Origin of the sequence: Halomonas flagellata, from assembly GCF_022487945.1 — a bacterium.
Taxonomy (GTDB): Bacteria; Pseudomonadota; Gammaproteobacteria; order Pseudomonadales; family Halomonadaceae; genus Halomonas; species Halomonas flagellata.
On the sequence record NZ_JAKVPY010000008.1, the window covers coordinates 1 to 199,163 of the forward strand.

183 protein-coding genes, 1 tRNA gene, 1 other RNA gene and 3 pseudogenes are annotated in these 199,163 nt (G+C 67.7%); 91 read left to right on the forward strand and 97 right to left on the reverse strand.

Annotated elements, in window-relative coordinates; all coding sequences use genetic code 11:
- The 18 genes from tssI to tssB all read right to left on the reverse strand — a co-directional run.
- Positions 1 to 1,135: type VI secretion system tip protein TssI/VgrG (tssI, locus tag MKP05_RS08120; RefSeq protein ID WP_240567847.1), on the reverse strand; the 1,135-nt coding region annotated here is incomplete at its 3' end.
- A gap of 45 nt (positions 1,136 to 1,180) precedes the next feature.
- Entirely contained in the window at positions 1,181 to 1,672 is a 492-nt protein-coding gene (locus tag MKP05_RS08125; RefSeq protein ID WP_240567848.1) for a hypothetical protein, read from the reverse strand.
- Entirely contained in the window at positions 1,666 to 2,550 is an 885-nt protein-coding gene (locus MKP05_RS08130; protein WP_240567849.1) for a type VI secretion system PAAR protein, read from the reverse strand. Before MKP05_RS08130 ends, MKP05_RS08125 begins: the two co-directional genes overlap by 7 nt.
- 31 nt (positions 2,551 to 2,581) lie before the next feature.
- Positions 2,582 to 3,169 (reverse strand): GNAT family N-acetyltransferase, encoded by a 588-nt coding sequence (locus MKP05_RS08135; protein ID WP_240567850.1) that lies wholly within the window; start codon positions 3,167 to 3,169, stop codon positions 2,582 to 2,584.
- Positions 3,153 to 6,815, reverse strand: a complete 3,663-nt coding sequence (tssM, locus tag MKP05_RS08140; RefSeq protein ID WP_240567851.1) for a type VI secretion system membrane subunit TssM — start codon at positions 6,813 to 6,815, stop codon at positions 3,153 to 3,155. The genes MKP05_RS08135 and tssM overlap by 17 nt, the downstream gene beginning before the upstream one ends.
- Before the next feature lie 91 nt (positions 6,816 to 6,906).
- Positions 6,907 to 8,343 carry a type VI secretion system protein TssA gene (gene tssA / locus MKP05_RS08145; RefSeq protein WP_240567852.1) on the reverse strand — a complete coding sequence of 479 codons (1,437 nt, stop codon included), beginning with the start codon at positions 8,341 to 8,343 and terminating at the stop codon, positions 6,907 to 6,909.
- Positions 8,344 to 8,353: 10 nt separating this feature from the next.
- Positions 8,354 to 9,001, reverse strand: coding sequence for a type VI secretion system-associated protein VasI (vasI, locus tag MKP05_RS08150; RefSeq protein ID WP_240567853.1), 648 nt, complete (start codon positions 8,999 to 9,001; stop codon positions 8,354 to 8,356).
- A complete protein-coding gene (locus MKP05_RS08155; RefSeq protein WP_240567854.1) occupies positions 8,998 to 10,602 on the reverse strand; it encodes a sigma-54 interaction domain-containing protein in 1,605 nt (534 codons plus the stop codon). The genes vasI and MKP05_RS08155 overlap by 4 nt, the downstream gene beginning before the upstream one ends.
- A 4-nt stretch (positions 10,603 to 10,606) precedes the next feature.
- On the reverse strand, positions 10,607 to 13,228 hold the full coding sequence (gene tssH, locus MKP05_RS08160) for a type VI secretion system ATPase TssH (RefSeq protein WP_240567855.1): 2,622 nt from the start codon (positions 13,226 to 13,228) through the stop codon (positions 10,607 to 10,609).
- 8 nt (positions 13,229 to 13,236) lie between these two features.
- The gene (gene icmH, locus MKP05_RS08165) at positions 13,237 to 14,079 is read right to left on the reverse strand and encodes a type IVB secretion system protein IcmH/DotU (protein WP_240567856.1); all 843 of its coding nucleotides are present in this window, start codon (positions 14,077 to 14,079) and stop codon (positions 13,237 to 13,239) included.
- A gap of 3 nt (positions 14,080 to 14,082) precedes the next feature.
- Positions 14,083 to 15,417 (reverse strand): type VI secretion system baseplate subunit TssK, encoded by a 1,335-nt coding sequence (gene tssK / locus MKP05_RS08170; protein ID WP_240567857.1) that lies wholly within the window; start codon positions 15,415 to 15,417, stop codon positions 14,083 to 14,085.
- Entirely contained in the window at positions 15,417 to 15,956 is a 540-nt protein-coding gene (gene tssJ / locus MKP05_RS08175; RefSeq protein WP_240567858.1) for a type VI secretion system lipoprotein TssJ, read from the reverse strand. Before tssJ ends, tssK begins: the two co-directional genes overlap by 1 nt.
- Positions 15,953 to 17,359, reverse strand: a complete 1,407-nt coding sequence (tagH, locus tag MKP05_RS08180; RefSeq protein ID WP_240567859.1) for a type VI secretion system-associated FHA domain protein TagH — start codon at positions 17,357 to 17,359, stop codon at positions 15,953 to 15,955. Before tagH ends, tssJ begins: the two co-directional genes overlap by 4 nt.
- Before the next feature lie 6 nt (positions 17,360 to 17,365).
- Positions 17,366 to 18,382 carry a type VI secretion system baseplate subunit TssG gene (gene tssG, locus MKP05_RS08185; RefSeq protein WP_240567860.1) on the reverse strand — a complete coding sequence of 339 codons (1,017 nt, stop codon included), beginning with the start codon at positions 18,380 to 18,382 and terminating at the stop codon, positions 17,366 to 17,368.
- A complete protein-coding gene (tssF, locus tag MKP05_RS08190; protein WP_240567861.1) occupies positions 18,346 to 20,109 on the reverse strand; it encodes a type VI secretion system baseplate subunit TssF in 1,764 nt (587 codons plus the stop codon). Before tssF ends, tssG begins: the two co-directional genes overlap by 37 nt.
- Positions 20,110 to 20,139: 30 nt before the next feature.
- Positions 20,140 to 20,565: a type VI secretion system baseplate subunit TssE gene (gene tssE, locus MKP05_RS08195; protein WP_240567862.1), complete on the reverse strand. Its 426-nt coding sequence runs from the start codon at positions 20,563 to 20,565 to the stop codon at positions 20,140 to 20,142.
- Between the two features lie 15 nt (positions 20,566 to 20,580).
- Positions 20,581 to 22,062, reverse strand: a complete 1,482-nt coding sequence (tssC, locus tag MKP05_RS08200) for a type VI secretion system contractile sheath large subunit (RefSeq protein WP_240567863.1) — start codon at positions 22,060 to 22,062, stop codon at positions 20,581 to 20,583.
- 63 nt (positions 22,063 to 22,125) lie between these two features.
- On the reverse strand, positions 22,126 to 22,635 hold the full coding sequence (gene tssB, locus MKP05_RS08205) for a type VI secretion system contractile sheath small subunit (RefSeq protein ID WP_240567864.1): 510 nt from the start codon (positions 22,633 to 22,635) through the stop codon (positions 22,126 to 22,128).
- A 744-nt stretch (positions 22,636 to 23,379) separates the two neighbouring features.
- Here tssB and MKP05_RS08210 point away from each other — a divergent pair.
- Positions 23,380 to 25,215, forward strand: coding sequence for a PHA/PHB synthase family protein (locus MKP05_RS08210; RefSeq protein WP_240567865.1), 1,836 nt, complete (start codon positions 23,380 to 23,382; stop codon positions 25,213 to 25,215).
- A 3-nt stretch (positions 25,216 to 25,218) separates the two neighbouring features.
- Here the strand turns inward: MKP05_RS08210 and dxs are convergent, their stop codons facing one another.
- The 3 genes from dxs to MKP05_RS08225 are packed head-to-tail and all read right to left on the reverse strand — an operon-like array spanning position 25,219 to position 28,389.
- Entirely contained in the window at positions 25,219 to 27,204 is a 1,986-nt protein-coding gene (dxs, locus tag MKP05_RS08215; protein ID WP_240567866.1) for a 1-deoxy-D-xylulose-5-phosphate synthase, read from the reverse strand.
- Positions 27,205 to 27,221: 17 nt separating this feature from the next.
- Entirely contained in the window at positions 27,222 to 28,106 is an 885-nt protein-coding gene (locus MKP05_RS08220) for a farnesyl diphosphate synthase (RefSeq protein ID WP_240567867.1), read from the reverse strand.
- Positions 28,096 to 28,389 (reverse strand): exodeoxyribonuclease VII small subunit, encoded by a 294-nt coding sequence (locus tag MKP05_RS08225; protein WP_110284493.1) that lies wholly within the window; start codon positions 28,387 to 28,389, stop codon positions 28,096 to 28,098. The genes MKP05_RS08220 and MKP05_RS08225 overlap by 11 nt, the downstream gene beginning before the upstream one ends.
- 272 nt (positions 28,390 to 28,661) lie before the next feature.
- Here MKP05_RS08225 and serA point away from each other — a divergent pair, with 272 nt between their 5' ends.
- The 3 genes from serA to MKP05_RS08240 all read left to right on the forward strand — a co-directional run bounded on the left by serA (position 28,662) and on the right by MKP05_RS08240 (position 31,472).
- Complete coding sequence (gene serA / locus MKP05_RS08230) at positions 28,662 to 29,912, forward strand: phosphoglycerate dehydrogenase (protein ID WP_240567868.1); 1,251 nt, start codon at positions 28,662 to 28,664, stop codon at positions 29,910 to 29,912.
- A 75-nt stretch (positions 29,913 to 29,987) separates the two neighbouring features.
- Positions 29,988 to 30,413 carry an EamA family transporter gene (locus MKP05_RS08235; protein WP_240567869.1) on the forward strand — a complete coding sequence of 142 codons (426 nt, stop codon included), beginning with the start codon at positions 29,988 to 29,990 and terminating at the stop codon, positions 30,411 to 30,413.
- 234 nt (positions 30,414 to 30,647) lie between these two features.
- On the forward strand, positions 30,648 to 31,472 hold the full coding sequence (locus MKP05_RS08240) for an IclR family transcriptional regulator (RefSeq protein ID WP_240567870.1): 825 nt from the start codon (positions 30,648 to 30,650) through the stop codon (positions 31,470 to 31,472).
- A 102-nt stretch (positions 31,473 to 31,574) separates the two neighbouring features.
- Here MKP05_RS08240 and MKP05_RS08245 read toward each other — a convergent pair whose 3' ends face one another.
- The 4 genes from MKP05_RS08245 to MKP05_RS08260 are packed head-to-tail and all read right to left on the reverse strand — an operon-like array spanning position 31,575 to position 35,039.
- Entirely contained in the window at positions 31,575 to 32,087 is a 513-nt protein-coding gene (locus MKP05_RS08245) for a MarR family winged helix-turn-helix transcriptional regulator (protein WP_240567871.1), read from the reverse strand.
- A 51-nt stretch (positions 32,088 to 32,138) separates the two neighbouring features.
- A complete protein-coding gene (locus MKP05_RS08250) occupies positions 32,139 to 33,434 on the reverse strand; it encodes a TRAP transporter large permease (RefSeq protein WP_110284487.1) in 1,296 nt (431 codons plus the stop codon).
- On the reverse strand, positions 33,431 to 33,970 hold the full coding sequence (locus MKP05_RS08255; protein WP_110284486.1) for a TRAP transporter small permease: 540 nt from the start codon (positions 33,968 to 33,970) through the stop codon (positions 33,431 to 33,433). The genes MKP05_RS08250 and MKP05_RS08255 overlap by 4 nt, the downstream gene beginning before the upstream one ends.
- A gap of 19 nt (positions 33,971 to 33,989) precedes the next feature.
- Positions 33,990 to 35,039: a TRAP transporter substrate-binding protein gene (locus tag MKP05_RS08260; RefSeq protein ID WP_240567872.1), complete on the reverse strand. Its 1,050-nt coding sequence runs from the start codon at positions 35,037 to 35,039 to the stop codon at positions 33,990 to 33,992.
- 392 nt (positions 35,040 to 35,431) lie between these two features.
- Between MKP05_RS08260 and MKP05_RS08265 the strand changes: the two genes are divergently transcribed.
- The 7 genes from MKP05_RS08265 (at position 35,432) to MKP05_RS08295 (ending at position 42,840) form a co-directional block, all read left to right on the forward strand.
- Positions 35,432 to 36,400 (forward strand): MBL fold metallo-hydrolase, encoded by a 969-nt coding sequence (locus MKP05_RS08265; protein ID WP_240567873.1) that lies wholly within the window; start codon positions 35,432 to 35,434, stop codon positions 36,398 to 36,400.
- Between the two features lie 76 nt (positions 36,401 to 36,476).
- Positions 36,477 to 38,201: an FAD-dependent oxidoreductase gene (locus tag MKP05_RS08270; RefSeq protein ID WP_240567874.1), complete on the forward strand. Its 1,725-nt coding sequence runs from the start codon at positions 36,477 to 36,479 to the stop codon at positions 38,199 to 38,201.
- Complete coding sequence (locus MKP05_RS08275) at positions 38,188 to 38,412, forward strand: DUF2783 domain-containing protein (protein WP_240567875.1); 225 nt, start codon at positions 38,188 to 38,190, stop codon at positions 38,410 to 38,412. The genes MKP05_RS08270 and MKP05_RS08275 overlap by 14 nt, the downstream gene beginning before the upstream one ends.
- A gap of 14 nt (positions 38,413 to 38,426) precedes the next feature.
- Complete coding sequence (hmgA, locus tag MKP05_RS08280) at positions 38,427 to 39,737, forward strand: homogentisate 1,2-dioxygenase (RefSeq protein ID WP_240567876.1); 1,311 nt, start codon at positions 38,427 to 38,429, stop codon at positions 39,735 to 39,737.
- Between the two features lie 84 nt (positions 39,738 to 39,821).
- Positions 39,822 to 40,841 (forward strand): fumarylacetoacetate hydrolase family protein, encoded by a 1,020-nt coding sequence (locus tag MKP05_RS08285; protein ID WP_240567877.1) that lies wholly within the window; start codon positions 39,822 to 39,824, stop codon positions 40,839 to 40,841.
- A 10-nt stretch (positions 40,842 to 40,851) separates the two neighbouring features.
- The gene (gene maiA / locus MKP05_RS08290; RefSeq protein ID WP_240567878.1) at positions 40,852 to 41,496 is read left to right on the forward strand and encodes a maleylacetoacetate isomerase; all 645 of its coding nucleotides are present in this window, start codon (positions 40,852 to 40,854) and stop codon (positions 41,494 to 41,496) included.
- A 120-nt stretch (positions 41,497 to 41,616) separates the two neighbouring features.
- Positions 41,617 to 42,840: a multidrug effflux MFS transporter gene (locus MKP05_RS08295; RefSeq protein WP_240567879.1), complete on the forward strand. Its 1,224-nt coding sequence runs from the start codon at positions 41,617 to 41,619 to the stop codon at positions 42,838 to 42,840.
- 136 nt (positions 42,841 to 42,976) lie between these two features.
- On the opposite strand, the gene MKP05_RS08300 is transcribed toward MKP05_RS08295, so the two are convergent.
- The 3 genes from MKP05_RS08300 to MKP05_RS08310 all read right to left on the reverse strand — a co-directional run bounded on the left by MKP05_RS08300 (position 42,977) and on the right by MKP05_RS08310 (position 45,472).
- Entirely contained in the window at positions 42,977 to 43,432 is a 456-nt protein-coding gene (locus MKP05_RS08300; protein WP_240567880.1) for a hypothetical protein, read from the reverse strand.
- A gap of 148 nt (positions 43,433 to 43,580) precedes the next feature.
- Complete coding sequence (locus tag MKP05_RS08305; protein WP_240567881.1) at positions 43,581 to 43,784, reverse strand: hypothetical protein; 204 nt, start codon at positions 43,782 to 43,784, stop codon at positions 43,581 to 43,583.
- A gap of 2 nt (positions 43,785 to 43,786) precedes the next feature.
- Positions 43,787 to 45,472: an FAD-dependent monooxygenase gene (locus tag MKP05_RS08310; RefSeq protein WP_240567882.1), complete on the reverse strand. Its 1,686-nt coding sequence runs from the start codon at positions 45,470 to 45,472 to the stop codon at positions 43,787 to 43,789.
- Positions 45,473 to 45,592: 120 nt separating this feature from the next.
- Between MKP05_RS08310 and MKP05_RS08315 the strand changes: the two genes are divergently transcribed.
- Positions 45,593 to 46,360, forward strand: a complete 768-nt coding sequence (locus MKP05_RS08315; protein WP_240567883.1) for a helix-turn-helix transcriptional regulator — start codon at positions 45,593 to 45,595, stop codon at positions 46,358 to 46,360.
- Positions 46,361 to 46,464: 104 nt separating this feature from the next.
- Here MKP05_RS08315 and MKP05_RS08320 read toward each other — a convergent pair whose 3' ends face one another.
- Complete coding sequence (locus tag MKP05_RS08320; RefSeq protein WP_240567884.1) at positions 46,465 to 46,905, reverse strand: hypothetical protein; 441 nt, start codon at positions 46,903 to 46,905, stop codon at positions 46,465 to 46,467.
- Between the two features lie 186 nt (positions 46,906 to 47,091).
- On the opposite strand from MKP05_RS08320, the gene pyrB reads away from it, so the two are divergent.
- Together pyrB and MKP05_RS08330 are read left to right on the forward strand one after the other, a co-directional pair.
- Positions 47,092 to 48,120: an aspartate carbamoyltransferase gene (pyrB, locus tag MKP05_RS08325; protein ID WP_240567885.1), complete on the forward strand. Its 1,029-nt coding sequence runs from the start codon at positions 47,092 to 47,094 to the stop codon at positions 48,118 to 48,120.
- 153 nt (positions 48,121 to 48,273) lie between these two features.
- On the forward strand, positions 48,274 to 48,921 hold the full coding sequence (locus tag MKP05_RS08330) for a hypothetical protein (RefSeq protein WP_110284463.1): 648 nt from the start codon (positions 48,274 to 48,276) through the stop codon (positions 48,919 to 48,921).
- A 21-nt stretch (positions 48,922 to 48,942) separates the two neighbouring features.
- Here the strand turns inward: MKP05_RS08330 and ruvX are convergent, their stop codons facing one another.
- The 5 genes from ruvX to MKP05_RS08355 all read right to left on the reverse strand — a co-directional run bounded on the left by ruvX (position 48,943) and on the right by MKP05_RS08355 (position 52,864).
- Entirely contained in the window at positions 48,943 to 49,386 is a 444-nt protein-coding gene (gene ruvX, locus MKP05_RS08335; RefSeq protein WP_240567886.1) for a Holliday junction resolvase RuvX, read from the reverse strand.
- Positions 49,386 to 49,943 carry a YqgE/AlgH family protein gene (locus MKP05_RS08340; RefSeq protein ID WP_240567887.1) on the reverse strand — a complete coding sequence of 186 codons (558 nt, stop codon included), beginning with the start codon at positions 49,941 to 49,943 and terminating at the stop codon, positions 49,386 to 49,388. Before MKP05_RS08340 ends, ruvX begins: the two co-directional genes overlap by 1 nt.
- Positions 49,944 to 49,960: 17 nt before the next feature.
- Positions 49,961 to 50,878: an energy transducer TonB gene (locus MKP05_RS08345; RefSeq protein WP_240567888.1), complete on the reverse strand. Its 918-nt coding sequence runs from the start codon at positions 50,876 to 50,878 to the stop codon at positions 49,961 to 49,963.
- Positions 50,879 to 50,881: 3 nt separating this feature from the next.
- Positions 50,882 to 51,838, reverse strand: coding sequence for a glutathione synthase (gene gshB, locus MKP05_RS08350; RefSeq protein ID WP_240567889.1), 957 nt, complete (start codon positions 51,836 to 51,838; stop codon positions 50,882 to 50,884).
- A gap of 282 nt (positions 51,839 to 52,120) precedes the next feature.
- Complete coding sequence (locus MKP05_RS08355; RefSeq protein ID WP_240567890.1) at positions 52,121 to 52,864, reverse strand: CvfB family protein; 744 nt, start codon at positions 52,862 to 52,864, stop codon at positions 52,121 to 52,123.
- A gap of 151 nt (positions 52,865 to 53,015) precedes the next feature.
- On the opposite strand from MKP05_RS08355, the gene MKP05_RS08360 reads away from it, so the two are divergent.
- Complete coding sequence (locus MKP05_RS08360; protein ID WP_240567891.1) at positions 53,016 to 54,317, forward strand: MFS transporter; 1,302 nt, start codon at positions 53,016 to 53,018, stop codon at positions 54,315 to 54,317.
- Positions 54,318 to 54,329: 12 nt separating this feature from the next.
- Here the strand turns inward: MKP05_RS08360 and MKP05_RS08365 are convergent, their stop codons facing one another.
- Complete coding sequence (locus MKP05_RS08365; RefSeq protein ID WP_240567892.1) at positions 54,330 to 55,766, reverse strand: aminotransferase-like domain-containing protein; 1,437 nt, start codon at positions 55,764 to 55,766, stop codon at positions 54,330 to 54,332.
- 166 nt (positions 55,767 to 55,932) lie between these two features.
- Between MKP05_RS08365 and MKP05_RS08370 the strand changes: the two genes are divergently transcribed.
- Positions 55,933 to 56,100 (forward strand): DUF1127 domain-containing protein, encoded by a 168-nt coding sequence (locus tag MKP05_RS08370; RefSeq protein WP_240567893.1) that lies wholly within the window; start codon positions 55,933 to 55,935, stop codon positions 56,098 to 56,100.
- Between the two features lie 67 nt (positions 56,101 to 56,167).
- On the opposite strand, the gene MKP05_RS08375 is transcribed toward MKP05_RS08370, so the two are convergent.
- From MKP05_RS08375 to MKP05_RS08385, 3 genes are read right to left on the reverse strand one after another with little or no spacing between them, the layout of a single operon-like run.
- Positions 56,168 to 56,917 carry a 16S rRNA (uracil(1498)-N(3))-methyltransferase gene (locus tag MKP05_RS08375; RefSeq protein ID WP_240567894.1) on the reverse strand — a complete coding sequence of 250 codons (750 nt, stop codon included), beginning with the start codon at positions 56,915 to 56,917 and terminating at the stop codon, positions 56,168 to 56,170.
- A 19-nt stretch (positions 56,918 to 56,936) separates the two neighbouring features.
- A complete protein-coding gene (gene secB / locus MKP05_RS08380; protein WP_110284455.1) occupies positions 56,937 to 57,452 on the reverse strand; it encodes a protein-export chaperone SecB in 516 nt (171 codons plus the stop codon).
- Positions 57,453 to 57,497: 45 nt separating this feature from the next.
- Positions 57,498 to 57,920, reverse strand: coding sequence for a rhodanese-like domain-containing protein (locus MKP05_RS08385; protein WP_110284454.1), 423 nt, complete (start codon positions 57,918 to 57,920; stop codon positions 57,498 to 57,500).
- Positions 57,921 to 58,155: 235 nt separating this feature from the next.
- On the opposite strand from MKP05_RS08385, the gene gpmI reads away from it, so the two are divergent.
- The 3 genes from gpmI (at position 58,156) to MKP05_RS08400 (ending at position 62,261) form a co-directional block, all read left to right on the forward strand.
- Positions 58,156 to 59,730, forward strand: a complete 1,575-nt coding sequence (gpmI, locus tag MKP05_RS08390) for a 2,3-bisphosphoglycerate-independent phosphoglycerate mutase (RefSeq protein ID WP_110284453.1) — start codon at positions 58,156 to 58,158, stop codon at positions 59,728 to 59,730.
- Between the two features lie 24 nt (positions 59,731 to 59,754).
- Complete coding sequence (locus tag MKP05_RS08395; RefSeq protein ID WP_240567895.1) at positions 59,755 to 60,897, forward strand: murein hydrolase activator EnvC family protein; 1,143 nt, start codon at positions 59,755 to 59,757, stop codon at positions 60,895 to 60,897.
- Between the two features lie 71 nt (positions 60,898 to 60,968).
- On the forward strand, positions 60,969 to 62,261 hold the full coding sequence (locus MKP05_RS08400; RefSeq protein ID WP_240567896.1) for a S41 family peptidase: 1,293 nt from the start codon (positions 60,969 to 60,971) through the stop codon (positions 62,259 to 62,261).
- Positions 62,262 to 62,279: 18 nt separating this feature from the next.
- On the opposite strand, the gene MKP05_RS08405 is transcribed toward MKP05_RS08400, so the two are convergent.
- From MKP05_RS08405 to MKP05_RS08420, 4 genes are all read right to left on the reverse strand, one after another.
- A complete protein-coding gene (locus MKP05_RS08405) occupies positions 62,280 to 63,560 on the reverse strand; it encodes a UbiH/UbiF/VisC/COQ6 family ubiquinone biosynthesis hydroxylase (RefSeq protein WP_276316563.1) in 1,281 nt (426 codons plus the stop codon).
- A 9-nt stretch (positions 63,561 to 63,569) separates the two neighbouring features.
- Positions 63,570 to 64,781, reverse strand: coding sequence for a 2-octaprenyl-6-methoxyphenyl hydroxylase (gene ubiH / locus MKP05_RS08410; protein WP_240567897.1), 1,212 nt, complete (start codon positions 64,779 to 64,781; stop codon positions 63,570 to 63,572).
- 65 nt (positions 64,782 to 64,846) lie between these two features.
- Complete coding sequence (gene pepP, locus MKP05_RS08415) at positions 64,847 to 66,184, reverse strand: Xaa-Pro aminopeptidase (RefSeq protein ID WP_240567898.1); 1,338 nt, start codon at positions 66,182 to 66,184, stop codon at positions 64,847 to 64,849.
- Positions 66,185 to 66,217: 33 nt separating this feature from the next.
- Positions 66,218 to 66,796, reverse strand: coding sequence for a UPF0149 family protein (locus MKP05_RS08420; RefSeq protein ID WP_110284447.1), 579 nt, complete (start codon positions 66,794 to 66,796; stop codon positions 66,218 to 66,220).
- Between the two features lie 182 nt (positions 66,797 to 66,978).
- On the opposite strand from MKP05_RS08420, the gene MKP05_RS08425 reads away from it, so the two are divergent.
- From MKP05_RS08425 to MKP05_RS08435, 3 genes are all read left to right on the forward strand, one after another.
- Positions 66,979 to 67,278, forward strand: coding sequence for a cell division protein ZapA (locus MKP05_RS08425; RefSeq protein ID WP_240567899.1), 300 nt, complete (start codon positions 66,979 to 66,981; stop codon positions 67,276 to 67,278).
- 45 nt (positions 67,279 to 67,323) lie between these two features.
- A non-coding RNA gene (gene ssrS, locus MKP05_RS08430) (6S RNA) lies at positions 67,324 to 67,508 on the forward strand.
- An 8-nt stretch (positions 67,509 to 67,516) separates the two neighbouring features.
- Positions 67,517 to 68,149 carry a 5-formyltetrahydrofolate cyclo-ligase gene (locus tag MKP05_RS08435; RefSeq protein ID WP_240567900.1) on the forward strand — a complete coding sequence of 211 codons (633 nt, stop codon included), beginning with the start codon at positions 67,517 to 67,519 and terminating at the stop codon, positions 68,147 to 68,149.
- A gap of 398 nt (positions 68,150 to 68,547) precedes the next feature.
- Here the strand turns inward: MKP05_RS08435 and ilvA are convergent, their stop codons facing one another.
- Positions 68,548 to 70,062, reverse strand: coding sequence for a threonine ammonia-lyase, biosynthetic (gene ilvA / locus MKP05_RS08440; protein ID WP_110284444.1), 1,515 nt, complete (start codon positions 70,060 to 70,062; stop codon positions 68,548 to 68,550).
- A 269-nt stretch (positions 70,063 to 70,331) separates the two neighbouring features.
- Here ilvA and rpiA point away from each other — a divergent pair, with 269 nt between their 5' ends.
- Entirely contained in the window at positions 70,332 to 71,006 is a 675-nt protein-coding gene (gene rpiA, locus MKP05_RS08445; RefSeq protein ID WP_240567901.1) for a ribose-5-phosphate isomerase RpiA, read from the forward strand.
- A 26-nt stretch (positions 71,007 to 71,032) separates the two neighbouring features.
- On the opposite strand, the gene waaA is transcribed toward rpiA, so the two are convergent.
- The 3 genes from waaA to MKP05_RS08460 are packed head-to-tail and all read right to left on the reverse strand — an operon-like array spanning position 71,033 to position 74,872.
- On the reverse strand, positions 71,033 to 72,352 hold the full coding sequence (gene waaA, locus MKP05_RS08450; protein ID WP_240567902.1) for a lipid IV(A) 3-deoxy-D-manno-octulosonic acid transferase: 1,320 nt from the start codon (positions 72,350 to 72,352) through the stop codon (positions 71,033 to 71,035).
- Positions 72,352 to 73,782 (reverse strand): bifunctional D-glycero-beta-D-manno-heptose-7-phosphate kinase/D-glycero-beta-D-manno-heptose 1-phosphate adenylyltransferase HldE, encoded by a 1,431-nt coding sequence (gene hldE / locus MKP05_RS08455; RefSeq protein WP_240567903.1) that lies wholly within the window; start codon positions 73,780 to 73,782, stop codon positions 72,352 to 72,354. The genes waaA and hldE overlap by 1 nt, the downstream gene beginning before the upstream one ends.
- Positions 73,772 to 74,872 carry a glycosyltransferase family 9 protein gene (locus tag MKP05_RS08460; protein WP_240567904.1) on the reverse strand — a complete coding sequence of 367 codons (1,101 nt, stop codon included), beginning with the start codon at positions 74,870 to 74,872 and terminating at the stop codon, positions 73,772 to 73,774. Before MKP05_RS08460 ends, hldE begins: the two co-directional genes overlap by 11 nt.
- On the opposite strand from MKP05_RS08460, the gene MKP05_RS08465 reads away from it, so the two are divergent.
- A complete protein-coding gene (locus MKP05_RS08465) occupies positions 74,871 to 75,617 on the forward strand; it encodes a 3-deoxy-D-manno-octulosonic acid kinase (RefSeq protein WP_240567905.1) in 747 nt (248 codons plus the stop codon). The genes MKP05_RS08460 and MKP05_RS08465 overlap by 2 nt on opposite strands.
- Here the strand turns inward: MKP05_RS08465 and MKP05_RS08470 are convergent.
- Positions 75,575 to 76,612, reverse strand: coding sequence for a glycosyltransferase family 9 protein (locus tag MKP05_RS08470; protein ID WP_240567906.1), 1,038 nt, complete (start codon positions 76,610 to 76,612; stop codon positions 75,575 to 75,577). The two genes, MKP05_RS08465 and MKP05_RS08470, sit on opposite strands and share 43 nt — an antisense overlap.
- Positions 76,609 to 77,751 (reverse strand): glycosyltransferase family 4 protein, encoded by a 1,143-nt coding sequence (locus MKP05_RS08475; protein ID WP_240567907.1) that lies wholly within the window; start codon positions 77,749 to 77,751, stop codon positions 76,609 to 76,611. Before MKP05_RS08475 ends, MKP05_RS08470 begins: the two co-directional genes overlap by 4 nt.
- Positions 77,752 to 77,789: 38 nt before the next feature.
- Between MKP05_RS08475 and MKP05_RS08480 the strand changes: the two genes are divergently transcribed.
- The 3 genes from MKP05_RS08480 to MKP05_RS08490 all read left to right on the forward strand — a co-directional run bounded on the left by MKP05_RS08480 (position 77,790) and on the right by MKP05_RS08490 (position 81,420).
- Positions 77,790 to 78,893 (forward strand): glycosyltransferase family 9 protein, encoded by a 1,104-nt coding sequence (locus MKP05_RS08480; RefSeq protein WP_240567908.1) that lies wholly within the window; start codon positions 77,790 to 77,792, stop codon positions 78,891 to 78,893.
- Complete coding sequence (locus MKP05_RS08485) at positions 78,890 to 79,654, forward strand: glycosyltransferase family 2 protein (protein ID WP_240567909.1); 765 nt, start codon at positions 78,890 to 78,892, stop codon at positions 79,652 to 79,654. The genes MKP05_RS08480 and MKP05_RS08485 overlap by 4 nt, the downstream gene beginning before the upstream one ends.
- Positions 79,655 to 79,746: 92 nt before the next feature.
- A complete protein-coding gene (locus tag MKP05_RS08490) occupies positions 79,747 to 81,420 on the forward strand; it encodes a sulfatase-like hydrolase/transferase (protein ID WP_240567910.1) in 1,674 nt (557 codons plus the stop codon).
- Between the two features lie 7 nt (positions 81,421 to 81,427).
- On the opposite strand, the gene waaF is transcribed toward MKP05_RS08490, so the two are convergent.
- Positions 81,428 to 82,486: a lipopolysaccharide heptosyltransferase II gene (gene waaF / locus MKP05_RS08495; RefSeq protein ID WP_240567911.1), complete on the reverse strand. Its 1,059-nt coding sequence runs from the start codon at positions 82,484 to 82,486 to the stop codon at positions 81,428 to 81,430.
- Positions 82,479 to 83,435 (reverse strand): ADP-glyceromanno-heptose 6-epimerase, encoded by a 957-nt coding sequence (rfaD, locus tag MKP05_RS08500; protein WP_240567912.1) that lies wholly within the window; start codon positions 83,433 to 83,435, stop codon positions 82,479 to 82,481. The genes waaF and rfaD overlap by 8 nt, the downstream gene beginning before the upstream one ends.
- Before the next feature lie 102 nt (positions 83,436 to 83,537).
- On the opposite strand from rfaD, the gene glyQ reads away from it, so the two are divergent.
- From glyQ to gmhB, 3 genes are all read left to right on the forward strand, one after another.
- Positions 83,538 to 84,491, forward strand: coding sequence for a glycine--tRNA ligase subunit alpha (gene glyQ / locus MKP05_RS08505; RefSeq protein ID WP_110284432.1), 954 nt, complete (start codon positions 83,538 to 83,540; stop codon positions 84,489 to 84,491).
- Between the two features lie 2 nt (positions 84,492 to 84,493).
- A complete protein-coding gene (gene glyS / locus MKP05_RS08510) occupies positions 84,494 to 86,560 on the forward strand; it encodes a glycine--tRNA ligase subunit beta (protein WP_240567913.1) in 2,067 nt (688 codons plus the stop codon).
- Positions 86,561 to 87,031: 471 nt separating this feature from the next.
- On the forward strand, positions 87,032 to 87,586 hold the full coding sequence (gmhB, locus tag MKP05_RS08515; RefSeq protein ID WP_240567914.1) for a D-glycero-beta-D-manno-heptose 1,7-bisphosphate 7-phosphatase: 555 nt from the start codon (positions 87,032 to 87,034) through the stop codon (positions 87,584 to 87,586).
- Positions 87,587 to 87,759: 173 nt separating this feature from the next.
- Here gmhB and gyrB read toward each other — a convergent pair whose 3' ends face one another.
- The 4 genes from gyrB to dnaA form a co-directional block, all read right to left on the reverse strand.
- The gene (gene gyrB, locus MKP05_RS08520) at positions 87,760 to 90,180 is read right to left on the reverse strand and encodes a DNA topoisomerase (ATP-hydrolyzing) subunit B (protein ID WP_240567915.1); all 2,421 of its coding nucleotides are present in this window, start codon (positions 90,178 to 90,180) and stop codon (positions 87,760 to 87,762) included.
- Between the two features lie 11 nt (positions 90,181 to 90,191).
- The gene (recF, locus tag MKP05_RS08525) at positions 90,192 to 91,307 is read right to left on the reverse strand and encodes a DNA replication/repair protein RecF (RefSeq protein ID WP_240567916.1); all 1,116 of its coding nucleotides are present in this window, start codon (positions 91,305 to 91,307) and stop codon (positions 90,192 to 90,194) included.
- A gap of 46 nt (positions 91,308 to 91,353) precedes the next feature.
- A complete protein-coding gene (gene dnaN / locus MKP05_RS08530; protein WP_240567917.1) occupies positions 91,354 to 92,457 on the reverse strand; it encodes a DNA polymerase III subunit beta in 1,104 nt (367 codons plus the stop codon).
- Between the two features lie 102 nt (positions 92,458 to 92,559).
- On the reverse strand, positions 92,560 to 94,026 hold the full coding sequence (dnaA, locus tag MKP05_RS08535) for a chromosomal replication initiator protein DnaA (protein ID WP_240567918.1): 1,467 nt from the start codon (positions 94,024 to 94,026) through the stop codon (positions 92,560 to 92,562).
- A gap of 624 nt (positions 94,027 to 94,650) precedes the next feature.
- Here dnaA and rpmH point away from each other — a divergent pair.
- The 4 genes from rpmH to mnmE all read left to right on the forward strand — a co-directional run bounded on the left by rpmH (position 94,651) and on the right by mnmE (position 98,630).
- On the forward strand, positions 94,651 to 94,785 hold the full coding sequence (gene rpmH / locus MKP05_RS08540; protein WP_010626003.1) for a 50S ribosomal protein L34: 135 nt from the start codon (positions 94,651 to 94,653) through the stop codon (positions 94,783 to 94,785).
- Positions 94,786 to 94,798: 13 nt separating this feature from the next.
- Positions 94,799 to 95,173: a ribonuclease P protein component gene (rnpA, locus tag MKP05_RS08545; protein WP_110284425.1), complete on the forward strand. Its 375-nt coding sequence runs from the start codon at positions 94,799 to 94,801 to the stop codon at positions 95,171 to 95,173.
- 289 nt (positions 95,174 to 95,462) lie between these two features.
- Positions 95,463 to 97,157, forward strand: a complete 1,695-nt coding sequence (gene yidC / locus MKP05_RS08550; RefSeq protein ID WP_240567919.1) for a membrane protein insertase YidC — start codon at positions 95,463 to 95,465, stop codon at positions 97,155 to 97,157.
- A gap of 102 nt (positions 97,158 to 97,259) precedes the next feature.
- Positions 97,260 to 98,630 carry a tRNA uridine-5-carboxymethylaminomethyl(34) synthesis GTPase MnmE gene (gene mnmE, locus MKP05_RS08555; RefSeq protein ID WP_240567920.1) on the forward strand — a complete coding sequence of 457 codons (1,371 nt, stop codon included), beginning with the start codon at positions 97,260 to 97,262 and terminating at the stop codon, positions 98,628 to 98,630.
- A 109-nt stretch (positions 98,631 to 98,739) separates the two neighbouring features.
- On the opposite strand, the gene MKP05_RS08560 is transcribed toward mnmE, so the two are convergent.
- The 4 genes from MKP05_RS08560 to rdgB form a co-directional block, all read right to left on the reverse strand.
- Positions 98,740 to 99,588, reverse strand: a complete 849-nt coding sequence (locus MKP05_RS08560; protein ID WP_240567921.1) for a 23S rRNA (adenine(2030)-N(6))-methyltransferase RlmJ — start codon at positions 99,586 to 99,588, stop codon at positions 98,740 to 98,742.
- 85 nt (positions 99,589 to 99,673) lie between these two features.
- Positions 99,674 to 100,354 carry a YiaD family glycine zipper/OmpA-like lipoprotein gene (locus MKP05_RS08565; protein WP_240567922.1) on the reverse strand — a complete coding sequence of 227 codons (681 nt, stop codon included), beginning with the start codon at positions 100,352 to 100,354 and terminating at the stop codon, positions 99,674 to 99,676.
- A gap of 39 nt (positions 100,355 to 100,393) precedes the next feature.
- Positions 100,394 to 101,587: a radical SAM family heme chaperone HemW gene (hemW, locus tag MKP05_RS08570; RefSeq protein ID WP_110284421.1), complete on the reverse strand. Its 1,194-nt coding sequence runs from the start codon at positions 101,585 to 101,587 to the stop codon at positions 100,394 to 100,396.
- Entirely contained in the window at positions 101,587 to 102,210 is a 624-nt protein-coding gene (rdgB, locus tag MKP05_RS08575) for an RdgB/HAM1 family non-canonical purine NTP pyrophosphatase (RefSeq protein ID WP_240567923.1), read from the reverse strand. Before rdgB ends, hemW begins: the two co-directional genes overlap by 1 nt.
- Positions 102,211 to 102,616: 406 nt before the next feature.
- On the opposite strand from rdgB, the gene MKP05_RS08580 reads away from it, so the two are divergent.
- Positions 102,617 to 103,315 (forward strand): response regulator transcription factor, encoded by a 699-nt coding sequence (locus MKP05_RS08580; RefSeq protein WP_240567924.1) that lies wholly within the window; start codon positions 102,617 to 102,619, stop codon positions 103,313 to 103,315.
- Between the two features lie 11 nt (positions 103,316 to 103,326).
- On the opposite strand, the gene MKP05_RS08585 is transcribed toward MKP05_RS08580, so the two are convergent.
- The 5 genes from MKP05_RS08585 to MKP05_RS08605 form a co-directional block, all read right to left on the reverse strand.
- A complete protein-coding gene (locus tag MKP05_RS08585) occupies positions 103,327 to 104,571 on the reverse strand; it encodes a P-loop nucleotide/nucleoside kinase family protein (protein ID WP_240567925.1) in 1,245 nt (414 codons plus the stop codon).
- 45 nt (positions 104,572 to 104,616) lie between these two features.
- Positions 104,617 to 105,906: a glutamate-1-semialdehyde 2,1-aminomutase gene (gene hemL, locus MKP05_RS08590; protein WP_240567926.1), complete on the reverse strand. Its 1,290-nt coding sequence runs from the start codon at positions 105,904 to 105,906 to the stop codon at positions 104,617 to 104,619.
- 172 nt (positions 105,907 to 106,078) lie between these two features.
- Complete coding sequence (thiD, locus tag MKP05_RS08595; protein WP_110284416.1) at positions 106,079 to 106,930, reverse strand: bifunctional hydroxymethylpyrimidine kinase/phosphomethylpyrimidine kinase; 852 nt, start codon at positions 106,928 to 106,930, stop codon at positions 106,079 to 106,081.
- Positions 106,930 to 107,361, reverse strand: a complete 432-nt coding sequence (gene hemJ / locus MKP05_RS08600; protein WP_110284415.1) for a protoporphyrinogen oxidase HemJ — start codon at positions 107,359 to 107,361, stop codon at positions 106,930 to 106,932. Before hemJ ends, thiD begins: the two co-directional genes overlap by 1 nt.
- 9 nt (positions 107,362 to 107,370) lie before the next feature.
- Positions 107,371 to 109,146, reverse strand: coding sequence for a chloride channel protein (locus MKP05_RS08605; protein WP_240567984.1), 1,776 nt, complete (start codon positions 109,144 to 109,146; stop codon positions 107,371 to 107,373).
- Positions 109,147 to 109,306: 160 nt separating this feature from the next.
- Here MKP05_RS08605 and argC point away from each other — a divergent pair, with 160 nt between their 5' ends.
- From argC to MKP05_RS08730, 25 genes are all read left to right on the forward strand, one after another.
- Complete coding sequence (gene argC, locus MKP05_RS08610) at positions 109,307 to 110,341, forward strand: N-acetyl-gamma-glutamyl-phosphate reductase (RefSeq protein WP_240567927.1); 1,035 nt, start codon at positions 109,307 to 109,309, stop codon at positions 110,339 to 110,341.
- A gap of 122 nt (positions 110,342 to 110,463) precedes the next feature.
- Entirely contained in the window at positions 110,464 to 110,817 is a 354-nt protein-coding gene (gene erpA / locus MKP05_RS08615) for an iron-sulfur cluster insertion protein ErpA (protein WP_240567928.1), read from the forward strand.
- A 134-nt stretch (positions 110,818 to 110,951) separates the two neighbouring features.
- The gene (locus MKP05_RS08620; protein WP_240567985.1) at positions 110,952 to 111,710 is read left to right on the forward strand and encodes a transporter substrate-binding domain-containing protein; all 759 of its coding nucleotides are present in this window, start codon (positions 110,952 to 110,954) and stop codon (positions 111,708 to 111,710) included.
- A 113-nt stretch (positions 111,711 to 111,823) separates the two neighbouring features.
- Entirely contained in the window at positions 111,824 to 112,495 is a 672-nt protein-coding gene (locus MKP05_RS08625; RefSeq protein ID WP_110284410.1) for an amino acid ABC transporter permease, read from the forward strand.
- Positions 112,496 to 112,512: 17 nt separating this feature from the next.
- Positions 112,513 to 113,280 (forward strand): amino acid ABC transporter ATP-binding protein, encoded by a 768-nt coding sequence (locus MKP05_RS08630; RefSeq protein WP_276316565.1) that lies wholly within the window; start codon positions 112,513 to 112,515, stop codon positions 113,278 to 113,280.
- 551 nt (positions 113,281 to 113,831) lie between these two features.
- Positions 113,832 to 115,727 carry a tRNA uridine-5-carboxymethylaminomethyl(34) synthesis enzyme MnmG gene (mnmG, locus tag MKP05_RS08635; protein WP_240567929.1) on the forward strand — a complete coding sequence of 632 codons (1,896 nt, stop codon included), beginning with the start codon at positions 113,832 to 113,834 and terminating at the stop codon, positions 115,725 to 115,727.
- Positions 115,724 to 116,377, forward strand: a complete 654-nt coding sequence (rsmG, locus tag MKP05_RS08640; protein WP_240567930.1) for a 16S rRNA (guanine(527)-N(7))-methyltransferase RsmG — start codon at positions 115,724 to 115,726, stop codon at positions 116,375 to 116,377. Before mnmG ends, rsmG begins: the two co-directional genes overlap by 4 nt.
- 28 nt (positions 116,378 to 116,405) lie before the next feature.
- On the forward strand, positions 116,406 to 117,176 hold the full coding sequence (locus MKP05_RS08645) for a ParA family protein (RefSeq protein WP_110284406.1): 771 nt from the start codon (positions 116,406 to 116,408) through the stop codon (positions 117,174 to 117,176).
- Between the two features lie 37 nt (positions 117,177 to 117,213).
- Positions 117,214 to 118,122, forward strand: a complete 909-nt coding sequence (locus tag MKP05_RS08650) for a ParB/RepB/Spo0J family partition protein (protein ID WP_110284405.1) — start codon at positions 117,214 to 117,216, stop codon at positions 118,120 to 118,122.
- A gap of 207 nt (positions 118,123 to 118,329) precedes the next feature.
- Positions 118,330 to 118,713, forward strand: a complete 384-nt coding sequence (locus MKP05_RS08655; protein ID WP_240567931.1) for an ATP synthase subunit I — start codon at positions 118,330 to 118,332, stop codon at positions 118,711 to 118,713.
- A 24-nt stretch (positions 118,714 to 118,737) separates the two neighbouring features.
- Positions 118,738 to 119,562 (forward strand): F0F1 ATP synthase subunit A, encoded by an 825-nt coding sequence (gene atpB / locus MKP05_RS08660; protein ID WP_240567932.1) that lies wholly within the window; start codon positions 118,738 to 118,740, stop codon positions 119,560 to 119,562.
- Between the two features lie 73 nt (positions 119,563 to 119,635).
- Complete coding sequence (atpE, locus tag MKP05_RS08665) at positions 119,636 to 119,863, forward strand: F0F1 ATP synthase subunit C (RefSeq protein WP_110284402.1); 228 nt, start codon at positions 119,636 to 119,638, stop codon at positions 119,861 to 119,863.
- A gap of 72 nt (positions 119,864 to 119,935) precedes the next feature.
- Positions 119,936 to 120,406, forward strand: a complete 471-nt coding sequence (locus tag MKP05_RS08670) for a F0F1 ATP synthase subunit B (protein ID WP_110284401.1) — start codon at positions 119,936 to 119,938, stop codon at positions 120,404 to 120,406.
- A gap of 11 nt (positions 120,407 to 120,417) precedes the next feature.
- Positions 120,418 to 120,954, forward strand: coding sequence for a F0F1 ATP synthase subunit delta (locus MKP05_RS08675; RefSeq protein WP_240567933.1), 537 nt, complete (start codon positions 120,418 to 120,420; stop codon positions 120,952 to 120,954).
- A 16-nt stretch (positions 120,955 to 120,970) separates the two neighbouring features.
- Positions 120,971 to 122,515, forward strand: coding sequence for a F0F1 ATP synthase subunit alpha (gene atpA / locus MKP05_RS08680; RefSeq protein WP_110284399.1), 1,545 nt, complete (start codon positions 120,971 to 120,973; stop codon positions 122,513 to 122,515).
- Positions 122,516 to 122,583: 68 nt separating this feature from the next.
- The gene (gene atpG, locus MKP05_RS08685) at positions 122,584 to 123,474 is read left to right on the forward strand and encodes a F0F1 ATP synthase subunit gamma (RefSeq protein WP_240567934.1); all 891 of its coding nucleotides are present in this window, start codon (positions 122,584 to 122,586) and stop codon (positions 123,472 to 123,474) included.
- Between the two features lie 66 nt (positions 123,475 to 123,540).
- The gene (gene atpD, locus MKP05_RS08690; protein ID WP_240567935.1) at positions 123,541 to 124,917 is read left to right on the forward strand and encodes a F0F1 ATP synthase subunit beta; all 1,377 of its coding nucleotides are present in this window, start codon (positions 123,541 to 123,543) and stop codon (positions 124,915 to 124,917) included.
- Between the two features lie 25 nt (positions 124,918 to 124,942).
- Entirely contained in the window at positions 124,943 to 125,371 is a 429-nt protein-coding gene (locus tag MKP05_RS08695; protein WP_240567936.1) for a F0F1 ATP synthase subunit epsilon, read from the forward strand.
- 138 nt (positions 125,372 to 125,509) lie between these two features.
- A complete protein-coding gene (mgtE, locus tag MKP05_RS08700) occupies positions 125,510 to 126,883 on the forward strand; it encodes a magnesium transporter (protein WP_240567937.1) in 1,374 nt (457 codons plus the stop codon).
- Positions 126,884 to 127,063: 180 nt separating this feature from the next.
- Positions 127,064 to 127,861 carry an undecaprenyl-diphosphate phosphatase gene (locus tag MKP05_RS08705; protein WP_240567938.1) on the forward strand — a complete coding sequence of 266 codons (798 nt, stop codon included), beginning with the start codon at positions 127,064 to 127,066 and terminating at the stop codon, positions 127,859 to 127,861.
- A gap of 34 nt (positions 127,862 to 127,895) precedes the next feature.
- Positions 127,896 to 128,966 (forward strand): FAD:protein FMN transferase, encoded by a 1,071-nt coding sequence (locus MKP05_RS08710; protein WP_240567939.1) that lies wholly within the window; start codon positions 127,896 to 127,898, stop codon positions 128,964 to 128,966.
- Positions 128,967 to 129,050: 84 nt separating this feature from the next.
- Positions 129,051 to 130,421, forward strand: a complete 1,371-nt coding sequence (glmU, locus tag MKP05_RS08715) for a bifunctional UDP-N-acetylglucosamine diphosphorylase/glucosamine-1-phosphate N-acetyltransferase GlmU (protein WP_240567940.1) — start codon at positions 129,051 to 129,053, stop codon at positions 130,419 to 130,421.
- Between the two features lie 11 nt (positions 130,422 to 130,432).
- Positions 130,433 to 132,268, forward strand: a complete 1,836-nt coding sequence (gene glmS, locus MKP05_RS08720; protein ID WP_240567941.1) for a glutamine--fructose-6-phosphate transaminase (isomerizing) — start codon at positions 130,433 to 130,435, stop codon at positions 132,266 to 132,268.
- On the forward strand, positions 132,268 to 133,137 hold the full coding sequence (locus MKP05_RS08725) for a DUF72 domain-containing protein (protein WP_240567942.1): 870 nt from the start codon (positions 132,268 to 132,270) through the stop codon (positions 133,135 to 133,137). Before glmS ends, MKP05_RS08725 begins: the two co-directional genes overlap by 1 nt.
- A gap of 192 nt (positions 133,138 to 133,329) precedes the next feature.
- A complete protein-coding gene (locus MKP05_RS08730; protein WP_240567943.1) occupies positions 133,330 to 134,670 on the forward strand; it encodes a sodium-dependent transporter in 1,341 nt (446 codons plus the stop codon).
- A gap of 118 nt (positions 134,671 to 134,788) precedes the next feature.
- Here the strand turns inward: MKP05_RS08730 and MKP05_RS08735 are convergent, their stop codons facing one another.
- Complete coding sequence (locus MKP05_RS08735; RefSeq protein ID WP_110284386.1) at positions 134,789 to 134,989, reverse strand: PA3496 family putative envelope integrity protein; 201 nt, start codon at positions 134,987 to 134,989, stop codon at positions 134,789 to 134,791.
- A gap of 272 nt (positions 134,990 to 135,261) precedes the next feature.
- On the opposite strand from MKP05_RS08735, the gene hexR reads away from it, so the two are divergent.
- The 3 genes from hexR to MKP05_RS08750 all read left to right on the forward strand — a co-directional run bounded on the left by hexR (position 135,262) and on the right by MKP05_RS08750 (position 139,917).
- Positions 135,262 to 136,125, forward strand: a complete 864-nt coding sequence (gene hexR, locus MKP05_RS08740) for a transcriptional regulator HexR (protein WP_110284385.1) — start codon at positions 135,262 to 135,264, stop codon at positions 136,123 to 136,125.
- A 192-nt stretch (positions 136,126 to 136,317) separates the two neighbouring features.
- Positions 136,318 to 138,525, forward strand: a complete 2,208-nt coding sequence (gene uvrD, locus MKP05_RS08745) for a DNA helicase II (RefSeq protein WP_240567944.1) — start codon at positions 136,318 to 136,320, stop codon at positions 138,523 to 138,525.
- Between the two features lie 303 nt (positions 138,526 to 138,828).
- The gene (locus tag MKP05_RS08750) at positions 138,829 to 139,917 is read left to right on the forward strand and encodes a TRAP transporter substrate-binding protein (RefSeq protein ID WP_240567945.1); all 1,089 of its coding nucleotides are present in this window, start codon (positions 138,829 to 138,831) and stop codon (positions 139,915 to 139,917) included.
- A gap of 62 nt (positions 139,918 to 139,979) precedes the next feature.
- Here MKP05_RS08750 and MKP05_RS08755 read toward each other — a convergent pair whose 3' ends face one another.
- Entirely contained in the window at positions 139,980 to 140,387 is a 408-nt protein-coding gene (locus tag MKP05_RS08755; RefSeq protein WP_240567946.1) for an acyl-CoA thioesterase, read from the reverse strand.
- Positions 140,388 to 140,557: 170 nt separating this feature from the next.
- On the opposite strand from MKP05_RS08755, the gene MKP05_RS08760 reads away from it, so the two are divergent.
- The 7 genes from MKP05_RS08760 to MKP05_RS08790 all read left to right on the forward strand — a co-directional run bounded on the left by MKP05_RS08760 (position 140,558) and on the right by MKP05_RS08790 (position 147,354).
- Positions 140,558 to 141,502 (forward strand): PstS family phosphate ABC transporter substrate-binding protein, encoded by a 945-nt coding sequence (locus MKP05_RS08760; RefSeq protein WP_240567947.1) that lies wholly within the window; start codon positions 140,558 to 140,560, stop codon positions 141,500 to 141,502.
- A 65-nt stretch (positions 141,503 to 141,567) separates the two neighbouring features.
- On the forward strand, positions 141,568 to 142,797 hold the full coding sequence (locus MKP05_RS08765; RefSeq protein ID WP_240567948.1) for an ABC transporter permease subunit: 1,230 nt from the start codon (positions 141,568 to 141,570) through the stop codon (positions 142,795 to 142,797).
- Positions 142,797 to 144,347 (forward strand): phosphate ABC transporter permease PstA, encoded by a 1,551-nt coding sequence (pstA, locus tag MKP05_RS08770; RefSeq protein ID WP_240567987.1) that lies wholly within the window; start codon positions 142,797 to 142,799, stop codon positions 144,345 to 144,347. Before MKP05_RS08765 ends, pstA begins: the two co-directional genes overlap by 1 nt.
- 36 nt (positions 144,348 to 144,383) lie before the next feature.
- On the forward strand, positions 144,384 to 145,199 hold the full coding sequence (gene pstB / locus MKP05_RS08775; protein ID WP_110284379.1) for a phosphate ABC transporter ATP-binding protein PstB: 816 nt from the start codon (positions 144,384 to 144,386) through the stop codon (positions 145,197 to 145,199).
- A gap of 24 nt (positions 145,200 to 145,223) precedes the next feature.
- Positions 145,224 to 145,952, forward strand: coding sequence for a phosphate signaling complex protein PhoU (gene phoU, locus MKP05_RS08780; protein ID WP_110284378.1), 729 nt, complete (start codon positions 145,224 to 145,226; stop codon positions 145,950 to 145,952).
- Between the two features lie 96 nt (positions 145,953 to 146,048).
- Positions 146,049 to 146,783: a sulfate transporter CysZ gene (cysZ, locus tag MKP05_RS08785; protein WP_240567949.1), complete on the forward strand. Its 735-nt coding sequence runs from the start codon at positions 146,049 to 146,051 to the stop codon at positions 146,781 to 146,783.
- A gap of 91 nt (positions 146,784 to 146,874) precedes the next feature.
- On the forward strand, positions 146,875 to 147,354 hold the full coding sequence (locus MKP05_RS08790) for a copper chaperone PCu(A)C (protein ID WP_240567950.1): 480 nt from the start codon (positions 146,875 to 146,877) through the stop codon (positions 147,352 to 147,354).
- Between the two features lie 213 nt (positions 147,355 to 147,567).
- On the opposite strand, the gene merA is transcribed toward MKP05_RS08790, so the two are convergent.
- From merA to merT, 3 genes are read right to left on the reverse strand one after another with little or no spacing between them, the layout of a single operon-like run.
- Positions 147,568 to 148,974, reverse strand: coding sequence for a mercury(II) reductase (gene merA, locus MKP05_RS08795; protein ID WP_240567951.1), 1,407 nt, complete (start codon positions 148,972 to 148,974; stop codon positions 147,568 to 147,570).
- Entirely contained in the window at positions 148,967 to 149,224 is a 258-nt protein-coding gene (merF, locus tag MKP05_RS08800) for a mercury resistance system transport protein MerF (protein WP_240567952.1), read from the reverse strand. The genes merA and merF overlap by 8 nt, the downstream gene beginning before the upstream one ends.
- Before the next feature lie 45 nt (positions 149,225 to 149,269).
- Positions 149,270 to 149,650: a mercuric ion transporter MerT gene (gene merT / locus MKP05_RS08805; RefSeq protein WP_439108974.1), complete on the reverse strand. Its 381-nt coding sequence runs from the start codon at positions 149,648 to 149,650 to the stop codon at positions 149,270 to 149,272.
- Between the two features lie 43 nt (positions 149,651 to 149,693).
- Here merT and merR point away from each other — a divergent pair, with 43 nt between their 5' ends.
- Positions 149,694 to 150,128 carry a mercury resistance transcriptional regulator MerR gene (gene merR / locus MKP05_RS08810; protein WP_240567953.1) on the forward strand — a complete coding sequence of 145 codons (435 nt, stop codon included), beginning with the start codon at positions 149,694 to 149,696 and terminating at the stop codon, positions 150,126 to 150,128.
- 203 nt (positions 150,129 to 150,331) lie between these two features.
- Here the strand turns inward: merR and phoR are convergent, their stop codons facing one another.
- From phoR to MKP05_RS08830, 4 genes are all read right to left on the reverse strand, one after another.
- Positions 150,332 to 151,654, reverse strand: coding sequence for a phosphate regulon sensor histidine kinase PhoR (gene phoR / locus MKP05_RS08815; protein ID WP_240567954.1), 1,323 nt, complete (start codon positions 151,652 to 151,654; stop codon positions 150,332 to 150,334).
- Position 151,655: 1 nt separating this feature from the next.
- A complete protein-coding gene (gene phoB, locus MKP05_RS08820; protein ID WP_240567955.1) occupies positions 151,656 to 152,345 on the reverse strand; it encodes a phosphate regulon transcriptional regulator PhoB in 690 nt (229 codons plus the stop codon).
- 145 nt (positions 152,346 to 152,490) lie between these two features.
- Positions 152,491 to 153,381, reverse strand: a complete 891-nt coding sequence (ubiA, locus tag MKP05_RS08825) for a 4-hydroxybenzoate octaprenyltransferase (protein ID WP_240567956.1) — start codon at positions 153,379 to 153,381, stop codon at positions 152,491 to 152,493.
- A 37-nt stretch (positions 153,382 to 153,418) separates the two neighbouring features.
- Positions 153,419 to 153,988 (reverse strand): chorismate--pyruvate lyase family protein, encoded by a 570-nt coding sequence (locus MKP05_RS08830; protein ID WP_439108975.1) that lies wholly within the window; start codon positions 153,986 to 153,988, stop codon positions 153,419 to 153,421.
- 102 nt (positions 153,989 to 154,090) lie between these two features.
- On the opposite strand from MKP05_RS08830, the gene MKP05_RS08835 reads away from it, so the two are divergent.
- From MKP05_RS08835 to MKP05_RS08845, 3 genes are all read left to right on the forward strand, one after another.
- Complete coding sequence (locus MKP05_RS08835; protein ID WP_240567957.1) at positions 154,091 to 155,251, forward strand: NAD(P)/FAD-dependent oxidoreductase; 1,161 nt, start codon at positions 154,091 to 154,093, stop codon at positions 155,249 to 155,251.
- 168 nt (positions 155,252 to 155,419) lie between these two features.
- On the forward strand, positions 155,420 to 155,755 hold the full coding sequence (locus MKP05_RS08840; protein WP_219999963.1) for an HU family DNA-binding protein: 336 nt from the start codon (positions 155,420 to 155,422) through the stop codon (positions 155,753 to 155,755).
- A 94-nt stretch (positions 155,756 to 155,849) separates the two neighbouring features.
- A complete protein-coding gene (locus tag MKP05_RS08845; protein ID WP_110284361.1) occupies positions 155,850 to 156,206 on the forward strand; it encodes a hypothetical protein in 357 nt (118 codons plus the stop codon).
- A gap of 181 nt (positions 156,207 to 156,387) precedes the next feature.
- On the opposite strand, the gene recG is transcribed toward MKP05_RS08845, so the two are convergent.
- Both recG and MKP05_RS08855 read right to left on the reverse strand, forming a co-directional pair.
- Complete coding sequence (recG, locus tag MKP05_RS08850; RefSeq protein ID WP_276316568.1) at positions 156,388 to 158,481, reverse strand: ATP-dependent DNA helicase RecG; 2,094 nt, start codon at positions 158,479 to 158,481, stop codon at positions 156,388 to 156,390.
- Positions 158,478 to 159,398 (reverse strand): LysR substrate-binding domain-containing protein, encoded by a 921-nt coding sequence (locus tag MKP05_RS08855; RefSeq protein ID WP_240567991.1) that lies wholly within the window; start codon positions 159,396 to 159,398, stop codon positions 158,478 to 158,480. The genes recG and MKP05_RS08855 overlap by 4 nt, the downstream gene beginning before the upstream one ends.
- A gap of 113 nt (positions 159,399 to 159,511) precedes the next feature.
- Between MKP05_RS08855 and MKP05_RS08860 the strand changes: the two genes are divergently transcribed.
- Positions 159,512 to 160,387 carry an SDR family oxidoreductase gene (locus MKP05_RS08860; protein ID WP_110284359.1) on the forward strand — a complete coding sequence of 292 codons (876 nt, stop codon included), beginning with the start codon at positions 159,512 to 159,514 and terminating at the stop codon, positions 160,385 to 160,387.
- A 9-nt stretch (positions 160,388 to 160,396) separates the two neighbouring features.
- On the opposite strand, the gene MKP05_RS08865 is transcribed toward MKP05_RS08860, so the two are convergent.
- The 11 genes from MKP05_RS08865 to MKP05_RS08915 all read right to left on the reverse strand — a co-directional run bounded on the left by MKP05_RS08865 (position 160,397) and on the right by MKP05_RS08915 (position 172,284).
- Entirely contained in the window at positions 160,397 to 160,915 is a 519-nt protein-coding gene (locus MKP05_RS08865; RefSeq protein ID WP_240567958.1) for an acyloxyacyl hydrolase, read from the reverse strand.
- Positions 160,912 to 161,442, reverse strand: coding sequence for an RNA 2',3'-cyclic phosphodiesterase (thpR, locus tag MKP05_RS08870; protein ID WP_240567959.1), 531 nt, complete (start codon positions 161,440 to 161,442; stop codon positions 160,912 to 160,914). Before thpR ends, MKP05_RS08865 begins: the two co-directional genes overlap by 4 nt.
- A gap of 49 nt (positions 161,443 to 161,491) precedes the next feature.
- Positions 161,492 to 161,881 (reverse strand): RidA family protein, encoded by a 390-nt coding sequence (locus tag MKP05_RS08875; protein ID WP_110284356.1) that lies wholly within the window; start codon positions 161,879 to 161,881, stop codon positions 161,492 to 161,494.
- Between the two features lie 90 nt (positions 161,882 to 161,971).
- Positions 161,972 to 164,107: a RelA/SpoT family protein gene (locus MKP05_RS08880; protein WP_110284355.1), complete on the reverse strand. Its 2,136-nt coding sequence runs from the start codon at positions 164,105 to 164,107 to the stop codon at positions 161,972 to 161,974.
- A 49-nt stretch (positions 164,108 to 164,156) separates the two neighbouring features.
- Complete coding sequence (rpoZ, locus tag MKP05_RS08885; protein WP_110284354.1) at positions 164,157 to 164,417, reverse strand: DNA-directed RNA polymerase subunit omega; 261 nt, start codon at positions 164,415 to 164,417, stop codon at positions 164,157 to 164,159.
- Positions 164,418 to 164,606: 189 nt separating this feature from the next.
- Positions 164,607 to 165,221 (reverse strand): guanylate kinase, encoded by a 615-nt coding sequence (gene gmk / locus MKP05_RS08890; RefSeq protein WP_240567960.1) that lies wholly within the window; start codon positions 165,219 to 165,221, stop codon positions 164,607 to 164,609.
- Positions 165,222 to 165,286: 65 nt separating this feature from the next.
- On the reverse strand, positions 165,287 to 166,240 hold the full coding sequence (glsB, locus tag MKP05_RS08895) for a glutaminase B (protein ID WP_338072348.1): 954 nt from the start codon (positions 166,238 to 166,240) through the stop codon (positions 165,287 to 165,289).
- A gap of 106 nt (positions 166,241 to 166,346) precedes the next feature.
- Positions 166,347 to 167,813 (reverse strand): alanine/glycine:cation symporter family protein, encoded by a 1,467-nt coding sequence (locus tag MKP05_RS08900; protein ID WP_240567961.1) that lies wholly within the window; start codon positions 167,811 to 167,813, stop codon positions 166,347 to 166,349.
- A 351-nt stretch (positions 167,814 to 168,164) separates the two neighbouring features.
- Positions 168,165 to 169,589: a sigma-54-dependent transcriptional regulator gene (locus tag MKP05_RS08905; protein WP_240567962.1), complete on the reverse strand. Its 1,425-nt coding sequence runs from the start codon at positions 169,587 to 169,589 to the stop codon at positions 168,165 to 168,167.
- Positions 169,590 to 169,651: 62 nt separating this feature from the next.
- Entirely contained in the window at positions 169,652 to 171,412 is a 1,761-nt protein-coding gene (locus MKP05_RS08910) for a transporter substrate-binding domain-containing protein (RefSeq protein WP_240567963.1), read from the reverse strand.
- Between the two features lie 8 nt (positions 171,413 to 171,420).
- Complete coding sequence (locus MKP05_RS08915) at positions 171,421 to 172,284, reverse strand: YicC/YloC family endoribonuclease (RefSeq protein ID WP_240567964.1); 864 nt, start codon at positions 172,282 to 172,284, stop codon at positions 171,421 to 171,423.
- A gap of 114 nt (positions 172,285 to 172,398) precedes the next feature.
- On the opposite strand from MKP05_RS08915, the gene rph reads away from it, so the two are divergent.
- Positions 172,399 to 173,121 (forward strand): ribonuclease PH, encoded by a 723-nt coding sequence (gene rph, locus MKP05_RS08920; protein ID WP_240567965.1) that lies wholly within the window; start codon positions 172,399 to 172,401, stop codon positions 173,119 to 173,121.
- Between the two features lie 84 nt (positions 173,122 to 173,205).
- Here rph and MKP05_RS08925 read toward each other — a convergent pair whose 3' ends face one another.
- Positions 173,206 to 173,973, reverse strand: a complete 768-nt coding sequence (locus MKP05_RS08925) for an exodeoxyribonuclease III (protein ID WP_110284349.1) — start codon at positions 173,971 to 173,973, stop codon at positions 173,206 to 173,208.
- Positions 173,974 to 174,083: 110 nt separating this feature from the next.
- On the opposite strand from MKP05_RS08925, the gene pyrE reads away from it, so the two are divergent.
- The 4 genes from pyrE to rep all read left to right on the forward strand — a co-directional run bounded on the left by pyrE (position 174,084) and on the right by rep (position 178,017).
- Positions 174,084 to 174,764 (forward strand): orotate phosphoribosyltransferase, encoded by a 681-nt coding sequence (pyrE, locus tag MKP05_RS08930; protein ID WP_240567966.1) that lies wholly within the window; start codon positions 174,084 to 174,086, stop codon positions 174,762 to 174,764.
- A gap of 45 nt (positions 174,765 to 174,809) precedes the next feature.
- A complete protein-coding gene (locus tag MKP05_RS08935) occupies positions 174,810 to 175,373 on the forward strand; it encodes a YfaZ family outer membrane protein (RefSeq protein WP_110284348.1) in 564 nt (187 codons plus the stop codon).
- A 76-nt stretch (positions 175,374 to 175,449) separates the two neighbouring features.
- Complete coding sequence (gene trmL / locus MKP05_RS08940) at positions 175,450 to 175,965, forward strand: tRNA (uridine(34)/cytosine(34)/5-carboxymethylaminomethyluridine(34)-2'-O)-methyltransferase TrmL (protein WP_110284347.1); 516 nt, start codon at positions 175,450 to 175,452, stop codon at positions 175,963 to 175,965.
- A 3-nt stretch (positions 175,966 to 175,968) separates the two neighbouring features.
- Entirely contained in the window at positions 175,969 to 178,017 is a 2,049-nt protein-coding gene (gene rep / locus MKP05_RS08945; protein WP_240567967.1) for a DNA helicase Rep, read from the forward strand.
- A 90-nt stretch (positions 178,018 to 178,107) separates the two neighbouring features.
- Here the strand turns inward: rep and MKP05_RS08950 are convergent, their stop codons facing one another.
- Positions 178,108 to 178,929 carry a c-type cytochrome gene (locus MKP05_RS08950; protein ID WP_240567968.1) on the reverse strand — a complete coding sequence of 274 codons (822 nt, stop codon included), beginning with the start codon at positions 178,927 to 178,929 and terminating at the stop codon, positions 178,108 to 178,110.
- Between the two features lie 250 nt (positions 178,930 to 179,179).
- Here MKP05_RS08950 and MKP05_RS08955 point away from each other — a divergent pair.
- Positions 179,180 to 179,256 (forward strand) — tRNA-Arg (locus MKP05_RS08955).
- Between the two features lie 137 nt (positions 179,257 to 179,393).
- Here the strand turns inward: MKP05_RS08955 and MKP05_RS08960 are convergent.
- A pseudogene (locus MKP05_RS08960) lies at positions 179,394 to 179,653 on the reverse strand (IS66 family transposase); the annotation flags it as partial.
- 133 nt (positions 179,654 to 179,786) lie between these two features.
- On the opposite strand from MKP05_RS08960, the pseudogene MKP05_RS08965 reads away from it, so the two are divergent.
- The 5 genes and pseudogenes from MKP05_RS08965 to MKP05_RS08985 all read left to right on the forward strand — a co-directional run.
- Positions 179,787 to 179,980, forward strand: a pseudogene (locus MKP05_RS08965) (haloacid dehalogenase); the annotation flags it as partial.
- Positions 179,981 to 180,205: 225 nt separating this feature from the next.
- Positions 180,206 to 180,955 carry an SDR family oxidoreductase gene (locus MKP05_RS08970; RefSeq protein WP_240567969.1) on the forward strand — a complete coding sequence of 250 codons (750 nt, stop codon included), beginning with the start codon at positions 180,206 to 180,208 and terminating at the stop codon, positions 180,953 to 180,955.
- 16 nt (positions 180,956 to 180,971) lie between these two features.
- Positions 180,972 to 181,823 carry a fumarylacetoacetate hydrolase family protein gene (locus MKP05_RS08975; protein ID WP_240567970.1) on the forward strand — a complete coding sequence of 284 codons (852 nt, stop codon included), beginning with the start codon at positions 180,972 to 180,974 and terminating at the stop codon, positions 181,821 to 181,823.
- A 13-nt stretch (positions 181,824 to 181,836) separates the two neighbouring features.
- Positions 181,837 to 182,907: a zinc-binding alcohol dehydrogenase family protein gene (locus MKP05_RS08980; protein WP_240567971.1), complete on the forward strand. Its 1,071-nt coding sequence runs from the start codon at positions 181,837 to 181,839 to the stop codon at positions 182,905 to 182,907.
- The gene (locus tag MKP05_RS08985) at positions 182,885 to 184,525 is read left to right on the forward strand and encodes a UxaA family hydrolase (protein WP_240567972.1); all 1,641 of its coding nucleotides are present in this window, start codon (positions 182,885 to 182,887) and stop codon (positions 184,523 to 184,525) included. Before MKP05_RS08980 ends, MKP05_RS08985 begins: the two co-directional genes overlap by 23 nt.
- Positions 184,526 to 184,609: 84 nt before the next feature.
- Here the strand turns inward: MKP05_RS08985 and nanR are convergent, their stop codons facing one another.
- The 7 genes from nanR to MKP05_RS09020 all read right to left on the reverse strand — a co-directional run bounded on the left by nanR (position 184,610) and on the right by MKP05_RS09020 (position 191,549).
- Positions 184,610 to 185,332 (reverse strand): transcriptional regulator NanR, encoded by a 723-nt coding sequence (gene nanR, locus MKP05_RS08990; RefSeq protein ID WP_240567973.1) that lies wholly within the window; start codon positions 185,330 to 185,332, stop codon positions 184,610 to 184,612.
- A gap of 65 nt (positions 185,333 to 185,397) precedes the next feature.
- Positions 185,398 to 186,474: an Ldh family oxidoreductase gene (locus tag MKP05_RS08995; protein WP_110284339.1), complete on the reverse strand. Its 1,077-nt coding sequence runs from the start codon at positions 186,472 to 186,474 to the stop codon at positions 185,398 to 185,400.
- Positions 186,475 to 186,493: 19 nt separating this feature from the next.
- Positions 186,494 to 187,873: a TRAP transporter large permease gene (locus tag MKP05_RS09000; protein ID WP_110284338.1), complete on the reverse strand. Its 1,380-nt coding sequence runs from the start codon at positions 187,871 to 187,873 to the stop codon at positions 186,494 to 186,496.
- 25 nt (positions 187,874 to 187,898) lie between these two features.
- Positions 187,899 to 188,432 (reverse strand): TRAP transporter small permease, encoded by a 534-nt coding sequence (locus tag MKP05_RS09005; RefSeq protein WP_110284337.1) that lies wholly within the window; start codon positions 188,430 to 188,432, stop codon positions 187,899 to 187,901.
- 64 nt (positions 188,433 to 188,496) lie between these two features.
- Positions 188,497 to 189,495: a sialic acid TRAP transporter substrate-binding protein SiaP gene (locus tag MKP05_RS09010; protein ID WP_240567974.1), complete on the reverse strand. Its 999-nt coding sequence runs from the start codon at positions 189,493 to 189,495 to the stop codon at positions 188,497 to 188,499.
- Between the two features lie 279 nt (positions 189,496 to 189,774).
- Positions 189,775 to 190,788, reverse strand: coding sequence for a 4-hydroxythreonine-4-phosphate dehydrogenase PdxA (pdxA, locus tag MKP05_RS09015; RefSeq protein WP_240567975.1), 1,014 nt, complete (start codon positions 190,786 to 190,788; stop codon positions 189,775 to 189,777).
- A complete protein-coding gene (locus tag MKP05_RS09020; protein WP_240567976.1) occupies positions 190,785 to 191,549 on the reverse strand; it encodes an SDR family NAD(P)-dependent oxidoreductase in 765 nt (254 codons plus the stop codon). Before MKP05_RS09020 ends, pdxA begins: the two co-directional genes overlap by 4 nt.
- 178 nt (positions 191,550 to 191,727) lie before the next feature.
- On the opposite strand from MKP05_RS09020, the gene MKP05_RS09025 reads away from it, so the two are divergent.
- Positions 191,728 to 192,891 carry a fumarylacetoacetate hydrolase family protein gene (locus tag MKP05_RS09025; RefSeq protein WP_240567977.1) on the forward strand — a complete coding sequence of 388 codons (1,164 nt, stop codon included), beginning with the start codon at positions 191,728 to 191,730 and terminating at the stop codon, positions 192,889 to 192,891.
- Between the two features lie 28 nt (positions 192,892 to 192,919).
- On the opposite strand, the gene hpaI is transcribed toward MKP05_RS09025, so the two are convergent.
- Together hpaI and MKP05_RS09035 are read right to left on the reverse strand one after the other, a co-directional pair.
- Positions 192,920 to 193,690, reverse strand: coding sequence for a 4-hydroxy-2-oxoheptanedioate aldolase (gene hpaI / locus MKP05_RS09030; protein WP_240567978.1), 771 nt, complete (start codon positions 193,688 to 193,690; stop codon positions 192,920 to 192,922).
- Positions 193,691 to 193,743: 53 nt separating this feature from the next.
- A pseudogene (locus MKP05_RS09035) lies at positions 193,744 to 194,055 on the reverse strand (transposase domain-containing protein); the annotation flags it as partial.
- Between the two features lie 259 nt (positions 194,056 to 194,314).
- Here MKP05_RS09035 and MKP05_RS09040 point away from each other — a divergent pair.
- The 4 genes from MKP05_RS09040 (at position 194,315) to MKP05_RS09055 (ending at position 199,086) form a co-directional block, all read left to right on the forward strand.
- Positions 194,315 to 195,100 carry a protein-L-isoaspartate(D-aspartate) O-methyltransferase gene (locus MKP05_RS09040; protein ID WP_240567979.1) on the forward strand — a complete coding sequence of 262 codons (786 nt, stop codon included), beginning with the start codon at positions 194,315 to 194,317 and terminating at the stop codon, positions 195,098 to 195,100.
- Positions 195,100 to 197,466 (forward strand): hypothetical protein, encoded by a 2,367-nt coding sequence (locus tag MKP05_RS09045; protein WP_240567980.1) that lies wholly within the window; start codon positions 195,100 to 195,102, stop codon positions 197,464 to 197,466. Before MKP05_RS09040 ends, MKP05_RS09045 begins: the two co-directional genes overlap by 1 nt.
- Before the next feature lie 316 nt (positions 197,467 to 197,782).
- Positions 197,783 to 198,640 carry a tetratricopeptide repeat protein gene (locus MKP05_RS09050; RefSeq protein ID WP_240567981.1) on the forward strand — a complete coding sequence of 286 codons (858 nt, stop codon included), beginning with the start codon at positions 197,783 to 197,785 and terminating at the stop codon, positions 198,638 to 198,640.
- Positions 198,634 to 199,086: a hypothetical protein gene (locus MKP05_RS09055; RefSeq protein ID WP_240567982.1), complete on the forward strand. Its 453-nt coding sequence runs from the start codon at positions 198,634 to 198,636 to the stop codon at positions 199,084 to 199,086. The genes MKP05_RS09050 and MKP05_RS09055 overlap by 7 nt, the downstream gene beginning before the upstream one ends.
- The last annotated feature ends 77 nt before the right edge of the window (positions 199,087 to 199,163 follow it).

Sequence of the window (199,163 nt, forward strand, 5' to 3'; positions counted from 1 at the left end):
AGGCGACCTGGGGGCCGTCGACGCGGGGCTTGGGGTCGGGCGCGGGGCGCCAGGCGGTGTCGGCGGGGGTCAGCACCAGCTCGTTGTGGTACTGGGTCATGCCGGCGCTATCCGCCTGAGTCACCCCATCCTCCTCCAGGGCCTGGGGCTGCTCGCCGTGGTGCTCGACCGCCACCACCTGCCAGTCGCGGTTGAGGCTCTTGGCATCGTGGTCGGTCAGCGTGAAGCGGGTGCCGGGGGCCAGCTCGGGCAGGTCGCTCTCGGCCTCGGCGGTCAGCGCATCGTGGCGCAGGCGTTCCAGGCGGAGGCGGGTAAAGGCCTCGCCGGAGGCATCGGCCTTGTAGCGGCCGGGGTAGTCATAGTGTTCGTAGTCGGCCCGCTGGGCATGTTGTTCCAGGCCCTCGGCCATGTGCTCATGAAGTTGCGCATACGCCGGCTGCTTGAAGGAGTAGTCCTTCAGGGTCGCCGAGGCCGGCCGGACCCGCGACACCTGGCGGAGCTTGCGCACATGGCGCAGCGGCGGTGTGCCGCCGGCGCGGCCGTGGTAGGTGCGCTCGCCGAGGCCGGCCAGCACCTGGGGGTCGTCGGCGAACACCAGCCGGTGGACGCCGTTCGGCGCCTCCTCGAACTCATGGAAGTAGAACAGCCCCTCCTCGGCGGCCAGGCGCTGGATAAAGGCCAGGTCGGTCTCGCGGTACTGCACGCAGTACTCGCGCTCGGCGGGCTCACGGGTCACCGCGAAGGCCACATCACGCAGGCCGCGCTCCTCGCACAGGGTGTTGATGATGGTCAGCGGCGAGACCTTCTGGAAGATCCGCGAGTTGTGGCGCAGCCCGAGGCGCCACAGCGCCGGCTGGAGGGTCAGTGTGTAGCGGGTGCGGCGGTGGCCGCGGTCGCCGCGTCCGAACTCGGTGGCGATACCGTGGATGCGGCGCAGCGGCGCGCTGTCCTGCCAGATCGTCAGGGTCAGCTCGCGGTCGAGGAAGGCCTCGGGGGAGAGGTCGCCGTCGCGGCTGGCGAGATTGACGACCAGCACGAAGGGCGCCGAGAGGGTTTCGGTCAGCGTGAAGTCGACCACCGCCAGGTCGGGCTCAATGGCCCCGGCGAGCGCCAGGGTAAATTGTAATCCGTTCATAATCAGTATCCTTGGATTCGTACCGACTCACCAGAAGTCAAAGCTTTAAGAGGCACCCCCATCGATTTGCGGCTCACGTTTCATTCGGTAGAACCAGCCATCGAGAAATGCCCACAATTCATCGCCAACAATCTCAAAAACATAGCGCGGGCTTTTATCCTTCGAAGGAATTACGTAAAGAACCTCAATGACTTCTCTATCCGCCCCAAAGCCATAAAAGTTACCCCATCGTTCTGATGGGGTGGGGACGTCCCCTTCTTCCTGTGGCACGGAATGGCAAACCACCTCATAGGAAGGCGCTTCATAGCGCACTTCACCCCAAAGCGAAAACTCGCTTTCGAACACTTTAGCGCTCTCACCCACGTGCTGCTCTGCCTCCTCAACAGAAGTCAATCCTCCGCGATAGCGAGTGGCTTCAACCGTGGTATATTCACCAACAACTTCTCGCAAGCCAGGACAATCGCAGTCTGCTAGCGTAGTTGTCGGCACAAGAATCAAGAAGCCCAGCAATGAGGCCAACAGGTACTGTTTCACCATCTCTCATAGACTCCTTTCGAATACATTTCCCACTCAGCAGCACGCCGGTTTGCCAAGCCTCGATTAATCAGGCCCTGGGACCTGTTCCAAGCCTTCCAGGCCTCCTCAAGATTTGGGTAGGAAGTCACCGCACCGGGGTCATTCATCAGCTTGGCTGCGGATGACGATGCGAAGGCACTTATGCCGATGTTGTACGCCAACATGACAGCAGCATCGAATTGGTGCTGAGCCAACGGAACCTCAATCGCCCTGTTCACTGCCCGTACAAAAGGAGTCAGATCATCATCGAATAGGCGCTCTGCCTGATCGTTATTGATACCCTCTCGATACAAGGGCCACTCGGCCTCGGAAATGAGATGACCATAGCCGATCGTGGCCCCCTCTACCCACGAGGTAATCTCGCGCCCGGTCTGATCGTCATAGGGCGTCAAACGCAGCTGCTCGACATCCATTAACCATTGTTTGCCAGCTTCGCTCATGGCGAGTTCTGTCGACTGGCTTTCTGATGTCTCACCGGCTGAAGAAAAGGCAGCTTGTGTGGCTGTAGTGGCTAGAGCCACAACCGAGGGGGCGAACGCACCCGCTCCCGACTCACCGCCTACTGCACTCGCCCCTCCCACCACCACCCCACCGCAGCTCACGGCATGGCCGGTGAGCGCCGCCGGCTTGCCGTCGATCAGGATGCTGCCCGAACCCTCGGCGATGGTACGCGGATGCGTCGAGTGATTGGGCTTGTCGTGCGGCGCCAGAGGGTCGCCCTGGCGCGCCACCGGCTTGCCGTCGATCGTCACCGTGGGGCTGCCGGCAGTCACCGGCGTCGGCGGAAAGCCGTCGTGGTCGGTACCGAGGTCGCCCACGAGTACGAGCTTGTGTCCCATCTGTCGTTCTCCTGTGTCGGGTGCCCAGGCATTAATCCCACTCGGCCGGCGCCTCGAAACTGGCCACGTTCGAGGCGTTCACATGCATGCGCTGGAAGCCGGCCCTCTCCAGGCTGCGGATCGCCGCCTCGCAGGCCAGCGGCAACCGGGTTCGTAGCGGGGTGCCGCTCAGGCTGCGCCGCGCCGCCAGCAGCAGGCGGGCCCCGTGGCCGCTGCCCCGCCACTCCGGCTCGATGAAGAAGAAGCGCAGCTGCCAGGCCGCCTCGTCATCCGGCCGGCAGGCCAGCAGCATGCCCAGCGGCGGCCCCTCGCCGTGCTTGAGCACCAGCAGCCGGCCCTGCCAGTGGGCCACGTGGCTGCCGTCACGCTGCAGCCACAGGCCGCAGTGGGCGGTGAACTCGAGGGCGCGCCTGAGCGTCGCCAGGCGAGCCTCGTCGCACAGCACCCAGGGAGAGTGTCCCCGGGCATCGGCGCGCTGCGCCGCCGCGAGGAAGCGCTCGATATCCTCTTCCCCGGCCGCGTCCAGGCCATCCGCGGTCGCGGTACTGCCCGTCGCCGGTGCGCTGGGCGCCTCCTCATTGCGCTTGCCGGGGAGCAGCCGCTTAACTATCGTCAGCATCGAAGCCTCCCTCGGCGTACAGGGCGGTGGGCAACCGGTAGCCGGCGACCAGCGGGCGCGTGAAGGGGTTGCGCGAGCCGTTGGCGTGCAGCCGATAGCGCATCGAGCCGCCGTCCACGTGGAAGCGCAGCTCCAGGTCGCGCTCGCTGGCGCTGGTGATCTCGGCCTCGTCGAGCAGCCGGAACCAGGCCCAGGCACCGTCGCGGGTCAGGCTGCGCGGCGAGCGGTTGACCCGGCTCGGCACTAGGGTCACACGGCTCTCGTTGCCGCCACGCAGGGCATTGGGCCAGATCATCGAGACCCGGTGGCTGGCGCTGTGGGCGTACTCGATCAGCTGGCCATCGACGTTGATCACGCTGCGCCGCTTGTCGGGACTGAGGCTGAGCGGCTCCAGCGAGAACTCCACGTCGAGCACGCCGTCGCGGCCGAAGTAGGCCTGGCGAATGTGCTCGGCACGCTCGATGGCGGTGAGCACGCTGTCACGCAGCAGCGAGTTGCCCTCGGCATCGAGCAGTTGCGCCGGCGCCTCCTCGATGAACGGCCGCAGGTTGTCCTGATAGAAGCTGTCGAGGGTGCCACCGGCGGCGAAGAAGGCCTCGAAGTCGCTCAGGGCCACCTCCCGCGAGGCCTCGCGGGCCAGTGGATAGCGGCCGGCCAGTCGATCCTGGTACGGCGCCACCACCTCGTCGAGCCACTGGTGCTCGAGATGCCGAATGGCGCTGGCCATCAGCAGCTGCCAGCTCTGGTCGGCTAGGCTCTCGAGCATCCGGTCCACCGGGGCCGGGGTGTCCTCGGCGATGCGCCTCAGGTTGTGAATGGGGTCGCCGCCGCGCAGCGCCAGGCGATCACGGGCACTGACGAAGGCCGCCCGCCCCGGATCGCTGGCCCCCTGCACCTGACGCAGGTAGTCGCGCAGCTCGGCGATGGCCGTCTTGATCTCGGCGATATCGGCCGGGTTGTCCCCCCGGGCGTCGAGCAGGCCGTTGAGATCGACGAAGTGCCGCTCGATCTCGCCGGCCAGGCGGTAGCGTGGCGAGCGCTCCAGCGCCTGCCGGGCCGCCTCGTCGTCGACCGGCAACTCGGGATAGAGGCGGGTATGGTGGGCGATCTCGTCGAGCAGGCGATCCAGTGGCCGACTGGCGCCGAGCAGGGTGTCCGCCACCACCACGGCCTGGTCGATATCGGGAATCGGCACCAGGTCGATGTCGTCCAGCACCTGGCGCCAGGTCACGTGATAATCGCTGATATAGCGCTCGCGCAGCGCATCGCGCAGCTGACGCTGGTCGGCCTCGCTGAAGGCGATGTCGTCACGCCGGCCCAGCACCCAGAGGTCGATCAGTGCCAGCTCGGTGGCCTGTTCTATCTCCTTGAGGAAATAGCCCTCGAAGCCGTCGCGGGTCACCAGGCTGGGCAGGTGCAGCTTGTCCGGGTCGTCGTTGCGCGCCATGAACACCGCGCTGAAGGCCGGCCCCACGCCCTGGCGAAGGTCCAGCACCGCGCCGCTGCGGCGGTCGCTGTTCGCCTTGAGGGTGGCGTAGACCCGCTCGTCCATGGGCTGGCGCGAGAGCTCCTCCTGGGCGGCCTGGAGGCTGCCGCGCAGCGGGGTCATGGCCAGTTCGGCGTGCCGGTCGCCCGCGGCCGCGTGTCCCTCCAGGTCGGTATGGACCAGGGCGTAGTCGAGGTGATCGAGCAGACGCTCCTGCACGCTGCCGCGCTGGGGAAACTCGCGCTGCCAGCGCCGGGCCATGAAGTCGTGCACCCGCTCGGGCTGGCGGCCGCTGGCATCGGACATCATGCGCAGGATGCGCAGCAGCGCCAGCTTCTCGTTGCTGCCCGCTTCGGTGCGGTTCATGTCATCCATGATCCCGACCATCAAGGCGGGCAGGAAATGGTACTCGAGCATGGCCAGATAGGCGCCTTCCACATCGCGGCCCACCGAGCGCCCCTGGTAGAGCCCCATGTCGGCCAGCCACGGCAGATGCTGGTGATAGTCGCCGAACTCGAGGGTGGCAGCGCGCAGCCGGTCGAGCGGTTCGAGCAGCGCCTGGCCGGTGGGGTCGTCGCCGCGCAGCTCGTCCGGCTGGGCGGCCAGGAAGTCCCGGGCCTTCTCCTCCACGGACGCGAGTGCGGTGGCGTTCCTCTGGTAGAAGTGGCTCCAGCCGCCGACCAGCACCAGGCCCCCGAGCAGGCAGGCCAGCACGCAGGTCCGCCGCAGGCGCCGACGCCGGCGTGCGGCGCGGGCATTGTCGCCGGCGAGCCCCGCCTCGGGGTAGATCACCTTGTCGAACAGCTCTTCGGTGAAGTAGAGGGCGCTGCGGGCCGCCCGGTGCGCCGGCTGCACGCTGTCGGCCATGCCGTAGCGGCGCGCGGCGGCGTCGACGAAGGGATCCTCGGGCACCCCCTGCTGGTAGACCGAGGTGAAATAGGTACCCCGCACCATGGCCGCAGTGGAGAAGCGGTCGCTGGAGAGCGCCTCGCACAGGAAACCGAGCAGCACGTCACGCAGGCCGGCGAGCTGGCGCACGAAGCGGAACACCGACTCGCGCTCCTCGCGATCGCGGCACTCGGCGAGCAGCGACGGCAGGCTGCGGTTGAGCCGGTCGAGCATGTCGTCGTAGGCGGTGGCGAACTCCTCCTCCCACCGGTCGGGCCTGTCGAGGCTGGCGGGGCTGAAGGTGAAGCCCAGGGGCGCACGCCGCGCGGCCCGGGAGTAGTGGCGGAAGAAATCGTCGAAGCCGTGCAGCAGGTCCATCTTGCTGAAGGTCACGTAGACCGGCAGCCGCGCGCCGTGACGCTCCATCAGCTCGCGCAGGCGAGCCCGCAGCAGCGAGGCGTAGGCCTTGCGCACCGCCACCCGGGCGTCGCTCAGCCGGGCCAGGTCGAGCACCAGGACGACACCGTCGAGCGGCCGCTGGGGCCGATTGCGCTCCAGCCAGTCGACGAAGTGATCCCACAGTCGGCTCTGCAGCTCCTGGGGCTCGCCGCCCTCCAGCGCCCCCTGGGTCAACAGCTCGCCGTCCGGGTCGATCAGCACCGCCTTGTCGCCGATCCACCAGTCGAAGCCGAACTGGCCCTTGCGGCCCTGGCCGGACGCCTTCATCACATGGGTCAGGGCAAAGTGCTGGCCGGAGCGGTTGATCAGGCTGGTCTTGCCGGCATTCTCGACGCCCATCACCAGGTACCAGGGCAGCCGGTAGCGCGCCCCCGGGCCACCCCCCAGGTTATCGACCAGCTCATTCAGGGTGGCGTCGAGGGACTCCTCCTGCTGCTCGACCTGCACCTGGGCCGGGTCGAGCTGCAGGCGCTCGGCGTGTCGCCGCTCGGCGTCCAGCTCGCGCAGCCGCCGCGCCAGGCGAATGCCCCACACCAGCGCCACCAGGGTGACCAGCGCCAGGGTCGCCAGCAGCCGGTTGAGCCAGGGCCCCAGCGGCTGGCTGCCGCGCACTTCCCACATCGGCCCCAACCACCAGATCGCCACGACCAGGGCGGCCAGCAGCAGGCACCAGAGCAGGGCCGAGAGCTTGCTCGCCTTCTTGCCGATCCCCCGGGCCCTGTTGCCATGCCCCTTGGCCAGGTTGGCGTTGCCTTGCGCGCGTGAGGCGCCGGGTACCCAGCGACTCAGCCCTGACTTCAAACCTTTCCACATGAGCCTTATCCCTCGTCCCTGTCGATGGTGTCGTCGAGCACGTTGTCGTGCATGAAGTGGTTCATCCGCCGGATGCCGTTCGTGAATGCCGTCATGTCGCCAGCGAGGCCTCGAGCCGCGACAGCAGCCCCGGCTCCCACTGCGCCAGGTCGATGCCCGCCACGGACTGATGCACCGCCCGGTAGTGCTGGGCGGCCAGCGCGGCCAGCCCCGCCTCGTGCAGCAGGTCGGCGCTGGCCAGCCGCCAGTAGGCGGTCTCGCGGGGCGAGCGCGCCTCGGCCAGCCCTCGATCGAGGAGCTGCAGCGCGGCTTCCAGCCCTTCCGCGGCGAGGGCGTCACGGGCCTGTGCCAGCCCCGCCTGCCAGGGGTCGCCGCCGCCATCGCCCGGCGCGGACGCTGTCCCGCCGACCGGCGCGCTCTGCAGCCAACGCCGCGTCTCGTCGTCGACGAAGGAGCTGCCGTCGTTGAAGCTCAGCGCCTCCAGGCCGGGCAGCCGCGCGACGAAGCGGGCCGCCTCGTCGCGAATCGCCTCGGCGCAGCGCGGATGGCCGAGCCGCTCGGCCAGGGTCGCGCTCAGCCGATGCCCCTCGAGCCAGTAGGGGCTGACCGCCAGGCTGTTCTCGATGCGCCGCCACAACTCGGCGTCGCCGCCGCGGGCCAGGGCATCGCGGTAGTCCGCCACGCGGTCGGCGGCCACCGGCGCCAGCTCGGTGCGCCCGCCGTCGCGGGAGGCCGGCAGCGCCTGGATGGCGCCCCAGATCGCGTGACGCCGCAGCCGATAGCACAGCGCCTCCCCCGGCGACTGCTCGTCGAGGAAGTCGGCCATCTTGAGCAGCGCCTGGCGGTTGCCGCGCTCGTTGCCGGCTTCCAGGCGCATCTCCGGCATCTTCGCCGCCGGCGGCGCCTCGTCACGGCCACGCGTGGTGACGGGCGCCTCGCCGGCGACGCCTCGCCTGGTGGCCGTCGGTGCCGGCGATGCCTGACGGGGCCGTGCCTGCTGCAGCTGACGGCGCAGCTCCACCAGGGCGTCGTCCGGCAACTGTCGATCCCGCGCGACGGCCAGCAGCGCATCGAGGGCGGCCTGGCAGGCCTGGTGCTCGTCTTCCGCATTGCTGAAGTCGAGCGGCTCGGCGAGCGCCGCCGCCCGCTGGGTGAACTGGCGGAACAGGCGGGGCCGCAGCCGCGCGCCCTTCGGCCCCTGGAAGGGGTAGGCCCGGTCCCACCACTGCTCGAGACTGCCCGCCAGCAGGTGCAGCGACAGGGCGAAACGCACGCCGTCGCCCCCGCGCTGCAGGCAGTGCAGCAGGTGGCCGAGCACCTTGAGGTCCTTGCCCGCCTGGCCGAGCAGTCTCGCCGCCCGCGCCTCGGCGCCTTCCCAGTCGACCTCGCCATGCTGCAGCGAGCCGATCTTCATCATCTCCTCGTCGAGCCAGGCATAGTCGCCGCTGTCATCGAGAGGCCGGCCCACCCCGTCGGGTTCCAGGGGTGCCAGCAGGGGTGCCAGGTGCGCTTCACTGGTGATCCGCATGCCAGGCTCCTTACCAGCGACAGGCGTCGCGCAGCGGTTGAATGTGCCGACGTAGCCCCGAGAGCTCGAAGCGCAGGCCATCCAGCACGCCGAGGTCGCTGCCCAGCACCAGCTCGTCGGCGTCGAGCAGCTGACGCAGGGTGGCGATGGCCGGCAGGCCCCGGCCACCGCTGACCACGTAGCCGCCGTCGCGCACCCGCCACTCCTGCTGCTGCTCGCGGCCGGCGGCCACCAGGCGCAGCCGGGCACGCGGCGCGTTCACGGCCGTCGGCAAATGTAGCTGGAAACGGGTGATCGACTTCTCGCAGGCGATGACCAGTTGCGGGCGCGGCGGCACGCTGCCCAGTGCCGGCACGCTCATCAGCACCTCATCCGGCGTCTCGCGCACCAGGAATCCCATGTCGGCACCGTCCCGTGCCGCCTCCTGGGCGTTGATCGCATGCCACAGCGCCGGCCGGGGATCACCGCCCGCCGATACGTCCTCGGCGGCCTGGAAGAGGGCGTCGTAGCACCCCAGCCGCTCCAGCCGCGAATCCAGCACGGCGCACTCGTGGGCGCTCTCCAGCAGCTCCTCGGCGGCCAGCGCGCTGACGCTGTTGAACAGCACCATGGCCAGCCCCAGCCACAGCGCCGGGCGAATCGTGAAGCTCACTCTCATTTGGCATCCAGTTCCAGCTGTCGGCACTTGTGTGCCAGGGTCCGCTTGGGCAGGCCGAGACTCTCGGCGGCCAGGGCGCGATTGCCGCCGAACAGCAGCAGGCGCTGGCGGATCAGGTCGGCCTCGTAGTCACGCAGGGCACGGCGCAGGTCGTGCACCTTGCTCGCGGCCTCGGCCGCGTTGCCCTCACCGTCGGTGCCGCCGCCCGGGGCCGTGTCCTCGGGCTCCGACTGTCCGGGCAGGGCCAGGGGCTCGATATCGTCCCCCGGCCGGGTCATGGCACAGGCGTAGTCGATCAGGTTCTTCAGTTCGCGCACGTTGCCGGGGTAGTCGCGTTCTCGCAGCTGCCGCAGGGCGGCCGGGGTGATGCCGAGCTCGTCGCGCCCTTCACGGGCACTGAAATCGGCGGCGAAGGCCTCGGCCAGCCGGGCGATGTCCTCGCGCCGCTCGCGCAGCGGTGGCAGGGTCAGCGGGAACTGCCCCAGCCGGTAGTAGAGGTCGGCACGGAAGCGCTGGTCGCGAATCCGCTCGCGCAGCGGCTGGTGCGTCGCCGCCACCAGGCGCAGGTCGGCCTGGCACTCCTCGCTGGCGCCCAGGGGGCGGTAGCGGCCGCTTTCCAGTACTCGCAGCAGCTTGGCCTGCAGCGGCAGCGGCATGTCGCCGATCTCGTCGAGGAACAGGGTGCCGCCGTCGGCCTGGCTGATCAGGCCCTCGCGGGCCTGGTCGGCCCCGGAGAAGGCGCCCCTGGCATGGCCGAACAGCTCCGACTCGAGCAGCGCTTCGGGAATCGCCGCGCAGTTGATCGCCATAAAGGGCCCGGCGTGACGGGCCGACAGCCGATGAATGGCTCGCGCCACGCGATCCTTGCCGGTGCCGGTCTCGCCCTGCAGCAGCACCGCGAGGTTGGTCTCGGCGGCGCGCACGACCTGGCGGCGCAGCGTCTGCATGGCCGGTGAGGCGCCCAGCAGGTCTTCCGCCAGCCGCTCGGCGAGGGCCTGGCGGCGTGCGCCATCGTTGAGCTGGGCCAGGGACTGGCGCAGCCGCGCCTCGCGGTGGCGCTCCCCCTGGTGGCGCGACAGCCGGGCCCACAGCCGGCACAGCAGCGATTCGAAGGCAGCGAACTCGGCATCCTCCGCGAGGCCCGCCAGCACGGTGTCATCGCCGGCCATGGCCAGGGCACCGAGCCACTCCCGCTCACCGTCCAGGGCCCGCAGCGGGCGGACCTCGAGCTGCAGGGTATCGGGCAGCGCGGCCACCTGGGCCTGGAAGTCCGGGTGGTCGAGCCGCGTGCGGGCCTCCGCCAGACCCAGCCGCAACGGCTTGCCCTGGCGGATGGCGTGGGCATAGGGGTGGCGGAAGTCGTCGCAGGCCAGCCGGGCGCCGTCGCGGTCGCTGCCCAGCCAGCGCCCGCTGCCATCCAGGTAAAGACATTCCGCCCATGCCAGCCCCTGGCAGGCCGCCAGGATGGCGCAGCCGCGCTCGCGCAGCTCGGCGGGCGCGGCGCTCTCGACCAGCGCCAGGGCCCTGGCCATGCCGACGAGGCCCGGCCCCGTCGGCTGGCCAGCCATGGCCTGGCAGGTGTTGATCGCCCTTGCGCCCATGCCCTTACTCCACCTCCGCGGTAAAGGCGCCGCTGTCGGCCTCGACGCCCAGCGCCACGCGCGTCACCGGCTCGCGGAGCGCCATGCGGTCGAGCAGGGCCCGGGAGACCGGCGGCAACAGTTCGCCATCGATCACCGATTCGAGCATGCGCGCGCCGTTCTCGCTGCGGGTGGCCCGCAGGCAGATCGCGTCGGCCAGGGCCGGGGCGAGGACCACCTCGGCCTGGCGATGACGCTCGCGAATGCGCTGGCCCAGGGTGTCGAGCTTGGCGAGCACGATGTCGCGCAGGGTGTCGGCGCCCAGCGGGACATAGGGGACCACCTCCATGCGCGCCAGCAGCGCCGGCTTGAAGAAGTCCGCCAGCACCGGGTAGAGCGCCTCGTCCAGGGCCGCAGGGTCGTCGGCGTGGGCGACGATGGCTTCGAAGCCGAGGTTCGAGGTGAGGAAGAACACCAGGTTCCGGCAGTCGATCAGCCGCCCCTCGCCATCGGCCAGTTCGCCCTTGTCGAAGGCCTGATAGAACAGGTTGAGCACGTCCGGGGGGGCCTTCTCGACCTCGTCGAGCAGCACCACCGAGTAGGGGCGCTGGCGGATCGCCTCGGTCAGCAGGCCACCCTCGCCGAAGCCCACGTAACCCGGCGGCGAGCCGATCAGCCGCGAGACGGTGTGCTTCTCCTGGTACTCGGACATGTTGATGGTGGTCAGGAACTGGCGGCCGCCATAGAGACGCTCGGCGATCTGCACCACGGTCTCGGTCTTGCCCACCCCGCTGGGGCCGACCAGCAGGAAGGCACCCAGCGGCCGGCCGGGGCGGCGCAGGTCAGCGCGGGCGGTGAGCAGGTGGCGATGGACGCGCTCGATGGCCAGGTCCTGGCCCTGCACCAGCCGGCCCAGGGTCTCGGGCAGCTCGGTGAGGCGGGTCAGCTCGTCGCTGGTCATGCGTTCCACCGGCACCCCGGTCCAGTCGCCGATGACCTGGGCGATCTGCGCCTCCTCGACGCTGGCGTTGACCAGCGCGAATTCCTGCTGCAGGTCGCTGAGCCTCGCCTCCTGCTCGACCAGCGCCGCCCGCAGGCTGTCGTGGTCGGCCTCGTCGACCACGCTGGCCTCGTCGTCGAGCAGTTGGCGGTGCAGGGCCAGGATCGCATCGACACAGTCGCGCTGGGCATGCCAGGCATGCTCCAGCGTCTCCAGCTCGTCGTCGAGGCGGGCCAGCCGCTCCTCCAGCTCGGCCAGGTGGGCCGCGTCCGGGCGGCGCCCGAGCTGCGTCTCGCGGTCGAGCTGGTCGCGCTCGCGCCGGGCGGCCAGATGCTCGCTCTTGAGGTGGCTGAGCCGGCGCGGCGGGGTGTCCAGCGCCTGGGAGAGCCGCGCGCAGGCGGTATCGAGGACGTCGATACCCTTGTCGGGCAGCTTGCGACCGGCCAGGTAGCGGGCCGAGAGCTCGGCGGCGGCGCGCAACCCGCTGTCGACGACCAGCACCCCGTGGGCGCGCTCGTAGACGTCGCGCAGGCCGCGCAGGATCACCAGCGCCTGCTCGACGCTGGGCTCGGACAGCGCCACCGGCTGGAAACGCCGCGACAGGGCGGGATCCTTCTCGACGTACTTCTTGTACTCGCGCCAGGTGGTGGCGGCGATGGTGCGCAGCTCGCCCCGCGCCAGGGCCGGCTTGAGCAGGTTGGCGGCGTCGCCGCCGCCTTCCGCGTTGCCGGCGCCGATCAGGGTGTGGGCCTCGTCGATGAACAGCAGGGTCGGCCGCGGGGCGTTCTTGACCTCGTCGATCACCGCCTTGAGGCGCTTCTCGAACTCGCCCTTGACCGCGGCACCGGCCTGCAGGGCGCCGAGGTCGAGCGCCAGCAGCTCGACGTCGGCCAGCGCCGCCGGCACCTCGCCGGCCACGATGCGTGCGGCGAGCCCCTCGACCACCGCGCTCTTGCCGACCCCGGCGTCGCCGATGACGATGGGGTTGTTCTTGCGCCGGCGACCGAGGATGTCGAGCATCTGGTCGATCTCCGGGTCACGGCACAGCACCGGGTCGAGCTCGCCGCGCCGCGCCTGGTCGGTCAGGGAGGTGGCGAAGCGGGCCAGGGCGCTGTCGCCCTGGCTCGCGCCGGGCTGGCGGCGACCCGAGCTCGGCTCCTGGTCCCGGGGCGCCTCGGCGGAATCCCGGGTCAGCCGCTCGAAGTCGCGGCGCAGGCCCTCGCGGTTGATCTCGGCCAGCAGGGCGGCGCTCTTCGGCCCCAGGTAACGGCCGCTGTTGTGCAGCAGGGCGGTGAAGATCATCCCGCTGCGCAGGGCCTCGTGGGCGAACTCGGTGGTCGCCAGCAGCCAGGCGTCCTGCAGCAGCTCGACCAGCAGCGGCGAGAAGCTCGGCGTGGCCACCTCAAGGTCGCGCGGCGGCCGCGACTCCTCGGCGAGCCGGGCGCGCAGGTCGAGGGCCTCGATGCCCTGCCCGTCGAGCAGGCAGCGCAGGTCGCACAGCGGCTGGTCGATCAGCGCCTGGAGCAGGTGCCCGGCGGTGACCTCCGGGGCCTGCTGCTCGGCGCACAGGAGCGCGGCCTGTTCGAGCCCCTGGCGGGCGATGGCGTTGAGTCGGCCGATGAGTGCCGGAAGCGCTACCCTGAGCATGGTCTCTCCTAACGGTAAATCTGGTCGAGTAGGGCGCCGACCTGGGCCGCCTGCTGGTCCAGCGACCACGAGAACCCGAGATAGGCCCCCACCATGGCCGCGCCGAACAGCGCGAACACCCCCCACACCGGCAGGCCCCGACCATGGCGCCGGCGCCCCTGCACCACGTTGTCGAGCGGCCGGGTCAGCATGTCGTCGGGGGTATCGCCGAGCGCCGCGAGCTGGTCGCCGAGGGCGCGCACCACGTGCTCGTACTCCTCTCGGCCATGGGTCATGACCCGGTAGCGGCCCTCGAAGCCCAGGCACAGGCAGAGGTAGATGAAGGCCAGCATGTCGCGATAGCGCTGCGGCTCCTGCTGCAACCGGGAGAGGATCGAGAAGACCTTCTCGCCCCCCCAGGTCTCGTTGTGGAAGCGGGTCAGCAGCGAGTGCTCCGCCCACTTGCTCTGCTGCCCCCAGGCGGTGCCCATCACGGCTTCGTCGATGAACGAGCAGAGCACATAGCGGTACGCCAGCAGGGTCGGTCGGTCGTAGCCCTGTTCGGTGAGCTCGATCTCGATCGCCGAGATCTCGTCGACCACCTGGCGGTAGAGCCGCTCGATGTCGCTCATGGTGTCGAGCTGGCGCACCCGCACCACCAAGCCCAGCAACGAGCTGGCGGCATCCACCAGCGGGTTGAGGTTGTGGCCGCGCAGGCGGAACCAGTAGTCCTCGTCGGCGTCCAGGTGCTCGGCATGGCTATGGATCAGCCGCTCCAGCCCCCGCTCGTTGATGCGATCCTCGTGGCGGGAGGGGGGGTAGCGGTCGATGGCACCGGCATCGGGGTCGAATTGCGTGGAAAGATCTTGCATGGCTTAGCTCCTGATCGCCCAGAACTGCATTTCCAGGCCGGGAAATTCGCCCGCCACGTGGAAGGCGAAACCACTGGCGCCGTCGAGCATGCTCCAGGCCTGGCTCTGACGGTCGAGCCGGAAGTAGCTGTAACCGGCGTGATAGGGCAGCTCGCGTGGCGCCACCGGCAGCGGCTCCAACGGCACCCCCGGCAGTTGCAGGCTGATGAGATCGCGGATGCGCTCGACGCTGGCCACCTTGGTCTGCTGCAGGAACAGCTTGCGCAGCCGCTCGTTGGGCATGTCGGCGCGCACCGCGAGGATGAAGTCGGCGTCGTCGAGCAGCCCCGCATCCGACAGCGGCGCGACCAGCAGGCCATAGCGGCGCGCCTGCAACTGGATCGCCAGGGCCCGTGGCTCGAGCACCGTCGACAGCGCCTGGCGCAGGCCCTGCATCAGCATGCGGAAGGCACGCTCGGGGTGGTCGTGGTCGTAGGCCGGGTACTCCGGCGGCAACCGCGACTCGTCGGTGAAGGTGACCAGCTCGCTGGCGGTCTCGAGCATGGTGTCGAAGAGCCGCTCCGGGTGCAGCTGCCCCAGGCGCGCCAGGTGCTGGAAGCGTGGCTGGGCCCGATTGAGCAGCTGCAGCAGCATGAAGTCGGAGACGTCGGCCACCCCGGTCTGGTGAGGCGTCGAGAGGCGCTGGGCGATGTTGCGGGCACGCTCGCGCATCAGGCCGGCCATCTCGCCGACGAAGCGTTGCAGGGAGGGCGCCGCCTGGACGTTGAGCAGGGTCGGCAGGAACTGCTCGTCGAGCACCAGGGTGCCGTCGGGGCGCCGCTCGACGATGCGCGCCACCGCCAGGCAGGCGTAGGCGCTGCGGTCGTCGCGCTCGAGCAGCAGGCGGGGGGCGACCCGCGCCACGTCGAGCTCGGTGCTGTCGCCGTCGCGGGAGTGCAGGTCGCGCACGCCGCGCTGGGAGAGCCGATAGCGCGCCGGCAGGTCGTCGCCGGGCCAACGCACCTCGCCCACCGCGTCGGTGGCCAGCGGCAGGCCCAGGTAGACGATCTGGTTGGTGATGCCCGGGTCGTCGATCTCCAGCGGTTGCGGTTCGATGTCGTCGTCGGGCAGCTGGAAGGCGGTGCCGTCCGGCATCACCCCGCTGGCACGGCTGATGGCGATGCGCCCGAAGCTCAGGAACTCGGCGTTGAGCTCCAGCATCAGGAAGCCGTGGAGGTAGTGGCTGACGCCACGCAGGCGGGCATCGAGCAGCCCCTCCAGGCTGCGCTGCTGCTGCTGGAAGTGCTGCGGCTTGATGAACAGCCCTTCGCTCCATACCACTCGGTTGCGGCTGGCCATTACTCTTCCTTCCTCAGCTCGGCCTCGAGCTCACGCAGGTGCACCAGCAGGTGGTAGTCACCGCCCTGCGCATCGATCTCGACCACCTTCTTCCACTGGGCCTGATCGGGGGCGCTGTAGAAGGCGATGATGCCGATGTAGCGCGTCTGTTCGTCGACCTCGAAGGGTTCGTAGAACTTCCACTGCCCGGGCAGCAGGGTGAAGTCGTCATGGGTCAGGTAGTTGGTGCCCAGGGCCTCCTCGAGGTCGTTGCGCAGTTGGTCATGGTCGGCGGCCATCAGCATGGAGTCGTCCTTGAGCTGCAGGAGCTGGAACCGCAGCGGCGTGCCGTCGCCGTCGACGTTGGGGTTGACCCCGGGCTCGGCGACCATGGCGAGGTCGACCCGGGTCGGCCGCGCCTCGGGATAGCCCACCGGGATCGCGGGATCCTTCATGACCTGCCAGGTCTTGCCCGCCGCTTCACGGGTCGAGGCACAGCCGCCGAGCAGCAGCGCCGCCACGACCACCCACAGCCAGGCCAGCTGTCGAGCCCTGCTCATGCGCCCTCCCGCTGCTGGCGGCGCACCGACTGGTCGTAGGCCTGCTCGAAGACCTCCCAGAACAGCTTGGCGAAGCCCTGCTGTCGGCCGGAGTTCAGCTCCTGGTAGTAGTGGCGATACATCTCCCAGGCCCAGCCCCCCTCGTCCTCGAGGCGGTTACCGGCGCCGCGGTAGGCATGGAAGCGCTTGAGCAGGGCGTCGGGAGCGAAGGCGTCGAGAATCGACTGCAACGCCTGGCCGATGGCCTCCTCGACCGCCGCCTGGTGCTGCCCCTGGTGGGCCAGGCACTCGGCCACGGCCGCCGGTGCCGAGAGGTGCACCGGGCTGCGCCGGGCGGAGAACAGCGTCTCCACGGTCTCGCCGTAGGGCTGACCCAGGCGCAGCGGGTTGTCCTCGATGGGCTGCAAGCGCCGATCGCGCAGCGGATAGCGGCTGTCGTCCTGGGCCTGGTGCAGCGCCTGCAGGCCATCGATGGCGGCGCGCAGGGTATTGCCGGCCTCCGCGAGGAAGGCCTGCTGCTCTTCGCTGTCGCGGAAGCGCAGGTCGGCGCCCAGGGCACGCAGCAGGGGATCCGCGCCGACATGCCCGGTGGCGACCGGCGTCGCCTCCTGCCAGCGGTCCTCGAGTTGCTCGCCGACCGAGTGTTCCAGGTCGTTCAGCAGCCGTTCGTCCATTTCCCTGTTCATCTCCGTGGTGTCCTCGTGTCGTCGAATCGTCGGCCCGGTGCGCACCGTCTCGTGCCGGCCCCGTGGGTGATAGTCCGCTCCCACCGTGCTCGCGCCTTCCAGCTCGTCGAGCAGGGGATCGGTGACGTCGATCGCCTCCTCGTCGGGGTGCTCCAGGGCGGTGAGCGGGTCGCGATGGCTGGCGCCGGGCGACGCTTCGCCGAGCGCCTCCAGGGGGTCGTCATGCCGCGGCGGCGCCATGCCCGCCGCCGGCGAGGCCTGGACCAGCGGCATGCCCTGCCCCGCCAGCGCCTCCTGCTCCTCGTTGATCAGCGCCGTCAGCGGCTGGGCCCCGGGCTGACTGGCCTGGCGATCGCCGAGGTGCACCCGCAGGTGATACTCGCCGAGGCGCAGCTCGTCGCCGTCGCGCAGGGCGACCCGCCGGTCACGGCCGAGCGGCAGGGTGGCGTGGTTGATGAAGGTGTGGCCGCTGCGGTCGATCAGGCAGAAGCGGCCGTCCTGGCGCTGGATCTGGGCGTGACCGGGGCGGATGCGCCCGGCATGGTCCTGCAGCAACCAGTCGTCGCCCGCCCCGCTGCCCAGGGAGCCCCCGGTCTCGTGGAAGACGTGGCTGCTGGTGGAGCGGCCTTCCAGGCGCTCGCTGTTGATGACCACCAGGGTGATGGCCGTGTGGGCAGTGACATGGCGCTCGGAGGCATGAGGGTAAGCGGCTTGCATGGGCGTTCAGCCTGTCATCTGGATGCGTACCCGGCGGCGCCTGGAGGCATCACCGGACTCGGGGTCGACGAAGGTGGTCCAGCCGAGCTGGCAGCTGCCGGCTTCGCCCAGGCGCATCGGCCGCACGGCACTGGGCAGCAGCTCGAGCTCCAGGTCGTAGGCCAGCGGCTCACGCAGCACGAAGTCCACCAGGGTCCTGAGCGGCGCGTGCTCGCCCCCGTCGGGCAGGAAGTCGCGGAAGCGCTCGAGGCTCAGGCCCCTCAGGCAGAGCGCGAACTTGCCGCCGATGTCGGCGACCCGCTCGCCGGCGATCATGTCCTCGCCCAGCGTCATCGCCGACCTGCCGGAGTGGCTGCGCTGGTCCTCGGGAATGTCGACCCAGCGGTGGACCCACTCCTCGAGGTGGACGTCGTCGAGGTCGAAGCAGTGGCCGACGATGCCGCACACCACCTCCGGCGAGCGCGACCGCCCCGCCAGCAGGCCGGCGTAGGCGAGCATCTTGCTCCAGTTGATCGGCGTCTCGCCGCGCAGCTCGCTGTCGGCCAGCCCCACCAGGGCGAAGATGGCGGCGGAGAAGCCGTCGCTGGCGCCATCCTGGTAGCGCACATAGTGGCGATACTTGCGCCAGGCGCGATGGACCAGGGTCAGCAGGCGATGATTGAAGAAGTCGAGGAAGTCGCCCGCGGCACCCTCGTGGTGCGCGGCGTCGTGGGCCAGGCTCTCGAGGTAGTAGCCGGGCAGCGGCGACTGGGCCCCCTGCAGCCCGAGGAAGCTGACTTCCAGCTCGTAGCCACCGGCGGCCCCGGGCGCGAGGGCCACCACGTCGCTGCCGGGGAAGCCCAGCGACGCCGACGCCCTGTAACGCACCCGTTCCGGCACGCTACCGCCACCACCACCTTCGAGATCATCGTCGTGGTGGCGATGCAGCAGCTCGACGAGCTGGTAGAAATCGTAGCGTCGGGCCCCCTCGAGCAGGGCCGCCGGCGCTACATCAGCGGCTGCTGGCCCGACTGCAAGGTCCATGTGTAACGCTCACGGTTGTGTCGATTGATGACGTGCAGCTCGTGGAACGAGTTGATGCTGGCGTAGAGCGAGAAGAAGCGGGCCAGCACGCTGCCGAACAGGTAGAGGCTGCCCTCGTCGCCGAAGGCCTCCTGATCGAGGGTCATGACCGAGCGCAGGCCGCGCACCGGCAGGCCGCGCTTTAGCCGGTCGATGGACTGCGTCTCGATGGCGGTGATGCCCGCCAGGCGCATCTGGGAGACGCGCTCCGCCTGACGGTCGACCAGTGCCCGGAAGTCATAGGCGCGCAGCACCGAGCACAGCGCATCCCGTTCGAGCAGCGACAGGTAGTTGAGCGACAGGTTGGAGATCAGCGTCCACAGCAGGCTGCCGTCGAGGGTCGGCCGCAGCGCCGGTGTCGGCCGGGTGATGTTGCGAAAGTCGGCATGCACGGGGCTGCTCTCGGTCTCTACGCAGACATCGCCCACGGTCAGCCGCTCGGGCAGTTCGCGGTTGCTGCAGGTCAGCCGCAGCGAGATGGTCTCGCGCATGCCGAGGCACGCCCGCTCGTCGCCGCGCACGAAGGCGATGTCGTGATCGAAGCCGTCGCCGCGCAGGCTGTCGCGCACCCGCACCCGGTAGTAGAGCGCCTGGCGGTCGCGATCGCGTTCGATCTGGTGCTGGAAGCTCTCGAACGGCACATAGGTGCGCGGCGAGCCGCGCACCTTGCCGGACTCGCTCTCCAGCCAGCCGTTGACCGCATCGACGCTGAACACCTCGTAGTGCGACGGGACGCGACTGCTGGGGCGAATGCGGTACTCGCTGCGCTCGCCGCTCAGGTCGATGGGGTCGGCGTCGTGGGGGAACAGGTTGATGGCCGGCGTGCAGTAGAGCGCCAGGTGCTCGTCGCGCACCCGGGCATCGGCCGGCAGGGTGCGCGAGAAGACGAAGCGCAGCGTCAACCGTCGCGCCTGACGCGCGGGCAGGTGGCGTCCCAGCGAGGCCAGGTCGATGAAGTGGAAGGCCTCGGGGAAACAGAGGTACTCCTGCAGGATGCGGTAGCCCTGGTAGGCGTTGCGCGGATAGGGCAGCAGGGCGTGCTCGCGCTCGAAGCCCACCGGCCGCAGCAGGCCGCGGGGCAGCGTCACGCGCTCACCATCGATGTCCAGCTCGAGTCGCGACAGGTAATGGCTCATCCACAGGTAGAGGCTGCGGGCCGTGTAGCCGTTGCCGCCCAGGTGCAGGCGCAGGTCGTCGATGCCCAGCTCATCGAGTGGCTGGTCGCTGTGCACGTCGAGATTTAGCTCGACCACCGAGGCCTCGCGGGAGTGGCGCGCCTCGACGCCGGCGTGCTCGAGAGGGTAGAGCGCCACCTCGTGGCAGGTACGGAAGCGGCAGGTCGTGCCGTCCACCGGCCGGCACCCCAGCGAAGTGCCCTCCGCGACACGCTGGCAGGCGCTCAGGGCGTGCCATTTCGGCGTGAACTGCACCACCGTCATGCTCGGCACCGGGCGCAGGTAGTTGGGCCACAGCATGCCGATCAACGAGTGGGTCAGCTCGGGGAATTCGTCCTCGACCTTCTCGCGCATGCGGCCGGTCAGGAAGGCGAAGCCCTCCAGCAGGCGCTCGACATCCGGATCGGTGCTGCGCTCGGAAAGGAAGCGGATGAGGCCGGGGTTGGCCTCGGCAAACTCCCGTCCCTGCCGCTTCAGAAAGTCGAGCTCGTCCCGGTAGTAGCGATTGAGCATGCGCGCCTCATTCCCTGGGTGCTTAGGTGCTCAGTTCAGGCACTGGTAGCGTTTGTCGTTGAGCAACAGGTCGATGGTGGTCTGGGCGTTGTCTCGGCCAAGATCCAGGGTCGCGTGAACCTGGAAGCGCAGCTGCAGGGGGTCGCCGCCATGGGGCAACGACTCGATCTCCACCCGTCGTACGCGCGGTTCGAAACGCTCGATGCACTGGCGGATGGCACGCTGGATGTTGAGTTCCAGATCGAGCACGCCGATGGTGGCGTCATTGAAGTCCAGCAGCCCCAGCTCCGGCGCGCACTCGCTGTGCCCCGGATGGCTGTTGAGCAGGTCGACGAGATGACGCTTGATGGACGCGACGGTGTCGGCGAGGCTCACCTCGCCCCTTGGCTCGGCCGGCTGTCCGGCCAGGTGCTCGAACAACCGGTTGCCGAGCACGCCACCACGGTGAAGGGTCATGGCAGCGGCACTCCCTTACTCCTTGTCGAGGCGTCCCACCAGCGACAGCTCGAAATTGGCGCCCATGTACTTGAAGTGCGGGCGCACCGCCATGGAGACCTGATACCAGCCCGGGTCACCCTCGACGTCCGAGACCTGGATCGAGGCGGCCCGCAGCGGACGACGGCTGCGCACCTCGGCCGGGGGGTTCTCCTGGTCGGCGACGTACTGGCGGATCCAGGCGTTGAGCTCGCGCTCGAGATCCTGGCGCTCCTTCCAGGAGCCGATCTGCTCGCGCTGCAGCACCTTGATGTAGTGCGCCAGGCGATTGACGATGAACATGTAGGGCAGCTGGGTGCCGAGCTTGAAGTTGGTCTCGGCGGCCTTGCCCTCGGGAGTATTGGGGAAGACCTTGGGCTTCTGCACCGAGTTGGCGGAGAAGAAGGCGGCGTTGTCGCTGCCCTTGCGCATGGTCAGCGAGATGAAGCCCTCCTCGGCCATCTCGAACTCGCGGCGGTCGGTGACCAGCACCTCGGTGGGAATCTTGGCCTGCAGCTGGCCCAGCGCCTCGTAGGTGTGCACCGGCAGGTTCTCGACGGCGCCGCCGCTCTGCGGCCCGATGATGTTGGGGCACCAGCGGTACTTGGCGAAGCTGTCGGTGAGCCGCTCGGCGAGCAGGTAGGCGGTGTTGCCCCACAGGTAGTGCTCGTGGTTCTCGCTGACGGTCTCGCGGTAGTTGAAGCTCTTGACCGGGTTCTCGACCGGGTCGTAGGGCATGCGCAGCAGGAAGCGCGGCGCGGTGAGCCCCAGGTAGCGGGCATCCTCGGACTCGCGCAGGCTGCGCCAGCGGGCGTACTTCGGGCCCTCGAAGATGGCCTTGAAGTCCTTGATGTTGGGCAGCTCCTCGAAGCTGTCGATGCCGAAGAAGCTGGGCGCCACCGAGGAGAGGAAGGGGGCGTGGGCCATGGCTCCCACGGCCGAGGCGTACTGCAGCAGCTTGATGTCCGGGGTCGACGGCGAGAAGTCGTAGTGGCCGATGATGCCGGCCACCGGCTCACCGCCGAACTGGCCGTACTCCGCTGCATAGACGTGCTGGTAGAGCCCGCTCTGGCTGAGCTCGGGCGCGAACTCGAAGTCCTCGAGCAGCTCGCCCTTGGTGGCATGCAGCAGGTCGAGCTTGATGTTCTCGCGGAAGTCGGTGCGATCGACCAGCAGCTTGAGGCCACGCCAGGCCGACTCGAGCTGCTGGAAGCCCGGGTCGTGTAGGATCTCGTCCACCTGGCTGCCGATCTTGCGATCCAGCTCGACGATCATGCGGTCGACCACCGCCTTGTTGACCAGGGGCGCGTCACTGTCGCTTTGCAGCAGCTCGGCGATGAACGCCGCCACGCCCTGCCTGGCAATATCGTAACCTTCATCGGCCGGCGCCATGCGGGTCTGCGCCATCACCTGATCGAGAAGGGAGTCTTCGGCCCGGGCCTCGGCGGCCTGGCCCTGCGTTTGTGCCGTATCGCTCATGAAATTGCCTCGCGTCCTTATGCCTGGCTTGCGTCGCCTGCCGTCACCCGCTCGATGCGGTAGTCAGGCATCACCCTTGTCGTTCGTATCGAGCAACTCGAGCTCCGAGAGCAGCTGCTGACGCGCTTCCTCGCTCTCCAGCAGTTTCTGTAGCCGATCACGGAAGGCCGGCACATTGCCCAGCGGCCCCTTGAGGGCCACCAGGGCCTCGCGAAGCTCGACCAGCTTGCGCAATTCCGGCACCTGTCGCGCAACGCTGTCGGGGGCGAAGTCGTCCAGTGACTTGAAGGCGAGGTTCACTGCCATGTCGGAGGGCTCGTCGCCCTCGGCGAGGCAGTTGGGCACGGTGGCCTGCAGGCCTAGCCCCGCCTCGCGCATCACCGACTGGAAGTTGTTCTTGTCCACCGAGACCTTGTCGCGCTCCTCGATCGGGGTCTCTTCGGCCCCTCCCTTGAAGTCCCCCACCACCAGCAGCTTGAGCGGCAGTTCGGTTTCCGCCTGCTGATCGCCGGTAGCCGGCACATACTTGATGTTGATGCGCTCTTTCGGCGCAACGGTCCCTTCCTTTGCCATGGTGGAGCTCCCTGACGTACCCGCTTTTCATTCGAACGATGCCACGCGGAACGGGGCCCGATTGCCGGACAGCCACGAACGGTAGAGGCGCACCCACCGTGTTTCTGCCCGATACGTGCGAACTGGTGGATGCGCATCACGGCACGGCCGCTGACCGGCCCCTGCCCAGAGCATCGCCAAGATTGCTGTTAATGGAGCGTGAGGGTAGCCACGTCAGGAGTGGGTGCCAAACGGGGGGAGACGAGGGAAAACGGTGGGCCGCGATGTGACCTGCAGACACCGCGATCATCGGCATTGTCGGGAACGGTCTACAAAATTCTGCAAAATCTCACCTGTTGCCTTCAATTGTTCCGTTCTGGAACATGGGGCAACCCGCTTGATTACAGGCTTTATAGGAAATCCTTTACAAGGATATAGGAAATAACCGCCACTCAATCTCAGCCATGGCGACGCTCGATTCCACCCGGGGAGCCGTCGACGGTCTCTCGACGAGGAATGCTCCGTCGCGCTTGTGGGAGAAAAGGCAGGAGTCCCGCCATGGTCAATGGCGATAGGACGTCCGCTAGAATGCCGCGATAACCAGTCAGGACCTGACCGGTTGCGTCTCAGCCGGTGCCTACGATACTGAAACGGTAGGTTGCGGCAGATGGGGGCAAGCGCCTCAACCCTGGTTCGCCAGCCTGCCTCCGGCCATTGGTCGGACGATGCCGCTATCGCGTAGCACTCACAAAGGGGGGCAAGGCCATGAATGACCCGAAACCGTCGTCACCGAAGCCAGGCGATCAACCCGACGAGCTGGCACGGCGCTATGCCGAGGCCCTCGAGCGATTGTCGGCCGGGTCGTCCCGGGCCTGGCAGGGCTGGCTCGAGCGTCAGACGCGCGGGGATTTCTTCACCCTGCCCGACCCGGCGGTCGCGGCCAAGGCGCTGACCAGCCTGGGCCAGCAGTTCCTGCTCCATCCGCAACGCGCCCTGGAGGTCCAGCAGCAGCTGTGGCAGGGCTATACGACACTCTGGCAGAACACCGCGCGGCGCCTGTCTGGCGAGGCGCCATCACCGGCCGTCGCCCCCGACCCGCGGGACCGGCGCTTCAAGGGGAAGGGGTGGGAGGAGAACCTCTTCTTCGATGCGCTGCGCCAGGCCTACCAGCTGACCGCCGAGCAGTGGTTGAAGGGGGTGCATGAGGTCACCGAGGAACTGGACCACGACGAGCGGGTGAAGGTCGAGTTCTACGCCCGCCAGCTGATGGACGCCCTCGCCCCCAGCAACTTCGCCACCAGCAATCCGGAGGTGATCGAGGCCACGGTGCACACCGGCGGCGCCAACCTGCTGCAGGGCTTGGCCAACCTGATGGAGGACCTGGCACGGGGCGAGGGGTTGCTGCGCATCACGCAGAGCGATTCGGCCGGGCTGGAGCTGGGCAAGAACATCGCGGTGACCCCAGGCAAGGTCATCTACCAGAACGAGCTGATGCAGCTCATCCAGTACGCGCCGGCCACCGAGGCGGTCGACCGCCGGCCGCTGCTGATCGTCCCGCCCTGGATCAACAAGTTCTACATCCTCGACCTGACCCCGCAGCGCTCCTTCATCCGCTGGGCCGTCGAACAGGGGATGACGGTCTTCGTCATCTCCTGGGTCAATCCGGACGAACGCTATGCCGAGGTGGCCTTCGACGACTACCTCACCCGGGGCACCCTCAAGGCCATGGACGTGGTGGCGGAGGTCACCGGCGAGGAGACGCTCAACACCATCGGCTACTGCATCGGCGGTACCCTGCTGGCCTGCACCCTGGCGCATCAGGCCGCCCGGGGCGATGAGCGGGTGCGCAGTGCCACCTTCTTCACCTCCCTGCTCGACTTCAGCGAGGTGGGGCCGCTGGAGGTGTTCATCGACGAGGAGCAGATTCGCTACATGGAGCAGCACATGGAACAGCGCGGCTACCTGGAGGGCACGCACCTGGCCAACGCCTTCAACCTGCTGCAGTCCGCCGACCTGATCTGGGGCTTCGTGATCAACAACTACCTGCTCGGCCGCGCCCCCCAGGCCTTCGACCTGCTCTACTGGAATTCCGACTCCACGCGCATGCCGCGGCGCATGCAGAGCTTCTACCTGCGCAACATGTACCTGGAGAACCGCCTCGCCGAACCCGGGGGCATTTCCCTGGCGGGGGAAGCCATCGATCTGGGCAAGGTACGTACCCCGGCGTTCTTCGTGGCGACCGAGAAGGATCACATCGCCCCCTGGCAGTCCTGTTACCGCGGCGCGCACCTGCTGGGCAGTCGACCTCGCTTCCTGCTCGGCGGCTCCGGCCATATCGCCGGTGTCATCAACCCGGCCGGTTCCCCGAAGTACGGCTACTGGGCTTATGGCCACCTGCCCCGCGACCCCGAGCGCTGGCTGGCTTCGGCCACCCACCACCCGGGCTCCTGGTGGCCGGAATGGCGCAACTGGCTCCAGCGCCACGCGGGCGGCCAGGTGCCCGCCCGCGAACCCGGTGGCGGGCGCTTCCCGCCCCTCGAGGAGGCGCCGGGTTCCTATGTCCGGGTGCGGGTCGACGAGGCGATTACGCCCGGCGGGTGACGGTCACGCGGGACGAGCCTCGCCCGCCTGGCCATCCTGGTCATCTCGGGGCAGGCGGTCGCGAATCGACGCCTCGATGCCGCCGGCATCCAGCCCGCACTCGGCGAGCAGCTCGGCGGGCTTGCCGTGCTCGACGAAGGCGTCGGGCAGCCCCAGGTTGAGCACCTCCACCTGCACGCCCTCGGCGACCAGCAGCTCGTTGACCGCGCTGCCGGCACCGCCGGCCGTCACGTTCTCCTCCAGGGTCACCAGCAGGTCGTGGTCGTCGGCCGCGGCGAGCACCGCATCGCGGTCCAGCGGCTTGATGGAACGCATATTGAAGTGAGTCGCATCGAGGCGCTCGGCCACCTCGGCGGCGGCGCTGTTGAGGCTGCCGAAGGCCAGCAGGGCGACCCGGCTGCTGCCCTGGCGACGCGGCTCCGCCTTGCCGATCGCCAGGGGCTCCAGGTGGCCGGGAATCTCCACCCCGGGGCCGGTGCCCCGGGGGTAGCGCACCGCGGCGGGGCCGGGGTGGTGGTAGGCGGCACTGAGCATGGCGCGGCACTCGGCCTCGTCGGCCGGGGCCAGCACCACCATGCCCGGCACGCAGCGCAGGTAGGCGAGGTCGAAGCTGCCATGATGGGTGGGGCCGTCCTCGCCGACCAGACCGGCGCGGTCGATGGCGAAGGTGACGTCGAGCTCCTGTACCGCCACGTCATGGATCAGCTGGTCGTAACCACGCTGCAGGAAGGTGGAGTAGATCGCCACCACCGGCTTCATGCCCTCGCAGGCCAGGCCGGCGGCCAGGGTCACCGCATGCTGCTCGGCGATCGCCACGTCGAAGTAGCGCTCGGGGTACTCCTGGGAGAAGCGGATCAGATCGGACCCCTCGCGCATCGCCGGGGTGATGCCGATCAGCCGCTCGTCGGCGGCCGCCATGTCGCACAGCCAGTCGCCGAAGACTTTGCAATACTTGCGCGGCTTCGGGCGCAATAGATCGTTCTTGTTCTTGGGTGGTGGCGGGCTGGCCGGCCTGAGTGGCGGCGGAGCGTTGCCGCTCTTCTCCAGCTCGTTCTTTTCCAACTTCGTGATGGCGTGGTAGCCGATCGGGTCGGCCTCGGCGGGCAGGAAGCCCTTGCCCTTGCGGGTCTTCACATGGAGGAACTGCGGGCCCTCCAGGTCGCGCATGTTGCGCAGGGTCTGCACCAGCAGCGGCAGGTCGTGACCGTCGATGGGGCCGATGTAGTTGAAGCCCATCTCCTCGAAGAGCGTCGCCGGGCTGACCATGCCCTTCATGTGCTCTTCCGTGCGCCGCGCCAGCTCGAGCGCCCCGGGCAGGTGCGAGAGCACCTTCTTGCCGCCCTCGCGCATAGTGGTGTAGGGCTTGCTGGCCAGGATCCGCGCCAGGTAGCTGGCGATGCCGCCGACGTTCTCGGAGATCGACATCTCGTTGTCGTTGAGCACCACCAGCAGGTTGGCATCGACGTGGCCGGCATGGGCCAGGGCCTCGAAGGCCATGCCGGCGGTCAGGGCGCCGTCGCCGATCACCGCACAGACCCGGCGCTGCTCGCCCCGGGTGCGGGCGGCCAGGGCCATGCCCAGCGCCGCCGAGATCGAGGTGCTGGAGTGCCCCACGCCGAAGGTGTCGTACTCGGACTCGGCCCGCCTCGGGAAGGCCGCCAGGCCGCCGTACTGGCGAATCCGCTGCATGGCCTCCCGTCGCCCGGTGAGGATCTTGTGCGGGTAGGCCTGGTGACCCACGTCCCATACCAGGCGGTCATGGGGCGTCTCCAGCGCCTGGTGCAGCGCCACGGTGAGCTCCACCACGCCGAGGCCCGCACCGAAGTGGCCGCCACTCACCCCCACGCTGTAGAGCAGGTAAGCGCGCAGCTCGTCGGCCACCTGCAGCAGCTGTGTCATGGACATGGCGCGCAGGGCGGCCGGCGTTTCCAGGGTATCGAGCAGCGGCGTGGCCGGGCGCTCGACGGGAATGTCATCGAACAGCTTCATGGGGTCATCTGTCGTCGTCAGTGGTCACGCTCGATCATGTAGCGTGCGAGGCCAACCAGGGGGACACCCTCACTGCCCAGCGGCGCCAGGGCGGTGATGGCCTGCTCGACCAGCTCCCTGGCCCGCGAACGGGCACCCTCGAGCCCCAGCAGGGCCGGATAGGTCGGCTTGTCGTGGGCGGCATCGGCACCGGACGCCTTGCCCAGGGTCGCGGTGTCGCCGGTCACGTCGAGCACGTCGTCGTGGATCTGGAAGGCCAGGCCGATGGCCCGGGCGTAGGCCTCCAGGGCCGCGATGCGCGGGTCATCCTCGGCGACGGCGACCAGCCCGCCCAGGCGCACCGCGGCGCGAATCAGCGCGCCGGTCTTGTGGCCATGCATGGTGGCCAGGGCGTCGACGTCGGGGTGGCCACCGACCGCGGCGAGATCCAGCGCCTGGCCGCCGGCCATGCCATCGCGGCCGGCGGCCACGGCCAGGGTCAGCATCAGCGTCGACAACCGCGGGTGAGCGGCCCGGGCCAGCACCTCGAACGCCAGGGTCTGCAGGGCGTCGCCGGCCAGTATCGCCGTGGCCTCGTCGAAGGCCTTGTGCACCGTGGGCTGGCCGCGACGCAGCTCGTCGTCGTCCATGGCCGGCAGGTCATCGTGGACCAGCGAGTAGGCATGGATCAGTTCCAGGGCCATGGCCGGGGCATCGAGGGCGTCGTCGGCCGCGCCCAGGGCGCGGCCGGCGGAATAGACCAGCACCGGCCGCAGGCGCTTGCCGCCCACCAGCACGCCGTGCCGCATCGCCGCCTCGAGCCGGGGCGCCGGCGCCGAGCGTCCCGCAAAGAGCGCCTCGAGGCGCGTATCGACCCGGGCACGGTCGGCGGCCAGGCGGGCCAACAGGGTATCAGCGTTCACCGTCGTCCTCCGCAGGCGGGGCGGCGAAGGGCTCGAGCTCGATGCTCCCCTCGGGCCCCTCGATCAGGGTGCGCACCTTGAGCTCCGCCTCGTCCAGGCGGCGCTGGGCATCGCGGGTCAGGCGCACGCCCTGCTCGAAGGCGGCGAGCGACCCTTCCAGCGACAGCTCGCCGGACTCCAGCCGTTCCACCAGCTGCTCGAGCCGCTCGACGGTGGCGGCGAAGTCCATCCGGGCCTCCTCGCCTTCCGCCAGGTCGGGCGACCGCTCGTCACGCTCTGCCATGGGACCCCTTGCCAGTCACGAATCCAGTAAAGGCGACAGTATACACGCTCTCCCCCGGGGGTCGTCTGCCCCGGGGGCGGGCCGAACAACATGCAGGCCGCTCATCTGGGCAGCGTAGCATTTTCATCTTTGCTCATGCCCGCTGTGCTACCATAGGCGCCCTGTTTCGAGCCTGCCCTAGCCCGCGGCCGTTCCTGATCGGCTGGCCACCAGGCTCTCCAATGTCACGACACAGCATGCGGCTCGCACCGAAGAAAGGGGTTGATTCGACCATGGCCAAAACGTCCCTGGACAAGAGCAAGATCAAGATCCTGCTGCTCGAGGGCGTCCACCAGAGCGCGGTGGACAATTTCCTGAACGCCGGTTACACCAACATCGAGCATCTGCCGACCTCGCTCGACGAGGAGACGCTGATCGAGAAGATCCGCGACGTTCACTTCCTCGGCATCCGCTCGCGCACCCAGCTCACCGAGCGCGTCTTCGACGCCGCCGAGAAGCTGGTCGCCGTAGGCTGCTTCTGCATCGGCACCAACCAGGTCGACCTGACCGCCGCGCTCGTCCGCGGTATCCCGGTGTTCAACGCCCCCTACTCCAACACCCGCTCGGTGGCCGAGCTGGTGCTGGCCGAGGCGATCATGCTGCTGCGCGGCATTCCCGAGAAGAGTGCCCACGCCCATCGTGGCGGCTGGCTGAAGTCGGCCAGGAACTCCCACGAGGCGCGCGGCAAGACCCTGGGGATCATCGGCTATGGCAGCATCGGCTCGCAGCTCTCGGTGCTCGCCGAGTCGCTGGGCTTCGACGTCATCTACTATGACGTGGTGGCCAAGCTGGCCATGGGCAACGCCCGCCAGGTGGCCAGCCTCGAGGAACTGCTGGCCCGCGCCGACGTGGTCAGCCTGCACGTGCCCGAGCTGCCCTCCACCAAGTGGATGATCGGCCAGGAGCAGATCGCCCTGATGAAGCAGGGCGGCATCCTGATCAACGCCTCCCGCGGCAGCGTGGTGGTGATCGAGGCGCTGGCCGAGGCGCTCTCCGCCGGCAAGCTCAATGGCGCCGCCATCGATGTCTTCCCGGTCGAGCCCAAGGGCAACAACGAGGAGTTCGTCAGCCCGCTGCGCGGCCTGGACAACGTCATCCTCACCCCGCACGTCGGCGGTTCCACCCTGGAGGCCCAGGAGAACATCGGCATCGAGGTCTCCGAGAAGCTGATCACCTACTCCGACAACGGCACCACCGTCACCTCGGTCAACTTCCCGGAGGTCGCCCTGCCGGCCCACCCGGACAAGCACCGCCTGCTGCACATCCACGACAACGTGCCGGGCGTGCTCTCCGAGATCAACCGGGTGCTCTCCGAGAACGACATCAACATCTCCGGCCAGTACCTGCAGACCAACGAGAAGGTCGGCTACGTGGTCATCGACGTGGACAAGGCCTACGGCCGCCAGGCGCTCGACGCCCTGCGCCATGTCGAGCACACCCTGCGGGTGCGCGTGCTCTACTCCGAGACCAACTACGAGGAGTGACCCCCTCGCCCGGGCCGTGACAGCAAGCCGCCGCGTCGCATCGACGCGGCGGCTTTTCGCCACAGGACTTCCGACATGCCGACCGGACCGGCCTATCTGATCGCCTTCCTCGTCGGCCCGCTGGAGCAGACCCTGGGGGCCCTGGCCTTCAGCCTGCCCTGCTTCCTCGTCCTGTGGCTGACCAGTGGCGAATCGCTGACCATCCCGCTCAGCCCCCGCGGGCTCTGGTCGGTGCTCTACCTGGCGCTGTTCGGTTCGCTGCTGGGCTTTCTCTGCTACTTCCTGATCCTCTCGCGGCTGCCCGCCGCCACCGTGGCGCTGGTCACCCTGATCACCCCGGTGCTGGCCCTGACACTGGGCATGACCCTGAACCGGGAGCAGCCCTCCGCCTCGATGCTCATCGGCGCCGCCCTGATCCTGGTGGCCCTCGGGGCCTACCTGTTCGGCGACCGATTGGCCCGGCTCAAGGCCGAGGCGGCCGCCCTGCGCACCCCGGAATAGGCGGGCGACCGGGACCATCATGACGGCCAAGGATACCGGCGAAGGCATCGACGCCTTCCTCGGGCAGCGCCCCCTCGGTGGCGACATCGCTCGGAGCGACGCCACCGGTAGTCCGCCCGCCATCATGGAGGCGCCTCTCCCCCACCGAATGGAAGTCATTTCCGCAACCGAGACAGCCTCGCCCCGACGGGGTATGCTGTGGCTTTTGTCGCGGCACGAGAGGGAGATCATCAGGTGAGCGAAGGCAAGCGCAGAACGGCGGGGCGGCCCGCCGGGTCGGGCAAGAGCACCAGCGGTCACAGCCAGTCACTGGTACGGGGGCTCAACATGCTCGAGCGCCTGGCGGCCAGCCCCGGCGGCCTGGCGCTCTCGGAGATCGCCGAGCAGGCCGACCTGGCGCCTTCTACCACCCATCGGCTGCTCCAGGCGCTGCAGAGCCAGGGCTTCGTGACCCAGGACAACGAGCTCGGGCTCTGGAAGATCGACGTCAAGACCTTCCGCATCGGCAACAGCTTCCTCGAGGCCCGCGACTTCGTCGGCGCCAGCCGCCCCTTCCTGCGCCGCCTCACCGTCCAGACCGGCGAGACCGCCAACCTCGGCATCCGCGACGGGAGCACCGCGGTGTTCCTCGCCCAGAGCGAGTCGCCGCAGATGATGCGCATGATCACCCGGCTCGGCTCCCGGGCACCGCTGCACGCCTCCGGCGTGGGCAAGGCCCTGATGGCCTGGCTGCCCGACGACGAGTTCGAGCGTGTCCTCACCGAACGCGGCCTGACCCGAGTCACCGAGAACACCCTGTACACCCCCGAGTCGCTGCGCGAGGAACTCGCCCGGATCCGCCGCGAGGGGTATGCCTGCGATCGCGAGGAGCATGCCATCGGCCTGCACTGCGTGGCGGCCTGCCTGCACGACGAGCACGGCATTCCGCTGGCGGCCATCTCGGTCTCGGGGCCGGTGGCACGCATTCCCGAGACGCGGCTGGGGGAGCTGGGGGAGCTGGTGCGCGAGACCGCCGCCGAGATCTCCGCACGCCTGGGCGGCCGGGTGCCGGAGGTCTGAACAGGTCGGCTGAGCAGCCTTGCCGACCCGACCTCGTGAAACGCAGTGCGCCCGGCCGAAGGGCCGGGCGCAGAGAGGAGGTAATCGGTACGGGGTGCAGCGCTAGCCGATACGCTCGAGCTGGCGCTCCAGCTTGCGCATGGCGTGAAGCAGGTCGCGATATTCGCCTGCGGTAAGGGTCGCCACCAGCTCGGCCTCCCAGGCCTGGGCCTCGGGAATCAGCTCGGCGAGCAGTGCCTGCCCCGCCTCGGTGAGGCGCAGGTCATGCAGCCGCTGGTCCCGGCTCGAGGGGCTGCGGCTGATCAGGCCACGATCCACCAGCGCCTGTACCGCCCGCGAGACCCGCGCCTTGTCCATGCGCGTCGCCTCGCAGATCTGCTTGGCATTGAGCAGGTCGCGGTGGCTGAGCCAGGCCAGCACCCGCCACTGGGCCACGTTGAGCGCGTAGCGCTCCTCGTACATTCTCGCCAGTTCGTCGCTGATGCGATCGGCCAGGCTGTTGAGCCGATAGGGCAGGAACTGGTCGAGGTCCAGCTCGGGCTTGGTGGACAGCCCTGCCCGGTTGGCGCCCTGCCGCTCGTCTTCCGGAGCCAGCGGCACTTGCTTGCGGTCCATCAAGCGATCTCCCTGTCGATCACGATACGCCGGCCCTGTCGCCCGGCGAAGTCAGTAGAGTAGTTGCGGCAGGAACAGCACGATACCCGGGAACACCAGCACCAGCAACGCGCGCGCCGTGCCCGCCATCCAGAACGGCGTCACCCCGCGGAAGATCGTCCCCGTCGACACGTCCGGCAGCACCGCCCGCAGCACGAAGACGTTCATCCCCACCGGTGGCGTGATCAGGCTGATCTCGATCACGATCACCACCAGGATGCCGAACCACACCAGGTCGTAGCCCAGCCCCGCCACCACCGGGAAGAACACCGGCACCGTCAGCAGCAGCATCGACATGCTCTCGAACACGCAGCCCAGCAACACGTAGATCGCCAGGATCACCAGGATCACCACGAACGGCGCCACGTCGAGCCCGTTGACCAGCGCCAGCAGGTCAGTGGGCAGCCCGGCGCGGTTGATGAAGTTGGCGAAGATCAGCGCGGTGAGCACCACCGCGAACAGCATCGCGGTGGTGCGCACCGTGTCCATCAGCACATTCATCACCACCCGCGGGCTCAGTGCCCGCTTGGCCAGGGCGATCAGGAAGGCCCCCATGGCGCCGATGCCGGCCGCCTCGGTGGGCGTGAACACCCCTAGGTAGATGCCGCCGATCACCAGCACGAACAGCGCCAGGGTGCTGCCCACGTTCTTGAGCGCGGCGATCCGCTCGGCCCAGGGCACCGTCTCGCCGGCCGGGCCGGCGTCCGGGTCGCGCCACAGCACCCACTTCACCGCCACCAGGTAGAACAGGATGCCGACCATCCCGGGAATGAAGCCCGCGGCGAACAGCTCGCGGATGCTGGTCTCGGTGAGGATGCCGTAGATCACCAGCATCACGCTGGGCGGGATCAGGATGCCCAGGGTGCCGCCGGCGGCGATCGACGCCGCGGCCAGCGAGTCCTTGTAGCCGTACTTGCGCATCTGCGGCATCGCCACCCGTCCCATGGTCGCCGCCGTGGCCAGGCTCGAACCGCAGATCGCGCTGAAGCCGCCGCAGGCGACGATGGTGGCCATCGCCTGGCCGCCCTTGCGGTGACCGAGAAAGCCGTTGGAGGCACGGAACAGCGCATCCGACAGCCCGGCATGGGAGACGAAGTTGCCCATCAGGATGAACAGCGGGATCACCGACAGGCCGTAGTCCATGCCGGTGTCCACCACCCGCCGCGCGGCCATCGCCTCGGCGGCGCTCCAGTTGCCGGTCAGGTAGTAGAAGCCGACGAAACCGACGATGCCCATGGCGAACGCCAGCGGGACGCGCAGGAAGGCCAGCAGCAGCAGGGCGGCGAAGCCGTAGAGTGACTCGATCATTTATCGCCTCCCGGGCTCAGTGGCCCACCGCGTGCGACCGCGCCCACGCCCTCGAGCAGATAGCCCAGCGCGCGGCCCAGGGTGAGCAGCGCGGAGACCGCCAGCATGATCGCCATCAGGTAGATCAGGTAGCCGGTCGGGATGCGCAGGAACTCGGTGACGTCGCCCCACTCGAAGGCCCGCACGCCCAGCGCCCAGACGCGCCCGGCCATCACCCACAGCGCCGCGGTGACGATCAGGTTGACGATCACCTGACGCAGCCAGATCCAGCGCGCCGGAAAGATCGCGTCGAGCAGGTCGACGCTGACATGCTCCTCGCGCCAGCACACCACCGGCAGCGACAGGAAGATCACCGCCGCCAGCATCAGCTGGGTCAGCTCGACGGCACCGAGGATCGGTGAATTGAAGAAGTAGCGGCCGGTCACGTCGGCGGTGGTCAGCAGCATCATGGCGAAGAGGGTGGCGCCCGCCACCCCTTCCAGCCCCAGCTGCATGGCCCGACCGACGCGCGGCCAGGGGGTCGACATGCTAGTCATGGTCAGCTCCTGACGGGGGTTATTCCTGCGCCACGCGTGACTCGATGCTGTCGCCTTCGGCCGCCACGGCCAGCTGCTCGCGGAAGAAGCTCAGCGCCTCCCGGGCATCCAGGTCGCCACGGCTGACCTTGTCGGCCCACTGGTCGATCAACTCGTCGTTGACGTCCCGGAGCATGGCGATATCCGCCTCGGAGGCCTGGGTGAAGGTATTGCCTAGTTCCTCGGCAAAGGCGACGCCGCGCTCGTCGGAGACATCCATCATGTAGCCGAACAGCCGTGAGAGGGACTCCCCCGAGACCGCCTCGATGGCCTCGCGATCCTCGGCGGAGACCTGGTCCCAGACCATCGGATTCATGATGATGGCGAAACTGCCGCGGTAGAAGCCGCCGTCGACCTGCAGGGTATTGGGCAGCACCTCGGCCACGCGGAAGCTGCGCAGCCCTTCGAGGGTCAGCATGGCGCCGTCGATCACCCCCTGGGAAGCCGCCTCGTAGACACCGGTGGGCGGCAGCGCCACGCCGGTCACCTGCATGGCGTTGGCCAGCTCGGTCATCACTCCACCACCCACGCGCAGGCGCTTGCCGATCAGGTCGTCGAGGCTCTCGACCTGCTCACCGGTGAAGATCTGGCCGGGGCCATGCACGCCCACGGCCATGACCTCCAACCCCCTGTGCTCGTTGGCCTGGGCCAGGTGCTCCTGGTGGGTGCGCCAGTAGGCGGCGGAAGCGGCTTCGGAGGAGAAGTCCTCGAAGGTGGGAAACTCCGGCAGCTGCGTCAGTGCGAAGCGCCCGGCCATGTGGCCGTGGAAGATCCAGCTGGCATCAGCGACGCCGTCGGCGACCAGTGCCATCTGGGCCGCGGGCGGCCCCAGGTCCTCGGTGACCTGGAGCGTCACGCGCCCCTCGGTGGCCTCCTCGATCCAGCTCTTCCAGGTCGGCCAGACAATGGTATTGATGCCGTGGTTGGGCCCGCCCCAACTGCTGACGTTGATGGTGGTCTGGGCCAGGACCTGCGAGCTCAGGGTCGCCGCGGCCAGGGTGCCCAACATCAGTCCGATGGTCTTGTTCATTGTGTCCTCCGTCGTCACGGGATGGCGGCCAGGGTGCCGCCCGTTCTTGTAGTGAGGTGGTGAGATCGTGGTGACCTCGCAGTGATGGTGAATGCCACCAGAGGGCCCTGCTTGGCCGGGGCCGCGGAGCCAGTGTCTGTTGCGCACACCTTGCCTGCCAATTAGTCTCCTGTGCAACCATAAAGGCACCAAGACGGCTTAAACTTAAGTCTAATGGTGAGATGAAAGCCAGCGACCACAGCGGGTTACTACACACAACAGCCCTTAACACCCGTGAAAGTCCCGAGGACGGCTGGACAACCAGTTTCACAAGCAACTATTATCTTGCCACTGGCCGAGCCAATGGCAGAGACAACGCCGACCGGGCCCAGCCCGACGACACCGGAGGAACCATGAGCAAGAAATTCGCCTCGCACGCCGATACCGAAGAGAAGCAGATCAGCTTCGACAAGCTGGCCGAAGGCCTTTACGCCTACACCGCCGAGGGCGACCCCAACACCGGCATCGTCATCGGCGACGACAGCGTGATGGTCATCGACACTCAGGCCACCCCGATCATGGCCCAGGACGTCATCCGCCGGATCCGCGAGGTCACCGACCTGCCGATCAAGCACGTGGTGATGACCCACTACCATGCCGTGCGCGTGCTGGGGGCCTCCGCCTACTACGCCGAGAACATCTACGCCAGCCAGAACACCTATGACCTGATCAAGGAGCGCGGCCAGCAGGACTACGAGTCCGAGGTCGGCCGCTTCCCGCGATTGTTCAAGGGCGTCGACTCCGTGCCCGGCCTGACCTGGCCGAACATCGTCTTCCAGCAGGAACTGACCGTGTTCATGGGCAAGCGCGAGGTGCGCATCATCCACCTGGGCCGCGGCCACACCAAGGGCGACACCATCGTCTGGCTGCCCGAGGAGAAGGTGATGTACTCCGGCGACCTGGTCGAATACGGCGCCACCCCCTACACCGGCGACGCCTACCACGAGGACTGGCCCGCCACCCTGGACCGCCTGCAGGCGATGGCCCCGCAGAAACTGGTGCCGGGCCGCGGCGACGCCCTGCAGAGCCCCGCGCAGTGCCAGGAAGCCATCCAGGGCACTCGCGACTTCCTCGCCGACATGTACGAGAGCGTCAAGGCCGGCAAGGCCGCCGGCAAGTCGCTGTCCGAGTGCTACGCCGAGACCTACGCCAAGCTCAAGCCCAAGTACGGCCACTGGGTAATCTTCGATCACTGCCTGCCCTTCGATATCACCCGCTGCTATGACGAGGCGGGTGGCGAGTACCCCGACCCGCGCATCTGGACCGCCGAGCGAGATAACGACATGTGGCACTCGCTGCAGGACGTCGTCGAGAACCAGTAACCGCTGTCCGGACCCGGTCCGGATCGAGACAAGCTCGCCGGGGGCTCCTGCCCCGGCGATGCCGTGGGAGCCACTCATGCCGAAGACCTACAAGAATCCCGTCTACCCCTATCGACGCCCGCCCGAACTGGACCTCAGCGAGATACGCCACTGCCCGGTGGTGATCGTCGGGGCGGGCCCCTCGGGGCTGACCGCCGCCATCGACCTGGCCCAGCAGGGCATCGACAGCATCGTGCTGGACGACAACAACACCGTCAGCGTGGGCTCACGGGCGATCTGCTTCGCCAAGCGCACCCTGGAGATCATGGACCGCCTGGGGGCCGCCCAGCCAATGCTCGACAAGGGGGTCACCTGGCAGCATGGCCGCGTCTTCTTCCAGGATCGCGAGGTCTATGACTTCAACCTGCTGCCCGAGGAAGGCCACCGCGTGCCGGCCTTCATCAACCTGCAGCAGTACTACCTGGAAGAGTACCTGGTCGATCGCGCCCAGGAGCTCGCCGACCGCATCGACCTGCGCTGGCTGAACCGGGTCACCGCAGTGGACAGCCGACCAGACCATAGCGTGGTGACGATCGCCACCCAGGACGGTGACTACCGGCTCAGCTGCGACTACCTGCTGGTAGCCGACGGCGCCAACAGCAAGATCCGTGACCAGCTGGGCCTGGAGTGCAAGGGCCAGATCTTCCAGGACCGCTTCCTGATCGCCGACGTGATCATGAAGGCCGACTTCCCCACCGAACGCTGGTTCTGGTTCGACCCGCCCTTCCACCCCGGCCAGTCGGTGCTGCTGCACAAGCAGCCGGATAACGTCTGGCGCATCGACTTCCAGCTCGGCTGGGACGCCGACCCGGAAGAGGAGAAGAAGGAGGAGAACATCCGCCCCCGCGTGCAGGCGATGCTCGGTGAGGAGGTAGAGTTCGAGCTGGAGTGGGCCAGCGTCTATACCTTCCGCTGCCGCAAGATGGATGACTTCATCCATCAGCGCGTGTTCTTCATGGGCGACGCCGCTCATCAGGTCTCGCCCTTCGGCGCCCGCGGTGCCAACGGTGGCGCCCAAGGCATCGACAACCTGGCCTGGAAGCTGGCCAGGGTGATCAAGGGCCAGGCTCCCGCGGCGCTGCTTGAGACCTACAACACCGAACGCCAGCACGGTGCGGCGGAGAACATCCTCAACTCGACCCGGGCCACCGATTTCATCACGCCCAAGAGCCGCGTCAGCCGGCTGTTCCGCGACACCACCCTGGAGCTGGCGGAGCAGTATCCCTTTGCACGCAGCCTGGTCAACAGCGGCAGGCTGTCGATGCCCTGCCGCTACGACGACTCGCCGCTCAATGGCCCCGATGCCGAGGGGATGCCGCTCGATCTGCGCCCTGGCAGCCCGGCCAAGGACGCCCCGATACGCCTCGAGGGCAGCGACGCCTGGCTGCTTAACCAGATCGGCAACCGCTTCGTATTGCTCCTCGACGGCCGGGTCGATACCCCCGAGGCCGAGAAGCTGAGCGCCGACCTCGAGGGGCTGCTGGATCGCCAGCCCGACCTGGACCTGCTGGTGATGGGGCCCGCCTCCCATGCCCTGGCGAGCCTGCCACGCACCACCCTGATCGAGGATGCCGAGGGCCTGGTGGCCGAGCGCTACGGACTGCCCCCCGGCGCGAGCTACCTGTTCCGCCCCGACCAGCACGTGACCGCCCGCTGGACCGAGGTGTCGGCCGAGGCGGTCGGCGCTGCACTGGACCGCGCCCTGGGCACCCACCTTGCCCCTCTTTTCCAAATTCAGGGAGACCGCCATGCCACGGCTTGAACTGAACCCGAACTTCACCGACCCGGACGCCTTCTACGCCGCGCTGACCGAAGCGCACCGGGAACGCAGCGAGGAAGAGAGCGAACGCATCAACGCCCGGCTGATCCTGCTGCTGGCCAACCACGTCGGCGACCAGCAGGCGCTCGAGGAGGCGCTGGCCATCGCCGGCCAGGCCGCCGACTCGGCATCGGCCCAACAAGAACAGCGCTGAGAGAGGATACTGCCATGACCACCGAGACGCTTCAGTACCAGAGCGGTTTCCGCAACCACTTCGCCACCGAGGCGCTGCCCGGCGCCCTGCCCGAGGGCCAGAACTCGCCCCAGCGCTGCGCCTACGGCCTCTATGCCGAGCAGCTGACCGGCTCGGCCTTCACGGCGCCCCGCCACCAGAACCTGAGAAGCTGGCTCTATCGTATCCGCCCGTCCGTGGTACAGAGCGCCTATCAGCCGCTGGAGAACCATCAGGTTCACACCTCGCCGCTGGACAAGCCCGCCGCCGACCCCAACCAGATGCGCTGGGATCCGGCCCCCCAGCCCGGCGAGCCCACCGACTTCATCGACGGCCTGCTGACCATCGCCGTCAACGGTGATGCCGGCGCCCAGTGTGGTGTTGGCGTGCATATCTACGCCTTCAACCGCGACATGACCGACCGCTTCTTCTACGATGCCGACGGCGAGCTGCTGATCGTGCCGCAGCTCGGTACCCTGCGCCTGCGCACCGAGCTCGGCGAGCTCGAGGTGGCGGGTGGCGAGATCGCGGTGATCCCCCGCGGCATCAAGTTTCAGGTGCGCCTGGCCAAGGGCACGGGCGCCGCCCGCGGCTATATCTGCGAGAACTACGGCAGCCCGCTGGAACTGCCCGGCCTGGGCCCCATCGGCGCCAACGGCCTGGCCAACCCGCGTGACTTCCGGAGCCCCGTGGCCGCCTACGAAGATGTCGAAGGTGATTTCTCCCTGGTGGCCAAGTTCTCCGGCCGCTTCTGGGCGACCCGGCTGGATCACTCGCCGCTGGACGTGGTCGCCTGGCACGGCAACTACGCGCCCTACAAGTACGACCTGGCCAACTTCAATACCATCAACACGGTGAGCTTCGACCACCCCGATCCGTCGATCTTCACCGTACTGACCTCGGCCTCCGACACCCCGGGGATGGCCAACCTGGACTTCGTCATCTTCCCGCCGCGCTGGATGGTGGCCGAGAACACCTTCCGTCCGCCCTGGTTCCACCGCAACCTGATGAGCGAGTTCATGGGCCTGATCCACGGTGAATATGACGCCAAGGCCGAAGGCTTCCTGCCGGGCGGCGCCAGCCTGCACAACTGCATGTCGCCCCACGGCCCTGATGCCGAAACGTTCGAGAAGGCCTCCAATGCCGAGCTGAAGCCGCAGTATCTGGGTGATACCCTCGCCTTCATGTTCGAGAGCCGCTACGTCTATCACCCCACCGAGGCAGCGCTTGCCACGGAGTATCGCCAGCGCGACTACGTGGACGTCTGGTCGACCCTGCGCTCACACTTCGACCCGACCAAGCCCTGAGGTATGGGCCCTGAGCGACACGGCCCACGTTCGCGAGGCCCCCGAAGAAAGGGCCTCGCCCCTGACGACAAGGATCGAAAGACGATGAAACTCGCCACCCTCAAGAACGGCCGCGACGGCGAACTGATCGTGGTCTCACGCGACCTGACCCGCGCGGTGCGCGCCACCGGTATCGCCGCCACCCTGCAGCAGGCCATCGAGGCCTGGGATGCCCTGGCTCCGCAGCTGGAGGCGCTCTACGCCAAGCTCAACGACGGCCAGGCCGAGGGCGCCTTCGACCTCGACCAGGCCGCCCTGCATTCGCCGCTGCCGCGGACCTACCACTGGGCCGACGGTTCGGCCTATCTCAACCACGTCCAGCTGGTGCGACGGGCTCGTAACGCCGAGATGCCCGAGACCTTCTGGACCGACCCGCTGATGTATCAGGGCGGTGGCGACAAGTTTCTCGCCCCCACCGAGGACATCGAGGCGGTGAGCGAGGAGCACGGCATCGACTTCGAGGGCGAGATCGCCGTGGTCACCGACGACGTGCCCATGGCGGTGACGCCCGAGCAGGCTGCCGGCCATATCAAGCTGGTGATGCTGGTCAACGACGTCAGCCTGCGCGGCCTGATCCCCGGCGAGCTGGCCAAGGGTTTCGGCTTCTTCCAGGCCAAGCCGGCCTCGAGCTTCTCGCCGATCGCCGTGACCCCGGACGAGCTGGGCGACGCCTGGCGGGACGGCAAGGTCCACCTGCCGCTGACCGTGCACCTCAACGGCGAAAAGTTCGGCGAGCCGGAGGCCGGCCCGGACATGATCTTCAACTTCCCGCAGCTGGTGGCCCATGCCGCCCGGACCCGCTACCTGGGCGCCGGTGCCATCGTCGGCTCGGGCACCGTCTCCAACCCGGATCCCGACGGCGGCCCCGGAAAGCCGGTGTCGGATGGCGGCGTGGGCTACAGCTGCCTGGCCGAGGTCCGCATGGTGGAGAAGATCCTGCATGGTGACAGCAAGACCCCCTTCATGCGCTTCGGCGACCGGGTGCGCATCGAGATGTTCGACCGCGAGGGCAAGAGCATCTTCGGCGCCATCGACCAGCAGGTAGTGAAATATCAACCCAAGTAAGGAGCGAGCCATGACGACGCTTTACGGCTATTTCCGCTCGTCGGCCGCCTATCGGGTGCGCATCGCCCTGAACCTCAAGGGCCTGGAGTACGACCAGGCCCTGGTCAACCTGGTCATGGGCGAGCAGCGCGGAGACGCCTTCCGCGCCCTCAACCCCCAGGGGCTAGTGCCGCTGCTCTCCATCGACGATGGCACCCATCTGACCCAGTCGCTGGCGATCTGCGAGTACCTGGAGGAGCGCTACCCCGAACCGCCGCTACTGCCGATCGACCCGGCGGAGCGCGCCCGGGTCCGCGCCCTGGCCCAGCTGGTGGCCTGCGAGATCCACCCGCTCAACAACCTGCGTATCCTCAAGTACCTCGTCCATGAACTGAAGCTGGACGACGACGCCAAGCTGGCCTGGTACCGCCACTGGATCACCGAAGGGTTCGACGCCCTGGAGGCGATGCTCTCCCGTGAGGCGGGCAGCGGCGACTTCTGCCACGGCGACGCCCCCACCCTGGCGGACATCTGCCTGGTGCCGCAGGTGTACAACGCCGAGCGCTTCGAGTGCGACCTCTCGGCCTACCCGCGGATCCGGCGCATCGTCGCCAACTGCCATGCCCAGGAGGCCTTCCAGCAGGCGGCACCGGGGGCGCAGCCTGACGCGAGCTGAGTTACAATAAGCGAGCTAACAAAGCGGGCGCGATTCCTGTTGGCATCGAATCGCGCCCGCTTCTCGTTCCACCGCCTTGAGATGGGACGGCGCAACGCGGCGCCGCCCAAGGAGAACCGGGTGCTAAGGTTGACCTCTCCCGCCACCGTGGTGGTGCTCGCCGCGCTGACCGCCCTGGGCCCACTGGCCACCGACATGTACCTGCCGGCCATGCCGGAAATGGCCGCCGCCCTCGACACCGGTCCCGACCAGATACAGCTGACCCTGAGCCTCTACATGGCCGGCTTCGCCCTGGCCCAGCTGATCTGCGGCCCCATCGCCGACCGCTTCGGCCGCAAGCCGGTGATGATCGCCGGCTTCGCGCTGTTCCTCGTCGCCAGCCTGTTGTGCGCCTTCGCGCCGAGCATCGAGTGGCTGCTGGTGGGACGCTTCCTGCAGGCCTTCGGCGGTTCCGCCGGGCCGGTGCTGGGGCGGGCCGCGGTGCGCGACATCCATGGCCCCCTGGAGGCGGGGCGGGTGCTCTCCTACATGGCCAGCACCATGGCGCTCGCCCCGGCGCTCGCCCCGGTCATCGGCGCCGGGCTGCTGCTGCTCTTCGGCTGGGCGTCGGTGTTCGTGCTGCTGGCCCTGTATGCCGCGGTGATGCTGCTGATCCTGGTCTTCCTGCTGCCGGAGCCCCTGCCCCCCGAGTATCGCCAGTCGACCAGCCCCCGGGCGATCCTCGCCAACTTCCACCTGCTGCTCGGCCAGCGCGCCTTCGTCGGCTACACCCTGACCAACGCCGCCGCCTTCGCCGGAATGTTCGCCTTCCTCTCCGGTTCGTCTTTCGTGCTGATCGAGTTCATGGGGGTGGCGCCCCCCCTCTACGGCGTGCTCTTTACCTTGATCGTCGGCGGCTTCTTCACCGGCACCCTGCTCAGCGGACGCTACAGCCGCCGCCTGGGTCATGACCGCCTGATCCAGCTGGGCGCCCTGCTGTGTGCCCTGGGTGGCAGCAGCATGGCGGCCCTGGCGCTGGCCGGGGTCTTCACCCCCTGGGCGGTGATCGGGCCCCACATGCTCTACTTGATCGGCTTCGGCATCGTCATGCCCCAGAGCATGGCCGGGGCGCTCGCCCCCAACCCCCGCATCGCCGGCTCGGCCTCCTCGCTGTTCGGCTTCCTGCAGATGACCATCGCCGCCCTGGGCGGCGCCCTGGTCGGCCAGTTCCACGACGGCACCTCGCGCACCATGGCCATTGCCATCGGCCTCGGTGGGATGCTGGCGCTGGTGGCCTACCTGGGGCTAGTGAGGTCGGCCCCCTGCGCCGTACCCGCCGCCGAGCAGTCTCGAAATCGGGCATGAGCCCAGCCCTCGGGCCGGAGTGTCTCGATGGCCCGCGTGGTCGTGCCCAAGGCCCTCCGCTGGGAGCTGCTGTCTCCGCTCGTTCAAGTGCAGTGGACTGACGGGGTACCACAATGCCGCACTGATGGGCACGGGCCTACCCGGACGCGTCGCTCCCAGCCGGTGGCGCCCGGCGCTCGAAGGCCTCGGCATTGGGGCAGAAACCGCGGCACTCCTCCCGCGACGCCCCGTGACGCAGGGCCAGCCAGCAGGTTCCCACCCTCGCACAGGTATTGCAGGTGGTGCGCAGGGCGTGGATGGCCGGGTCCTTGGCGAGGGCGGCCGGGGGGAGCCCGAAGCGCTCCATCATCGGCGGCATCAGGGTATCGGTAGGCCGAAAACCCGGGATCTCGCCGGCGGCCAGGCTGCGCGCCAGCGCCTGCTCCAGGGAGCGGCTCATCGGCTGTGACAGGTCATGAATCAGCACACTCAGCGCTCTCGGGGCACAGCACTTGAGCTCGAGCAGGGCACGCTGGCCCTCGAGGTAATCGCTGATGCGCTCCTCGCCGGCGGACGGGGACGTGGGGTCGATGGGGTGCACGGGGGAGGTCATCAGCGCTCTCCTCTGCCGATTCATTCCTCAGTATCGCCCTCCCGTTCCACCTCCGCCTTGACCGATATCATGCCGGACGCAGGCGAAGCGAACACTCGCCCGGGCGGGTGCCCGCGAGGCCCCGGCCAGCGGCGCGACGTGCCGGGCGTCAGCCGGTGGCGGTCTCGGTGCCGCGCCGCGCCTCCTCGATGGCGGCCATCACGTGAGCGACATCGGGCACCCGATGCGCCAGGGCCAGCGCCAGCTGGGCGAGGAACAGGCGCTCCTGCGCCTCGGGCAGGGCATCCAGGGTGGTGGCCAGCTGCTCGTAGACCTGCTCCAGGTCGGCGAAGGGTAGTGTCGGTGTGGTCATGATCATTCTCCTCCCAGGGCGGTCATCAGAGCGGTATCGAGGGCGGCGGGATCAAGGCGCTGCCAGCGCGCCACCACATGGCGGTCCGGGCGGACCAGATAGGCCGTGCCGTTCGTGGCCCCATAGGCGGCGAAGTGATCGCCGTCGGGGTCCGGCAGGATGGGGCCCGGGCCCTCCTCAGCCACCTGGCGGCTGAGGGTCACGACCGTGAACTCGGGGTCGCGGGCCCGCAGGTCCACCAGGCGCTTGTCCAGGTCGTCCGGCAGGCGGCCGTCCTCGCTGAACAGCAACAGGGTGAAGCCCCGGCCCAGGTGGTCGAGCAGGAAGTCGTCCTCGCCCAGGCGGCGATTGATCAGCGGCGCCCCCGGGATCGGGCCGGCACTGAAGGCGTCACGGTCGGCCAGGGTCAAGGGGCTCTCGGCATAGGTGTAGGGGGTGACCTGGCGCGGGTCGGCAAAACCGCTGGCGTAGTCGTTGTGGAAGGCCAGTGCCAAGGCGGCGTCGCGCATCAGCCGATAACCGCGAGTCGGTGGGGTCATGAAGCGGGTGCTCCTGCCGGCATTGGCGAACACATCCAGGGTGGCGCCACGGCGCTCCGGTGTGTAGCTGTCGAGCAGCCGGTCCAGGGCCTGCCCCTGGAGCACGCGGGCCAGCTTCCAGCCGGCGTTGACCGCATCGGCCAGGCCGTTGTTGAGCCCGCGAACGCCGAAGATCGGCACCAGGTGGGCGCTGTCACCGATGAACAGCACCCGGCCATGGCGATAGTCGTCGAGCGCCAGGGTGTGGGCCTTGTAGAGGCTCCACCACTCTAGCTCCCAGCCGCCCTCTTCGCCGAGCATCGCGATGATGGTGGCGACCCGCTCGCGGATGTTGGCCTCCTCCACCGCCTGCTCGGGATCCTCGTCGGGGCCGAGCTGGTAGTCGATGCGCCAGATATCGTCGGGTTGCTTGTGCACCAGGAGGGTGGAGTCGGGCAGCGCCGAGGAGTGGAAGAAGGCGCGGCGCTCGGTGGGGAAGTCCGATTTCATTCGCACGTCGGCGATCACGTAGCGCCCCTCGTAGGCCTCGCCGTGCAGCGACAGGTCGAAGGCCTTGCGCACCACGCTGCGGGCCCCGTCGGCGGCCAGCAGGTAGTCGGCCTCGAGCCGGTAGTCGCCCTCCGGCGTGGTCACCTCCAGGGTCACGCCCCGGTCGTCCTGGCTGACACCGGTCACCGCGCTCTGCCAGCGCAGCTCGACGAGGTCGCTCTCCTCGGCCTTGTCGATCAGGAACTGCTCGATGTACTGCTGCTGCAGGTTGACCATCGGGTAGAAGCGCTCCTGGTCGGAATGCGGCATCTCGAAGCGATAGATCTCGCGGTCGCGGAAATAGGTGCGGCCCCGGGTCCAGCCCAACCCCTTGGCAGTGAAGCGTTCGTCGACGCCGAGCTGCTGCAGGATCTCGAGGCTGTGGCGGGAAATGCAGATCGCCCGGGAGCCGTCGTTGACGGTGGCCTTGTCGTCGAGCACCACCGATTCGATGCCGTGACGGGCCAGCTCCAGGGCGGCGGTCACGCCCACCGGGCCGGCGCCGACGATGGCCACGCGGTGGCGCACGGCCCGGCCATCCAGCTCGGGAGGACGGACGAAGGGGAAATGGGGATAATCGAAATAGAGCGAGTCGGTCTCGGCGCGTCCGGCGGGTCGCATGGGGCGGGCTCCTGTTATGGTTGTCGGATCAGCTATCACGCAGCATATCCCGCCGAGAGCCCCATGCCTGTCCCGTAAAAGCCGGGACAAGTGACGGCAGCACCGCCCAGGAGAGACCGCATGACCGCCCCTCGCCCCCCGTCGGACTGGCCCTCCCTGATGTCCTCCGTGGCCGCCTGCATCGAGGCCCTGGGCGATCCGGCCTTCGAGACCCACCTGCTGGCACTGCTGCGTGACACGGCGCGCATCGAGCAGTGCATGATCTTCGCCTACGACGACGAGGACGGGGTCGACTGTCTGCTGGCCGCCAACGAGCGCCAGCCGCGCATTGCCGGACGCCTGGCCCGGCTCTATACCGACGGCCTGTTCCGCCAGGATCCCAACTACCGGGGGCTGCGCCAGGCCAGCGACGATGCCCCCCGGGTGGGGCTCGCCCCGATGCGGGCCGAGGAGATGCCACCGGCCTACCGCGGCCACCTGTTCGCCTTCCCCGACCTGGTGGACAAGGTCGCCCTGACCGTCCGCGAGGCCGAGGTCGCCTATACCCTCAATCTCTATCGCGGCCGCGATACCGGCGCCTTCTCGACGGCCGACCTGGCCGGCCTGGACGCCATGGCACCGCTGCTCGCCAGCCTGATACGCCGCCACTACGCGACCGCCCGCCCCGTCTCCCAGCAGCCCAGCGCCGAGGAGGCCGCCGTGCTCGCCCCGCTCTCGGAGCGCGAGCGCCAGCTCTGCCTCTTCCTGCTGCGCGGCCACACCCTCAAGACCGCCGCCGCCGAGCTCGATATCGCCGTGTCGACCGCGGAAACCTACCGCAAGCGCGCCTACGCCAAGCTCGGCGTGCCGTCCAAGGCGCGGCTGGTGGCGCTGTGTCGGCGGCAATAACCGCTCCTTGAGAGTCAGGCCCAAGGCCCTGCCGACGCGATGGCTGAGAGTGATGAACCCCGGCGCTGAGGCCAGGGTTCGAGGGGACTCCCGGAATGAACGATCTACCCTGCCACGGCCGCCCGCCGGTCGAACGCCTCGGCGTTGGGGCAGAAGCCACGACACTCCTCGACGCCGGCATCGCGGCGCATGGCGCGCCAGCAGCGGCCGGCCACCGGGCAGGCGTTGCAGGTCCGGCGCATCGCCTGGAGGTCGCTGTCCTCGGCAATGCGCGAGGCCTCGAGGCCGAAGCGCTGCATCATCACCGGCATCAGGGTCTCGGACGGCACGAAGGCCAGGTAGGCCCCCTGGTTCATCTGCCTGGCCACTTCACGCTCGAAGCCGACCTCGAGTGGCGCCTCGAGGTCCTTCACCAGGGCATCGAAGGCCCCGCTGGATTCGTGCTGCATATCGCGCACCAGCTGGGGAGTGGACGCCCGGTAGCAGTGCTCGCCGAGGCGCTTCCACCAGGACGGGCGGCGCGGGGGGGTGTCGATGTCGGCCATGATCGGTCTCCCTTGATGGCGGTTCGAGATGAGTATCGTCCGCTCGGCGATGCTGTGCCTTGACCCGCATCAAACTTGTTTCACTTGAAACGGAATCGCCCGCACGGCGGCTAGCTCGTGAAGCGAACGCCCCGCGGGGTTACACTAGCGCCCAGTTCATGTCCCCGCTGCCAGCCGAGGCCCTCGATGAGTTCCCACCTGCTCTCCGTCGATTCCCTGTCCAGAGACCATGTCGATCACCTGCTGCGGGTCGCCGCGCGCATGGAGCCCATCGCCAGCCGACGCCAGGTCACCCGGGTGCTGGAGGGCGCGGTGCTCGGCAACCTCTTCTTCGAGGCCAGCACCCGCACCCGGGTCAGCTTCAACGCGGCCTTCTGCCGGCTGGGCGGCAGCGTCTGCGACACTACCGGCTTCACCTTCTCCTCCATGGCCAAGGGGGAGTCGCTCTACGACACCAGCCGGGTGATGAGCGGCTATTGCGATGCCATCGTGATGCGCCACCCGGAGCAGGGCTCGGTGGCCGAATTCGCCGCGGCGACCCATGTCCCGGTGATCAACGGCGGCGACGGACCCGGCGAGCACCCCAGCCAGGCGCTGCTCGACCTCTATACCATCGACAAGGAGTTCACTCGCCTCGGCAAGTCGCTGGCGGGCGCCCATGTGTTGCTCACCGGCGACCTCCGGTACGGCCGCACCGTCCACTCGCTGATCAAGCTGCTCTCGCTCTATGCCCCGATGCGTCTCACCCTGGTCGCCCCCCCGGGGCTGGAAATGCCGAGCCACCTGATCGACCTTGTCGCCTCCCGCGGCCACCGGGTGGAGCAACGCGACAGCCTGGCCAGCGACTTCTCCGACCTCGACGTGGTCTACACCACGCGCATCCAGAAGGAGCGCTTCACCGCCGAGATGAGCGAGGGCTTCAGCCTGTCGCGGGACTTCACCGTGGACCGCGCCTTCCTCGATGCCCGCTGCTCGGACACCACCATCGTCATGCACCCCTTGCCGCGGGACAGCCGCCCCGATGCCAACGACCTCGACGTGGACCTCAACGGCGACCCGCGCCTGGCGATCTTCCGCCAGACCGACAACGGCATCCCGGTGCGCATGGCGATCTTCGCCACCCTGCTGCAGGTCGAGGAGCTGATCGAGAAGGACCTGCGCCCCGTTCGCTGGTTCGTGCCCGGCCGTGTGGGCGTTGACGACGCCCCCTTCTGATCACGCGGCGGGTCGCCGTCCATCGCCTATGCTGATGTGCGCCGGGGAATATGCGAAGCTGAAGCGGCGGCCCGCGACGGGGCCGCCGACCCTGCGGACAACAAGACGTGTTGCCGGCCCCGGCAACCCATAACGAAGGGAGGCGTTACGCCCATGACTCTGCACCGCGCATATGTTCTGCTGGCGGCTTTCTATAGCCTGCTCCTGCTGATCGGACTGATCGCCCTGCTCGCCGGCGGCGGCACCCTGCTGGCCCTGCCGCAACTCGCCGTGGGCGCCCTGGGCGTGGTCGGGCTATGGGGCTATATCCTCAAGAAGGGGTTCATGAATCCGCGCATGTGGCGCCCCTTCGCCTGCCTGCTGGGCGTTGCGGCGGCGGTGCAGCTGTTCCTGGTCTTCGCGGCGTCGCCGTCGGGCACCGAGATCACCTGGATGCTGACCAGCACCATCTTCTCGCTGCTGCTGATGATCCTCCTCTACCGCTACGGCGATCGCGACCAGGCGCTCTGGGCCTCACCGGAGGAACTCGAGGGCGGCAAGCTGCTGGGCGAGCTGCTGGAAGCGCAGCCCGAGCTGATGGTGGAGAAGCAGGCGGAGGACCGTCAGGCGACCGTCAGGGTCCAGAAGGCCGGCAACGAGTACCGCGCCAGCGTGGTGCGGCAGCGGGAAGCGGAAGTGGAGAGGTTCGAGGAACGCTTCACCTGCCCGGCGACCCTGGCGTTCTTCATCGAGAAGTTCACCTGCATCTCGGTGCGCGACTTCGCCGACAAGTACACCGGCGGCGGCACCAGCCCGGCATGACCGGCCGGGCCGCTGCCGGCCTCAGCCTGGCGGCAGGCCCTCCCGGCGGGCGAACCAGCTCTCGAGGATCAGCACCGCACTGATGCCATCGACCCCCTCGTCGCGGTAGTTGCCACGGTGCCCCGCCTCCCGGGCGATGGCCTTGGCCTCGCGGGTGGAGCCGCGCTCGTCGACCATCTCGCAGGGGATGCCGTAGCGGCCGAAGAGCCGCTTGCCGAACTTGCGCGCACGGGCGCACATCTCCGCTTCGCTGCCGTCCACTTCCAGCGGCAGCCCCACCACGAACAGGTCGGGGCGCCACGCCTCCACCAGCCGCGCGACCACCGCCCAGTCGGGAATGCCGTCGCGGGCCGGCAGCGGATCGAGTGGCCGAGCGCTGCGGATCATCTCGTTGCCCACCGCCACGCCGATGCGCCGGGTGCCGAAGTCGAAGGCGAGGATCAGGCGCTGGCCGGCCTCGGCCATCAGGAGTGCCCCGCCTCGCGGGTCATCAGGTTGAGGTCGATGCCGAGGATGCCGGCGGCGGCGGAGAGACGCTGCTCCGGGGGCACCTCGAAGAGGATGTCGGCACGCCCCTCCACGGTGAGCCAGGCATTGTCCATCAGCTCCGTCTCGAGCTGGCCGGACTCCCAGCCGGCGCAGCCGAGACAGACGAGGAACTGCTCCGGGCCCTCGCCCGCCGCCAGCGCCTGGAGCATGTCCATGGACGTGGTCAGGGCGATGCCCTCGGCCACCTGGATACTGGAATCCCAGACGTCGCTGGTGCCGCGGTGCAGGATGAAACCACGATCCTTGTGCACCGGACCACCATAGTAGACCGGAGCATTGCGATACGGGCTCGCCTCGCCACCCAGCTCCAGCTGTTCGAACAGGGCGTCGAGGGTCAATTCCAGCGGCCGGTTGACGATCACCCCCATGGTGCCGTTGTCGTCATGGTCGCAGAGGTAACTGAGGCTGCCAGCGAAGTTGGGGTCTTCCAGGTGCGGCATCGCCATCAGGAAGTGGTTTTTCAAGCTTTGCATGGGACTCCCCGGCGGTCCTAACGCACGCCGTAATGATTGCCTTGGCCGAACCGCCAGACGCGCGTGATGGACAGGCTGTCGAGCTCACCCATGCCGCGGTCGAAGGGCCGGTAGGGTGCCGCGCCGTGCACGGTATCCAGTGCCGCCTGGTCGAGTTCGGGGTGTCCCGAGGATTGTACCACCTCTGCCTGAAGTAGCTGACCATCACGGTCGATCACCACACGAATGCGCAGTTGGCCGTGCAGATGGCGCGGCGCCGGGTGCACCCGGTTGCCGTAGTCCTCGACGCGGCGGGTCCAGTCGTCGATGTAGCGAGCCTCGGCGGCACGCCGGGCGGCCTGCTGGCTGGCGTCGCCCTCGGGCCCTTGCGCCTCCGGCGTGAGCCCCTGCTCGCGGATGCTGGTGGTCGCCTGGGCCAGCAGGTCGCGGCCGGAGGCGGAGGGGGCCGCCGCGGAGGGCACCGCTGGCGTCTCCGCCGCCTGGGGGGCGCTGGCCCGGGGCTCGGGGGGAGTGTCGATCTCGCTCGGCGCCTCGGCCGCCGGCGGCGCGGCCTCGGGCTCGTCTTGCTCCAGTTCGGCGGCCTGCTCGGGCTCGGCGGGCGTGGCCGGATCCACCGCGCTGTCCGTCTCCTGCAGCACGGGCAGGTCGTCCATGGGCGCGGCGCGGGACTCGGCGGGCACCTCCTCCTGTTGCTCGCCGCGAGCCTGCTGATCGGCCTCGGCGATCGCCTCGGCCTCGACGGGCGTGTCCGAGGAGCGAGCCACCAGCACCACGTCGAGGCTGGTGCGCTCGGCCGGGGCCGGGGCAAACTGCCAGCTCGCCACGATGCCGATCACCGCCAGGTGCAGCAGCAGAGCCAGCGACCAGGCCAGCCAGCGGCGATGCGGCCTGGTGACCGGGGCGTACTGGATGGGGTCGCTGACATGGATCGTCATGGCTTATCCCAGGCGGCGCTCGATGGCGTCCATCAGCAGGCCGGCGATGTCGGTGCCGCGCTGGTCGTCGATCTCGCGCACGCAGGTGGGGCTCGTCACGTTGATCTCGGTGATGTAGTCGCCGATCACGTCGAGGCCGACGAACATCAGCCCCTTCTCGTGGATCATCGGCTGCACCTGCTCGACCAGCCAGTGGTCGCGCGCGGTGAGCTCGCGGCTGATGCCGGTGCCGCCGGCGGCCAGGTTGCCCCGCGTCTCCCCGGCCATGGGCAGCCGGGCGAGGCCGAAGGGCACCGGCTCTCCCTCCACCAGCAGGATACGGGTGTCGCCATCGCTGATTTCGGGGATATAGCGCTGGGCCATGATCTGGCGCTGGCCGCGCTCGGTGAGGGTCTCGATGATGGCGCCGAGGTTGCGGCCCTCCGGCTGCACGTGGAAGATCCCGCTGCCGCCCATGCCGTCCAGCGGCTTGAAGATCACGTCCCGGTGTTCGGCATGGAAGGCCCGCAGCACCGGTTCGCTGCAGGAGACCAGGGTCGGGGTGCAGCACTGGGGAAACTGCTGGGCGAAGAGCTTCTCGTTGCACTCGAGCAGCGCCCGGGTCGGGTTGACCACCAGCACGCCCTCGCGCTCGGCGAAGCCCAGCAGATGCACGGCGTTGAGGAAGTGGGCGTCCACCGGCGGATCCTTGCGCATCAGGATCACGTCGAGCTCGGCCAGCGGCCTCGGCTCGGGCTCGCCCAGGTCATACCAGTGGGTGGGGTCGCGGTGCACCGCGAGGTCACGCATGCGGCCGAAGGCACGGCCTTCGCGCAGGAAGAGGTCCTCCTGCTCCAGGTAGTGCAGCGACCAGCCGCGGTCCCGGGCGGCCCACAGCATGGCCATGGTGGTGTCCTTCTTGTAGGCGATGTCGGCGATGGGATCCATCACCACACCCACCTTGAGGGCGCGTTCGCTCATCGAGTCGGATTCCGGTTCAGGGAGTGAATGCCGCCAGTATGCCGCACCGCCGGTGGCCAGACCAAGGCAGGCCGAATAGCGCCCACGGCAATCGCAGCCAACGCCTCCTTGCCACCTCGGTGGGATCGGGGCTATCCCGGCGACAGGTCTCCGCGAGGGCGCTGTAAATACCTCCCTGTACGCTACTTTTTCCTTCCCTGGAAAAAGACCCTCGCTGCGACCTGTCCCCGGCGCCCCTCAAGCGATTGCCCTGGCAGAGATAGCCACGGGGTCGAATAGCGCCTACGCTTCGTCCGAATGTCCTTCGGGCACCAACCGGATGCCGGCCGCCTCGATGACGATCAGCCGCCGCTTGTAGAGCCGCCCGATCGCCTGCTTGAAGGCGTTCTTGCTCACCCCCAGACGCGCCTTGATCTCGCCGGCATTGCTCTTGTCCGAGAGCGGCAGAAAGCCGCCGCTCGTGCGCAGCGCCTGGAGCACCTGCTCGCCCACCACGTCGAGGCGCGCCTCGCCCGGGGGCAGCAGCGAGAGATCCAGCCGGCCGTCGTCGCGCAGCCGCTTGATAAAGCCGGTGACGCGCTGGCCGCGGCGCAGCGGCCGGGTCACGTCGTCACGGTAGAGCAGCCCCCAGAAGCGGTGGTTCACCACCGTCTTGAAGCCGAGGTCGGTCTGGTCGGCGATCACCAGCGTCACCTCGTCGCCCGGCGCCAGCCCCACCGCTTCGTCCTGGACGAAGCGGTCGAGCTTCTGCGTGGCCACCGGCCGTCCCTGCTGGTCCTCGTAGATCATCACCAGCACCCGCTTGCCCACCGAGGGGCGGAAGTGCTGCTCGCCATAGGGCAGCAGCAGGTCGCGGGGGTGGCCCCAGTCGAGGAAGGCGCCGGTGTCGTTGACCGTGACCACCTCGAGGTAGGCGACCTCGCCGACCGCCGTCTTCGGGGCCCGATAACGGCGGGCTGAGCGTGTACCGGGCGAAGCGGCAGGGCGCGGCCCATGGCCGGGGCGGGGGTCTCGGGAGTCAGGCATGGCGCGATTTCCAGCGGAAGTGTGCTGCCATTATGACAAAAACGGCGGCCACCCGGGCCGCCGAAGGGTACTGCGTGCGTGCCATGCGTCGAATGAATGTGATCCGCCGAGCGGCTAGACTCGAGCTTCGTTCCATCCACACGACAGGCCCATGCGACCCGGCGTCATCACCCACGACTCCACCGACGACCTTCTGCCCCTGCATCGCCAGCCCGGCTTCCTGAGCTTCCTCCTCTCGCGGCTGGCAGCGGTGTTCGCCATGCAGATCCAGGCCGTGGTGGTGGCCTGGCAGGTCTACGCCATCACCCGCGATCCCATGTCGCTGGCCTATGTGGGCCTGGCCCAGTTCCTGCCCATGGTGCTGCTGTTGCTGCCCGCCGGCGACCTGGTCGATCGCTTCCCGCGCAAGCGCATCCTGCAGCTCAGCTGGGCCGTGCAGGGGCTGTGCAGCGCCCTGCTGCTCGCCCTCTCCGCCGCCGGCAACGGCGACGTGACGCCCTACTATGCCGTGCTGGCGCTGTTCGGCTGCGCCCGGGCCTTCACCGGACCGACCCTGCAGAGCCTGCTGCCGAACATCGTGCCCCGCGCCCAGCTCGCCCAGGCCATCGCGCTCAACAGCTCGATCATGAAGATCGCGGTGATCGGCGGCCCGCTGCTCGGGGGCATTCTCTACGCGGCGGGCGGCAGCCTGGCCTATGCGGTGTGCCTGGGCGGCTTCGTGGCGGCCCTGGCGCTGCTGGTGCCGGTGCCGCTCCGCCATGCCCAGCAGAGCGGGCCCCTGGAGGCCACCGCCTGGCGACGCTTCACCGCGGGCATCGGCTATATCCGCCACCAGCCGATCATCCTCGGCGCCATCTCCCTGGACCTGTTCGCGGTGCTGCTGGGCGGCGTGGTGGCGCTGCTGCCGATCTATGCCCAGGAGGTGCTGCACGTGGGTCCCGAGGGCCTGGGCGCGCTGCGCAGCGCCATCGCCGTCGGCGCCCTGCTGATGGGGCTCTACCTGGGGGTGCGCGGCATCCGGCGCCATGCCGGGACGGTGATGTTCGCCGCGGTAGCGGTGTTCGGCGTCGCCAACCTGGTGTTCGCCTTCTCGACGCTGTTCTGGCTGTCGCTGGCCGCCATGCTGGTCGCCGGCGCCGCCGACATGATCAGTGTCTACGTGCGCATGACGCTGATCCAGCTGGCCACCCCGGACGAGATGCGCGGCCGGGTCAACGCCGTCAACATGCTGTTCATCGGCTCCTCCAACGAGCTCGGCGAGTTCCGCGCCGGCAGCATGGCCGCCTGGGTCGGCGTGGTGCCGGCGGCGGTGATCGGCGGGCTCGGCACCCTGGCGGTGGTCGGCGTGTGGATGCGCGCCTTCGCCCCGCTGCGCCGGGTCGACCGCTTCGACGAGGCCACGTCGGAGCCGCCCCCTGGCGCCAGACCGCAGCGTGGCCAGGCCAGGGGCTGAGGCGTTGCCGGGCTACTCCGGCATCCCGGCATGCTCGACCAGCAGGCTCGCGGCGATCTCGCCGACTCGCTTCACCGCCGCCTCGACGGCACCCGTCAACGCTGCGGCATAGTTGAGGCGCAGGCAGTGGCGGTATTTTCCCGAGGCCGAGAACAGCGACCCGGGGGCGATATGCAGACGCTCCTCGGCCAGCCGTGCATTGAGTCGCACACAGTCGACCTCGCCCGGCAGTTCCAGCCACAGCAGGAAGCCGCCTTGGGGGTAGCTCACTCCGGTGCCCTGAGGGAAGTCACGCGCCACCCAGCCCAGCATGATGTCGCGCTGGCGCTGGTACTGGCGGACCATCTCGCGAAGATGGCGCTCATAGTGGCCATGGGCGATGAACTCCGCCACCGCCAGTTGCGGCAGCGTCGCCGAGGCCCCGGTGGAAACGTACTTCATGTGCAGCACCTGGTCCCGATAGCGCCCCGGGGCGATCCAGCCGACTCGCAGCCCCGGCACCAGGGTCTTGGAGAAGGAGCTGCACAGCAGCACCCGGCCATCGTCGTCGAAGCTCTTGATGGTGCGCGGGCGCGGCGTGGTGAAGGCCAGGTCGCCGTAGATGTCGTCCTCGACGATCGCCACGTCGAAGCGCTGGGCCAGGGCGACCAGCGCGCGCTTGCGGGTCTCGGGCATGGTATAGCCGAGCGGGTTGTTGCAGGTCGGGGTGATCTGGATGGCCCGCACCGGCCACTGTTCCAGGGCCAGTTCCAGGGCCGCCAGGCTGATACCGGTCTGCGGGTCGGTGGGAATCTCCAGTGCCTTGAGCCCCTGGGCCTTGAGGATCTGCATGGTGCCGTAGAAGCTCGGCGAATCCACCGCCACCACGTCGCCGGGACCGGCCAGGGTGCGCAGACTGAGCGACAGCGCCTCCTGGCAACCGGTGGTGACCAGCAGGTCGTCAGGGTGCAGCAGGCAGCCCGAGGCCGTCGCCAGGCGGGCGATCTGGCGGCGCAGTTCGAGGCTGCCGGCCAGGCTGTCATAGTTGAGGTCCTGCGCGCCGGCCCGCCGGTGCAGCGTGGAGAGCCGCCGCAGCAGCGGCCTGAGCGTCGCGGCGTCGAGGTCGGGGATGCCGCGTCCCAGCCTCAGCAGTCGATCCTGGTCTGGCGACTCCCCCACCAGTTCCAGCACCTGATCCCACTGCGAGACGTCCAGCGGCCGCCGGGCGGGGCGCGAGACGCGGGGCAACACGCTGGGCGTGACCCGCGGCGCGACGAAGTAGCCGGAGCGCGGCCGCGCCTCGACGGCCCCGGCCTCCTCCAGGCGCCGGTAGGCCTCCTGGGCGGTGGAAACGCTGACCTGGAACTCCTGGCACAGCCGGCGGATCGACGGCAGCCGATCACCGACGCGATACAGTCCCTGCTCGATGCGCTCGCCGATGGCCCGGGCCACGGCTTCATAACGCTTCATGACAGCTCCACAGGAAAGCTACGACAAGCAGTACAGATAGCACAGATTCCCCGATACAGCCGCTGAAAAAATCCATCTGTATCTTAAAAATACACAGGGGCTGAATCTGTATCGATATCGATGCCCGCCGTAGCCTGTCAGGGTGACCCGACAGGAGGACCCGGCCATGCTCCGCCACTACCTGACTTCACGACTCGCCGCCTGGCGGCGACAGGCACAGCGCCATCGCTCGCGGCGCCGCTTGCAGTACCTGGACCGTCATCTGCTCGACGATATCGGTATCGATCGCCGCACCGCCGAGCGTGAGGCCCGCAAGCCGTTCTGGAAACCCTGACCCCGGCAACGGGAGAAGCCCCTGGCCAGCCCGTCGTGCCGGGGGCGTGCAACCGCACCGCCCCCGATTACAGATCCCCGAAGCGATGCTGCAGCAGGGAGAGCGCCACCACCGGGGCAGTCTCGGTGCGCAGGATGCGCGGGCCGAGGGAGAGGGAGGCGAAGTCGGCGGCCAGGGCGGCCTCGACCTCGGCGTCGGACAGGCCGCCTTCCGGGCCGATCAGCAGGGCGGCGCTGGCGGGAGCAGGCTCATGCTCGAGCGCGCCCGGGGTGCCGGGATGCAGCACCAGCCGCAGGGCCTCGCCGCGGTCGGCCAGCCAGTCGGCCAGGGCAACGGGGGGATGGATAGGCGGCAGGGTGGCGCGACCGCACTGCTCGCAGGCGCTGGCGGCCACCGCCTGCCAGTGGGCGAGCTTCTTCGCCTCGCGTTCGCCCTTGAGGCGCACGTCGCCGTGCTCGGTATGGAGCGGGGTGATCGCCGCCACCCCCAGCTCCACGGCCTTCTGGATGGCGTAGTCCATGCGGTCGCCCTTGGAGATCGCCTGGCCCAGGTGCACCGCCAGTGGCGACTCGCCGCGGCCGGCCTCGACGGCCTCGATGCGCGCCACCACCCGCTTGCGACCGGCCTCCACCAGCACCGCGCGGGCCTCCTGGCCACGGCCGTCGAACAGCACCAGCGACGCCCCCACGCCCAGGCGCAGCACCCGCGCCACATGGCGCGCGGCACCTTCGGGCAGAACGACGTCGCCGCCGACGGTGAAGTCGGCGGCGACGTGGATGCGAGGGGCTCTTGCCAGGGACCTGGCCTCGGTCTTCATCGATCGCCGCCCCTTGCCTTTACTGGGTCGTCTGCTCGCCCTGCTGCTGTGCCTGCTCGGCCTCGCGCTTCTTCTTCTGGGCGTAGATCGCCTCGAAGTTGACCGGCGCCAGCATCAGCGGCGGGAAGCCGCCACGGTTGACCAGGTTGTCGATGCACTCGCGGGCATAGGGGAAGAGCACGTTGGGGCAGAAGGCGCCCAGGGTGTGGTCGAGTTGCGCCCCCTCGATGCCGCTGATGCGGAACAGGCCGGCCTGCTCGATCTCGGCCAGGAAGGAGGTGGTCCCCTCCTCGCTGTGGGTCACCTGGGCGGTGACCTTGACCACCACCTCGTAGAGGCCGTCGCCCACCTGCTGGCTGGAGGTGTTCAGGTCCAGGCCGACCTTGGGCTTGAACGGCTGCTGGAACACGGTCGGCGAGTTGGGCGCCTCGAAGGAGATGTCCTTGACATAGATGCGCTGCAGGGCGAACTGCAGTTGCGGCTTGTCCTGCTGGCCGGCGGCCGCGCCGGCGTTCTGGTTGTTCTCTTCCGCCATGGGAAAGGTCCTTTGAAACGGTGAACGAAAAGGAAGTTGGCGTGGTTACTTCTTGACCACGGGGAGACCATCGGCCTGCCACTGGGCCATGCCGCCCTTGAGCTTGACCGCCCGCTCGAAGCCGGCCTTGGTCAGCTTGGCCAGGGCGACGCCGGAACTCTGGCCATGCTTGCAGGCCACGATGATCGGCTTGTCCTTGAACTTGTCGAGCTCGTTCAGGCGATTCTCGAGCTTGCTCTGGGGAATGTTGCGCGCGCCAGCGATATGGCCGGCCTTGAAATCGCCGGCCTCGCGGATGTCGAGCACCACGGCATCCTCGCGGTTGATCAGCTGGGTGGCCTCGCTGGCGGTCACGCCGCTGGCGGCGCTGTTGCGGACCTCGTAGGCGATCCAGGCGGCCAACACCAGCAGGAAGGCACCCACCAGCAGCGGGTGATTCTGCACGAATTCAAACAGCTGATCGATCATGGGTCCGGAACACTCTTTACTCGGTGCATGATGGGGTGAAACCGGCACGGCTCGCAGGCCCGCCGCCGGGCGGCGCCCAGTATACACGAAGCCGTGGCGAACCGCGGCCGGCGGACGGCGACCATGACGCCCGGCGCTGCCATGCGATATGATGCCGCAAGCAGCAACAAGTCGCGACCCCGATGAGCGCCCCGCGTTCGTCGCGGCGTCGCCATCAACAAGAGGCCCTTCCCCCATGACCGACGCTTCGACCTCCGCCCCCCGCCCGGTGGCACTGATCATTCTCGACGGCTACGGCCACAACCCCGACGCCGCGGACAACGCCGTGCTGGCCGCCCGCACCCCGGTGATGGACCGCCTGCAGCAGGAGCACCCCGCCACCCTGATCCACACCGACGGCCGCTACGTGGGCCTGCCGGACGGCCAGATGGGCAACTCGGAAGTCGGTCACATGAACCTGGGCGCCGGACGCATCGTCTACCAGGACTTCACCCGCATCACCAAGGCGATCGAGGACGGCGACCTGGACGCCATCGCCGAGCTCACCGCGCCCATCGATGCCGCCGTGGCCGCGGGCAAGGCCGTTCACCTGCTGGGCCTGCTCTCGCCGGGGGGCGTGCACAGCCACGAGGAGCACTTCCTCGCCATGGCCGAACTGGCCGCCCGCCGCGGCGCCCGGCGCATCGTCGTCCACGGCTTCCTCGACGGCCGCGACATGCCGCCCAAGAGCGCCCTGGCCTCCATCGAGCGCGTCAACGCGCGCCTCGCCGAGCTGGTCGGTGCCGAGAACGGCTTCGTCGCCTCGCTCATCGGCCGCTACTACGCCATGGACCGCGACAACCGCTGGGACCGCGTCGAGAAGGCCTACCACCTGCTGACCCTCGGCGAGGGCGAGTTCGACGCGGGAAGCGCCGAGGAGGGCCTGCGCGCCGCCTACGAGCGCGACGAGACCGACGAGTTCGTCAGCGCCACCAGCATCCGCCCGGACGGTACCCCCGTCACCATGGAGGATGGTGACGCCGCCATCTTCATGAACTTCCGCGCCGACCGTGCCCGGGAGCTGACCCGCGCCTTCGTCGAGGACGACTTCGGCGGCTTCGCGCGCCGCGCCCGCCCGCGCCTCGCCGCCGACGGCCTGGTGACGCTGACCCAGTACGCCGCCGACATCCCCGCCCCCGCCGCCTTCCCGCCGGCGGAGCTGACCAACACCCTGGGCGAGGTGATGGAGAAGCGTGGCCTGACCCAGCTGCGCATCGCCGAGACCGAGAAGTACGCCCATGTGACCTTCTTCTTCTCCGGCGGCCGCGAGGACGAGTACGACGGCGAGACCCGGGTGCTGGTGCCCTCGCCCCAGGAGGTGAAGACCTACGACGAGAAGCCCGAGATGAGCGCCGTGGAGGTCACCGACCGGCTGGTGGAGGCGATCGACTCCGGCCGGTACGACCTGATCGTCTGCAACTACGCCAACGGCGACATGGTCGGTCATACCGGCAAGTTCGACGCCGCCGTCAAGGCCATCGAGGCGGTGGACGCCTGCGTCGGCCGGGTGGTGGAGGCGATCCAGCGCGCCGGCGGCGCCTGCCTGGTCACCGCCGACCACGGCAACGCCGAGCAGATGGTCAACCCCGAGACCGGCGTCGCCCAGACCGCCCACACCACCTTCGACGTGCCGCTGGTCTATGTCGGCCCCCGCCCGGCGAAGCTCCGCGACGACGGCCGCCTGTGCGACATCGCCCCGACCCTGCTGACCATGATGGACCAGGCGATCCCCGAGGAGATGAGCGGCCGGGTGCTGATCGACTTCGGCTGATACCGCGCGACGGGAGGCCAGCGGATGGCAAGAGGTGTCGCGACACTCGGCGTACTGCTGCTGGCCCTCTGCCTGGTCCCGCCGCTGGCCGCCCAGCCCAGCGAACGGGCCGCCCGGGAGCGACTCGATGCCATCGGCGAGGAGATCCAGGGGCTCTCCCGGCGCCTCTCCACCACCCGCGAGGCCCGTGACGATGCCGGTCGCGAGCTGCGCGAGGTGGAGACGGCGCTGGCCGAGACCCACCGCCGCCTCGACGCCCTGCAGGCCGAGCGCCGCGGGCTCACCGACGAGATCGACGCCCTCGAGTCCCGGCGCAATGGCCTCGAGGCCGAACGCGCCGACCAGGTCGAGGCGCTCAATGCCCAGCTCGACGCCCTCTACCGTCTCGGCCTCACCCCCCAGCTCAAGCTGCTGCTCAACCAGGACGACCCGGCCCGGCTCGACCGCCTGCAGCACTACCTCAACCGCCTGGCGAAGGCCCGCAACGAACGCCTCGACGAACTCGCCCGGCTCGACAGCGCGCTGGCCGACAACCGCCGGGCGCTCGAGGCCCGCGGCACGCGCCTCGACGCCCTGGCCGAGGAACTGGCGAGCCGTAGCGCCGACCTCGCCGAGCAGATGCAGGGCCGTGCCCAGCTGGTCGCCGAACTCGACAGTCGCTACGCCACCGAGCAGGCGCGGCTGGAGGACCTCAACCAGGATCGTGCCCACGCCGAGCGGGTGCTGCGCGAGGTGCAGGAGGCTCTCGCCCGGCTGCAGCGGCCGCCGCCCTCCACCGCCATCGAACAGACCCAGGGTGAGCTGCCCTGGCCGGTACAGGGGCAGGTCGCCTCGCGCTTCCGGCGCGGCGACGGCGTACACCGCAACGGCATGCTGATTCGGGCCGCCGAGGGCACCCCGGTGCGGGCCGTCCACGGCGGTCGGGTGGTGTTCGCCGACTGGATGCGCGGCTTCGGCAACCTGCTGATCGTCGATCACGGTGACCAGGTGATGACCCTGCACGCCCACCTGCAACACTTCGGCGTCGAGGTGGGCCAGGCGGTCTCCCGGGGCGACACCCTGGGGGCGGTAGGCGCGAGCGGCGGCCACGACACCCCGGCCCTCTATTTCGAGGTCCGCCGCGGCGGCGAGCCGATCGACCCGCAGTCCTGGATCGCCTCACGATGAACCCGGCCCCTTTCCCACAGCCTCGCCCACGGGCTATGCTGAGCTGCCCGTCATGGAACAGCGGAGATCGCATGCATCCACGTCTCGCCGGCCCTGCCGCCTCGCCACGGCGGCTGATGGCGATGCTTCTGCCCGTCGCCCTGCTGGCCCTGCCCCTGCCGGCTGCCGCCACCCCCTCGGCCAACGACCTGCCGGTGGAGGACATCCAGACCTTCGCCGAGGTGTTCGAGCGCATCAAGCGCGCCTATGTCGAGGAGGTCGACGACAGCACCCTGTTGCGCAACGCCATGCGCGGCATGCTCAGCGAGCTCGACCCCCACTCGGCCTATCTCGACCGCGAGGAGTTCCAGAGCCTGCACGAGTCCACCGAGGGCGAGTTCGGCGGCGTGGGCATCGAGGTCGGCACCCAGGACGGCCAGCTGACGGTGATCACCCCCATCGACGACACCCCGGCGTCCCGCGCCGGGCTGCAGTCCCGGGACGTCATCCTGCGCATCGACGACACCCCCACCGACCGCCTCTCGCTCCAGGAGGCGGTCAACCTGATGCGTGGGGACCCGGGGACCGAGATCAGCCTGACCATCATGCGCCAGGGCGAAGAGGCCCCGCGCACCTTCACCCTGACCCGGGAAGTGATCCGCACCGAGAGCGTGCGCAGCGAACTGCTCGAACCCGGCTACGGCTACCTGCGGGTCAGCCAGTTCCAGACCCGGACCGGTGACCAGGTACGCAGCGCCCTCACCAGCATGGAGCGCGAGGGCGCCCTCAACGGCCTGGTGCTGGACCTGCGCAACAACCCCGGCGGCGTGCTGCAGGCCGCCGTGGCGGTGGCCGACGCCTTCCTCGACAGCGGGTTGATCGTCTACACCGAGGGACGCCTGCCGGACACCGAGATGCGCTTCTCGGCCAGCACCGAGACCGCCGCGCCGGACGTGCCCCTGGTGGTGCTGATCAACGGCGGCAGCGCCTCGGCGGCGGAGATCGTCGCCGGCGCCCTGCAGGACCAGCGCCGCGGCGTGGTGATGGGTACCGAGAGCTTCGGCAAGGGCTCGGTGCAGCAGATCATGCCGCTGGGCAACGGCGAGGGGCTCAAGCTGACCACCGCCCTCTACTTCACGCCGGGCGGTCGCTCGATCCAGGCCCAGGGCATCGAGCCCGACGTCCAGGTGGTGCGCGGCCGGCTGGAAGTCGCCGAGGGCAGCGAGCTACGGGTGCGCGAGGCCGACCTGGAGGGTCACCTGCGCTCCCGCGGCGAACCGCGCACCCGCGGCGAGCTGGGCGAGCGCCTGCGCGAGGACTACCAGCTCGGCGAGGCACTCAACCTGCTCAAGGCGTTGAATGTGCTGAGCCAGCGCGAACGTTAACGCAACACCATGGGCAGGTTACCGGCAAGAGGCCGGCAGCCTGCCCCGGTGGCCGGTGGCCTGCTGCATCAGCAGGCGCTTGAGCGGCCCCGAGCGGTCGACCCCGGACATGCCCAGGTTGCGCGCCAGGGTCAGCGCCGGGTGGCGGGCCCCGAACAGCAGCCGGAAGCCGTCCATCAGCGCCAGCATCGTGGCGTTGTCCCCGCGCCGGCGCCGGGCATAGCGGGCCAGCAGTCGCTCGTCTCCCGGCGCCACCCCACGGGCACGTCCCCTTACCAGCTCCTCGGCCAACACCGCCGCGTCCATCAGCCCCAGGTTGACCCCCTGGCCCGCCAGCGGATGGATGCTGTGGGCGGCATCGCCGACCAGCGCCAGCCCCGGCAGCACATAGCGCTCGGCATGACGCTGGGTCAGCGGCACCGCCAGGGCCCGGTCGATCACCGTCACCTCGCCGAGCCGCAACTCCACGGCGGCGGCCATCTCGCGGGCCAGTGCTTCCGGCGGCAGGGCCACCAGGCGCTCGGCCTCGCTGGGCGAGGTCGACCAGACGATGGAGCAGTGGTGGTCATCACCATCTACGACCAGCGGCAGGAAGGCCAGCGGCCCGGTGGGCAGGAACACCTGGCGGGCCACCTCGCCATGGGGGGGCGTGGTCCTGACCGTGGTCACCACCGCCACATGGCCGGTATCCCGGGCGCTGACCCCGATGCCCGCCATCTCGCGCAGCGGCGAACGGGCACCGTCGGCGGCCACCACCAGGGGCGCGGCCAGCCGGCGACCATCCTCCAGCACCACCTCGCGGTCGTCCCCCCGCTCCTCGAGCCCTGCCACCCGGGCACCGTAGTGCCGCTGTACCCCGGGCAAGGCGGCGAGGCGTGACTCCAGGCCGGCCAGGATCACGTCGTTCTCGACGATATGGCCCAGCACCGGGACCCCGGCCTGGTCGGCGGAGAAGTTGACCTCGCCACTGCCCTCGGCGTCCCACACCTGCATGAAGCGGTAGGGACTGGCCCGTCGGCCCCGTATCCAGTCCCAGGCGTCGAGCCCCTCGAGCAGTCGCTGCGAGACCGGCGTCAGGGCACTGACCCGCCGGCCGGGCCGGCCATGGCCGACCCGGCCGGCGTCCAGCGGTGCCTCGCGGGCATCGAGCAGGGCCACCGCCACCCCGGCATTGCCGAGCAGGCAGGCCAGGGTCGCGCCCACCATGCCGCCGCCGACGATCACCACCTCGGCGGCTTCCCTCTCCTCACCGCGCTCCCGGCCTTCCGGCCGCGGCCCCTGGTGATGCGTTTCCTGCATGTGGTTCTCCTATCTTTCCAGCCCCATGGCGCGCCGGGCCAGGGTACGGCGCAACGGGCCCACCAGGTTCAACCCGACGAGCCCCGCGGCCCGGGCGTGGGAGAGCAGCGGGCTGTCGATGCCGAACAGGCGGATCAGGCCATCGCTGAAGCGGATCACGTTGTGGCGGTCGGCACCTCGCCGGGCTTCGAAGTCGGCCAGTACGGCCATGCTGCCGACCGACTCGCCCCGGGCCAGGCCATGCTCCAGGGCGGCGACCAGGTCCATCACGCCGCGCAGGGCCAGGTTGAACCCCTGACCGGCCACCGGGTGCAGCGAGTGAGCGGCATTGCCCAACACGGCGAGCCCGGGGCGCACCGTCTCCCGGGCGGTGATCAGCGACAGCGGGTAGGCGTGCCGGCTGCCGACCCGGCGAAAGCGCCCGGCACGTTCACCGAAGGCCCGCTGCAGCTCGGCGAGGAAGTCGCCATCGGAGAGCGCCAGTCGGCGGGACTCGCGGCCGGCGCCGTGGGTCCAGATCAGCTCCATGGCCTGGCCACGCAGCGGCAACAGGGCGATGGGCCCCTCGCCGGTGAAGCGCTCCCAGGCCATGCCGCCGTGGGGCTCGCTCACCTCCACGCTGGCGATCAGCGCCACCTGGTCATAGGGCTGCTCGCGACTCTCGATACCGAGCCGCTCCTTGAGCCCGGAGCGACCGCCGTCGGCCAGCACCGTCAACCCGGCCTGGAGCCGGCTGCCGTCGGAGAGGCCCAGCCGATAGCCACCCGCCTCGGGGCTAATCGCCTCGACCCGGGCGGGACAGTGCCAGGCCAGCGGCAGTTGCGCCAGCCGGCGATGGAGCACCCGCCCCATCCAGGCGTTGGGGATCACGTGGCCCAGTGCCTCGACGCCCAGCTCATCGCTGCGCAGCCGGGTGGCCCCGAGGCGGCCCTGCTCGCTGACGTGGATCCGGCGGATCGGTGCAGCCTGTTCGGCCATGGCGGACCACAGGCCCATGCCGGCGAAGTGTGTCGCCGAGCCCTGGGCGATGGCGCTGGCCCGAGCATCGAAACTGGGCTGCCAGGGTGCCTCCACCCGGTCGAGCAGCGGGGCGGCCTCGATCACCGCCACCGACAGCCCCAGCCGCTCGATCAGCGGCACCAGGGCACAGCCCAGGCTCGCCCCCACCAGGCCGCCGCCGACGATGGCGATGTCCACCCGCTGCTCCACGGCACCCGTCATCGAGGCCTCCCGATCATTTCATAATGTACTTTACATAAAGGCATTTCGAGGAGTGTCCCGGCTGGTCATTTTCTGGCCATCAGGGCCTCGATCTCGGCCACCCGCTTGGGCACCCCGGCGGAGAGCACCTCGTGGCCGGTGGCGGTGACCGCCACGTCGTCCTCGATCCGGATGCCGATACCGCGGAAGGCCTCGGGGATGTCATCGTCGGCGGGAACATAGAGCCCCGGCTCGATGGTCAGCACCATGCCCGGCTCCAGGGGCAGCGGCTCGCCGTCGCGGCGGTAGGTCCCCACGTCGTGGACATCGAGCCCCAGCCAGTGGGAGGTGGAGTGCAGGTAGAAGCGACGATAGCTGTCGTCTTCGATGCGCGCCTGCACCTCGCCTTCGAGCAGCCCCAGGCCGATCAGCCCTTCGGTGAGGCCGTGCACCACCAGGTCGTGGATCTCGGCCAGGGTGGCGCCGGGGCGCACGGCATCCACCGCCCGCTCCTGCACCCCGAGCACCAGCTCGTAGAGCGAGCGCTGGGCCCCGTCGAAGCGTCCGTTGACCGGGAAGGTGCGGGTGATGTCGCCGGCATAGAGGTCGAACTCGCCACCGGCGTCGATCAGCACCAGGTCACCATCGCGCAGCCTGGCCGCGTTCTCGATGTAGTGCAGCACACACGCATTGGCGCCGCCACCGACGATGCTGGCGTAGGCCGGGCCGCTACCGCCCTGCCAGCGGAACTCGTGTTCGAGCTCGGCCTGCAGCTGGTACTCGGCGAGCCCCGGCCGGGCCGCCTGCATGGCCCGCACATGGGCCCGGGCCGAGACCTCCGCGGCGTGGCGCATCAGGGCGAGCTCGGCCTCGCTCTTGACCTGGCGTTGCGCGTGGAGCAGCGGGGCGATATCGGCGAAGGCCTCGGGCGGGCGGGCACCGCGGCGCACCCGGCCGGCCAGGCGGCCACGCAGCTCGTCGGCCAGGACCAGGGCCTCGTTATTCGCCAGGGGCAGGTAGAGGGTACGACGGCCATCGAGCAGTGCCTCGAGGCGCTCGTCGCGCTCGGCATTCTCGAAGGCCTGGTCGACCCCATGCTCGCGGACGGCCCCCTCAGCGCCGAGGCGGATGCCGGTCCAGGCCTCCAGGGCCGGGTCGCGGTCCTGGCAGAAGAGCACGCTTTCGCCCTCCGCACGGCCCGGCAGCAGGACCAGCAGGGCATCGGGCTCGGGAAAGCCTGTCAGGTAGTGGAAGTCACTGTCCTGGCGAAAGGGGAACTCGCTGTCGCGCGAACGGGTGACCAGGGCAGCGCCGGGCAGCAGCACGGCGCTGCCGGCCGGCAACGACGCCATCAGCGCCTGCCGGCGGGCGCGGTATTCGTCGTTGCCGATGGGGGCAGGGCGGGGCAGGATCTCGGGCAGCATCGCGGCTCCTCGGTGTGGGGGGTTCCAGTGGCGTCAGTGGCGCGTCTCGTCGTCGACCCGCTCGACCTGGGGCTTGCCCGGGTGCTGCTCGGTGTAGAGCAGCATGGCGGCCATGCGGGCATGCTCGGTCAGGGCGAAGAGATCGTTCTCGTTCTCGGGGCTGTCCTCGATATCGGTCTCCATGGCCGCCAGGCCCTCGAGATCCTCCAGGGCCTCGCGCAGGGGCGCCGACCAGCCCTGCCGGGGCGCCTCGCCGGCATCCTGGACCACCTCGAGGAAGCCCAGCGTCCACTCCTTGAGGCCCTGGGCACGCTCGGCCAGCGAGAACAGCTCGTCCGGCAGCAGCGGCTCGAAGCCGAGCTCCGCCGCCGAGAGAGCGTCCAGTGTCTGGCGCCGCCAGGCCAGGAGACGCTCGGCGGCTTGCGCGTCGCGGGGCTGCTCGACCCCCAGGGAGAGACAGACCTGCTCCAGCCAGGCCTCGGCGGAGAGGTCCTGAAGGGCCAGGGCGGCGCTCAGCCTGCCATCGAGAAAGGCCGGTGACTGCATGCTGCCATGCAGCAGGAAGAGGTCGGCGATGGTGGAGAAGTCCTGGCGTTCGTTGATCAGTGACATAGCAAAAGTCCGTGATGGGGCCGTGCATGCAGAGAGCGACGATGTTCCGGGCGCGTTGACCGCCCGAGAACGGCTCTCTTATAGTGAGGATCGAATCGATTCCATTCCTGGATGTTAACGCATCGGGCCACCGGGAGGCGCGGCCATCGCCCCCGCCCGACTGGACCGAACCGGAGCCCGTCATGACCGATGCCTCGCGGCCGACCACCGAAATCACCCTGCTGGGGCGTAGTTACGTCATCGCCTGCCCACCAGACGAGCAGGACAAGCTCGAGCGCGCCGCCCGCTATCTGGATCGGGCCATGGATGGCATCCATGCCCGTGGCAAGGTCCTGGGTGCCGAGAAGATCGCCATCATGGCGGCGCTGAACATCACCAACGAGCTGCTCGAGACGCTCGATGCCCAGCGCGAGGGCGAGCAGAACCTGAACCAGCTGAGCGCCCGGCTCGACCAGGCCCTCGCCGACACGCCTCGCCGATAGGCAATCAGCACTTTGGCCCTGTCCGTGGCTCTGGTAGGATGAAGGTGTTCCCTGGGGTGTTTGCCAGTCGTTATCGTCCCTCGAGCCTATGCGCAATACCCAGGGGGCCATATGCTAGCCGGACCCGTGTGCATGTCCGTGCGTCGGAAAGCCTGACGGTTCGGCTGCGGCCACCCACCTTGAACCACTGGGTTCAAGGGCCAGAACGACAGCGGCACTCTGGGGAACCTCGTCCGACATGACCACCATGCAGGATCTTGCCGCACCTCTTGCCTTCGACGGCCCCCGTCACGAGCTACGCCGCGAGTTGCGGCGACGACGGCGTGCCCTGACACCGCGCCAGCATCGCGACGCCTCCCGGCGGCTGTGTCGGCGGCTCAAGCAACTCCCCGAGGTCCAGCGCGCCCGGCGTGTGGCCCTCTACCTGCCCAATGATGGCGAAATCGATCCCACGGGGCTGATCTCCTGGTTCCGGGAGCGTAATGCCCGCGTGCACCTGCCGGTCCTCAAGCCGCTCTCCCACAATGCGCTGTGGTTCGTCCACTACCATGCCGACACCCCGATGACGGCAAATCGCTTCGGCATTCCCGAGCCCGATACCCGCCATGGCGCCCATCGTGCCCGGCGACGTGCGGCCTGGGCGCTGGACCTGATCCTGCTGCCACTGGTCGGGTTCGATGACGACGGCCAGCGCCTGGGCATGGGCGGCGGCTTCTACGACCGTACCCTGGCCTTCACCCGTCGCCCGGGGCCACGCCCGCGGCTGATCGGCCTGGCCCACGACTGCCAGCGTGTCGAGCGATTGCCGGTCGCCCCCTGGGATGTGCCGCTGGACGCCATCGTCAGTGATGCGCGCATCATCCGTCCCTGATACGCGAACGGGCCGATGCGCTGCATCGGCCCGTGTCGTCTTGCGGTTCTGGTCATGGCGCTGTCAGCCGGCGTCGTACTAGCTGCCGACCAGCGCCTGGGCATAGCCGGTTGCCACGACGCCGATGCCGAAGACCAGCAGCAGTGCCATGACCAGATCGGGCTTGCGCTTCATTGCCTACTCCGTTGGAGACTCGACCACAAGGGGTCGGAAGAGTGGTGGTAAGGACCTTGTCAAGGTGTCGCCTCCTGCAGCCAATCAGGCCTCGGCAACGCTGTGACTATAGGGCTACCACCTGCACGATGACAACCTTCATCACGCAGGGGTTACATTTTTAAACACTTGGCAATTCTCGCCTGCGCAGTGAGTCAGTGCTTACACAGCGACGGCCTGCCCCTTCAGGCCATGAACAACCGGTAGGCGGAATTGTCCGACTCTTTCCAGTAGCGATAACCGATCTCGTCGAAGTACTCCTCGACATGGGAACGGTCGCCATTGGGCACCTGCATCCCCACCAGTACCCGACCGTAGGCGGCACCGTGGTTACGGTAATGGAACAGCGAGATGTTCCAGTCCTGGGGCAGGTGGGTCAGGAAGTTCATCAACGCTCCCGGGCGTTCGGGGAATTCGAAGCGGTAGACCTCCTCGTCGAAACTCTCCTTCGGCCGGCCGCCGCCCAGGTGGCGGATATGCAGCTTGGCCAGTTCGTTGTCGGTGAGGTCCTCCACCGGGTAGCCGGCATCACACAACTTCTCGATTACCGCCTGGCGGTCCTCGCCACCGGGCTTGACCTGCACGCCGACGAAGATATGGGCGTTCTCCGGGTCGGCATAGCGGTAATTGAACTCGGTGACCATGCGCTTGCCGATGGTCTTGCAGAACTTCTTGAAGCTGCCGGGCCGTTCGGGGATGGTCACCGCCAGGATCGCCTCGCGCTGCTCGCCGAGTTCGGTGCGTTCGGCGATGTGCTGCAGCCGGTCGAAGTTGGTATTGGCCCCGGAGTTGATGCACAGCAACGTCTGGCCCTCGGCCCCGGTCTGCTGGATGTACTTCTTGAGCCCGGCCAGCGACAGGGCGCCGGAGGTCTCGGACACCGCCCGGGTGTCCTCGAAGATGTCCTTCACCGCCGCGCACATCTCGTCGGTATTGACGGTGATGACGTCGTCGATCAGGTCGCGGATGATGGAGAAGGGCACCTTGCCGATCTGGGCCACGGCCACGCCCTCGGCGAAGACCCCGACCTGCTCCAGCACCACCCGCTTGCCGGCCGTCAGGGCCGCCTTGAGGCAGGCACTGTCCTCGGCCTCGACGCCGATCACCTTGATGTCGGGCCGCAGGTACTTGATATAGGCCGCCACGCCGGCGATCAGGCCGCCGCCGCCCACCGGCACGAAGATGGCGTCCAGCGGGCCGGCATGCTGGTGCAGGATCTCCATGGCCACGGTGCCTTGGCCGGCGATCACGTCGATGTCGTCGAAGGGCGGGATGTAGGTGTAACCGTGCTCCTCGATCAGCTCCTGGGCATGCTCGGCGGCCGCCGCGAAGGCGTCGCCCCTGAGCACCACCCGGGCCCCGCGGGCGCGCACCGCCTGGACCTTGATGTCCGGGGTGATGCGCGGCATCACGATCACCGCCTTGACGCCCATCAGCTTGGCGGCCATGGCCAGGCCCTGGGCATGATTGCCGGCGGAGGCGGCGATCACGCCCTTGGCCTTCTGCTCCTCGCTGAGCTGGGCCATCTTGTTGTAGGCGCCACGAATCTTGAAGGAGAAGACCGGCTGCAGGTCCTCGCGCTTGATCAGGATCTGGTTGTTGAAGCGGCGAGAGAGGAAGGGGGCCGGGGAGATCGGCGTTTCCCGGGCGGCTTCATAGACCCGGGCCTGGAGAATCTTCTTGACGGTAGCTTCGAGCATCCTGATGTCCCAAGGAGTAATGCGAGAGGGCAGCCGGCGATGCTGCACTATTAAGAGAACCCCTATAGGTAGCATTCCCGGAGGCATGGCGTCCAGCGCAGCCCCTTCCATCGTTGGGCTTTGGCGCTACCGGCCCCCGTGGGGTCATCGCAGCAGCTGAGGGCGAGAGGCGCCGGATCAGCCTCGAGCGTTACCGCCCCCTGACATCGGCAGGGGACGCTCGCTGGCCTATAATGGCCCACCGCCATCCATCAGACAGTGAGCTCCCCATGACCCAGGACGAATTGAAGGATGCCGTGGCCGCGGCCGCCATCGACGAGATCGCCCCCTCGCTCGAGAACGATACGGTGCTCGGCATCGGCACCGGCTCCACCGCCAACCTCTTCATCGACCGCCTGGCCGCCCTGCGCCACGACTTCAAGGGGGCGGTGGCCAGCTCCGAGGCCAGCGCCGAGCGCCTGCGCGGCCACGGCATCGAGGTGTTCGAACTCAACAGCGTGGGCAGCATCCCCTTCTACATCGACGGCGCCGACGAAGTGAACGCTCACTTGCACATGATCAAGGGCGGCGGGGCGGCCCTGACCCGCGAGAAGATCGTCGCCGCCTGCGCCGAGACATTCGTCTGCATCGCCGACGCCTCCAAGAAGGTCGATCGACTGGGCGAGTTTCCGCTGCCGGTGGAGGTGATCCCCATGGCGCGCTCCTACGTGGCCCGGGAACTGGTCAAGCTGGGGGCCGATCCGGTCTACCGCCAGGGCGTGGTCACCGACAACGGCAACCAGATCATCGACTGCTTCGAGTTCATGATCGACGACCCGGTCGCCATGGAGACGCGTCTCAACGCCATCGTCGGCGTGGTCACCAACGGCCTGTTCGCCGCCCGCGGCGCCGACGTGTTGCTGCTGGGCACCTCGAGGGGCGTCGAGCGGCTCACCCCGGCCTGAGGCCGGCGCCCCTGATGAGTGAGCGCTCACTCATCAGGCAGCAGCGTCGCCAGGCCCTCCAGGGTGGTCGCCAGGGCGCCACGGTTGGCCGCCACCACCCGGCGCCCGGCGTCGGCCAGGCGCCGACATTCACTCCGGTCGGCGAGCAGTCGGACCAGGGTCCCGGCCAGCGCCTCGCCGTCGGCCACTTCCACCAGGGCACCGGCCTCGCGCAACACCTCGGCCACGTCCTCGAAGTTGGCGAGCCCGGGGCCGGTGAGGACCGGCACGCCCATGGCAGCGGGCTCGAGCAGGTTGTGGCCGCCGATCGGCGCCAGGCTGCCGCCGACGAAGGCCAGGTCGCCCGCGCCGTAGAGGGCGAGCAGCTCGCCCATGGTGTCGCCCAGGTAGACGGCCGTATCGGCGGCCGGCCATTCATCGCGGGAGCGTCGTGCCAGCGCCAGCCCCTGCTCCCGGCAGAGCGCGGCCACGGCGTCGAAGCGCCGGGGATGGCGGGGCACCAGGACCAGCAGGGCGCTCGTCAGCGTCTCGCGCAGCCGGGCATGGGCGGCCAACAGCTGCTCGTCCTCGCCGGGGTGGGTGGAGCCGGCCACCCAGACGGGGCGCTCGCCCAGTCGCGTTCGCAAGCGCTCACTCACCTCGATAGCCCCGCCATCCGGCGAGATGTCGAACTTCAGCGACCCCACCACCCGGGTAAGCGCCGGCGCCATGCCCAGCGCCCGGAAGCGTTCGGCGTCGGCGGCGGACTTGGCGGCCAGCCAGTCCACCCGGCTCAGGGCGTCCCGCATCAGCGGACGCAGGCGGCGATAGCCCCGGAAGGCCCGGGGCGACAGCCGGCCATTGACCACCGCCACCGGGACGCCTCGACGCCGGCAGGCGTGCAGCAGGTTGGGCCACAGCTCGGTCTCGAAGAACAGCGCCAGCTCCGGGCGGAGACGGGCGACGAAGCGCTTCGCCGCGCCGGGGAAGTCCAGCGGCACGAAGGCATGACGAAGGCGCGGCGCTTCGCCGGGTTCCGCTAGCGCCTCGCGCAACGCCTGCACGCGCTCGGCGCCGGTGGCGGTCATGGTGGTGACGGTGAGGAGATGCCCCGGGTAGTGCGCCAGCAGCGCCTCGATCAGTGGCCGGGCGGCCTGAACCTCGCCCACCGAGGCACAGTGCAGCCAGATCGTTCGCTCGCCGGCCAGGGCGGGAGACAGCAGGCCCAGCCGTTCCCGCCGGGGTCGGCCAGGCAGCCGCTCGCGCCAGACCCGCCGCCAGATCAGCGGCGCGAGCCCGTAGAGGGCCGCCGAGTAGAGCCGGCGCGCCCAGGGGGCCCCCCGCCGGGCCGGCTGGCGAGCGGCCATCAGGTCTCGCGGTCGAGGATGGTGGAGATCATCGCCGTGGTGGAGACGCCGTCCTCGAAGCCCAGCACCTTCACCTCGCCACCCGCCTCACGCACGGCCGCGCCGCCGGCGATCTGCTCGGGGCGATAGTCGCCACCCTTGACCAGCACGTCCGGCAACACCGCCTCGATCAGCCGCTGCGGGGTGTCCTCGGCGAAGGCGACCACCCAGTCCACGGCCCCCAGGCCGGCCAGCACCTGCATGCGCCGCGGCAGCGGGTTGATGGGCCGCTTGGGCCCCTTGAGCCGGGCAATGGAGGCGTCGTCGTTGACCGCCACGATCAGCCGGTCGCCGAGCTTGTGGGCCTGCTCCAGGTAGGCCACGTGGCCGGCGTGCAGGATATCGAAGCAGCCGTTGGTCATCACCACCCGCTCGCCGCGGGCCTGGGCGGCACGCACCGCCTCGATCAGCGGGCCTTCCTCGATGGCGCCGAACTCGGCCAGCTTGTCGCCGTGCAGGGCGGTGTAGAGCTCGGCAATGGAGAGCGTGGCGGTGCCCGGCTTGGCCACCACCAGGCCGGCGGCCAGGTTGGCCAGGGTCATCGCCTCGGGGAAGCCGTGGCCGGCGGCCAGCGCCAGCCCCAGTACGCCGATCACGGTGTCGCCGGCACCGGTGACGTCATAGACCTCGCGGGCCCGGGTCGGCAGGTGCAGCGGCTCGTGGTCGCCGCGGATCAGGGTCATGCCCTTCTCGCTGCGGGTGATCAGCAGGGCCTCGAGCTCGAGTTCGGCGCGCAGCGCCTCCCCCCTGGCGGCCAGCTCGGCATCGTCACGGCAGTGCCCCACCACGGCCTCGAATTCGGTCAGGTTGGGGGTGATCACGCTGGCCCCGCGGTAACGATGGAAGTCGCCGCCCTTGGGGTCGACCAGTACCCGCTTGCCGGCGCCGCGTACCAGGCGGATCAGCGCCTCGACCCGGTTGAGGGTGCCCTTGCCGTAGTCGGAGAGAATCACCAGGTCGCAGTCGGGCAGGGCCGCCTCGACCCGTGCCAGCAGCCCCGAGGTGTCCACCTCGCCGAGGCCCTGCTCGAAGTCCAGGCGGATCAGCTGCTGGTTGCGACTCATCACCCGCAGCTTGGTGATGGTGGGAATGCCGGGGCTGCGTTCGAAGTGAGTGCTCACTCCGGAGCTCTCCAGGCGGCTGCCCAGGCGGTCGGCGTTGTCGTCGTCACCGACCATGCCGGCCAGGGCGGCATGGGCCCCCAGGGAGGCGATATTGAGCGCCACGTTGGCGGCGCCGCCGGGCCGGTCCTCGGCCTCCTCCACGCGCACCACCGGCACCGGCGCCTCCGGCGAGATGCGCGAGGTGCCCCCGTGCCAGTAGCGGTCGAGCATCACATCACCCACCACCAGCAGGCGCGAGTGTTCCATGGCAGTCAGATCAAGCTTCATCGGCAGGGGACTCCGTGTCCTGGTGAGCGGTGGTGTCGGCGAGCAGAGTGTCGAGTCGCTCGATCACGTCCTCGGCGCGGATCAGCGACATGGCATCGGGGTGGCGTACCCGCTGGCCCCAGGGAAGCGTCTCCGGCGCCTTGTGCAGGTAGGCACGTACCGCCTCCGGATAGCGATCGACCACGAACTCGCGCCACAGGTAGGGAGCGGCGCGATCGGGGTTGGTGGTGGCATAGAGCCCCACCACCGGCACGCCCAGGGCATTGGCCATGTGCACCGGCCCCGAATCGGGCGCGACGACGGCCCGGGCCCGGGCGATCAGCGCCAGCAGCCCCTTGAGCGAGGTGCCGCCGATGGCGTCGATCACCGCCTCCGGCCGGCTGAGGGCCTGGATGCGCTCGCCCATCTCGCGCTCCTGGGTGCTGCCGCCGCCGGTGAGCACCGCCTTCAGCCCGTGCTGAACCCAGGCGTGCTCGATCACGGCCGCATAGCCCTCGGCAGACCAGTTGCGGAAGTTGCGCAGCCGGGGGTTGGCACAGGGGCTCATCAGCAGGTAGGCAGCATCGCCGGTCAGGGCGAGGGCCTCGTCGAAGGCGACCGCGGGCACCGGCAGGTCCCATTCCAGCGAGAGGTCCTCGACCCCCAGCAGGCGGGCGAAGTCCAGGAACGACTCCAGCACATGGGCCCGGGGGTGGGGCGCGAGCCGGCGATGGGTGAACCAGTGCTGGGCGTCCTTGGCGCGGGCCTTGTCGTAGCCTACCCGCACCCCGGCCTTCAACCCCAGGGAGAGGACACTGGCGCGCAGCGCCTGCTGCATGTGCAGCAGGACGTCGAAGCGGGTGTCCGCCAGCTCGCGCCACAGCCGGCGCATGCCGGCCACGCCGGTGGCCTTGTCGTAGACGACGAACTCGACCCCGGTGAGGCCGGCCAGTAGACTGTGCTCGCCCTTGCCGATGATCCAGGTGATACGCGCCTCGGGCCACTGGCGCTGCAGGGCGCGTACCGTCGGCACCAGGTTGCAGACATCGCCCAGGGCGGAGAGTCGCAGCACGCCGATGTGCCGGGGTTGGGCGGGCAGAGGATGCTTCATGCGCTTGGCAACATTTCGAACGGGAAGGGTTTCCATTCTATATGATGCGGACAGTTTATGTGACGCCTGCCGGGCGCCACAAACCGGTCCGCCGATTAGCCCGCAGGCCTTCGATCCCGACCATTGGCGGCGAGAGGGTCGTGTCGTCGGCGAGGCACCCGGCCGCGGCGCCAGCCTGTTTCTCGATGCCGGGCGCGGCCAGTGGGTGCTGCGCCCCTATCGCCGCGGCGGCCTGATCGCCCGGATCAGCACTGCCCGCTACCTGTGGACCGGTCTCGAGCGCACCCGCGCCTTCCGCGAACTGCGCCTGACCGCCGAGCTCTTCTCGCGTGGCCTGCCGGTCCCGCGCCCGGTGGCCGCCGGCGTGACCCGGCATGGCGTCACCTACGAGGCGGCGCTGATCACGGAGCGTCTTCCCGGGGCCCGCGCCCTGGCCGCACGCCTGGCCGGGGAAGGGTACCACGCCCCCCTGCTGGAAACCGTCGGCGCCACGGTCCGTCGCTTCCACGACGCCGGCCTCGACCATGTGGACCTCAACGCCCGCAACCTGCTCGTCGACGAGCGCGACCGGGTCTGGCTGATCGACCTCGATCGCTGCCGGCTGCGAGCCCCTGGCCCCTGGCGGGCAGCCAACCTCGAGCGTCTGCAGCGCTCGCTGGCGAAATTCGATGCCGACGCGGCCATGGCCGCCATTCGGCGGGGCTACGAGACGCCGAGTTCGCGTGGCACGCCACGCTCCGGATAGACACGCTGCAGCAGTTCCTCCAGCCCCTGGAGGATATCCATCCTGCCGGGTACCTGGCCGTCCCGATGAAACACGGCCTCATGGCAATCCTCGTAGCGGGGCCAATAGCGGAACGGCACCGTCATGAAGAAGATGCCCAGGGTCGGCGTATGGGTCGCCAGGGCCAGGTTGCGCACCCCGGTATCACCGCATACCAGCACGCTCGCCTTCGCCATCCAGGGCGCCAGTCGATCGAGCCCCATCCGCGGCTGGATCTCGACGTTGTCGTGCCGTGCCGCCACCTCGGCCAGGAAATCGCCGGACTCCTTCGCCTTGTGCCCCTCCAGCAATACATGGCGATAGTGTGGAAACGTCTCGGCCGCCTGCTCGATCACCTCGCACCAGGTGCTCAGCGACAGCGACTTCTCCGCCCTGGACGCGAAGGGAAAGTAGGCGATACATGGGTCGGCCTGGGCGCGTCGATGCCGCGGCATGGCGAACTCCAGGGGATAGCGCGGCTTGTGCCCCATGATCTTGAGGAAATCCAGCAGCACTTCGGCCTCGTAATGGAAATCCGAGCGCAGGATGCCCACATCGAAGAGCAGGTGGTTGAAAACCCGACGATAAGGGAAGCCAAGCTTGACCTGTGCGGTCGTCATCAGGGTCAGCAGACGCGAGCGAGAGGTATCGGCGAGGTCGAAGAGTACATCGACCTCGCCCACCGCCCTCAGCGAACGCCACTGTTCGCCTGGTCCACCGCGGCTGTCCAGCACATGGACCTCGTCGACCAGATCTTCAGGCACGGCATACTGGTACTTGCTGACGGTGCTCAGGATGATATGCGCCCCGGGAAAGAAGCGGCGCAGCTCCACCAGAAAGGGACGGGCCGCCATGTAGTCCCCGAAGGCACACTGGCGGATCACCAGGATCCGCCGAACCTGCTCCACGTGGAGCCGGGAGAGCCAGCGACGTCCTCGCGTATTGAGGTAGCCGCCCTTCTCGATCCACGCCTTCATCTCTCGAGTTCCCCTTCGTTCCCTGCGTACTCCTCGATCAGGGCCGTCACATGGGCCTCGAGGGTGAAGTCCTTGCGTATCCGCCGCCGGGCCGACTCGCCCAGCCGTCGGCGCAGGCCCTCGTCGGCGGCCAGTTCGGCCATGGCCCCGGCCCAGGCATCGGGCGCTTCCGGCGATGCCAGGCGACCGTTGTCGACATCGATCAGCTCGGGTATGGCGCCGCTATCGGCACCGATGACCGCCTTGCCGGCGGCCATGGCCTCGATCACCGTCAGCCCGAAGGCCTCGTTGCGCGAGGGGACGCAGACGATATCGAGGGCCTCGAACAACCTCGGCAGGTCGCGGCGAAAGCCGGCGAAGGTGACCCGTCCCTCGAGGCCCAGCGCGGCGACACGCTCCCGGAGCGCCGCCACGTAGTCTTCATTGCTGCCCTCACCGGCCGTCAGGCCGCCGATCAGCACCCCGTGCCAGGCCAGATCGGGCCAACCGTCGGCCAGTAGCGCCAGGGCCTCGACCCATGCCGCCTGCCCCTTGCCCGGGGTGAGCCGCCCCGGCAGGCCGATCGCCACGGCCCTCTCGGGAAGGCCCAGCTCGCGCCGCAGTGCCTCGCGCGCCTCGCTCGACAGGCGAGGCGCATAGACTGCCGGATCGATCCCCAGGTAGAGCCGGCGAATCCGCGCGGCCGGCAGCGGAAAGGCGGCCAGGTTGCGTTGGCGGGTCGCCTCGCTGATGGCGAACAGCCGGGTGACGCGCCCGTAGGCCCAACGGTGGTAGGGGTCCTTCTTCGGCCGCGTGACGCCCATGTGGTCGGTGAAGAAGAGCCTCAGCTCCGGCCGAAGGGTCGACAGCAGCGCTCCCAGGCGCAGGTCGCTGGACTTGTGGCAGTGCAGCACGCGAATGTCATTGGCCTTCAGGTAGGCGAGGATCCGTGCCATCGCCAAGAGTGCCCGGCCCTGGGTCGGCACCTGCAGCGGCGTGATGCCGGCCTCCTCCAGGCTCGCGGCGACACGCGAGCCGGACAGGGCCAGGCCATGGGGCTCCCACCCCTGACGCTTCAGCTCGGGTATAATCCGCGAAGGATACATTTCCAGTCCGCCCCAGCCGTGCGAGAGGCAGATATGCATGACCTTGTGGGACAAGGTTGACTCCTTTCCGGTATCGGGGCCCGGGAGCCCGGATGACGATAATTTCCGCCACTGCCATGGACGAACGCCGCTCCCGCCTGCTGGTGGTTCGCAACGACAAGCTCGGTGACTTCATGCTGGCCTGGCCGGCACTGGCCTGCCTCAAGGCAGCCGACCCGGCCGCCCATGTGAGCGTGCTGGTGCCGGCCTACACCGCCCCGATCGCCAGGCTCTGTCCCTGGATCGACGAGGTGCTGCTCGACCCGGGCGATGACGCCGGGGCCGATGGCCGACGCGAACTGCTGACCAGGCTGCGCGACGGCCGCTTCGACGCCCTGCTGACGCTTTTCTCCACCCCGCGTATCGGCTGGCTGGGCTGGCGGGCCGGCATACCGCTGCGCCTCGCCCCGGCCACCAAGTGGGCCCAGCTATTCTACAACCGACGCATCACCCAGCGCAGGTCGCGTTCGGAGAAGCCCGAGTACGTCTACAACCTGGAGCTGGCCGAAGGCCTGCTCGACGAGCTCGGCCACCCCCTGCCACCGCGCCCGGCCCCCCCCTTCTGGCCGCTGCCCGACGGCACCCGCGACGCCCAGCGCGCCCGTCTCGCGGGTGAGCTCGGCCTCGACGCCAGGCGCCCCTGGATCTTCGTGCATCCCGGTCATGGTGGCTCGGCGGTAAACCTGTCGCCCGACCAGTATGGCGAGCTGATCCGCGAGGTCGAATCGCGCCTCGCGACGGCGTCCGCCCCACGACCGACCTGGCTGCTGACCGCGGGGCCGGGGGAAGAGGCGACGGCCGATGCATTGTGCGACCTGCTCGTCGCCGAGGGACTCTACGCCACTCGGCTACCGCCCCGCCAGGGGCTCGATGATTTCGCCCTGAGCCTCGCGGCGGCGGACCTGTTCATTGCCGGCTCCACCGGCCCCCTGCATATCGCCGGCTGCCTGGATCGCCCCACGGCGGGCTTCTACCCGGCTCGACGCTCGGCCACCCCCCTGCGCTGGCAGACCTGCAATGCCCGGGCCCATCGCCTGGCCTTCAGCCCACCGCATGGCGCCGACGAGACCGACATGACGAGCATCGACCTGCAGGCGGCGGCAGAGCAAATCGCGCACCACATCCAGACACTCACCATCAACGAGCCCGCGCCATGAAGCCCATCACCGGCATCGTCATCACGCTCAACGAGCAGCAGCGGATCGCCGCCTGCATCGACTCCCTGCAGCGGGTCTGCAGCGAGATCATCGTCGTCGATTCGCTGAGCCAGGACGACACCGTCCGCATCGCCGAAGGCAAGGGAGCGCGGGTCCTGCTGCAGGAATACCTCGGTGACGGCCCCCAGAAGGCCCACGGCGTTCCCCATGCCGCCAACGACTGGATCCTCAGCCTGGATGCGGACGAGCGGCTGGAGGAGGATGCGGTGGCCGCCATCCAGGCCCTGACGCTGGATGATCCCGCCCTGGCCTACCGCTTCAACCGCCGCAACTTCTGCGCCAACCACTGGATCAGGGCGGCGGGGTTCTACCCGGACAGGGTGGTCCGGCTCTACAACCGCACCACCTCGGGCTACCTGCCGAAGAAGGGCCACGCCTCGGTGCACGCACCCAGGGTCCAGGATACCGGCGCGCACATCCGTCACTTCACCTACGATGGCCTCTCCCACTGGATACAGCGTATCGATCAGCTGTCCTCCCGGGATGCCTGGGCCATGAAGGAGCGAGGGGTCACCCCCTCGGCGTGGCGGCCCGCCCTGCATGCCGCGAGCGCGACCCTGCGCAAGCTGATCCTCAAGGGCGGCATCCTCCAGGGGGCCGATGGCCTGACCGTGGCCATCACTACCGCCTTCCATGCCTACATGAAGTACGCCAAGCTCAACGAACTGTACGAGAACGACAGTCACCGGGACGATGAGTGACGGGAGCCCCGGCCGCGCCGCAAAGGCGGCCGGGGCTCCATCCGGCTGCTCCGCCTTGATAAGCTAACCGCGAACCCAACCGGGATATCGTCATGCCCCTCCCCGCCCCCCTCTCCCCCCTGCGCCGACCTCGCTGGTGGGTCCTGCTCGTCATCGGGCTGTGGATCGGCCATGCCGCCGTGACCGTGACCCTGCTGCCACCCTGGGGCCTGGTGCCGATCGCCGGCGCCTGGCTCGGGCTGGGCTGGCTGCTGCGCTGGGGGGCACCGCGCCATCCGCGTCCGCCGGCCCGCGTCTGGCCCTGGTCGCTGCTGCCCATCGCCCTCTGGGGGCTCTATGTCTACCTGGCGGCCAGCTTCGGCAACGTCGACCTGGGAGCGGTGTTCTTCCATCTGCAGGCGGGCATGACCGATCACGGCGGCGTCGACCGCAAGCTGGCCGCGGTGCTCTACAACCTGTCGATGGTCGCTCTGCTCGTCTCCTTCACCTGGTTGATCAGGAGGGATCACCGCTGGCGGCTCTGGGAGCCTCTGCTGGCCCTGGGCCTGCTGGCCAGCAACCCCCTGCTCTTCGGCATCACCCAGCGCGGGGCCGCCATCGTCACCGACGACGGCGCCTGGCTGGAGCGCCGCTATGTCGCGCCGGTGATCCGGCAGGCCCCCGCGGACCCGCCCAACCTGCTGCTGCTCTACCTGGAGAGCATCGAGCGCACCTACGGCGACCGCGAGCGCTTCGGCGATGCCTATGCCGACCTGGAAGCCCTCGGCGAGCAGGGACGGGTCTTCGAGGCCGTGCGCCAGCTCGACAACACCGGCTGGACCATGGCCGGCATGATCGCCAGCCAGTGCGGCACGCCACTGATGCCCGCCGGCCTGCTCCACGACAGCCAGTTCGAGCCCCTGGGCCAGGTGGTGCCCGGCATCGACTGCCTCGGCGACCTGCTCGCCGACCAGGGCTATCGACTCGCCTACCTGGGCGGCGCCAGCACGGCCTTCGCCGGCAAGGGTGTCTTCTACGAGGACCACGGCTTCGATACCGTGCTGGGCCGTGAGGAGCTGCGCCCGCGGCTCGAGGATCCCGAGTATCTCAACAACTGGGGGCTATACGACGACTCCCTCTACGCCTTCACCCTGGAGGAGATTCGCCGCCTGGACCAGACCGGCGACCCCTGGGGCGTCGTCACCCTGAGCCTGTCCGGCCATGCCCCCTACGGTTATCCGGCGCAGAGCTGCATCGATCGCCAGGGCGAATTCGATGGTGCCGACATCCTCTATTCGGTCGAGTGTTCGGCCTGGCTGGCCCGGAACCTGGTCGAGCGGCTCGAGGCCGAGGGCCTGCTGGAGAACACCCTGGTAGTGATCGCCAGCGACCACCTGACCATGCGCGTCTCGGCATGGGATGACCTGATCCGCGACGAACGGGACAACACCTTCATGCTGCTGGGCCCCGAGGTCCCGCTGGGCCGGGTGCGGCGTGAGTCCTCCACGCTCGACGTCCTGCCGACCGTGCTCGAGGCCATGGGGTTCGAGATCGAGGATAACCGTGCCGGCCTGGGTGCCTCGCTGCTCTCCTCCTCTCCGACCCTGCTGGAACTGTACGACAGGGAGTTCGTCAACGACCGTCTGCGCGAAGAGACGGCGCTGCAGAAACACATGTGGGATGGGCTGGTACCCGAGCGGCCGCCCGAGGAAGCGCCGCCGGAGCCGGAGCAGGTCGTGGAGAACCCGGAGGATGCCACCGGCGAGGAGCCCGCCATGGTGCAGTGAACCGCGGCTACCCCCGGGCGATGAGCGTCTCGGTCGACGCCAGCACCGCCTTCAGCAGACGCTCCGGAGGCAACTGCACCAGACAGTGGGTATGACCGAGCGGGCAGGTCCGCTCGAAACAGGGCGAGCAGGAGAGGCCGAGATAATGGATCTCGGCATTGTCGGTCAGCGGCGGGGTGTAGCGTGGCGAGGAGGAGCCATAGATCGCCTGGACCCGGGTGCCCACGGCGGCCGCCACATGCATCAGGCCCGAATCGTTGGTGACCACCTGGCGGCAGTCCGCCAGCAGGTCCACCGCATCGGCCAGCCGGGTGCGTCCGCACAGATTGTGCACATGGGCCTGTCCCGCGCTGATCGTCTCGCCGGCGGCCTCGTCCTTCGGCCCCCCCAGGACCCTGACCTCGAAGCCTTCGGCTGTGAGCCGTGCAGCCAGTTCGCGGAAGTAGGCGAGCGGCCACTGCTTGGCCGGGCCGTATTCCGCTCCCGGCATCATGCCGATGGCGGGCCGCGACGAGAGCCCGAGGGCCGGGCGCAATTCATCGAGGTTGTCGGCATCGACGGCGAGCCGCGGAGGGGGAATGGCGAAGGTCCCCGGCTCGGCCTGCGCGGCGGGCAGGCCGAGGGCGACGAAGCGCTTGACGGTCTGGTCCAGCACCGTCTTGTCGAGCCGGCGGCGGTCATTGAGCAGGCCATAGCGCTGCTCGCCGGTGAAACCGGTACGCCGTGGAATGCCCGCCAGGAAGGGCACCAGGGCCGACTTCCAGGAGCGCGGCAGCACGATGGCCCGATCGAAGCGTCCGCGCAGATCCCTGGCCAGTGCCCGCCGAGCCCGCCAACCGAACTCGCCGTGGCCCGTCTCGAGACACGCCACCTCGTCGACCTCCGCCATGCGCTCGAGGATCGGCCGCGACCAGGCCGGGGCCACCACGCCGATCCGGCAACCGGGATGACGCGCCTTGAGGGTCATCAGCAGGCTCTGGGCCATGACCATGTCACCCACCCAGGAAGGTCCCACCACCAGGATCCGCTTGCCCGTCGGCGGGTGCGCGGTGCCGGCCTCAGCCATGCAGCCACTCCAGGTACTCGCGTACCCCCTCGGCGACGGTACGAAACTCGCGGTCATAGCCGGCCTCGCGCAGCCGCGAGATATCGGCCCGGGTGTAGCTCTGGTAGCGTCCCTTGAGTTCCTCGGGGAAGTCGATGTACTCGATCTCGCCCTTGCCGTGGAAGCCGATCACCGCCTCGCCGATCGCCTTGAACGGCTCGGCGCGGCCGGTCCCCAGGTTGAAGATGCCGGACCGCTCCGGGTGGTCCAGGAACCACAGGTTGACGTCGACCACGTCGCCCACGTAGACGAAGTCGCGACTCTGCATGCCCGCTTCATAGCCGTCCCAGGCGCCGAACAGCTTGAGATTCTCGCCGGCGCTCACCTGGGTGTGGTGGTGGTAGGCGACGCTGGCCATCTTGCCCTTGTGCTGTTCGCGGGGGCCATAGACGTTGAAGTAGCGAAAGCCCACCACCTGGCTCTGGAAGTCATCCCAGCGCGCCCGCACGTACTGGTCGAACAGCAGCTTGGAGTAGCCGTAGACGTTGAGCGGCTTCTCGTGCTCCGGTGCCTCCACGAACACCTCGCTGCCGCCGTAGGTGGCCGCCGAGGAGGCGTAGAGGAAGGGAATGCCCTGCCGCTGGCAGAAGTGCAGCAGCACCTTCGAGTACTCGAAGTTGTTGTCGAGCATGAAGCGGCCGTCCCACTCGGTGGTGTCGGAGCAGGCCCCCTCGTGGAAGATCGCCTCGATCGGCGGCAGCCTGGAGGGTTCGCCGCGCAACACCGCCTCGACCCGGGCGCGGAAGTCGTCCTTGTCCAGGTAGTCGCCGAGGGTGCAGTCGGCCAGGTTGACGAACTTGGTGCCGTCGGAGAGGTCGTCGACCACCAGCACGTCGTCGCGGCCGCGGGCGTTGAGTGCCTTGACCAGATTCGAGCCGATGAAGCCGGCTCCGCCTGTCACTACGATCATTGGGATGTCCTCGTTGGGGCACAGCGGACTGCGCCTATAACCGATCTGCCTGTGATTGTATACTTGACGCCTCGTGAATTCATGGCCAACGGTGCTTTCGCAATGACACAGTCGACGCCAGACGTGGCAACCTTCCAGGGCCTGATCCTCGCCCTGCAGCAGTACTGGGCCGAACAGGGCTGCGTGATCCTGCAGCCCCTGGACATGGAAGTCGGTGCCGGCACCTTCCACCCGGCCACCTTCCTGCGCTCCATCGGCCCCGAGACCTGGAATGCCGCCTACGTGCAGCCCTCCCGCCGGCCCACCGACGGCCGCTACGGCGAGAACCCCAACCGCCTGCAGCACTACTACCAGTTCCAGGTGGTGATGAAGCCATCCCCCGCCGAGTTGCAGGAGCTCTACCTGGGCTCGCTGAAGCGCCTGGGCCTCGACCCGCTGGTGCACGACATCCGCTTCGTCGAGGACAACTGGGAGTCTCCCACCCTCGGTGCCTGGGGGCTGGGCTGGGAAGTCTGGCTCAACGGCATGGAGGTGACCCAGTTCACCTATTTCCAGCAGGCCGGCGGCCTGGAATGCTACCCGGTCACCGGTGAACTGACCTACGGCCTCGAGCGCATCGCCATGTACCTGCAGGACGTCGACAGCGTCTACGACCTGGTCTGGACCATGGCACCGGATGGCACCCGCGTCAGCTACGGCGACGTCTATCTGCAGAACGAGCGCGAGCAGTCTGCCTACAACTTCGAGCACGCCGACGTGCCGGCGCTGTTCGCTGCCTTCGACCACCAGGAGCGGGAGTGCACCAAGCTGCTCGAGGCGTCCCTGCCACTGCCCGCCTACGAGCAGGTGCTCAAGGCCTCGCACACCTTCAACCTGCTGGACGCCCGTCACGCCATCTCGGTCACCGAACGCCAGCGCTACATCCTGCGGGTTCGCACCATGGCCCGTGACGTGGCCCACGCCTATTACGCATCACGCAAGGCCGCCGGCTTCCCGCTGGCCCCCGAGGCCCTGCGCAACGAACTGCTGGCCGACGCCGAACAGGGAGACGCATGAGCATGGCTGCCAACACCCTACTGGTTGAACTGGGCGTCGAGGAGCTGCCGCCGAGCGCCATCGACACCCTCTCCGACGCCCTGGCCGAAGGCATCCGCCGCGGCCTGACCGAGGCCGAGGTCACCTTCGGCGAGGTGCTCGCCTATGCCAGCCCGCGACGCCTGGCGGTCCAGATCCGCGAACTCGCCGACAAGCAGCCCGACCGGGAGATCGAGCGGCGCGGCCCGGCGCTGGCCGCGGCCTTCAAGGACGGCCAGCCGACCAAGGCCGCCGAGGGCTTCGCCCGCTCCTGCGGCGTCATCGTCGACGACTTGATCCACCTGGAGACCGACAAGGGCACCTGGCTCGGCCACCGCGAGCGACAGCCGGGCGAGGCCACCACCGCCCTGCTGCCCGCCATCGTCGAGAAGGCGATCGGCGCCCTGCCGGTGCCCAAGAACATGCGCTGGGGGGCCTCCCGGGTCGAGTTCTCCCGTCCAGTCCACTGGCTGGTGATGCTCTACGGCAGTGAGGTGGTCGAAGCCGAGGCCCTGGGCCTTCGCGCCGGCCGCACCACTCGCGGGCATCGCTTCCATGCGCCCGACGCCATCGAACTGGCCCATGCCGACGACTACCTCGCCGTGCTGGAGACCGCCTGGGTACTGGCCGACCGCGACAAGCGCCGCGAGCGCATCCGCGAGCAGGTGCTGGCCGAGGCCGAGGTCCAGGACGGCCTGGCGGTGATCGACGAGGAACTGCTCACCGAGGTCAGCGGCCTGGTCGAGTGGCCGGTGGCCCTGACCGGCAGCTTCGACGAGCGCTTCCTCGAGGTGCCGGCGGAGTGCCTGATCTCCTCGATGAAGACCAACCAGAAATACTTCCATTTGCTCGACGAGCAGGGTGGCCTGAAGCCACTGTTCATCACCATCTCCAATATCGACAGCCAGGACCCCCAGCAGGTGATCGAGGGCAACGAGAAGGTGATCCGCCCGCGCCTGGCCGACGCCGCCTTCTTCTACGACACCGACCGCAAGCGGCCACTGGCCAGCCACATCGGCGGGCTCTCCGGCGTGGTGTTCCAGAAACAGCTCGGCACCCTGGCCGACAAGGCGCACCGCACCGCCGCCGTGGCCGCCTTCATCGCCGGCCGCATCGACGGCGACGTGGCTCATGCCCGGCGCGCCGCGGAGCTGGCCAAGTGCGACCTGGTCACCGAGATGGTGCTGGAGTTCCCGGAGCTGCAGGGCACCATGGGCCGCTACTACGCCACCCACGACGGCGAACCCGAGGATGTGGCCGAGGCCCTGGAAGAGCAGTACCTGCCCCGCTTCGCCGGCGACGAGATCCCCCGCACCCGTACCGGCCTGGCCCTGGCGCTGGCCGACCGCCTCGACACCCTGACCGGCATCTTCGGCATCGGCCAGCGGCCCACCGGCACCAAGGACCCCTTCGCCCTGCGCCGTGCCGCCATCGGTGTGCTCAACATCCTGATCAAGGGCGAGCTCGCCCTCGACCTGCGCGAGCTCCTCGAACTGGCGGCCGCCCAGCACCAGGAACTTCCCTATGCCGAGTCCCTGGTCGATGAGGTGCTCGATTACATGCTCGACCGCTTCCGCGCCTGGGGCCAGGACGAGGGCATCGAGGCCGAGATCTATCTCGCCGTGCGGGCACGCCCGGTCACCCGGCCTCTCGACTTCGCCCGTCGCCTGCGGGCGGTACACGCCTTCGCCAGCCGCGAGGAAGCCGCCGCCCTGGCCGCCGCCAACAAGCGGGTCTCCAATATCCTCGCCAAGCAGGAGCACGACGGCTCGACACGGGTGGATGCCGCACTGCTCGAGGAAGCCGCCGAGAAGGCCCTCCATGCGGCCCTCGCCGAACGCCGCGAAACGGTGATGCCGCTGTTCGCCGAGGGGCGGTACCACGAGGCACTGGACGCCCTGTCGAGCCTGCGCGAACCGGTCGACACCTTCTTCGACCAGGTCATGGTCATGTCCGAGGACGAGGCGGTCCGTCGCAACCGGCTGTCACTGCTCGCGGGCCTGCAGGCGCTGTTCCTGGAAGTCGCCGATATCGCCCAACTGCAGCAGTAACCGGACTCCCCACGCACAGGGCCGGCGAGATGGATTCGCCGGCCTTTTTCATGCCCTGGTCCTGTTGCACATGTGCCCCCGCTGCCCCTCCACCAGGCGCCTCTCCGACATGGGATGTTTCACGTGGAACATCCTCCGGCCTCTCCCCAGGGCAATCGCAGATAGCAGCATTGCTCGGGGCTGATCCGCCGGCAGGCCTGCGAGGAGGCGCTGTTAACTCCTCCCATTGCTACCGACGCCCTGCTGCGCTTTCGCATCCTGCTCCGCTTGTAGGGCCGGTATTTGGCCATGGATGGCCAACCCGCTCGGCGGAATCTGCCTCCCCCTGGCGTAGGACCTCCTCTTCGGCCTGCCCCCGACGCCCCGCGCGACAGTCAATTGCGATAGCCCTGCATCTCTCTCCGTCGCTTGGCAACCGGATGTTCCACGTGAAACACTGGGCACCCCCAGCGACTGATTCGTGACCTCCCCATGGCCAACCCACCCAAGCTCGTGATCCTCGACCGTGACGGCGTCATCAACCGAGATTCCGACTCTTACGTGAAGTCCCTCGACGAATGGCTCCCCTACCCCTCCGCCATTGCCGCCATCGCCCGGCTGACCCGGGCCGGCTGGACCGTCGCGGTGGCCACCAACCAGTCAGGTATCGCCCGCGGTTTCTACGACGAAGCCACCCTGGCCGCCATGCACGAGGAGCTCGGGCGTCGAGTCGCCGCGGCCGGTGGCGAGATCGCCCATATCGCCTACTGCCCGCATGGCCCCGAGGATGACTGCGATTGTCGCAAGCCGCTGCCCGGGCTCCTCGAGCAGATTCGCGATGCCCTGGAGCTCGAGAGCCTCTTGGGCAGCTGGATGGTCGGCGATAGCCTGCGAGACCTGCAGGCCGGCGAACCGCTGGGTTGCCGCCCGGTGCTGGTCAGGACGGGCAAGGGGGAACGCACACTGGCCAATGGCAAGGGCCTGGACGATGTTCTTGTCTTCGACGACCTGGCGGCCTTCGTCGACTGGCTCCTCGATACCCGATAGCTGCAAGCTGCAAGCTGCAAGCTGCAAGCTGCAAGCTGCAAGCTGCAAGCTGCAAGCAAGGCAGTGTAAATGCTCCTGACAGACAAAACCCCCGCAGGCAAGCAGCCTGCGGGGGTTTTGTTCGGCCTTGGCGCGCGCGGCGCTCAGGAGTGTTTCACGTGAAACACCTCGGCTCAGACGTCCAGGTTGGCCACCAGGGCGTTGCGTTCGATGAAGTCACGGCGTGGCTCCACCTCATCGCCCATGAGGGTGTTGAACATCATGTCGGCGGCCACCGCATCCTCGATGGAAACCCGCAGCATGCGCCGCGTCTCCGGATTCATGGTGGTGTCCCACAGCTGGTCGGGGTTCATCTCGCCCAGCCCCTTGTAGCGCTGGATAGAGAGACCGCGCTGGGCCTCCCCCATCAGCCATTCCAGCGCCTGATAGAAGGTGGAGACCGGCTTCTGGCGCTCGCCGCGAGCCACATAGGCCCCCTCCTCCAGCAGGCCATCCAGGGTCTCGCCGAGACTGGCAATGATGCGGTAATCGGCGCTGGTGAAGAAATCGATGCCCCACACATAGTCGGTGGTCACACCATGGGCGGTCAGGGAGACGGCGGGCAGGAAGAGCCCACGCTCGCTGTCTTCCTCGAGCCGGAAGGTGTAGCGCGGGCCACCCTCGTAGGCCACCAGGGCGTCCATTTCCGCCTGCAGATACTCGATCCAGTTCTGCATGGTGACACGGTCCTTGAGGCTCCTTTCGCCTTCCAAGTGTGCCGCATGGACGATTCGGCGCAGTACCTCGTTGGGATAGACCCGGGAGAGGCGATCGATCCGCTTCATCACGTCGCGGTACTGGTTGACCAGACTCTCGAGGCCCGCACCGCTGATGCCCGGCGCGTCCGGATTGACGTAGAGACGCCCCCCGTCCAGCGCCGTGGTGGTCAGGTAGTCGACCAGGGCCTGCTCGTCCTTGAGGTAGCTCTCCTGCTTGCCGCGCTTGATCTTGTAGAGCGGCGGCTGGGCGATGAAGACATGGCCACGCTCGATCAGCTGCGACATCTGGCGGAAGAAGAAGGTCAGCAGCAGCGTGCGAATATGGGAGCCGTCCACGTCGGCATCGGTCATGATGATGATCGAGTGGTAGCGCAGCTTGTCGGGATTGAACTCCTCGCGACCGATGCCGCAGCCGAGCGCGGTGATCAGGGTGCCCACCTCCGCCGATGAGAGCATCTTGTCGAAGCGCGCCTTCTCCACGTTGAGGATCTTGCCCTTGAGCGGCAGGATCGCTTGGGTGCGGCGATCGCGCCCCTGCTTGGCACTGCCGCCGGCCGAGTCACCCTCGACCAGGAACAGCTCGGAGAGGCTCGGGTCCTTCTCCTGGCAATCGGCCAGCTTGCCCGGCAGGCCGGCAATGTCCAGCGCGCCCTTGCGCCGTGTCATGTCGCGGGCCTTGCGCGCCGCTTCGCGGGCCCGGGCGGCATCGAGCATCTTGTTGACGATCGCCTTGGCCTCGTTGGGCTTCTCGATCAGATACTCGGAGAACAGGCGCCCCATCTCCTGCTCCACCGCGGTCTTGACCTCCGAGGAGACCAGCTTGTCCTTGGTCTGGGAGGAGAATTTGGGATCCGGCACCTTCACCGAAATGATCGCCGTCAGCCCCTCACGGGCATCGTCACCGGACGTGTTGATCTTGGACTTCTTGAGCAGCCCTTCTGCCTCGATATAGTGATTGAGGCTGCGGGTCAGGGCCGCACGGAAACCGGCCAGGTGGGTGCCGCCATCCCGCTGGGGAATGTTGTTGGTGTAGCAGAAGATATTCTCCGAGAAGGAGTCGTTCCACTGCATCGCCACCTCGACGACCACGCCGTCCTCGCGCTCAGCCTCGAAATGGAACACCGGGTTGAGTACCGTCTTGTTGGTGTTCAGGTGGTCGACGAACGCCTTGAGGCCACCCTCGTAGTGGAAGAGTTCCTCCTTGCCACTCCGCTCATCCATCAGGCGGATGGCCACGCCGGAATTGAGAAAAGAGAGCTCTCTCAATCGCTTGGCGAGGATATCAAAATGAAATTCGATATTGGCAAAGGTCTTAGGCGAGGGCCGAAAATGCACCCGGGTGCCGCTTTTCTCGGTCTTGCCGACCACCGCCAGGGGCGCCTGGGGCACGCCGTGGGCATAGATCTGCTCGTGAACCTGGCCGGCACGCCAAATGGTCAGCTTGAGTTCCTCGGACAGAGCGTTGACCACCGAGACGCCGACGCCATGCAGCCCACCCGATACCTTGTAGGAGTTGTCGTCGAACTTGCCCCCCGCATGGAGCACCGTCATGATCACTTCGGCCGCCGACACCCCTTCTCCCTCATGCATATCGGTGGGAACGCCGCGGCCATTGTCGCTGACGGTGACCGACTCGTCGGGGTGGATGACCACACGGATCTCGCTGCAGTAGCCAGCCAGGGCCTCATCGATGGAGTTGTCCACCAGCTCGAACACCATGTGGTGTAGGCCGGTCCCGTCATCGGTGTCGCCGATGTACATCCCGGGACGCTTGCGTACGGCATCCAGCCCCTTGAGGACCTTGATGCTCGATGAGTCGTAAGCCTGTTCGCTCATTGACTACTCCGTCATGAAGTCTGTCTGTCCAGTGGCAACAACTGCCCTTCGCCCGAACTCGCACGTTTCACGTGAAACATCGTCACCGGGGTCTCGGGTTGCCACAGATCTACCAGGGCGTCATGATCGACGCTGGTAATGAATACCTGGCAGTGCATTCTCTCCAACCAGTCGCAGAACACGCGCCGATGCTCGCTGTCCAGCTCGGCCGGGAGGTCGTCGATCAGGTAGACACAGGTTCGCCCCGTGCTCGCCTCGAGCAGTCGTCCCTGGGCCAGCTTGAGGGCGCTGACGACCAGCTTCTGCTGGCCCCGCGAGAGCACCTCCACGGCCGGCCGCCGCCCCAGCCGAATGCCGAGATCGGCACGTTGCGGCCCCTGTTGGGTGAACCCCATCTGCCGGTCGGTTTCCCGCCCCTGGCGCAGGATGTCGGCGAGTTCGCGCCGCCGGTCCCAGCCACGCGAGTAGCGAAGTCGCAGGTCCGGGAGCGGCAGCAGGCCTGCCAGGGTCTCCTCGAAGACCGGCAGGAAGGCTTCGATCCAGGCCGCCCGCAAGCCGTCGAGGCGCTCGCTCCAGCGCACCAGTTCCTGTTCCCAGACCGGCAGGGAACCATCGTTCATTCTACCATGCCTGAGCAGTGCATTCCGATGTTTCAGCGCCCGCCGCGCCCGCTGCCAGATGTCGAGGAACTCGTGTTTCACGTGAAACACACCCCAGTCGAGAAACTCGCGCCGACCGGCCGGCGGCCCCTCGAGCAGGCGGAAGGCGTCGGGGTTGATCAACTGCAACGGCAGGGTCTCGACCAGCCGAGAGATACGCCCGATTCGCTCGCCGGCGAGGCGCATCTCCAGCTCCGGGACATCGCGATGGCGGCGCACCCCGAAGGGTACGGGGGGATCCCCGGCGAGGCGCCCATGCAGGGTCAACGCCTCGGCGTCATGGGCCATCACGTGACGCAGCTGGCGTGTGCGAAAGGAGCGGCCCATGCCGAGGATATGGATGCCCTCCAGCAGGCTGGTCTTGCCGCTGCCATTGGCTCCGGTGAGCAGGTTGATCCGGGGCCCGGGGCGAAGGTCGAGGGCCTGCAGGTTGCGCAGGCCCTGGAAGGTGAGACGATCGAGTGGCATGGGGTAGCGTGAGTCAGCCGGCGACGCCGAGGCGGCGCCAGACTCGTCAGAGACGCATCGGCATGACGACGTAGAGAGCGTCGCCACCGCCGGGTTCTTCCATCAGTGCGCTGCTGTTGGGGTCCGCCAGGGTCATCTGCACCCGGTCCTCATCCAGCGCGTTCAGCACATCGACCAGATAGCCGACATTGAAGCCAATCTCCATGGCCGCACCGCTGTACTCGATGCCCACGTTCTCCTCCGCCTCCTCCTGTTCGGGGTTGTTGGCCATCACGCGCAGGTTGCCCTCCTCCAGATGCAGGCGCACGCCACGATACTTCTCGTTGGAGAGAATGGCGGTGCGCGACAGCACCTGGCGCAGCTCGGCCCGATCGGCGATGAACACCTTGTCGCCACCACGAGGCACGACCCGCTCGTAGTCCGGGAACTTGCCGTCCACCAGCTTCGAGGTGAAGGTGAAGTCGCCGGTATGGGCGCGTACGTGGCTGGCTCCCAGGGTCAGGCTGACCGGCTCGTCGCCGTCATCCAGCAGGCGTGCCAGCTCGAGAATACCCTTGCGCGGCACGATCAGCTTCTGGGCGGGCTCGACCTGGACCTCCGTGGGCCGCGAACAGACCGCCAGGCGGTGGCCGTCGGTGGCCACGGCACGGACGAGGTTGGAGCGCAGCTCCAGCAGCATGCCATTGAGGTAGTAGCGCACGTCCTGCTGCGCCATGGCGAAGGAGGTGGCATCGATCAGGTGCTTGAGGGTACCCCGCGGCAGGCTGAGCTCGATACTGCCCTGGCTATCCTCGATGTTGGGAAATTCGGCCACCGGCAGGGTCGAGAGGGTGAAGCGGGAGCGCCCGCTGCGCAGCACGGCCCGACCGTCCTCCAGGGCGAGCTGGATCTCGGACTGGTCCGGCAGCGACTTGCAGATGTCCATCAACTTGCGAGCCGGCACGGTGGCGGCCCCCGGCTCCTCGACCAGGCTCGCGGCGGTACGCCCGATCAGCTCGACCTCCAGGTCGGTACCGGTCAGCGCCACCTGGTCCTGGTCGACCTGGATCAGCACGTTGGAGAGCACCGGCAGGGTCTGGCGTCGCTCCACCACGCCGGCGACCAGCGTCAGCGGGCGCAGCAGGGCTTCTCGGGAGATGGAAAATTTCATGTCGGCTCCACGTCTTGTCCTGAAGGGTTGCGGCCGGCGGCGGCTGTGGCCGGTCGATCGGCATCGCTGTGGTTGAGTCTCAAGGGGTCAAAGGCAGCAAACCTAGCTGGTCAGCAGACGCAGCAGGTTCTTGTAATCCTCGCGGATATCCGCATTCTCCTCCTGCAGGGCCTGTACCTTGCGACAAGCGTGCAACACCGTGGTGTGATCGCGCCCGCCGAAGGCATCACCGATCTCCGGCAGGCTGTGATTGGTCAACTCCTTGGCCAGCGCCATGGCCACCTGACGGGGTCTGGCCACCGAGCGCGAGCGCCGCTTCGACAGCAGGTCGGAGAGCTTGATCTTGTAGTACTCGGCCACGGTGCGCTGGATATTGTCGACACCTACCTGCTTGTCCTGCAGGGCCAACAGGTCCTTGAGCGACTCGCGAATGAAGTCCTGGGTGATCGGCTTGCCCATGAAGTGGGAGTCGGCGATCACCTTCTTCAGGGCCCCCTCCAGCTCGCGGACATTCGAACGGATCTTCTGGGCAATGAAGAAGGCGGCATCGTGCGGCAGCTCGACCTTGGCCTGGTCGGCCTTCTTCATCAGGATCGCCACCCGGGTCTCGAGCTCGGGCGGTTCGATGGCAACCGTTAGCCCCCAGCCGAAACGAGACTTCAGGCGCTCCTCTACCCCACTGATTTCCTTTGGATAACGGTCGGAGGTGAGGATCATTTGCTGGCCGCCCTCGAGCAGCGCATTGAAGGTGTGGAAGAACTCCTCCTGGGAACGCTCCTTGCCGGCAAAGAACTGGATGTCATCGATCAGCAGGGCATCCACGCTGCGGTAGAAGCGCTTGAAGTCGTTGATGGCATTGAGCTGCAGCGCCTTGACCATATCGGCCACGAAGCGCTCGGAATGCAGGTAGACGACCCGCGCATTTTCGCGACGCCCGGCCAGGGCGTTGCCCACCGCATGCATCAGGTGCGTCTTGCCGAGCCCCACGCCACCATAGAGGAACAGCGGGTTGTAGGCCCCGCCGGGGTTCTCGGAAACCTGCCTCGAGGCCGCCCTCGCCAGCTGGTTGGACTTGCCCTCGACGAAGGTCTCGAAGGTGAAGTTCGGGTTGAGGCCGCTGTTGTGCTTGAGACTGCCCTCCACCTGGACCTGGCGCTCACCGGGGCGACGGCTGGCCATCCCCTCCTCGCGCAGCGCCTCGATCTCGCGCTCGTCACCCACACTCCCACGCGGTGGCACCTGGACCGCCGGCGCAACCGGCTGGCGGGGGCTGGCCGAAACCGGGTTGCCGAGGTCACGCGGCTGGGGCGCCGGCGTCGTGCGGCGACTGCCCACCGACAGCACCACCTTGGGTGGCTTGGCAGGCGACAGCTCCCGCATCAGCTCGCTGATGCGTTTGGCATACTTGTCGCTGACCCAGTCCCGGACGAACCGGTTGGGCGCCAGCAGACAAAGCTCATTGGACTCCCCCTCCTCCGCCTGCAACGGGCGAATCCAGGTATTGAACTGCTGTGAATTCAGTTCGTCCTGCAGGTAGTCCAGACACTGTTGCCAGAGAGCGAGCGACACGCGACCTCACCATTCATCGAAAAAACGACCGCCATTGTATCGCCCAGGGCCAAGGTTATCCACATGAGCCACCCCTTCATCCCCTGCTGTGGACAACCCGCCCCGGCCAGCGGGGAAACCTCCAAGATCCGCTCGGGACAGCTCGATCCTGTGGACGTGTGCTCTCGCTCGTGCACCAACGATGAACAAGTCATCCGCAGGTCGTACGCGACTTGCCCACAGTCATTCAACAACTACAAGATAATGATTCAATTGAGTAATACGCGGATATCCACAGAAACTGTCCCCAGTATTGATAACAACATCATCTAAACATCTCCAATGATGATGATTGACTGTGTTCGTGCGAGGTCGCCGTCTCCCACCGGCCACCATGCGGCCGGCATCAACACAGGGCTATCGCAGATAGCAGCATTGCTCGGGGGTGATCCGCAGGCCTGCCCCCGGCGCCCCTCGCTACAGTCAACTGCGATAGCCCTGGGCATCGACACGGAAAAATTGCACCGGCGCACCGAAATCACTACAATTTCCGGTCTTGAGCCGAATACCCCCGGATTGCGATGTGGAATCCGGACGCCTCGAAATTGCCGATTCTTCCTGAAAACCACGTGGGAATAACGAGTTATGAAACGCACCTTTCAACCCAGCGTTCTCAAGCGCAAGCGCGTGCACGGCTTCCGTGCCCGCATGGCCACCAAGAATGGTCGTGCCGTTCTGGCGCGTCGTCGCGCCAAGGGTCGCAAGCGCCTGAGCGCCTGAACGCGGACCGCACGTGTCCCGTCAGGACTTTCCCCGGCGTCTGCGGCTGCTGACGGCCGGGGACTATCGGCGTGTCTTCGATACGGCTGCGTACAAGGTCCATGGCAAGGGGTTGCTGGCACTGGCCACTCCCAACGACCTGGGACACCCTCGCCTCGGCCTGGTCTTCAGCAAGAAGAACGTCCGGCGAGCCGTCGACCGCAACCGTCTCAAGCGACTCGCTCGCGAGTCGATCCGGCTGCAGCAACAGCGTCTGCCCTCCGTGGATATCGTGATTCTGGCCAGGCGTGGCGTTCACGAGCTCGACAACGATAGCCTGCATCGCCAGCTTCACGGCATGTGGAAGCGTCTGGCGCGAGACGTGCAGAAGTCGAAGACCGACGACTGATGGGCCCAAGGTATCCTGCCACCTGCGCCGCCGAGCCTCGGCCGCGGCGTAGATCGGCCAGTCACGGAGTCCGCATGAGCGCCAACGCCTCTCGTCGGACGATCATCGACACCGCTGAGCCGAGTACCGAGGGTCAGCGTGCGGGGCCTAGGCTTTGTCCGGAAAGTCGGCGAGCGCAGGCAGTTTTCGGACAAAGCCTAGCCTGCCTTCGGCAGGCTTTCGTGTATATCGGGCGTGCGACCCGCATGACGCCATCGGAAAGTTCACCACCCATCGGGCAGACCCCCTCATGGACGTAAAACGACTCCTCTTGCTGATTCCTCTGGCGGTGCTCGCCTACCTGATCGTCGTGCAGTGGAACCAGGATTACGGTCAGGTAGCGCCTGAACCGGCAGCCCCCTCCATCACCGCCGGAGCCCCTGGGGAGGAAACCGCCGCCCCGGCCGAAGGTGGCGACGACCTCGCGGTCCCGACGACTCCCCGGGCCGAAGGCGACATGGGCCAGGAAATGCCCGGCGAGCCGGCCACGACCAGTCGCAGTCGCGACCTGGTGGCCGTGATCACCGACGTGCTGGATGTGCGCATCGATCCCCAGGGCGGTGACATCGTCTATGCCGCCCTGCCGCAGCATCGCTTCACGCTGGACTCCGACCGCCCCTACGTGCTGCTTTCCGACAGCGAAAGCCGCAGCTACGTGGCCCGTTCCGGACTGCAGCTCGATGGACACGCCGGCCGCATCTCCTTTACTCCCGAGAGCACCGAGTACCGCCTGACCGAGAACGACAATCGCCTCGAGGTGGACCTCGCAGCCGAGGTCAACGGCGTCGACCTCATCAAGCGCTTCACCTTCGAGCGCGGCAGCTATGCCGTGGACGTGAACTACTACCTCGCCAACCGCAGCGAAGAGCCGGTCAACGCCCGCTTCATCGGCCAGCTGGCCCGGGACAACAGCCCCGACCCCTCCAGCGGCCCGGCCCTTGGCATGCGCTCCTACCTGGGCGCCGCCTACTCCTCGCCGGATGACCGCTATCAGAAGGTCGACTTCGAGGACATCCAGGCCGGCAAGTTCCCGAACCGTGACGTCGAGGGCGGCTGGGTCGCCATCATCCAGCACTACTTCGTTTCCGCCTGGGCCCCCCCACAGAACCAGCAGAACCTCTACTACGCCGCTACCGACTCGCAGAATCGCAACGTGGCGGCCTTCGCCGGCCCGATCAGCAGCGTGGCCCCGGATGGCGAGGCGCGGCTGGGTGCCACTTTGTACATGGGACCCAAGGTCCAGGACTACATGGAAACCGTGGCCCCCAACCTGCGCCTGACCGTGGACTTCGGCTGGCTGTGGTTCATCGCCAACCCGCTGTTCTGGCTGCTCGACCAGATTCACGACCTGATCGGCAACTGGGGCTGGTCGATCGTGCTGCTCACCGTCCTGGTCAAGCTGGCCATGTGGCCGCTCTCGGCCAAGGCCTACAAGTCCATGGCGCGCATGCGCAAGCTGGGCCCGGAGATGCAGCGTCTCAAGGAGCAGTACGGCGACGATCGCCAGAAGATGTCCCAGGAGATGATGAAGTTCTACCAGAAGGAGAAGATCAATCCTCTGGGCGGCTGCCTGCCGATCCTGGTGCAGATGCCGGTGTTCATTGCGCTCTACTGGATGCTGCTCGAGTCCGTCGAACTGCGCCATGCTCCCTTCATGTTCTGGATCCAGGACCTGTCGGTGAAGGATCCGTTCTTCATCCTGCCGATCCTGATGGGCGCCTCGATGTTCGTGCAGCAGTTGCTGAACCCGACCCCGCCGGACCCCATGCAGGCGAAGATCATGAAGATGCTGCCGGTCGTCTTCACCTTCTTCTTCCTGTGGTTCCCGGCCGGCCTGGTCATCTACTGGGTGGTCAACAATGTCATCTCGATCGCCCAGCAGTACGTGATCACGCGCAAGATCGAGAGTGACCCCAGCGTGGGCAAGGGCATGAAGACCAAGTGACCCGGCCCCGCCCAGAGCCCCCAGACCCCCGCCCCTGGCGGGGGTCTGGCGTTCATGGGGCCCGGTGCCGACAATGACCCACGACGCGACGAGGAGAAGACGATGCCCGAGCCCCTTTACGTCCAGGACACCATTGCGGCACTCGCCACCCCGCCGGGGCGTGGCGGCGTGGGCATCATTCGCGTCTCCGGGCCCGCCTGTGCGGCAATCGCCGAGACGGTGGTCGGGCACTGCCCTGCCCCGCGCCGTGCCCACTACGGCCCCTTCCAGGGCCAGGCCGCGGTGATCGACGAGGGCATCGCGCTCTACTTCGCCGGCCCCCACTCCTTCACCGGCGAGGACGTACTGGAACTGCAGGGGCATGGCGGGCCGGTGATCATGGACCTGCTGCTCGAGCGCTGCGTGCAGCTGGGCGCGCGCCTGGCGCGCCCCGGCGAGTTCTCCGAGCGTGCCTTCCTCAACGACAAGCTCGACCTGGCCCAGGCCGAGGCCATCGCCGACCTGATCGATGCCAGCTCGCGCACCGCCGCCGAGAATGCCCTGCGTTCACTGCAGGGCGAGTTCTCGCGCCGGGTCGAGGCCCTGGTGCAGCGGCTGATCGAGCTGCGCATGTACGTGGAGGCGGCCATCGATTTCCCCGAGGAGGAGATCGACTTCCTCGCCGACGGCCGGGTCGCCGAGATGCTCGCCGGGGTGACCGCCGAACTGGCCGAGGTGCGCGCCGCCGCCGGCCAGGGCGCGCTGCTGCGCGAGGGCATGAGCGTGGTGATCGCCGGCCGCCCCAACGCCGGCAAGTCGAGCCTGCTCAATGCCCTCACCCAGCAGGAGACCGCCATCGTCACCGAAATCGAGGGCACCACCCGGGACGTGCTGCGCGAACATATCCACATCGATGGCATGCCACTGCACGTGATCGATACCGCCGGCCTGCGCGATACCCCCGATGCGGTGGAAAGGATCGGCGTGGCCCGTGCCTGGGACGAGATCGAGAAGGCCGACCGTGTGCTGTTGATGGTCGACGCCGCCACCACCGACGTCACCGATCCCATGGCCATCTGGCCCGAGTTCGTCGCCCGCCTGGCCGATGCTTCGCGCCTGACCCTGGTGCGCAACAAGATCGATGCCAGCCACGAGCCCCCGGGCATCGACTCGTCCACAGCCCCCCCGGTGATTCGGCTCTCGGCGAAGACCGGACAGGGTGTGGATAACCTCAAGGAGCACCTCAAGGCGGTGATGGGCTATGCGGCCACCACCGAGGGCCGCTTCTCGGCGCGACGGCGCCATCTGGATGCCCTGGACCGGGCGAAGCGAGCGCTCACCAACGGCGAGACGCAGCTGGCCGGCTACGGCGCCGGTGAGCTGCTCGCCGAGGACCTGCGCGAGGCCCAGCAGGCGCTGGGCGAGATCACCGGCGAATTCAGTGCCGACGACCTGCTCGGCGAGATCTTCGGCAGCTTCTGCATCGGGAAATAGCGGCATTCATCTCCCCCCGCAGTCGGCGCCGAAGCGCCGGCCCACCCAACGGCTGCTCGGCGATACCTTCGGCTGCTTCTGCATTGGCAAGTGATGTCGGCCCCTTCCCCTACTCCCCCACCCACCAGTCACTGCGATGGCTGGCGGTCTCGCCCAGCAGCGCCGTGACGGGCGCCATGGCGGCGGCGAGCCGCTCGTCGAGCCCCCAGGGCGGGTTCACCACCAGCATGCCGCTGCCGACCATGCCCCGCTCGTCCGCGGCCGGCTCGCGCAGGGTCAGTTCGCTGCGCCAGATCTTGCGCAACCCACCGTCGCGCAGCCCGGCCAGCAGCTCATGGTGACGCCCGGCCGGCAGCAGCGGATACCACACCAGCATCACGGCGTGGCGCACCTTGCGCATCGACCCCAGCAGCGCCTCCGCCACCTCGGCGTATTCCGACTTGCGCTCGTAGCTGGGATCGACCAGTACGCAGAGCCGCGGTGTCGAGACCGGCAACCGCCGCCGGAGCCCCTGCAGGCCATCGCCATGGATGCGCTGCACATTGTCCGGCAGGCGCTGACGAGCGAGATGCTCGTGCTCTCCCGGGTGCAGCTCGAACAGCATCAGGCGGTCCACCGGGCGCAGCCGCTGCGCCAGCCACCAGGGGGAGCCAGGATAGTGATCCAGCTCACTCTCGTGCTGCTGCACCTCGGCCAGCGACGCCAGCCAGCCATTGAGCAGCGGCTCCGCCGCCAGCGCCTGCCGCGCCTGCCAGAGCGGCGCCACCCCCTGCCGGTACTCCCGCAGCTTCCTCGTCTCCTCCGCCAGCAGGGGGTAGACGCCACGACCGGCATGGGTATCGATATACGTAATGGCTGAATTCTTACGTAATAAATGATCGATGACCGCAAAGAGCGTCAGGTGCTTGTGAACGTCGGCGAAATTGCCGGCATGGTAGGCGTGCTGGTAGGAAAGCATGGATCGACATCCGTGATTCGGCAAGCAACGGGCCCGCCACAGTGACAGTGGCGGGCCCGTATCGGTGGCATCGAGCCAGGACGTTCTATTGCTGGAACTGGGACTCGATGGCCGACAGGGTGATCTCGACGCGGCGGTTCTGGGCACGCCCCGCCTCGTTGTCGTTACTGGCGACGGGCTGGGTCTGACCATACCCCCTCATCTGGAGGCGGCTCCGCGAGACACCGGACTGGGCCAGATAATTACCGACGGACTCGGCACGTCGCTCGGAAAGCCTCTGGTTGTAGTCAGCATTGCCGGTACTGTCGGTATGGCCGGCGATGTTGACGCGAGTGTCGGTGTATTGCTGAAGCACCTGGGACACATCGTTGAGTGCATTGCGGGCGTTCGGGGTCAGCTCGCTGGAGTCGAAACCGAAGGTCACGCTGCTCGGCATGTTGAGCACGATGTCGTCACCGCGACGATCGACCTCGATCCCGGTGCCCTGGGTGCTGGCGCGCAACTGCTCCTCCTGGCGGTCCATGTAGGCACCGATGCCCGCCCCGGCGGCAGCGCCAGCAGCGGCACCGATCAGGGCACGATCACGGCGGCTGGTGCTGCCGTCTCCACTGAGCGCACCGGCGGCAGCGCCGACGGCAGCGCCAATGGCAGCGCCGGTCCCGGTCTTGCTGCGCTGGGTCTCGCCGGAGTAGGGGTCGGTCGTGGCACAGCCCATCAGCAGGGCGGCTGCAGCCACCGGCACGAAAAGACGAAGAGGCTTGATCATGGGGTCGTATCTCCTTGGTGATCGAAATGGCCTGCCATTCTATCCCTGACAGCCCCGATCCACACTGATCAGGGCCAGCAGCTCGTTCAAGAATAATAGACCTCGAGGGGATGCCTGCAGTCGGCCGGCATCTTCCACAAGAAGTCCTTTTTTGCGCGCCGCCGCCAACCGCTGCTCCAGTCGTGACGGCTCGCGCCCGGTACAGTGCGACCAGGTCGACAGCGGGACGCCGTCCACCAGCCGCAGGGCGTTCATGGCGAACTCCAGCGGCAGCTCCGCCTCGTCGATGAGGCTGCGGCCGGCGACGAAGCCACGCGGGTCCTCGCGCCGGCGCAGGTAGGCGTCCGGCTGGCGTGACTTCCAGCGTCGCTCGATGGCCATGGCGCCGTCCGCCCCGCGCCGGCTCAGCTTGCCGTGGGCCCCCGCGCCGATGCCCAGGTAATCACCGAAGCGCCAGTAATTGAGGTTGTGACGCGAGCGCCGGCCGCCACGGGCATAGGCGGAGATCTCGTAGCGCACCAGTCCGGCCGCTTCGAGGCGCTCATGGCCCAGGTCCTGGATATCCCACAGCACCTCCTCCTCGGGCAGCGGCGGCGGGTGGGAATGAAACTCGGTGTTGGGCTCCAGGGTCAGCTGGTACCAGGAGAGATGCTCCGGTGACAGGGCGAGCGCCGCCTCCAGGTCGGCCAGGGCAAGGGCCGGGGTCTGCCCCGGCAGGCCATGCATGAGATCGAGGTTGAGGTTGTCGAAGCCAGCCCGCCTGGCCTCGTCCACGGCCGCCACCGCATCGGCCCCCGAGTGGATCCGGCCCAGGGCGTCTAGCTGCTCGTCGTGGAAGCTCTGCACCCCCAGCGACAGGCGATTGATCCCCGCGGACCGGTAGCCGGCGAAGCGGCCACGCTCCAGGGTACCCGGATTGGCCTCGAGGGTGATCTCGATGTTCCGCGCCAGGGGCAGCCGGTCGGCCAGTGCCTCGAGAAGGCCGGCGTAGAACCCCGCCGACATCAGGCTGGGCGTTCCGCCCCCGATGAAGACGCTGGCAAGCGGGCGCCCGGCGGCGAGCGGCAGGTCACCATCGAGATCGGCGATCAGTGCCGCCAGATACTCGTCCTCGGGCAACGCCGCGCCACGCCCCACGCCATGGGAGTTGAAATCGCAATAGGGGCACTTGCGCACGCACCAGGGCACGTGGACATAGAGCGCCAGGGGCGGCAGGGCGGGGGAAGCGTCCATCACTCGGCTGCTCCTCGGCGATCGGGTGCCTCGCGCAGGGCCTCCACCAGGGCCTGCAGGGCACGACCGCGATGGCTGAAGCGGTTCTTCACCTCGGAGGAGAGCTCGGCAACGCTCATGCCCTGGTCGGGCAACCAGAACAGCGGGTCATAGCCGAAACCGCCGTCGCCACGCGGATGCGCCAGGATCTCACCCTCCCAGCAGCGCTGCACGATCAGGGGAACCGGATCCTCGGCATGGCGGAGATAGACCAGCACGCACCAGTAGCGCCCGGTACGACTGCCCTCCGGTACCGAAGACAGCGCCTCCAGCAGCTTCGCATTGTTGCGCGCATCGCTCTTCGGCTCACCGGCGTAGCGCGCCGAATGGATACCCGGCTGGCCATGCAGGGCGTCGACCTCGAGCCCGGAATCATCGGCCAGGGCGGGCCGCCCGCTGACCCGGCTCGCCTGGCGGGCCTTGAGCAGGGCATTCTCGACAAAGGTCAACCCGGTCTCCTCGGCCTCGGGTACCCGGAAGTCCGCCTGGGGGCGGACATCGAAGCCCAGGGGGCCGAGCAGTTGATGGAACTCCCGCAGCTTGCCGGCATTGCCGCTGGCCAGCACCAGAGGGGTCGGGGTCATGGTCGCTTCTCCAGGGTGGGCGTGGGTGCCCATTCTACGAGTCGGGCCTGGCCAGGGGAATGCAGCCGAAAGGGTGATGAACGCCATACTATCGGCATGAAGAAAATCATGCTAAAGACTGAGAAGAAGATACACGACTGGCACGGAATGGGCATGAATTTCATTGTCTCGGCGAACGCTCCCTCCGCTACCCGCTTCGCGCGTTACACGCAACTCCTTGTCATCATTGATAATTTGACAAGAGTAAGAAATATCTTCTAAAAAAGACAGAAGAACATAACCAAAAGTTAGTAATAAATTGTTACACCCTGGCCGACACTCAACTGACTTCTTCAGAAAGTCCCGCTCAGCCTGAAGGATGGTCAGGGATGGGGGACTCCACCTGCTCTACCGTGGGAGTCACATCATGAATCAGGGTAAAGGAATCGTACTGCTGGTGACGACCAGCAATCCACAGACACAGCTTTTCATCGATTACCTGCATCAGCAGCTCGACTGCCCGGTATCGGTCGTGGCACCGGCGACCGACTGGAAGGGCAGGGACTCCCCTCACGTGCTGGTCCTACTCGATGCGGATCACATCGACGAGGCCACCATGCAGCAGTGGCATGTCAAGGCCGCCGAAGAGACCGGCATGACCCTGGCCGCCTTCAACCTGCGTGACGAGGATCACGCGGTGGAGGTGCTCTCCGCCATGAACCTGCAAGGGGTCTTCTACCGCAGCGACCCCCTGCCGCTGATCTGCAAGGGACTCAATACCCTGCTCGACGGCTACCTATGGATGTCGCGCTCGCTGATGACCCGCATGATCCAGTTCTTCCGTCGCCAGCAGCTCAACTCCTATCGCCCGGTCTGTGGCCTGACCCACCGGGAGCTGGAGATCATCGCCATGCTGGGGACCGGGGCCTCGAACACCGAGATCGCCGATCAGCTGTTCGTCAGCGAACACACCGTCAAGTCGCACCTCTATAACATCTTCCGCAAGATCAAGGTACACAACCGCATCCAGGCGGTGAACTGGGCGCGCCAGAACCTGGGCGCTCCCCCCCCGCTGGTCGGCCGACGCCGACGCAGCGAGCCCCCCGTGGCGTCCAACGGCCACTGAGCCGGGCCGCTTCAGATCAGCCGGGCATGCTCCTGGATCAGCCCCGCCAGGGTCTCGGCGGCGTTGTCGGCGGTGGTGTCGAGATGGACCAGATGGAGGCGTTCCTCGTCGGCGAAAGGCTCGAGATCGGCCTGCTGACGAGCCAGCACCGACAGGCTCGCTGCCACGGCGACTCCCTGCTGTCTGGCCCGCTTCTCGATGCGCCGGCGCAGGGTAACCTCATCGGCCTCGAAGCTGACGAGCAGGCACGGCAACCCCCGGGCCTCGGCCTGCTGGCGCAGCAGGTCGCGCTGCCAGCGGCGCAGGCAGGTCCCGTCGACACAGGCAGCAAGGCCCGCATCCAGCAGCATACCGGCGAGGCCGGCGAGCTGCCGGTAAGTGCGCTCGGTCGCCTCCCCGGAGAAGATATCCACAGGCGGTGTCGCGGTAGAGGGCTGTGGATCGATGCCGTATAGCCGACGCCGCTCGACATCGGAGCAGAGCCGTACGGCCCCCAGTCGCTGTACCAGCCCGCTGGTGAAACGACTCTTGCCACTGCCGCACACCCCGACGGCGATCACCAGCGGGGGAAAGCGGAATTCGGCGTGGCTCTCGGCCAGGCCGAGGAAGTGGCGACACTCGGCCATGGTCTCGGCGAGCAGCGCCGGATGTTCGGGATCCTGACCGGCCGGGGGACGCCGCTCCAGGGCCCGGCGCGCCCCGCTGAGGGCATGGCAGGCCCGCCACAGCGACAGCAGCCTGGCCGCCTCGTAGTCGCCGGAAAGCCGCAGGTAGTGGTCCAGGGCCTGATGTGCCAGCCCGCGCTCATCGCGACTCTCCAGCCCCACCAGCAACGCGGCCAGGTCGCTGGCCGGATCGGCCGGAAACTCGGCGCCGGGCCCCGTGAGGTCCCGACCGATGGCATTGGCCAGCAGGACCCGTCCCCGGTGGCAGAGTCGGCTGCCGGGGTGAGCGAGTGCCCAGCTACGGCAGAGCCGTTCCCGGCGCGCCTCGAAGACCGGTGCGAGACGCTGGATATCCTGCTCGAGCCACTCGACGAGATGCTGCAGGCGGGCCCGATCCTCGTCACCCTCGAGGCGCTTTTGGATAGCCCGCACTTCGCCCATGGCCATGGCCTCAGCCGCCTGCCGGCCGGCATCGGCGGAGGCCGTCGACAGGGCGGCATCGCGGTGAAAGACCGCCAGCCGCTCGACCAGCGCCTCCAGTTCGAGGGCCTCACTACCAGATGATGGGACGAACCCCGTTGTCTGGCTCATATCGCATCTCCATCCGGTATCGGGAAGCCGCCGGCGGGCAGCGTCTCATGCCTCCTGCATGGCGGCCAGGGCCTGCTCCGCCGCATCCAGTGTCACCTGGATGTCCTCCGGCGTGTGGGCACTGGACATGAACCCCGCCTCATAGGCCGAGGGCGCCAGATAGACTCCCCGGTCGAGCATCGCCGAGAAGAAGCGGCGGAAGGCGCCGGCATCGCAGGCCGTGGCCTGGGCGAAATTGTCGACCCGGCTCTGGCGGGTGAAGAAGACCCCGAACATGCCGCCGACCCGTTGGGTGATCATGTCGACGCCGGCCGCGTCGGCGCGCTCCTGCAGGCCATGACAGAGGGTAGCGACCCGCTGGGCCAGGGCATCGTGGAAGCCCGGACCCCGCAGCTTGGAGAGCAGGGCGATGCCGGCGGCCATGGCCAGCGGATTGCCCGACAGGGTGCCGGCCTGGTAGATCGGGCCCAGCGGCGAGATGTTCGACATGAGCGTCTCGCTGCCGCCGAAGGCCCCCACCGGCATGCCACCGCCGACGATCTTGCCCAGGCAGGTAAGGTCCGGCTTGACGTCATAGTGGGCCTGGGCCCCGCCCAGGGCGACCCGGAAGCCGGTCATCACCTCGTCGAAGATCAGCACGCTGTCATGGGCATTGCAGACCCGACGCAGGGTCTGCAGGAAGCCCGGCTGCGGCGGGATGCAGTTCATGTTGCCGGCCACCGGCTCGACGATGATGCAGGCCACCTGGTCGCCGATCTCCTCGAAGCACTGCTCGACGGCATCCTGGTCGTTGTAGGGCAGGGTGATGGTGTGCTCGGCCAGGGACGCCGGCACGCCCGGGGAACTCGGCTCGCCGTGGGTCAGGGCGCCGGAGCCGGCCTTGACCAGCAGCGAGTCGGAGTGGCCGTGGTAGTTGCCCTCGAACTTGACGATCTTGTCGCGTCCGGTGACGCCCCGCGCCAGGCGAATCGCCGACATGGTGGCCTCGGTGCCGGAGTTGACCATGCGCACCATCTCGATGGAGGGGATCATCTCGCAGATCAGATCGGCCATGGTGGTCTCGATGGCCGTGGGCGTCCCGAAGGAGAGGCCATTGTCGAGCCGCTCGCGCACCGCGGCAAGGACATCGGGGTCGGCATGGCCGGTGATCATCGGCCCCCAGGAGCCCACGTAATCGACGTAGCGCTTGCCCTCCACATCGAACAGGTAGGCACCCTGGGCACGCTCCATGAACACCGGCGGGCGCTCCAGCCCCTTGAAGGCACGCACCGGCGAATTGACGCCCCCGGGGATGTGATGGCAGGCCTGTTCGAAGAGCTGAGCGGATGTCGTCATATCTACCTCGTGCAAAGGAAAGGGGGGTCAGCCCGCGGCATCGGGCTGTGGACAAGTCACTGGACAAGCTGCCGGCAACCTGGGGAAAGGCGGTGGAGACACCGCGGCCCATGAATCATGCCGGCCTCTATGTCCATTCTCGGTGCTCGCGCCGGCGATGGCCAGCCCGCCCTCATCCACGCGGTGTGTCCCCGGGCAAGCTCATCGGCGCCGGCAGCTGCCAGAGCCGCCGTGGCAGCGCCTGGTCATGGCCCGGTCGCCAGCCATGGGCCAGCGCCTGCCAGGTGAACGCCTGGGCCTGCTCACACGCCGTCACCACCGACTCGCCGGCCGCCAGGCGCGTCGCCAATGCCGCGGCGAGCGTGCAGCCGGAACCGTGGAAGTCGCCGTCGAGCCGCGGCCAGGACCACTGGCGGCTGACATCCGGCGCATGCAGGGTGTGCTCCACCCGGCCGGCCGGCACGCGTCCACTCGGGTCATCGGTGCCGGTCACCAGGACCGCCTGGCAGCCCAGCGTCATCAACTCCACCGCCCGTTCGGTATCATCTCCGTCGACACCGGCTGTCAACCGCGCCAGCTCCTGCCGATTGGGGGTGAGGATATCCACAAGGGGCAGCAGGCGCTCGCGGAAGGCATCCACCAGTTCGACTGTGGACAACTCACTGCCGCCACCCGCACGCAGCACCGGGTCCACCACCAGCGGCACCCCCGGAAGGCGGCGAACGATATCGGTCACGGCGTCGAGGGTCGCCGAGTGGGCCACCAGCCCGACCTTGATGGCGGCGATCTCGAACCCGTCGAGCGCCGCCATCATGCGCCGCATGGCGCCAGGGTCCACCGGCAGCACCTCGGCCACGTCCCGGCAGTTCTGCACGGTCAGCGCCGTGGGGATGGTCAGCGCCCAGCCGCCACAGGCGGCGATCGCCTCGGCGTCGGCCACCAGCCCGGCGCCCCCGGTGGGATCGTGACCCGCCAGCACCAGGACCACCGGCAGATGGGGTGAGACATCGGAAGCGGCCACCATCAGAAGGGCTTGAGCACGGCGAGGAAGACGATGACCAGCAGGGCGATCACCGGCAGCTCGTTGAACCAGCGGAAGAAGACGTGACTCTTCGTGCAGCGGCCCTGGGCGAACTGCTTCAGGTAGATCAGGCAGACATGGTGGTAGGCCACCAGCAGCGCCACCAGCAGCAGCTTGACGTGCATCCAGCCCTGGCCGAGCCAGGCGGGCGTCAGCAAGAGCATCCCACCGCCGAACAGCAGCACGACGATCATCGACGGCGTCATGATGCCGCGGTAGAGCTTGCGCTCCATGACCAGGAAGTGATCGATGGCCTGCTGCTCGCCGCGGTCGCGGGCCATGGCGTGATAGACGTACAGCCGCGGCAGATAGAACAGCGCGGCGAACCAGGTCACCATGGCAATCAGGTGCAGGGCCTTGATCCACAGGTACATTCGGGCTCCTCAGGACGGCGATGACGGGTCGAAACGGTAATAGCGCTCGATGGCGCCGCGGGTGATGATACCGGAAATCCGCTTCTGCTTCGGCCGGTGACCATGCTCCACGTAGAGGGCGTCCACCGCCTGGTCGTTGAGTCGGTCAAAGGCCTCGGACAGGGTCGCCTGCAGGTGGATCGGTGCCATCTCCAGGCGCAGGCCGGGAATCTCCAGCAGGTCGAGCAGTTCGCCGTCGTCCTGTGCCTCGCCCCCCGTCTCGTCCTGCCCCATCAGCCAGCGCGCCAGGTCGGCGGCCTTGAGGGCCAGGGTCGGCTGGTCATCGGTGGAGCGTTCGATCAACACCCAGACCGGATTGGCCTCGAGCAGGGCCCGGGCCTGGTCGCGGGTCACCATCCGTGGCGTCCGCACCAGGCTACGCTCCATCACCGCCGGCACCGAAACCCGGGAGAGCGCCTGCATCAGCGGCTGCTGGAGGGGATGCAGGCCGTGGCGGGTCATGCTGATGAAGAAGCCATCGCAGTGGCACAGCTGTCGTGTGGTCAGGCCGGACACCACCACCGCCAGCATCCCGGGCAGGATGATGTTGGGGTTGTGGGTCAGTTCGAGCAGCGCCATCAGCGCCGCCAGCGGCGCTTGCAGCACCGCGCCCATCATCGCCGCCATGCCGAGCATGGCGTAGAGCCCCGGGTCGGCGGCGGCGCCCGGCCACAGCCAGTCCCCCGCCAGGCCCATCAGCGCCCCGGCGGCGGCGCCGATCACCAGCACCGGGCCGATGATGCCGATGGGCACGCCACTGGCCACGGTGAGGGCCGTGAGCAGCAGTTTCGCCACCACCAGCGCCAGCAGCACATCGACAGCGAGGTCGCCGGAGAGGGACGCCGCCAGGCTGTCATAGCCGATGCCCTGTACCTCCGGGTACCACCAGGCCACGCCCGCCGTGGCCACCGCCACCAGCGACAGGCGTAGCCAGACCCGCAGGCCGGTGATCCGCGAGCTCTTCGCCACATGGATGAAGACGCCGGCCAGCAGCCCGATCAGGAGGGCGGTGATCACGATCCAGGGCAGGTTGAACATCGACCCCAGGCTCACCGTGGGGACCTGGAAGGCCGGCTCGGCGCCATAGACCAGCTGGGCCACCACGGCGCCCATGGACGAGGCGAGGATCACCGGCATGAAGCCGGCGATGGTGTACTCCATCATCACCACTTCCATGGCGAAGATGACCCCGGCGATGGGGGTGTTGAAGGAGGCGGAGATACCCGCGGCCGTACCGCAGGCCACCAGCACCCGCAGGCTGTTGTGGGGCAACCGCAGCCGTTGGCCCAGGCCGCTGGAGGCCGCCGCGCCCAGGTGGATCGCCGGCCCCTCGCGACCGGCGGAGAGCCCGCCGAGCACCGAGACCACCCCGACCCACCACTGGTTGAGCCAGTTGCGCAGCGGGAAGCGTCCCTGATGGTAGGTCAGCCGATCGATCACGTGACCGACACCCAGCTTGCGCGCCACCGCCGGCTGGCGCCACAGCAGCACACCGATCAGCGCCACCGCGACCAGCGGCATCGCCGACCGCAGCAGGGGCGGCAGGCCCTCGAAGGCCTCGGAATCGCCCCCCGGCATGAAGGCCAGGGCCCCCAGGTCGAGCAGCAGGCGGAAGCCCACCATCAGCCCCCCGGTGATCAGCCCCGAGAGCACCCCCAGCACGCACAGCTGGGGCAGGGCATCGACATTGGCCAGCTGGCGGCGAAAGCCTTCCAGGCTGAGATCAGGGAGCGAGAAGCGCGACACGGCGACGATCCTGTTCATCCGGTTCCGAAGAGCGGCCTGGGTAGGCCCCCTCTCTCTTGTGTATCATAAGCGTCACCAGAGGTCCCGGCTGCTGCACGCGTTCGACGCACCGTCCACGCCGGGTCAACAGGCTCGACAGGCCATCAGGAAGGAGGGCATCGTGATCAAGGTCGGAATCGTCGGCGGCACCGGGTACACCGGGGTCGAACTGCTCAGGCTGCTCGCCCAGCACCCCGAGGTCGAGGTGGAGGCGATCACGTCCCGATCCGAGGCGGGCATGCGCGTCGGTGACATGTACCCCAACCTGCGCGGCCACTACGACGACCTGGCGTTCGGCGCCCCCGACGCCGAACGCCTCGGCGCCTGCGATGCGGTCTTCTTCGCCACGCCCCACGGCGTCGCCCATGCCCTGGCCGGCGAGCTGCTCGACAAGGGCACCCGGGTGATCGATCTCTCGGCGGACTTCCGCCTGCGCGACGCCGAGGAGTGGGCCCACTGGTACGGCCAGCCCCACGGCGCCCCGGCGCTGCTCGGCGAGGCCGTCTACGGCCTGCCCGAGATGCATCGCGAGGCGATCCGCGGGGCCCGCCTGATCGCGGTGCCCGGCTGCTACCCCACCGCCGTGCAGCTCGGCCTGCTGCCGCTGCTCGAGGCCGGCCTGATCGATGCCGACCGGGTGATCGCCGACTGCAAGTCCGGCGTCACCGGCGCCGGCCGCGGCGCCAAGGTGCCCTCGCTGCTGGCCGAGGCCAGCGAATCGATGAAGGCCTACGGCGCCGGCGGCCACCGCCATCTGCCGGAGATCCGCCAGGGGCTCGGCGACGCCGCCGGCGGCCCGGTGGGCCTGACCTTCGTACCCCACCTCACGCCGATGATCCGCGGCATCCATGCCACCCTCTACGGTCGGCTCACCGTCGAGCCAGGGGACCTGCAGGCGTTGTTCGAGCGGCGCTTCGCGGACGAACCCTTCGTCGACGTCATGCCCGCCGGCAGCCACCCCGAGACGCGCAGCGTCAAGGGCGCCAACCTCTGCCGACTCGCCGTGCACCGCCCCGGCGACGGCGACACCGTGGTGGTGCTGTCGGTGATCGACAACCTGGTCAAGGGCGCCTCCGGCCAGGCGGTCCAGAACCTCAACCTGATGTTCGGCTTCGACGAACGCGCCGGCCTGTCGGCCCCCGCGCTGATGCCCTGATCTCACTCCCCTGGACATTGAGGGCGCCGAGAGAAGGTCGCTCCCAGAAAAGTTGACCAATTTGCTGGGGATTGGGGATAATGGTCGGTCGAATTCTCCATTTCCCTTCAGGGAGCTCTTCCATGAGCGGTGCCGAATCCTTCGTCCCCACCCCCTTGATGCTGTCGGACAGCGCGCGTGCGCGCCTCAAGGCATTGATCGAGGAAGAGGGCAACGCCGAGCTGAAACTGCGGGTCTACGTGACCGGCGGCGGCTGTTCGGGTTTCCAGTACGGCTTCGACTTCGCCGACGAGGTCGCCGAGGACGACACCCTGATCCCCTTCGGCGATGTCGCCCTGGTGGTCGACCCGCTCTCCTACCAGTACCTGGTCGGCTCCACCGTGGACTTCGAGGAGGGCCTGGCCGGCGCCCGCTTCCTGGTCCAGAACCCCAACGCCACCACCACCTGCGGCTGTGGCGCCTCCTTCATGGTCTGACCCCCCGTTGACCCCTCGTGCTCCCCGCGACTTGACGCTTTCCGGGAACCTCGCCAAGTTGAAAGGGCGAATCCACCGGAAAGGTCCAATACACGGGGAGCCTCATGAACAGATCCTCCATCGCTTCACCGCTGATGAAGCAAGTCACACTGGCCGCCACCCTGGCGCTGGGCCTCGGCCTCGCCGGCCACGCCATGGCCCAGACGCCCACCGTCAAGGTCGTCACCGACCCCAGCTTCGTGCCCTTCGAGATGATGGATGCGGACACCGGCGAGATGATCGGGTTCGACATGGACATCATCAACGAAGTGGCCGAGCGCGCCGGCTTCGAGGTGGACCTCACCACCATGGAGTTCGCCGGCATCATCCCGGCCGTGCAGACCGGCAGCCAGGAGATCGCCATCGCCGGGGTGACCATCACCGAGGAACGTGCCGAGATCGTCGACTACTCGGATCCCTACTACGATTCCGGCCTGCGGATCATCGTTCGCGCCGACAACGACAGCGTCGAGACCATCGAGGATCTCGAGGGCATGTCCATCGCCACCAAGATCGGCTCCACCAGCTACGACTACCTGCAGGAAACCCTGGGCGACAACGCCGACATCACCCCCTATCCGGGCACCTCGGACATGTACATGGCCCTGCTCGGCCGCAATGTCGATGCCGCCTTCTACGACGCTCCCAACGTCGCCTACTTCTCCCAGACCCGTGGGGAGGGTCGCACCAAGGTGGTCGGACCGCTCTACGAGGGCCAGCAGTACGGTATCGTCTTCCACAAGGGCAGCGAGTGGGTCGAGCCGGTGAACGAGGCGCTGGCCGCGATGCGCGAGGACGGCACCTACGACGAGATCTACGAGAAGTGGTTCGGCGAGTCGCCGAGCGACGACTGATCGACCAGTCGGCCTGATCGCCCCGCCAGCGTGCGAGGCATGAGCGGGGCCGGGCGGCAGGACCTCCCGGCTCCGTGTCGTTTCTGGCCCCCCGACATTCCGGAGACCCCCTCGTGGAAGTGACCTTTCAATTCGACTGGGCGGCGGCCTTCCGCTCGATTCCGCACCTGTTGCCGGGCATTCCCTGGACCCTGCTGATCTCCTTCGGGGGCCTCGCCATCGGCTTTTTCATCGGCATCTTCTTCGGCCTGCTGCGCATCAGCCCGCTGCGCTGGCTACGCTTCCCCGCGATCCTCTATATCGAGGTGTTTCGCGGTACCCCCATCCTGGTCCAGGTGCTGTTCATCTTCTACGGCCTGCCCCAGCTCCTCGGCGGCCCCATCAACGCCCTCACCGCCGGCATCGCCGCCATCGCGGTCAACTCCGGCGCCTACATCTCCGAAGTGGTGCGCGGCGGCGTGCAGTCCATCGAGCGCGGCCAGCGAGAGGCCTCGCTGTCGCTGGGCCTGTCCCGCACCCAGGCCTTCCGCTACGTGATCTGGCCCCAGGCCTTCCGGCGCATGATCCCGCCACTCGGCAACCAGGCCATCATCAGCATCAAGGACACCTCGCTGTTCTCGGTAATCGGCGTCGGCGAGCTGGTTCGCCAGGGGCAGATCTACATCGCCACCACCTTCACCGCCCTCGAGGTCTACCTGATGGTGGCCCTGATGTATCTGGCCATCACCTGGAGCCTCTCCATCGCGTTGCGCCAGCTCGAACGCCGCGGCCTGGTCGGCCAATGAAAGGGGAGAGCCAGCACATGACCCAAGGCGACACGACCTCCACGCCCATCGTGCGCATGGAGAAGGTCAACAAGCACTTCGGCAGCCTGCACGTGCTCAAGGATATCGACCTCGAGGTCCAGCACGGCGAGGTGGTGGTGGTGATCGGTGCCAGCGGCTCCGGGAAGTCGACCCTGATCCGCTGCATCAATGGCCTCGAGGAGTTCCAGCAGGGCCATATCGAGGTCGACGACAAGGAACTGCTGCCCGACGGCAAGAGCGCCAGGGCGCTGCAGAAGATCCGCACCGAAGTCGGCATGGTGTTCCAGCAGTTCAACCTCTTTCCTCATCTCAGCGTGCTCGACAACGTCATCCTGGCGCCGATGAAGGTACGCGGCTGGAGCCGGGCGGATGCCCTCGAGATCGCCGAACGGCTGCTCGAGCGCGTGGGCATCGCCGACCAGAGTGCCAAGCACCCCGCCCAGCTCTCCGGCGGCCAGCAGCAGCGCGTGGCCCTGGCCCGGGCGCTGGCCATGGAACCACGGCTGATGCTGTTCGACGAGCCCACCTCGGCACTCGACCCGGAGATGATCGGCGAGGTCCTCGACGCCATGCGCGAACTGGCGAAGGAGGGCATGACCATGGTGATCGTCACCCACGAGATGGGCTTCGCCCGCGAGGTGGCGGACCGGGTGATCTTCATCCATCAGGGGGAGATCGTCGAGCAGGGCCCTCCCGAGACGCTCTTCGACGCCCCGCAGAACGACCGCACCCGGAACTTCCTGTCGCGGGTGCTCAAGCACTGAATTCGGCCACGTTGCACGGTTCAGCAGGGCCCTGTCGTTATCGACAGGGCCCTTTTTCTGCCTGTGGACAGAATTCCTGGACAGGGCCTCTCCAACGCGCTGTATCCCCCGTCACCGGCGGCTTCGCTGCAACCGCGCGAGGTTGTTCACAGCCGCGGGCACAAACCCGGTAGCCGTCGGTGGACAAGCGGTGCGCCGTCGCCGCTGTGGGCAAGTCGCCATTCCGTCCACAGGCTCCCGACCGCCTGTCCGCAGCCGCCCAGCCCTTTGTCCAGCCTTTGGTCAACAAAATATATTGTTGATAGTAAAGAGATAAATCGGTTTATCCCCGGATTTTGTCCACACCAGTAGTTACTACCACAACAGAACTTCTCTCTTTTATTCTGTATTAACTGATAACCGGGAAGGGAAGAACGCCGTGTTCGACGGATCCGGGTGTGGAAAACCCTGACGATTACCCACAGGGGGTTTATACTGCCGGGCTGATTCGGACCGACTTTCCGATGACCGGTATCAACGACATCGGCGCCGCGGCGCCAACGAGGTGCAACTTGGAGTATCCCGACCGCTTTGACGTCATCGTCATCGGCGGTGGCCATGCGGGAACCGAAGCCGCTCTGGCCTCCGCTCGCATGGGCTGTCAGACCCTGCTGCTGACCCACAACATCGAGACCCTGGGCCAGATGTCCTGCAATCCCGCCATCGGCGGTATCGGCAAGAGTCATCTGGTCAAGGAGATCGACGCCCTGGGCGGTGCCATGGGCCTGGCCACCGACCTGGGCGGCATCCAGTTCCGCGTGCTCAATGCCCGCAAGGGACCGGCGGTACGTGCCACCCGGGCCCAGGCCGATCGGGTTCGCTACAAGGCGGCGATTCGCACCATGCTGGAAACCCAGGCCAACCTGACGCTCTTCCAGCAGGCGGCCGGCGACCTGATCGTCGAGGGCGATACCGTGCGCGGCGTGGTCACCGAGACCGGCATCCGCTTCCTCGCCGAGAGCGTGGTGCTCGCCACCGGGACCTTCCTCGGCGGGGTGATCCATATCGGCCTCGACACCAGCCGTGGCGGTCGCGCCGGCGATCCGCCCTCCAATGCCCTGGCCGAGCGGCTGCGGGCATTGCCGTTCCGGGTCGACCGCCTCAAGACCGGCACCCCGCCGCGCATCGACGCCAGGAGCCTCGATTTCTCGGTGCTGGAGCAACAGCCCGGCGACACGCCGACGCCGGTGATGTCGTTCATGGGTCGGCGCGACATGCATCCGCGCCAGGTGAGCTGTCACATCGCCCACACCAACGAGCGCACCCACGAGATCATCCTGGCCAATCTCGATCGCTCGCCGATGTACTCCGGGGTGATCGAAGGAGTGGGGCCGCGCTACTGCCCCTCCATCGAGGACAAGGTGCATCGCTTCGCCGACAAGGCGAGCCACCAGGTGTTCATCGAGCCGGAAGGGCTCGATACCCACGAGCTCTACCCCAACGGCATCTCCACCTCGCTGCCCTTCGACGTGCAGCTGCAGGTGGTGCGCTCGATCGAGGGCCTGGAGAACGCGCACATCACCCGGCCCGGTTACGCCATCGAGTACGATTTCTTCGACCCGCGGGACCTGAAGCACTCGCTGGAGACCAAGTTTATCCACAACCTGTTCTTCGCCGGGCAGATCAACGGCACCACCGGCTACGAGGAGGCCGGGGCCCAGGGGCTGCTGGCCGGGCTCAATGCCGCCCGCCGTGCCAGGGGAGTCGAGGCCTGGTGGCCGCGCCGTGACGAGGCCTACCTGGGCGTGCTGGTGGACGACCTGATCACCCTGGGAACGAAGGAGCCCTACCGCATGTTCACCTCGCGGGCCGAGTACCGGCTGCTGCTGCGGGAGGACAACGCCGACCTGCGCCTCACCGAGCGTGGCCGTGCGCTGGGGCTGGTGGACGACGCCCGCTGGGCGGCCTTCACCACCCGTCGCGAGGCCATCGAGGCCGAGAGTGCCCGGCTCCGGGCCACCTGGGTACAGCCCGGGAGCGCGGCCGCCGAGGCGGTCGAAGCCAAGACCGGCAAGGCGCTCGCCCGCGAGTACAGCCTGATGGACCTGCTCAAGCGCCCCGAGCTCGAGTATGCCGACGTGGCCGGGCTCTCCGGCGAGCCGGTGGGGGAGGACTCGGTCGCCGAGCAGGTGCAGATCCAGGCCAAGTACCAGGGCTACATCGACCGCCAGCAGGACGAGATCGACCGGCTCAAGCGCCACGAGGCCACGCCGCTGCCCGCCGACCTCGACTATGAGCGGGTCGAGGGCCTGTCCCACGAGATCCGCCAGAAGCTCGCCGCGGCGCGCCCGGCCACCCTGGCCCAGGCCTCGCGGATCTCCGGTGTGACCCCGGCGGCGGTGTCGATCCTGCTGATCCATCTCAAGAAACGACGCCTGCTCGACGACAGCCGGGTGGCCAGCGGATGACGGCAGTCGACCCCCAGCTCGCCGAACGGCTCGACCAGGGCCTGGCACGACTCGACATCGCCGCCGATGATGAAACACGCCTCGGGCTGCTGCGCCTGGTGTCGCTATTGCACAAGTGGAATCGCGCCTATAACCTCACCGCGGTACGCGATCCCCTCGAGATGGTCTCCCGGCATCTGCTCGACAGCGCCGCCGTGCTGCCCTGGGTCCGGGGACCACGACTGCTCGATGTGGGGGCGGGAGCGGGACTGCCGGGACTGGTCCTGGCCATCCTCAGGCCGGAACTCGCGGTCACCCTGCTCGACAGCAACGGCAAGAAGGTACGCTTTCAACGCCAGGCCGTGCTGGAATTGGGGCTGAGTAACGTCACCCCGGTGCAGGCCCGGGTCGAGGCCATCCAGGGACGCTTCGACCAGGTCATCTCGCGGGCCTTCGCCAGCCTGGGCGATTTCGTCGAGCTGAGCGAGCACCTGCTCGCCCCCGGGGGGCAGTGGCTGGCCATGAAGGGGCCGGCCGTGGAGGACGAACTGGCCGGATTGCCCGCCGAGGTCGCACCGATTGCGCGTCACGAGCTGACGGTACCCTTCGAGAGCGGTAGCCGCCGACTGGTGATTCTCGAGCGCCAAGGTTCCACCCCAGGCCGCCCCTGAGGCGTCCGTCACCCCAAGGATGACGACCGTGACCAAGATCATAGCCTTGACCAACCAGAAGGGCGGCGTGGGCAAGACCACCACCGCCGTGAACTTGGCCGCCAGCCTGGCCGCCCTGGACCGTCGCGTGCTGCTGGTCGACCTGGACCCCCAGGGCCATGCCACCATGGGCAGCGGTGTGGACAAGCACACGCTCGATGGCAGTGTGCTCGACGTGCTGCTGGGAGAGCGGCGCTCCATCGAGGTGATCCTCGATTGCCCGGCGGCCGGCTTCGCCCTGTTGCCGGGCAACGGCGACCTGACCGCCGCCGAGGTCGAGCTGCTCGACCGCGACGAGGGGCGCGAACGCTGCCTGGTCGAGGCCCTCTCCGATGTCGCCGGCGAGTATGACGTGGTGCTGATCGACTGTCCGCCGTCGCTCAACATGCTCACCGTCAATGCCCTGACCGCGGCCAACGGCGTGCTGATTCCGCTGCAGTGCGAGTTCTACGCCCTCGAGGGACTCTCGGCGCTGCTCGATACCGTCGAACAGATCAAGGACAGCGTGAACCTGGACCTGGAGGTCTATGGCATCCTGCGCACCATGTTCGACTCGCGCAACAGCCTGACGCGGGATGTCAGCAAGCAGCTGCGCGACTACTTCGGTGATGCCCTGCTCAAGACCACCATCCCCCGCAACGTGCGGGTCGCCGAGGCGCCGAGCCATGGCCTGCCGGTGACCAAGTACGCGCGTTTCTCGCGGGGCAGCCAGGCCCATCGGGTGCTGGCCAAGGAGCTGATCCGCCGGCTGTCTCTGTAGACCGAGCGCTGTAATCCGCTGTGATGAGGGAATGTCGATGACGCGCAATAAACGCGCCCTGGGACGCGGCCTGGATGCCCTGATCGGGGCCAATGCCCGCCGCCGCGAGAATCTGGACCTTCCGGGAGTCGACCCGACCGGGCCGGAGGAGGGCGAGGCGCCGGTGGCCGAGGAGCGACTCGAACGCCTGTCGCTGGGCCAGCTCACCCGCGGCAAGTATCAGCCGCGGCGCGATATCCAGCCCGAGGCCCTGGAGGAACTCGCCGACTCGATCCGCGCCCAGGGCGTGATGCAGCCCATCGTGGTGCGTCCCGTCGCCAAGGATCGCTACGAGATCATCGCCGGCGAACGTCGCTGGCGTGCCGCCCAGCTGGCGGAGCTGGACGTCATTCCCGCGGTCATCCGCGACGTCAGCGACCAGGTGGCGCTGGCGCTGGCGCTGATCGAGAACATCCAGCGCGAGAACCTCAATCCGGTGGAGGAGGCGATGGCCCTCAAGCGTCTGCTCGAGGAGTTCGAACTCACCCAGCAGCAGGCGGCCGATGCCGTGGGACGGTCCCGCGCCCAGGTGGCCAACCTGCTGCGCCTGCTCACCCTCGACCCGGAGGTCCAGACCCTGCTCGAGCGCGGCGACCTGGACATGGGGCACGCCCGGGCCCTGCTGGCGCTGTCCGGGGCGAAGCAGCGCAAGGCGGCCCACGAGGTGGTCAACAAGGATCTCACCGTCCGAGACACCGAGGCGCTGGTCAAGCGGCTCGCCGCCGGCGAGCCGCGCAAGGCCGAGCGGCCGGCGCCGAGCCCCGATGTGGCGCGTCTCGAGACCCGGCTGGGCGAGCTGCTCGGCGCGCCGGTGAAGATCCAGCACGGTCGCGGCGGTAAGGGGCGGGTCACGATCCGCTACGCCAGCCTCGACGAACTGGACGGCATCCTGGAGCACATTCGTTGAGGGCGGTGTCGGACAGGGCGGCGCGCGCCGGCCTATGTCGACAACCCGTCCCCCTTTGGTCGCAAAGTGACCGGATATCCTCGGAATCGACACCGCTCTGGTTGAAGGGCCGGAGGGGCTTCCCTATAATCCGCCGGTGTTTGTCCGCGCGGGGCGCAGCGCCGCAGACGGCGCTGCCTCGTCCGCTGGAAGTCATGGGGAGTCGGCATGGCTAGGTCCCGTGCGGGGCGGCGACTTCCGAATCATCGTCGCCTTCTGCAGGCCCAGGGACTGGCCATCATCGTCATGGCTGTCCTCGGCTTCGCGGTCGGCGGGCAGAAGGCAGCCATCTCGGCGGCGACCGGCGGGCTGATCTGTCTTCTTCCCAACCTGTATTTCGTATGGCGGGTCGGCAGCCAACGTGCCGGCCGACATGCAAGGCGCTTCGTGTCGATTTTCTATCGGGCCGAGGCGGGCAAGTTTGGTTTGACGGTGGCACTGTTTGCCCTGGTGTTCGTGACAGTGCCCCCCTCAAACCCGGCTTTTTTCTTTGGCGCATACGTGGCGGTTCACCTCATGCACTGGCTGGCTCCCTGGCTGCTGCGTGACTGACCGACCCCAACGAGAGGCAGACCCATGGCTGGCAATAACCCCTCGCCGACCGAATATATCAAGCACCACCTGCAGAACCTGACCTTCGGCAAGCATCCCGACAACGGCTGGTCGCTGGCTCACTCCGCCGAGGAGGCCCAGGAGATGGGCTTCTGGGCGCTGCACCTGGATACCATGGGCTGGTCCATCGCCATGGGGGCGCTGTTCATCTGGCTGTTCCGCAAGGCCGGCAGGGTGGCGACCACCGGGGTTCCCGGCACCCTGCAGAATGTCATCGAGATGGTCATCGAGTTCGTCGAGTTCACCGTCCGCGGGGCCTTCCACGGCAGGAATCCCGTCATCGCGCCGCTGGCCCTGACGCTGTTCGTCTGGATCTTCCTGATGAACTTCCTCAAGCTGATCCCGGTGGATTACGTGCCCGAGCTGTTCCTTCGCCTCGGCGTCGACTATATGAAGATGGTGCCCACCACCGATCCCAATGCCACCCTGGGCATGGCCCTGGGGGTCTTTTTTCTGATCATCTACTACAGTCTGAAGGTCAAGGGCGCCGGTGGATTCGCCAAGGAGCTCTCGCTCACCCCGTTCAACCACTGGTCGCTGATTCCCTTCAACCTGGTCATGGAGCTGATCGGCCTGCTGGTCAAGCCGCTGAGCCTGGGCCTTCGTCTGTTCGGCAACATGTTCGCCGGTGAGGTGATCTTCATCCTGATCGCCCTGCTGCCGTTCTGGGCCATCTGGGTGCTGGATGTGCCCTGGGCAATCTTCCACATCCTGGTCATCACCCTCCAGGCCTTCATCTTCACCGTGCTGTCCGTCGTCTACCTGAGCCAGGCGCACGAACATCACTGAAACGAGCAACGCTTGCACTTCCATCAACCCTTAACCCCTTGAACCTCAACTCGAGAAAACTAGGAGCACCACCATGGAACTCGTCTACATTGCTGCGTCCCTCATGATCGGCCTGGGCGCCCTGGGTACCGGTATCGGCTTCGCCCTGCTGGGTGGCAAGCTGCTGGAATCCACTGCCCGCCAGCCGGAGCTGGGCGATCAGCTGCAGACCAAGACCTTCCTGATGGCGGGCCTGCTGGACGCCGTGCCGATGATCGGTGTCGGTATCGCGATGTACCTGATCTTCGTCGTTGCCGGTTAATGACAGCACCGGGCGCCCAGCGCTCGGTGTGTTCGTTTCCGGTCGCCACGAACCTGTCAGAGGTACATCCCTGTGAATATCAACATGACGCTTATCGGGCAGACGATCGCCTTCGCGATCTTTGTCTGGTTTTGCCTGAAGTACGTGTGGCCACCGATCAGCAATGCGCTCCACGAGCGTCAGAAGAAGATCGCCGATGGCCTCGATGCGGCCAGCCGTGCAACGCGTGACCTCGAGCTCGCCCAGGAGCGCGCCAACGAGACCCTGCGCGAGAGCAAGGAGCAGGCCTCCCAGATCCTCGAGCAGGCGAACAAGCGCTCCGCTCAGATGATCGAGGAAGCCCGCGAGCAGGCCCGTGCCGAAGGCGAGCGATTGGTCGCCGGTGCGCGCGCCGAGATCGAGCAGGAAATCCATCGCGCCAAGGACGAGCTGCGTGCCCAGGTGTCGACGCTGGCCGTCGCCGGTGCCGAGCGTGTCCTGGAAGCCTCCGTCGACGAGAAGGCACATCGCAAGCTGCTCGACAAGCTTGCCGCCGAACTGTGAGGAGGTGATCCATGGCGGAACTGTCTACCGTCGCTCGACCCTACGCCAAGGCGGCATTCGAGTACGCACGCGATCATCAGGTGCTGGACGCCTGGGCCGGCTGGCTCGCGATGCTGGGCCAGGTCGCTGCCGACCGTGATGTCCAGAAGCTGCTCTCCAGCCCGAAGCTGTCCACCGAGCGCAAGGTGGCCCTGGTCATCGAGGTGGCCGACGTCGATGTCGACGACGCCGCGCGTCGTTTTCTCGAGACCCTCGGAGAGAAGGGGCGCCTGGCGGCCCTGACCGACATCGCCGAGCAGTTCGAGCGGCTGCGCGCGGAGCTCGAGAAGCGCATCGACGTCACCGTGGTCTCGGCCTATGCGCTCGATGACAAGCAGCAGCAGAAGCTCGCCGGCGCGCTCAAGAAGCGCCTGAATCGCGAAATCTCCATTACCACTCAGGTGGACCCGACGCTTCTCGGCGGTGTCATCCTGCGTACCGGCGACACCGTCATCGACGGTTCGGTGCGCGGTCGACTGAACCGCCTCACCGAAGCCCTTTCCGCCTGAGTCTGAGGGACATGGCATGCAGCAACTGAATCCTTCCGAGATCAGCGACATCATCAAGCAGCGGATCGAGAAGCTTGATGTCGCATCCGAAGCCCGCAACCAGGGCACCATCGTCAGCGTCTCCGACGGCATCGTGAAGATCCACGGCCTCGAGGACGCGATGTTCGGCGAGATGATCGAATTCCCCGGCAGCATCTTCGGCATGGTGCTCAACCTCGAGCGCGACTCCGTGGGTGCCGTGGTGCTGGGGGACTACCTGGAGCTCGAAGAGGGCATGACCGCCCAGTGCACCGGGCGCATCCTCGAGGTGCCGGTGGGCCCCGAACTGATCGGCCGCGTGGTCGATCCGCTGGGCAACCCCATCGACGCCAAGGGCGAGATCGGTGCCAAGCTCACCGACGCGGTGGAAAAGGTCGCCCCGGGCGTCATCACCCGCCAGTCGGTGGACCAGCCGATCCAGACCGGCCTCAAGTCCATCGACGCCATGGTGCCGATCGGTCGTGGCCAGCGCGAGCTGATCATCGGCGACCGCCAGATCGGCAAGTCGGCGATCGCCATCGACACCATCATCAACCAGAAGGGCAAGGGCGTCACCTGCATCTATGTGGCCATCGGCCAGAAGCAGTCGACCATTGCCAACGTGGTGCGCAAGCTCGAAGAGCACGGTGCCATGGAGCACACCATCGTGGTCGCCGCCGGCGCCTCCGACCCGGCCCCGATGCAGTTCCTGGCGCCCTACGCCGGCTGCACCATGGGCGAGTATTTCCGTGACCGCGGCGAAGATGCCCTGATCGTCTATGACGACCTGTCCAAGCAGGCCGTGGCCTACCGCCAGGTCTCCCTGCTGCTGCGTCGTCCGCCGGGCCGTGAAGCCTATCCGGGCGACGTCTTCTACCTGCACTCCCGCCTGCTCGAGCGTGCCGCCCGCGTCAACACCGACTACGTCGAGAAGTTCACCGACGGCGAGGTCAAGGGCAAGACCGGCTCGCTCACCGCGCTGCCGATCATCGAGACCCAGGGCGGCGACGTCTCGGCGTTCGTTCCGACCAACGTGATCTCGATCACCGACGGCCAGATCTTCCTCGAGGCCGACCTGTTCAACTCGGGCATCCGTCCGGCCATCAACGCCGGCCTCTCGGTATCCCGGGTCGGCGGTTCGGCCCAGACCAAGATCATCAAGAAGCTCGGCGGCGGCGTGCGTCTGGCCCTGGCCCAGTACCGCGAGCTGGCGGCCTTCTCCCAGTTCGCGTCCGACCTGGACGAGGCCACCCGCAAGCAGCTGGAGCACGGCCAGCGCGTCACCGAGCTGATGAAGCAGACGCAGTACTCGCCGATGTCCGTGGCCGAGATGGCGCTGTCGCTCTATGCCGCCAACGAGGGCTTCCTGGATGACGTCGAGGTACGCAAGGTACTGGACTTCGAGCGCGCCCTGCGCGACTACATGAAGGCCGAACATGCCGAGCTGCTCGACCAGATCAACCAGAGCGGCGACTACAGCGACGAGATTCAGAAGGGGCTGAAAGAGGGTCTCGAGAAGTTCAAGGCCACTCAGAGCTGGTAATCCCGTCGGCCCGCCCCCCAGGGGCGGGCCCTGGAGCATTCTGAGGGCCACGAACGAGGTAGATCGCTATGGCAGCTGCAAAAGAGATACGCACCCAGATCGGGAGCATCAAGAATACGCAGAAGATCACCAGTGCCATGGAAATGGTCGCTGCGTCGAAGATGCGTAAGGCACAGGACCTGATGAGGGCCAGCCAGCCCTACGCCCGCCAGATCCGCAACGTCGTGGGCCATATCGCCGACGCCCAGCCCGAGTACCGCCACGACTACATGATCGAGCGGGACGCCAAGCGGGTGGGCTATATCGTCGTTTCCACCGACCGCGGCCTGTGTGGCGGCCTGAACGTCAACCTGTTCAAGGCCGTGTTGAAGGATGCCAAGGCGTGGCGCGACCAGGGAGCGGAGCTCGACTTCTGCGCCCTGGGCAGCAAGGCCGGCGGCTTCTTCCGCAGCTACGGGGGCAACCTGGTGGCGGCGAAGAGCGGCCTGGGCGAGTCGCCCGAGGTCGAGGATCTGATCGGCAGCGTGAAGGTCATGCTGGATGCCTATGACGAGGGGCGCCTGGACCGGCTCTACGTGGTGTACAACGAGTTCGTCAACACCATGACCCAGAGGCCGGTGGTCAGGCAGCTGGTACCCCTGTCGCCCGACATGGGCAACAACGGGCACCACAAGCATTCCGAAGAGAACAAGCGTCCCGGTGGCTGGGACTACCTGTATGAGCCGGATGCCAAGGCGCTGCTGGACAGCCTGCTGGTTCGTTTCATCGAGTCGCAGGTCTACCAGTCGGTGGTCGAGAACGGCGCCTGTGAGCAGGCGGCCCGCATGATCGCCATGAAGAACGCCACCGACAACGCCGGCGGGCTGATCGACGATCTGGAGATGGTGTACAACAAGGCCCGTCAGGCCGCCATCACCCAGGAGATCTCCGAGATCGTCGGGGGCGCCGCCGCCGTATAGCGCCAGGGGAGGGGGTGCCCTCCCGGCATGCAGGTTTCATTTGCAGGTACTTTGAGAGGAACCAAGATGAGCGGACGTATCGTACAAATCATCGGCGCGGTGATTGACGTCGAGTTTCCGCGGGACGATGTTCCCAAGGTCTACGACGCCCTGAAGGTCGCCAACGCCGACACCGTGCTCGAGGTCCAGCAGCAGCTGGGCGACGGCGTGGTGCGCACCATCGCCATGGGCTCCACCGAGGGCCTCAAGCGCGGCCTGGAGATCACCAACACCGGCGCCGCCATCTCCGTGCCGGTGGGCAAGGAGACGCTGGGCCGCATCATGAACGTGCTCGGCGAGCCGATCGACGAGGCCGGCGAGATCGGCGAGACCGAGCGCATGCCGATCCACCGCAAGGCACCGGGCTATGCCGACCAGGCGGCTTCCGAGGAGCTGCTCGAGACCGGCATCAAGGTCATCGACCTGGTCTGCCCGTTCGCCAAGGGCGGCAAGGTCGGGCTGTTCGGCGGCGCCGGCGTGGGCAAGACCGTGAACATGATGGAGCTGATCCGCAACATTGCCACCGAGCACAGCGGCTACTCCGTGTTCGCCGGGGTCGGCGAGCGGACCCGCGAGGGCAACGACTTCTATCATGAAATGACCGAATCCAACGTCATCGACAAGGTGTCGCTGGTCTACGGTCAGATGAACGAACCGCCCGGCAACCGCCTGCGCGTGGGCCTGACCGGCCTGACCATCGCCGAGAAGTTCCGTGATGAAGGCCGCGACGTGCTGCTGTTCGTCGACAACATCTACCGCTACACCCTGGCCGGTACCGAGGTGTCCGCCCTGCTGGGTCGCATGCCCTCCGCGGTGGGTTACCAGCCGACCCTGGCCGAGGAGATGGGGGTCCTGCAGGAGCGCATCACCTCCACCAAGACCGGCTCCATCACCTCCGTGCAGGCGGTGTACGTGCCCGCGGACGACCTGACCGACCCGTCCCCGGCGACCACCTTCTCGCACCTGGACGCCACCGTGGTGCTGGCGCGTTCCATCGCCGAGCTGGGCATCTACCCGGCCATCGACCCGCTGGACTCCACCTCGCGCCAGCTCGATCCGCTGGTGGTGGGCGAGGAGCACTACGGTACCGCCCGCGGCGTCCAGAACGTGCTGCAGCGCTACAAGGAGCTCAAGGACATCATCGCAATCCTGGGCATGGACGAGCTGTCCGACGAGGACAAGCTGTCCGTGGCGCGGGCGCGCAAGATCCAGCGCTTCCTGTCGCAGCCGTTCTTCGTTGCCGAGGTGTTCACCGGCTCCCCGGGCAAGTACGTGCCGCTCAAGGAGACCATCCGTGGCTTCCAGGGCATCCTCGACGGCGAGTACGATGAGCTCCCGGAGCAGGCCTTCTACATGGTGGGCAGCATCGACGAGGCCGTCGAGAAAGCCAACCAGATGAAGTAAGGCCGTCCACCAGGGGGACTTCGCTATGGCGAACAGCTTCAAGTGCGAAATCGTGAGCGCCGAGGCCTCGGTCTACTCCGGCGAGGTCGAGCAGGTGATCGCCGCCGGGGTGATGGGCGACCTGGGGATCCTCCCGGGCCACGCTCCGCTGCTGACCGAGCTGCATCCGGGGCCGATCCGCGTGATCCATGACGGTGGACAGGAGGAGAACTACTACGTCTCCGGCGGCTTCCTCGAAGTGCAGCCCGACGTGGTGACCATCCTTGCCGACTCTGCCGCCCGCGCCAAGGACCTGGACGAGGCTTCCGCCGAGGAGGCCCGGCAGCATGCGCTGAGGGCACTCAACGACAAGTCCGCGGAGCTGGATTACACCCGCGCCGCGGCCGAGCTCGCCGAAGCCGTGGCGCAGCTGCGTACCATCCAGCAACTGCGCAAGAAGGCCGGCAAGGGCTGATCGACGCTCCTGCCGTGGAAGACGCCCTCCGGAGCCATGTTCGGGGGGCGTTTTCGCGTCTGATATCATGCTCGCTGCACAATACGTCACCGTGCAGGCGGCCCTTGCCTGCAGCCTGGCGGCGTCAGGAGGATGCCCATGTCATTGAATGAGACCCTGCTGGAACAGAAGGAGGCGCTGCTGACGGCGCTGTCCGAGAAGCAGGGCGAGCGTCTCGAAGAACTGCTGCCGGAGTTGCGTTCCGCGGATATCGCCGAGATCGTCGAGGACATCCTCGCCGAAGAGGATGATCTGCCCATCGCCCTCGGCCTGCTCGACAGTCTGCCCATCGAACGGCGGGCCAATGTGCTCGGCTACCTGCCGGGCGAGGAGCAGACCGATGTGGCCGAGGCGATGTCCGACGAAACGCTGCTCGCGGTGCTGGAGGAGATGGGGTCGGACGAGCGTGCCGACCTCTTCAACCTGCTCGGCGAGGACCGCCGCGAGACCCTGCTGCGGCGCATGGCGCGCCAGGAGCGCGAGGATCTCAAGCGGCTGGCCAGCTATGAGGAGGGCACCGCCGGGGCCATCATGACCTCGGACTACGTGGCCATCCCCAGCGGCATGACGGTCTCCCAGGCGATGATGCGGGTGCGTCAGACGGCGCCGGATGCGGAGACCGTCTACCAGCTCTACATCATCGACCCGGATGGCCGCCTGGCCGGCACCCTGTCGCTGCGCCAGCTGATGGTGGCGCGGCCGGGGGCCAGGGTCGACGACCTGATGATCAAGGACGTGATCAGCATCCCCGTCGACCAGGAGCAGGAGGAGGTCGCCCGGGCGGTGGCTCGCTATGACCTGCTGGCCGTGCCGGTGATCGATGCCGAGCAGCGCCTGGTCGGCATCGTCACCCACGATGACGCCATGGACGTGGCCGAATCCGAGGCCACCGAGGATATCCACAAGGGGATGTCCATCGGCCAGCTGGAGGATGGCGTCAGCCGGGTGCCGCTGTGGAGCCTCTACCGCAAGCGGGTGATCTGGCTGGTGCTGCTGGTGTTCGGTAACCTCCTCTCCGGTGCCGGCATCGCCTACTTCGAGGACACCATCGTCGCCCAGGTGGCCCTGGTGTTCTTCCTGCCGCTGCTGATCGGCAGCGGCGGCAACGCCGGCGCCCAGGCCGCCACCCTGATGGTGCGCGGCATGGCCACCGGCGACGTCGGGGTCAAGGACTGGGGCAAGCTGCTCGGCCGCGAGCTGCTGGTGGCCGGTTCCCTGGGGCTGACCATGGCGCTGGCGGTGGCGCCCATCGGCGTGCTGCGCGGTGGCGAGGCGGTGGCCATGGTGGTGGCCATGAGCATGGTCACCATCGTGCTGTTCGGCAGCCTGCTGGGCATGTGCCTCCCGTTCCTGCTCGACCGCCTGGGCTGGGACCCGGCCACGGCCTCGGCACCGCTGGTGACGACGCTGATCGATGCCTCGGGGGTGCTGATCTATTTCAGTATCGCCACGGCGATCCTGGCCGGCCTGTGATCGTCGCCGCCAGCACACAACGTCGCTTCGTCCGTCGCGGAGGCGAGGCGGACAACCTCGTGACGGATGTGTATGCTCGGCGTCGGCCGGGCGACGAGCCGCTCCAGTGGACGGGCCGCTCGAGTCGCTTCGCCACCGTGTTCGCCGTCATCGGCTTCGTCCATCCACACAGGAATCGCCATGGACTGGCTCCAGGTTGCCGTTCTCTCGATCGTTCAGGGACTGACCGAGTTCCTGCCCATCTCCAGCTCCGCTCACCTGATCCTGGTACCGGTGCTGACCCCGTGGGACGACCAGGGACTGGCCTTCGACGTCGCGCTGCATCTCGGCAGCCTGGCGGCGGTGGTGCTCTATTTCCGCCACGAACTGCGCAGGATGATCGTCAGCTGGGCCGATTCGCTGCGCGGCCGGGCGGCCGACGAGGATGCCCGCCTCGCCTGGTGGGTGCTGCTGGCGACGATCCCGGTCGGCGTGGTCGGCCTGGTCTTTCACGACGCCATCGAGGTCGGCATGCGCTCGCCGCTGATCATCGCCGCCGGCCTGATCGGCTTCGGCGTGCTGCTCGGCTATGCCGACTGGCGCCATCGCGGGGCGCGCAGCGAGTACCAGCTGACCCTGAAGGACGCCCTGCTGATCGGCGGCGCCCAGGCGCTGGCGCTGATCCCCGGCACGTCACGCTCGGGGATCACCATCACCGCGGCGCTGCTGCTGGGCATGAGCCGGGAAGGGGCGGCACGCTTCTCCTTCCTGCTGTCGATTCCGGTGATCGTGCTCGCCAGCGCCCTCGAGATCCTCGGCCTGGTCAGCGCGGACCGGGCGGTGGACTGGTCGACCCTGGTGGTGGGCAGCCTGCTGTCGGGCATCAGTGCCTACCTCTGCATCCACTACTTCCTGGTCTTCATCCGCCGGATCGGCATGCAGCCCTTCGTGGTCTATCGCATCGTGCTGGGACTCTGGCTGCTGTGGTTGTTCTGGTAAGCTCGCACCACCTGCCTGCCGGAGACCCTGAGCAATGACCCCGTCCCGTCTGCTGTCGTTGACGCTGCTGCTGGCCTTCGCCGCCTTGCTGGCGGCCTGCTCGGAGAGCGATAGGCCGCTGGAGTCGCCGGTGCGCCTGGAGGGGCAGGTCTTCGGCAGCTTCTACCAGGTGACCATCGCCGATCCCTTGACCCAGGGCGAGGCGCGCGAGATCGAGACGGAGTTTCTCGCCGAGCTCGATGAGGTGGATGCTTCCATGTCCACGTATCGTGACGACTCGGAACTGGTGGCCTTCAACCAGGCGCCGGTCGGGGAATGGCAACCCCTCTCCGACGAACTGATCGAGGTGCTGGCGATCGGCCAGGCGGTGGCCGAGGCCAGCGATGGTGCCTTCGACATGTCCCTGGGTGGCCTGGTCAATCTCTGGAGCTTCGGTCCCGAGGCCCGCCCGCGGGAGATTCCCGACGACGAGACCCTGGCCGAGCGGCTGGCCGAGGTCGGCCCGGACAGCTTCGAGCTCGACGTGGAGGGGCTCCAGGCGCGGCGCGTGAGGGACATCTTCATCGATCTCTCCGGGGTGGCCAAGGGCCACGGCACGGATCGCGTGGCGGCCTACCTGGACCGCCGGGGCATCGAGCACTACCTGGTCAACCTGGGGGGGGAGGTGATGGCGAAGGGCTACCGTGACGCCGAGGGAACGCCCTGGCGCATCGGCATCGAGGCGCCCCTGGACGACCGCCGGGAAGCGCGGCATGTGGTGCCGCTGCATGACATCTCGGTCGCCACCTCCGGCGACTATCGCAACTACTTCGAGGAGGAGGGCCTGCGTTACTCTCACACCATCGATCCGCGTACCGGCCGTCCCATCGCACATCGGCTGGCCTCGGTGACGGTGGCCCACCCCTCCAACGCCTGGGCGGATGCCTGGGCCACGGCACTGATGGTGCTGGGCGAGGAGCAGGGGATGGCCCTGGCCAGGGAGCAGGGCCTCGCCGTGCTGATGATCGTACGCGAGGACGAGGGCTGGAGCAGCCGGGTCAGCCCCGGCTTCGTCGAAACCTTCGGCGAGGCGCTGGTCGAGGAACTCGGCCTCGAGGTGCGGTGAGGGGCAAACCAGTCCAGGCCGGCATGGAGTGCCGGGCCCGGAACCATCTAGAATGTAACGACTGACGAGAATGGACATGGAGTCATGATGACGCTCGACGTGGTGATTCTGGCGGCCGGACAGGGCACGCGGATGCGCTCGACGCTGCCCAAGGTACTGCATCGCCTGGCCGGCAAGCCGATGGTGCGCCATGTGATCGATACCGCCCGGGGGCTTGCCGCCGATCGCACCCATGTGGTGGTCGGCCACGGGGCCGAGCATGTGCGCGAGGCACTGGCCGACTGCGAGGTGCGCTTCGCCCTGCAGACCGAGCAGAAGGGCACCGGGCATGCCGTCGCCCAGGCCCTGGACGGGCTCGGCCACGACAAGGTGCTGGTGCTCTACGGCGACGTGCCGCTGATTCGTCGCGAGACCCTGGCGACGCTGCTCGAGGAGGTCGACGACCAGCACATGGGGCTGCTGACCGTGACCCTGCCCGAGCCCGGCGGCTACGGTCGCATCCTGCGCAACGAGGCGGACGAGGTGGTGGCCATCGTCGAGCACAAGGACGCCTCCCAGACCGAGCTCGCCATCCGCGAGTGCAACACCGGCATCATGGCCATGACCGCGGCTCAGCTCAGACGTTGGTTGCCGCAGCTCTCGGCCGACAATGCCCAGGGCGAGTACTACCTGACCGACGTGATTGCCATGGCGGCGGCCGAGGGGGTGAGGATCGTCACCACCCAGCCGGCCCAGGCGCTCGAAGTGGAGGGCGTCAACAATCGGGCCCAGATGGCGCGCCTGGAGCGTGCCCACCAGCGCGAGCTGGCCGAGCGGCTGATGGCCGAGGGCGTGGCGCTGCTCGATCCGGCGCGTCTCGACATCCGCGGCACCCTGACCTGCGGCCACGACGTGGAGATCGATGTGGGCTGCATCTTCGAGGGCGAGGTGGAACTGGGCGAAGGGGTGCGCATCGGTCCCCACTGCGTGATCCGCGACAGCCACATCGGTGCCGAGACCCTGGTCGAGCCCCACAGCGTCATCGAGGGCGCGGTGGTGGCCGGCCGCAACCGCATCGGCCCCTTCGCCCGGCTGCGTCCCGGTTCGCGGCTGGCGGTGGGGGCCAAGGTCGGCAACTTCGTCGAGACCAAGAATGTCGAGGTGGGAGAAGGCAGCAAGATCAACCACCTGAGCTATGTGGGCGATGCCTCGCTGGGGAGCGACGTCAACGTCGGGGCCGGCACCATCACCTGCAACTACGACGGTGCCAACAAGCACCGCACCGAGATCGGCGACGACGCCTTCATCGGCTCCAATACCGCGCTGGTCGCGCCGGTCAGCATCGGCAAGGGAGCCACCGTCGGCGCCGGCTCCACCATCAGCAAGGACGTGCCCGACAACGCCCTGGCGGTCTCCCGCGGCCGCCAGGTGAGCAAGGCCGACTGGGCGCGGCCGACCAAGCGCCAGGAACCCTGAGGAGAGATCGCATGTGTGGAATCGTCGGCGCCGTCGCCGAGCGCAACGTCCAGGGCATCCTGCTCGAGGGGCTCAAGCGCCTCGAATATCGCGGCTATGACTCGGCGGGCATGGCGGTGCAGTCCCCCCAGGGCACCCTGCAGCGGTGCCGCGCCGTGGGCAAGGTGGCGGCCCTCGAGGAGCGGCTCGCCGCCGAGCCGCTGCCCGGCCGCTGCGGTATCGCCCATACCCGCTGGGCCACCCACGGCAGGCCCAGCGAGGTCAATGCCCACCCGCACCAGTCCGGCGAGCGACTGGTGGTGGTGCACAACGGCATCATCGAGAATCACGAGGCGCTGCGCCAGCAGCTCCGCGACGCCGGTTATGTCTTCGCATCGGAGACCGACACCGAGGTGGTCGCCCACCTGGTGGACCGGGAGTTCGACAGTAGCGGCGATCTGCTGGCCGCGGTCCAGCGGGCGCTGGCACACCTCGACGGTGCCTATGCGCTGGCCGTGATGCATGCCGACGAGCCCGACGTCATCGTCGGCGCCCGCAGGGGCAGCCCGCTGGTGGTGGGCGTGGGCATCGACGAGGCCTTCCTGGGCTCCGATCCCCTGGCCCTGCTGCAGGTCACCGACCGCTACGTCTACCTGCAGGAGGGCGACGTGGTGCGACTCTCCGCCCGGGGGGGCGTTGCGGTGTTCGACGCGGCGGGGCGGTCGGTCGAGCGCGAGGTGCAGGCCTTCGAGCACGGCGACGGCGCGGCGAGCAAGGGCGACTATCGCCACTTCATGCTCAAGGAGATCCATGAGCAGCCGGCGGTGATCGCCGCGGCCCTGGAGGGGCGCCTGGGCGAGCAGTCGGTGCTGGTGGAGAGCTTCGGCCCCGAGGCCGAGGCGCTGTTCGACCGGGTGCGCCAGATCCATATCGTCGCCTGTGGCACCAGCTATCATGCCGGCATGGTGGCCCGTTACTGGCTCGAGCGCTTCGCCGGGGTACCGGTGCAGGTCGAGGTCGCCTCGGAGTATCGCTACCGGCAGGTGGTGGTGCCGGAGGACACCCTGTTCGTGACGCTCTCCCAGTCCGGCGAGACCGCCGACACCCTGGCGGCGCTGCGCTTCGCCCGCGAGCGCGGCTACCTGGCCAGCCTGGCGATCTGCAACGTGCCGGGCAGCTCCCTGGTGCGCGAGTCCGACCTGACCCTGATGACCCAGGCCGGCCCGGAGATCGGCGTCGCCTCGACCAAGGCCTTCACCACCCAGCTCACCGCCCTGATGCTGTTGACCCTGGCGCTGGGTCGGGTCAAGGGGCTCGATGGGGGCGTCCAGGCCGAGCTGGTGGCCGCCCTGCGCGGCCTGCCCGGCCTGGTGGAGCGGGTACTGCGGCTCGACCCGCAGGTCGAGGCGCTCTCCGCGGCCTTCGCCGAGAAGCACCATGCGCTCTTCCTCGGTCGTGGGGCGCACTTCCCCATCGCCCTCGAGGGCGCGCTCAAGCTCAAGGAGATCTCCTACATCCACGCCGAGGCCTACCCGGCCGGCGAGCTCAAGCATGGCCCGCTGGCGCTGGTGGACAGCGAGATGCCGGTCATCTCCGTGGCCCCCAACGACGAGCTGCTCGACAAGCTCAAGTCCAACCTCCAGGAGGTGCGGGCCCGGGGCGGCGAGCTGTTCGTCTTTGCCGACGAGCAGGTGAAGCTGGAGGAAGAGGAAGGCATCCGGGTACTGCGCCTGCCCCATGTCCACGAGGTGCTGGCGCCGATCGTCTACACCGTGCCGCTGCAGCTGCTCAGCTACCATGTGGCGGTGCTCAAGGGCACCGACGTGGACCAGCCGCGCAACCTGGCCAAATCCGTTACCGTGGAGTGATGGGCGACCCCGCGCCGTCCCTGTATCTGGGCCTGCCCATGTGGGCCAAGCAGGCGTGGCGTGGCACCCTCTATCCGGCCCATGGTGGCAGCGACGGCATGCTCGAGGAGTATGCCCGGGTGTTTTCCACCGTCGAGGGCAATACCACCTTCTACAGCGGCGCGCCGCGTGCCGAGACGGTGACGGCCTGGGCGCGCCAGGCGCCGCCGGATTTCCGCTTCTGTTTCAAGCTGCCGGCGGCCCTGACCCACCAGCGGCGTCTGGCCGGGGTCGAGGCCGAATTCGACGGTTTCCTGGCGGCCCTCGCTCCGCTGCACGATCGCCTCGGCCCGCTGATGGTCCAGCTGCCAAGGGATTTCGGGGTCGATGAGCTATCCCAGCTGGAAGCCCTGTTGTCGCGCTGGCCCACCGGCATTCCCTGTGCGGTGGAAGTGCGTCACAGGGAATTTTTCCACAAGGGGGCGGCCGAAATCGCCCTGAACCGATTGTTGATAACTCACGGCGCCGACCGAGTGATGCTCGATGTGCGGCCACTCTTCTCCACCCCGGCCAGCGACCACCCCGGCCTGCTCAAGGCCCAGGGCGAGAAGCCGAAACGCCCATTACACGTGCTTTCCACGGGAGACAGGCCGCTGGTGCGCTTCATCGGTCACGTCGATCCGGTCATCAATGAGCGCTATTTCCAGCCCTGGATCGAGCGCCTCGCCCTGTGGATAAAACAGGGGAAAACCCCTTTCCTGCTTGTGCATACGCCCGACAACCGGCAGGCGCCGGAACTGGCGCGGCGCCTCCATTCCCGCTTGGTCGAACACTGTTCGTTGCCGCCGCTTCCGGACTTCCCCGGTGAACGTCAGGAGCGGCTATTCTGAGGCCGATACCCGAGGCTGGGATGGTGGCTCCCGACAGCCGCTGCGTCTTTCTTGCCTCATGGCTAGCCATCAAGCGTATGATCGGATAGATTTGCGGTCTTAATGGCATAAAGCAGCGTGATATTGCTGATTTCCATGCCTGATACAGATCAATACCGAATGCACATCGATACAGACAACAACAGGTGATTCATGTCGAAACTCGCACACGCGCAGTGGTCATCGAAGATGACCTTCGTGCTGGCCGCGGCCGGGTCCGCGGTGGGGCTGGGCAATATCTGGCGCTTCTCCTACATGGTCGGCGACAGCGGAGGCGCCGCCTTCGTGCTGGTCTACCTGATCTGCGTGGCGGTGGTCGGCATGCCGATCCTGGTCGCCGAATGGCTGATCGGTCGCCGCGCCCAGAAGAATCCCGTCAACGCCATGGCGGAACTCGCCGGCAGGAGCGGGCAGCCCCGGGCCTGGGCGCTGCTGGGGGCCAGCGGGATACTGGCGGCCTTCCTGATCCTCTCCTTCTACAGCGTGATCGGCGGCTGGTCGCTCTCCTATACCCTCAATTCGGTGACCGGCACCTTCACCGGCCAGGATGCCGACGGCGTGGGCGCCATCTTCGGTAACCTGCTGGCCAGCCCCGGCGTGCTGCTGCTATGGCACACGGCCTTCATGGCGCTGGTGGTGTGGATCGTCGCGCGGGGCGTGACCAAGGGCCTGGAAGGGGCGGTGCGTACCATGATGCCGGCCCTGGTGGTACTGATGCTGGTGCTGGTCGGCTACGGCATGACCACCGGCCACTTCGGCGAGGCGCTGGCCTTCATGTTCCGCCCCGACTGGAGTGCTCTCACCGGCGGTGTGGTACTGGCCGCCATGGGGCAGGCCTTCTTCACCCTGTCGCTGGGCATGGGCATCATGATGGCCTACGGTTCCTACCTGGGGGAGGACGTCAACCTGCTGGGTACCGCGCGCACGGTGATCATCCTCGATACCGTCATCGCGCTGCTGGCGGGCCTGGCGATCTTCCCGATCGTGTTCGCCAACGGCCTGAGCGCCGGCGAAGGCCCGGGGCTGATCTTCGTCACCCTGCCGCTGGCCTTCGGCAACATGACCGGTGGCACCGTGCTCGGCCTGATGTTCTTCCTGTTGCTGACCTTTGCGGCCCTGACCTCGGCCATCTCGCTGCTGGAGCCGGTGGTGGAGTTCGTCGAGGAGCGCACCCCGCTGACCCGGGTGATGGCCACCCTGGCCGGCGGCGTGGCGGTCTGGGCGCTGGGCATCGCGGCGCTGATGTCGTTCAACGTCTGGAACGTGCCGGTGCTGTTCGGCCTCAATGTCTTCGACCTGCTGGATACCTTCACCAGCAAGATCCTCCTGCCGCTGACCGGGCTGGGGGCGATCGTCTTCGTCGCCTGGTGCCTGGAACGCAAGAGCGTGGCCGACGAGCTGAATCTCGCCGGCGGTGCCGAGAAGCTCTGGCATCTGGTGGCGCGCTACGTGGCCCCCATCGGGGTGGTCCTGGTCTTCGTCTCGAGCCTGTGAGGCCTCAGGGCCACGAGGCAAGCGGCTGAGGCAAAGGGGGCAAGTTCCCCTGCGAGCCCCGCCCTGGCGGGGCTCGCTGCGTCCGGAAATTCCCTCGACCCGCCATGGGTCGGGCCGTTCAGTGCATCTCGTCCTCGGGCAACTGGGCGATGTCCCGGGACAGACGCTTGAACTCGTTGTGCAGCTCGATACCGCGGCGGGCGCGCAGGTTGCGCTGGGCGGCGGTCCGTGAGCGCTGCTCGTGTTCGGCGACCTGCATGCTCATGAAGATGTCGAGAAGTTCACTCTTCAGGGAGGTTAACCGTTCGACATTGCGCATGATCGACTCTCCTGTCTGCAGTGAATGTGCCGGCTTCAGGGACGCTGCGCGACACTGCATTTCTTACTATACCGCACTTGACAGAATGATGACGACGTGAGCCGATTGGACGCAACGCTGTGCCAACGCAAGGCCCCGGGGCCGCCCTTGGACAGAATGCCGCGGCCAGTGCGCATCGCCCTTCGGCTTGGGGCATACTGTGACCATGAACCCGCCATCGTTTTCGTCGCTTCGCCCCCCGGGCGCGGCGACCCTCAAGCAAGGAGTCCCGCGTGAGCCGCGCCCTGTTCGATGAGATGAGACGTCGCATGGAGCACTTCCGCCGCTCCGAGCAGAAGGTCGCGCGCTTCGTGCTGCGCAACCCCGAGGAAGTCATCCACATGCGCATCGTCGACCTGGCCACCGAGGCCAAGGTCAGCGAGCCGACGGTGGTGCGCTTCTGCCGTGCCCTGGGCTGCAACGGCTTCCAGGATTTCAAGCTCAAGCTGGCCCAGATGCTGGCCACCGGCAGCCAATTCGCCCAGTTCTCGATGAACGACAGCGACTCGGTGGCGGAATTCTCCCACAGCATCTTCGACTCCACCGTGGGCACCCTGCTGTCGGTGCGTGACCGGCTCGACAACGAGGCGTTGAGCCGCGCCATCAACGCCCTGGCCATGGCCAACCGCGTCGAGTTCTACGGCTTCGGCGCCTCCGGTGCGGTGGCCTTCGACGCCCAGCACAAGTTCTTCCGCCTGCAGATCTCCACCGCCGCCTACGCCGACCCGCACATGCAGAACATGTCGGCGGTGACCCTGGGCGATGGCGACGTGGTGGTGGCCATCTCCCAGACCGGCCGCACCCGGGCGCTGGTGGCCAGCGTACGCCTGGCCCGCGAGGCCGGGGCCACGGTGATCGGGCTCTGCCCCAGCGGCTCGCCGCTGGCCGAGGAGGTCACCCTGCCGCTCTATATCGATGTCCACGAGGACACCGAGATCTATACCCCGATGAGCTCGCGCATCGCCCATCTGGTGCTGGTCGACGTGCTCGCCGTGGGGGTGGCCAAGACCCGTGGCCCCAAGCTCGCCGAGCAGCTCAGGGAGGTGAAGAAGAGCCTGACGCCGCTGCGCTTTCCCGAGCAGGAAGGCAAGCCGTAGCCACCTGAAGACGCGGCTTTCCCGGCGACAGGTCTATGCGGAGGCGCTGTGAACCCATCCTTGGGCGCTACATTCGTCATCCCTGACGAATGACCTCCGCTTCGACCTGTCCCCGGCGCCGCTCGCCTCGATGATTGGGCTGGCCGATATGCTAAGCTGGGTCTCCATTTTCGACCCGGCTTTCCCCGCACCATGGACGACGTCACGGCGATTCTCGACCACCTGAACACCGCCCAGCGCGAAGCGGTCAGCGCCCCCCAGGGCAACATGCTGGTGCTGGCCGGCGCCGGCTCCGGCAAGACCCGGGTGCTGGTGCATCGCATCGCCTGGCTGATGCAGGCCGAGGGGCTCTCGCCCTATGCGGTGCTCGCCGTGACCTTCACCAACAAGGCGGCCCGCGAGATGCGCACCCGCCTCGAGGCGCTGCTGGGCCTGTCGCTGCGCCACGTCTGGGTCGGCACCTTCCACTCGATCGCCCACCGCTTGCTGCGCACCCACTGGCAGGACGCCCGGCTGCCCCAGCACTTCCAGATCATCGATGCCGACGACCAGCTGCGCCTGATCAAGCGGCTGCTCAAGGATCACCGCATCGACGACGAGCGCTTCCCGCCGCGCCAGGTGCAGTCGTTCATCTCGGGCTGCAAGGAGGAGGGGCTTCGCCCCCACCAGGTCGATGTCCACGGCGACGCCTACATGGGGCAGATGGTCGAGCTCTACGAGCGTTACCAGCTGACCTGCGAGCGCGGCGGGCTGGTCGACTTCGGCGAGCTGCTGCTGAGGAGCCTGGAGCTGTTGCGCGACAACCCGGCGCTGCTCGCCCACTACCGGGAGCGTTTCGCCCATGTGCTGGTCGACGAGTTCCAGGACACCAACACCCTGCAGTACGCCTGGCTCAAGCTGCTCTCCGGGATGCAGACGCCGATGACGGTGGTCGGCGACGACGACCAGTCGATCTACGGCTGGCGCGGGGCCCGGGTCGAGAACATCCGCCGCTTCGAGCAGGAGTTCCGCGACACCCGCACCGTGCGCCTGGAGCAGAACTACCGCTCCACCAGCGCCATTCTCGATGCCGCCAACGCCCTGATCAGCCACAACACCGCCCGCATGGGCAAGGAGCTGTGGACCGCCGGCAGCCGCGGCGAGCCGATCTCGGTCTATGCGGGCTTCAATGATCTCGATGAAGCACGCTTCATCGTCGACACGATCAGGGAGCAGGTGAACGAGGGCCACGCCCGCCGCGAGATCGCCATCCTCTACCGCTCCAATGCCCAGTCCCGGGTGCTGGAGGAGACCCTGATCCGCCAGGGCGTCCCCTACCGCATCTACGGTGGCCAGCGCTTCTACGAGCGCCTGGAGATCAAGAATGCCCTGGCCTATCTACGCCTGCTGCTCAACCGCGACGACGACGCCTCGCTGGAGCGGGTGATCAACGTCCCGGCCCGCGGCATCGGCACCCGCACCGTGGAGCTCCTGCGTGAACGGGCCCGGCACACCGGGGTCTCGCTGTGGCAGGCGCTGCACGACGGCATCGGTGATGCCTCGCTCAGGGGCCGCGCCGGCACCGCGGTCAAGGCCTTCGCCGACCTGATCGAGCGTCTCGACAACGATACCGCCGGGCTGGCGCTGCACGAGATCATCGACCACGTCACCGAGGTCTCCGGCCTGGTCGAGCACCACCGCAGCGAGAAGGGCGAGAAGGGCCAGGCCCGGGTCGAGAACCTCGAGGAGTTGGTGACGGCGGCCCGTGCCTTCACCCAGGGCGAGGCCCTTGACCCTCCCGAGGCCGGCGAGGGCGGCGTGGCGCTGGAGGCCTTCCTCGCCGAGGCGGCGCTCAATGCCGGCGACCACGAGGCCGACGACTTCGAGGACTGCGTGCAGCTGATGACCCTGCACTCGGCCAAGGGGCTGGAGTTCCCGGTGGTGTTCATCGCCGGGGTCGAGGAGGGGCTGTTTCCCCACCGCATGTCCCTGGAGGAGCCGGGGCGCCTCGAGGAGGAGCGCCGCCTCTGCTACGTGGGCCTGACCCGGGCCATGCGCAAGCTCTACCTGACCCATGCCGAGCTGCGCCGCCTGCACGGCAAGGAGACCTTCCAGCGCCCCTCGCGCTTCCTGCGCGAGCTCCCCGAGGAGTATCTCGAGGAGGTGCGCCTGCGCGGGCAGATCTCGCGACCGGTGACCGCCAGCCGCCCGGCCGTGGGCCTCTCTCGCCAGACCTCGGTCAACGGCGGCGGCGACCTGCCCAACCTGAGCCTGGGCCAGCGGGTCCATCACCCGGTGTTCGGCGAGGGGGTGATCCTCAATGCCGAGGGCGAGGGGGAGCGTGCCCGGGTACAGGTCAGCTTCGAGGGTGAGGGCGACAAGTGGCTGGTGCTGGGCTTCGCCAAGCTGACGCCTCTGTAGGAGCCTGTCGGACTTAACGCTGATCTACTACGAAACCCGACCTTTCGGCCAACTTCATTCGATCTGATTCGTTAAATAGCGGGCTATTCGCCTCATCAGATCGATAAACTTGTCTCGAAATTCGTGTTCCTCGCGACGATCGGTCAAGCCCAACAGGCTCCTAGGCGCCGAGCGCCTCTCCGTTGACGTGCACGTCAACGGAGAGGCTTGCCGGACCAATCGGCGCTGACCCATACTCACGGGCGGACAGACCGCGCCACAGAAGGCGCGGCTCACAACAATCACCTCGGAGTCATGCCCGTCATGCAGCGCCGTAGATTCCTCAAGACCGCCGGCATCGGTGCCGCCGGCGCCGTCGCCGCGCCCTTCGTCTCCACCGCCAAGGCCCAGGAGACCATCACCTGGGACATGGTGACCTCCTGGCCGAAGAACTTTCCCGCCCTGGGCACCGGTGCCAACGACTTCGCCGAGCGCATCGAGAAGCTCTCGGCTGGCCGTATGCGGATCCGCGTGCACGGTGCCGGCGAGCTGGTGCCCGCGCTGGAGGTATTCGATGCGGTGGCCGCCGGCACCGCCGAGATGGGGCACTCCGCTTCCTACTACTGGCGCGGCAAGGTCGCGGCCTCCCAGTTCTTCACTGCCGTGCCCTTCGGCATGAACACCACCGAGACCAATGCCTGGCTCTACCACGGGGGTGGTCAGGAACTGTGGGACGAGGTCTACGCCAAGCACAATCTCAAGCCGTTCCCGGTGGGCAACACCGGTACCCAGATGGCCGGCTGGTTCAAGAAGGAGATCAACTCCCTCGAGGACATGCAGGGCCTCAAGCTGCGGTTGCCGGGACTGGCCGGCGAGGCGATGAACGGCATCGGCGTCACCACGGTGAACATGCCCGGTAGCGAGATCTTCACCTCCATGCAGACCGGCGTGCTCGACGCCGCCGACTGGGTCGGTCCCTACAACGACCTGGCCTTCGGCCTGCATCAGGTGGCCGACTACTACTACACCTCGGCCTGGAACGAGCCCAGTGCGATCCTGGAAGGCACGGTCAACCTGGATGCCTGGAACGCCCTGCCCGACGACCTCAAGGACGTGGTGCGCGAGGCTGCCATGGCCGCCAACCTGGCGATGGTCAGTGAGTTCGCCTATCGCAATGCCCAGGCCCTGGACACCCTGGTCAACGAACACGAGGTGCAGCTGCGCTCCTTCCCGGATGACGTCATGGCGGCGCTCTATGACTCTTCCAAGGCGGCGATCCAGGCGCAGGTCGACAGCGATCCGGATTCGGCCAAGGTGTACGAATCCTACCTGGCCTTCCAGAAGCTGGTGCGGCCGTTCAGCGACGTGGGCGAGTACGCCTACCTGAAAGGGCGCGAAGCGGTAGGGGCCTGATCCCCGGCTCGTCGGACGCGTTCATGGGCGCCCTGGTGGCGCCCATGTCGGTCACGGGGGTGTCAGTCGTTCTGGCGCACGGCGCGGATGCGGCCGTTGTCGTCCAGTGCCACCATCACGAAGCGGGCCTCGGTGACCTTGTGCAGCTCGTCCGGGTCGCGCTCCTGGGGCGAGCGGATCCACACCTCCACGTCGATCTTGATCGAGCTGTGGCCGATCTCGCGCACGGCGGTGAAGATGTTGACCATCGAGCCGACGCGCACCGGGCAGAGGAAGTCCATGGCCTCGATGGCCACGGTGGCGGTGCGGCCGCAGGCCTCGCGGCCGGCGGCCAGCTCGGCGGCCTGGTCCATGAGGGCCACCAGCCAGCCACCGGCGATATCGCCATGGAGATTGGTGTCCTGGCGGCTCGCCAGCAGCTTGAGGGTCAGCTGGCCCTGGGGGGCGGGTACATCATCGAGTTCGGTCATGATGGGGCGTCTGCCTGACTTGTTGTTGTGAAATCCTGTCGTGAAATGCCGTGGGGCCTGTTGCCGGAGTAGGCCGGACAACAGCGGCATGGTATACGCTGGGCATGCTCCGTCACCAGTATTGCGACATCATGACTCGCCCCAGGGGGGCGTTTCTCGGGGGAGACAGCATGCAACGAGGCGGGAAGGCACGACGCCGCTGGCTGGGTGCCCTGGTACTGATGCTGGCGATGCCCGTGGCCATGGCCGACGAGGTGGTGGGCAGCCTGGGCGCGGTCGGGTCGGATACCCTGGCCGGGCTGATGCTGCGCTGGGGGGAACAGCTCACCGACCGGCATCCCGGCATCCGGCTGCAGCTGCAGGCCAGCGGCTCGGCCAGTGCCCCGCCGGCACTGGTGGCCGGCACGACGCGGCTGGGCCCCATGTCCCGTGCCATGTCCGACACCGAGCGCCGCGACTTCATCGAGCGCCATGGCTACCCCCCGGTGGAGATCGAGGTCGCTCGGGACGCCCTGGTGGTAATCGTGCATCGCCACAACCCGTTGACGCAGCTGAGCCTGGCGGAGCTGGACGGGATCTTCTCCGCGACGCGTCGCTGCGGTGGCGGGCATGCCATCAACCGCTGGCGCGAGCTGGGCATCGAGCGTCCGAGGGGGGGGCTCGCCCTGCATGGGCGCAATGCCGCCTCTGGCACCTACGGGCTGTTCAGGCAGCGCGCCCTGTGCAACGGCGACTACCGGGCCCGCCTCGACGAGCATCCCGGGTCGGCGGCGGTGGTGGCGGCGGTGGCGGCGTCGCCGCGCGCCATCGGCTATGCCGGGCGCAATCACCTCACGGCGGGGGTTCGCGCCCTGCCGCTGGTCGATGCCGAGGGCAGGGCGGTCCGGCCGGACCCCGAGCGCGTTCGCCAGGGCGACTACCCCCTCTCCCGGACCCTCTACCTCTATCTCAACCTGCCACCGGGCGAGGCGCTGCCCGGCCCCGAACGAGCCTTCGTCGAGCTGATCCTCTCGCCCGAAGGGCAGGAAACGGTCGTCGAGCTCGGTTTCGTCGCCCTGCCCCAGGCGACCCTGGAGCGTCAGCGCCGACGCCTGGGATTGCACGAGACCCCCTGACCCTGTCACGCGAGTGTCATGATTCTGTCGTATTTTGCTGGTGCAACTCCTCGAAGGCCATGGCCATGAGCGACCCCTCCCCGTCACTGCATCTGCGACAGCGCCTGCGCCGGGGCCGTGATCGTCTGGCCACCGCGCTGATCACCGCCGGTGGCATCGGGGTGATCGCCGCCCTCCTGGCCATCGGGGTCTTCCTGGTGGTGGAGGTGGTGCCGCTGTTCTGGTCCACCCCGACGGACACCGGCCACGAGGTGAGCTGGCGGGCGCTGTGGTTGCCGCAATCCTACGAGGGCTACGACGCGCCCCAGCATCGCTGGCAGCCCACGGTGACCTCGGCGGAGGAGCGTCCGCAATACGGCATGACCCCGCTGGTCTGGGGCACCCTCAAGGCGGCGGCCTGGGCACTGGTGATCGCCGTGCCGCTGGCGCTAGGGGCGGCGATTCACTCCGCCATGTTCATGTCGCGGCGCCTGCGTAGCCGCATCAAGCCCACCCTGGAGCTGATGGAGGCGTTGCCCGGCGTGGTGATCGGCTTCATCGCCGGTCTGGTGCTGGCCCCCTGGGTGGAGCGGCACCTGGCCGGGGTCCTGGCACTGGTGGTGCTGTTGCCCCCGGGGGTGCTGATCGCCGGCTGGGGCTGGACACGGCTGCCGGTGCGGCTGCGCCGCTGCCTGCCGCTGGGCTGGGCCGGGCTCTGGCTGGAGCCCTGGCTGTTGCTGCTGGTGGCCGCGGCGCTGGGCCTCGCCCCCTGGCTGGAGGCCGGCTGGTTCGGCGGCGACCTGCGTGGCTGGCTGGAGCTCCGCCTGGGGCTCGATTATGCCAGCCGCAATGCCATGATCGTCGGACTGGCCATGGGCTTCGCGGTGATGCCGAGCGTCTACGCCCTGGCCGAGGATGCGCTGTCCGGGGTCCCGGGAAGCCTCGGCGAAGGAGCTCAGGCGATGGGCGCGACCCGCTGGCAGACCCTGTGGAAGGTGGTACTGCCCGCCGCCAGTCCCGGGGTCTTCTCGGCGGTGATGATCGGCGCCGGCCGGGCGGTGGGCGAGACCATGATCGTGCTGATGGCCAGCGGCAATACCGCGCTGATGACCCTGAGCCCCTTCGACGGCATGCGCTCGATGGCCGCCAGCATCGCCATCGAGCTGCCCGAGGCCGCGTTCGGCGGGACTCACTACCGGCTGCTGCTGCTGGCGGCGCTGGCGCTGTTCGTCTTCACCTTCCTGGTCAACACCCTGGCCGAGGTGGTGCGCGCTCGGCTGCGACATCGCTATCGGCGCCTGGGCGGCGCGCCATGATGTCCCATGACCTGACCCGGGGCGAGGGCCCCTGGCCCTGGCTGGCGGCAGGCAGCGTAGCGCTGTCGTTGCTGATGCTGGGCGCCCTGCTGGTGTTGCTGGCCGGGCGTGGCCTGGGCCATTTCTGGCCGGCGCCGGTGGCGCTGGTCGAGCTCGAGAATGGCCGCTGGCTGGCCGGCGAGGCGGTGAAGGAGGCGCGGCTGCCAGGGGCGGAGGGCAGCGGGATCCGTGGACGCGAGCGGCTCTATCGCACCGCCAATCGGGATCTGGACGATGGCATCTGGACCTGGGTGGCGCTGGAGACGATCGCCGACGTGGGCTATCCGGATGAGCTGGTGGTGCTGGAGCGTCGCCGCTGGGGGGATTTCATCGGCCGGCTGATGGCGGTGGAGCGCGACGGACGCCCGCTGGGCGAGGGGAAATCGGCCTGGACGGTGCTACAGGCGCGACTCGTCGAGCTGGAGATACTGCGTGATGAACAGGCCAGGCTGCGCCGGAAGACGATCATGCCGCTGGCGGCACGGCTGGCGACCGGCCCCGACGCAGAGGCGAGCCGTGACCTGGCCCGGGCCAATGCCCAACTGCGCGAGCTCCGGGCCGAGATGGGCCGTGATCGCCTGGTGCTGGAGAGTGCCGACGGGCGACGGCTGGAGCAGCCGCTGGTGGAGGTGGTGCGTGCCTGGCGGCCCAATGCCATGTCGCCGGTCGAGAAGCTCGCCGCCTGGGGACAGGGCGTCTGGCGCTTCCTCGCCGAGGGGCCGCGGGCGGCGAATACCGCCGGCGGCGTCTGGCCGGCGATCTTCGGCACCGTGCTGATGGTGCTGCTGATGTCGGTGCTGGTCACCCCCTTCGGCGTGCTGGCGGCGATCTATCTCAACGAGGTGGCGCACCAGGGACGCTTCACCCGGCTGGTCCGCATCGCCGTGCGCAACCTGGCCGGGGTGCCGTCGATCGTCTATGGCGTCTTCGGCCTGGGGGTATTCGTCCATGGCATCGGCGGTTCCCTGGACGCCTGGTTCTTCGAGGAGGCGCTGCCCTCGCCGACCTTCGGCACCGGGGGCCTGCTGTGGGCCTCGCTGACCCTGGCGCTGCTGACCCTGCCGGTGGTCATCGTGGCCACCGAGGAGGGGCTGGCGCGTATCCCCGACCAGCAGCGCGAGGGCGCCCTGGCCCTGGGGGCCACCCGCCTGGAGATGCTGACCCGGGTGGTGCTGCCCATGGTGACGCCGGCGATGCTCACCGGGTTGATCCTGGCGGTGGCCAGGGCCGCCGGTGAGGTGGCGCCCCTGATGCTGGTGGGGGTGGCCAAGCTGGCGCCCCAGGTACCGGTGGACGGTGACTTTCCCTTCCTGCATCTTGAAAGGAAGTTCATGCACCTGGGCTACCACATCTTCGACACGGCCTTCCATGGCGGCGATGTCCAGGCCGCCTTGCCACTGGTCTATGCCACGGCGCTGCTGCTGGTGCTGGTGATCCTGGTACTTAACCTGACTGCAATATTTCTGCGGCATCATCTGAAGGTGCGTCATGGAGCGCTGCCGCGTGTCTAATCATCGAGCGCCGTGGTGCCGGAAGGAGTGACCTCGATGTCCGTGCTTGTGCAGCCGCGATCGACCGGTTCCGGTCCGATCATCGACTTTCACCGCGAGGCAAGCTGCCTGGAGATCGAGGACCTGAGCCTCGCCTATGGCGACAAGCCGGCGCTGCGCGGCTTGACCCTGCGTGTGCCGCGGCATCGGGTGACGGCCTTCATCGGTCCCTCGGGCTGCGGCAAGTCGACCCTGCTGCGGGCACTCAATCGCCTCCATGACCTCAACGAGGAGGTCAGCCACGAGGGGAAGGTGCTGCTCGAGGGGCGTGACATCCACGACCCGGAGGTGGCCGTGGCCGAGCTGCGGCGGCGGGTGGGCATGGTGTTCCAGGTGCCCAACCCCTTCCCGATGTCGATCTACGACAACGTGGCCTTCGGCCTGCGCCTGCTGGGGGGCATGCGCCGGCGCCAGATGGACGACGTGGTCGAGTGGGCGCTGACCTCGGCGGCACTCTGGCACGAGGTGAAGGATCGCCTGAGGGCCTCGGCCTGGTCGCTTTCCGGCGGCCAGCAGCAGCGCCTGGTGATCGCCCGGACCCTGGCGGTCAGGCCCGAGGTGCTGCTGCTCGACGAGCCGGCCTCGGCCCTGGACCCCATCTCGACCTTGAAGATCGAGGAGCTGATCCGCAACCTGAAGTCACAGCTGACCCTGGTGCTGGTCACCCACAACATGCAGCAGGCCGCGCGGGTCTCCGACTACACCGCCTTCCTGCAGGAGGGGGAACTGGTGGAGTACGGCCCCACCGATACCCTGTTCACCAATCCGCGCCTGCGGCGTACCGAGAACTACATTACCGGGCGCATGGCCTGACGCCCTGCCCCCGAGGAGAGTCCCATGGACATCACCAGCGATACCCACAGCCAGCATATCTCCCGGCAGTTCAACCAGGAGCTCGAGGAACTCAAGACCCACCTGATGGCCATGGGCGGTCTGGTCGAGAAGCAGGTCCAGGATGCGGTCACCGCCCTGCTCGACGGCGATACCCGCCTGGCCGAGCGGGTGGTCGACAACGACAATCAGGTCAACGAGATGCAGATTCGCCTCGACGAGGAGTGCACCCGGGTGCTGGCCCGCCGTCAGCCGGCGGCGTCCGACCTGCGCCTGGTGCTGGCGGTGATCCGCGCCGCCTCGGACCTCGAGCGCATCGGCGACGAGGCCAGCAAGATCGCCCGCAACGCCATCGGCCTGGTGGAAGCCGACAACGGCTCCCGCGGCTTCGTCGAGGTGAGGCTGATCAGCGAGCATGTGCGCAAGATGGTGCGTGACGCCCTGACGTCCTTCGCCCGTTTCGATACCGAGCTGGCCCTCCAGGTGGTCCACGAGGACGAGCAGGTGGACAGCGAGTACCAGAGTGCCATGCGCTCGCTGATGACCTTCATGATGGAGGATGCCCGGGTGATCTCGCCGGTGCTCAGCGTGATGTGGATCCTGCGGGCCCTGGAGCGCATCGGCGACCATGCCAACAACCTGGCCGAGTACGTGGTCTACCTGGTCAAGGGGCTCGACATCCGTCACACCGACCCGGACGAGCTCGACGAGCAGTCGCTGACCGGCAAGGGTTGACCGGCAGGCCGGTTTGGCCGTCAATGACGCGGGCCACCGCCCCCGGGCGGTGGCCCGCCGTGTTGTTGAGTGCGCTGCTGCCTGCGAGGACCCCTCATGCTCGATGCCTTCTCGGCCCTTTCCCGCGGTACCCGCCTGGTCTATGGCCGCGGCCTGCGCCGCTACGTCTTCGTGCCCATCGCCGTCAACCTGCTGGTCTATGCGGCCATGCTGCATTACGTGCTGGCCAACTTCGGGGCCTGGCTCGACGGCTGGATGGCCATGGTGCCGGGGTGGCTCACCTGGCTCTCCTGGCTGATCTGGCCGCTGTTCGTGATCAGCCTGGTGCTGATCGTGTTCTTCACCTTCACCCTGGTGACCCACCTGATCGCCGCGCCCTTCTACGGCTTCCTGGCGGCGAAGGTCGAGGTGGTCGCCACCGGCCGGCCGCCGCTGGACGACCGTGGCCTGCTCCGGACCGCGGTGGACGCCCTGGGCCGCGAGCTGGTCAAGCTGGCCTACATCTTGCCGCGGATGGCGCTGCTGTTCGTGATCAGTTGGATCCCGCTGCTCAACCTGGTCGCCCCCTTGCTGTGGTTGGCCTTCTCGGCCTGGATCATGGCCATCACCTACCTCGACTATCCCATGGACAACAACAAGGTGAGCTTCGCCGACATGCGCCGCCGTCTCGCCGCCCGCTGGTGGCCGACGCTGAGCTACGGCGGCTGGGTGACCCTGATCACCTGGATCCCGCTGGCCAACCTCTTCCTGCTGCCCGGCGCCGTGGCCGGCGCGGTGCTGATGTGGGAGCGGCACTACCGCGGCCTGGAGTCGGTCCCCGCCCCGCGCTGACCGGGCCAGGGGGGCGGCTGCTATGCTGTAGACGACGATGTTCGCCCCTTACCCCTTCTTTCCCTCATGCAGCCGACAAGGAAACCGCTACATGCCGCTTCGTGCTTCCCTGATGTTCGCCGCCGGCCTGGTGCTCTCCGCCACCGCCCTGGCCCACGACTACCAGCTGGACGATGTGCGGATCAGCCATCCCTTCGCCACCCCGGCCCCCCCCAGCGTGCCCCACGCCGCGGCCTACGTGGACATCCGCGTCGACGGCAGCGAGCCCGCCGTGCTGGTGGGGGCCCGCAGCCCGGCGAGCGAGACGGTCGAACTGCACGACATGGCCATGGACGACGGCGTGATGCAGATGCGCCGGGTCGAACGGATCGATATTCCCGCCGGCACCCTCCAGACCATGCGTCCCGGCGGTGGCTACCACCTGATGCTGTTTGACCTCGTCGCCCCCCTCAATGACGGCGATCGCTTCCCCCTGACCCTGGAGTTCGCCGAGCGCGGCGAGATCGAGGTGGAGGTCTGGGTACAGAGCGCCGGGGAGGGCAGCGAGGACGCCGCGGATCACCATCATTGAGGCGAGCTTGGCTCGCGACCCTCGTCGATGCCGTACCCGTTGCGTCTCGTCCCGGCGTAAATCCAGGGCGTCCAGCGTGGTGGCCACGGCATCGAAGAGCCGCTCGACCATGGTCCTGACCTCTGTCGCTTGGCGTTGTCCTGAACAGTGCATGGATATCAATGACTTAGACGGGGAGACCGCCATGCGGCACCACGGTCGCGCTCATATGGTTCATCCAGCACAGCAGGACAACTGCTTGACATCCTTGGTGAAGGTCTGGGCACAGAGCTTGAGGCCTTCCACCATGGTCAGGTAGGGAAACAGCTCATCGCCGATGGCCTGCACGGTCATGCGGGCGCGCAGCGCCATCACTGCGGTCTGGATCAGCTCACCGGCTTCCCCCGCCACCGCCTGGACGCCCAGCAACCGCCCCGAGTCGCGTTCGGCCACCATCTTGATGAAACCACCGATGTCGAAATTCACCAGCGCACGCGGCACGTTCTCCAGATCGAGCACGCGGGTCTCCACGCTGAAGCCCTGCTTGAGTGCCTCGGCCTCCGTCAGGCCGACGGTGGCCACCTGGGGGTCGGTGAAGATCACCGCCGGCATGGCACTGAGGTCCAGGGTGGCCTCGCCGCCGGTCATGTTGACGGCGGCTCGGCTGCCCCCGGCGGCGGCGACATAGACATACTCCGGCTGATCGGTGCAGTCACCGGCGGCATAGAGTCCCGGCACCGTGGTTTGCAGATGCTCATTCACCAGAATCGCGCCACGCGCGGTTTCCACGCCGATGCCCGCCAGGTTCAGCGCCTCGGTGTTCGGTGTCCGTCCGGTGGCCACCAGCAGTTGATCCGCCCGCAAGGTGCCGGCGTTGGTGTCGACACTGAATTCATTGTCGGTGTAGTCCACGCGGCTCGCCTGGGTCTGCTTGAGCACCTCGATGCCCTCGCGGCGAAACGCCGCCTCCACCGCGTCCCCCACCGTCGGGTCTTCCTGGGAGAGCAGGCGGCTGCGGGCCAGCAGGGTGACCCGGCTGCCCAGCCGGGCGAAGGCCTGGGCCAGTTCCAGGGCCACCACCGAGGCCCCGATCACGATCAGCCGCTGGGGAAGGGTGTCCAGGGTCAGCGCGCTGGTGGAGGTCAAGTAGGGGGTGTCGGCCAGCCCCGGCACCGGCGGTTCTGCCGGACGAGCGCCGGTGCCGATGAAGGCGCGATCGAAGCGGACGGTCTGCTCGCCGCCTTCCTTCAACTTGACCGTCAGATGCTGGGCATCGACGAACCGGGCCTCGCCATGCAGGACCGTGATGGCCGGGTGGTCGCGCAGAATCCCCTCGTACTTGGCATCACGCAGTTCCTCCACACGACCCTGCTGTTGCCTGAGCAGCTGCGCCCGGTCCACCACCGGCGCCTGGGCGCTCAGGCCTGCATCGAAGGGGCTTGCCGTGCGCAAGTGGGCAATATGGGCGGCGCGAATCATGATCTTCGAGGGCACACAGCCGGTATTGACGCAGGTGCCGCCGAGGGTCCCGCGTTCGATCAGGGTGATGCGGGCGCCGCGTTCGGCGGCCTTCAGGGCCGTCGCCATGGCGGCGCCGCCGCTGCCGATGACCGCGATGTGCAGCTTCTTGACGTCACTCATGGGGCGTATTCCTTGATTTGCTGGAGCTGTTGGCACAACGGGCGTCGTACTGCTTTTTACGCCAAATCGCATAAATGGTCAGGCCGATGAAAAAGGCCAGGGCCGGCAGTAGCACATAGTCGAGATAGCCGGTCAGAGCCGCCAGGCCCACCGTGCCGAGCAGGATCACCAGGATCGGCGTAAAGCAGCACAGCGCCACCAGGACGGTGCCAATCACGCTCACGCGCAGTAGGGTTTTCGGGTTCTTCATGGTCACTCCTGATCCGCTTGCGCTGTTTTCATGGGGAACCTCCTCTCAATAGAACCACGGCAGCGTGTAGGGAAAGACGAGCGCGGTCAGTACCAGTAGCGACACGATCCAGAACATGACCTTGTAGCCCGTCCTGACACGTGGCACGGCACATAGCTCACCTGGCTGGCACTTTTCCACTGGCCGGAAGATCCGTCGCCAGGCGAAGAACAGTGCCACCAGCGCCACGCCAATGAAGAGCGGGCGATACGGTTCCAGGGCAGCAAGGTTGCCGATCCAGGCGCCGGAAACTCCCACCATGATCAGCACCAGCGGGCCGAGACAGCAGGCCGAGGCCAGGAGGGCCGCGATCCCTCCGGCGGCCAAGGGGCCCCGCCCCGATTTCGATGTTGACATTGCGCTTGCCCCTTTCATGACCTTGTTCACTGAGGTAAGGTTATTTCCGTAGTCAGATACGGAGTCAAGGCGCATGCGGAATGAATTGAACTCTCTGACCATCGGCGGCCTGGCCAAGGCGGCTAACGTGCATGTCGAGACAATCCGGTATTACCAGCGCCGGGGGCTACTGCCCGAGCCAGCCCGGCCCTACGGCAGTATCCGCCGTTACGGTACCGCCGAGGTGTCGCGCCTGACCTTCGTGAAAACCGCGCAGCGGTTGGGCTTCAGCCTCAACGAGGTGGCCGAGTTGCTGCGCCTGGAGGATGGCACCCATTGCCAGGAAGCCAGCACCCTGGCCGAGCACAAGTTGGAGGATGTGCGAAAGAAGATCGAAGGTCTCCAGCGTATCGAGCAGGTGCTGGACGAGATGGTACACAGCTGCCACAGAGAGGAAGGCAACATCACCTGCCCACTGATTGCGTCATTGCATGAAGGTCTCGGCGAGGCGGGGGATCCAAGGGCGTAACCCATCGGCAGTGAGTAGATAAACGACTCAGCCAGAGATCCTGGCCTCTTTCGCTACCGAGGTCAGAATCACCAACGCCTTCACCGAAGCCATTAACCGCCTGGCCAAGGATAAGAACCGTGAAGCCGGGGCTACTCGTTCGAGGGGATACGAGCCCGGATGCTTTACGCCCTTTGACGCCTGGAAATCCATGCGCGAAAGGCTCAGGCCGAGGCGACGGACTCGGGCGCGGCCAGGCGGGCGGCCGGATAGACACAGCGGAACCGTGCGCCCCGGCCGGGACGGGACTCGATCTCCAGGCGGGCGTCGTGGCGCAGCAGCACGTGCTTGACGATGGCCAGGCCCAGGCCGGTACCGCCGGTGGCGGCGCTGCGCCCCTTGTCGACCCGGTAGAAGCGCTCGGTGAGCCGGGGGATATGCACGGGGTCGATGCCGTCGCCGTCGTCCTCCACCTCCACGCAGGCGCCCTGGGGATGGGGCTTCCAGCGCAGGGTGACCTGGCAACCCTCGGGGGTGTAGCGCACGGCGTTGAAGGCGAGGTTGGAGATCGCGCTGCGGATCTCCTGCTCGCTGCCGATCAGCCGCCGGGCTTCCTCGACCTCCACCGTGATCCGCTGGCGCCCGGCGGAGAGCGCCTCGGCGTCGCGGCGCACGCTCTCCAGCAGTGCGTCCATGGCCAGCGGCGTGTGGTCGTCGCCCCCCTGGTCGATCTCCAGCCGCGAGAGCAGCAGCAGGTCGTTGACCAGGTTCTGCATGCGCGTGGTCTGCTCCTGCATCTGGGAAAGACCGCGGGCGAAACGCGGCGGCAACCGGTCGGCGCCGTTCTCGGCAACGTAGCTCGAAAAGGTCTCCAGGTAGCCGGCCAGCACGGTCAGCGGCGTGCGCAGCTCATGGGAGACGTTGGCCACGAAGTCGCGGCGCATCTGTTCCAGGCGATGCAGGCGGGTGATGTCGCGGGCCATCAGCAGGCGCTCGTCGTCACCGTAGAGGGTGATCTGGAACTGCAGGATCAGCCGCTCGTCGATGGGCGAGGGCAGGGTCAGGGGGTCGCGGTAGTCGCGGGCATTGAAGTAGGCGACGAAGCGCGGGTCGCGGATCAGGTTGGTGACGTGCTGCCCGCGGTCGTGGGCGGCCTGCAGGCCGAGCATCCGCGCGGCGGCGCTGTTCCACCACTCCAGGTCGCCGTGGCGGTCGAGCATCACCACGCTGTCGCGCATCGCCTCGGAGGATTCCTGGATGCGCTTGAGGGTGCTGCGCAGCCGGCTCTGGGTGAGGCGCTGGCCCTTCTGGTAGCGGTAGAGGCGGTCGAACAGCTCGCCCCACAGGCCACCGGCGGCGGGGGGGTCGGCCTGGGGATTGTGGGTCAGCCAGGCGTGCAGGGCATGCAGCCGGCGCAGGTGGTGGAGCAGGCAGAGGGCCAGGCCGACGGCGAGACCGAGCCCGGGGGCCGAGAGCGGCCAGCCTGCCAGGGCGCCGAGGCCGGCGAGCAGGACCAGGCGCCAGAGTTCACGGCTCCAGAGGCGCACGTCAACCCTTGGCGGAGAACCGGTAGCCGGTGCCACGCACGGTCTGGATCAGGTGCTGATGGGTGTCGCCCAGTGCCTTGCGCAGGCGGCGGATATGCACGTCCACGGTACGCTCCTCGACATAGACATTGCCGCCCCATACCTGGTCGAGCAGCTGACCGCGAGTATAGGCGCGCTCCTGGTGGGTCATGAAGAACTGCAGCAGGCGATACTCGGTGGGGCCCATCTCCACCGCGCGGCCGCGGGAGCTGACCCGGTGGCTGACCGGGTCGAGCAGCAGCCCCTCGACTTCCACCGGCTCCTCCACGCCCCGCGGCGTGGTGCGACGCAGCACGGCCTTGAGGCGTGCCACCAGTTCCCGCGGCGAGAAGGGCTTGGTGATGTAGTCGTCGGCGCCGGCCTCGAGCCCCTGGATCTTGTTGTCCTCCTCGCCCTTGGCGGTGAGCATGATGATCGGCAACTCGGCGGTGGCCTCCTCGCGCTTGAGGCGCCGGGCCAGCTCGATGCCGCTGGTACCGGGCATCATCCAGTCGAGCAGCACCAGGTCGGGCTGGCGGTCCACCACCATGGCGTGGGCATCCTGGGCATTGTCCGCCTCGAGGACGCGATAGTCGGCCATCTCCAGCGCCACGGCGATCATCTCGCGGATCGACGCTTCATCATCGACGATCAGAACGGTCTTGGCGGTCATCGCGGGGCCTCGTGGTCAATGACGGTCGATGACGATGACATCATGCCATGATGACAGTTGGATGACAGCGCCGCCATGGCCCCTCCAGCCACAGGGCTATTTGTCCCCGACGCCCCGTACGTTGGTAACTGTGATTGCCTTGCCCTCAGCCGGCGGTGGGCCAGAGGCTGAGCGCGATACCGGCGAACACCACCAGGCCCGACCAGTGATTGTTGAGGAAGGCCTGGAAGCAGCGGTCGCGCTCCCGGTGGCGGATCAGGAACTGCTGGTGGACGAAGGTCGCCACCATGGTCGCCAGCCCGAGCCAGAAGAAGCCGCCCAGGGCCAGGCGGGCGCCGGCCCAGGCCAGCAGGACGAGGGTCAGCCCCTGCAGCAGGCCGATCATCAGCCGGTCGGCGCGGCCGAACAGCACGGCGGTGGACTTGATGCCGATCTTCAGGTCGTCGTCGCGGTCGACCATGGCGTATTCGGTGTCGTAGGCCACCGTCCAGGCCACGTTGGCGGCGAACAGCAGCCAGGCCTCGGCCGGTACCGTCCCCAGTACCGCGCCGAAGGCCATGGGAATCGCCCAGGAGAAGGCGGCCCCCAGGAACAGCTGGGGCAGGTGGGTGTAGCGCTTCATGAAGGGGTAGATGAAGGCCAGCACCACCCCCACCAGCGACAGCATCACCGTGAACAGGTTGGTGAACCACACCAGCACGAAGGCCGCCGTCACCAGGACCAGGAACAGCGCCTGGGCCTCGCCCTCGCTGATCCGCCCCGTGGCCAGGGGACGGTTCCTCGTGCGCTTGACGTGGCCATCGAAGTTCCGATCGGCATAGTCGTTGACCACGCAGCCGGCGGCGCGCATCAGGTAGACCCCGGCGACGAAGATCAGCAGCACATCGCGGCCGGGCACGCCCTCGGCGGCGAACCACAGGGCCCAGAGGGTGGGCCACATCAGCAGCCAGGTGCCGATGGGGCGGTCGAGGCGCGTCAGGTGCAGGAAGTCGGGCACTCGGGCCAGGCCCTTGGGGCGCATCAGGGATCGGTCCATCTCGTCCTCGTGATATCCGGTTTGGCTGCCCGGGAGCCTAGCGCGAAGGCAGCCCCAGGTCATCCGCCATGCGATCGAGAAAGAACTCCTGCACCAGCAACGCGAAGTGCCCGTGGCGGAACACCGAGCGTCGCCCCCAGGGGCCGCCGTCCGGGTGGAAGGGCGGCGGCGAGGCGGTGACCTCGATGGGGCTGCGTTCGAGATCCGGCAGGCGGAACAGCCAGCTGCCCAGCGAGCGCTCGCCGAGCCGGTCGAGGCGCTGGCCACGCAGCCGGGCCAGCGGCGCCACCGACCGGGCCACCACCCAGGGGCGCCCGTCGAGGCAGAGCGCGACCTCCCGGCGCCAGGCGTGTCGGGGGAAGGGGATACCCAGTGCCCGGGCCTCGTCGCGTCGGGGCCGAATCAGCCGCTGGTCGAGCAGCCGGACCCGGAAGGCGCGTTCACCACCGGCGTCGATCAGTCGTGCGGTGAGGGAATCGCGCGAGGCGATCCACTGCCACCAGTCGGGACTCATGGCCGGACGGGCCGCCGCCAGGGGGCGCCAGATGGGGCAGGATGGGCTGGTATCGGACGTCTGGCCGTCGTGCACCGGGTCGCTCCGCGTCACTGTGTCTATCCGGGGCTGTGGAGGGGTGCGTAGTGTAACATGTCGTCTCCAGACGCTTCCCCGTGGTAGCCCCGGCGTGGGCCCAGTGCACGAAGGAGTTCCATGAGCGCTCCCCTGACCATCATCGGCTCCGGCATGGCGGGCATCGGCCTGCTCCGCCAGCTGCGGGCCCTGGACGCCGAGCGTCCCGTCACCCTGATCACCGCCGACAGTGGCGACAACTACTCGAAGCCGCTGCTCTCCACCGGCTTCGCCAAGCATCTGCCCCCGGGGCGGCTGGCGGCTCGCTCGGCGCTGGAAGTGGCCGACCGGCTGGGTGCCGTGGTGCGCACCCACACCCGGGTCGACGCCATCGACCCCCGGGCCCGCACCCTGCGCCTCGGGGAGGAGCGCCTGCCCTGGAGCGAGCTGGTGCTGGCGACCGGTGCCAGGCCGGCACGGCCCTTTGCCATTCCCGAGGCCCTGCACGATCGTGTCTTCACCATCAACGACCTGGACGACTATCGCGCTTTCCACGCCGCCCTGACGGCGCTCGGTCGGCCGGCGCGGGTGGCGATCATCGGCGTGGGGCTGGTGGGCTGCGAGTTCGCCAACGACCTGACCGCCGGTGGCCATCGGGTGAGCCTGGTGGCGCCGGAGCAGGCGCCGCTGCCGAGGCTGCTGCCCGAACCCCTGGGCCGCGCCCTCGGCGAGGCCTTCGAGGCGGCGGGCATGCAACTGCATCTGGGGCGTCATCTGGATACGCTGGAGGCGGCGGGCACCCATGTCGGCGTGGCGTTGAGCGATGGCAGCCGGCTCGCGGCCGACCTGGTGCTGGTCGCCACCGGGTTGCGGCCCCGCTCCGACCTTGCCGAGGCGGCCGGGCTCGCGGTCGGCGACGCGGGCATCCTCACCGACCGCCTGCTCGCCACCTCGGCCCGCGGGGTCTTTGCGCTGGGCGACGTGGCCTGCGTCGACGGGGTCAATGCCATGTATGTCCTGCCGTTGCAGGCCAGTGCCAAGGCCCTGGCCAGGACGCTGGCCGGGACCCCCACGCCGGTGGCCTATGGCGCCTGGCCGGTGCTGGTCAAGACGCCATTGCTGCCGGTGGTGGCGTTGCCGCCGGCCCGGTCGCCGGCACGCTGGCGCATCGAGGGGGAGGGGGGCGATCTGGCCGCCTTCGCCGAGACCGAGGACGGACGTTTGATCGGATTTGCGTTGACAGGGGCCTGCGTCCGTCGGAAAGTCGAACTGGCGCGGGCGGCCCCGCCGTTGCTAGGCTAGTGTCGTCAACGACGGCGCCCCCGGCGCTTCTGCCGGGTCTGCTGCGTCGTTGCTGATTGGTGTCATTCGCATGTCGTCATTCCGATCGCGCGTCACCCGACCCGGATGGAGTGTTCTGGGGAGGCCGCATGCGAGTGATACAAAAAGCAGGGTGTCATTGACTCAGATATCAACAACAACACCGGCGAGCGATCTCGCCGGGAATCAAGCCAATACCAGGAGGGCTGTATGCGTAAACCAGAACTCGCTGCGGCGATTGCCGAGCGTGCCGATCTCTCCAAGGACAAGGCGAGCCAGGTGCTCAACGTGATCCTCGACGAGATCACCGGCAGCGTGTCCCAGGGGCAGGATGTCTCGTTGATCGGCTTCGGCACTTTCACCGTGCGCGAGCGCGCCGCTCGGACCGGCAAGAACCCCCAGACCGGTGCCCCGCTCAAGATTCCGGCCAGCAAGACCGTGGCCTTCAAGCCGGGCAAGGGGCTCAAGGACGCCGTCACCCAATAGGCCATCTCGAAAGCCAGCCGGTGCTCTGAAGCGGCCCGCGGGGACGCGGGCCGCAGGACCATCTCCTCACCACTCCTCGGGCGGCGGAATCGACATGAAGCTGCGATTGATGCTCTGGCTGCTGGGACTGCTGCTCAAGCGTGCCCTGCGCCGCAAGCCCCGTTTCCGCGAACTGCTCACCGACATGCGTGGCCTCGACTGGGGCATCGGCACCGAGGACCTCTCCATCGCCCGTCATTACCGCATGACGCCACGCGGCATCCGCACCGGCGCCGGGCTGCCGGTGGATCTCGACCTGGAGCTGCGCTTCGAGGACGAGGCCACGGCCCTCAGGGTACTCAAGAAGCCCACCCAGCAGGCCTTCCTCGACGGCATGATGGCCGGCACCGTGCGCCTGGTCGGCGACTCCGGCGACCTGCAGAGGCTGCAGCGGCTGCTGAAGCACCTTTGAACGCCCAAGGGGTTGCCTGACGTCGCGGCTTTCCCGGCGACAGGTCTACGCGGAGGCGCTGTGAACCCCTCCCTGGGCGCTACATTCTTCTTCCCTGAAGAATGACCTCCGCTCCACCCTGTCCCCGGCGCCGCTCGCATCAGTCGTAACACGCTATCATCCTGCTCGGCGCTCGGCCCTGTCACACCTGCCCGTAGCGCCCCGCCTCCTCGCCCAGCCAGCGACGGATCAGCGGCCGGCTGGCCTCGGGGTGGGTGGCGAGCAGTGCCTCGGCCAGTGGCGAGACCCGCTCGAGCAGGTCGGCATCGCGCTCCAGGTCGGCGATCTTCATCTGGGCGAGCCCCGTCTGGCGGGTCCCCAGCACCTCGCCCGGGCCGCGCAGCTCCAGGTCCTTCTCGGCGATGCGGAAGCCGTCGGTGGTTTCGCGCATCACCGACAGGCGCTCCCGGGAGTGGGCCGAGAGCGGCCCGTGGTAGAGCAGCACGCAGAAGCTCTCGGTGGAGCCGCGCCCGACCCGTCCGCGCAGCTGGTGGAGCTGGGAGAGCCCCAGTCGTTCCGGGTTCTCGATGATCATCAGGCTGGCGTTGGGCACGTCGACGCCCACCTCGATCACCGTGGTGGCCACCAGCAGGTCCAGCTCGCCGGCCTTGAAGGCGTCCATCACCGCGGCCTTCTCGGCCGCCTTCATGCGCCCGTGGACCAGGCCGATGGAAAGCGCCGGCAAAGCCTCGGTGAGTTCGTCGCGGGTCGCCTCGGCGGCCTGGCACTGCAGCGCCTCGGACTCCTCGATCAGGGTGCAGACCCAGTAGGCCTGGCGGCCCTCGGCGCAGGCATGGCGGATACGCGCCACCACCTCGGGGCGGCGCTCGTCGGGCACCACCACCGTCTTCACCGGGGTGCGGCCGGGCGGCAGCTCGTCGATCACCGAGACATCCAGGTCGGCGTAGGCGCTCATCGCCAGGGTGCGGGGGATCGGCGTGGCGGTCATCACCAGCTGGTGGGGTGTCAGTCCCCCGGCCTCGCCCTTCTCGCGCAGCGCCAGGCGCTGGTGCACGCCGAAGCGGTGCTGTTCGTCGACGATGGCCAGCCCCAGGCGCTGGAAGTGGACGTCGCCCTGGAAGAGGGCATGGGTGCCCACCACCATGCGCGCCCGGCCATCGAGGATCGCCGCCTTGGTGTCCAGCCGCGCCTTGCCCTTGAGCTTGCCGGCCAGCCAGGCGACCTCGATGCCGAGCGGTTCGAACCAGGCGCGGAAGGCGCGGTAGTGCTGCTCGGCGAGGATCTCGGTGGGCGCCATCATCGCCGCCTGGCAGTCGCCGGCGATGGCCGACAGGGCGGCCATCGCCGCCACCACCGTCTTGCCCGAGCCCACATCGCCCTGGACCAGGCGCAGCATCGGCATTTCGCGCGCCAGGTCGGCCGCGATCTCGTCGAGTACCCGGCGCTGGGCGGCGGTCAGCGAGAACGGCAGCTGGGTGAGAAAGCGCGCCTGCAGGCCGCGCCCGCTGGGCAGCCGGGGAGCGCCGTCGGCCTGGATGCGCAGGCGCACCTCGCGCAGGCTGAGCTGGTGGGCGAGCAGCTCCTCCAGGGCCAGGCGGCGGCTGGCCGGATGACGGCCGCTGGCGAGCTGCTCGGGGTCGGCCTCCGGGGGCGGCTGGTGCAGGGCCCGCAGGCAGTGGTGCAGCTCGGGCAGGCCGAAGCGCCTGCGCAGCGCCTGGGGGAGCCAGTCGGGCAGCGCCTCCGGGGTGGCGTCGAGGCACGCGAGAGCCTGCTCGATCAGCGGCCGCAGCCGCGTCTGGTGCAGCCCCTCGGTGGTCGGATAGATCGGCGTCAGGTGATCCTCCACCGGCGGGGCATCGCTGCTGAGCAGCCGATACTCCGGATGGTAGATCTCCAGCCCGGTGGCCCCGGCCCGGGCCTCGCCGAAGCAGCGCACCCGCGCGCCGGGGCGGAACTGCTGCTGCTGGGCCGGCGAGAAGTGGAAGAAACGCAGGCTGAGGATGCCGGAGCCGTCGCGCAGCCGTACCAGCAGGCTGCGCCGACGACCGCGGACCACCTCGCCGGCCACCACCTCGCCCTCTACCACCGCCTCGTGCCCGGCACGCAGGGTGCCGATGGGGGTGATGCGGGTGCGATCCTGATAGCGCAGGGGCAGGTGAAACAGCAGGTCGGCTACGCTGGCGATGCGCAGCCGGGCGAGCTTCAGCACCAGCGCCTCGCCGACCCCCTTGAGTGACGTGACCGGTGCATCAAGGGCATTTATGTCAGCGCTCATGCCGGCTCGGGTTCGGTCTCGCGGCAGCGAGCGATGGCGTCGGTCACGGCATCGATGGCCCTGGGCCGCGGGAAGCTGGCCCGCCAGGCGACGGCCACGGTGCGGGAGGGTGACGGCGGGCTGAACGGCCGGCTGGTCAGCAGCCCGCTCTCGTAGTGGCCGGTGCCGATGGCCGAGCGCGGCAGTACCGTGATGCCCAGCTTGGAGGCCACCATGTGACGGATGGTCTCCAGCGAGCCGCCTTCGGCGGTGAGGGTATTGCTGGGGCTGTTGAGCTTGTGGCTGATGGCCGGGCAGGCCTCGAGGATCTGGTCGCGGAAGCAGTGGCCCTCGCCCAGCAGCAGCAGGCGTTCCTCGAGCAGGGCCTCCTTGTCGATGCTCTCCCGCACGGCCCAGGGATGGTCGGCCGGGATCAGCACCTCGAACTCCTCCTCGTAGAGCGCCTTGGTGACCACGTCGGTCTCGGTGAAGGGCAGGGCGATGATGATGGCATCGAGCTCGCCGTTTCTCAGCTTGCGCCTCAGGTTGCCGGTGAAGCCCTCCTCGATGTAGAGCGGCATCTGCGGGGCGCCGGCGGCCAGTGCCGGCACCAGGTGCGGGAACAGGTAGGGCCCGATGGTATAGATGGCGCCGATGCGCAGCGGGCTGGCCAGCTGGTCGCGGCCGGCCGTGGCCAGTTCCTTGATCACGCTGCTCTGTTCGAGCACGCGCTGGGCCTGCTCGACGATCTTCTCGCCCAGCGGGGTGACCTGCACGGTTGACTTCGACCGCTCGAACAGCGCCACGCCCAGCTCTTCCTCGAGCTTCTTGACCGCCACCGACAGGGTCGGCTGGGAAACGAAACAGTGCTCTGCGGCGCGCCCGAAGTGGCGTTCCTGGGCCAGGGTTACGATGTAGCGAAGTTCTGTTAGAGTCATCTTGGTGCCGGTAGGCATCCTCTCGATACGGGTGTTGCCCCGACGCACGGGGGCGCGATGCACAGGGACAGAATAATGCCAATAGGGACTTTTTATCAGGGGGCGAGGGAAAGGTGAAGAAGACGACTCTCATTCTGGGCTGTGGCGATATCGGCATGGCCCTGGGACAACGGCTGCAGCGGGCAGGCCAGCGGGTGATCGGCGTACGGCGCAACACGGCGGCCCTGGAAGGCAGTGGCCTCGAAGCCGTGTCCGCGGACCTGGGCGACGCCCCCCGCCTGGCCGAGCTCCCGGATGCCGACGTGCTGGTCTATGTGGTCAGCGCCGATCACTTCGACGAGGAGGCCTATCGGGCGGCCTATCCGGGCGGCCTCAAGGCGGTGCTGGCCGAATACGCCGGCCGCGGCAAGCGGCCACGTCATGTCTTCTTCGTCTCCTCCACCAGCGTCTACGCCCAGCAGGACGGCGAGAAGGTCGATGAAGCCAGCCCCACGGCGCCATCGGGCTTCTCCGGCCAGTTGATGCGCGAGGCCGAGCAGGCCCTGATCGATCACCAGCTGCCGGGCACGGTGGTGCGCTTCTCGGGCATCTATGGCCCCGGTCGCGACCGGCTGATTCGCCAGGTGAGCGAGGGGCGTATCGCGCCCGCCAGCCCGGCCATGTATACCAACCGCATCCACCGCGATGACTGCGCCGGCGTGCTGGCGCACCTGATCGGCCTGGCGCTGGCCGGCGAGCCGCTCCATGAGCTCTATCTCGCCAGTGACTGCGAGCCGGCGCCGTTACACGAGGTGATGACCTGGCTGGCCAGGCAGCTCAAGGTCGAGGCCACCGAGACCATCCAGTCGCCGCTGCGCCGCCGGGCCAGCAAGCGCTGCGACAACGCCCGCCTGCTGGAGAGCGGCTACGTCTTCCGCTACCCGAGCTACCGCGAGGGCTATGCCCAGGTGCTCAAGGAGAGTGGCTTTCTGCAACACCTGAAGGCTTGACTGTGCTGCCTACCAAGGGTGGCGATAGGTGACCGAATAAGCTTCTAACCCGTTGTTGGGCGGCTTGATGTGGGCATTGGAGTAATGCACGGCACTGATGCCCAGCTCGCCCCCCTTGCCCAACTTCACCCCGGTGGCAATGCGTGACTCGAACTGGAAGGCGGTGGACAGCTCGCGCGACTCGACTCGGGTATTGAGAAACAGTCCGGCACCGACGCTCCCCTCGACAAATATCGAGCGCTCTCCGGCGAAGGTATAGCGGAACGCCGGGGTCAGCACCCAGGCCGCATTATCGTCTTCGTCGTCGCCGGGAAGTAATAGCACGCCGGTGGCCAGGCGCAGGCTGAGTTGCGGGTGCCAGTGGCTGAGGTCGTAATCGCGGTCGAGGGTGACTCTCAGCGCCGGGGTGCTGACACTGGTGGACCCGAGCTCAAGACTCGGGTCCGCATAGGCATCGGTGGTCATGATCAGTGACAAGAGCGCGAGAGCAACGGCGAGGGTGAGGGCGGGGAGTGGGGAGACGTTCATGTTGACTCCTTTGGCAAGGCCGTTCGAGCGAGGGTAGCGTAGCACCCCCCCCGCTGCTGGGGCACCGAGTGTATCAGTGCCAGCTGATTAAAGCGCCATTCAAGGGACGTGCTTAGGCATGTAGTCGCGGGGGGGTGGAGCGCCTTACGCAGCAGGGTGACATGGGGCAGGAACGGGCGCCTCGGGGGCGTGAAACCGCATACCGTCAGCTCTTTCCAGAGGGTCTGGTACAGGACTTCCAGGCCCGGGGCCGGTGACTGACTGCCCAGCCACAGAATGCCGCCACGCCTGAAGTAGCCAAGATGGTCCAGCGTCCACTGACCGGTCGGACAGTCGAAGTGTCGGGTCAAGGTGATCAGGCGCGAGGCCCGCGCCGGGGAGACATCGCCGAGAAACGCCAGGGTCAGGTGCAGGGCCTCGTCGCGCGGGCGGCGCCCGCCGCACGTGCCCTGCACCTGCCGCGCCAGCGTGGCCAGCTCGTGGCGCAGTGCCTCATCGGGCCACAGGCCGAAGAACAACCGCATCATTTCAACGCTGGTCTGTTGCGAAAATTGGCGAGCGAGGGTCAGCCACCTTCTAGTCGCCGATGACCATCACCGCCTCGGCTTCCACCTGGCTGCCCTTGGGCAGCGCCTTCACCCCCATGGCGGCGCGAGCCGGGAAGGGGGCGCTGAAGAACTCCTCCATCACCCGGTTGACGATGGCGAAGTTGTCCAGGTCCACCAGGTAGAGGTTGATCTTGACGATCTCGCCGAGCGACCCGGCGGCCTCCTCGCAGACGGCCTTGAGGTTGGCGAAGACCTGGCGGGCCTGGGCCTCGAAGTCGTCGGAGACGATCGTCATGGTGGCCGGGTCCAGCGGGATCTGGCCGGAGAGGTAGACGGTGTTGCCGGCCTTGATGGCCTGGGAGTAGGGGCCGATGGCGGCAGGCGCCTTGTCGGTATTGATCACGGCCTTGTTGCTCATGGGATGCTCCGCGTTGACGTTCGATAAGGATCGTTGAAGAACAGGAACCCGCCCGCCGTGTCCCCGGCGCGCGGCTCCCCAGGGAATGAGTCAGTTGCCGACGCGCGAGATCCTGCCGATGTGGGACAGGTTGCGCAGGCGCTTGATGATCCTGGCCAGATGGACGCGGTCGTGCACCGCCAGGGTCAGGTGAACGATCGACAGCCGGGCGTCACGCTCCTCGATGCCGATGCGCTCGATGTTGGCCCCGGCGTCGGTGGCCAGGCCGGCGAGTTCGGCCACCAGGCCGCGGCGGCTCTCCACTTCCAGCCGCAACGCGACGGGGAAGTCCTCGTCGACCTCGTCGGACCACTCCAGGGCGAACAGCTTGTCCGGGTCGCTCTTCAGCTCGCCGAGATTGCGGCACTCGGTGCGATGCACCACGATCCCCTTGCCCACCGAGAGATGGCCGATCACCGGGTCGCCGGGCAGCGGATGGCAGCAGCGGGCGAACTTGATCACCATGCCCTCGGCACCGCTGATCACGATGGGGCCGTGGGGCCGGCCCTGGCGATCCGCCGTCGCGCGCGCATCGCCATGCTGCAGGTCGATCAGCCGGCGTGCCACCACATGGGCGACCCGGGTGCCCAGGCCGATGGACTCCAGCAGGGAGTCCTCGTTCTTCAGCGTGAGCTCGGCCAGCAGGGTGCGGAGCGGGCCGTCGGGCAGCTCCTCCAGGCTGGTCTCGAAGTCGGCCAGGGACTTGTTGAGCAGGCGCCGGCCGAGCTGCACCGCCTCGGTCTGCTGCTGGTGCTTCAGGGCATGGCGGATCGCCGAGCGTGCCTTGGCGGTGATCACGAAATTGAGCCAGGCCAGGTTGGGCTTGGCCCCGGGGGCGGTGATGATCTCCAGGGTCTGGCCGCTCTCGAGCCGGGTGGAGAGCGGTGCCAGGTGGCGGTCGATGCGGCAGGCGATGCAGCTGTTGCCGATATCGGTATGCACGCTGTAGGCGAAGTCGATCACCGTGGCGCCCTGGGGCAGCTCCATGATGTCGCCCTTGGGCGTGAAGACATAGATGTCGTCGGGGAAGAGGTCGTTCTTGACGTGCTCGATGAACTCGAGCGAATCCCCGGCGTGGCGCTGCATCTCCAGCAGCCCCTTGACCCAGGCCCGGGCCCGGGCATGGCTGCCCTCGGCGATGGGATGCTCGGTCTGGCCGGCCTTGTAGAGCCAGTGGGCGGCGATGCCGTTGTTGGCCATCGCCTCCATCTCGCGGGTGCGGATCTGCACCTCGATGGGCATGCCGCTCGAACCGAACAGGGTGGTGTGCAGGCTCTGGTAGCCGTTGGCCTTGGGGATGGCGATATAGTCCTTGAAGCGGCCCGGCACCGGCTTGTAGAGGTTGTGCACCACGCCGAGGATACGGTAGCAGCTGTCGACGTCGTTGGTGATGATGCGGAAGCCGAAGACGTCCATGATCTCGGCGAACGGCTTGCGCTGGTCGCGCATCTTCTTGTAGATCGACAGCAGGTGTTTCTGGCGGCCGACCACGGTGCCGGGCAACCCCTCGTCGTCGAGGCTCGTCTGCAGGGCATTCTGAATCTGGCGGATCGCCGAGCGGCGGTTGCCGCGGGCGCTGGAAACGGCGCGCTTGATGCGCTCGGCGCGCATCGGGTGCAGGGCCTGGAAGGAGAGGTCCTCGAGCTCGACCCGGATGGTGTTGATGCCCAGCCGGCTGGCGACGCGGGCGTAGATCTCGAGCGTCTCGCGGGCGATGCGGCGCTTTTTCTCGGGCCGCAGGGCGCCCAGGGTGCGCATGTTGTGCAGGCGGTCGGCGAGCTTGACGATGATCACCCGGATGTCCCGGGACATCGCCAGCACCATCTTCTGGAAGTTCTCGGCCTGGGCGACCGCCTTGTCCTCGAAGGTGATCTGGGTCAGCTTGGAGACGCCGTCGACCAGTTCCGCCACCGGCTTGCCGAACTGCTCGGCCAGGGCCTCCTTGCCGACCCCGGTGTCCTCGATCACGTCGTGCAGCATGGCGGCCATCAGGCTCTGATGGTCCATGTGCATGTTGGCGAGAATGTTCGCCACGGCCAGCGGATGCGTGACGTAGGGCTCGCCCGAGCGCCGCCGCTGGCCGTCGTGGGCCTGCTCGGCGTAGTAGAAGGCACGCTTGACCTGCTGGATCTCGTCCGGGGGGAGGTAGCCGCCGAGTCGGTCGGCCAGGTCATCGATGGTGAACATGCGGCGCGCCCTGAATCCTGCGTGAGAGCCCTGCGAAGTGAGGCCGGGATCACTCCTCGGCGGCGAGACCCGGCTCGGGTTCGCGGCGGATGCGCACCGGCGCCTCGACCGGTTCGTCGAGCACGTTCTCGTCGATCAGGCCTTCGGCGATCTCGCGCAGAGCCATCACGGTGGCCTTGTCGTTCTCCCAGGGCAGCAGGGCGTCGCGGGAGCCGCGGGCCAGCTGGCGGGCACGCTGGGTGGAGATCATCACCAGCTTGAAGCGGTTTTCGACGTTTTCCAGACAATCTTCGACTGTGACTCGCGCCATGGATGCCTTCCTGAATGCTGGTGGGGAATCGGCGCCGGACCCGCGGTGAGGGCGGTCGCGGGCCAGGATTCCACCAATGGATAGACCCAATAGGTTACTCGACCCCCGGTTCCCCTGACAAGCGCCGCGGCGGGGGTTTCAGGATAAGCGCCTGCGGCTGGGGTTATGACAAGCGCCTGCGGCTGGAGGTCAGGATAAAAGTGCCGCGAGCAGCGGGCCGTGACGCTCGCGGATCTTCTCCAGGGTCAGGCGGCGGGCGATGACCAGCGACTGGAGCTCGCGCAGGGCGGTGGTGAAGTCGTCGTTGATCACCAGGTAGTCGTACTCGTCGTGGTGCGACATCTCCTTGATCGCCTCGCGCATGCGCCGGGCGATCACCGCGTGCTCGTCGGTGCCACGGTTGGCCAGGCGGTGCTCCAGCTCGCTGCGGGAGGGCGGCAGGATGAAGATCGAGACGGCCTCGGGCAGCTGGCTGCGCACCTGGCGGGCGCCCTGCCAGTCGATCTCCAGGATGACGTCCTGGCCGGCGCCCAGCATGGCTTCCACCGCCGGGCGGGAGGTGCCGTAGTAGTTGTCGAACACCCGGGCATACTCGAAGAACTCGCCCCGCTCGATCATCGCCTCGAAGCCCGGCACGTCGACGAAGTGGTAGTTGACGCCGTCCACCTCGCCGGGCCGGCGCTCGCGGGTGGTGTGCGAGACCGATACCTGGATGCCGTCGAGGCTCTCGACCAGTTCGCGCACCAGGCTGGTCTTGCCGGCACCGGAGGGGGCGGAAACGATGAAGAGTGTACCTTGGGCCATGGGCATGCGTCCGATCGAGCCGCTTCGAGGAAGGGCGTACATTATCGCACAATGCCCCCCGGCTTCTACCTGGCGCCGCCCCCCATTCCGGCTGGGGCGATATCGGCGCTCCGGACTCCCAGCTTGTCGGTGAGCAGCTCGAGGGCATGCTGGGCGGCTACCGAGTTGCCGTTCGCGTCGAGGGCCGGGGACCAGGCGCAGACCGACAGCCGGCCAGGCACGATGGCGACGATGCCGCCACCGACGCCGCTCTTGGCCGGCAGGCCCACGCGGTAGGCGAAGTCGCCCGCGGCATCGTACATGCCGCAGGTGAACATGATCGAATTGATTCGGCGCGCCAGGTCCGGTGTGATGAACGACTTGCCGGTCGCCAGGGCGTGGCCGTCGGCGGCGAGGTAGTTCATGGCGACGGCGAGGTCGAGGCAGCTCATGCGTAGCGAGCAGCAGGCGAAATAGGCGTCGAGGACGGCGTCGACATCGTTGTCGATATTGCCGAATGCCTTCATCAGGTAGGCCATGGCGGCATTTCGGGAGCGGTGCTGCCATTCCGATGCCAGCACGTGCCTGTCGATCAGGATCGAGGGGTTGCCGGACAGCGTCCTGGCGATGTCCTGGATATGCTTCGAGGGGGTGGCGAAGGCGCTGACCAGGTGGTCGGCGACCACGATGGCGCCGGCGTTGATGAAGGGGTTTCGGGGCCTGCCGCGCTCCGCTTCCAGCTGCGCCAGGGAGTTGAACGGCATCCCCGAGGGGTTGAGGCCAACCCGTTCCCACAGCGCTTCCCCGTGCGCACGCAGGGCCAGGGTCAGCAGGAACACCTTCGACAGGCTCTGGATGGAGAACGGCTCCTGCGCATCGCCAGCCGTGTACTGCGCCCCGTCGGTGGTGCAGATCGCGATGCCGAACCGGTTGGCATCCTGCTCCGCGAGCGCCGGTATGTAATCGGCGACGCGGCCCTGCCCCAGTGTCTCCCGCGCGCGTCGGTCTATCTCCTCCACCCATGACTGCATCGTCAGCATGACGCCAGGCCTCGGGTCGAAGCGCGTTTCGTGCAGGTATTCATGCGTTGCAGTGACCCCTGACAGGGACGAGAGGGGGCCCGGCCATGGCCGGGCCGGTTGAGGTCTAGCTGGACGAGGGGCTGGCCGCCGCCGCCCGCTGCCGCGACTGCAGGTCCTCGGGCTCGATGTCCCAGGCGGCCGGGTCGATATCCAGGTCGGTGAACTTGCTGGCATCGAAGATGGGCTGTTCGGCGCCGGCGGCGATCTGCGCGTCGAAGTCGCGCATGACCCTGAGGCCGGGCTTGAACAGCATGATCAGGGCGATGAGGTTGGCCAGTGCCAGAAAGCCCATGGTCACGTCGGCGAAGCCGAACACCGTGCCCAGGTCGGTGGTGGCGCCCCAGGCGCAGAGCGCGATGATGGCGACACGGAAGCCATTGAACAGCGTCACGTTCTGGCGGCTGAAGAAGTTGAGGCTGTTCTCCCCCAGGTAGTAGTTGTAGAGGATGGTACTGAAACCGAACAGCAGCAGGGCGATGCTGACGAAGCTGCGCCCCCATTCGCCCACGTGGTCGGCGAGCGCGGCCTGGGTCAGCGCCACGCCGCCGATATCGGCGGTGGTGGCCGGGTCGTAGATACCGCTGAGCAGGATGGTGAAGGCCGTGGCCGAGCAGATGATCAGGGTATCGATGAACACCGAGAAGGCCTGCACGATGCCCTGGTTGGCCGGGTGCGGCACGTAGGCGACCGCCGCCACGTTCGGCGCGCTGCCCAGCCCCGCCTCGTTGGAGAACAGGCCGCGCTTGACGCCCATCATGATGGCCGCGCCGATGCCGCCGCCGATCGCCTGCTCGAGCCCGAAGGCGCTGTTGACGATCAGCATGATCACCTCGGGGATACGGGTGACGTTCAGGGCCAGCACCACGATGGCGACCAGCAGGTAGCCGACCGCCATCACCGGCACCAGGACTTCCGTCACCCGGGCGATCCGCTTGACGCCACCGAAGATGATCAGGCCGACGATAATGGCCATGGCGACCCCGGTGAAGAGCACCGGCACGCCGAAGGCATCGTCCACCGAGGTGGCGACGGCATAGGACTGCAGGGCGGTGAAGCCGAAGCCGAAGGTGACCAGCAGCAGCACCGAATAGAGGCTCGCGAGCCACTTCCAGTTGCTGCCCAGTCCGCGGGCGATGTAGTACGCCGGGCCGCCCCGGTAGGTGCCATTGGGTTCGGCCGTCTTGTAGGTCTGGGCGAGGGTGCATTCCAGGTAGCTGGTGGCCATGCCCATCAGGCCGACCACCCACATCCAGAAGATGGCGCCGGGGCCGCCGAGGGTGATGGCGACCGCCACCCCGGCGATATTGCCGCCGCCGACACGGCCGGCCACGGACAGCAGCAGGGCCTGGAAGGAACTCAGGTGGCCGTGCTTGTCCCGTCTGAACGCCTGGCTGGCACTCAGGATCCGGAACATGCGACCGAAGTAGCGGAACTGGACGAAGCGGGAGGCGAGGGTGAAGCCGATACCGACCGCGATCAGCAGCACGATCAGTATCTTGCCCCAGAGTATATCGTTGATGACATCCAGCATGATGAATCTCCACCGGTGGTTGTTGTTGGCATGGAAAGGTGCGCAGCGGCCGTGTTGGCCGTCGCCGTGGTTGTTAATCGTCTCTGTCGTTGCCGGGCTTTCCGGGGCCCGTGGGTCGTCACGAGCCGACAGATACAACGCAAATGGCGTGCCATCCGGCCGAAAAGATTTAACCCGTTGTTATGGAAAGGCTATTGGCGATGGCCTGCTGGCCGGGGCGAGACGAAGGGGTATAACCGTGGGCTGGCAGGTGCCTGCATCAGGCATGGAAAAGCCAAGTAATACAGCATGATACGCCAGGTTATAACCAGGGTTATGGGTATGGCGCCGGTTATAGGGGTTGGCGGCTGCCTAGTCGTCCGGCTCGGCATCGCGCATCTTCTTCAGCCGCTTGCTCAGCGCCGGCTGGGAGATACCCAGCAGGCGCGAGGCGATGGACTGGTTGCCCTCGGCGCGCTTCATCGCTTCGTCGACCAGCAGGTCGGCGACCGCATGCAGTGTCGGCAGGGGTTCGTCGGGCGCGAATGCGGCGTGCCGGGCGACAGGGCTGGGCAGCGGCGTGTCGTCCGTGCGCTGCATGGCGCGCTTGAAGACCTCCATGGACAGGGTCCTGGAGCGGTGCACGCTCATGGCATCGAAGGCCATCGCGCGCAGTTCGCGGACATTGCCGGGAAAGGAGTAGGTGGAGAGCAGCACGGGCAGTTCCGCCGGGAAGGTCGGCTTGCTCTTGCCGAGCTCGTCGGCCGCTTCGGCGAGGAAATGCGCCAGCAGCAGCGGGATGTCCTGCTTGCGTTGTCGCAGGGGCGGTACCTGGACCTGGTGCGTGCGCAGCCGGTAGTAGAGGTCCTTGCGAAACTCGCCCTGGCGCTGTTTCTCGTCCAGGTCCTGGTGGGTCGCCACCACGACCCGCGCCCGCAGGCGCTTGGGACGATCGCTGCCGAGCGGGTAGTAATCCCCCTCCTGGAGCAGGCGCAGCAGCTTGACCTGGGAGGCCCGGCTGAGATCGCCGATCTCGTCGAGGAACAGCGTGCCGCCGGCGGCCTGCTCGATCATCCCGGCGCGTGGCTGGTCGGCGCCGGTGAAGGCGCCGCGCTGGTGGCCGAACAGGGTGTCGGCGAAGACGTTGTCATCCAGCCCCGCGACGTTGACGCACACCAGGGGCCCCGCGCGGCCGCTCAGGTCATGGGCGGCGCGGGCGATCAGTTCCTTGCCCACGCCGCTCTCGCCACCGATCAGGATCGGCTGGCTGGTTGGCGCCACCGACTCCAGGTACTGGAAAACCGAGCGCATGCCCTTGTCGGCGGTGACGATGTGGGCGAAGGCCTCGGGGTGCTCCAGGGTATCGTTGAGGAAGCGCTTGCGCAGTTCCTGGTTCTCCTGGCGCAGCTCCTGCAGGCGAATGGCGCGCTTGATGCCCTCGAGCAGCCGGTCTTCCTCGTCGGTCTTGACGAAGTAGTCGAAGGCACCCTGCTTGATGCAGTTCACGGCCGTTTCCACCTGGTTCAGGCCGCTGATCACGATCACGCCGACATCCGGATGTTCCTCGACGATGCGGGCCAACAGCTGCTCGCCCGAGAGGTGGGGCATGGTCAGGTCGAGGGTCACCAGGCCGATGTTCTCGCGTTCCAGTAGCGTCAAGACCTCCCGGCTGTCCTGGCAGCGGTGGATGTTGGTGATGCCGCCCGAGCGCTCCAGCGCGATGCTCAGGCTGCGCAGGAAGGAGGGCTCGTCATCGACGAGCAGCAGGCCAAAGGAGGGGTAGAGATTCTTCGTCATCGGACGCTTTCCACCTACAGTCCAGGAGTGCGTGGCTTCTCGTACGGCGCTCTTGCGCCGTTTCAGCCCGGCGCCGGGGGTGACGGCGCCTCGGCGGGGGGCGGTTGCGGCGGTACCGGCAGGGCAAGGGTGACGGTGGTGCCCTCTCCCGGGCTCGACGCGAAGGTCAGGGTGCCGTGGTGCTCACGCACGATACCGGCGGAGACGGAGAGGCCCAGTCCGGTGCCGCCGCATTCGCGCCGGGTGGTGAAGAACGGGTCGGTCAGCAGGTTCATCGACTCGGGGTCGATGCCCCGGCCCTGGTCGCTCACCTCGAGGAGCACGCAGCGCCTGTCGCGATCGTGGCGGGTGGTCAGGACGATGGCCTGCTCCATGTCATCCAGGGCCTGGCAGGCATTCAGCACCAGGTTGATCACCACCTGCTCGATGCGCTGGGCATTGCCTTCGATGGCGGGCAGGTCTTCCGCATAGTGCGTGGCGAAGCACCGGGTGGCCTTGCGAATCGAGGTGTCGACCAGACGAATGGCGGTGCCCACGACCTCGTTGAGGTCCAGCGCTTCTGCCTGGCCCGGGCTGCCTTGCCGAGCGAAGTCCTTGAGATCCCCGACGATGCGCCTGATGCGCTTGGTGCCCTCCAGCATGTCGTCGAGCATGTACGGGATCTCGTCGCGCATGCGTGAATACTCGAGGCCGCCGAGCGTGAAGTCGCCATGGGTGCGGTAGTGCGCTTCGAGAATCGGCTGGGCGTCGGCATAGGCATCGCGCAGTACCGGCAGGTTGAGCAGCAACAGGCTGCTGGGGTTGTTGATCTCGTGGGCGACGCCGGACACGAGAATGCCGAGAGACGTCATCTTGTCGGCCTGGATCAGTTGCTGCTGGTGCAGGCGCAGCTCCTCGGTGCGGCTGGCGACCTGTCGCTTGAGCATCCGGTTCCAGACCACGATACCGCCCAGGATCAACAGCAGGGCCGCGGAGGCCGCCGCGCCGACCTGGCCGATCTTCTTCCAGGGAATGCCGTCCGGGGCCTCCAGGGGCCCCAGCCACTTGTCGTAGATCGCCTGGTGGCGCCCGGTGTTCTTCAGGATGGCCAGCCCCTCGCTGAACTGGGCGAGCAGGTTCGAATCGCCTCGTTTCACCGCGTAGCCGTAGCGCAACGAGAAGGGCCTGGCCACCGGCACGATGTTGGTCAGCCCCAGCTCCCGGCCCAGGTAGAGCGCCGGCAGGTTGGCGACCAGGGCATAGTCATGCTGACCCGAGGCCAGCAGGCGCAGGGCATCGGCATGGGTATCCGTGGTGATCAGCCGTGCGCCCACGTCGTGCTCGACCAGGTAGTCGTGCATGATGTCGCCGCGCTGGACGATCACCTCCTTGCCCCTCAATCCCTCCACCTCCACGGCCGGGTCGCCGCGGCGGGCGAAGATCGATTGATGCACGATGGCGTGGGGTGGGGCGAAGTCGAACTGCTCAGCGCGTTCCTCGGAGTAGGACATGCCCTGGAGGATGTCGATCTCGCCGCTTACCAGGCGGCGGCGCATGTCGCTCCAGACGCCCAGTTCGATCTGCACCTCGATGCCCATCACCTCGGCGATGGCCCGGGTCAACTCCACGTTGTAGCCGGTGGGCTGGCCGTCCTCGTCGAGGAACTCGTAGGGCGGGTGGTAGTGATCTCCCCCGACGACGACTTGAGGGACGCTGTCGCCGGCCTGGGCCAGGCACTGCCCAGGCGCCAGGGCCAGGCAGAGGGCGGCCCAGGCCAGCCGTTGCAGCAGGTGTCGGGTGACCGTTCCGGTCACGAAGGGGAGCCCTGGACGCTTCACCGTCATTCGCCGTCTTACTCGATGTTCTGGATCTGCTCGCGCATCTGCTCGATCAGCACCTTCAGCTCCACGGCGCAGCGGGTGGTGCTGGCGACCACCGCCTTGGAGGAGAGGGTGTTGGCCTCGCGGTTGAGCTCCTGCATCAGGAAGTCGAGTCGCCGCCCCACCGGGCCCTTCTGGCCCAGCTGACGCTCGACCTCGGCGACATGGGTCGCCAGGCGGTCGAGCTCCTCGTCGACGTCGGCCTTCTGGGCCAGCAGCACCAGCTCGGCCTCGAGCCGCTGGGGCTCGAGGTCGGCCTTGACCACCTCGAGGCGCTCCAGCAGCTGGGCGCGCTGGCGCTCGAGGATCTCCGGCATCAGCCGACGTACCTCGGCCACCTGGGCGTTTACCGCCGCCAGCCGCTCGCGAATCAGGCCGGCGAGCTTGTCGCCCTCGCGGGCGCGGCCGGCGACCAGGTCGTCGAGCGCGGCCTCGAACAGCGCGGTGGCCTCGGCCTTGACGGTCTCGAGGTCCGGGCCCCGGGCATCGAGCACGCCGGGGTGGTCGAGCAGGGCCAGGGCATCGGGCATGGGGGCGTCGCTCACCACGCCGCGCACCTCGGCCAGGGCCGCGGCCAGGGCCTCGAGCCGTTCGCGGCTGACGGCCAGGGTCGCCGCGTCGCTGGCCGGCTCGAAGCGCAGGGTGCACTCCACCTTGCCGCGGGCCAGGCGCGAGCGCAGCGCCTCGCGGAACACCGGCTCCAGGTCGCGCAGGCACTCCGGCAGGCGGAAGTGGGGGTCCAGGTAGCGCTGGTTCACCGAGCGCAGCTCCAGCTGCAGGCTGCCCCACTCGGCTTCCCGGCCCAGGCGGGTAAAGGCGGTCATGCTGTGAGCCATGGGTACTCCTGATGCGTCGCGGCGGTGGGGCACCAGTGTACCCGATTAAGGGTGTAGAATGGCGGCCCCCAGGCCGACGCGGCCATGATGCCCAACCGAAAGACGAGAGGTTCTATGCGCCCCAGTGGACGACAGCCCGACCAGCCCCGCGAGATCCGCCTGACCCGTGACTATACCCGCCATGCCGAGGGGTCGGTGCTGGTGGAGTTCGGTGACACCCGGGTGCTGTGCAACGCCAGCGTCGAGGCCGGGGTGCCGCGCTGGCTGCGCGGCAAGGGACAGGGCTGGGTCACCGCCGAGTACGGCATGCTGCCCCGCGCCACCCATACCCGCGGCGGACGCGAGGCGGCCCGCGGCAAGCAGGGCGGTCGTACCCTGGAGATCCAGCGGCTGATCGGGCGCTCGCTGCGGGCGGCGGTGAACCTCAAGAAGCTCGGCGAGTTCACCATCACCGTGGATTGCGACGTGATCCAGGCCGATGGGGGCACCCGCACCGCCGCGATCACCGGTGGCTGCGTGGCGCTGATCGACGCCATCCGCTACCTGCAACGCGAGAAGAAGCTCAAGGGCGACCCCTTCAAGCAACTGGTCAGCTCGGTCTCGGTGGGCATCTTCCAGGGCGTGCCGGTGGTGGACCTCGACTACCCCGAGGACAGCGGCGCCGACACCGACATGAACGTGGTGATGGCCGAGAGCGGCGGGATGATCGAGGTGCAGGGCACCGCCGAGGCGGGCACCTTCTCCCGCACGGACCTCGACGCCATGCTCGACCTGGCCGAACGGGCCGGGGCCGAGCTGTTCGCTCACCAGCGCGAGGCCCTGGGAATCCGCGGCTGAGACGCATTCCAAACGCAGCACGCCGGCCCCGGGGCCGGCGTGCTGCCTTCCGGCCGGAGCCGGAGCGGCGACGAAGGGGCGCGATCAGAGCGTCAGGTCGTACTCGACGATCAACGGGGCGAACTCGGAGAAGGTGGCGTCGGTATCGATCCAGGCATCGATCACGTGGCGGCGGAAGTTGGGGCCCACCACCTGGTAGTCGATGCGCCAGCCTTCCTGGCGCGAGCGTGGCTGGTCCTGATCCAGGGCCGGCCACCAGGTGTACTCCCCGGCGTCGCGGTTGATCTCGCGGAAGGTATCGATGAAGCCGGTGGGGCCGAATACCTGGTCCATCCAGGCGCGCTCCTCGGGCTTGAAGCCGGGAGTGGTCTGGTTGTCCGCCCAGTTGGCCAGGTCGATGGTCTTGTGGGCGATGTGCCAGGTGCCGCAGATGATGTATTCCCGACGCTTGCGGGCCATCTTGGCCAGGTACTCCTGGTACTGGGCCATGAAGGTCTGCTTGGCGGTCGGGTCGCTGCCGTCGGGCATCAGGAAGCTGGCGATGCTGAAGCGGTCGTAATCGGCTTGCAGGAAGCGGCCTTCATGGTCGCACTGCGGGAAGCCCAGGCCGTACATGATGGCCTTGGGAATCTTGCGGCAGTAGAGCCCGACGCCGGAGAAGCCGTCCTGCTCGGCGTCGAGGAAGTAGCCCTCGTAGCCTTCCGGGTAGAGGATACTGTCGTCCAGCTCGAAGCTCTTGGCCTTGAGGTTCTGTACGCAGACGACATCGGCATCCTGGTCGGCCAGCCAGTCGAGAAAGCCCCGACCGACCGCCTCCCGGATGCCGTTGACATTGATGGTGGCGATTTTCATACATGGTCCCTTTTGCGTCGCGCGTGTATGATACCCGACGTTTCGACGTTTGGGTAAATGGCCTTTGCCCATGAACATGATATAGAGAGGCCGAGGTGGAGAATTCCGGCGTGTCCAGGCAGCAGAACGGCGAGTTGCAAGCCTACCAGCGAGAGTTCATCGAGTTCGCCATCGAGCAGGGGGTGCTGCGCTTCGGCGAGTTCACCCTGAAGTCGGGCCGGGTCAGCCCCTACTTCTTCAATGCCGGGCTGTTCCGCACCGGCCGGGCCCTGGCCAGGCTGGGGCGCTTCTATGCCCGGGCCATCGCCGACAGCGGCCTGGCGGTCGACGTGCTCTTCGGCCCCGCCTACAAGGGGATTCCGCTGGCGGCTACCACCGCCGTGGCCCTGGCCGATCACCATGATCGTGACCTGCCCTACGCCTTCAACCGCAAGGAGGCCAAGGCCCATGGCGAGGGCGGCAGCATCGTCGGCGCCGAGCTCGACGGCCGCGTCCTGATCATCGACGACGTCATCACCGCCGGCACCGCCATTCGCGAGGTGATGGGGCTGATCGAGGCCGCAGGGGCACGGGCCGCCGGCGTGGTCATCGCCCTGGACCGCCAGGAGCGCGGCAACGGAGCGATGAGCGCCATCCAGGAGGTCGAGGCCAGCTACGGCATGCCGGTGATCAGTATAGTGACGCTGGACATGGTCCTGGCCTATCTTGAACAGCATGCAGGCGATGCACTCCAGGGTCATGCGGCGGCCATTCGTGACTATCGCGCGCGCTACGGCGTGCAGGCTGACTGACCCGATGCACAGCAGTCACGCCCACGGGGCGGACAGGAGAGTGACATGAGACGGGCCATCACCATCATCGCCGGGGCAGCGCTGCTGGGCACCGCGGCCCTTGCCCAGGCCCAGACCGCCAGCCTGGACCTGAACCTCAGCCAGGATGCCGTGCAGTTCGAGGCAACCGGCGAGCTTGTCGACGGCATCGCCCTGGGTGGGGGCGTGATCGACAGCGACGACCGTGGCGATGCCACGGCCTTCCATGCCCAGCTGCTCGGCGTGGAGCGCAACGCCGACTACGACATCGGCGTGGGTGCCCGCTGGACCCAGTTCGACACCGACCATGGCGACGGCGGCGGCCTGGGCCTCGGCGGTTACGGCTATGCCTATGTGCCGGCCATGCCGGCGCTGTCGCTGGGGGGCTACGGCTTCTACACCCCGAGCGCGGTCAGTACCCGCGACCTGAACGACGGCTACGAGCTGGGCGTGCGGGCCCGCTATGCCTTCACCCCCAACGTCGACGGCTATGTCGGCTACCGGGCCCTGCGCGCCGATTTCGACGACGACCGCGGCGGTTCGCGCACCCTGGACAGCGGCCCGCTGCTCGGTGTTCGTCTCTCTTTCTGAGTAACCGCCCCCGTGCCATCAGCGTCGGGCCCCGGGTGGGGCCCGACTGCGTTGAAGGCCACCCTGCAGGAGCCCGATGCTCGATATCGTCCTCTACCAGCCGGAGATCGCCCCCAACACCGGCAACCTGATCCGGCTGTGTGCCAATACCGGCTTCCACCTGCACCTGATCGAGCCGCTGGGCTTCGAACTCGACGACCGGCGCCTGCGCCGTGCCGGGCTCGACTACCACGAGTGGGCGCGTGTCCGGGTGCACGCCGACTGGCGCGCCTTTCTCGACGCCGTGGCGCCCGAGCGGGTCTTCGCCGTATCGACCCGGGGGCGGACCGGCTATCATGAGCCGGCCTATCGCGAGGGCGATGCCCTGGTGTTCGGACCCGAGACCCGCGGCCTGCCCCAGGCGATGCTCGACGCCCTGCCCGCCGAGCGGCGCCTGCGCATCCCCATGCTGCCCGAGAGCCGCAGCCTGAACCTCGCCAACGCCTGTGCGGTGGTCGTCTTCGAGGCCTGGCGCCAGCTGGGGTTCAGGGGGGCGGGCCTGCCCGGGGCCAGCCCGGTGCAGCCCGGGAACCTCGGCACCCTGAAGGAGTAAGCGATGTCGATCAAGCAGCGCCTGGCCAAGTTGAACCCCCGCCAGCAGGAGGCGGTGCGCTACATCGATGGCCCCTGCCTGGTGCTGGCCGGGGCCGGCTCCGGCAAGACCAGCGTGATCACCACCAAGATCGCCTACCTGGTGCAGGAGTGCGGCATGAGCGCGCGTCGCATCGCCGCCGTGACCTTCACCAACAAGGCCGCCCGCGAGATGAAGGAGCGCGTGGGGCAGATGCTCAAGGGGCGCGAGGGGCATGGCCTGACCGTCTCGACCTTCCATACCCTGGGCCTCAACATCATTCGCGCCGAGCTCAAGGCGCTGGGCTACAAGCCCGGCTTCTCGCTGTTCGACCCGGAGGATGCCAAGGCGCTGCTGCGCGACCTGATGAACAAGGATGCCCAGGTCGACGCCGACCAGATCAATCGGGTCCAGCACCAGATCTCCCAGTGGAAGAACGACCTGATCCTGCCCGGCCAGGCGCTCTCCCATGCCGCGGACGACGACGAACAGTACGCGGCCCGGGTCTTCGAGGCCTATGGTCGCCACCTCAAGGCCTACAATGCCGTCGACTTCGACGACCTGATCCTGCTGCCGGTGGTATTGCTGCGCGACGACCCGGAGGCGCTCGCCCGCTGGCGGCGCAAGATCCACTACATGCTGGTGGACGAGTACCAGGACACCAACGTCAGCCAGTACCAGTTGGTCCAGCTGCTGATGGGCGAGCGGAAGACTTTCACCGTGGTCGGCGACGACGACCAGTCGATCTATGCCTGGCGCGGCGCCCGGCCCGAGAACCTCGTTACCCTGGGCGAGGACTTCCCGCGGCTCAATGTCATCAAGCTGGAGCAGAACTACCGCTCCACCGGCACCATCCTGCGCGCCGCCAACACCCTGATCAGTAACAACCCCCACGTCTACGAGAAGACCCTGTGGTCGGAGATGGGCGAGGGGGCGGCGATCCGCGTGGTGGTCAACCGCCATGAGGAGGCCGAGGCGGAGCGGGTGGCCAGCGAGATCCTCACCCGGCGCATCAAGGAGCGGGCCGAGTGGCGCGACTTCGCGGTGCTCTACCGCGGCAACTTCCAGGCCCGGCTGCTCGAGCTCAAGCTGCAGCACTACCAGATCCCCTACAAGCTCTCCGGCGGCACCTCCTTCTTCTCGCGCAACGAGATCAAGGACGCCATGGCCTACCTGCGGCTGCTGATCAACCCGGCCGACGACAACGCCTTTTTGCGCATCGTCAACGTGCCGCGCCGCGAGGTCGGCCCCGGCACCCTGGAGAAGCTGGCCAACTACGCCACCGATCGCGGGATCTCGCTGTTCGCCGCCTGCCACGAGCTGGGCCTGGAGCAGCAGTTGCCGATCCGTGCCGTCGAGCGGCTGGGGCGCTTCACCCACTTCATCGACGGGGTGCGCCGGCGCATGGACCAGGGCGATGCCATCGCCGCCATCCGCGACATGCTGCGCGAGATGGACTACGAGGCCTGGCTCTACCAGAACGCCAGCGCCCCGACCATCGCCGAGCGGCGCATGGCCAATGTCTGGATCCTGATCGACCAGCTGGAGAAGTCCATGAACCGTGACCCCGAGGACACGGCCAGCACGGAGACCGAGACCGACGGCGTCGAGGCGGCCATCTCGCGGCTGGTGCTACGCGACATCCTCGAGCAGCAGGCCGAGGAGGACGACTCCGACCGGGTGCAGCTGCTCACCATGCACGCCTCCAAGGGGCTGGAGTTTCCCCATGTCTACCTGATGGGGCTCGAGGAGGATCTGCTGCCTCACCGCAACGCCGTGGAGGCCGGCACCGTGGAGGAGGAGCGGCGCCTGGCCTATGTGGGCATCACCCGGGCGCGGCGCACCCTGACCCTGACGCTGGCGCGCCAGCGCAAGGCCTATGGCGAGCTGATGGACTGCGTGCCGAGCCGTTTCCTCGACGAACTGCCGGAGGGTGACCTCGACTGGGAAGGGCGCGCCGACAAGGAGGACCCGGAAAAGAAGCAGGCCCGGGGCCAGGATGCGCTGGCAGGGATTCGCTCGCTGTTGGGATGATTCCGGCTACGGGCCAAGCCCGCCCTGTGCCAAAACGAGCGGGGGCGCCGCTTGGCGCCCCCGCTCGTCGCATCGCTATGCTGGCCGGCCTTACTGGGCCTGGCTCACCATGTAATCGACGATGGCCTTGACCTCCTCATCGGGGAGGGTGGCGCCGCCCTTGGGCGGCATGGCGCCGATACCGTTGATGGCGCTCTCGTACAGGGCCTCGATGCCCTTGTCGAGACGCGGTGCCCAGGCCTCGGCATCGCCCACCACCGGCGCGCCGGCGGCACCACTGGCGTGACAGGCGGCGCAGGGGGCGCTGGCATAGAGCGCCTCGCCGTCGAGGCCGCTGTCGGCAGCGGCGTCCTCTTCGGTGGCGGCGTCATCGGCTGAGGCATCCTCTTCCGCGGCGGCGATCTCTTCTTCGGCGGCGACCGGTGCCTCTTCCTCGGCCGCTGCTTCATCGCCACCCAGGTCGGGGACCTCCATCACCGGCTCGACCAGATGGGCGAGAGCGGCCTGGACTTCCTCGTCGGAGAGGTTGGGGTTGCCACCCTTGGCCGGCATGGCGCCGATGCCGTTGATGGCGTGATCCAGCAGGGTCTCGAAGCCCTGGCCGGTCCGGTCGCTCCAGGCGGCCTCGTCGCCACGCACCGGGGCGCCGGCGGCGCCGGAGTCGTGACAGGCGGCACAGACGCTGCCGTAGATGGATTCGCCGTCGGCACCATTCGATGAGCCGTTGTCTCCGCCGCCATCGCTGCCGGCCGCGGATGCCGTACCGCAATCCTCGCCCTGCAGGCACAGCTGGCCCACCGGCTTGAGCCGCTCGGCGATGGCGTCACGGTCTTCCTCGGCCTGGGCGGAGGCCATGCCTGCGGTCAGGCCCAGGGCGGCCAGGGCCCCGATGATCAGCTTGCTGGATTTCACTCTCTCCACCTCTTGACGGTCCTGTAATCGAATCTGCCCGTGGCGACGTCGCTAACGGCAACACGACAGCCGAGGGACGCCCTGACGCGCACAATGAGCGACAGTATACCGGCAACGCATTCGGCTGGAAAATGCCGCGGCCAACGTCTTTGGCAGCATGGCCCTGGATACCGCGGGGCTCTGGCTGGACAGGAGTGGGGGAGCCGGGTAGGATGTGGACCGCTCGATGACGCCGCGTCTCGAGCAACAAGCGCCCGTAGCTCAGCTGGATAGAGTATCGGCCTCCGAAGCCGAGGGTCGCAGGTTCAAGTCCTGCCGGGCGCGCCACGAATTCAAGGGCCTACGACACTGTCGTAGGCCCTTTTCTATGTCTGTGATCATCCTGTGGCCACGTTGTGACCAGCTCCAATGGTGTAACCGCGCGCTGACTGGAACGCAGTGTATATGCATTGTAACTATTCAGCTCACGCCGCCTGATCCAGGTCGTCCTGTCGCATGAAGGCAGGCACCTCGCCGGCAAACAGTTGCTCCAATGCCGGTGCGCCGCCAGGCCCTGCTTGACCGCGGTCGAGAGGAAGCTGCGCATCCGGCAAAAGATCTCGGCGCCCTCCCAGGATCGAAAACAGCCCGAGATCTTCTGTTGGACCTTGGTCATCCGCAGGTCGCGCTACCCCTGGTTGTTGGTGAAGGGCGCGGCGGAATCCTCGAGAAAACGCAGCACGTCGATGGCCGCGCGCAAGGACGGTGAGACCGTGCGGTATTCCTTGAGCTGCTGCCGGACCCGTTCAGGGCCGCGTCGACGTTGATGTCGCTGATGGTCATGTCACCGGATGGAGTGGCGGGCGGATGTGGGTGCTATGCCAGAGAAAACAGGGGAACCGCTCTGCCTGCTCTTCGACTCCGACGGCACCCTGGTCGACAGCGAGATCCTGCTCGCCGAGGTGATGGGTGACATTCTGCCGGCCTTCGACCTGCCCTTCTCCGCCCGGCATATCTGGAGGAGTTTCGTGGCGTACGCTTCCGCACCATCGTCGACACCCTCGGCAAGCGGGAGTAATCCCTGGAATTTGCAAGCGGTTGGAACCCTTCGGCGGCCTTCGGGCCGCCTTTTTTCTGCAGCTTCAGCCAGGAAGGAGAGCGGAGGCCCTGGCGCATGTTGGCAACTACTGGGCGACTAGGCCATACTCTGACCTACTATCAGGCTAGCATCCTGTCATACCAGTAACGCACCTTGGCCCTTCCCCAACAACCGACACAATCTCAGGAAGCCCGCACCATGCGATTGAAGGACAAGACGGCCCTGATCACCGCCGCTGGCCAGGGCATCGGCCGCGCCACTGCTCTGCACTTCGCCGCGGAGGGCGCACGGGTCATCGCCACCGACATCGACACCGGGAAGCTACGCGAGCTGGAGGCGACTCCTGGCATCGAGACACGTCGCCTTGATGTGCTCGACGCTGCGTCCATTGAAGCTCTAGCAGCTGAGTTGCCACCCCTGGATGTGCTCTTCAACTGCGCCGGCTACGTGGCCGGTGGCACCCTACTCACAGGCTCGGATGCCGACTGGGAGCTATCACTGGCCCTCAACGTCACCGCGATGGCACGCCTGACCCGAGCACTGCTTCCAGCCATGATCGACCATGGCGGTGGCAGCATCATCAACATGGCCTCGGTAGCTTCGAGCCTCAAAGGCGTTCCTGACCGCTGCGCTTACGGCACTACCAAAGCTGCGGTGATCGGATTGACCAAGTCGATCGCCGCCGACTTCATCAACCGGGGCATCCGTTGCAACGCCATCTGCCCCGGCACCGTGGATTCCCCCTCGCTGCGCCAGCGCATCCGCGACCAGGCCCACCAGCAAGGACGACCGGAGGCCGAGGTACAGGCTGACTTCCTCGCCCGCCAGCCGCTGGGGCGGCTGGGCACCCCGGAAGAGATCGCCGCCCTGGCCACCTATCTCGCCGCGGACGTGTCCGCCTACACCACCGGCACCGCCCAAGTCATCGACGGCGGCTGGCTGATCTGAATTGCAAGGAGACCCCATGAAACTGCTGCGCTTTGGCCCCCGGGGCCACGAGAAACCCGGCCTGCTCGACGCCGGCGGCGTGATCCGCGACCTGTCGGCCCATCTGCCCGACCTCGACGGCCGGCATCTGGACCGCGAGACCCTGGCCCGACTGGCCGAGCTCGACCCCTCGCGCCTGCCTGAAGTCCCGGCCGGCACCCAACTCGGTCCCTGCGTGGGACGCGTCGGCAAGTTCATCTGCATCGGCCTCAATTACTCTGATCACGCCGCCGAGACCGGCGCCGAGGTGCCGCCGGAGCCGGTGGTCTTCAACAAATGGACGAGCGCCATCTGCGGTCCCAACGACGATGTCACCATCCCCCGTGACTCCACCAAGACCGACTGGGAAGTGGAGCTCGGCGTGGTGATCGGCAAGGAGGCCCGCTACGTGAGCGAGGCCGAGGCCATGGACCACGTTGCCGGCTACTGCGTGGTCAATGACGTTTCCGAGCGCGAGTTCCAGCTCGAGCGCAGCGGCAGCTGGGACAAGGGCAAGGGGTGCGACACCTTCGGCCCCCTGGGCCCCTGGCTGGTGACCCCGGACGAGATTACAGACCCCCACGCCCTCGATCTCTGGCTGGAAGTAGACGGCCAGCGCTACCAGGATGGCAATACCCGCACCATGGTCTACCAGATCCCCTTCCTGATCAGTTATCTGAGTCGCTTCATGAGCCTGCAGCCGGGTGATGTCATCTCGACCGGCACACCGCCGGGAGTGGGCATGGGCCAGCAGCCGCCGACCTACCTGAAACCCGGCCAGCACATGCGCCTGGGCATCGAGGGGCTCGGCGAGCAGTATCAGGCCGTCGTCGCTGAACCCAGCCGCTGATCCGGAGGCCGTCATGCGAACTGTCGTCTGCCAGGAACCCGGCCGGCTAATCCTCGAGGAGCGCGCCGCCCCGTCATGCGGGGCCGGCGAGGCCCTGCTGCGCATCCGCCGGGTCGGGGTGTGCGGCACCGATATCCACGCCTTCGGTGGCAACCAGCCCTACTTCCAGTATCCGCGGGTACTCGGCCACGAACTGGCCGGCGAGATCGTCGCGGTGGGCGACCAGGTCGACCCGGCGCTGATAGGCCGAAACGCTTACGTGATTCCTTACCTGCACTGCGGAGACTGCCGGGCCTGTCGCCAGGGCCGTACCAACTGTTGCCGGCACATGCAGGTGATCGGTGTGCATCGCGACGGGGGCATGTGCGATAGCCTGGCGGTGCCCGTAGAGCAGCTCGTGACCTCCGAGACCCTGCCTCTGGACCAGCTGGCCCTGGTCGAGTGCCAGGCCATCGGCGCCCACGCGGTGCGCCGCAGCGGGCTCACCGAGGGTGAACTCGCCGTGGTGGCCGGCGCCGGCCCCATCGGCATGGGCGTAGCGCAGCTTGCCCGCGAGCGAAGAGCCAGAGTGGTGGTGGTCGACACCAACCCCGAGCGCCTGGCCTTCTGCCGCGATCGGCTCGGTATCACGGACACTTTGAATCCCGTCGAGGAGGACGTCATCGCGGCACTGGAAGCCATCAGCGACGGCGAGCTGGCCGACGCCGTCTTCGACGCCACCGGCAACCCCGCCGCCATGCAGCAGGGCTTCGACCTGGTCGGCCACGCCGGCCGCTACGTGCTGGTCAGCATCGTCAAGGCGGACATCACCTTCCACGATCCGGACTTACACCGCAAGGAGATGAGCCTGCTCTCCAGCCGCAACGCCACCCGAGAGGACTTCGACGAGGTATGCCGGCTGATGGAAGCGGGCCGCCTCCCGGCCAGCGCCATGATCACCCACCGCACCGAGCTCGATGACCTGCCCGAATACATGCCCGCCTGGTGCGCCCCGGACAGCGGCGTGATCAAGGCCATGATAGAGCTCGATTCCCCAGGATATGTTTCAGCGGAGGCCGACAATGCCCCAGACCATCGCCAGTGACAGCGGCCAGCTGGCCAGCCTGCGCGTGCACGCCGCCGATAACGTGCGCGTCGCCCTCAAGGACCTGCCCGCCGGCACCGAGATCGACGATGATGGCCGCACCCTGCGCCTGGATGAGGCGATCCGCCACAAGCACAAGTTCACCGTCCGGCCGCTCGACACGGGCGAGGCAGTGATCATGTACGGCGTCACTGTGGGTCGCGCTACTCGACCGATCCCTGAAGGCGCGGCCATCACCACCGAAAACACCGAGCACGGCACCGCCACCACCCAGCCCCAGGCGCGGCGCGGTGAGTGGCAGGCTCCTGATGTCACGGCCTTTCGCGACGCCACCTTCGAAGGCTTCCACCGCCCCGATGGTCAGGTTGGCACCGCCAATGCCTGGCTGGTGGTCCCCTTGGTATTTTGCGAGAACCGCAACATCGAGGTGCTGCGACAGTGCGTGGCTGATGCTCTGGGCGAGGACCCCTATCGCGACTACAAGCACATGGCCCGCGAACTGCTTCACGGTTCAGCCGGCGCCGCACCGGCCGAGCCGCCCGGTGAACGGCTCTTCCCCAACGTCGACGGGGTGCGATTCCTCACCCATACCCTGGGCTGCGGCGGTACCGATGACGATGCCGAAGCGCTGTGCCAGCTGCTGGCAGGCTACATCTGCCACCCTAACGTGGCCGGCGCCACGGTCCTGAGCCTGGGCTGTCAGAAGGCCCAAATCGGCATGCTGCGCGACGCCGTGGCCGAACGCGATCCCGACGGCCTGCGCCCGGTGCACTACCTGGAGCAGCAGGCCAGCCAGAGCGAGGAGGCGCTGATCCGCGAGGCGCTGACCACCATCTTCGACGGCCTGGCCGAGGCCAACAACGTCACGCGAGCCCCGGCGCCGCTCTCGGCGCTGACCCTGGGCGTGGAGTGCGGCGGCTCCGACGGCTTCTCCGGGCTCTCCGCCAACCCCTTGGTAGGCGCGGTCGTCGATCGCCTGGTAGCGCTGGGTGGCAGCGGCATTCTTAGCGAGTTCCCTGAACTGTGTGGCGTGGAACACGAGCTGATCGCCCGCTGTACCGACGACACCGTGGCGAGCCGCTTCCAGAACCTGATGGAGGCCTACCAGCAGCACGCCGCACGGGTAGGCGCCGACTTCTCGATGAATCCATCCCCCGGGAACATCCGAGACGGACTGATCACCGATGCCATGAAATCCGCCGGCGCCGCCAAGAAGGGTGGCGACAGCCCAGTGGTGGACGTGCTTGACTACACCGAACCCCGCACCAAGGCTGGCCTCAATCTGCTCTGCTCACCAGGTAATGACGTGGAGTCCACGACGGCACTTGCGGGTTCCGGTGCCAACCTGATCCTCTTCACCACCGGGCTGGGCACTCCCACCGGCAACCCGGTCACCCCGGTCATCAAGATCTCCAGCAACAGCGAGCTGGCCGAGCGCATGAGCGATGTCATCGACTTCGACGCCGGCCCCATCATCCGCGGAGAGACCAGCATCGACGCGCTGGCAGAGCAGCTGCTGAGACTGTGCATCGACGCCGCCTCGGGGCGCTACCAGCCCCGTGCGCTGAAGCTGGCGCAGCACGACTTCATTCCCTGGAAACGAGGGGTTTCCTTGTAGCGACACCCCACAGCCTAAAGGGCCCGCTGCTCATGCAGCGGGCCCTTCTTCGCGATAGCTTCCGGCTAGTGGCAGATAGGGGACTCACTCCTCAGCAGTGAGACGCTTCTTGAGCCGCATGTAGGTGCCATAGTGACGGTCCAGATGGCGCCGCATGGCCGCCTCGGCAGCATCAGGATCACGGGACTCGATGGCCTCGACGATCTCGGTGTGGGCCGCCAGCGCCGCCTCGTCCTCATCCTTCTGCTGAAGCACCTGGGCGCGACGATCGTCAAGCCACTCGGAGAGCGCCACATGGATGGCATCGAAGATAGGGTTGCGAGCGATGCTCGCCAGCACACCGTGGAAGTCGTTATCGGAACGCTTGAAGCGCGCCTCGTCGCCTACGGCGTCATGATTCTCCTGCAGGGCGCCGCGCAGGCGAGCCAAGTCCTCCTCCCCGGCGTAGCGCGCCGCATAGCGGGCCAAGGATATCTCGAACAAGGCCCGGGCCTCCTGAAAGTACTGCTGGCCGTCGGGCTTGGAGAGCAGCTGGCGGGTTACCCCGGAGAGCCGCGCCATCACCGCCTCGGCGGTGGGCCGGATCACTCGTGCCCGGGTACCACTGTTAATGGCGATCAGGCCCAGCTGCTGCAAGTAAAACAACGCCTCGCGCACCGCCGGACGGCCGACGCCGAACTGCTCCATCAACTCTCGCTCGGAGGGCAGTTGATCGTTCTCGCCAAGCCGTCCCTCGAGGATGTCCGCCTCGAGCTGCTCGGCGACCTGTTCGGAGAGCGTCTTGCGCTCGATCCGGTATCGGGACATGGGCTGGTTCTCCTGGTTGACCCGCTGCTTGACTGCCATGTTACTGCATTTGCCCCTCCCCCCGCTCAGACAACAGGCTGCAATGCCGGAACATTCAGGGTCTCGGCCAGTTCGGCATAAGCGCGTTGGTTGGCGCTGTCCAGCGGAATACCCTCAGCGTCGCGGCGTGCCCGGCAGCCCCACTCCCGGTCCCCGGGCGCCATGACCCGAGCGCTGCCCCGGCCCGGTTGGGCTCGGAGGTCCTCAAGATAGCGGCGCATGCCCTCGGGGAAGGGGTCGCCCGGTGCGAAGGCATCGGGCCGGAGCGCCAGGAAGAAGTGGCCGACCCCACGCGGTGTTGTCATGTCGGGGCCGCCCATAGGCAGCAGGCGGAAACCGTGCAGCATGCCTGAGAGAGTGGAGCTGAGCACTTCCACCATGCCACCCAGCCCCGCCCCCTTGAAGCCGAAGTCGCTACCTCCTAACGGCAGCAGCGCCGCCACTTCCGCCGGGATACGGGTTACCCCGCCCGCCGAATCGGCGGCCACCTGGTCCGGCAACTCACGACCGATGGCTCCGTACTGCTGCACCCGATTCCAAGGGATCGAGCTGGTGGCCATATCGAGCAGAAAGGGGTTCTCTCCCTCCACCGGGGCGGCGAAGGCGATGGGATTGGTGCCATGGAAGGGCCGGCTCCCCTGGTGCAATAGTACGAAGGGGTCGGAGTTGCATACCGCCAGGCCGAGAAGGCCGCGCTCGGCCGCGGCCAGGGCATAACAACCTGCCGCCCCGAAGTGCGAGGAGCGCCCCACCGCCACAGCCCCCACGCCCACCTCGTCGGCCATGGCCGCAGCATGCTCCATGGCGGTGTAGCCCGCCAGGTGTCCGAAACCGTCACCGGCATCCAGGTAGCCGGTGGCGGGCAGGCGACGCTCGAAGTGCATCTCAGGTGCTCCTGAGATGCGCCCGCCCTTGAGCGCATGGATATAGTGGGGCAGCAGGCGCAAGCCGTGGCTGTCAGTGCCCATGCGCGAAGCGGTCACCAGTGCCCGGGTCACTGCCTCGGCCGAAAGGGCATCGGCTCCTGCGCGCGCCAGCACCGCCAGCATGAAGCGCTCGAGTTCATCTCGGGGCACACGAAATGCCTGGGAGGCGTCACTCATCGATCGGTCTTCCTCATGATCAGCGGTATATCAAGGTCGGCAACCACATGGAGATCGCCGGGACAAAGGTCACCAGCAGCAGGGCGAGCACCAGCGGCACCAGGAACGGCAGGGTCCCGCGCATGCACTTCTCGAAGGAGATGTTCGACACCCGCGAAAGCACGTAGAGCACCATGCCCACGGGCGGCGTCAGCAGTCCGATCATCAGGTTGAGGACCATGATCACCCCGAAATGGACCGGGTCGACCCCGGATGCCACCGCCAGTGGCAGCAGTACTGGCACCAGAATGGTGATAGCGGCGATGGTCTCCATGAAGCAGCCGACGATGATCAGCACGAGGTTGATGATGATCAGGGTGGCGACGGGGTTGTCAGCGAAGGGACCGAGCAACTCGATGACGTGCTGGGTGACCTGGTTGCTGGTCAGGATCCAGGCGAAGATCGAGGCGCCGGCCACGATCAACAGAATGACGGCGGTGGTTTCAATGGTCTCCATGCTGACCTTGAGCAGGCGCTTCCAGGTCAGACTGCGATAGACCACACCACCGAGAAAGAGCGCGTAGACGACTGCGGCTATGGCGGCTTCCGTGGGAGTAAAGGCGCCGGTCATGATGCCGCCGACGATGATCACCGGAGTGAGCAGGGAGAAGAAGGCACGCTTGAACGTCTCCCACAGCACCGGCACCGAGAACGCCGCATCGCGCTGATAACCGCGACGCCTTGCCAGGAAGAATATCATCAGCATCAACACGAGCCCCATCAGCAGTCCAGGGATCAAGCCGGCCACGAACAGCTGGCCCACCGAGACTGAAGCCATGACGCCATAAATCACCATGGGCAGGCTGGGCGGGATAATGGGGCCGATAGTGGAGGACGCCGCGGTGATGCCCACTGCAAATTCCTGGTCGTAGCCCGCATCTCGCATCGCCTTGATCTCGATGGTACCCAGGCCACCGGCATCGGCCACGGCAGCACCGGACATTCCCGAGAAGACGATGCTGGCACCGACATTGACGTGGCCCAGGCCACCGCGCATCCACCCCATCAACGCCTTGGCGAAGTCGAAGATACGCGTGGTGATACCGCCGTTATTCATCAGGTTGCCGGCAAGGATGAAGAAGGGAATCGCTAGTAAAGGGAAGCTGTCGATGCCGTTAATCATGCGGTGCACGACCACCACGTCGGGCACGCGCCCGGTCAACAACACATAGATCAGGCAGGAACCCGCGAGGCTGACGGCGATGGGCACGCCGAGCACCAGCATGGTGAAAAGAGCGGCGAAGAGGAACAGCAGATATTGCTCGGTGACTGCCAGGACGATGCAGCCGAGGATGGCGAGTGCAGCGACCAACGGCGGCACCAGGGCACCGTGCCGCCTCAGGATCAGGGTATTGGACATGGACAGGCTCTCTCGGTCGACGTTATCACTGTGAATCCAGCAGCTCGCTGGTTCCGCTGCGCCAATGGCGGATGGCCACCTGGACGGCGCGCGCCAGCATCAGCACGAACCCCAGCATCACGATGTAGTAGAGGTAGCTCTTGGGTATATCCACGGACGTCATCAATGCCGAGGTGCGACCGGCCAGTTTGAAGGTGATCCACACCATGGCGGAAAAGAAGGCGATGTTGACCAGGTCCACCAGCGTCGAGGCCATACGTGCCATCCAGGACGGCATGTAGCGATAGAAGAACTCAACGGCGATATGGGACCCTTTGCGCACCGCCATGGTGCCGCCCATGAAACCCACCATCACCAGCAGGTAACGGGCCATCTCTTCGGTCCAGGCGATGGAGTTACCCAGCACGTAGCGGGTGAAGAACTGAAGAAAGACGTCCAGTGCCAGTAGCCAGAAGATCCCCAGGGTCAGGTAGTCCTCGAGGCCATGATCCCGTTTATCAAAGGAATCCTCCTCGAGAAAGTCGAAGGCGGGCGCCTCGTCTCGGTCCGATTGGTTCATGTCAGACTCCCGCGCATCACCCCCGACACCGGGGTGATGCGACGTCCGAGATGGAAGGGGAGGGTTACAGGCCGATGGCCTGGAGGCGGTCGTAGGTCTCTTGATCCCAGGTGGCCGCGTCGCTGTTGTGGGCAGGGATCGTGGCCTCGCGGAAGGGCGTGATGTCGACCTCATTCACCGTGGTGCCCTGCTCCTCGAACCAGGCAACCAGATCCTCCTCGGACTGCAGGATATCCTGGGTAATGCGCTCGCCGGCCTCTGCGTAGACCTCGCGGAAGATATCTCGATCCTCCTCGGAGAGGCGGTTCCACAGCGGCCCACCGGCAATGGTGATCAGCGAATCTGTAATATGGCCGGTCAGGTTGATGTAGTCCTGAACCTCGTGGAAGGCCTTGGCCTTGATGGTGGGAAGCGGATTTTCCTGAGCATCAACCACACCCTGCTGCAGCGCCAGATAGACCTCGGCGAAGGCGATGGGGGTGGGGTTCGCGCCGACCGCCTCGGGGAACATCATGTACATCGGCGCGTTGGGCGTGCGGATCTTCAGATCCTGCATGTCCGCGGGGGTATTGATCGGCTTGTTGGAGGTGGCGTGGCGCCGACCATAATAGTTCATGGCCAGGGGCACGTTGCCGGTGGCATCCTGGTAGCCTTGGGCGATTTCTTTGAAGAGGTCGCTGTCGGCATAGGCCTGCCAGTGGTCGAAGTCGCGGAACATGTAGGGCGCTCCCGCGATGCCGATCGGACCATAGAAGCGACCGGCGAACTGGTTGCCAGTGTAGATCAGGTCTACGGTCCCCAGCTGCAAGCCCTCGTTGATATCCGCTTCCTTGCCCAGCGATGAGGCCGGGTGCACGGTAATGGAGTAGCGACCGTCAGTGCGCTCCTCGATCTGCTCTGCCGCCCACAGGGCCCATTCGTGGTAGGGCTCCGATGTCTCGTAGACGTGGGCGAAGTTCAGCTCCTCGGCCTGGGCGGCACCGGCCAGGCTGATGCCGCCGGCGATTAGGAGGGCAGTCATCACCCGGGACAGCGTGAACTGGCGTTGGGGCTTATCGCTCATCTTGTACTCCTCACAACCTTTGAGTTTGTTCTGCTTGTGGCTGGAACGGTGGCGCATCCATGATCGGTTCGATGGCACTCGTGCGCTTACCTGAGCGTATGTCTGTATACGTATCATACCACCGACTTCAAGCTAGCCCTTCCCGCAGCCCCGCGCAACCAGGAAGCAGACCTATCGGTATTCGCCTTTAGTGGAAGGTGCGGTGCAGGTGTTGTAGAAGGTCCGGCGCTCCGAAGCCACCTGCCTTGGTCATCACGCGGCAGCCGGTCATGCGCTGACTCATGACACTGACGCCTCATCTTTGCCTGCCGCCAGGCGGCGCGCATAGGCGATGGCGGCGCCCATGTTGGTGGCATCCGCCCTGCCCTGCCAGGCGATGTCGAAGGCGGTACCATGATCTACCGACGTGCGCTGAACAGGTAGGCCAAGGCTGACATTCACCGTGGTGTCGAAAGCAATCAGCTTGACCGGGATGTGACCCTGATCGTGATACTGGGCCACCACCAGGTCGAACTCGCCGCGGTGAGCCCGATAGAAGACGGTATCGGCAGAGATGGGCCCCTGGACGTCATAGCCTCGATCTCGCAGGGCCCTGACTGCCGGGGCAATGATGCGGTCGTCCTCATCGCCGAAGATACCGCCTTCGCCGCAGTGGGGGTTGAGCCCTGCCACGGCGATGCGCGGCCGGGCTGCCCCCATGGCGGCCAGGTGCGCTTGACCGGCTTCCACTGTCTCGATGATGCGCGACGCGGTGACCCTCTCGATGGCGCCGCGCAGCGACACGTGTGTGGAAACATGCAGGGTCGACAGCGTCTCGGAGGCCAGCAGCATGAACGATGAGGGGGCGCCGGTCAGCGACGCCAGCATGCCAGTGTGGCCATCATAATGATGGCCAGCCTCATGCAGCGCGGCCTTGTTGAGCGGCGCGGTGACGATCACCCGCGCACGTCCGGCTTGCACCAGCTCCACGGCTGTCCGGACGCAACGAAAGGCCATGTCTCCACCACCGGCACTGATACGGCCATCGGGGATCTCGACACCCTCCGGCGCCTCGACCACGGCGACTGCCACGCTGTCGTCGTCCTGGGTTTTCTGGTCGAGTGGAACGAAGGTGAGCTCGGCGCCGATGGTAGACGCAGCGCGACGGTAGATCGCCGGGTGACCGACGACCATGGTGCTGGCCCGATCGTCATGAGACATGGCCGCCAGGGCACGACAGATGATCTCCGGCCCGATACCGGCCGGATCTCCCATGGTGATGGCGATGCCGTAGGTGTGCGATGAACGATTCATGGCATCAACTGCCCGCCATTGACTTCGATTACCTGGCCGGTGACATAACCGCTCATGCTCTCGGTGCCCAGAAATACATAGGCGCCAACACACTCCTCAGCACTGCCCAGTCGCCCCATGGGGATCGAGGCTCGAGCCGCGGCAATGTGGTTGTCGTTGGAGTGGCGTTCATGGAAGTCGGTGGCGATGGTTCCGGGAGCCACGCCGTTTACCCGGATACTCTCCCCGGCGAGCTCCTTGGCCATGTTGCGCGTCAAGGTGCTGACGAAGCCCTTGGCCGAAGCATAGAGCCCGGCCCCCAGGCCCCCACCATTGCGCGCGGCGATGGAGGTGGTATGAATGATGTTGCCGCGACCGGCACGACGGAAATAGGGCAACGCGGCTCGGCTGGCCATCACCACCGACCGGGCGTTGAGATCCATCACGCGGTCATACTGTGTATCGTCCATTTCCTCCAGCGTTACCCGGCCAAGCATATCGCCGGCGTTGTTGATCAGCAGGTCCAGCCCGCCAAGCCGCTCGGCGGCCTCGTCGACCAAGCGAGTCGCTTCGGCTGAACGACTGATATCACCCTTCACCGTAAAGGCTTCGCCGTGCGTTTCGCGGATCGCCTCGGCCACGGCTTCAGCGCCCTCGGCACTGGCGTGGTAATGCACCGCCACATGAGCCCCAAGGGCACCGAGCCGTCTGGCCACGGCAGCCCCGATACCTCGGCTCGCGCCGGTCACCAGTACTCGCTTACCTTTCCATTCCTCCAGCATTGCCGTCTCCCGTTCTTGTCGGTTGAGGTGGGGGCTCCTCTCTTGGCATCAGGCTATCGACCTGGGGCCACGCCATGGACTAGAGTGAAGCCATTGGCATACCTGTCATACATCACTACACCAATAACATGATAGTTGAGCGCTGGCCAGATGCCAGCGACCTGACCCAGGAGGCTCCATGACCTTTTCCAATTCCCATAATTATCTGCCAAAGGACCTTGATCGCGCCTTGCTGGTAGGCCGCGCCTGGTGCGAGTCACCACGCCCCGGGCCGGTACTCTTCGTGATCCGTGACGGTGAGGCCCTTGATGTCACTCACCTTGGTCCCACGATGGCCGATCTGCTGGATCATGCCGATGTGGAGAGCACCCTGCGGAATACTGAGGGCGCATCGCTGGGGTCCGTAGAAAGCCTGTTGGAAAACTCATTATCCACGCCCCAGCGTCCGCCCTTTCTGCTGGCACCCTGCGATGTCCAAGCGGTGAAGGCATGTGGCGTCACTTTCGCGGTGAGTCTGCTGGAGCGGGTCATCGAGGAACAGGCCGGCGGCGACGCGACAAGGGCCAACGAGCTGCGCGCCGAACTTCAGGCGCTTATCGGTAGCAACCTGTCTCGCATCGTGCCGGGTTCTGAAGAGGCGATGGCGCTCAAGCGAGAGCTTCAGAGCCGTGGCGGCTGGTCACAGTACATGGAAGTGGGAATTGGTCCAGACGCCGAGGTATTCACAAAGGCACAGCCGCTCTCTTCCGTGGGCTTCGGGGCCAGCGTGGGTCTTCACCCGGCATCGCGGTGGAACAACCCCGAACCGGAGATCGTCCTGGCTGTTGACAGCCATGGCAACGTCAAAGGCGCGACGCTCGGCAATGACGTCAACCTGCGCGACATCGAGGGGCGAAGCGCACTTCTGCTCGGCAAGGCCAAGGACAACAATGCATCAAGCTCCATTGGCCCCTTCATCCGGCTGTTCGACGACGGCTTCGGTATCGATGACGTACGCCGGGCGCAGGTCTCGTTGCGCATCGAGGGGCAAGACGATGGCTTCCGACTGGAGGGCGAGAGCGACATGGCCGAAATCAGCCGTGACCCCCTGGACCTGGTGAAGCAGACCGTGGGCACCCACCACCAGTATCCCGACGGTTTCATGCTCTATCTCGGCACCATGTTCTCCCCCATCAAGGATCGCAGTGGCGAAGGACAAGGCTTTACGCACCACCTCGGTGACATCGTCACAATCTCGACACCAACCCTTGGAGCGCTGGTCAACAACGTCGGCAGAAGTGATCAGCTCCCGCCCTGGACCTACGGCATACGCGAGCTGATGCGAGACCTGGCCGGCCGCTGAGCGTCTCGACGGACAACACCTGCCATGGTCAGGAGGGACGAAACCGTGCGGCCAGCTTGCGCATAGCATCAGTCAGTAGCAGAGCATCCACACCCACGCCGACGAAGGTGCAGCCCGCGTCCAGGTAGCCGCGTGCCGCTTGCTCATCCAGGGTGATGATACCTGCCGCTTTGCCGGCCGCTCGGATCCGGACAATAGCCGATTCGATGGCGTGCACCACCTCCGGGTGCCCAGGCTGGCACCGGTAGCCCATGGCAGCCGACAGGTCCGCAGGACCGATGAAGATGCCATCGACCCCCTCCACAGCCGCGATCGCTTCGATCTCTGCGAGGGCACTGGGGCTCTCCACCTGCAGGATCAGGCATACTTCGTTATCCGCTTTCTCCAAATAATTCTCTATCTGCCCCCATCGCGACGCACGTGCCAGCATGCTGCCCATACCCCGAATCCCCTCGGGCGGGTAACGCGTTGCAGCAACCAGGGCGGCAGCTTGTTCGGCACTCTCCACCATAGGGATGAGAAGATTCTGCACACCGATGTCCAAATACTGCTTGATCAGCACCGGGTCACCATAAGGCGGTCGAACCACCGGCTGACTATCGTATGGAGCGACAGCCTGTAATTGGCCCAAGAGACTCTGCAAGTCATTAGGGGCATGCTCGCCATCCAGTAGCAGCCAGTCAAAGCCGGCGGTAGCAGCCAACTCTGCGACATAGGGACTCGCCAGCCCCAGCCAGATCCCGGTCATGACCTCACCGGCCAGCAGCCGTTGCTTGAAGTCGTTCGTGGGCATTTGCATGGGTAAGATTCCTTTTCAAAAGTAAGCGCTCGGCCATCACCGATTGTCAGTGATCAGGCGTTGTGCCGCCAGTTCTGAGGCAGGAGTTCGTGGACCTGGCTGGCCTTCTGTGTGCGGTCATTCCAGAGCGTCTGGACTTCCCCTTCGATGTCTGACCGGAGCGGGTTATCGGCGAACAGCGCTTTCCAGCGGCGCGGCGTCAACTCTTCAGCACACGACGCCGGAGGGCTGGCGATGCGCTGCAGCACGTCGACCAGGTAGGTGTAGGGGGCCACCCCCTGCAGCCGGCAGGTGGTCAGCAGGCTCTGCAGGATACCGACATGCTCGGCACCGATCTCGCTCCAGCAGAATAGCCAGTAACGGCGCTTATGCGCAGCTGCGCATAATCCCGAACTGGGCATAACTGCGGTAGATGGATTCACCGGCTTACGATTGACCGTTGGCGTTGTCTGGTCACTGGGGGGGGGCGCAAGCGCTGCGTCACGCCTATCAAAGCCACTTGATCGGGAAGGTCTCGGGGAGGCGGGGGATCCTCGAGCGCTCGGTCGAGCGGGACCTGCCGTAGCTGTCGTCGTCGATCGTGGCCTATCCTTGGGATTCCAGGGGCCGAAAGGGGAGCCGGCGATGGTCCAGGCATCTTCGCAAGCCGGCTGGATTCGCGCCGCGCTGCTGGCGGCCCTGGTTGCCTGTGTGCCGGCTGCCGCGCAGGAGGTCACGGTGCTCCTGCAGGCTTCCCCTCCGGAGCAGGCCCCGCCACGTCCGGCTTTCGACGACGATGAGTTCGTCGAGCTCAGGACGGCGATGGTACGCGACCAGATCGAGGGCCGAGGGGTGGCCGACGAGGCCGTGCTCGCGGCCATGCGACGCCTGCCCCGGCACCGCTTCGCGCCGATGGTGTCGGCGCGAAGCGCCTATGGGGATAAGCCCCAGCCGATCGGCCACGGCCAGACGATCTCCCAGCCCTACACCGTCGCCTACATGACCGAGGTACTGGAACTGGGCGCCGATGATCGCGTGCTGGAGGTCGGTACGGGCTCCGGCTACCAGGCGGCGATCCTCGCCGAGATCGTCGGTGAGGTGGTCACGATCGAGATCATCCGTGAGTTGGCCGATAGCGCCGCCGAACGTCTCCAGCGGATGGGCTATCGCAATATCACCGTGCTGCACGGCGACGGTTACCACGGCTACGCGGCACGCGCGCCGTTCGATGCCATCGTCGTCACGGCCGCGGCATCCCACACCCCTCCGCCGTTGGTGGCCCAGCTGCGTCCCGGCGGGCGCATGGTGATCCCGGTAGGACGTGCCGGCTGGATCCAGAACCTGCTGCTGGTGGAGAAGCATGCCGACGGTGAGGTGAGCACCCGCAACCTGGCGTCGGTGCGTTTCGTGCCGCTGACCGGTGGCCACTGATGGTGGCGCGGGAGACACCGGGGCGACTCGACCTGGTGGCCGTGGCCGGCGTCTCCGCGGCGTTGCTGGCCCTTGAGGTCCTGCTGCTGCGGCTTTTCGAGTTCAGCCACTGGTACCACTTCGCCGGGTTGGCCATTGCCCTGGCGTTGCTGGGCCTGGGGACGGCGGGCACCACCCTGGCCCTGGCCGGGCGCTACCCCTTCAGCCGCGGCGATGGCTGGTTTCTCACCGGGCTGGGGGTGACCGGCGCCGGTTTCCTGCTGCTGCTGGTGGTGCAGTCCCGGGTCACGTTGCGCCCGGTGTTCGCCGGTTGGGACCTGGGCGAGCTGGTGCGTCTGCTGCTGGTGGACCTCGCGGCGTTCGTGCCCTTCTATGGGGCCGGCCTGGCGATCGGCCAGGTGTTCCTGCGCTGGCCCGAGCGTACCCGAGCCCTGTATGCCGCCAATCTGCTCGGCAGCGGCATTGGCAGCCTGGGGGCGGCGCTACTGCTGGCGACCGTGCCGGTGGCCATGGCGCTGGCGGTGGTCGCCGTGCTGCTGTTCGCCCTCGGGAGCGTGATCGGGTGGGTTCGCGGGCAGCGGGGGGCGGGGGCGGCGTGTGTCCTGGGCCTGGCGCTGGCCTTGATGGCCGCCGTTCGTCCGCCGGAACCCGCCGTCTCGGATTTCAAGGCCTTGTCGCGGATAGGCGAGCTGCCCGGGGTGGAAACCCTGGCGGTCCGCCCCGGTCTGCCGGGCCGGCTTACCCTGCTGCGGGCCGATAGCCTGCGCTACGCACCGGGCCTGAGCCTGGGCTGGACCGAGAGCGTGCCGTCGGTGGACGTGGCGGTGGTCGGCAGCGATCGGGTGGTGCCCCTGGTGCGCCGGTGGCCGGTCGAAGCTGAGCACAGGCGCGCTTCGCTGGCGGGGCTGCCCCGGCAATTGCGCCCCGACGGGCGGCTACTGGTGCTGGGCAGCGGCGCTTGGCAGACCCCGGTCGCCGCCGGCGGCCGGGCGGTCACCTGGGTGGAAGCCGACGGTCGTCTGCTCGAGATCGCCCGGGCGCGTGGCGCAAGCGAGGCCGGTATCACCCTGGTCGAGGATGGCGCCTGGCGGCATCTGGTCACCGCCCCCGACGGCCCCTATTCGATCATCGCCTTCGACGCGGCCTGGGAGGAGGGCGATGCCGCCGCCGAGGACTATGTCCTCACGGTGGCCGGCCTGGCGCTCGCCCTGGCGCGGCTGGAGGCCGACGGCCTGCTCGCCATTCCGCTGCCGCTTGACGACCCGCCCCGCTATTACCCCCGCGTGATGGCCACGCTGGAGCGTGCCCTGCATCGGCAGGGCGCGGCGGCGCCGGGCGAACACGTGGCCGTGCTGCGTGGCATGCAGGCGTTGCTGATCCTGGCCTCGCCGCGGCCACTGGCCGAGGCGGACATCGCCACCCTGCGGGACTTCGCCGAGCGGTGGCGATTCGACGTCGCCTGGTTGCCCGGCCTGGCCCGCGAGCAGGCCAATCGTTATCACCGCTTGGACTCCCCCGTTTTCCACGACATCGCCCGCGCCTTGTTCGAGCAACGACCGTTGCCGCCGGCGGCACGCCTGTTCCATGCCGCGCCGGCCGAGCTCGACCGCCCTTACCCATGGCGCTCCCTGTCCTGGGGCGAGACGCCGCGGCTGGTCCGCGAACTGGGCGGACGCGGCTGGAGCTATCTCGACTGGACCCTGATCCTGTCGGTGGTGACCACCGTGGTCGTCGCCGTGTTGGCGTTCCTGCTGGTCCTGGTACCGCTGGGGCGGTTACCGGCGATCCAGCGCCCCTTCAGTCGGCTCTCGGTCGCTGGGTATTTCACCGCGCTCGGCCTGGGCTACATCGTCGTGGAGCTGGTGGTCTTCCAGCGCCTGATTCTGTACCTGGGGGAGCCGGTGCTGGCCGCGGCGCTGGTCTTCGCCACCTTCCTGATCGGCTCCGGTATCGGCAGCGCCATGACGCCGGCAGACGCCAGCCGCGCCAGTCTGGGGCGGATCTATCTCGCCGTGGCCGTGGGTCTGGCGCTGGTCCTGGTGCCGTTTTTGGCCGTGCATGCCCTGAGTACCCCGCCATTGGCGGGGCGCGTGGCGCTGCTGGTCGCCTTGTTGCTGCCCCTGGCCTGGGCCATGGGCCGCCCCTTCCCCTGGGCGTTGCGCCAACTCGCCGGGCAGGAGCGCTGGATTCCCTGGGCGTGGGGCATCAACGGCTTCACCTCGGTGCTGGGGGCGTCGCTGGCGCCGCTGCTCTCCATCCATATTGGCCAGAGCGCGGCCCTGGTGGCCGGGGCTGCCTGCTACGTGGTGGCATTCGCCATCGCCGCGCGCTGGTTGGCGCGGTCGAACCGCGGCTGGTCCACTTGATGCCCAGGGTTTGATGCTTGCCGGCGACCTTCTCGAAAACGTGGTGGCGGGCGAGACGGTTGCCGCAGATGAGGCAACGGAGCGGCCGACCACCGCCCGCGCCGCGGGGCTATACTAAGAATCCATCGACCGATCATGGCCACAAGGGGGTGCCATGAGTCGAACCCTCCGTGCCGCGCCTCCAAGGGCGCGATGTGTGCTTGGATCTATCGCATCTCGGCGGTGGCGCAGTCACTTCGCGATAGTGTTCTCCGCCTCACTACTGCTCGCGGGCGCGGCAGTGCTCGCCCCGGACGCCCGGGCGGATGAGGCGACCATGTACGGTGACGGTGACCAGGCGATCGAGGTCGCCGACGAAGCCCTCGGCACGGTGGACTTTGGGGTCTCCTGCACCGAGGCCAGCCGAGCGGCATTCGATCAGGCCTTGGCTTACCTGCATCACATGACCTATGAGCTGGCGCAGGCGGGTTTCGAGAGAATCGTTGAAAACGACCCCGGCTGCGTGATGGCGCACTGGGGCGTTGCCACCACGTTGTTCCAGCCCCTATGGGCGATCCGGCCGGGTGCCGAGGTGATGAACCGCGGCTGGAGGGGGATCCAGGAGGTAAAAGCCCATCTCCCGGCGAGCGAGCGCGAACGCAATCTTGTGGCGGCGACCGAGGCCTTTTTCCGCGAGCCCGACACGGCGGAGTGGTGGACGCGCATTCGTCGGTGGGGGGAGGCAATGGAACGAGCCTATCGCGCCACGCCTGAGGACGCCGATGTGGCAACCCTCTACGCGCTCTCGCGGCTTGCCCTGGTCCCCGTGACGGAGAACCGGGCGGCGCTGTTCGACGAGGCCGAGAGCGTATTGCGCGGCGTCTACGAGCAGGAGCCGACGCATCCGGGCGCCGTGCACTACACCCTCCACGCCACCGACGCGACCGGCCGCGCTGGCCATGCCTTGGACATCGTCAGAAGCTACAGCGACATTGCCCCGGAAGTGCCGCACGCGCAGCACATGCCCACGCACCTCTTTGTGCGCCTCGGCGAATGGCCGGAGGTGATTGAATGGAACCGGCGCTCCGCCGTTTGGGAGGCGACACCGTATCGCAGCATTACCTCCACGCGATGGACTATGGCCTGTACGCCCTCCTGCAGCAGGGGGAGGACGAGCGCGCGAAGGCCATGGTAGAGGAGGTGCTGTCCCATACGGACTACCAGCCGTCCTTCATCAGTGCCTTCCACCTCGCCTCCATGCCCGCGCGCTATGCCGTGGAGCGGCGGCAGTGGGGCGAAGCGGCCGCGCTGACGCTGCGCATGCCGGACTATCTGCCCTGGGATGATGCGCCCTGGGCCGAGGGGCTGACATGGCTCGCCCGCGGGCTCGGTGCCTTGCACAGTGGCAAGGTGGACGCCGCGCAGGAGGCTGAAGACAGGCTCATCGCACTGCGCGACGCTGCGGCGGCGGAAGACGAGGCCACCTTCGCGACATATATCGAGATGGACCGGCTCATCCTTGCCGGCTGGATCGCACGTACTCAGGACCGGCCGGAGGAGGCGATCAAGTTGATCGGCACTGCCGCGGAACCAGGGAAAACGCATGAAAAAACCTACACCGCGAGAATGTCTGCCAGATAGGTCTCATCCAGCGCCGCTTTCTTCTGTTTCCGCCGGATGCCGCCCTTGAAACGCGTCTCCCCTTTCAGGTAATTCAA

Excerpts from the sequence above, each read along its gene's own strand:
- MKP05_RS08125 (WP_240567848.1), bottom strand. The coding sequence starts at position 1,672 with ATGGTGAAACAGTACCTGTTGGCCTCATTGCTGGGCTTCTTGATTCTT.
- MKP05_RS08130 (WP_240567849.1), bottom strand. The coding sequence starts at position 2,550 with ATGGGACACAAGCTCGTACTCGTGGGCGACCTCGGTACCGACCACGAC.
- MKP05_RS08135 (WP_240567850.1), bottom strand. The coding sequence starts at position 3,169 with ATGCTGACGATAGTTAAGCGGCTGCTCCCCGGCAAGCGCAATGAGGAG.
- tssM (WP_240567851.1), bottom strand. The coding sequence starts at position 6,815 with ATGTGGAAAGGTTTGAAGTCAGGGCTGAGTCGCTGGGTACCCGGCGCC.
- tssA (WP_240567852.1), bottom strand. The coding sequence starts at position 8,343 with ATGCGGATCACCAGTGAAGCGCACCTGGCACCCCTGCTGGCACCCCTG.
- vasI (WP_240567853.1), bottom strand. The coding sequence starts at position 9,001 with ATGAGAGTGAGCTTCACGATTCGCCCGGCGCTGTGGCTGGGGCTGGCC.
- MKP05_RS08155 (WP_240567854.1), bottom strand. The coding sequence starts at position 10,602 with ATGGGCGCAAGGGCGATCAACACCTGCCAGGCCATGGCTGGCCAGCCG.
- tssH (WP_240567855.1), bottom strand. The coding sequence starts at position 13,228 with ATGCTCAGGGTAGCGCTTCCGGCACTCATCGGCCGACTCAACGCCATC.
- icmH (WP_240567856.1), bottom strand. The coding sequence starts at position 14,079 with ATGCAAGATCTTTCCACGCAATTCGACCCCGATGCCGGTGCCATCGAC.
- tssK (WP_240567857.1), bottom strand. The coding sequence starts at position 15,417 with ATGGCCAGCCGCAACCGAGTGGTATGGAGCGAAGGGCTGTTCATCAAG.
- tssJ (WP_240567858.1), bottom strand. The coding sequence starts at position 15,956 with ATGAGCAGGGCTCGACAGCTGGCCTGGCTGTGGGTGGTCGTGGCGGCG.
- tagH (WP_240567859.1), bottom strand. The coding sequence starts at position 17,359 with ATGCAAGCCGCTTACCCTCATGCCTCCGAGCGCCATGTCACTGCCCAC.
- tssG (WP_240567860.1), bottom strand. The coding sequence starts at position 18,382 with ATGGACCTTGCAGTCGGGCCAGCAGCCGCTGATGTAGCGCCGGCGGCC.
- tssF (WP_240567861.1), bottom strand. The coding sequence starts at position 20,109 with ATGCTCAATCGCTACTACCGGGACGAGCTCGACTTTCTGAAGCGGCAG.
- tssE (WP_240567862.1), bottom strand. The coding sequence starts at position 20,565 with ATGACCCTTCACCGTGGTGGCGTGCTCGGCAACCGGTTGTTCGAGCAC.
- tssC (WP_240567863.1), bottom strand. The coding sequence starts at position 22,062 with ATGAGCGATACGGCACAAACGCAGGGCCAGGCCGCCGAGGCCCGGGCC.
- tssB (WP_240567864.1), bottom strand. The coding sequence starts at position 22,635 with ATGGCAAAGGAAGGGACCGTTGCGCCGAAAGAGCGCATCAACATCAAG.
- MKP05_RS08210 (WP_240567865.1), top strand. The coding sequence starts at position 23,380 with ATGAATGACCCGAAACCGTCGTCACCGAAGCCAGGCGATCAACCCGAC.
- dxs (WP_240567866.1), bottom strand. The coding sequence starts at position 27,204 with ATGAAGCTGTTCGATGACATTCCCGTCGAGCGCCCGGCCACGCCGCTG.
- MKP05_RS08225 (WP_110284493.1), bottom strand. The coding sequence starts at position 28,389 with ATGGCAGAGCGTGACGAGCGGTCGCCCGACCTGGCGGAAGGCGAGGAG.
- serA (WP_240567868.1), top strand. The coding sequence starts at position 28,662 with ATGGCCAAAACGTCCCTGGACAAGAGCAAGATCAAGATCCTGCTGCTC.
- MKP05_RS08235 (WP_240567869.1), top strand. The coding sequence starts at position 29,988 with ATGCCGACCGGACCGGCCTATCTGATCGCCTTCCTCGTCGGCCCGCTG.
- MKP05_RS08245 (WP_240567871.1), bottom strand. The coding sequence starts at position 32,087 with ATGGACCGCAAGCAAGTGCCGCTGGCTCCGGAAGACGAGCGGCAGGGC.
- MKP05_RS08250 (WP_110284487.1), bottom strand. The coding sequence starts at position 33,434 with ATGATCGAGTCACTCTACGGCTTCGCCGCCCTGCTGCTGCTGGCCTTC.
- MKP05_RS08255 (WP_110284486.1), bottom strand. The coding sequence starts at position 33,970 with ATGACTAGCATGTCGACCCCCTGGCCGCGCGTCGGTCGGGCCATGCAG.
- MKP05_RS08260 (WP_240567872.1), bottom strand. The coding sequence starts at position 35,039 with ATGAACAAGACCATCGGACTGATGTTGGGCACCCTGGCCGCGGCGACC.
- MKP05_RS08265 (WP_240567873.1), top strand. The coding sequence starts at position 35,432 with ATGAGCAAGAAATTCGCCTCGCACGCCGATACCGAAGAGAAGCAGATC.
- MKP05_RS08270 (WP_240567874.1), top strand. The coding sequence starts at position 36,477 with ATGCCGAAGACCTACAAGAATCCCGTCTACCCCTATCGACGCCCGCCC.
- MKP05_RS08275 (WP_240567875.1), top strand. The coding sequence starts at position 38,188 with ATGCCACGGCTTGAACTGAACCCGAACTTCACCGACCCGGACGCCTTC.
- hmgA (WP_240567876.1), top strand. The coding sequence starts at position 38,427 with ATGACCACCGAGACGCTTCAGTACCAGAGCGGTTTCCGCAACCACTTC.
- MKP05_RS08285 (WP_240567877.1), top strand. The coding sequence starts at position 39,822 with ATGAAACTCGCCACCCTCAAGAACGGCCGCGACGGCGAACTGATCGTG.
- maiA (WP_240567878.1), top strand. The coding sequence starts at position 40,852 with ATGACGACGCTTTACGGCTATTTCCGCTCGTCGGCCGCCTATCGGGTG.
- MKP05_RS08300 (WP_240567880.1), bottom strand. The coding sequence starts at position 43,432 with ATGACCTCCCCCGTGCACCCCATCGACCCCACGTCCCCGTCCGCCGGC.
- MKP05_RS08305 (WP_240567881.1), bottom strand. The coding sequence starts at position 43,784 with ATGACCACACCGACACTACCCTTCGCCGACCTGGAGCAGGTCTACGAG.
- MKP05_RS08310 (WP_240567882.1), bottom strand. The coding sequence starts at position 45,472 with ATGCGACCCGCCGGACGCGCCGAGACCGACTCGCTCTATTTCGATTAT.
- MKP05_RS08315 (WP_240567883.1), top strand. The coding sequence starts at position 45,593 with ATGACCGCCCCTCGCCCCCCGTCGGACTGGCCCTCCCTGATGTCCTCC.
- MKP05_RS08320 (WP_240567884.1), bottom strand. The coding sequence starts at position 46,905 with ATGGCCGACATCGACACCCCCCCGCGCCGCCCGTCCTGGTGGAAGCGC.
- pyrB (WP_240567885.1), top strand. The coding sequence starts at position 47,092 with ATGAGTTCCCACCTGCTCTCCGTCGATTCCCTGTCCAGAGACCATGTC.
- MKP05_RS08330 (WP_110284463.1), top strand. The coding sequence starts at position 48,274 with ATGACTCTGCACCGCGCATATGTTCTGCTGGCGGCTTTCTATAGCCTG.
- ruvX (WP_240567886.1), bottom strand. The coding sequence starts at position 49,386 with ATGGCCGAGGCCGGCCAGCGCCTGATCCTCGCCTTCGACTTCGGCACC.
- MKP05_RS08340 (WP_240567887.1), bottom strand. The coding sequence starts at position 49,943 with ATGCAAAGCTTGAAAAACCACTTCCTGATGGCGATGCCGCACCTGGAA.
- MKP05_RS08345 (WP_240567888.1), bottom strand. The coding sequence starts at position 50,878 with ATGACGATCCATGTCAGCGACCCCATCCAGTACGCCCCGGTCACCAGG.
- gshB (WP_240567889.1), bottom strand. The coding sequence starts at position 51,838 with ATGAGCGAACGCGCCCTCAAGGTGGGTGTGGTGATGGATCCCATCGCC.
- MKP05_RS08355 (WP_240567890.1), bottom strand. The coding sequence starts at position 52,864 with ATGCCTGACTCCCGAGACCCCCGCCCCGGCCATGGGCCGCGCCCTGCC.
- MKP05_RS08360 (WP_240567891.1), top strand. The coding sequence starts at position 53,016 with ATGCGACCCGGCGTCATCACCCACGACTCCACCGACGACCTTCTGCCC.
- MKP05_RS08365 (WP_240567892.1), bottom strand. The coding sequence starts at position 55,766 with ATGAAGCGTTATGAAGCCGTGGCCCGGGCCATCGGCGAGCGCATCGAG.
- MKP05_RS08370 (WP_240567893.1), top strand. The coding sequence starts at position 55,933 with ATGCTCCGCCACTACCTGACTTCACGACTCGCCGCCTGGCGGCGACAG.
- MKP05_RS08375 (WP_240567894.1), bottom strand. The coding sequence starts at position 56,917 with ATGAAGACCGAGGCCAGGTCCCTGGCAAGAGCCCCTCGCATCCACGTC.
- secB (WP_110284455.1), bottom strand. The coding sequence starts at position 57,452 with ATGGCGGAAGAGAACAACCAGAACGCCGGCGCGGCCGCCGGCCAGCAG.
- MKP05_RS08385 (WP_110284454.1), bottom strand. The coding sequence starts at position 57,920 with ATGATCGATCAGCTGTTTGAATTCGTGCAGAATCACCCGCTGCTGGTG.
- gpmI (WP_110284453.1), top strand. The coding sequence starts at position 58,156 with ATGACCGACGCTTCGACCTCCGCCCCCCGCCCGGTGGCACTGATCATT.
- MKP05_RS08395 (WP_240567895.1), top strand. The coding sequence starts at position 59,755 with ATGGCAAGAGGTGTCGCGACACTCGGCGTACTGCTGCTGGCCCTCTGC.
- MKP05_RS08400 (WP_240567896.1), top strand. The coding sequence starts at position 60,969 with ATGCATCCACGTCTCGCCGGCCCTGCCGCCTCGCCACGGCGGCTGATG.
- MKP05_RS08405 (WP_276316563.1), bottom strand. The coding sequence starts at position 63,560 with ATGCAGGAAACGCATCACCAGGGGCCGCGGCCGGAAGGCCGGGAGCGC.
- ubiH (WP_240567897.1), bottom strand. The coding sequence starts at position 64,781 with ATGACGGGTGCCGTGGAGCAGCGGGTGGACATCGCCATCGTCGGCGGC.
- pepP (WP_240567898.1), bottom strand. The coding sequence starts at position 66,184 with ATGCTGCCCGAGATCCTGCCCCGCCCTGCCCCCATCGGCAACGACGAA.
- MKP05_RS08420 (WP_110284447.1), bottom strand. The coding sequence starts at position 66,796 with ATGTCACTGATCAACGAACGCCAGGACTTCTCCACCATCGCCGACCTC.
- MKP05_RS08425 (WP_240567899.1), top strand. The coding sequence starts at position 66,979 with ATGACCGATGCCTCGCGGCCGACCACCGAAATCACCCTGCTGGGGCGT.
- MKP05_RS08435 (WP_240567900.1), top strand. The coding sequence starts at position 67,517 with ATGACCACCATGCAGGATCTTGCCGCACCTCTTGCCTTCGACGGCCCC.
- ilvA (WP_110284444.1), bottom strand. The coding sequence starts at position 70,062 with ATGCTCGAAGCTACCGTCAAGAAGATTCTCCAGGCCCGGGTCTATGAA.
- rpiA (WP_240567901.1), top strand. The coding sequence starts at position 70,332 with ATGACCCAGGACGAATTGAAGGATGCCGTGGCCGCGGCCGCCATCGAC.
- waaA (WP_240567902.1), bottom strand. The coding sequence starts at position 72,352 with ATGGCCGCTCGCCAGCCGGCCCGGCGGGGGGCCCCCTGGGCGCGCCGG.
- hldE (WP_240567903.1), bottom strand. The coding sequence starts at position 73,782 with ATGAAGCTTGATCTGACTGCCATGGAACACTCGCGCCTGCTGGTGGTG.
- MKP05_RS08465 (WP_240567905.1), top strand. The coding sequence starts at position 74,871 with ATGCGCTTGGCAACATTTCGAACGGGAAGGGTTTCCATTCTATATGAT.
- MKP05_RS08460 (WP_240567904.1), bottom strand. The coding sequence starts at position 74,872 with ATGAAGCATCCTCTGCCCGCCCAACCCCGGCACATCGGCGTGCTGCGA.
- MKP05_RS08470 (WP_240567906.1), bottom strand. The coding sequence starts at position 76,612 with ATGAAGGCGTGGATCGAGAAGGGCGGCTACCTCAATACGCGAGGACGT.
- MKP05_RS08480 (WP_240567908.1), top strand. The coding sequence starts at position 77,790 with ATGACGATAATTTCCGCCACTGCCATGGACGAACGCCGCTCCCGCCTG.
- MKP05_RS08485 (WP_240567909.1), top strand. The coding sequence starts at position 78,890 with ATGAAGCCCATCACCGGCATCGTCATCACGCTCAACGAGCAGCAGCGG.
- MKP05_RS08490 (WP_240567910.1), top strand. The coding sequence starts at position 79,747 with ATGCCCCTCCCCGCCCCCCTCTCCCCCCTGCGCCGACCTCGCTGGTGG.
- waaF (WP_240567911.1), bottom strand. The coding sequence starts at position 82,486 with ATGGCTGAGGCCGGCACCGCGCACCCGCCGACGGGCAAGCGGATCCTG.
- rfaD (WP_240567912.1), bottom strand. The coding sequence starts at position 83,435 with ATGATCGTAGTGACAGGCGGAGCCGGCTTCATCGGCTCGAATCTGGTC.
- glyQ (WP_110284432.1), top strand. The coding sequence starts at position 83,538 with ATGACACAGTCGACGCCAGACGTGGCAACCTTCCAGGGCCTGATCCTC.
- glyS (WP_240567913.1), top strand. The coding sequence starts at position 84,494 with ATGGCTGCCAACACCCTACTGGTTGAACTGGGCGTCGAGGAGCTGCCG.
- gmhB (WP_240567914.1), top strand. The coding sequence starts at position 87,032 with ATGGCCAACCCACCCAAGCTCGTGATCCTCGACCGTGACGGCGTCATC.
- gyrB (WP_240567915.1), bottom strand. The coding sequence starts at position 90,180 with ATGAGCGAACAGGCTTACGACTCATCGAGCATCAAGGTCCTCAAGGGG.
- recF (WP_240567916.1), bottom strand. The coding sequence starts at position 91,307 with ATGCCACTCGATCGTCTCACCTTCCAGGGCCTGCGCAACCTGCAGGCC.
- dnaN (WP_240567917.1), bottom strand. The coding sequence starts at position 92,457 with ATGAAATTTTCCATCTCCCGAGAAGCCCTGCTGCGCCCGCTGACGCTG.
- rpmH (WP_010626003.1), top strand. The coding sequence starts at position 94,651 with ATGAAACGCACCTTTCAACCCAGCGTTCTCAAGCGCAAGCGCGTGCAC.
- yidC (WP_240567919.1), top strand. The coding sequence starts at position 95,463 with ATGGACGTAAAACGACTCCTCTTGCTGATTCCTCTGGCGGTGCTCGCC.
- mnmE (WP_240567920.1), top strand. The coding sequence starts at position 97,260 with ATGCCCGAGCCCCTTTACGTCCAGGACACCATTGCGGCACTCGCCACC.
- MKP05_RS08560 (WP_240567921.1), bottom strand. The coding sequence starts at position 99,588 with ATGCTTTCCTACCAGCACGCCTACCATGCCGGCAATTTCGCCGACGTT.
- MKP05_RS08565 (WP_240567922.1), bottom strand. The coding sequence starts at position 100,354 with ATGATCAAGCCTCTTCGTCTTTTCGTGCCGGTGGCTGCAGCCGCCCTG.
- hemW (WP_110284421.1), bottom strand. The coding sequence starts at position 101,587 with ATGGACGCTTCCCCCGCCCTGCCGCCCCTGGCGCTCTATGTCCACGTG.
- rdgB (WP_240567923.1), bottom strand. The coding sequence starts at position 102,210 with ATGACCCCGACCCCTCTGGTGCTGGCCAGCGGCAATGCCGGCAAGCTG.
- MKP05_RS08580 (WP_240567924.1), top strand. The coding sequence starts at position 102,617 with ATGAATCAGGGTAAAGGAATCGTACTGCTGGTGACGACCAGCAATCCA.
- MKP05_RS08585 (WP_240567925.1), bottom strand. The coding sequence starts at position 104,571 with ATGAGCCAGACAACGGGGTTCGTCCCATCATCTGGTAGTGAGGCCCTC.
- hemL (WP_240567926.1), bottom strand. The coding sequence starts at position 105,906 with ATGACGACATCCGCTCAGCTCTTCGAACAGGCCTGCCATCACATCCCC.
- thiD (WP_110284416.1), bottom strand. The coding sequence starts at position 106,930 with ATGGTGGCCGCTTCCGATGTCTCACCCCATCTGCCGGTGGTCCTGGTG.
- hemJ (WP_110284415.1), bottom strand. The coding sequence starts at position 107,361 with ATGTACCTGTGGATCAAGGCCCTGCACCTGATTGCCATGGTGACCTGG.
- erpA (WP_240567928.1), top strand. The coding sequence starts at position 110,464 with ATGAGCGGTGCCGAATCCTTCGTCCCCACCCCCTTGATGCTGTCGGAC.
- MKP05_RS08620 (WP_240567985.1), top strand. The coding sequence starts at position 110,952 with ATGAAGCAAGTCACACTGGCCGCCACCCTGGCGCTGGGCCTCGGCCTC.
- MKP05_RS08630 (WP_276316565.1), top strand. The coding sequence starts at position 112,513 with ATGACCCAAGGCGACACGACCTCCACGCCCATCGTGCGCATGGAGAAG.
- rsmG (WP_240567930.1), top strand. The coding sequence starts at position 115,724 with ATGACGGCAGTCGACCCCCAGCTCGCCGAACGGCTCGACCAGGGCCTG.
- MKP05_RS08650 (WP_110284405.1), top strand. The coding sequence starts at position 117,214 with ATGACGCGCAATAAACGCGCCCTGGGACGCGGCCTGGATGCCCTGATC.
- MKP05_RS08655 (WP_240567931.1), top strand. The coding sequence starts at position 118,330 with ATGGCTAGGTCCCGTGCGGGGCGGCGACTTCCGAATCATCGTCGCCTT.
- atpB (WP_240567932.1), top strand. The coding sequence starts at position 118,738 with ATGGCTGGCAATAACCCCTCGCCGACCGAATATATCAAGCACCACCTG.
- atpE (WP_110284402.1), top strand. The coding sequence starts at position 119,636 with ATGGAACTCGTCTACATTGCTGCGTCCCTCATGATCGGCCTGGGCGCC.
- MKP05_RS08675 (WP_240567933.1), top strand. The coding sequence starts at position 120,418 with ATGGCGGAACTGTCTACCGTCGCTCGACCCTACGCCAAGGCGGCATTC.
- atpA (WP_110284399.1), top strand. The coding sequence starts at position 120,971 with ATGCAGCAACTGAATCCTTCCGAGATCAGCGACATCATCAAGCAGCGG.
- atpG (WP_240567934.1), top strand. The coding sequence starts at position 122,584 with ATGGCAGCTGCAAAAGAGATACGCACCCAGATCGGGAGCATCAAGAAT.
- atpD (WP_240567935.1), top strand. The coding sequence starts at position 123,541 with ATGAGCGGACGTATCGTACAAATCATCGGCGCGGTGATTGACGTCGAG.
- MKP05_RS08695 (WP_240567936.1), top strand. The coding sequence starts at position 124,943 with ATGGCGAACAGCTTCAAGTGCGAAATCGTGAGCGCCGAGGCCTCGGTC.
- mgtE (WP_240567937.1), top strand. The coding sequence starts at position 125,510 with ATGTCATTGAATGAGACCCTGCTGGAACAGAAGGAGGCGCTGCTGACG.
- MKP05_RS08705 (WP_240567938.1), top strand. The coding sequence starts at position 127,064 with ATGGACTGGCTCCAGGTTGCCGTTCTCTCGATCGTTCAGGGACTGACC.
- MKP05_RS08710 (WP_240567939.1), top strand. The coding sequence starts at position 127,896 with ATGACCCCGTCCCGTCTGCTGTCGTTGACGCTGCTGCTGGCCTTCGCC.
- glmU (WP_240567940.1), top strand. The coding sequence starts at position 129,051 with ATGATGACGCTCGACGTGGTGATTCTGGCGGCCGGACAGGGCACGCGG.
- glmS (WP_240567941.1), top strand. The coding sequence starts at position 130,433 with ATGTGTGGAATCGTCGGCGCCGTCGCCGAGCGCAACGTCCAGGGCATC.
- MKP05_RS08725 (WP_240567942.1), top strand. The coding sequence starts at position 132,268 with ATGGGCGACCCCGCGCCGTCCCTGTATCTGGGCCTGCCCATGTGGGCC.
- MKP05_RS08730 (WP_240567943.1), top strand. The coding sequence starts at position 133,330 with ATGTCGAAACTCGCACACGCGCAGTGGTCATCGAAGATGACCTTCGTG.
- MKP05_RS08735 (WP_110284386.1), bottom strand. The coding sequence starts at position 134,989 with ATGCGCAATGTCGAACGGTTAACCTCCCTGAAGAGTGAACTTCTCGAC.
- uvrD (WP_240567944.1), top strand. The coding sequence starts at position 136,318 with ATGGACGACGTCACGGCGATTCTCGACCACCTGAACACCGCCCAGCGC.
- MKP05_RS08750 (WP_240567945.1), top strand. The coding sequence starts at position 138,829 with ATGCAGCGCCGTAGATTCCTCAAGACCGCCGGCATCGGTGCCGCCGGC.
- MKP05_RS08755 (WP_240567946.1), bottom strand. The coding sequence starts at position 140,387 with ATGACCGAACTCGATGATGTACCCGCCCCCCAGGGCCAGCTGACCCTC.
- MKP05_RS08760 (WP_240567947.1), top strand. The coding sequence starts at position 140,558 with ATGCAACGAGGCGGGAAGGCACGACGCCGCTGGCTGGGTGCCCTGGTA.
- MKP05_RS08765 (WP_240567948.1), top strand. The coding sequence starts at position 141,568 with ATGAGCGACCCCTCCCCGTCACTGCATCTGCGACAGCGCCTGCGCCGG.
- pstA (WP_240567987.1), top strand. The coding sequence starts at position 142,797 with ATGTCCCATGACCTGACCCGGGGCGAGGGCCCCTGGCCCTGGCTGGCG.
- pstB (WP_110284379.1), top strand. The coding sequence starts at position 144,384 with ATGTCCGTGCTTGTGCAGCCGCGATCGACCGGTTCCGGTCCGATCATC.
- phoU (WP_110284378.1), top strand. The coding sequence starts at position 145,224 with ATGGACATCACCAGCGATACCCACAGCCAGCATATCTCCCGGCAGTTC.
- cysZ (WP_240567949.1), top strand. The coding sequence starts at position 146,049 with ATGCTCGATGCCTTCTCGGCCCTTTCCCGCGGTACCCGCCTGGTCTAT.
- MKP05_RS08790 (WP_240567950.1), top strand. The coding sequence starts at position 146,875 with ATGCCGCTTCGTGCTTCCCTGATGTTCGCCGCCGGCCTGGTGCTCTCC.
- merA (WP_240567951.1), bottom strand. The coding sequence starts at position 148,974 with ATGAGTGACGTCAAGAAGCTGCACATCGCGGTCATCGGCAGCGGCGGC.
- merF (WP_240567952.1), bottom strand. The coding sequence starts at position 149,224 with ATGAAGAACCCGAAAACCCTACTGCGCGTGAGCGTGATTGGCACCGTC.
- merR (WP_240567953.1), top strand. The coding sequence starts at position 149,694 with ATGCGGAATGAATTGAACTCTCTGACCATCGGCGGCCTGGCCAAGGCG.
- phoB (WP_240567955.1), bottom strand. The coding sequence starts at position 152,345 with ATGACCGCCAAGACCGTTCTGATCGTCGATGATGAAGCGTCGATCCGC.
- ubiA (WP_240567956.1), bottom strand. The coding sequence starts at position 153,381 with ATGGACCGATCCCTGATGCGCCCCAAGGGCCTGGCCCGAGTGCCCGAC.
- MKP05_RS08835 (WP_240567957.1), top strand. The coding sequence starts at position 154,091 with ATGAGCGCTCCCCTGACCATCATCGGCTCCGGCATGGCGGGCATCGGC.
- MKP05_RS08845 (WP_110284361.1), top strand. The coding sequence starts at position 155,850 with ATGAAGCTGCGATTGATGCTCTGGCTGCTGGGACTGCTGCTCAAGCGT.
- recG (WP_276316568.1), bottom strand. The coding sequence starts at position 158,481 with ATGAGCGCTGACATAAATGCCCTTGATGCACCGGTCACGTCACTCAAG.
- MKP05_RS08855 (WP_240567991.1), bottom strand. The coding sequence starts at position 159,398 with ATGACTCTAACAGAACTTCGCTACATCGTAACCCTGGCCCAGGAACGC.
- MKP05_RS08865 (WP_240567958.1), bottom strand. The coding sequence starts at position 160,915 with ATGAACGTCTCCCCACTCCCCGCCCTCACCCTCGCCGTTGCTCTCGCG.
- thpR (WP_240567959.1), bottom strand. The coding sequence starts at position 161,442 with ATGATGCGGTTGTTCTTCGGCCTGTGGCCCGATGAGGCACTGCGCCAC.
- MKP05_RS08875 (WP_110284356.1), bottom strand. The coding sequence starts at position 161,881 with ATGAGCAACAAGGCCGTGATCAATACCGACAAGGCGCCTGCCGCCATC.
- MKP05_RS08880 (WP_110284355.1), bottom strand. The coding sequence starts at position 164,107 with ATGTTCACCATCGATGACCTGGCCGACCGACTCGGCGGCTACCTCCCC.
- rpoZ (WP_110284354.1), bottom strand. The coding sequence starts at position 164,417 with ATGGCGCGAGTCACAGTCGAAGATTGTCTGGAAAACGTCGAAAACCGC.
- gmk (WP_240567960.1), bottom strand. The coding sequence starts at position 165,221 with ATGGCCCAAGGTACACTCTTCATCGTTTCCGCCCCCTCCGGTGCCGGC.
- glsB (WP_338072348.1), bottom strand. The coding sequence starts at position 166,240 with ATGCTGACGATGCAGTCATGGGTGGAGGAGATAGACCGACGCGCGCGG.
- MKP05_RS08900 (WP_240567961.1), bottom strand. The coding sequence starts at position 167,813 with ATGCTGGATGTCATCAACGATATACTCTGGGGCAAGATACTGATCGTG.
- MKP05_RS08905 (WP_240567962.1), bottom strand. The coding sequence starts at position 169,589 with ATGACGAAGAATCTCTACCCCTCCTTTGGCCTGCTGCTCGTCGATGAC.
- MKP05_RS08910 (WP_240567963.1), bottom strand. The coding sequence starts at position 171,412 with ATGACGGTGAAGCGTCCAGGGCTCCCCTTCGTGACCGGAACGGTCACC.
- MKP05_RS08915 (WP_240567964.1), bottom strand. The coding sequence starts at position 172,284 with ATGGCTCACAGCATGACCGCCTTTACCCGCCTGGGCCGGGAAGCCGAG.
- rph (WP_240567965.1), top strand. The coding sequence starts at position 172,399 with ATGCGCCCCAGTGGACGACAGCCCGACCAGCCCCGCGAGATCCGCCTG.
- MKP05_RS08925 (WP_110284349.1), bottom strand. The coding sequence starts at position 173,973 with ATGAAAATCGCCACCATCAATGTCAACGGCATCCGGGAGGCGGTCGGT.
- MKP05_RS08935 (WP_110284348.1), top strand. The coding sequence starts at position 174,810 with ATGAGACGGGCCATCACCATCATCGCCGGGGCAGCGCTGCTGGGCACC.
- trmL (WP_110284347.1), top strand. The coding sequence starts at position 175,450 with ATGCTCGATATCGTCCTCTACCAGCCGGAGATCGCCCCCAACACCGGC.
- rep (WP_240567967.1), top strand. The coding sequence starts at position 175,969 with ATGTCGATCAAGCAGCGCCTGGCCAAGTTGAACCCCCGCCAGCAGGAG.
- MKP05_RS08970 (WP_240567969.1), top strand. The coding sequence starts at position 180,206 with ATGCGATTGAAGGACAAGACGGCCCTGATCACCGCCGCTGGCCAGGGC.
- MKP05_RS08975 (WP_240567970.1), top strand. The coding sequence starts at position 180,972 with ATGAAACTGCTGCGCTTTGGCCCCCGGGGCCACGAGAAACCCGGCCTG.
- MKP05_RS08980 (WP_240567971.1), top strand. The coding sequence starts at position 181,837 with ATGCGAACTGTCGTCTGCCAGGAACCCGGCCGGCTAATCCTCGAGGAG.
- MKP05_RS08985 (WP_240567972.1), top strand. The coding sequence starts at position 182,885 with ATGCCCCAGACCATCGCCAGTGACAGCGGCCAGCTGGCCAGCCTGCGC.
- nanR (WP_240567973.1), bottom strand. The coding sequence starts at position 185,332 with ATGTCCCGATACCGGATCGAGCGCAAGACGCTCTCCGAACAGGTCGCC.
- MKP05_RS08995 (WP_110284339.1), bottom strand. The coding sequence starts at position 186,474 with ATGAGTGACGCCTCCCAGGCATTTCGTGTGCCCCGAGATGAACTCGAG.
- MKP05_RS09000 (WP_110284338.1), bottom strand. The coding sequence starts at position 187,873 with ATGTCCAATACCCTGATCCTGAGGCGGCACGGTGCCCTGGTGCCGCCG.
- MKP05_RS09005 (WP_110284337.1), bottom strand. The coding sequence starts at position 188,432 with ATGAACCAATCGGACCGAGACGAGGCGCCCGCCTTCGACTTTCTCGAG.
- MKP05_RS09010 (WP_240567974.1), bottom strand. The coding sequence starts at position 189,495 with ATGAGCGATAAGCCCCAACGCCAGTTCACGCTGTCCCGGGTGATGACT.
- pdxA (WP_240567975.1), bottom strand. The coding sequence starts at position 190,788 with ATGAATCGTTCATCGCACACCTACGGCATCGCCATCACCATGGGAGAT.
- MKP05_RS09020 (WP_240567976.1), bottom strand. The coding sequence starts at position 191,549 with ATGCTGGAGGAATGGAAAGGTAAGCGAGTACTGGTGACCGGCGCGAGC.
- MKP05_RS09025 (WP_240567977.1), top strand. The coding sequence starts at position 191,728 with ATGACCTTTTCCAATTCCCATAATTATCTGCCAAAGGACCTTGATCGC.
- hpaI (WP_240567978.1), bottom strand. The coding sequence starts at position 193,690 with ATGCAAATGCCCACGAACGACTTCAAGCAACGGCTGCTGGCCGGTGAG.
- MKP05_RS09040 (WP_240567979.1), top strand. The coding sequence starts at position 194,315 with ATGGTCCAGGCATCTTCGCAAGCCGGCTGGATTCGCGCCGCGCTGCTG.
- MKP05_RS09045 (WP_240567980.1), top strand. The coding sequence starts at position 195,100 with ATGGTGGCGCGGGAGACACCGGGGCGACTCGACCTGGTGGCCGTGGCC.
- MKP05_RS09050 (WP_240567981.1), top strand. The coding sequence starts at position 197,783 with ATGTACGGTGACGGTGACCAGGCGATCGAGGTCGCCGACGAAGCCCTC.
- MKP05_RS09055 (WP_240567982.1), top strand. The coding sequence starts at position 198,634 with ATGGTAGAGGAGGTGCTGTCCCATACGGACTACCAGCCGTCCTTCATC.